Source organism: Mesorhizobium sp. M1A.F.Ca.IN.022.06.1.1, from assembly GCF_003952605.1.
Classification (GTDB): domain Bacteria; phylum Pseudomonadota; class Alphaproteobacteria; order Rhizobiales; family Rhizobiaceae; genus Mesorhizobium.
Genome location: NZ_CP034455.1, coordinates 4,675,150 through 4,897,371 on the forward strand (window position 1 = coordinate 4,675,150; position 222,222 = coordinate 4,897,371).

Below are 222,222 nucleotides of genomic sequence, written 5' to 3' on the forward strand. Positions count from 1 at the left end.
TACTTCCGCCTTAGGTCCGCACGGATGTTTCAGGTTGAAACATTCCCAGGAGGTTTAATAAAAATGAAGCAGACTGACGGCGGGCAGGCGGTAAACGGTGAAGTAAAGACAGTTATGGCCGGGTTTTGTCATACAGCAAGGAGCATTGGATCGGCTGCCGCCGAGCGAAGTGCAACTGTGCATCTGGTGGCTGCAGCGGCATATCTGGGAGAAAACGTCGGTCCTACCATGACTAAACAAATCCTGTCGGCGGTGTTGGCGTCGATTGGATAGGCAATGAACTACCGCATTGAACGGCAATACCATTTGTAGCTTGTAGGATTGCCGCTCCTCGCAGTTGAGAGAGCGACATGACGATAATTCGTAAGCATGGCCCGAGACCGGTCCGCGAGGATCGGGCCTTCGTGTATGTGATGACGGCTGAGCACGGCGGGGTCAAGATCGGGATGTCGACCGATCCCACCCGCCGCTGCAAGGCCGTAAATCGCAACAAGGCCATCAAAGCGGTGGTGGTGTTCCAGCGGCACTTCGCAGACCATCAGGACGCTGAGCGGCTCACCCACATTGCCCTGGCCAAATGGCACCTGTCTGGCGAGTGGTATAGTTGCCCGGTTGAAACCGCGGTCGCGGCAGTTGAGGCACTGCCAACATGAGCCATGCCGCCACAAATTGGGCCATAACCCAGCGCGGGCTCAAACCTGCCACGCGCATCGTCCTCTGGCATCTCTGCGACCGCCACAACCCCGACCTTGGCTGCTTCCCGTCCCAAGACAAGCTCGCCTATGACTGCGAGATGTCGCGCTCTGCGCTCAATGAGCATCTCAAGATCCTGGAGCTGACCGGCCTAATCCGCCGGGAGCAGCATATCAACCCCCGCACCAAACAGCAGGAGAACACGCGCTATCGGTTCGCGTTCGAGGCCGATTTCGTCACGGCAGAAGATGTGGTGGAGCCGAGTCCGGAATCTGGACACGGGGCCGAGTCCGGAAAAGAGGGCGAGCCGTGTCCGGAAAATGCCTATAGCCGAGTCCGGAATCCGGACACTAACCCTGTAAGGGAACCAGTAAGAGAACCTCCAGGGCGCGCTGACGCGCCGGGCGGAGGGATTTCGATATGCTGTGGTCCTCATGGCCAGAGAAGATGCGACCGGACAGCCGGGAAGCGGCTGCGAAGACGTTCGCAAGCCTTGAAGCTGACGGCAAGGCGCTGGCGGTTGCGACGGCGGGGACCTATCGAACAACCATGATCCTTCGGAAGGAAAAGCCCATGATGATCCCCTTCCTGAAAAAGCAGCTCTTCCTCGAGTTCCATGGCGCGCCACCCATCGACAAGGACGGGGATTTCGTGATCACCCCCGAGCGGCCCGAGTGGGGCGCATGGCTGGGCTCGATCCGCCGCCACTATGGTGAGCCGGGCGTGCAAAGCACGATTAAGTGTCGTCGCATCCTACGGAAAACACGTTGGCCGAGTGATCTTTCGCTTGCCAATCGTGTAACCAATTTGGCAATATCTGGAACCGTAACGGATACTGCTTCGGCGGCTCGGGCATGATGAAGATGAAGCGCCTTTTTCTCGATACGCCCGCCGAGCTGGAGAAGCGGATCGACCGCTTTATCGAGCACATGCGGCATGCCGAGGACATCTTCTTCACCAAGAACAGGCGGGGCCTGCCCACGCCGCGCCACCTGCTCTGGATACTGTTTGGCGACGCCGTCGACACGGCCCGAAACATGCCCGACTTCGAACGCCGCATGGTCTCCAAGGTCGGATCGGCTATGCCCTCGTCGCGAGAGACCGAGCATCAGGCCTATGTGCGCGAGCTGTCGCGCATGGCCGACGGGATGCCACAGTACGACAACACCGAAGTTCGCATCGTGGTTCACCAGTCGGCCGCCGATCGCATGGTCGACATCATGGACCTTCTCCGCTTCGTGCGGGCAGGGCGGCAAGGGCAAGACGCGCAGCGCTACAAGCGGACGTTCCTGGCGCATGCCGGCGGCCACGGCGTCGAGTTCTGCACCCGCGTCTGGGACCGGCACCGCGTCGAGGTCATGTCGAGGCAGGCGTTGCACGACGTCAAGAGCCGCGTCCTGGGCCAGATCCTTGTCGGCATCGAGAAGGAGTTTGGCCTCGTCCGCACCAACCGGAGCTTCCGGCGCAAGACCGTTCGGGAGATCGACCAACTTCGGAGGGAACGCAAGCGCGAGGAGAAACGTCGCCGGCGTGAGGAGCAGGAAAACAATGCCGGTTGACATCGCGATGCCGCGCAATCTGGTCGATCGGCGCAAGAACTCCGGCCATGCCGCGGTCTGCGCCGTCGGGTTCGAGGCCGACCCGGGCGTCTTCCGGCTTGCGACGGCCGAGAACATCGAAGCGCATCTCCCTCAGCTCCAGCCCGGCCGGTGGGAGAGGCTACATTTCGCGCATGTCGTCTGGACGCCGGGGCTCGCTGCGGCGCGCACCATAGTGCTTGGTGCCGAGCGGACTCTCGCCAACTGCCATCTCGGCCAGCACTGGTACCGGGCAAGTCTCGACGTGCTTCACGGCGTGATCCTGGCCGAGGCCGCATCCCTTCGGTCTCCTATCTGGTCGCAGTCCGAGATGATGCACATGCTCATAGGTCAAGCCCTTCGCGCTGCCGACCGTTTTGCGGCGGGGATCATCTGATGTTCCCGACAGCCGACCAGATTGCCCTTGCCATCGTAATGGCCTGCCGGCCGCACCGAGAGGATCCGTTTGCGGTGTGCGCCGGCGAACTCGGCGTGCGCGCGCGTCATCTCGCCATGGAAGCCTTGATCATCGCCTTCCCTGACGCCCGTCGAGTTGGGCTCGGCAAATGTCTGGCCTACGGCACGCCGCGCTCGGCGCAGGGGCAGGTGATCGGCGCCAAGAAAAGCAAGTGGTGGAGCGACGACCACGTCGACGAGGTCGTCGGCGCCATCGTCGCCGAACAATACGGCGAACAAGCGCAATGACCTCCTTCCTTTCCCGTTTCATCCGCCGTTTTCGCGGCCGCGCAATCCCGCGCGTGTCGTGTCGCGGCATCTACCTGAGGATCAACTGAAATGGACACTCTACAAACCGCCGGCACCGAGCCGCTGGATGTCGACGAAGACTTCTCGGAAGCCGTCTCCCAGGAACTGGCCCGAGATCCCTCCCAGCCGAAACCCTCGGTTCGCAACATGATCGCCACCACCGGTATGTCGCTGAAACGGCACATCGACCGGCTGCGCACCAAGGAGACCGAACTTGAAGCGACCAAGGCCGCCGCGACGGTCGAGTACGAGCGCGTCATCGCCCAGGCGAAGCTGGTGCGGGACAATTGCTACCAGGAGACCGACGCCGATCTCCACCAGATCAGGACGACACTCGAGGTGCTCGATCCGGCGCGGGCCAAGCTGTCTGAAATGGCATAAGCCATGGAGGCGGTTGTCCCCTTCGACGATTCCGGACTCGCTCATGTCATCGAGCGAGCTCGGATGCTGTTCGACGACGGCGACGTCGCATCGGCACGCATGCTGGCCGCTGGCGCCTATGACCAGGCGAAGGCGGCAGGCAGCTACGCCACCCGCTTCCATGCCGGCGAGCATCTGATCCGGAAGGCACGCCGGCTCCAGGGTGACGCGCTGCTGATCGAAACGCGCGCGAAGATCACGATTGCCACCGAATGGACTGCCGCCCAGGAAAAAGGGGAGGCCTCGAAGGGCGGCAGGCCGAAAACCGTTCCAGACGGAAACGGTTTCACGGCAGCCGAAGCCGGGCTCACCCGAAAGGAAATCCACGACGCTCGCAAGCTGGCCGATGCCGAGCGGCGGGATCCTGGCATTGTCGAGCGGGTGATCGCCGGGCGCGTCGCGGAAGGACTCGAGCCGAGCCGGGCGAATCTGCGCGTGGCGATCGGCACCGACACCGCCAGCGCGGCCGAGCGCGGCAACAATCTCTACGAGACGTGCCCGGAAGCGGTGCACACGCTGCTGGCGCTGGAGACCTTCGGCCCTCGCATCAAGGAACCGGCATGCGGTCGCGGCGCGATCTCGCGCATGCTGGAAGCGGCCGGCTACGACGTCGCGCTTTCCGACCTCGTCGACTACGGCACCGCCGATCGCCATGGCGTCTTGCAGGACGTTCGGGATTTCCTCACCAGCGAGGCAGGCGACGATTGTGACGATATCGCCACCAACCCGCCCTACGGCGGCGTGCTCAACGGCTTTCGTCGCGCATGCGCTGCGCGTGCACCGGCCGCCGAAGATGGCGCTGTTGCTCAACCTGAATTTCCTCTGCGGCTTCGACGATCCCGACCGCAACTACGCCATGGACGATTGCAAGCCGGCGCGCATCCATGTCTTCACGCGGCGCCTGCCGATGATGCATCGCGACGGCTGGGACGGCAACGAAGCCTCGAGCCGCATGAACCTGGCCTGGTTCGTCTGGGAACAGAACCTCGTCGGCGACTATGCCGGGCCGACGGTCATCAATCGCGTCGACTGGAAAGACTACCAGCCGTGAACGTCCAACCCTTCTTGATCGGCGAGGGTTGGATCGAGGTGCTCGATGGCAACGACACCGCGCGCGACATCTTCCACCGCCACTATTCCCGCTATCGCTACGCCGACGGGCGGCAGCCTGCGTTGTTCGTCGGTCCGGGCGAAATGCTCGTCTTGCTCACGGCTGACGCCGGCGCGGTTTCGGCTTGGCGACGCGAGCGGCACCGCTTCGATAATCAGCAAGGCGTCAACTGCGCGATCTTCCGTCGAGAGACCGGTGGAGTCGCAAGCGAGCTGCTTGCCGCCGCAATGGCGATCGTTTGGCAGCGCTGGCCGGGCGAGCGGCTATTCACCTTTGTCGATCCCCGCGAGGTCGAGCCCACCTGGAGCGCAGGGCGACCCACATGGGGCCACTGCTTCTATCAAGCCGGCTGGCGCTACGCCGGCATCACGAAAAAGCGGCTGCACATTCTGGAGTGCCGGCCGGAGTGGGTGAGTTGATGCCTGCCCACCGCAGCTCGGCCGAAGCCGAGATCCGAGATGCCGCTGTGGCTCGCATCCGCCAGCGCCGCCCCGATGCCAGGATCACCCGCCGATGAAGCCGATCCCGAAATTTTCGAAAGGACTGCAGCATGAATCACTTCGCCGGCTTCACTGTCCCCGTCGCGGGAGGTCATTACGCCATGCTGCGCTTTGCCGAGGACGGGCAGGCTGAGCCGGTGCTCGAGGACGGCGGCAAGCCGCGTCTGTTCCCGACCGAGCTGGAGGCGCAGAAGGCGGTCACCGACCATTTGTTGGCCTACTTCAATGGCCGGTTAAGGCGCGACGGGGAAACTCTCTCCACGGCCCGCGACGCGGCCGAGCGCATTTTTCGCAAGGGCCGGATGATTCCGGTGGAGCACCGCTGATGACAGGATTTCGCGAAGGCTGGGCTCTCAAGTCGCCGACTGCCGTCACCACACACTACTTTCGCCGGCGCGGTCTCGGGCTCGCCGTCTCGCTCTGCGGATCCCAGGACGCGCCGGCCGGATGGCTCATCGAAAATTCGGGCGCCGGGCAATGCGAGCGGTGCGCCATACTGCGGGAGAAGGAACTCGCTAGATTGGACGCTGCGCCGCCAGAGGCGGCCGAGGACGAGCGCGGCGACCATCGGGCGTGTGATGGGAAGGCCGGCGACTGACGCGCGCTGGCGGAGCCTCTACACTCGACAAGAAAATGGGGCAGCGGAGACCAATCCGCTGCCCCTCCCTACCACAACCCGCCGGCCGGAGCCGGCGGCGCGGATTCCTACACCAGCATCGAGCGCGCATGTGCCTGGCGCAGCTGCGACTCCATCGAACGGATGGAGCGCGACGCCGCCGCCAGCGTGTCGGCCCACTTGTCGGCCTTGCTGGGGTCAACCGACTTCAAGGCGATGCACTCGCCGTCCTTGAAGCCGCCGGCGATCGCGGCGATGATGCGCTCGACCGTCTTCTCCATCCGGCTCACGGCGGCGATATCGTCTTTCGAGGGCTCCGGCCTATTCTCGTCGTCGAACATGCCGCCCTGCTCGATGCGGTCGCGGACCGCCTGCGCCGCTGCCCTGATGCTCGACCAGTCTTTCAGCTTGCCGCTGGAGAACAGCCTCACGATGTTGATCTGATCGGCCGTGGGGAGGTCGACCAGGTCGTTTGCGTGGCCGAGCGGGAAGGCGCCACTGTCGACCAGCTTCTGGATCGTCTCGTCGAGATTGAGGAGCGCCGTGCGGGCCTTGATGCGCGTCGGCTGGACGCCGATATCCTTCGCCAGCTGCTCGACTGTCCAGCCGCGGTCGATCATCGCCTGAAACGCGCGCGCTTCCTCCAGCGGCTTGATGTCGGCACGGGCGAGGTTTTCCACGATCGCCTGCAGCGCCATCTCATTGTCGTCGATCTTCACGACCTCGCAGAGAATGTCGGCCGCCTCGATCAGCTGGTGAGCGCGCCAGCGGCGCTCGCCACCGACGATCTCATAGACCGCCCGGCGGCTTGGCGAGGCCGAGGGCTCGACGTTGATGTCGGACGCTTGTAGCGCTTCGTCTGAGCTGTTCGCCGATCCAGTCGTCGTGCCGCCGCCATTGATCTCCGAGGAATTTGATTTCCTCCGGCGACCACCGGCACCGATGCCCGTTGTTGAGGAAGTCGTTGACTCTAACTCCGACTTGATCTGCCGCGCTTCGTTTGACGTGGAAGTAGGGAAGGCAACAATCGATGACGTGCTTGACCTCTCTCGCCGCCGCGACGGTCCAGAACCACTGCTCCCAGGTTTTCCCGTGAAAGACTCGGTGTGATGGAGCGACGGTGCCGACGCACCATGCGTCTCGCAACCATCGGCAGATCGTTGCGCCGTCGTTTGTGACTGACTGGCTGACGACGACACGGAACCGGTTGCCTTTGACGCTGATCGTTCCCTCTCCGTCGATGAAGCCGGCCGTGTAGGCGACGACTTCGATTGGAGGTCGAGCAAAGTGTTCCATTCTGCGATGTTCTCCGATGTGATTTCTTCGATTCGACCGTCGGTCAGGAAAACCGGGCGAACCGTGATGGCCTGGATAAGGCCGCGCTCGCGGATCGATTCAGCCAGCTCGCGAATCTTCACCGGGTCGAAATGCTTGCGCGGCTGGTCGGGATTCGGGATAACAAGGTTGAGGGGGATGCGCTTCTTCATGGTCGGGCTCCGTGGTAGGGAATTTCCTAGCAACATCAATAACTTAGCATGTAACCGATATGGTTACAAGTGGTTACCAAGAAAAGTTCCGATCAGCGGGCCCCCCGCTTGCGCGCGCGACCGCCAGAAACGAAGCCGTGCAAAATGGTAATCCTGCCTCGGCGTCTGATGATCAGGGAAGCGGATGGCTGGTATCAAAGTTTCCGACAACAGCGGTCAAGGGAGCGGCAGCGGTGCATCACTCAAGGTCCGCAGGTAGGCAATGAGGTCCGCCCGCTTGTTTCCCTCCTTCAAACCCGGGAAAGACATGTCCGTACCGGGCAACGTGAGCGAGGGATTCGAGATGAAGAGATTGAGCTCCTCAAAGGTCCATTTGCCGCCAGCGTCTTTCAGAGCCGCCGAATACTGGACATCGCTTTGGGATCCTTTCTCGCGCCCGACGATGCCCCACAGATTGACCTTTTTGGGCACCTTGACGCCCGGCGAAAGATGACAGGCGACGCAGGTGCTGTCGTATATCTCTTTGCCCGATTGAGCGTTTGCTGATGCAAGGAGTGCGGAAATCGGCGCGATGGCCGGTCTTGCGGCGCCATGATCGCGCAAGTACGCCGCGACGTCCTCGTGGCCTCCGACCTTGGCCAGATGTATCGGCGGACTTCCATTCGACGTCAGGGCGTTGACGTCTGCTCCGGCGCCGACAAGGTGGATAACGCACTCAAGGCAGCCATTTTCGGCAGCAACATGCAGCGGCGTCTGCGCTTTCGCCACCCGATTTGGATCGGCCCCGTTGTCTAGCAGCAGCTTGACGATGGCAGCATGCCCACCCTTATTGGCGGCGTAGAGTGGCGTTCTTTGCCAACTGACAGGCAGGTTGACGTCTGCCCCACGCTTGATCAGCAGCGCTGCCAACTCGACATTTCCACGTTCGGAGGCGATGTAGAGCGCCGTAACACCGTCGATTTCGTTGACATCTGCGCCTTTGTCCAAGGCGGAGGTCACGGCCGCGACGTCGCCATCCTTGACCAAATCCCCAAGCTGCTCGCTTGCGCGGGCAGGGCCAGGAGAGCGCACGAAACCCACAGCGTCCACATGCGTCCCGGCTTGATCATTGCACCCCTCTAGGCTGCTCGTATCTCACCCTGCAATTTAACCGAACGCAGAGAGTTAGTACACGCTAATATATGAAGAGGGGACGACGATCGGCTGGACGGTGGTGGTGTGTCGATGTTCATGCCAGCCACCCTCAGTCTATATTGCAGCGAACGAGCGCGGTCGCGTAGTCGATGCCGGTCTCTTCGGCATAGATCGCGGCCTGATCGCCGGGACGATTGGTGGCGGCCGCCGTCGTCGACGGCTCGGCTTTGGCGATGGCTTCGGCCACCATCGCATTGCTTTTCAGGCTCGGGTCTCGGATGACGCAGAGTTTGAGCGCCGCCAGGATGTCCCGCCGCGCCCGTTCGCGCGGGATCGCGGCGCGCAAACTGGCCAGGATGTCACCGACGCCCTTCTGCAGCGGATCACTCTCGAAGCCGGAAATGAACGACTCGGCCCGAGTCAGAGCGTCGACGGTGTCGCTGGCGTCGAACGGGAGCCTTTTGACGAGCTCGTCGCGGAGCGTGGCGGCGGACTCGAGCGTGAGTGTTTCACACGCCCGCGACCCGCCCTTCGGGCCGTAGAACGAAAGCACGACTTCGCCCTTGCCTCGCGCGGCGCTGTTCAGCGATTCCATCGTGCCCTTGGCGGCGATGCTGATGTAAATCGTGTCCATCACATTTCCCCTTCGATCTTGTCGGCCAAGGGCGAAATAACCTCGTCCCAGATCGCATTGCAGATTTCGTTGTCGGCGTGGTCGGACACGACATCGTAGCCCGAATTGCCATAGATCAGCTGGAACCAGCCGAGCTTGTCGCCGGTCGGGCTCCGCAGATGAATTCCGTCCTCGTCGTTCGAGAACAGCGCCAGCATGATCGCCGCCTTGTCGTCGGACCGCCTCACCACCCAATCCTCGCTGTCGTAGACGGAAATCAGGTAGCCCCGGTCGAGGCAGGCCTTCACCAGCGTGCGGGCGATGCGGCGCTCGGCGCGGATGCGGTCAGCGGTCTCACGCGAACGGCGCGCCAACGCCTGCTCGATCGCTTCGTCGAAGCCGGTCTTCGGCTCGCCCATCTCGGCATCTTCGGCCAGCCGGGCGGACAGCGCCTGGTTGCCCGAGGCGGTGAGAGCATTGCAGATCGCCAGCATTTCAGCCGGCGTAACGTTGATGGTCATGGTCATTCTCCGTGGTAGGGGTGGATCCCGAGGAAGGCGCGGGGATCAACCCCACGCCAGTCCCCAGCGTTTGGCGCACACCGGCCCGTAGCCGACGTCGATGGAGCGGTGGTCGGTCAGCTCGGTCGCGCAGAAACAGCAGTTGCCGGTGCGCTTGCCGTGCGCCGCGCCGGCCTTCGAGGGGTTCTCGGCCAGAGCGGCGAGAGCGGCCGCCAGACCGTCAGGACCGGGCGACCGGCGCGAGCGGGTGAACTCGCCCTTGCGGTCGATGCGGCCGTACCAGTCGCGGCTCTCGAAGGATCCCGGCGACGATACGTTGATCTGGCCGACGTGAGCGGAGCGCTCACCCGACAGAGCGAGGACGACGGTCTCGCCGTTGACGTCGAAGCGAATCTTCGGATGCTTGAGCTTGTTGGCGATCGCCGTGTCGAACAGCGCAATCAGGCCATCCATCGAGCCGACCTTGGCCTTCGGCGCCGCGGGCTCGCCGGCTTGTGCGCGCTGGGTCAAGGTCGCCACCCAGGGCCACTGCCGCTCCGAGAGACTCGAGCGGCTGTCATACTGGTGCAGGAGGGATGCGGCGAACTCCGCGTCGCGGCCGTGCAGCTTCGGGGCTGACTGGCGCACAGCTTCGATTTCGAGGTTCATGTCTGGTCTCCGTGGTAGGGATTTCCCGGATCGGTGCGGCTCCGGCGGTTATGCTAGGCCTGGCCCGTCCCCGGTTCGATTTCACTCGGCCGGTCAGTTTGACGAGAAGTCACCAATCGCCGGCCCGTTGCTGAAAGGGGAGTTCCGGCGAAGGCTGCAGCGGTGAAAGGAAACGGCTTTCTGCTGCACCGATCTGAATTTCTAAGTTACTTCAATAACTTAGCTTGTAACCAAATCGGTTACAAGTGGGTGCAGGCAAAAAGAACGACATGACTTCGGTGGTGGTCAGTTCACCGGCTTGAACCGGGATTCCAGGACGGCGCCGGAAATCGAGCGCTGGTCGTCGCCGCATTGCACGAGTGCCTGGTCGACGTGTTCCGGATTGACGCCGATCACCTTCCAGACGCGGCCCTGCTGGTCGGGCGCTTCGGCGCCGAGGTAGGGCGCGACCTGGAGGGGCTGCGGCGGCTGACGCAGGCGGTATTGCGTCGGCAGCTTGGGATGGTGCCAACCGCAGCCCTCGGCCTCCAGGCCATGTTCGACCACTTCGAGCCGAAGCTTTTCTTTCAGCCAGACCGAGATGTAGGCGCGATGGCAATACTGGTTGTCGGTCGGGGCCTCATAGCAGAGCAGGGCGACGTCCCTGCCGCCCGAGAGGTCTTCCATCTTGGCCACGATCCGGCCAGGATGGAGCCTATCCAGGCCTTCGAAGTAGAGCTGCTTATACTCGCGCTCGCTGGCGGTCTTGAACCATTCGCCTGGGGCGAGTTCGGGCATTTTGCGGTAGCCCGCCGGATATCCTCGCGGCGTGCCCCTCGACACCCCGATCTTCTGGATTTCGGGCGGCAGCTTGCTGAACCAGGAGCTGGTGAAAATGCGCATCTTCGTCTCTTTCGGTGGTAGGGCTTTGGACAGGTCCAAATGTAAATCCGGTGAACTTCTCAAGCAACCAAAATGACACTGTATGTTACCATTTTGGTACGTTGCCTCACCCGTACATCTGCATTAGGTATGGGTTCTCTCCAGCGCCTTCGGGCGCTGTCCTGTGGTAGGGATGGAGAGGAGGGCCGATCAGGGGCAACCCGGTCGGCCTTTGATATTTCCGGCGTGGCTGCGGCGCCTCGAAGCGCACTTCGGGATAATTGACCCACGCCGTCACCGTCTCGAAACTGATGGCGCGCGGCAAGCTCTTGACGTCGTCGAGCAGCGTTCGTCCTGCCAGGATCCCATTGCCCGCGAACTCGGCGCCCGAGCGGAAAAACTGGAAGGTCCTTCGCCATGGTCCGGTTGAGAGCCAGAGGTCCAGGCCCGGCGCCAACTCCACGCGGTCGAGGCTGTCGCTCTCAAGAAGTTCGCAGAAGAGCTGGTGCCCCAGAGGGCGCGGCGTCTGGTAGTCGATGGCGCGCCGGAGTGTCGAATCGATCAGGATGAAGCGCATTGCAGTTCTCGTGCCTCGAGGCGTTGGTTGATGGTGGGGAGCGTCTCGCTGGCGAACAATTCGAGCCACCACTTGATCAGCTCGGCCTGGTAGCGGTCGTCGGCCGCACGATGGCGGGGCTCGCGTAGCTGTCGCTCGATCCAGTCAAGCCGGTCGCGAAGATCCGGCCGGTAGAGCAGATTGCGGAATGCATCTGCGAGCCGCATGTCCAGGGCGTAATCCCCGGTGCAGCCGAGGGGCGACCAGTCGCTGTACCAGGACGACCACATGTCCAGGGCCTGGCTGATGGTGGGGAGCCGGCGCCGCCGCTCCTCCTCGTCTTCTGGTAACGGGCGAAACACTTTTGGGCTCCGTGGTAGGGATAATGATCCTATGATGTAACCAATTTGGTTACAATATGGCCAAGCTAAAAGTAATTTCTGCGGCCGTCCTTCCATAGCTTGACCGTGACGGTGTTCACGTAGGTCCCGACCTCGGCGAAGGAGCCGTGCGGCAGATCGCGGAACTGGCCGTTCAGCTTTTGGATCAAGCCCCGGAAGGCGATGGCCTTGCGCGTCTCGCGAAACTCGGTGCCGGCCGACATGATTGCAGCGAGGCACCCGCCGTCTTCCAGGAAGTCGAGGGCGTGCACCACATGGTCGATGTCGCGCTCCATGTCGAACGGCGGGTTCATGATGATGCGATCGTATTTTCCCGTCACTGAGGGGCGGAGCGCAAGGAAGTCGGTCGCGTAGACCTTGCGATAGAGGCGCTGCGCTTCGAGCGCGGCCGACAGCGCAGGCTGCAGCTCGACGCAATCGACGATATTGTCGAAGCGATACTCGGCGCGCCATCTCTCGCGCTTCACCGGGTCGTCGTAGCCGTAGTGACCGGAGAAGTCGTTTAGGCTGGTGATGCAACGTCGCGCGAGGTTGCCGATGCCGGCGCTGGGTTCGAGGATCCGAAGGCGCGGCGCATCGCTGGCCTGCATGATCGGAATGCCCTTCAAGAGCTCGTCGGCCGCCTCGTCCGGCGTCGGGAAAAAGCCGAAGTTCTTCGCCGGCGTGGTCTTGCGGTTCCGGAACAGATCGTCCTGCTCGCGCGTCTGGCCGTCGCCGATCACCTCGCCATAGTATTCGGCGAGCATCTTGTTGACCCTTTCCACCAGGTCGTCACGCGTGAACCAGAGATGCGCATTGCCGTTCTTGTAGGCGACGATCCTGAAATACTCGCCGTGATGTTCGGACTGCTGTGGCTGGAAGCCCCTGCGCTCGGCGCGCACCACGTTCTCGATGCTGTTGTAGGACGGCTTCTTGCCGTCGAGGACGGAGAAGGTGCGTTCGATATCGCGCACGGTGTCCCACGTGCCGCCCCACGAAACATGGCCATGGTCGCGGTCGAAGGCATAAGTCAGGATCATGCGGCTGCCGACCTTGAAGCCGTCGTGAGACCGGAACCGGCGGTCCAGCTTGGAGAAGGCCGTCGCTATGCCGCGCCGGAAGATCATCTCGGACTCGCCGGCCCACTTCTCGATGGTGGCGTACACATTGTCGACCGTGACGGGAGGAATCCCCATGATCTCGTCGAGGTTGACCAGCTCCTTGCCGTCACCGCGGTCATAGCGCTCCGGCACCCACTTCAACGTGTCGCGCAACTCGTCCTTCGCCTGTTTGTCCATCAGGACTTCGAGATCCGTCATCTTGACCAGATAGTGCCAGCACGAGATGTCGATGAGGCGGATGGCGGTACGCTTCCACTGCTCGGCGTCGGGCAAATCGACGGCCTCGAGAAAGGCCTTCACCTCGCCGTTGTCGCGGTCGCTGTACCTGGAGCAAGCATGCTCGCCAGCGGCTGCTTTCCAGAGCGCCGCCGCCTTCTTCAATTCCCGATCAGCCTGCTCGATCGAGGCGAATGCGCCATGATAGGCGGCCACGGCTGCATCGCGATAGGCGACGATCTGCTCGATCGTGTTGCGAGGGATCAGCGCGTTCATGGCTTCGCCTCGACCGGCTTGGCGCTCACGGCGCCGTGCATCTTCTGGAACGTGAAGACGTCCTTGCGCTCGATGACGATCTCGCAGCGCTTGCTGCCGTCGGGCAGCGTGAACTCGTATTCAACTGGCTTGGTCATTGGTCTGGTCTCCGTGGTAGGGATTGGTGGGCGACGGGACCTCTCCCGCCGCCCTATCGAAGGGATTTTCTGCCTCTATCGGTGCATCGCGCCTCCTGCTCCCGTTGCATCAAACTCGGCCTCTTCCTCCTCGGCCGCGAACTGGTCGGCCCGCTGCTCCCTGCAGGAGGGGCAGCGGCAGCTTTCGCTGCCGTCGAAGGGGAAAGGGGTTAGGCAGTCGTCGCAGTAGGGCATGGTCGACTCGTCTCTGTGGTAGGGAAAACCGGTGTAACCACAACAGGTTAGCGTGTAACCAAATTGGTTACAATGCGGCCACGGACAAAAGATCGTGTTCGCCCAGGTGCAGTTGTTGGGAGGTTAGAGGTGTCGACAGGTGCGCCGACTGCGCTTAGCGCAATAGAAGCCACGACCAGTATGCCCTCGATCGCCATCCGCCCGAGAACTAAGGATCGATCAATCGGGCTCGGCTTTTGATGCGGCGATGGATAAGATCGACCATGCGCCCAAGCTCATCAATGAGCAGATAAAGGAACTGGCGCGGCGCAAGCGGGACGAGGGGAAGGACTAACCTCAATGAAATGCGCCGCCGAACCGTCCGTTGCATTGCTGATCTTCGCTCTGGTCGGATGCGGCGCAGTGGATGGCGTACAATCGTTCGAGATGCGTCGAGACGCCGACGGCGCGCGAGCTTCATGCGGGCTAACAACTGCCCCAGCATCTTTAAGCAATGATAAAATCGACCCTGATGTAGCCCGCTGCGTAAATGCATGTAAGCAGCTTGGGTTTGTTGTCGAGAGCGCTTTCCCTCCCGCTCTGATCAACAAACAGGTTGATGCGTCTGGTGATAGCTCGCCCGCAGATGTCCAATCTATAAAAACTAGGAGCGCCCTGCTGTCCGGGACGTGCTTGTACCGTATACATGCGTGAGCCCTAGCCCCAATCCCCCTCAAGGCTGGGGCTTTTCCATTCGGAATAGCGGCCGTGAACGCGAAAGAATCCGCGACAGGCCGGCACACTGTGACAGGGTTGCCTCCAGGCAACCAATTTCGTAGCAAGTCGAGATCGAAAGAACTGGGATCGGACAAATGGAAGATTACGACAACCAGAAGGGCGCCAAGCCCGAAGACGTGCGCCACGCTTTGAAAGGGTGGACATTTTTCCTCGTGATAACGACAGCCATCTTTGGCGCGGCCTACGCTCTGATAGAGATGTAAGATGATCTCCCCGGCAGACGGATTGCCGGAGAAGATTGGAACGGCGGTTGGTGCAGTCGTCATCATCGCCGGTGCTTAGGGGATTTATCTAGCCCTTGCGGCCTAGCATCAGGCGCGGATCTAAATATCTTGTCCCTCAAAATGCGAAGGCGAGTTGGCCGGTCTTCTCGACGCAGCTGGGGATGCCGATCGGCGCGAGGCCCGGCAGCGCATGGATGAAACCGCCCGGCTGGTAGGCGGGATCGTTGCGGCGCTCCTCACGGAGACGGCTGTCGTCTGCGTCGTGCCGCTTGTTCCCCTGCCAATGGGCGAGGCCGAATGGCGGGTTGTGGAGCTTGCACTTTGCCGCCACCTTGCCGTGATGATCGATGAGCAGGTTGTGCTCCATCGATATCGTCAGCATCTCGTCGACAGTCATTGCCTCTTCGACGAACCAGCGTTCGCGGGAGAGCCCGCCGCCGGTGAAGGATCGGTAGCCGGTCTCGCTGAAAAACGGCTGATCGAGGTCGATCACGCGACCGTCGAGGCCGACGCCGCCGAAGACGCCCGGGTAGCGCACGTCGGTGCGGCAACTGTGAATGGTCAGCATGAACCGCCCGGGCTGGCCGTGCATCGGGATTTCGCCATCGGGCGCGGCCAGTTGTTTGCCGAGCCAGGACGACGCCGAGTTCCAGCAGTTGAAGCGGGAGCGGAAACGGCCGGAACCGTCCGCGCGCTCCTCCCGGCCGCCGTATTCCTCAATCCGGTAGAGCGTCTCGACACATGCCTCGATCACTAGCTCGTAGGGAAGGCGGCCGGGCTTGTCGCAGGCCATCATCGCGGCGTGGTAGTGGTGGAGGGCTTCCCGAGCGATTCCGACCAGATATTCGTCGGACCCGTCGCGCAGCATGGCGACATTCTCGTCGATCTCCTGACCGCGTTTCTCGGCCTCGATCTGCCAAGCGTGCTTCTTGGCTGGTGCTTTCGCCTTGGCGGTCTTAGCCATTGCCGTACCTCGGAAGTTCTGCGAGCGACGAGAGGGGCGGCAACCCCATGCGCTCGCGAGATCGGTTGATGATGGGGAGAGGGTCGAAACCCTTGACGCCCGGACCTCGGTAGACCCATGGCGGGTTCTCCGGGTCGAGCCGGCCGACGTCGTAGCTGTGGAGCATCTCGGCGAAATATTCCGGCGTGCCCGGGTAGGGAGCGCTATTCCAGAGTGCCCGCAGGATTTTCCGGATGTTGTCGCCGTAGGCGAAAAGCCGGCTCCTTGCACGACGCCAGTTCGCGGCGCGGCGGCCGCGAGTATTCTGCTCCCAGATCACCGCTTGCTCGGCGCGCTGCGCCATAACGGTGTCGGCGTCTGGCTGCTCCTCTGCGATCATCTCGGAAAAGAGCGGCAGTTTCTCTCGCTCAAGGCGCTGCTTTCGGGCCAAGGCGAGCCGCTTTCGCCTCGTGTCTTCGAACGGGCCATATCGGCGTGTCCGGAAGTGGCGCATCAGAGCAACCTCCCCTCGGCCACCTGCCAGACGCCCTCGCCTAGCGGTTCGAACGGGCCGCGCTGTAGGGTCTGGCGGACCTTCGCCTTCCAGTTCGGATTGCGTTCGGACTTCGGATTCTCGGCCAAGGCGCGGTAGAGATCGTCGAGCCGCACGGCCGCGCCGGCGCGCTGCATCACCTTCAACACCTCGTCGACCCACGAGCCGACGGAGGCAAAGCCGAAGATCAGCGAGCGCAGGCGCAGCGGCACGAAAGCGCCGGGAATGCCGCTGGCCGCAAGGCGGTCAGCATCGTCGGCGCCATAGGCGCAGAACACCGACGGCGCGCCGGCGTTGGCCTTCGCTCGAGTCCCAGCCGCATTATGGAAATGAAGCCGTCCCTCCATGAAGAGGAGCGCGTCGGCCGCACGCCACACGAACTCATGGAACACCTGCGTTTCGGTGCGGGCGAAGATCAGCGCGATTCCATGGGCGTGCTCGGCCATACGGCCCATCCAGCGGCCGATCACGTTGTTCGAGTATGGCGGGTTGAGCCACACGCGACCGTGCCAGGGCCGGGCTAGACCGTTGTCGGCGATGGTGTAGTGCTGGCGCGCCATGTCCCACGGCCGATCGAGGGGAGCGCAGGGATCGAGGTCAAAACTCTCGGCGCCACCGAGCGCGGCCAGGAGGGCGGGAGGGGTCAGCCAGACGTCGGTGCCGGCCGCCGCGGACTGATGGCTACCGATGGGCATGGCGCGCCTCCTCGGTCAGCCTGCGCAGCACGTCGCCGACGCTGCTGATGGGACTCTCCAGCCGGGCCTCGTCGAGCTCGGCCAGATCGATCTTGGTTTCGTTCCCGTCTTCATCGATCATCGTGAAGACGCTTGCGGTGGAGTGCGGCTTGCGCAGGATATCCCACGCCCAGCGTGCGGCCGCTTCGGGATCGCCTTCGCCCTCGTAGTCGATCTCCCATGTGACTAGATAGCGGGCCATCAGCGCTGCTCCCGCTTGAGCATGTCGCGCGCCGCTCCGCGCGCCATGGGTCCGTCGCCGAAAGCGCCGTCTGCGATCTCTTGCAATTCAGCAGTGCGCGGGTCAGGTCCGTCGCAGGCGTCTTCCTCCTCTTCGTCCACGTCCTCGCGGGTGAGCTGGTCGAACGTCCACTCGTCGCCCTCCTCGTCGAGGAAGACGATCTTGCCGTTGCGCTTGGCGGTCTGGATATCGTTCCAGAAGATTTCGGTGCCGCCGGCGTATTCCGGCTCGCCCGTCTCCGGGTCGATGTCGCTGATGTGAGCGCGGCCGGTCAGCCGCTCCAATGTTCCGGTGATCGGGCTTCCGGTAGGGGATAAGTAGTTGGCCATGGTCTCTGGTCTCCGTGGTAGGGGATTGTTGCCAAAATGGTTGCGAAACGCGCTTGACAAAAAGCCAGGGGGGCAGGCAGAAATCGCGCAGCCTGATGTTGCTTCGCGATTCGGCCAATCCCCGAAAATCAGTTGGTGTCGAAGCCACTCGGCGAGGGCTCAATTCCGGCCTCTTTCGCCACGAAGCCCACGACGTCGAGCACGTCGTCAGAGCTTAATTTCTTCGATGGTTTCGGCGAAGCGCCGCTTGAAATAGGTCTGGTGCTCCGCACCGGCGTAGCGGGCCAAGCCGATGGCAGCGGCGAAGGTGATCGCTTCCAGGCGAGCGCCGCCGAAGCCGGACTTCTGATGAAGGCTGGCTGCGAGATCGTTGAGGGTCATTGGTCGGTAATCGGTGGTAGGGAAAGTAACCGTTCTGGTCGCAAGTAACTTCATTTGGTTACACCTTCGATGCAAGTGAAAAAGCGAGGCCCTCGGCGTTATGTTTCAAGGCGTTGTGCCGAAGGAATGCATCGCGCAAATCCTTCGCGTGTCTGAGGTCGACAAGTGGGGCCGGGTCTATAACTGCTGCTCCGGAACGTTCCGGTTCGAGCAGATCACGCTCGCCACTTTCCCCGGCGTTGAGATGCACTCCAACGACGTCAGCCTCTACTCGTCAGCCATCGCCGGTTACCTGCTGGGCAAGCCGATAGACTATGAGTTTCACGGCGCGCTCGACTTCGTGAACGAGTTCGACTTTCGGGAGCCCGATCAGCGCCTCGCCGCGCTGGCCGTCGGCTTCAATCTCGGCCGCTTCGCTGGCGGCAAGGCGAACGCCTACAAGACCAGCCATCGCGAGCACCTGGTTGCGAACTTCGGCAGCTATGTCGAGCGCACCCTGGAGAAGGTCCGCAAGCTTCCGGGCATGATCCCGATCAAGAGCTACTCGCCGCGCGACTGGATCCTGCATCTCGAGGAGGCCATCGACCGCAAGGCCGCGATCTTCTCCTACCCGCCGTTCTACAAGGGCGGCTACGAAAAGATGTTCGAGTTCCTGGCCGAGAACATCAAATGGGAAGCTCCCCGATATGAGCTGTTCGACCCCAAGGCGCTGCGCGGTCTCATCGAGCGCGTGCGGCAGGCGGGCGTCCCCTATTGCATCCTCTCGGACCAGATTTACGACGATCTGAAACCGGAGTTGGAATTCGTCTCCGGCCGGGGCCACCCGCACTACTGCTACGTGTCGACCGGCAAGTCGTCCTACCTGCAGCTCGTGCCGCGGTCGGCCCCGTTCCGCTACAAGCCGATCGACCTCGACAAGATCAAGCCGGAATCGGTCGTGACGATTGGCCGGGCCGACGCTGCCCAGATGACGTTCCTCAAGGACGTCTACCTCAAGAAGGGCATTACCCACACGCCCGGCATGGTGAACTACCTGGTGCGCGTCGACGACATGCTGGTCGGCGGCCTGATCTACAACCTCGACAAATTCGCGAAGCGGTCGATTTACCTGCTGTCCGACTTCGCCATCTCGCGCGAGGGCAGGCTGTCAAAGCTCGCCACCAGGCTCGCCTGCAACGGCGAGCTGCTGCGCGACATGGGCAAGCGCTTCATCGACCGTTTCGACAAGGTGCAAACCTCGGCGTTCTCGGACCATCCGGTCTCGATGAAATATCGCGGCATCTTCGAGCAGACCAAGCGCGAAGAGATCGACGGGCCGGAAGGCAAGTTCCGCCTGCATTACGTCGGCGCCCGCATCGACGAGACGCCGCAACAAGCGTTCGAGTGGTGGTATGGCAAGCACTTCAAGCGTTGACTGGAAGGTCCTCGATATCGAGGCGCGCCAGGTTGATCCGAACACGCTTCGCCGCCGCGAGAAGAACGCGCACTACATGGCACCGGCCATGTTCAAGCGCCTTGTCGAGAACGTCAAAATCGATGGCCGCCTCACCACCACGGTCCTGGCATGCGAGAACAAGGACGGCTCTCTCGAGATCTTGTCCGGACATCATCGCACGGCCGCGGCGATCGAGGCCGGCTTGCCGATGGTCGACGCGCTCGTGATCACCACCCCGTTGAGCGAAAAGCGCAAGGTGGCGATCCAGCTCAGCCACAACTCGATCAACGGCGAGGATGACCAGTCGCTGCTGGCCCAGCTCTACGCCTCGCTCGACATCGATGCGAAGAAGTTCTCCGGGCTCGATGACAGCGTGCTCGCCGGCGACAAGGGACCAGGTGCTACCGCGCTCGGCGGGGCGAACATCAAATACGACGAGCTGCTTTTCTCCTTCCTGCCGGAAGACCGCGTGCGTTTCGAGGTCGAGCTGGAGGCACTCGCCAAAAGGGCCAAGCGCTTCCGCATCCATGCCGCGCCGCAGTCGAAGTTCGACGAGTTCTTCGACACCATCGTGCGCACCAAGAGCCAGCTCAACATCGTCAATTCGGGCATCGCCCTCTCGGTCATGGCGCGCCTTGCCGGCGAGCGGCTGGATCAACTCGAAGCGGAAGCGGAGGACAAATCCGATGCGGCATGAACTGCCCAGCTTGCGCGGCTCGTTTCCCAAGCCCGAAGCGCCCATCGCCGGCCCGCCATTCGGCACCCCGTTTATCGTGGTGCTCGCCATCCTGTCGTTCACCTTCGCCGTGTGCCTCGCACGCGTTCTCCTTCCGTGATCCAGGTGCATTCGTGTGTGTGTAACGTAGTGCCGGTGGTTAGTGTGGCCGCAGCGTCAAGCATTATGGGTCAGTTTGCATTTCGGCGCATGTTTGCAGACCTTATGCCCAGCAACGCTTTGCGGCCCGATTTGACCAGCACAATCGCATTCGGTTCGGCTCGCGGCATGATGTCCATGGGTTGTGGGATGGGTGGCAAAAAAATGAGCCATCCCGAACATTCCGAACACTCGCACGCGCGAGTCGTCCGGTGATCAAGACCACGACCAGCGTGACGACATCGAAGCCGAAGGCCAAGGCCAAGGCTGAAACGGCCACAGCGAAGCCGAAAGCCGAGCCGAAAAAAAAGCCGGCGCGCGGCAAGAAGAAGCCGGCCAGCAAGGCATCGCCTCCTGTGGCGCCGAAGCCTGCTCCCAAGCCTGAGCCGGCACCACAGCCGAAGCCGGCGGAAGGCAACCGGGGCGGGGCATCGCCGAAACTGACCGAGCGCGACGTGCCGCGCGTGATCGCGATGCTGCGCCAGTGCGGCGGCATCAAGACGGTCGCGGCGGAGAAGCTGAACGTCGGCCGCACCACGCTCTACGCCTTCCTGAACGAGCATCCCGAAATCCAGGAGGCCGATTCCGAGATCGCCGACGAGTTGCTCGACGTTGCCGAGGGGCAGGTGGTGATCGCGCTTCGCTCTGGCGATTTGCAGACCGTGCGCTGGTACCTGGAGCTCAAAGGCAAGGACCGGGGCTATGTGCGCCGCGTCGAGCAGACCGGCAAGAATGGCGGCCCGGTCGAGACGCAAGCACGGGCGAACCCGAAAGACTACACCGACGAGGAGTTGGACGTCCTGATTGCGGCAGCGCAACGACGGAAGGCCGCCGAAGCGCAAGGGTGAATTGAATGGCGCAGAAGTCTGCCGCCGCCCGCGCGCCGCTCATTGCCCCCGACCTCGAAGACCTGCTGATCGAGCGAGACCGGCGCAAGGCCAAGGGATCGTTCGCCGAGTTCGTCAAGATGGCGTGGCTCGAACTCGAGCCGGAGACGCCGCTGGTCTGGAACTGGCACATGCAGGTGGTTTGCGACCATCTGCAAGCGCTGGTCGAGGGCAAGTTTCTCGAGCTGGGCCTGCGCAATCGCCTCGTCATCAACGTGCCGCCCGGCACATCGAAATCGCTTCTCGTCTCGGTGCTGTTGCAGGCATGGGAATGGGGACCGGCCGGCCGCCCGGGCATGCGGTATCTGTCGACGGCCTACAACGACGGCCCGGTCAATCGCGACACCCGCAAATGCCGCGATCTGATCCTGTCGCGCTGGTACCAGGACCGCTGGCCCGAGGTTTATCTCAGCCGCAGGGCCGAGACCTCGTTTGCCAACAACAGCACCGGCACCCGCGAGGGCGTGGCGTTCGGCTCGCTCACCGCGCAGCGTGGCGATCGCCTGATCATCGACGATCCGCACTCGACCGAGACGGCGGAATCGGCGACCGAGCGCACCGCCACGACCCGCAAGTTTCGCGAGGGCGCGCAAAACCGCCTGAACGACCAGAAGCGCAGCGTGATCATCGTCATCATGCAGCGCCTGCATGAGGCCGACGTCACGGGCGTCATCCTCGACGGCAAGATGGATTACGTCCATCTGTGCCTGCCGATGCAGTTCGAGCCCGACCGCTGCTGCTACACCCCGGTCAAGGTTTCCAGTTCCGTCGGCGAGCCTATCCTGGCGCGCTATGACGCGAGCAAGCAGCACTGGTACGGCGAGAACGACAATCTGCCGGACGAGCGCCGCGCCGAGATCGAGGCGATCAAGCTCCAGCTCGTCTGGCGGCAGGATCCTCGCACCGTCGACGGCGAGATACTCGACCCGGTCCGCTTCCCACCCGATGAGCTGAAACAGCTCTACAACGACATGACGTCGTATGCCGTCGCGGGCCAGTATCAGCAGCGGCCAGCGCCGCGCGCCGGCGGCATGTTCCAGCGTGCCTGGTTTGAGGGTCGCATCGTCAGGGCGGCGCCGAAGGGCACGATCTGGGTCCGCCATTGGGACTTGGCCGGCACGCGCGGCGGCACTGGCGCGCGCACCGCCGGCGTCAAGCTCGGCCGCGATCCCGAGGGCCGCTACTATGTCGGCCATGTCGTGACGCTGCGCGAGGAAGGCAAGTCGGTCCGCAAGACGATCGAGACGCAGGCCGCGCTCGACGGCAAGACGGTCCACATCAGCCTGCCGCAAGATCCTGGGCAGGCCGGCAAGGCGCAGGTGCAGGATTTCGTCGCGCAGCTCGCCGGCTACAAGGTGCATGCCGAGGGCGAGACCGGCGACAAGGTCACGCGCGCCGAGCCGTTCGCCGCGCAATGCGAGCACGGCAACGTCTACATCGTCGAAGGTGAGTGGAACACGCTCTACCTCGACGAACTCTGCCTGTTCCCAGCCTCCAAGCTGATGGACCAGGTCGACGCATCTTCCGGAGCCTTTACGAGGCTGCTTAACATCAAGGGGGCCATGGTGATCAGCGACGACGTCCTTCGGCGCGCTGCCCAGCCTGGGCCGCGATGATCAAGAAACTTTGGGGCGCATTGCGCCGTCGTTGGACACGCGGGCCAGTCGCCGACGTCCCTGCGTCGGCACCGCCGGCAGCAATTCCTCCTGGAGCGCGTCCTCCCACGCGCATCTCGGATGCGATGCTGTCGGCGATCCGCGCGCAAGCGGCCGCACCGAAACAGCCGGTGCCGGTCTTCACCTTGCCCAAGCACCCGGATGGCGTGCTCCCGTCGGGCAACACCGGGCTTGCCATGGACAGCGCCGTCGGCGCGGTTCAAAGCTGGGCCAACGGCTTCGCGCTGAGCGGCTACTTCTCGGAGGGGATCACCTTCCTCGGCTACGCCTATCTCTCGGAGCTGGCGCAGCGCCCGGAATACCGGGTGATCTCCGAGACGATCGCCACCGAGATGACGCGCAAATGGATCCGCTTCACCTCGAACGACGGCGAGGACAAGGCCGACAAGATCGCGGAGCTGGAGGCCGAGTTCAAGCGCCTGAACGTGCGCGACATCTTCTGCCGCGCCGCCGAGCAGGATGGCTTCTTCGGCCGCGGTCACATCTACATCGACACCGGCGATACCGACGATGCCGACGAGCTGCAAAAGCCGATCGGCGACGGCTGGGACAAGCTCAGCGTCACCAAGTTCTCCAAGAAGCCGATCAAGGCGCTGCGCACCGTCGAGGCGGTCTGGTGCTATCCGACCAATTACAACTCGAGCGATCCGCTCAAGGACAATTGGTATCGGCCCGACAGCTGGTATGTGCAGGCCAAGATCGTCCACACCACGCGGCTGATCACCTTGATCGGGCGCGAGGTGCCCGACCTGTTGAAGCCGACCTATTCATTCGGCGGCCTGTCGCTGTCGCAGATGTGCAAGCCCTATGTCGACAACTGGCTGGAGACGCGCCAGTCGGTGAACGACATCATCTCGATGTTCAGCGTTTTCCTGCTGGCCACCAATCTCGGCGAGACGCTGCAAGCCGATGGCGATCAGCTCTTCCGGCGCGCCGAACTTTTCAATTTGGTCAGGTCCAATCGCGGCCTGATGATGATCGACAAGGATAGCGAGGACTTCAAGAACGTCGCGGCTCCGCTCTCCGGGCTCGACGTGCTCCAGGCGCAGGCGCAGGAGCACATGGCGTCGGTGAGCCACATTCCGCTGGTCAAGCTGCTCGGCGTCCAGCCGGCCGGTTTGAACGCCTCCTCCGAGGGCGAAATCCAGGTCTTCTACGACTACGTCCACTCCTTCCAGGAGCACCTGTTTCGCCAGCCGATACATCGCCTGCTTGGCCTGGTGATGACATCGCTCTGGGGCGAGCCCGATCCCGGCATCGACTTCGAGTTCGAAAAGCTCGAAGAGACCAATGAGAAGGAAGCGGCCGAGGTCGAAAAGACCAAGGCGGAGCGCGACGTAATCCTGATCGACGCCGGCGTGATTTCGCCTGAGGAATCGCGCCAGCGCGTTGCCGGCGATCCGGACTCGGACTTCTCCTCGATCGATGTCGAGGACATGCCCGACCTGCTCGAAGAGGAGGACGACGGCCTTGTGGTCAAGGGCAGCTCCGAGGAACGAGACGAGGCGGCTTGACGAGGCCCGCGAAATCCGACTCCGGCTGGTCGAGCTGGTGGGCATGAGCACGCCGGGCGAGATCGACCCTGACAAGTTCTTCCAAACCATTCTCGTGTTGGAACGGTTTGTTTGGGACGCGGGTGTTGCCAAGCCCGAGGAGCCGGCAGATAGTGCGGCTCCCGTCACTGACAACGCCGGCACCGCTTGATCACGCTCCACCTCTGGGAACTCCTCAAAGCACAGACGCCCGACGATCGCGAGATCGCCGAGACGCTGAGGGATCGTGATGTCCAGCCTGCAAAGTCGTCGGACGGCCAAGCGCAACGAAAAGGTGCTTCGCCCCGTCCGACCCAACGTCGGGATTGAGACGGCCTACAGGGGCCGCCTGACGCGCTTGATCGACGCCATGAGCGACAGCGTGGTCTACTGGCTGAAAGCCTCCTACCGGGCCAATACGCCCCGCATAGCGCAGGATGAAACGCCGGCGGAAGCGCTGCGCCGATCGATCCGCAAGCTTGCCGCGCAGTGGACCAAGCGCTTCGACGTCGCCGCGGTGAAGCTCGGCGACTATTTCGCGCTCTCGGTCGAGAAACGGTCGAGCGCCGCCTTGCGCAAGATCCTGCGCGACGGCGGCATCTCGGTCGAATTCAAGATGACGGCGGCGATGCGCGACGTCGTGGACGCGACGATCCACGCCAATGTGGCGCTGATCAGGTCGATCCCCTCGCAGTATTTCGACCAGGTCGAAGGCGCGGTGGTGCGGTCGGTGCAGACCGGCCGCGACCTTGCCGGCCTGGTGCAGGATCTCGAGCGCTATTCCGGCATCACCCGGCGCCGGGCCGCCTTCATCGCGCTTGACCAGAACAACAAGGCGACAGCGGCCTTCAACACGGCGCGCCAGCTCGAACTCGGTATCGATGAGGCTGAGTGGCACCATAGCGGCGGCGGCAAGGAACCTCGCCCCACGCATGTCCAGGCCGGCCGCGAAAAGGTCCGTTACAAGATTTCGACGGGCTGGTACGACCCGGCCGTCAAGCGCTTCATACGGCCGGGCGAGGAGCCCGGATGCCGCTGTGTCGCCAAGCCGATCATCAAGGGCTTTTCATGACCGAGGGGCGGGCGGTCACTGCGCTTTGTTTTCCTGCGCGACAAGGGCAAGGGTGCCGTCGAAAATCGAGTTGGTCGGATGGGCGTCGCACCAGTTCCGGAGCCACAGATCGACGGCAGCATTATCGAGCTCGATGCTGGGCTTCCCGGGGGCGCGCATCATGTTAACGGCGCTGAGATAGCCGAGCACCCAATTCATGAAGTTCGCGCTCTCGTCGAAAAACTTCCTGCCATCGGCCATTCTGAGAATGGCCTTGCCTGGATGGTTATCTCCCTCTGCAGCCACAAAGGCACCGCATGTCTTGAGGCCGTAGCTGTAGATAAACGCGTTGGCATTTTCTGCACGGCACGGCGCCGTCGCTAGACCGAGAACGAGAGCTGACACAATACAGCGAAACATCGAATTTCCTTCCTAAGCGGCGTGCAGCGTCGGGATTGCATCGATCTCGGCGCGGAGAGCCTTCTCGGCCTGCTCCAGATCATAGTTGCGCTGGAGGTTGAGCCAAAGCACCGGGCCGTTGCCGACCAGCTTTCCAATGCGGAGAGCCATCGCCACCGTGACGGGCTGCTTTTCGTCCAGGATGTCGTAGAGCGTGCGACGCGAAATGCCGAGCAGCTTCGCGATCTCGGTCTTCGACACATTGAGCGACGGAATGACGTCTTCGCGCAGAAGCTCGCCGGGATGCATCGCGGGCAGGCCGCGCTTGATGGGTGTCGTGTTCATCAGTGGTAATCCTCTAATTCGACTTCGGTTGCGTCTTCGCCGTCCCATGCAACGTGATGCGGTAATTGCCTGTGACGCGGACCGAATAGCGGCCCTTGTCGCGGCCCGAGAGGCCGTGGAAGTGATAGCCGGGAAGGTCCATGTCCTGCGGCCGCGCCGCCGCTTCCAAGGCCCGCAGGATGCGAGCGACACGCTTGTCGTCCTGAACGCTGAGACCGCGTGCTTTGCCGGTTTCGAAGAAGCGTTGCAGGGCTTTGTTTCGGAACGTCTTGATCATGCTTAGAGTGTAAGGCGCTACCTTACATAAGTCAACCAAAGTGTGAGGTCAAGCCTTACATTTAAGGAGCGATTTTCGATGCCTGCGAAGTCTGAGGCCCAGCGCCGCGCCATGTACGCAGCGGCCGAGGGTCGAGGCGTGCTCGGCATCCCGAAGGCGGTCGGCGAAGAGTTCGTCGGCAAGGACAGCGCGGGGCAGGCGGCCTCGCTGATGCTGGTCGCGCCCGATGGCGATGTCCTGGTGCTCCGGCGCTCGTCGACCGATACCAGCTGGCCCGGCCATTGGTGCTGGCCCGGTGGCAAGTCGGATGAAGGCGAAGACGCCGAGACGACGGCGGCGCGCGAGACCACCGAGGAGATCGGCACGCTGCCGTCTGGCGCGCGCCAGCTCATCGATACGCGCGGCACCCCGAATGGCTGGGTGCATCACACCTTTGCTCAGGCCGTCGAGACGAAATTCGCGCCGGTGCTGACCGACGAACATTCCGGCTATGCCTGGGCTCCCCTGCGCTCGCTGCCCGAGCCGCTGCATCCGGGCCTGCGCGACATGCTGGGCGAGCGGCTTGGCATAGCGGCCGACATGTCGCCTGAGGCATGGGACTCGCTGCGCTCCAACTTCGTGAAGTGGACGAGGGGCGAAGACATCGTGATCGAGGGCGCTTGCCCGATTTGCGGCGGCACCGGCGAACTCGCTGGACCTGGGATCGTGTGCGACGAATGCCGCGGCACGGACGCGGTGGCACAGGCCAACGACGCGCTCGCCATGGATCGCAATAGCGTGCGCTCGTTCGACCAGGACGGCCATCTGCGCGTCGAGATGACGCCGATCTCAAAGGCCAACATCTGCCCCTACTATGGCCGCGAAATCCCGGACTTCGAGGCGCTGGCGCTCGATCCCGAGCGCATCTATCGCCTGTACCGCGATGCGGACGAGCTCGCGAAAGCCGCCCCGACCTTCGTCGGCAAGCCGCTCTTGCTCAAGCACATCCCGGTCAGCGCCAAGGAGCACCCGCGCGAAGCCGTGGTCGGCGCGCTCGGCGATGCCGTCGAGTTCCATGCCCCCTATCTCATGGCGCCGCTCAGCATCTGGGATGGCGCTGCAATCGCGCTGATCGAATCCGATCGGCAGAAAGAACTTTCGAGCAGCTATCGCTACCGGGCCGACATGACGCCCGGCACGCTGGCTGGAGAATCCTACGACGGCGTGATGCGGGACATTTCCGCCAATCACGTCGCCTTGGTCGAGGAAGGCCGCGCCGGGCCTGATGTTGTAGTCGGCGACAGCAAAATGGAGATCATCACGATGAAGAAAGCAGCACTGCTGTCGCGCATGGCGTCCGTCGCCCACGGCGCGATCCTTGCCCACGTCATGCCTAAGCTCGCCGCCGATCAGAAGATCGATGTCAGCGCGGCTCTCGCGGGCGTTACCGCCGAAAACTTCAAGGCCAAGCGCCCCGCTATCCTCAAGGCAGTCGGTAAGGCCGCCGAGGGCAAGCTCGCCACCGACGCCAAGCTCGACGGTCTCGAGGGGGTTCTCGTCGCGCTCGACGAGGTGGAGGTCCAGGAAGCCATGGACGAAGACGACGAGGAGGAGGACGACAAGAAGAAGAAAGCCGAGGACTCCGAAGAGGAGGAGGACGAGGACGAGAAGAAGAAAAAGGCCGAAGACGGCGACGAGGACGATGACGACAAGGTCGACAAGAAGGCCATGGACGCGGCAATCGCCGCGGCTGTGGTGCAGGCCAAGACCGAGGTCCGCGCCGAGATGCTCAAATCGGCCGCCGAAGTGCGCGCCGCCGAGGAGGCCGTTCGTCCCTACATCGGCAAGCTCGCCATGGCCCATGATAGCTCGGATGCCGTCTATCGCACCGCGCTCACCTCACTCGGCGTCAACATCGATGGTGTCCATCCCTCGGCACTGCCGGCCATTCTCAAGGCCCAGCCGCTACCTAGCGTCGGCGCACCGAAGAAGCCGGCCGTCGCCCTGGACGCTGCCGGGGTGAACTCGTTCTACGAGCTTTTCCCAGCCGCCAAGACCCACATCGTCAAGTCGCTCTAAGGCGAGCGGCTTTCCCTTCCAAGCCCGTCGAGCCGGCCAGCAAGCCGGCTCTTTTCATTTAGGAGATCGCCCATGTCTGGGTTCCAGACGCAGGTTGCCTACAATCCCGCCCCCGCTGTCGAGGGCGATTTCGCTTCCACCAATCCCGCTCTACAGTCCTTGCCGCCGCTGGCGCGCTGGTCTGCGGCGCGCTAGGTGCTGTCATCGGCCGCTTCGCCTGGCTGAGTTATGTCCAAGCCGACAGCGACAATGCGCCGGCCGTGGTCAACACCTTCGGCACCGGCCCGGTCGCAGGCTTCGTCCATCGCGAGCAGCAGGGCCTGATCGAGCAATACCTGCAGGAATCGACGATGCTGGTCCCGGCCGGCTTTCCCATCACCGTCTTCGATGGAGGCGATTTCTGGGTGAAGAACGCCGGCGCGACGCCTGCCCTGGTCGGCCAGAAGGTCTACGCCAACTATGCCGATGGCACGGCGACCGCTGCTCCGTCCGGCTCGCCGAATGGCGCGACCACTTCGGCCGGCTCCATCGCAGCCGGGACCAGCGGCTTCCTGGGCTCCATCGTCGGCAATGTGCTGACGGTCACGACGGTCAACTCGGGCACGATCTGCCCCGGCACCACGATCTCGGGCACCGACGTCGTCTCCGGCACCAAGATCATACAGCAACTCACTGGTACCCCGGGCGGTGTGGGCACGTATGCGGTCAACATCCCCGACCAGGACGTCGACCCCGGTACAGAGATTTCCGGCACCTATGGCGTGTTCACGGCGGGCGGCACGATCGTTGGCGTCTTCGGCGTCGGCGACACGCTGACCGGCGCTGGCATCACCGCCGTCACCACTATTACCCAGCAGCTCACTGGCCCAGCCGGTGGCGCTGGCACCTATGCGGTCGATGTCAACACCATAGTCAACGCGGCTGCGCTCACCGCGGCCACCAATGTTGAAACTAAGTGGACCGTGCGTTCCTTCGCGCAGCCCGGCGAGCTGATGAAGATCAGCTCTTGGCCTCAGGGCTAAACCCGCCGTCAATCTCGAAACCATGCGCCGCAAGTCGGCGATCTGTGAGGATAACCACCATGAAATTTCACGACTTCGATCAGGCCGCTGCGGCGTGGACTCAGCATCGCTCGATGTTCGAGCAGGCCGGTATCTACCTTCCCGATGCACGCGCCTACATCGTCGAGGCGTTCCGCACCAATCATCTCGCGATGGATGCACAGCCTCAGCTAGCGACAGCACCGAACGCCGGCATTCCGGCGTTCCTCACCACGCTTGTGGATCCTGAGGTCTACCGCATCCTTTTCGCCCCAACCAAAGCTGCCGAAATCTTCGGCGAAATTCGAAAGGGCACTTGGATCGACCAGACGGCGATGTTCCCCGTCGTTGAGCAGACCGGCGAAGTGTCGAGCTATGGCGACTACAACGACAACGGCAGAGCCGGCGCCAACATGAATTGGCCGCAGCGCCAGTCCTATCTGTTCCAGACGATTTCCGAGTATGGCGAGCTGGAAATCGAGCGCGCCGGCCTTGGCCGCGTCAATTGGGTTGGCGAGGTGGATGGCGCCGGCGTCACGGTGCTCGCACGATTCCTCAACACGACCTACTTCAAGGGCGTGCAGGGCTTGCAGAACTATGGCCTTCTCAACGATCCGAACCTGGCGGCTCCGATCACCCCGGCGCCGAAGGCTTACGGCGGCGTGAAATGGATCAACAACGGCCAGATCGTCGCCACCGCGAATGAGATCTATTCCGACCTCCAATCACTGTGGCTGCAGCTCGTTACCCAGACAGCCGGCCTGGTCGACCAGAACACCAAGATGACACTGGCCATGTCGCCGGAATCGCAGCTTGCCATGACCGCGACCAACTCGTTCAACGTCAATGTTGAGGACCTGCTCAAGAAAAACTTCCCGAACCTTCGCGTCGTCTCGGCGGTGCAATATAGGGCGGAGACAGCGATCAACCCGACGGGCATCTCAGCCGGCAACGTGGTTCAGTTCATTGCCGACGGCATCGATGGTCAGCAGACCGGCTATTGTGCGTTTAACGAAAAGCTCCGCGCTCATCCAATCGTGCGCGCGCTCTCCTCGTGGAAAAAGAAAATGTCCAGCGGCACCTGGGGCGCGATCATCCGGCAGCCGACGGGCATTTCCCAGATGGTGGGCGTTTAGATGGCGTAGAGATAGTATTGCGCGCCCCAATACGAGCCGCATTCATCCACTGGTTTGGGGCTGGGACGAAGTAGGCTTGCGCCTAAGGCGTTCCAGACAGGCGACCGCTGCACGGCTTCAAGGATTGCAGGAACACTACAGCGTCATACGGCAACAACATACGCGCTTGTGCCGCAAGTCTGCTCACCAGTTCTTGTTGGCGGGCAATGATTTGCTCGCCTTCACGGTCTCTGCCATCTCGACTGGTGTTCCCGTCGGCATAGCACCTATCGGCGCTTGATCTCCGCACCGTGGGCGATCAAACCTGCCTCGTCCGTGGTTCCAGCCTGAAAGCGCCGAGCAGAATTGAAGCTAACCATTCCCTCTCAGCAGCATGCGCGTTAACCGCGAGAACCTTTTTCAAGACGCGTTCAATCATGGCCATATCATCTGGTCCGATGTTTCCTTGGGATCAAAGCCGCTGCCGGCTCCGCAGCTTGTCCTGCCTGCTTGCCGGCTGCCGCGGGGTTTTGCCTGCGCTGTGCTGGCTTGAGGCTCGGCTGCTGCAGCGGCGCAAGGCCGTTTACGGACAGCGAGTGGCCAATGTCTCATCCAAAATGAATGAGGCTTGAAGCATCATGATATTTGTATTATCCATTGATACCGCAGACTCAGACAAAGGTTCTGGCCGATGATCACTGCTGCGCAGATGCGCGCCGCGAGGGCGTTGGCCGGTATCGACCAGCGAACTCTTGCCGAGCGCGCCGGAGTTTCGCTTCCGACGATACAGCGCATGGAGGCGAGCGAGGGTGTCGTGCGAGGCGTTGTCGACACGTTGATGAAGGTCATCCAGGCCCTTGACGAGGTTGGCGTGGAACTGATCGGCGAGAACCAGACCAGCGAGCGCGGCGGCAGGGGCGTACGCCTCAAGGCCACCGTGGCGCAGAACCCGCAAGGCTGAGCCGCAACCGCATCCGCCCCGGAAACCCTTGCCGGTTTCGGGCAGCGCAATGCGGGGTCGCAACAGTTATCGCGACGGCGACCGCCGACATGCAGCCGACGATCCCGCCGCCCTTTGGAGCGGAATATGGTCATGGATCAGGCTCGGCCTGCAATTCACCATCAAGCACGGCCGACATTCGCCGAGCTGTTCACACCAAAGCTGGTGACGGTGCTGCGCGAGGGCTACCACCTCAAGCAGCTGAGGGCGGATGTGATCGCCGGCCTGACAGTCGCCATCGTGGCGCTGCCGCTGTCGATGGCGATCGCGATCGCCTCGCATGTGGAGCCCGAGCGCGGACTGTTTACGGCGATCATCGGCGGTTCCATCGTCGGCGCGCTTGGCGGCAGCAGGTTCCAGATCGGCGGGCCGGCCGGCGCCTTCATCGTGGTCGTGGCCTCCGCTGTCGATCAGCACGGCGTTGACGGACTGATCCTGGCAATGCTCATGGCCGGCGCCTTCCTGCTCGCGGCCGGTTATCTGAGGCTCGGCGCCTATGTGAAATTCATTCCCTATCCGGTGACCGTTGGTTTCACCGCGGGCATTGCCGTGATCATTCTGTCCAGCCAGTTGCATGACCTGTTCGGCCTCACTCTGCCGGGGAAGGAGCCCGGCGACCTGTTGCCCAGGCTTATCGCACTTGGCAGGGCGGCCGGAACGGTAAATCCAGCGGCCATTGCCGTCGCCACGCTGACGATAGGGATCATCGTGGGCATGAAGCGCTGGCGGCCTTCATGGCCCGGCCTCCTGGTCGCGGTGGCGGCGGCCTCGCTCGCCACGACGCTTCTCGGCCTTCCCGTCGAAACGATCGGCACTCAGTTCGGCGGCATTCCGCGGATCTTGCCCGACCCGACTCTGCCGGCCTTCGACGCGCATAAGCTCGTCTCCGCAATACCCGACGCAATTTCCTTTGCCCTGCTCGGAGCAATCGAATCGCTGCTGTCGGCCGTGGTCGCGGACGGCATGACCGGCCGACGGCACCGCTCCAACTGCGAACTGGTGGCGCAGGGCATCGCCAATATCGGCTCGGCGCTGTTCGGCGGGATCTGCGTGACCGGACTGATCGCGCGCACGGCGACCAACATCCGCGCCGGCGCGCATGGACCGTTGTCGGGGATATTCCATTCCGCCTTTCTGCTGCTGTTCATGGTGGTGGCTGCCCCGCTTGCCAGCTACATCCCGCTGGCGGCGCTCGCCGGGGTGCTGGCCACCGTGGCCTGGAACATGGTGGAGAAGCCCGCCTTCTTGGCGCTGATCCGATCGTCCTGGGGCGATGCCCTGGTGCTGCTGGTAACCTTCGGACTTGTCATCTTCCGCGACCTCACCACCGGCATCGTGATCGGTTTTGCGCTGGGCGCCTTGCTGTTCATCGGTAGGATGGCACGTTCGGTCGAGGTAGAAGCGCATGTCCCGCCGGTGACGGACGACCGCGCCGATGATGAGAACGGCGGCCGCCTCGCCTACGATCTTGGCTCAGCCACGGATCCCGACACCGTCATCTATCGCATATCCGGTGCTTTCTTCTTCGGCGCGGCGGCAACGGTCGCCACGGTGCTCGACCGCATCGCGGACCAGAGCAAGAACTTCATACTCGACTGCTCGGCAGTGCCTTTTCTCGATTCGACCGCGGCAAACGTGATTGAAAGCACCGTGCACAAGGCAGGGCGGGCCGGAGGACGCTTCATCATCGCGGGCGCCTCGTCGCAGGTGAGGCGCACACTGATAAGCCATGGCGTCAAGCGGCCGCTGGTGACCTATGCCGCCTCGATCCGTGACGCGCGGGCGCAGCTGGACGAAAAAGCGGAGACGCGGCTCGGCTAGCTTCGGATTGGCGCGCGCGGCGATCAGGCAGCAGGGGACGGAAGGCTTTGGCGTATGAGTTCGGGGCTCTGACTAAACGGGACTGAGGTGGGTAGCGAGCAGTCGAGCCGTCCCGACTCTTCTATGCCCGAGGCACAAACAGCGCCCGATTATCACCCAGACCGAACTCTCCGGCAATCGGCGATTGGATTCGGCGAGGGGCACCATCATCTTCGCGGATGCTCTGAGCAAAACGGCCGCCCACGGCTGTGAGCTGCGTTCGATTCCCAGCATCCGCTCCACTGACGCCATCGGCGACGGCCACCGTTTTTCCACCAACCGGAGTAAATCAATGTCCACGACTGTCACTGTTGCCTGCAAGCTTCCGCATGGCCTCGTTCTGCGCCTTCACGAGATGGTCGAGCAGAACGAACCGACCGCCGGCGGCAGCTTTCGGAAGGTGAAACGCGCCCAGGTCATCGGCGAGCCCGTTGTCCTGAAAGGCTACCTGCGCCGCTTCGACCGCCGCAAGGAGCCCGCCCCGATGGCCCAGGACAGCGACTACGCCCTGACCTATGGCGTCGATGCTGATTTCTTCAAGAAGTGGCTCGAGCAGAACAAGGACCTCGACGCGGTCAGGAACAACCTCGTCTGGGCCCATACCGAGACTGACATGGTCGAGGGCTTCATCAAGGAGCATGAGGCGCAGAAGTCGGGACTCGAGCCGATCGATCCCCACAACCTGCCGCGTGGCATCCAGGCCTACAAGGCGGATGCCGCGGCCTGACACGCAACCCCCAGGGAGGTTCGCCGTGGGCGTTATCGTCGAGTTCAGCTTCGCGAACTTCATCGCGATCTACCCTCAGTTCGCAACGCTCAGCCAGCCGCAGGTTTTGCAGGGCGCGCTCCCGGTTGCGACGCTCTACTGCCGCAATGACGGCGGCGGCCCCGTCACCAAGACCGAGACGCAGACCACGCTCCTCAACCTCATGGTCGCCCACATCTGCCAGCTCATGTACGGCGCCAACGGTCAGGCGCCGGCCGGGATCGTGGGACGCGTCTCGAATGCTGCCGAGGGCAGCGTGTCGGTGCAGGCCGACTTCCCCGTTACGCCTAACAACGCCTGGTTCATGCAAACCGCGTTCGGCGCGGCCTATTGGCAGGCCACTGCCGCCTACCGGACCATGCGCTACATGCCCGGACCGCGACGCGCCTACAACCCCTGGCCTAATCGCTAGCGGGTTGCGTGGGTGTGTCGGTTGGGAGCTGTTCATTCATCAACGTGGATATCGCCGTGATGATCTGCGGCATGAAGAACGGTTTGGTGATCATGATGCTGTTCGGAACGCCTTCGGCGCCCCACTGGCTGGCGCTATCGCCGCTGACATAAACAACCGGGATCGTGGAATTAACCTGACGTACATGGCGAGCGACCTCCCAACCGGAGGGACCGGGGCCAAGACGTACGTCAGAAACTAGCGCTTTGAATGCGTCCGGCGCTTCGTCAAATGCCGCGATAGCGGCAGATGCGCTGCCAACGCCGACCACCTCGAAGCCCGCTTCCTCCAGCCCTGTTTCAAGATCGAGCAAGATCATTGTCTCGTCTTCAACGACCAGAACAGCGCCGTTGCTCATGTGAGGCGTCCCCGAGGTCACCGCTAACCCGCAACGAGTGCTTTAGTTCCAGCGATATAAGTGAAAGGACCATTCTCATGGACATTCTTGCTCAGTTGTTGCGCGAGTTCCGCGTCTTCCGCAAGCATGCGGAAGATCGCATCCAGACCCTTGAGCGCAGCCTGCGCCTCGCTTCCCCGGCACCGCTTGTGGATGCGCCGGAGACGCCCGCCACCTCCACGGCGGCCGCAGATGGTGCGGCAGGGGCGACCGGCGCGACGGGCGCGACTGGCGCGACCGAGACAATCGGTGCCACTGGTGCCACTGGCGCCACCGGCGCGGCCGTCGACAGCGGAGCGACCGGCGCCGCGGCCGACGTCGCCGCAACTGGTGCCACCGGAGCTACCGGCCCCGCCGATTCCGCGGTTGACGCGAAGGCCAAGGCAAAGGCGAAAACCGCCGATCAGCCCGGCGACCAGAGCGCACCCAGCGCGTAAAGCGATGGTGAAGCTCTCCGGCGGCGACAAGCTCGCCGCGAAGCTGGCCGAGATCGCGAAGAACCTCCAGAATGCCGTTTCGGTCGACGTCGGCTTCCTGGAGGGCGCGACCTATCCCGACGGCACTTCCGTCCCGCTGGTTGCGGCGCTGAATGAATTTGGCACCCGCGACACGCCACCCCGCCCGTTCTTCCGGGGCATGATCGACGACAAGAGCCCCGAATGGCCCGACGCCGTGGGCAATCTCCTGGTCGCGAACGGCTACGACGCCGAAAAGACGCTGGGCCAGACGGGCGAGGCCATCAAGGGCCAGTTGCAGGCGGCGATCACCGCCTATGACGGCCCGCCGCTGCAGCCCGCCACCATCGCCCGCAAGGGCAACGACAAGCAGCTCGTCGACACCGGCCACATGCTGGCGTCGGTCGACTATGCCGTCAAGAAATCCTGAACCCGGAGACCACTACGATGAGGGCCATCCTTTTCTCGAGCAACCTCGGCGACATTCCTGCCGACCTGGCATTCAAGAACAATTTCTCGGCCGTGACCGATCCGGCCGCCACCGACGACTCGAGCGAGGGTTATCAGGTCGGCTCGGCCTGGGTGAACACCGCGACCGACACTGCCTTTGTCTGCGTCGACGCGACCCCTGGCGCTGCCATCTGGACCGCCACGGCGCAGGTCGGCAGCACGCAGGGCGATCCGGCGGCGCACACCGTCTCCGGCACGCTCACGCCCGCCGATTTGCTCGCCCGCATCATCACCATCGACCAGGGTGGCGGCGCGGCCTCCCTGCAGCAGCTCCCGACCGGTGCCGCCCTCCAAGCGGCGCTGCCGGCCGACTTCCCGTTCAACGACTCCTTCGATGTCTCGGTGATCAACACCTCCATCGTCGATGCCGAGGATGCGACCATCACCACCAACGACGGCATGACGCTGATCGGGTCGATGGACTTCCCGGCGCACAGCAGCCCCACGATCCCGTCGAGCGGCATCTTGCGTTTCCGCAACACGGGCGCCGGCACCTTCACGGTCTACCGCGTCGGCTGATCGACCATGAACCTGCACGGGATCGTCTCGGCGGCGATCGGGACGGTGAACCCGTTCGTGACCGCCAGGCTGAAACGGTCCAGCGGCTACACCACGGCGGCCGACGGCACGCGCACCCCGAGCTTTGTCGACGTGCCCAGCGTCTCTCTGCAGGCGCAGTCGCTTACCTACAACGATCTGCAGCTGCTCGACGGGCTCAACATTCAGGGCGTGCGCCGCGCCGTCTACCTCAACGGTTCGGCCCTCGGCGTGGTGCGAGAGCTGCAAGTCGGCGGCGATCTCTTTGTCTTCCCCGCCGGCACTTTCCCGGAAGGCGACACCTGGCTCGTAGCACTCGTGCTCGAGTCGTGGCCCGACTGGTGCAAGTGCGCCGTGACCCTGCAAATGGATGGAGCCTGATATGGCGAACGGAACCTTCATGGTGCCATGCCCCGCCGGCCAGTGGACTAAGGTCGCCGACGGGGCCAACTATTCATCGGCTCTGTTGCAGGTGACAAGCATAGGCGGCGTGCTGGCAGCGATCGCCGACAGCCAGCCTGCGGAGGGTGCCTCGAACGGCGTCCTGCTCTCCCAGAGCTTCGTTCCGTTCCCGCTCGCCGCCGGCGACCAGGTCTGGTGCCAGCCGGTCGGCGCCAGCGAGGCCACGGTGCGCGGGATCGGCACCAGCGTCTGATGAGCGGCCCGGTCCCCAGCCAGTCTGGCATCCAGACGGTCCTGCGCAGCTTTCTGCTGCAAATCCTGCCCGCCGGCGTCGAGGTGATATCGGCGCAGGACAACCGCGTCCCGGAGCCGGCTGGCGATTTCGTCACCATGACGGTGAGCCGCCGCGGTCGCCTCTCGACCAACGTCGACACCTATCAGGACTGCGCCTTTGAGGCCTCCATCGCCGATGCGGTGATGACAGTCACTCAGGTCTCCTTCGGCGCGCTCCTGGTAGGGGCGAGCGTCTTCGGAACGCCGGTGACAGCAGGCACGGTGATCAGCGAGCAGACCGGCGGTATGCCGAGCGGCGTCGGAACCTATACCATCACGCCGGCGCAGACCGTGCCAGCGCAGATCCTGTCGAGCGGTGCCGAGACCATCGTGCAACCCACCGACGTCGTCATCCAGCTTGACGTGCACAGCGCGTCCGATGGCAGCGCGTCCGACATGGCGCAGACGATCGCCACCCTGATCCGCGATGAGCGGGCGACTCGGTATTTCGCGGATGCCGGCATGGATGGCGCGCCGCTCTATGCTGACGATCCCAAGCAGGTCCCGTTCTTCAACGGCGAGCAGCAATACGAGACCCGCTACGTCGTCGACGTGCACCTGCAGGCCAACCAGGCAATTGGCCTGCCACAGCAATTCGCCGACCAAGCCGTGATCGACGTCGCCAACGTCGAAACGACTTTCCCGGCCTGACCCTCAAACAGAAAGGACCTGGTCCATGACGACCATCCCGGCCTCGCAGCTTGTGAACGTCGTTCCGAACGTTCTCAACGCGGGCGGCAACGCGCTCGTGATGAACGGCCTCGTGCTGACCCAAAACACCCGCGTCCCGATTGGGCAGGTGCTGTCGATCCCGAACGACGGCGTGTCGGTCTCGAACTTCTTCGGCGCATCGGCCGAGGAGACCGAGATCGCGGCCGTCTATTTCAACGGCTTCAACAACTCGACGCAGAAGCCCGCGACCATCCTCTTCACGCAGTATCCCTCGGTCGCGGTCGCGGCCTATCTGAGGGGCGGCAAGGCCAATCAGCTTTCGCTGGCGCAGCTCCAGGCTTTGAGCGGCACGCTCTCGGTTGATATCGACAGCTATGTGCGCACCGCGAACGCGATCGACCTTTCGAGCGCGAACAGCTTCTCGGCCGCCGCGGCGCTGATCCAGACCGACCTGAATGCCAGCTTGCCGCAAGCCGCGTCCGTGACTGGCGCGATCGCCGCCACGACCGCCGCGGTGACTGCGTCCATCGCCGGCAGCGTCATGTACGTGAACGGCGTCACGTCGGGCACGCTGGTCGCCGGCGCGGCCCTTTCCGGCTCTGGCGTTTCGGCCGGAACGCAGATCACGACCCAGCTGTCGGGCACGCCGGGCGGCATTGGCGAGTATGCGGTCTCGATCGAGCAGGTGGTGCCGAGCGAGGCGATCACGGCGACCTACGGCACGCTCACGGTCAGCGCCGTCGCATCCGGCACCCTAGCAGTCGGCCAGACGCTGGCCGGGGTCGGTGTCACAGCCGGCACGCACATCACGCAGCTTGGCACCGGCGAGGGCCTGACCGGCACATACTTCGTCGACCAGACCCAGACGGTGGCGAGCGAGACCATCACGGCTGCCGCCACGCCGCTGGAGGTCTCCTACGACTCGGTCGCCGGCGGCTTCGTCATCACCTCTGGCGTTGCCGGCGCGGCCTCTTCCGCTGCCTTCGCCACCGGTTCGGTCTCGGACGGTCTCTTCCTGACGCAGGCTACCGGCGCGACCCTCTCTCAGGGCGCCGATGGAACGACGCCTGCCGCTTTCATGGCCGGGATCACCCAGATCACCCAGAATTGGGCGACCTTCATGACGATCTTTGATCCCGATGGCGGTTCGGACAACGCGCAGAAGCTGGCCTTCGCCGAATGGGTCAACAACACCAACAAGCGCTTTGCCTATATCGCATGGGACACGGACATCACGCCGACCGAGGGGAACGATGCGACGTCCAGCTTCGGCAACATCGTCAAGAGCGCCAATCTCGACGGCACCTGCGCGATCTACCAGCCTGCCGGTGGCATGACGACGCCCGAGCAGATCGCCGCCTTCATCTGCGGCGCGGCAGCCTCGATCGACTTCCAGCAGACCAACGGCCGCATCACATTCGCATTCCGGGGGCAGGATGGCCTGGTGGCTGGCGTCACCACGGCGACGGTGGCGAGCAACCTGATCGCCAACGGCTATAACTTCTACGGCGCCTACGCGACGGCAGCGCAGCAGTTCCTGGAGTTCCAGAACGGCACGGTGTCGGGCGAGTTCGAATGGCTGGACAGCTACGTCAATCAGATTTGGCTGAACAACCAGCTCCAGCTTGCCCTCATGGAGCTGCTCCAGAACATCAACTCGGTGCCGTACAACGCGGCTGGCTATGAGCTGATCAAGGCGGCATGCCTCGACCCGATCAACCAGGCGCTCAACTTCGGTGCCATCCGCGCCGGCGTGACGCTGTCGGCGCTCCAGATCGCGCAGATCAACTCGGCGGCCGGCCTCAAGGCGAGCGACACCCTCCAGCTGCAAGGCTGGTATCTCCAGGTCAAGGACGCAACTCCGCAGGTGCGCCAGGCCCGCCAGAGCCCGCCGATCAACTTCTGGTACATGGACGGCGAGTCCGTTCAGGTGATCGAGCTCACCTCGACCCTCGTCCAGTAAGCGGCAACCCCATCCCTTCAAGGAGCTAGATCATGTCGTCTCTGACGGCCGCGAACGCGGTCATTACGCTTGCGGTGGCGAACCTCTTCCCGACACCGTTCCAACTGCAGGGCTTCTCGGCCGACAACATCTACGACCTGGATAGCGTCGACCAGGTCGAGACCGCCATGGGCGTCGATGGCATCCTGTCCGGCGGCTTCGTCTACAACCCGATCAACCAGACGTTCGTGTTGCAGGCCGATTCCCCGTCGATCGCCTTCTTCGAAACGTGGGCTGCGACGCAGGTCCAGGCCAAGGACGTCTATACCGCGAACGGCTCGACGACGCTGCCGTCGCTCGGGCGCTCCTACATCTCCACCAAGGGGTTCCTGGTGAGCCTGCCGCCGATGCCGGCGGCCGCCAAGATCCTGCAGCCGCGCCGCTTCGCGATCCGCTGGCAGAGCGTTCAAAGCGTCCCGAACTGAGGTAATCCATGCGTAAAGAGATCGACGTCACGATCGCGGATGACGGCCGTGATCAGGGCAAGACGTTCCACATCCGAGAGATGCCGGCGACGCGCGCGGAAAAATGGGCGATGCGCGCGCTCCTCGCCGTGGCTCGCTCCGGCGTCGAGCTCCCCGACGACTTCGCCTCAATGGGCATGCAGGGAATTGCCATCGTCGGCATCCGCGCGATCACCAAGATCGCCTTCGAGGATGCCGAGCCGCTGCTCGACGAGATGATGGAATGCATCACCATCAAGCCCGATCCCCGTAATCCCGCCATCCAGCGCCCGCTGATCGAGGGCGACGTCGAGGAGATCTCGACGCTGATCCAACTGCGGCAGGAGGTGATCAACCTTCACGTCGGTTTTTTTACAGCCGGCGGCCAGTCGAAATCGATCTCGACACAGTCGCCGGTGTCCAGCTCCTCGAATACGGCAACGTCACCCGAGCCATCGGTCAGGTTCTCTCAAAGGGCAAAACCTCGCTCCGCGAGCTAGACGAGTGGCTGTCGATCGAGGACGTCCACGACCTTCTCGAGGTGGCGATGGTCGATGCCCACAACCTGATGCTGCTGAGGAAAAGGGACGAGAATGCCAACGGTCATTGATAGCCTGATCGTCACGCTCGGTCTCGATCCCAAGGACTTCACCGATCAGCAGAAGAAGACGTCCGAGAGCTGGCTCAAGACGGTCAACGCTTTCCGGAAGGGCGGCAAGGACGTCGAGGAAAGTTCGAAGAGGGCCGCCGAGACCGTCAACCTGATCACGCGGCGCGTGCTCGAACTCTTTGCGGTCATCACGGGCAGCCAGGCGCTCAGCGAGTTTGTGCGCAAGCTCACCAATGCAGACGCCTCGCTTGGCCGCTTCGCCTCGAGTCTCGGTGAATCGCCCCAGCGCATCGCGGCCTGGGAGCATGCGGCCGAGCGTTTCGGCGGCTCGGCCGACGCCACAGCGTCGACCTTGGAGCGCGTCAACAAGCAGCTCTACAACCTCAACAAGAACGGCGAGGCGCTGCCGCGCGAGTTCTCGCAGCTGCAAGCCTGGACCGGCATGCGGATTGACCCCAACCATGGGCTCGATCGCTACCTGTCCGATGTCGCCGCGGCTTTGCAGAGGCTTCACCAGATCGACGCCGGCGCGGCCCACAACGTCGCGCAGGCGCTGGGCATCGACCCGGCGACCGAGCAGCTCATGTACAAGATGGGCCGCAACATCGACGACTATCTGGGCAGGCTGGAAAAGAGCCTGTCGCCTACCAACGAGGCGATTCAGTCCGCGCAGAAGCTGCAAGCAAGCTGGGCCGAATTGCTCCAGCACCTAATTGCGCTCGCCAACGCCATCTACGACAAGCTCGGCCCGGTCCTGGTCGAGGCGGCGGACAAGATGACGGCCTGGATCGAGAAGAACCAGGACTGGATCCGGACTGGCATCGTCGATGCGGTCAAGAAGTTTATAGACTTCCTCGAAAAGATCGACTGGCACGCCGTCGGTACCGGCATGCAGAATTTCGCGACGGGCGCGAAAGAGGTGGTCGACGGGGTCGGCGGCATCGTCCATGCCACCGAGATCCTGTTCGGCCTGTGGCTCGGCGCAAAGTTTCTCCGGGTTCTCGCCAATATGCGCATGCTCGCCGCAGGCGGTACTCGCGCGGGCCTGGGGTTCCTCAGCACGATTTCAACGGGCGTTGGAATGCTTCTTGCCGGCGCGGCCGCGATCAAATGGGGCGGGTCGCACCTGCGCGCTGATCCTCATGCCGGAGATCACGGCACGATCGGCAACTTCCTTATGCGGCACCTGCGCAAGGCGCCGGAAACGACGGTCGATGGCAAGTCCGTCTCCAAGAGCAATCCGCTTCCCGTCACCGTCACCGATCAGAAAGGCGAAGGCGGCTTCTGGAGTAACCTGGTCAGCAGCGTCGGCAGTTTGTTCGGCGCTGGGACCACCGGCGGCTCGGCCGGCAAGGCTGGAGCGCTCGTCGGCGGCATGGCCGGGAGCGACGGTCCGAGCGGGCCGCAACGGGCGTCGAGTGGCACCCGCGGCTGGTGGACGCCCGAACGGCAAGCGCAGGCTTATCAGACGCTCACGGCCAGCGGCGTGTCGGATGCGGGCGCGCGCGGTCTCGTGTCCCGCTGGATGAATGTCGAGGCCGCCGGCGGCCCTGGCACGGCCAACAGCATCGGCGCAGTGGGAATAGGCCAGTGGCTGTCTCCCCCTCGCAAGCGCGCGCTGATGGCCTTTGCCAAGGCGCGGGGTAAGAACTGGAATGACTTCGACACGCAACTGCAGTTCGCGCTGTCGGAGATTAATGGGGCTGAGAACCGGTCTGGTCGGGCGTTGCGCAATGCCAAGACTGATGCCCAAGGAGCCACGGCCGCATCGATGTATGAACGCGCCGAAGGCTACAACGCCTGGACCGGGACGGATAACTTCACGGGCCGGACCTACCGGGGCATGAAGGCGATCAACACTGGCGCCGCATCGGCCGCGCTGTCGAACATTTACAGCACGCATACGGCCACGACGTCGAACAGCTCGGTCGAGGCCCATATCGGCAAGATCGAGGTTCACAGCCAGGCCACCGATGCCAACGGCGTTGCGGCAGACATCAACGACGCGCTCAGCCGGCGTTTGTTCACCGCGCAGGCAAATAGTGGATTGGCGTGATGGCCGGCATTCTTGAACTTCTGACGCGGGACGCCTTCGGGTTGCTGTCGAGCGCCTTCGGCCTGCAGCCATGGGGCATCTACTTCGGCGGTGTGCCGGTGATCATCGCCGACAACATCGTGGAGGTGCAGTATCGCCAGCAATGGTCGATCTCGGACTTCCCGGTCGAGCAGGGAGCGTTTCAGAGCTACGACAAGGTCCAGATACCCTATGATGCTCGGCTGCGCTTCACCGCCGGCGGATCGGCCGCAAACCGCGCCGCGATGCTTGCGTCGATCGCGGCCGTCGCCGGCGACACCAACCTCTATGACGTGGTGACGCCGGAGGCGGTCTACCTCTCCTGCAACATCACCCACTACGACTATAGCCGGCGCTCGAATGAGGGGATGGGGCTTCTGTCGGTCGATATCTGGCTGATCGAAGTGCGGCAGGCCGCCAGCGCCGCCATGTCGAACACCCAGGATCCGAGCGGCGCTTCTCAGGTCAATGGCGGCACTGTCCAGACCGCGCCGGCGAGCAGCGCGCAGCTCGCGCAATTCCAGACATCGTCTGGGCTGCCGGCCGGAGGCTTCTGATGGTCATCATCCCACTGCAGGCGGTGCCAAACCAGGCGGTCGGCGTGACGCTGGACGGTCAGGTCTCGCAGATCAGCCTTTATCAAAAGAACACCGGCCTGTTCATCGACCTCTATGTCGACAACGTGCTCGTGATAGGCGGAGTGATCTGCCAGAACCTCAATCGGATCGTCCGGTCGCTCTATCTCGGCTTCTCCGGCGATCTGATCTTCATCGACAACCAGGGCGACACCGACCCGTATTACACCGGGCTCGGCACGCGTTACAGCCTCGCCTTCGTATCGGCGAGCGAGCTTCCGGCCGGCCAGGGCTAAGATTTTGGGTCAGGTCCGCAGGGCGAGGAGGGAGTAGACTACCGCGCGGGCCTTCGCCTCACCGAGCCGAAGCGCCAGATATTGGCTCGCCCCGATCATGTTGGCGATGGCCTCTTCGACGGCATGCTTGTGTCCGCCGGTAGGAGCCTCTCGGCCCACGTATTGCATGGCAGCGGCCATTATTGCCTTGCTACGACGCCGGTCTAGCGGCAGAGCGCCCGACACATCAATCGAGGTTCCCATCGCAGGGATTGAGGTCGCTGCGGGGCGTGTGGTATTCCGCTGGGTAGCCATGGGGAGCCTCTCATCAGGTTCGCTTCGGTTAGGGTCGGTTGGAGGTTGCTGCTTCCTTCCGGCCCGCTATCCACGCTATCAAGTGTATAGGCTGGTATAGCCAAGCAAACTAACTTGTAACCGACTTGGTTACAAGAGGCTTTACTGCGAAATTTCTGGGTTTTGCTTAGTTGTCCGGGTGCTGGAGCACGTCGGCGGCGATAACCTTCAAGCCGCCGATACACTGGTCTTCGGTGCGGTGCGCCTCCTCGCAGAAGTGCATGTATCCGGACGCCACGACGTCGCAAGAATTCTCGACCAATGCAGCCGCGGCATCGTCACCAAGAACCGTGATCTGATGCAGCTTGTCCCTGAAATGGAGCGCGGCGTCGCGGTAGCATTTGCCGACGTTCGTCGCATTCAACATCAGGTTGTCCATCGTGTTGCTGGCGCCAGCCGGCACGCAGCACGCCACGATCATTCCGATCGCCAGATATCGCCTCATCGACCGATCTCCTCAAAAGCAGGGCGTAACCCAAAATGGCCTTCAGCCAGAAGCGAATTTCGGTCGAGTTCGAGCTGGCAAACGGTCAGTTTGAAGGCGGCGGCAACACCGCAGAGGTATTCGGGCTGCGCGTCGCCTGCAACATCGTCAACGCCGGGCAAGGCTCGGGGCAAGCGGAAATTTCGATCTGGGGCCTGCCGCTGGCTCTGATGAACCAGCTATCCACCGTCGGTTCACAGTATCTCCAGATGTACAAGAACGGCATTTCGTTGCTCGCTGGAGATGACGAGACCGGCCAGAACGTCGTGTGGACCGGCACTATCGTTTATGCCTATGTCGACGCGCAGGCGATGCCCGACGTGTGCTTTCGGATCAGCTCGCTCCCGGGCGTCTTCCATGCCGCAAAGCCGATCCCGCCGCTGAGCATCAAGGGCTCCGGCGATGCCTCGCAGATGATGAAATCTCTAGCGGGGCAGATGGGCCTGGCGTTCGAAGACGCCGGCGTCAAGGTGAAGTTTGCCAATCCCTACTATCCGGGCACGGCGTGGACGCAGATGCTGGCGATCGCGCGCGACGGCGGCTTCGACGTCGGCGTCGATCGCGGCACGATGGTAATCACGCCGCCCGGCAAGGCGCGAAACAGCGACACGGTGCTGATTTCGGCAGAGACCGGCATGGTCGGCTACCCGTTCTTCCAGCAGGCCTTCGTGCTGGTCCGCGCGCTCTACAACCCGGCTGTGAAGTATCAGGGCAAGGTGCAAATCCAGAGCGACCTGACGCCGGCCAGCGGCACATGGAAGGTCAACCGCCTCGAGTATCAGTTGGAGGCAATGATGCCCCACGGAAAGTGGTTCATGCTCCTCGAATGCATCGCCGTTGATGCCTCGGCGCCGGCATGAGCGGGCAGGGTTATTTCGGTCAGCAGACCACGTCGGATGACACTGCTAAGATCAACCGACTTCGCTTCCTCATCCGCCAGGAGCTGGCGCAGGCGCGCACGGGCATCCCCGTCAAGGTCGTCGCGGTGCACGGTGGCGGCGTCGGCGCGCCGCCCACGGTGGATGTGATGCCGCTGATCAATCAGACCGACGGGCAGGGCAACCAGACGCCCCACGGCGTCATCTATGGCATCGCCACGATGCGCAACCAGGGCGGCACCAACGGCATCATCAACGATCCGAAGGTCGGCGACATTGGCCACATGACGATATCGGACCGCGACATCTCGGCCCTGAAAGCCAACGGCGGAGCCCAATCAAACCCGGGCAGCTTCCGCCGCGGCAACATGTCGGACGGCATCTACCAGGGCGCGATCGCCAATCCGGCCAACCAGGACCAGGCCGTCCAGTTCACCGAGGGCGGCATCAAGCTCTTCGACAAGAACGGCCAGGTCATCGAGTTCGCGGCCGGCTCGATCACCATCACCACGGCACAGCTGCGGGTGACGGGCGACGTCATCGCCGGCGCCGGCGGCGAGAACATCAGCGTGCTCAACCATCTTCACACAAACGTCCAGCCCGGCGGCGGCACGTCAGGCCCACCGGAGCCGGGAACATGAAGACGCTCCTTCTCGACACCGACACCTGGGACCTGGTGGCCGACGCGTCGGGCAACATCGCCGTCGCCGACGAGCCCTATGCGCTGGCGCAGGACGCCGCGAGCGCAATCAGGCTGTTCGCGGGCGAGCTCTACTACGACACCACGCAGGGCATTCCCTACTTCGACCAGATCCTGGGCAAGGCACCGCCGGTCTCGCTCATGAAGGCGTACTTCAATCGCGCCGCGCTGACGGTGCCCGGCGTGGTCTCGGCGCAGACCTTCATCCAGTCCTGGACCGATCGGACTGTCACCGGCCAAGTGCAGGTGACGGACGCGGCCGGCAACACCACCGCAGCGGGCTTCTAGCACATGGTCGACACTACCAACGTTCCCCCGCCGCAGTGGACGGACACGGGGTTCCTGATCCCGTCGGCAGCGGAGGTGCTGGCCGGCGTGACCGAAGACATCAACGGCGCGTTCGGCGGCGTCCTCAATCCCGCACTGAACACGCCGCAGGGGCAGCTCGCGAGCAGCGAAACGGCGGTGATCGACGAGGTCAACTCGACCTTTCTCTATTTCACCAACCAGGTCGATCCCGCCTATGCGACCGGTCGCATGCAGGATGCCATCGCGCGCATCTACTTCATCGAGCGAAACCCGGCCCAGCCGACGGTCGTGCAGGCGCTCTGCAATGGCTTGCCGGGCGTCGCCATTCCGGCGGGCTCGCTGGCTCTTGCCGAGGATGGCAACCAGTATCTGTGCACTGAGGATGGCGTCATCGGCGTAGACGGCACTGTCACCTTGCCGTTCGAGTGCCTGGTGGTCGGCCCGATCCCATGCCCTACCGGAAGCCTCGACCAGATTTACCGAGCCATCCCCGGCTGGGATTCGATCACGAACCCGGATGACGGCGTGCTGGGAAACAACGTCGAGAGCCGGTCGGCGTTCGAGGCGCGGCGCGCTGCGTCGGTCGCGCTGAACTCGCAGGGCTCCCTGCCGTCGGTGCTCGGCGCGGTGCTCGACGTTCCAAACGTCATCGATGCGTTCGTGACCGAGAACGACAGCAACGACGTGCAGGTGATCGGCGGCGTCTCGATCTATCCGAACTCGATCTATGTCGCCGCGGTGGGTGGCGATGCGGACGATATCGCCCGCGCGATCTGGAGCCGCAAAGCGCCGGGCTGCGCTTATAACGGCAACACGACTGTCACGGTCTACGATGAGAGCCCGGGCTACGTTCCGCCGTATCCGGCCTATCGGGTGAGCTTCGAGATCCCCGATCCGCTGGCGATCCTGTTTGCGGTCAACATCGTCAACACGCACCTGGTGCCGGCGGACGCGGCGGCGCAAGTCCAGGCCGCCATCGTGGCAGCGTTTGCCGGAGAGGATGGTGGGCCGCGCGCCAAGATCGGCACCACATTGTACGCGAGCCGCTTCTACGCACCTGTGGCCGCCCTTGGCTCGTGGGCGCAGATCATTTCGATCGAAATCGGCTCGAACAACAACCCGGCTGCAAGCTTCACCGGCCAGATCGCAGGAACGACGTTGACCGTGTCGGCGGTCGCGTCCGGAGCGCTGGCGGTGGGGAAGGTGATTTCCGACACCACGGGAGAGCTGACAGTCGGCACGACCATCACCGCGCTCGGCACCGGCACCGGCGGCGTTGGCACTTACACCGTCTCCAACAACCTGACGGTCTCGCTGGAGAGCATGGTCGCGGCGGTGCCCGACCGATTCGACATCGGCGTCAACATCGACCAGGTGCCGACCATCTCGCCGAATGACATCATCGTAACGCTGAGCTGATCATGGAAGACACAGGCCCTCCCTATCCCAGGCCGCCGCCCGGGATACCGAACGGCTTTGGTCAGTTCTCCATTGGCGTCAGCCCGCTTGGCGACTATCCGCCGTTTGACGTCTGGCGCACGGTCATCAGCGAATATGCCAATGCCCCGACGCTGACGCGGCTGATCGGCAACATCTTCGAATATCTCGACCAGACCGCCAACTTCGACGCGTTCTTCGACTACATCTGGGACGTCGACACGGCGCAGGGCTATGGGCTCGACGTCTGGGGCCGCATCGTCGGCGTCAATCGCATCCTGCAGGTCACGGCCGGCGACTGGTTCGGCTTCCAGGAGGCGAGCCCGGGCACTGATCCGTTCGGCAATGGCGCGTTCTATTCCGGCGCGCCGCTGACGTCGAACTTCGCGCTGTCGGACGAGGCTTACCGGCTCCTGATCCTGGCCAAGGCGGCGGCGAACATCACCAATGGTTCGATCCCCGCGATCAACCAGATCCTGATGAGCCTATTCCCCAACAGGGGCAACGCCTACGTCACGGAAGGCGACAACCCGGGCACGTGGTTCGGCTTTGCTGAATCGCTGAACTGCGTCGGCTTCAACCAGGCATCGTTCTACGCGGGCTCGCTCATCGCGACGATGACGATGACCTACACCTTCACCTTCCAGCTCTCCTCCGTCGAACTCGCGATCGTCCAGAACTCCGGCGTCCTGCCGAAGCCGACTGGCGTCAAAGCATCGGTCGTCATCACCTAAGGATCTCGCCATGAAGATTTCAGCTCTGCCGACGAAATTCGCCGTTCCGTTCGGCGCGTCGGCAAGCCCCAGCTATATCCGCGCCATTCCGCTCGCCTCGCAAATCGGGATCGTGAATGGCGCGGCGTCCCTGACCGACGGCTTTCCGCCGCTCAACTTCCTGCCGGTTGGATCGGGCGGTGTGCCGCCTTTCGGCCAGGACATGAACGGCATTCTCAAGCAGATCACGCAGTGGTCGCAGTGGCAGAATGCGGGCGGTCTGGTCCCTTATGATGCAGCCTTCTCGACGGCGATCGGCGGCTATCCCTACGGTGCGGTCCTGGTCGGTGCGACGGCGGGCGTCGTCTGGCTCAGCACCGTCGACGACAACACGTCCGACCCCGATACGGGCGGCGCGAATTGGGTCAATATCGGCACCTCGTCCTACATCATGGTCGGTGTCGACTCCGGCTCGGCAAACGTCGTCACGGCCAACGTGCTTCCGGCGCCAAGCGCTTATGTCGACGGCCAGGTCTTCCTGATCCAGAAGTCGGCCTTCGACAACAACGGCGCGATGACGGGCAACATCGATGGGCTCGGCACCCATCCTATCGTCAACATGGACGGGACCCCTCTGACGGCCAAGCAATGGCCTGCGAGTGGCACCGGCATCCTCGGATTCAACAACGCGACGACGTCGTTTCGGCTGCTCAACCCGGCTGTCACCGTGGCCCCAAACGCGGGACTTTCCGCGACCGATCAGCAGGTTCTTTCGCTCAACATCCCGAGTTTGCCGTCACCCACCGGCGCGCTTTCCCTGGGCGACAGCCTTCCGCTACACGTGTTGTCGGACGGTGCGGACCGCGAGGTCACGCTCGCGGCGCTCGCCGCAGTGCTTCCTGGCGCGATGAAGGCCATGCGCGTCATCTCCGCCAGCGGAACCTACGTGCCGACGGCCGGTGCCAAAAGCATGCTCGCTTTCGCCACGGGCGGCGGTGGCGCAGGTGGCGGCAACGCCACGACGAACGGCTTCACTGGTGGCGGCGGTAGCGCGGGCGGAACGGGTGTATATTTCGGCCCGGTCTCCCAGCAGACCGTCACCATCGGCGCCGGTGGCGTCCCCAATCCATCATCGGGTTCCGATCTCATCGGCGGTTCCGGAGGAACAACTTCTTTCGGCGTCCTTGCCGTCGCCACTGGTGGCTCTGGCGGTTCTTCCAGCGGCACCAACTCATACGGCGCGGGCGGCCAGTCGGTGGGTGTCGGAACCGCCGGTGCCCTTTTGCTCTCGGGCAATGGCGGCTCGCCTGGTTCGGGCCACGACGGCGGTGCCGGTGGCGGCTCGTTCTGGGGCGGTGGCGGCTACGGCGGCGCGACGCCTTCGACCGGCGTCGCAGTGCCCGGCGGTCCGGGCACTCTCGGCGGGGGTGGCGGCGGCGGCGACGGTGGCGGTGCGGGTGGTGCTGGCGGCCCTGGCGTTGTCGTCGTCTTCGAATTTGATTGAGGAAGCACTGAATGATCCGCGTTGCACATCTCAGCACCGATCGCCGGTTTGTCATTTCCGTTTCGATCCAGGACGTCGATTGGGTCGCCGATCCTCTCTCGGTGGCGTCCGATACGGCAAACATCGGCGATGCGTTCGACGGCGTGACCTTCACGCCGCCGGCGCCGCCGCCTCCAGCGGCCCTCACCAGCGCTCAATGGTCGGGCCTGGCGCAAAGCAAGCTGGAAGCCACATACGATGGCAGGCGCGCCTCGCTGGCGTCCTACTACACGTTTCTCGAGCGCATTGAGCGTCAGGGTAGCCTGACGGACGATCAGAAGGCAGACCTCGCCGTTCTCGACGCGGCGCAGGTCTGGGAACAGGCCGTGCTCGATGCCGCCGCGAAGGCGGCGACGAAGGCCACCGACCCATCCTCTTTCGTGTGGCCGGCGACGCCCAAAGGATTGACCGAGCTGATCGCTCTCTCGTGAGCCGTCGGGCCGCTGCTCCTCACACACATTCGGATTTGTTCCCATGATGCCGTTCACCTATGGCTTCGTCCTGACGCCGGGCCAGTGGTCTCAGCTGTTCGCCCAAAAGCAGGATGCGCTTGGCTACACGCCGGTCAACCGCGCCGGCGACACGATGCTAGGCCCGCTCAACACGGTTCCGTCGACGTCGCTGCAGGCCGGCTTTAGCGTGCCGCCTGGCGCAACTCCCGGCCAGCCCGTCGACGGCAATATCTGGATGACGATCTTCGGGCTCTACGCCCAGGTCGGCGGAAAGACGATAGGCCCGATCGGCAACGGAACGATTGTCGGGCCTTCGATCACGGTGATGGGCGACATTCCCGTCTTCTCCAACACCGGCGGCACCGCGCTTTCAGACAGCGGCGTTTCGCTTGGATCTCAAGCGGCCAACCTGGTGCTCGCCACACCTGGTGCTGCGGCTGGTGCCCCGGCGTTCCGGCATCTGGTGGGCGCTGATCTTCCGACGCCTCAGTCCTCGGCCCTGGGCGGCGTGAAATCCGCCGCGGCGCCGTCACATCAGTTCGGTACCGGCGTCGACACGAGCGGCAATCCGACCTTCGCGCAGCCGGCGATCAGCGACATCTCCGGATTGGCCGCCAACATGTTGGCCTTTCTTGCCGGCGGCACGAGCGCGCAGCTCGCCGCGGCGATGGTCGACGAGACCGGCAGCGGTCCGCTTGTCTTCGCAACGAGCCCGACCGTTGCCCTCGGCTCGGCCTCGACCGCCGTCACGCAGACGCCCGGCGACAACTCGACCAAGGTGGCAACAACCGCCTATGTGCAGGCCGCGATCTTCGCCACCACGACACTGCCGGCTTGCAGGCTGGCCACGACCGCCGCTCTTCCGACTGCCACCTATGCGAATGGCGCTTCCGGCGTCGGCGCCACGCTTACGGCCTCTGCCAACGGTGCTTTGACGGTCGACGGCGTAGCCGCGAACCTCAATGACGTGATCCTGGTCAAGAACCAGGTCCCGACGTTCCAGAACGGCATCTACACGGTCACGGCGACGGGCAGCGCCGGCGCGCCCTTCGTCCTGACGCGTGCGACCTATTACAATCTCAGCGCTGAAATCGACCTTGGCGACCAGACCTTCGTGACGGGTGGGTCGACGCTCGGCGCTACGACCTTTGTGCAGAACGGCAAGGAAAATCCGGTCATCGGCACCGATCCGATCACGTTTGCCCAAACGGCGGGCGTCGGTGCGTACACAGCCGGCAACGGTCTTGTCCTCGCGGGCACGCAGTTCGCGATCGACACTACGATCGCCGCTGACCTGACCTCGGCGCAGACGCTCTCCAATAAGACGCTGGTGACCCCGGCGCTGACCGGCGTGCCGACCGCGCCGACCGCCACCGGCGGCACGAACTCGACGCAGATCGCAACGACCGCCTTTGTAGCGGCGGCGCTCGCCGCTGGCCAACTTCAGAAGTTCTACGAGAGCCCGCAGCAGACGATTACCGTTGGCGGCACCCTGACCCTTGCGCATGGTCTCGGAGCCAAGCCGAAGGAATACGACGTTTTTCTTGTCTGCCAGACGGCGGAGTTTGGCTACAGCATCGGCCAGGAGATCAAGGAGTCCATGGGCCTCACGACTTCAAACCTGGGCGTGACCATCGTACCCGACGCCGCCAACATGAATGTCAAGTTCGGCAGCAGCAGCCCGCCCGTCTTCTCCGCGCTCAACTTCAGCACGGGTGCGTCGGTCAGCCTGACAAACGCCAACTGGAAGATGGTCGTGAGAGCCTGGCTGTAACGAGTGCTATCCCATAAGATACCACTTAGTGAATTGAAGTACCGATACCCAGCCGAGCACGAAGCCGAAGATAAACCCGAAGTAAAACAAGGAAATCACACTTCAATCTTCGAAAGGCCGCGTGCCGTGATAGTAGGCGATGGCTATCGGGGCGGCCATCCCGAGCACAAAACCGAGACCAAGACCATACAAGAACATCGGAAATTCCACTCACCACCACTGACCAACCGTCTCATACACTAGGACGCGAATATGACAAAATACTTTGTGGACGCCGTCGGCGTTTATTTGGGCGGCTTTGATGGTGTAGAGCCGCCGGCCGGTGCTGTCGAGGTGCCAACGGCCCCTGACGACGCGCGCCAGGTCTGGGCCAGCGGCGCTTGGAGCCCCGCGCCCACGCTCGTCCCGACAAGCGTGTCAGCGCGGCAGTTCAAACTTCAACTTCTCGCCGCTGGCTTGCTCAGCCAGGTGGAGACCTGGGTGGGTTCGCAGAGCCAGGCCGTCCAGATCGCCTATGCGAATAGCGGCTCGTTCGTTCGTTCCGAGCCCATGATGCAGAGCGGTTTCACCGCGCTTGATTTCTCCGACGCGCAGATCGACGCGTTCTTCACGGCCGCCGCGCTGCTCTGACCGTGAGCCGGCCCACCCAGAGTGGGTCCGACAATCCCTGATCCTCATTCCGAAAAACTGCCCTCTCGGGCGGAAAGGAACTGTAATGCGTCTCGTCCCTGACGTGCGCCGCGTGGTGCTGTTGTCTCTGAGCTTCTGGATGCAGGTGTTCGGCCTCGCCGTGCTCATCTTGCCGGAGCTTTGGTATGGCTGGACCGGCCAGGACTATGATCCGAATGTCGCGTGGTGGCTCGCTGTCGGCCTTCTGCTTGCCGGCATCATTGGCCGCGTTTTCCAGCAGGGGATTTCCCCCTGGAAGGAATGGCTGCGCATCGCCGCCGTGGCAGCTATCGTCTTTGCGCTGGCGCTTCTGCTCGCTTGGCCGTCCAGCGCCGCGACCCTTCCAGATGGTCCGGCCACCGAGGCGCAGACGCTGGCGATCGCGGTGCCGTTCATCGCCAAGGAAGAGGGCAAGCGCAACCACGCCTATCGCGATGCCGTCGGCAAATGGACGATCTGCTCTGGCTCCACGCGCGGCGTCCACGCCAACATGATGCTGACCGATGAGCAATGCCTCGACCTTCTCAAGGTCGAGGTGGCAGAACACCGCACCGCGCTGCACCGCTATTTCACCCTCGAGACGATCAACGTCCGCCTGCCTGCAACGCGTGATGCGGCCTACACTTCGCTGGCCTACAACGTCGGCCCCGCCGGGGCAGGCAAGAGCACTGCAACGCGCCGCCTCAACGCCGGCGATGTCGCCGGCGGCTGCCAAGCCCTGACCTGGTTCGACAGGGCCGGCCGTAGAATCCTGCGCGGCCTCTTCGAACGTCGCAAGCGTGAAAAGGCGCTGTGCATGGTGGGCCAACAGTGAACCCGCTTTCCGCTATCCCATATCTCGGGCCGTTCCTCGTCTTCGCGACGTCGCGCTTTGGCCTGCCGATCATCGTCGCCGGCGGCATCATCTTCTTCTACGAAGGCGTGCCGATTGGGCCGCTCCGCGACATCCCCTACGTCGGTCCGGCCCTGGCCGGCTTGGTCGACGGCCGCGTCGATCGACAATATGCCGCCGGCCAAAAGGCGGAGGACGCGCTGTGGCAGGAGAAGATCAAGCTCGCCGCCATCGCTCAGGCGGCCGACAACAAGACGCGGCAGCAGGACATCGATGCCGCGGCACAAGCCTACATTGACAAGCAGCATAGCGACGCCGGCCGCATCGCCGAGCTGGTGCGCGCGCAGAAGGACCAAGACAATGCACCGCCCGCTTCGACCGATCCTTCTGGCTGCAAGCCTGATGGCATCTCTGCAGGGGTGTCAGAGCGCCTCGACGCCATCGGTCGATAGCCTGGTGCCGAAGCCGACAGCACACGTCGACCCAAGCGTGATGCAAGATTGCCTCGGCGTGGTCGATATCCCCCATCGCTTCGTCTCGACGGAGGAGGAGACCCGGCTGCACGCGGAAGATCGCCGCCGTCTTGGGGACTGCGTTCGCCTCAACCACGCCAAGGGCGATACCATCCAGGCGCTCGTGAAATGAGCGGAGGGTTCCCCCAGCGGCTTCGGGAACTCGACCCGGAAACGATCCTCTGGCTCGATCGCCTCGACAGCAAGCAGCGTGAGGCCCTTATCTGGGCAGGCCGGCTGGATCTTCTGCGGCGCGAACGGCTCGATAAATTCCTCGATCTGGATGAGGACCATTTCGAAGCTGGGTTCGCCGTCGTGCAACTCTGGACGCGGTTGCGCTGGCTGGGCTCTACATCGATGTGGATCATTTTGACGGTTGCGGGGTTGTTACTGGCACTGACGCAGATAGTCGACCAGCTGAAAGGACCGAAGCCGTGAGGCTGCCGCGCACCGCTTCCGAAGTTCTGACCGGTCTGATTTTCCTCTTGGCCGGGGCTCTCGGGGTGCTGCTCTACTTGCAGATAGCACAGGCGCTCACCCTGTAACTCCTGCTCATCACATCCAGTCTCCCCACCGGCTTCGGCCGGTGGGGCTTTTTTTGCGTTCTCGACGCCTCGGTCGGAACGATTCGAGCGGGAGCAGATTGACTCGCCGTGTTGCGTCACGAGTTCCACGTATAACCATGGACAGTTCCGTCTCCAGCCAAAATGCAAAGCGTGCGGCAGTCCGCAAAGCGCTCGACCGCCACAAGGTCTACATCACCGCGCAGCGCTTCTCAGGTGGCTCCTACGAAGCTCGGGTGCTGGTCGACGGCGAGGTCTATTGGGTGGACGAATTGCGGCTGAGCCAGTTGAGGGCGGGGATATCGCCGTCGGAACTTGAATTGATACCGGCTGGTGACGAGGGCTGAACGCCGCGCCTACGACTTGATGCTCTGCGCGGGCGGCTTCGCGACATCACCAATCGAGAGACGCTGCACACGATGGCCCGGGAAAGCGCCTCGGCCTCAGCGAACAACTCCGGGCCGTAATGGCCGTTCACCTCATCCTCGCTCATCAGCACGCCGGGTGGGCAATGCTCCTCGATGGTCGCCCGGATCATTTGGAGGGCGGCGCGGCAGTCCGGATCGTTCTTCCGGCTGTTGATCATTTCGAGAAATCCCGTGCCACGGGCTCGGCCAAACTGAACTCGAAGACGGCGTTCTCTTGCTCGTCGACCACCCTGAACCAGTGCTGCTGCAAAGCTCTCGGTGAGATTGGAGCGCCAGCTATGCGCTCGGCCGCCTTTATTGGCTCGTCGACATCCACCGTTTGAGCAGACAGCACCTCTTCGCCGTAAAGCTCCTCAACCTGGTAGCGAGGCATCCATGTCACCCCCGGCCGAGGGCCTTCGCTTCGCACTCTAATGTTGCGCGGTCGTTGCCGTGCTTTCGGATCAGCTCGCGCACCTGCTGCGGCGTCGGCCCGACCTTCTGGGCGAAATACTCCACCTCATAGTCTTCGTCGGCCGAAACCCGATCGCAGTCGCGGAAGTCACGCTTGCTCTTGTCGTCTGCCATATTGGGATCCTCCTGAGTGGAGAAACACCGCCGTTGCAGCCTTGTTCCAGCTCTTAGCGGCGGATCGCGGAACATCTCGAACGCGCGGCCGTTGCCCCTGATGACGCTTTCCGACGATATCCGCATGGTCCGAGGGCATGTCCGGCTGGGTAGACACCACCTCGCGCAGCAGCGCGAGCGCATAGCCCAACTGGATCGGGACGGATTGCCGACTGAGGACGCCCTCGAGTTCTTTGCGCTTCTGGAAAGCATGCAAGAGCTTCACGAACGGCATCTGTCTCGGCTGCTAGCAAAGGCTGCAGATCGAGCCTTGAACGCACCGGTCCGTGCCGCTGGCTCGGGAACATAGTCGACTCTGCGCGATTCATGCTCCATGAGCACACGCGGCATCAACTTCGTCGACCGATGGATGGCAGAGCACCTGCCGAACGCGATGACTGACGATCCAGTTGCAATAAGCGACCTGGCTGACGAATTGATGAAAGCGGCCGAGCGCGAAGGCATCTCGGCTGCCGAGATCAACGAGGAAGTCGACAGCGTCTTCGAAGTGATCTTCGAAGCGATGGAGCACCGCGAAGGAAGCTTGGCGGCGTAGGCATAACGGATACTACATACAAATTCGCTAAAATGCTTGGAACCGATCGGCCGCGCGCGGCTTGAATCGCCGTGGTTGGGTATGTGCATGCGTGACGCCAGAGAGCGGTTGAAGTTCATCAAGCCCCTGGAGCCCATCCAGGTCGAGACGCCTCCGATCAGCGACGATTGGCTGCATGAGATCAAGTACGACGGCTACCGGACCCAGGGGATCCTCGACTGGGCCGGCGCACGTGCCTTCTCCCGCAATTGCCACGACCGGTCGAAAAGGTATTGGCCGATCGTCGCTGCGGCCGAGAAGTTGCCGGCCGAGTCCTTTATCCTCGATGTTGAGATGATCGCGACCGATCCCGACGGCCGGCCGAACTTCCACCAAATGCACTCCGGCATGGTGTGGAATGCCGAACAACTCGCCTTCGTCGCTTTCGACATCCTGCATCTGGGCGGTCAGGATCTTCGTGGCACCCCAAGGACGAGAGCGCGATCTGCTCTGCACGATCCGCGACATAGCCGGGCGTCCGGTCATGAAGATCAAGGTTGAATCAGGCGCGCCGGTCATCAGCGAACAGAATGAAGGACCCCAGCACTGAGCGGTGATCAGCACTGGGGCCTTGGCCATGTCTACGCGGTACTCACACAGATGCCCGTCACCCAGGCAACGGGGGCGGGCACCTATCCACTCTCTCATGCCGCCGAACGAAGGGACACATGTTCGCCGGCTCTATGGTGTAGCCAGGCGAAGGTTTCCGAGTTGGGACCAAAGCGCCAGATCCTCCGACTTCGGTCGCATCGGGCGAACGGAACATTCCATCAACCATCCCGTTGGGTGTCGCGGCGTGTGTCCCCGGCCAAGGTTCACCGCGCCGCGTGGGGGCATTTCCCCCGGAGCCCGTTCGCCATCCGCTCAAGGCGGCGGGCTCTTGCCTTTCTGGTGGTCTCATATTTCGCGCCTACATGCTTCTGTCTCGACCAACCGTTGCCGTGACCGCTCAATGCTCTCTCTCGCCATGGCTGAGGCCTCTGCGCACCACGAAGCGTATTCCTGGCGACGTGCAAGAACCCTTTCCAGGATGGCACGCCTTTCAGGGGACATGTTGCGGCTCCGGGTCTTGTGCAGGCGGGAGCGCGGTCGCTGTCTCTCAGCCGCCGACGTCCTTTGGTTAGTTGCCGGCGATAGTGATCAACTTCAGGAACCCGGTTCAGTTCCCTAGCAATTTTTCTGCGCGGGCTGGAGAAGAGCCCAACCGGAGAGAACGCCCGCCGATTAGAGGAACTCACGGTTTCGCTTTCTTATCCATGGCGGCAATCAGCGATGCCTCGTCTGTCGTCCCGTTCTGGAAGGCCGAGATCAACAGGCTCCCAAGCCATTCCCTTTCGGCATCGTCTGCACTTGCGAGCAATAGCTTCTGGAGCACTCTTTCAAGCATCGCCATGCCGTCGGGCTCGAGAACACTCTTTGACGCATCCAGCACCCCCAGGAACCCTTGCGGCCCGGCCCGCTTAATCTAGGTGACACAGGATTATCGCGGGTCGGGCCACCCCACCCTTTTGAAGGTGGGGAGCATTGATCCTGCATCCATATCAGCGGACTCGCAACTAATGAGATTGGCGACTGAAGTCCGAATGTCCCGCGCACAAGTCTGGTTTGGTTAGCAGTCTTCGGCCCTGACGCTCCCGCTATGGAACGGAATCTGCGGCCGAGAATGAAATGCGCTGTGTGCGGAGGTAGACGCATCACGCTCACCTACTCGCCAGACACCAGTCCGAAAGACCTTCACCGCAAAAGCTAGCCGGCTAGGCAGTGACCACCCGACCGGTTGGCCGCTTTTGTCCTTAGCCTGATTGGAACAGATTCTTCCGCGGTAGGTTCGGCGCCATGGAACGAAGCGATACTAGGCGCTTGCTGAGCGAGATCCGCCGACAAGAGCGGCGCAACCTCGAACTGATCTGCGAAACCGCGCAGATCATCGCCGAAAGCGCTCGGCTGATTGAGCAATCTCGAAGCTCTTGTCACCGGTCGGACAAGATCAGCACTAGGGCGCGGCCACTCGCCGGAACAAACGTGCACCGGGCGCGGTTGGGACAGATGGTCGTCTACAACGAAACAACGAATCCCGCGCTTACTGGTGCGCGCGGTCTATGCCCCCGCTGTCAGCAAGGGCATCTATTTTTCGGGTTCCTGACGCTTGCGCCGGAATGCGAAGCCTGTGGCCTCGACTACTCGTTTGCGGATCCGGCCGATGGGCCCGCGTTCTTTTCGATGTCGATTGTTGCGTTCCCCGCCCTGGCTTTCGCTTTGTGGCTCCAACTCGGCTTCAACTCCCCTTATTGGGTTCATGTGGTGACTACGCTGCCGCTCACAGTTGGTGCGTGCGTCTTGCTGCTTCGGCCGCTCAAGGGTTGGCTCGTCTGCTCTCAGTATTTTCACAAGGCCCAAGAAGGTTCGATCGATCGCGAATTTCACGCACAACAGGCCGAGCGGCGGGGTGGAACAGAGGAGCTGTAGCGCTCTATTTCCGCTTGGCCGCCCGTTTCACGGGTTTAGCCGTGGGCTTGCGACCAAGCCCGGTCGCCTTTGCCAGCGTTGAGCGCTGAGCCGCATAGCTCGGCGCCACCATCGGATAATCACGCGCCAAACCCCATTTCTCGCGGTACTCGTCGGGCGTCAGGCCGTGCAATGCAAGATGCCGCTTCAGCGATTTGAACTTCTTCCCGTCCTCGAGGCAGATGATGTAGTCGGGGAACACCGATCGCTTCGGATTGACCGCGGGCGCCTGGGCCGGCGCCTCAGGTGTTGCCGTCTGCCCGATCGCGGCCAGGGACAAATTCACGCTCGCGATAAGATCCGGGAGCGAGGCAACCGGCACGGGGTTATTGCTCACATAGGCGGACACGATGTCGGCGGTGAGCTCGATCATTTGGCTTCGGCTGTTCTCAATCTCTTCCGGCATAAAGTATCTCCGCCAGTGGCAACAAGTTTCGCAAGTCTCTTAGCCGGTTTGCCAGCTCGCGGCGAGCTCGGATCGGATGCCAGAGATCTCGTTGAGAGCAGCCGCGTTCAGCTGATCACAGGCTTTGCAACAACGGCTATTCGCGAAGTCGACGGTGGTCTGGTGGTGGAAGGGCTGTCGGCGGATGGTATGCGAACAGTTGGTCCTGTCGACAGGATCGCCGCCGCGACCGGTCAACGTCCGGACCTGTCGATTACCCGAGAACTTCGGCTTGACCTTGATCCGTGGCTCGAAGGCGTCAAGGCACTAGGGCCGCTCATTGATCCCAACGAGCACTCCTGTGGAGATGTTCCGCCGCACGGCCACCGCGAGCTCAGCCATCCCGAGCCCGGCTTCTACACCGTCGGCATCAAGAGCTATGGCAGGGCTCCGACCTTCCTGCTGTTGACCGGCTATGAACAGGTGCGCTCGGTGGCGGCGGCAATTGCCGGGGACCTGGTGTCCGCTGACGCGGTGCATCTGGCCCTTCCGGAGACCGGGGTCTGCACAACCACGAGATCGATCACTTCGATCTCGGCCGCCGAGAAAGGCTGTTGTGGCGGCCCAGCCCCGATAGAAGCCGATGCCTGTTGCGTTGCCCACGCCGAAGCGAAAGCCGGTGGCAGGAGCGCTGCGGGTGCGGCGTCGCCGCATGAATTCGCACGCAAGCGCGATCGGCGCGCCAAAGCGCGCCGGGATCATGACGGTACTTGGCCTAACCCAGATCATGGCCTGGGGATCGTCCTACTACCTGCCGGCCGTCATCGCACCCGAGGTGGCGGCCGACACCGGTTGGCGGGCGCGGCGTCCTGGCCTTCAGCGCCGTCGCAATAGGTGTGGGTCAGATCGGCCTCGCGGCAGCACCGAACCTTGTCGGTTACATCGTGGCGTGGCTCGTTATCGGGTTCGGGATGGGTGCCGGTCTATTCGACGCGGCCTTCGCCACGCTCGGCCGCCTCTTTGGCTACGGTGCGCGCTCCGCGATCACAACACTCACGCTCTTCGGCGGCTTTGCAAGCACGATCTGCTGGCCGATCTCGGTGTTCCTGAGGGCCGAAATCGGTTGGCGAGGTGCGTGTCTCTCCTACGCTGCGTTTCAGCTGCTGATCGCGCTTCCCCTGTATCTCGCTTCATTCTGCCCCGAGACGCGCCAGACCAAGTTGCCAGATCTGCTCCGACGGAGCCGGAGGCTCCGGTTCGTGAAAGCAATTCCAATCTCGGCATCATGGTTGTTCTCGCAACCACCCTCACACTCGCAGCCGTGATCTCCTCCACATTATCGGTCCACATGCTGACGGTTTTGCAGAGAGGGGGCATGACGCTTGCTGCCGCGGTCGCCCTCGGAGCTGTCGTCGGTCCTGCGCAGGTAGGAGCTCGAGCGATCGAAATGCTGGTTGCTCGTTACCATCATCCGATCTGGACCAAATGTGCATCTGTGACTTTCGTGGCGATCGGCGTCTCGGCACTGTGGGCTGGCCTGCCATACATCCCGGTTGCGCTCGCATTCTACGGTGCCGGCATCGGGTTGGGGTCGATTGCGCGAGGAACTCTCCCGTTAGCGCTGTTCGGGCCATCAGGTTACGCGAAGCTCATGGGCCGTCTTGCCATGCAAGTCTCATAGCGCAGGCGGCGGCTCCTTCGGTCGCCGCTTTGTTGTTGGAACATTCGGGTGCCCAAGGCATGTTGGCTGCGCTAGCAAGTCTCGCTCTGGCGAACCTTTCGCTAGCGCTGCTCCTAGGCTGGCTCATCATGCGGCGACGTTCTGCTGTCCAGATTGGATAACACCGAGTGGGATCTTAAACAGGTCTTTCCGCTTCCGGCCCCAATCTGTTGCTGCAATGCGCCCCCATCGGGCCATTGGAGCTAGCTTGCCCGGCGGCCGTAGCGAGAACGATGCACAGAGACGAAGTTAAGGGAGCAGCGAAGGACTCCGCGGCTAGGGATTCAGCCACGCCTTGGCGTGGGAATTAAAGCAAGGTCGCTTCGGTCGGCGTTAGTCGTGGAAGCCGCTGCTGGGGACAGAAAAGCCACAGGCGGCGTTACTGGACGGCCACGGTCTCGCCGATGATGCATTGGCACAGTGACTCGTCGCTGCTAGAGACCGCTATTTTTCCACTCCAAGGCGAAGCCGGACCGAAGCCTCTAGGTCTTTGGCAAAACCAAGTGCGAACTGAAGAACCGTCGTTTCATTCGAAGCGACAGATCCTTGGCCCTCAATGGCGATCGGCAGTTCTATTTTGCCGCCGGTGGAGGTCACGCGAACATTAAATAGAAGCTGGCCACCGGGCCGCTCCTCAACGGTTATCAATTCGAGAGTTGCCATTGTCACTATCCCACCGGTTACCCAATCCCCCAAACCCCAACCTTGCCTCGCCGGGATTGCAGTTTGAGGCGCTAATCACCAGGGCGGCTGTTGCGGTAGACATCTTGGGCCAATGAAGGGCTGGTTCAAATCAGGCGATTGCGTTCCGCGAGTTCGCGTGCCCGCCTCAGAGTGCCGTCAGTGTCAGCAATCCTGCGCCTTGCTGCTTCGTCGGTTCTGATCGTCAGCCGAGCTGAGATAATCTTGGGTGACTTCGCGACCGCGACGATCACGAGCGGCCGTGCATCCGGTGTTTTCATGGTTCTCATGGGTCTTATCCTTTCACGTGAAATGACTGCAGGGGCAGTCGACATTCGCGATTATCCGCATGGCCGGGCCAGGAGCCCTGAACCGCATTATGGGCTTGCCAATCAGGATTCCCGGCCGGCCTCTTCCCGCCGCTTGGCGTCCTGAATATTCAGTTCACCAACAATCTTTTCCGCCCGGCGCGTCTTGATGCCGACCATCATCTTCTTCTCGAACTCGGCAGGTTGGCCGGTGAAGATATCGAAAACGGTCCAGCTGTTCGGCTCGTCCATCCTGAGCGCGTAGCGGTTTGCCATGCTCGCATCCTTCTCGTTTTCGCCTCTCGCCAGATGCCGACCAGTTCAGGCTTTAAGATAATAAAAACCGAGGCCAGCAACAGCGACAATCCAGAGCGCGACACACGCCTCAAGGCGAGTGGACCGAATGAAGAGAGCGCCACACCCATGCGTTTCGCCGCAGTCTCCATGCCATTCGCACTAGCCCGCCCCGTCGGGACAGGTAACGACCCCTTGATGCCAAGCTTGCCAAACCTGCGAGGCGGTTCACGCATGGACAAGACCCTGGCGGTGCTCAAAATGCCAGGCTCCTCGGTTGGCGCGGCTGTCGGGCGATCATCCTCCAAGGGCACTTCTTTCTTGTCGCGGAACGGGTGCGCATACCCCTCTATAAACAGATTGCCTCGCGATAGATAGGATCACCGAAATTATTTGTCGGGCCCGCTAAATTATCGGCCGGAATAATTGCGAGACTCGGAAAATATCGCGCCGGATGACGTGAATTCCGGCCGATTTTCTTGACCCTGTATTTCGCTTTGTTATTTGGCCACGAGAAATAAAACGCAGCGACCACCTTGTTAACGGCGCAATGGGGGCGCATATATAAAATTCGTTGATTTGGTCGAAGTGGCATTCAATCCTCGCCACGTGCCTCCGAATTGTCGATAGTGAATGCATTGCGTCGCTCCCGGCGCGGCATGTCGCTTCGTTCGAACATTGTTTCGCGGTTGGGCTGAATTTGAAGCGGAAGGCGCATGTGCGCGTTTCCGCAGAAAGCCGCAAGTGACCACTCGCACCACGCCGACCTTCATACGCCTCGCTGAGGAGTCTCTCGAAGGCGCTTCGCGCACGGCATGGCGCCGCGTGGCCGCGTTCACCAGCCATCTCCGCGCGGGGGTCCAAGGAAAATTGGTGCAGATTGAGCCGGCCTTACTCGAGGCGGCGCTCGACAAGGACCGGAGACAACCATGACCACCCTCATGCAACGCAACGCACGACCCATCCAGCACGGAGCCCCGGCGCGCCTTTTTGACATCGGACAGGCGGTCCGGTTGAAGGGCGGTCTCGGCGTCGGTCCAAAGACCGGCGAAATCTACCATGTCACTCGTACCCTGCCTCCGAGGGGAAACTCGCCGCAATATCGCATCCGCAGCGACGCCGAACCGCACGAGCGGGTGGTCACGGAGGACAGGCTGGAACCGGTCGCCGAGGTATCGCACGGCGGCATAAGGCTCATCGAAAGGACATTCGACATGGCCAAGGGACAGAAACGCTCGAACAGAGAGATCAGGAAGCCGAAGCAGGAAAAGCTTCCGCTGAAGCCTGAGAGCGCGTTCGGCCAAATCAAAGGCGCGAGCGGCATCCACACCCAAAGCAAGAGCAAGGGCTGACGGCAGGATGTTTGCGCGCGACGGGCTCGGATGAAGGTCGTGATGGAATTCTATCGCACGCGCGTTGCCGACGACGCGCACGCCGTCGTCGGCCGTGAGACCGTAGAGGCGGCCGACCTCGACGCGGCGATTGAGATCGCGCTGCTTCTGGCAAGGACGCTGAACATGCCGCAGTGGCCAGATGCGGTCGCAATTGCCGACGCCGACGGGACGACGATCTACTCCGGCGTCATTCCCGCGCAGGCGGGGACAGACAAAGGGCCGCCACCATGAAGGCGAGTAACCAGCGCACCGATGCCGCTCGCGAACCCTCGGCTCGTCCAGGCGAGGAAAATGCAGCCGGCGCGCAGGCATGCGCCTTTAGAGACCGCCAATATGGCCGCCGGGTCGAACCCGATCGTTCCTGGACGGTTTATCACGTCTTCACTGGCATCCCGGCATATGTGGACGGCGCCTTCATGATCGGGCTCAGCCGTTCGGAAGCGACCAAAAGCATGCTGTCCCTCAACCTTCGCAACAGCGAGCGCCGCAAGGCGAGCACCGCCGCGCGGTCATTCACCGCCGGCGCTCCCGAAACACCGGCAGGCCAGTCATGACGCTCGCCTTCCCGAACCCGAGCCGAAGCTTCGATGAAGCACGCAATGCCGTCTGCTTCATCGGCTATGACGGCATGTTTCAAGTCCGTTTCTTCATCGAGGCCGAGGCGCTGGCCAAATCCGGCGTTGCCCTGGGCGGAAACGGAAGCGCCGAGAAGGCCTGTCTTTCGGCATTTGACGCGTTGCGGCCCTCCATCCAGGACCTCGCCGGGAAAGTTTATGCCCGCAACCGCCGCGATTCCTATACTTTGACCGCCGCGGATTTCCGGTAGCAGCGTCCGGTGCGATCAAAGCGGGTAAACAATACGCCCCTGCCACGCTCGTCTTTGCATGCAATCGGGCGTAGGGTGCACGATGGCAGCCAAGATTCCGGTTCCGTGGTTGTCTATGGCCGGTCCGATCGGCTTCACTCTCATTGAGCCTGTCGCACAGGCATCCGATTTCCTGTTTGACCATTGGCCTGGAAACGACAGCCTAGCTTGGAGGGACGCGATGAAGTGCTGCGCCGGAGATGCTGCTGCCGAGGACGCGATTGTCGCATTTCTCACCGCGCTTGAGGCTGCTGGCCATTTTTGCCTAGGGAGACTACCATACCTGCATACGGAGAGTTCGAATGGCGATGAAGCCAAACTATCAATACGAGCGGAGTCAACGAGACAAGGCAAAGGCGGCCAAGAAAGAAGCTAAGCTTGCGGGTAAAGCTGCGAAGGAGAAACCTTCATCCAAAGAGCAGAAAGAAGCGCGAGAGCCCGCTGCTGACGAAAGCTGAGGCATGGCGATGACAAAGCGCGAGACGGATACCTTCGAAATCGACGTGGAGTGTCCCCGTTGCCATTATCAGGCAAAGACCCTCGTCGGCTGGATTCGTACTCACACCCAGATGGAATGCTCCAACTGCGGCGACATCATTGACATTGAGAGCAAAAACTTCAGGTCGCATGAACAGCGCTAGGGAAGCTCTATGATACCGTCCGAGCTGCGGTCGCCGCGCCTTGCCGTCCTGATCGATGCCGACAATGCGTCGGCCAAGATCGCCGATGGGCTGTTCGAGGAGATCGCCAAGATTGGCGAGGCCAGCGTGCGTCGCATCTACGGCGATTTTTCAAGCTCGCGCTCGAAAGCGTGGGCCGACGTTCTTTCGAAGCACGCAATCATACCCCAGCAGCAGTTCGCCTACACCACAGGCAAGAACGCCTCGGACATCACGCTCGTCATCGACGCGATGGACCTCCTCCATAGCGGTCGGTTTGACGGTTTCTGCCTGGTTTCCTCCGACAGTGATTTTACCCGGCTGGCCGCCCGCATCCGCGAGCAGGGCATCGACGTCTTCGGCTTCGGCGAACAGAAAACGCCCGAGAGTTTCCGACAGGCATGCAGGCGATTTGTCTATACCGAGAATCTGCTTCCGTCTGCGCCGGGCAACGAACCTGAGGCGGTATCGAGCGTGAAGCCATTGCAACCGCCCTCAGCGGCCGTGCCGATCATTCGGAAGATCATCGCGCAGATGGAAAGCGAGGATGGCTGGGTTCCGCTCGGTGCGGTCGGCACGCAGCTTGCCAATCTGGCCTCCGACTTCGATCCCCGCACCTTTGGTTTTCGCAAGCTGAGCGATCTCGTCCGCAAGACGAACGCGTTCGAAATCGACCGCCCGGAGGGCGGAACGTTGCGCATCAGAATCAAACCGCAGGCAGCGCGGAGGGGAGGGCGGAAGACGTGACCGGTACGGCGCAGCTATCCGAGTCCTTGCAGGTTGGCTATTTATCGACCGTCTGGCTTTTCCATGCTCGCCCGGTCCTGTTCGGTGCGCAGCTGGTCGAGCAGATCGATCAAGGCTTCGCCTTCGGGCGAGCCAGGCCCGCGGGCCATGAACGTCTCGATGTCAACCTCGGAGGGTTGACCGCCCGAGGCCCGGTTTGGCTCATGCCTCACGAAAATCTCATCGCGCTCGCCGACCTTAACGACCAGCCAGCGGTCGCCGTTGGAACTTGTGTAGAATGCCCGTGACGGGTTTGACATGGCGGACCTCCTTTGACCTGTCTGCAAACGGCATCACGCTGGTCGTCTGTTCATGTCGGTTGGCCAGGTAACTACCCTCGGCGTGCGGATAGATATATCCCGCGTGTCCCTCGGCAAGCCCGCTCCGTTATTGCCCCACCAGGATACCAGCCTCGCGCGCAGCCAAAGCGAACGCCCGCCGAACGCTCGATATGGGCTTTTTGTCCGCGCTGGCATCGTGGCAAGCCTGGAGCGCGGCGCGATGTGACGGTCCACGCTTGCCCGGCCACTTCCGAAGCAGAAATGACGAGCATTCGTAAACGTCAGTGATGATCGTCTCGGCGCCTTGAGCACTGGCCCGAACAGTCACCGGCTGAGTGAATTTGGGATTTTGCATCGCTGTCCTTAGGGCATCGACGCCTGGATAGCGAGGCAATTCCACGTTCCGCCCCAATTCGCGCGGGACCTCCCAGTTCGCCGTCAAGCCGTTTTCTTGACGCGAGGTGTTTCTCCTGGTCGAGGATCTGCTGAGCAGCTTATGCGTCTTATCGTGCTCGAGCTCCTGCGCCCATTCCCCAAAGAGCCGGCCGGGCAATGTCATGGGTGCTCAACCGCCTGGCAGGCCGCCAGCAAGCCGGACTTGAGAGCATGAGGCCGCCGACTTCCAAGCGAGGCCCTTCGATGAAGTGCATTTCCAAGTCTTCTTGCCGGTCGACTTGAACACCTGTTCGATTTTCCTGAGGTGACCCTTCCTTTCCTTAAGGTGGTCCTCCGCGGGGGAATTGGCATGGAGAACGAGCGGACGCAACGATTGGTTCTGTTCAACGCCTGGCGTCTATCCGCCACTCGCGGTGATCGTCCCGCCATCCAGGTCGGATGGTGGATTACGCAATCAGCTGCCGAGTGTCATTCCAGAACCGCCTCGCCAGTTGGAAGCTCGTCCGTCAGTGAAGAATTATTTCCGGCCGCGCCTTGCTTAGAAGACAGAGTGGGCCTATGTTGCAAATATCGATCTTGTCTGTCGAACTTTGTTTCTGACGCGATACGCGTCTTCGGCGATCTTCTCCTCTCAAAATCGATCTGAACTGTTTGCCGTGTGTCTTGCACGGCAGGCAATTTTCTATGGATGATTGAAAGGAAATCGCCATGAATACGGGAACCGTTAAGTTCTTCAACGCGACCAAAGGCTTCGGCTTCATCGAGCAGGGTGGCGGCCAGCCGGACGTCTTCGTCCACATCTCCGCTGTCGAGCGGGCGGGTATGCGCTCACTTGTCGAGGGCCAGAAACTCAGCTTCGATCTCGTGAAGGACAACCGCAACGGCAAACTCGCGGCCGAGAACCTGCAAGCCGCATAAATTGTTGCGCGGGCCGTTGACCACGGATGTACTGGCATTGGCCACAGAGCGCAGATGAGAGAGGTCGGGCAAGCCCGACCTTCAGACTGCTGACAAACCCCTGGCGTTTGCCGGGGGTTTTTGATTCACTGGGTCATGTTGAAGCGACCCGCCCCTGAACAGACCGCGCTTGAGATGGTGACGTTGGATCAGCTGGTTCCGGCCGATCATCTGTTGCGCAAGATCGATCGATCGATCGACTTCTCGTTCATCCACGGTCTGACGGCGCCATTGTACTGCGCCGACAATGGCCGCCCGCCGCTGGACCCGACCTTGATGTTCAAGGCGCTGTTCATCGGCTACCTGTTCGGAGTGCGCTCGGAGCGGCAATTGGTGCGCGAGATCGAGGTCAATGTCGCCTACCGCTGGTTCCTGCGGCTGAAGCTGACCGACAAGGTGTTCGACGCCTCGACGCTGTCGCAGAACCGTCGTCGGCGCTACCAGGACGAGACGATCGCGCAGGCGATCTTCGACCGCATCGTGGAGCAGGCGATCCTTGCGGGGCTGGTGGACGGGACGGTGCTGTATACCGACAGCACGCACCTGAAGGCCAACGCCAACAAGGGCAAATACGACCTTGCCATGGTCGCCAAGTCGCGTGCCGACTACTGGGGCGAGCTCGACCGCGCCATCGAGACGGAACGGGCGCTGCACGGTCAGAAGCCGCTGAAGCAGAAAGAGCGCAAGCCGCCGGTCAAGCAGACCAAGGTCTCGCGCGCCGATCCGGAGGCCGGCTACATGGTGCGCGAGGGCAAGCCGAAGGGCTTCTTCTATCTCGATCACCGCACGGTGGACGGTCGTTGCGGCATCATCACCGATACCTTCGCCACGCCGGCCAACATGCATGACTCGATCGTCTATCTTGGCCGGCTCGACCGCCAGGTGGAGCGCTTCGGCTTCGTTGTGGCGGCGGCGGGGCTGGATGCCGGCTATGCCACGCCAGGCATCGCCAAGGGGCTGGAGGACAGGAACATCCGGGGCGTCATCGGCTATCGCAACCCGACCCCGCCAAGGCCCGGCAAGATGAGGAAGAGCGCCTTCGTCCATGAACCGGATCGGGACGGCTATCGTTGTCCGCAGGGCCAGTTGCTCACCTACGCCAGCACCGATCGCGGCGGGTATCGTCATTACAGAAGCGATCCGGCCATCTGCCGCGACTGTCCGCTGCTGGCCTCCTGCACCTCAAACGCCAAGGCCGAGCGCACCATCACACGCCATGTCTGGCAGGATCAACGCGAGCGCGTCGATGCCAACCGGCTCACGGCTTGGGGCAAGGCCATCTACCGGCGTCGCAAGGAGACGGTCGAGCGATCCTTCGCCGATGCCAAGCAGCTGTTCGGCCATCGCTACGCCCGCTTCCGAGGGCGAACCCGCGTCGCCTGCCAGTGCCTGATCGCAGCCGCCGCCCAGAACATGAAAAAGATCGCAATCAGCCTCTGGCCAAAGCCCAAACCGGTCCTCGCCTGAGGCCAAATCTGCGTCGGCGGCCTCCTGACATCCGCTCCCGCCACCAATTTCCCAAGCGCAATCAATCTGCAAAACAAAACCCCGCCGAAAATCGACGGGGTTCGTCAGCAGTCTGGAGGTCGGGCAAGCCCGACCTTTTTTCTTTTCCTGGTTGGAGACCGCATCGTGCGACACCCTGAAATACCGCAAGGAATATTCAAACCCAAACCGACCGCGATCGAAACGAAGCAGGACGCCACAACCAGGGCAGCCCGCCAAATTGTCAACGGTGAAGCCGCCGCCCGAGAACAGAAGACCGAGCGGTTAAGGCTGGCGAGGCTTGCCAGTGAGGCAACAAATATATCCACGCCGACGGCGAAGAAGCGAACGAACGGGCGTAAGCACGGCTAAGCTGTATCAGCGAAACGATCCGGGCACCCTGGGACGAGCCGTTTGCCGGGGCAAAGTCTTAGAAATTTTCGCTACAAAGGCGGCGCAAAGTGCGCATCTGCCCTCTCGCTGAACGGGGTAAGAGGCCCGGCCTGATACGCCCAAGTCCCGCTGACTTCCCCGCCCAGGCCGGGTCGCCCCAGCTCCACTTGAAGGCGAGCTACGTGGCCTCGTCAGTCACCCAACCCATGGACTTTCGGGCGCCGGTCTCCAACGGCCCGGCCAGTCATCTTGGTAGCTGCGGCCTCCGGTCTGTCCTCGCTCGCGACCTTGTGAGAGGTCGCGGCTTCACCGGACATAGTTCAAACCCTACGGCTATCATTGCTTCCCGACCTTAGAGGGGATCTTCTCGCGCCTTTTTCGCGCGAACAACTGCACTGTCTGAGCGCGGCCATAAACGCCTCGGCTGCCAGGTCGCATTTGCGCTTGGACGGACCGTTGCTCTGGATCACAATTTCGGCCTGCCTGGTTGTCAGGCCGTGCTTTGCCGCAAACTCGTCTATGTCGGCTCCCGTCCAGCACGACCGCTTCAAACCTTGCATTTTATTTCCTGGTCCCGAAATCGTGAGGAGCCAACGCGGGACCGTCGATAAGGTTTCAGATCAACGTCGAGAGCCCTCAACTCGGCTGGTCGCCAGAGGCGCCTTCTCGTCGACGGCTTATGGAGCGTCACCACGCTCTCGTACTCTTTCCGTTCTGGCCGCTGAATGGCAGGCAACTTACATAGCCAGGGCTATGGCCTCGGCTGGAACCTGCCGCCACCACAGCCTTACTCGACGATTGCAACCGACTGGGCCGACGGGATGTCCTTCATCCCCAGGCTCGAGCAGTTCTGTTTGATGGTCGTGCTGCCGGACCACTGGATCTTGTCGGCAACGACCTGGGTGCAGCCGCCGCTCCCCGAGAAGTTGCCCAGGTAGTTGACCTGCTGCTTGGGGAAATAGATGGCACCGGTCAGAAGCGAGCTCGCGGTGCCGTTGAAGGTGCTTGATGTGCTGGTGCCAGTCCTGTCGCCATAGAACAGCACGCCCGAATAGGTGCCCGAGGTCGGCGCGCTCAGCGTCACCGTGGCGTTGCCGTTCATGCTGACGGTGTTGCTGCCGGACATGAACATTGTCACACCGGTTCCGGATACGACCGCGCCGGCGTTCACTTTCAGGCTACCCTGGACGACATAGGTGCCGGGCTGCAGCGTGACATTGCCCTTGAGGTCCATGCCGCTGCAGTAAGTTCCGGGCTGGAGTGTTTGCGACGACTTGCTGCCGTTGACGGTCTTGCACGGGTTGCCAGCCGCCGGTGCCGGCAGGCTGGAGAAGGGGTCCGACGCCGGCAGGGCCTGGGTGATCGGAGACTTGCAGACGGTGGTCACCGGGTTGCTGAGCGAAACGCCGCCGACCGCGATCAGGCAGTCGGCCTGAAGCGCCGCCGAACCCTGCACCTTGACGGCATCGGACTGAGCCGAATTCGACATGACCGAGCACCCAGTCAGCTTGACGCTGGTGTTGCCCGAGAAGAGCGCCGCCTGGTAGGCCGACGGATTGAGCGCCAGCACACAGGCCTTGGAGCGTCGGTGATGAGCGCTACCGCTCTGGCGCGCTCCGGCACTTTGCTCTCGGAGAAGATCGAAGTGAAGATGCGATCAAGGTTCTGGTTGAGGATGACCTCCACCGCCTTCTTGGCCGTGTTCGGCCCCGAGGTCGGCGGCGCGTGGACGGTGATAGTACCATTGCCGAGGCCGTTGTCGGTCGCCGACTGGGTAGCGGCAGCAGTGATCGTCGCCGTGTCGGATCCAGCGATCTTTTCCAGCGCGCCTGCATAGGCGGCGGCGTCCTCATCTGTGCCGGTTTCGAGCATGGGGTTCAGGAGGCTCGTGCATCGCCGCTTAAGAACAAGCGTTGAACGAATGCTTATTGGCCCAGGAGGGGTCCGAAGCCTGTGGGAACAAGCAAAAGGCCCGTCGCTTGGCAACGAGCCTTCTGACCTGCCGGGCGGGAGAGTGTTATACCGCCTAGCGGCTAGTTCACTTCCGTTTCGGCGTATGCCTTAGCGATGCGCGATCAGCTGACAGAGCTGTCGTAAGTCGCGGTCATAAGTATCCTGACTGCTGAGCACGTCCACGCAGCGTTTTTTCATCCGGACCAGTTGTGCGCCGGACATGTCGCCGACGACACTGACCATTCTCGCGTTGCTCGGATCAGGGGGATTGGTGGGATTGGACAGGCTGCTCAGACGCCTTGCGGTCCCGGCACCTGCTGTGACACCGCTTATTCCGACATCGGCTGCAGAGCCAAACACGTTCGCGTCACCGGTCGTCGCCGCGAGCCCTTGTGTTACGCCCTTTGTACCACCCAGCATTGCATCAGCTCCGGCCCTCAGGGTTTTAGGACCGTCCACCGTGGCACCCAGTCCGGTCGTGATCCCATCTGAACCTCCGACAGTTGCGGCAGCTCCGGGCCTCAAGGTATTAGGACCGCCCACCGTGGCACCCAGACCGGTCGTGATCCCATCTGAACCTCCGACAGTTGCGCCAGCTCCGGCCCTCAAGGTATTAGGACCGCCCACCGTGGCACCCAGACCGGTCGCGATCCCATCTGAGCCTCCGGCAGTTGCGGCAGCTCCGGCCCTCAAGGTATTAGGACCGCCTACCTTTGCACCAATCCTGGCCTTCAAAATCTTGGTCTTGCCTACCGTCGCGCCAGCGCCGGAGTCGATCACAGTCGGGTCGCCTACCGTGGCCCCGAGACCTGCGCTGCCACCGCTCGATCCGACCGAAGCTCCCAGCCCGGCGTTAATGCCGCCAGTTAGGATTTTAGTAGAATTCCGCTGAGGGAGCCGTCAGCAATTTGGCTCACCGGGCTTGAGCTAGCTGTGAGTTCTGACGATGCTTGCTTCAGCCATAGTGAAGACGGGGTTTTGGCAATGTCCCGGTGAATTGGACACCAACCCGGTCGTTCCTGCGCCACCGCAAAACGGACTGGTAGGCGACGCCGTCGGTCGGCACATATAAGACGAAACGTTCAGGCACACGCGCTTCGACGGCCACCTTAAGTTCAGCGCCGCCATTGTTCTGGTTTCGGATCGTGCAACTGATTTCGGAGTTCGTGATTCCGTTGATGATCGCCGCGCCTTTTAGGACGCGCTGTCGCCGTTCTCGGCGATTTTCCATTTCTCCGCACGATCACGCGTCGGACCGGCTGACGACCCAGATGAGAGCCAATTTTCCGCTCTCCCCTTGTCATTCGGAAAATCGTTCCTGTCTAATTCCATAAACTAAGTAGATTTTGAGCCGACGCTCAGATGGAGCGGGCAATCGAGGGGTGAACCCTCCGCTCAAAGGATCGATCTCATGCGAAAACTGATTTCCGCCGCCCTGGTCGCGCTCGCAGCGGCGGCCACTTCTGGAATGGCTCATGCCGACGAGAAGAAGGTCGTCATTGCCTACCAAACCGGGGCTAATCCCTATAACCTTGGCATCGCCAATGGCGACCTTGCCAGGAAGACCGGATGGAACATCGAATTCCGCCGCTTCAATTCCGGCGCCGACATCTTCGCCGCCATCGTATCCGGCGATGTCCAGATCGGCGATGTCGGATCGAGCCCGTTTTCGGCTGCCGTCAGCAAGGGCCTCGACGTGAAGGCGTTCTACATCTCGTCCGTCTCGCGCGACGGCGAGGCCCTGGTGGTGCGGCCGGAAATCAAGTCGCCGGCGGACCTGCGCGGCAAGAAGCTTGCTGCGGCGCCGGTCTCGACCGACCATTACCAGCTTCTCGCGGTGCTCAAGCAGGAAGGCATCTCCGAGAAGGAAACCCAGGTTATCGCTATTCCGCAGCCCGAGATCGTCGCGGCCTGGAAGCGCGGCGACATCGACGGCGGCTTCGTCTGGGATCCAGCGCTTTCCGAGCTGAAGAAGAACGGCAAGGTCCTGCTCACGGCCGGCCAAGTCGCTGATCGCGGCGCGCCCACCTTCAGCGCGCTGGTCGTCACCGGCGCATTCGCCAAGGCCAATCCGGAGTTCCTCGGCCAGTATGTCAGGCTGATCGACGGCTACAACCAGGCCTATCTGAGCAACCCGGCCGCCTGGGGGCCAGACTCCGAGAGCGCCAAGCTGATCGCGAAATTGCAGGGCGGCACAGCGGCCGAGAATTCGGAGCAGTTGAAGACGACGGTCGTCCCGCCGCTCGACGAACAGGTCTCAGACAAATGGCTGGGCGGCGGCGAGAAGAGCGCGGTGGCGAAAATCCTCAAGGACACCGCGGGCTTCCTGAAGGACCAGCACAAGATCACCTCGATCAAGGACAGCTACGCGGCCTTCGCCGATCCGCAATATGCGGCAGTGGCCAAGGCCTCGAACTAGCAATCCCTGAAGGAAACGCCGATCTGGCTGGCACGCCAGCCAGATCGCCTGGAGGCCACCATGCTTCGAATCCGCGATGCCAGCGTCACCTTTCCGGGTTCCGACGGCCAGCACGTACACGCGCTCGATCACGTGTCGCTCGATATCGCTCCCGCTTCCATTGTTGTCGCGGTCGGCGCTTCCGGGTGCGGCAAGTCGACATTGCTGAACGCGATCGCCGGCTTCCTGCCGCTCACCGAAGGCACGATCACGTTGGACGGACGCGAAATCGCGGCGCCGGGCGGCGATCGCGGCGTCGTGTTCCAGAAAGACACCCTGCTGCCCTGGGCTAATGTGCTGGACAACGTCGCGCTCGGCCTGAAGTACCGGAGCGTCTCGCGCGGCGAACGCCATGAGCGGTCGAGGCACCTTCTTGAACTGGTCGGGCTCGCCGATTTCGCCGAAAAGCCGCCCTACGAACTGTCGGGCGGCATGCGCCAGCGCGTCGGCATCGCCCGGGCGCTGGCCACCGATCCGAAAATCCTTTTGATGGACGAGCCATTCGGCGCCCTCGACAGCCTGACCCGCGAGACGATGCAGCAGCTTCTGGCTTCCGTCTGGGCCAAGACCGGCAAGCAGATCCTGTTCATCACCCATTCGATCGAGGAAGCCCTCACACTCGGCACGACCATCGTCGTGATGTCACCCCGGCCGGGCCGCATCATCGCGCGCTTCGATGCCGATTTCGTGCGCGATTTCGCCGAAAGCGGCGATATCGGGCCGATCCTGTCCCGCCCGCGCTTCATCGAGCTGCGGCAGGAAATCCGCTCGCTCATCCACCAGCCGGAAGGCGCCCGCAGAGGAACCTTGCAATGACGCTCGCCGCCAATTCCCGAACCCCGTTCCCTCCCGCCACGGCTCAGCTGAGGCCGTCTCCCCGGCCGCGCAGCTCAGCATCGGCAAGCACGTTCGGCATCAGCCTGGTGACGGTGGCGGGGCTGATCGCATTGTGGGCACTCGCAGCGCAACTCGGCTGGGCATCGTCGCTCTTCCTGCCATCGCCGGCCGACGTATTGACCCAGTTCAACGCCGTCGCGGCCGATGGCTATGCCAATGGCACGCTGCTCGACCACACGCTGGCAAGCCTTGGCCGCATTGCCGCGGCCCTCGGCATCGGCATTTTCGTCGGCATTCCGCTTGGCCTGCTCATGGGGCTCAATCGTTGGGTAAAGGGCATCTTCAGCGTGCCGATTGATCTCTACTGGGGTTTGCCGCCGCTGGCCTACCTGCCGCTGCTGATCATATGGCTCGGTATCGGCGAAACCTCCAAGATCGTTCTGCTCTCGCTGTCGACCTTCGCGCCGATCTGCTTCGCGGCACAGGCGGGTGTGCGGTCGGTGCCCGTCGAACGCATCAACGCCGCGCTGTCGCTCGGCGCCAGCCGGCTGCAACTCTTTACCAGCATCATCCTGCCGTCCGCTCTGCCGGAAATCCTGACCGGCCTGAAGATCGCCATCGGCGCCGGACTGTCGACGCTGGTCGCGGCCGAGCTGATCGCAGCCCAGTCCGGGCTCGGCTACATGATCATGTCGGCGGCCAATTTCCTGGCGACTGACGTCGTGTTCGTTGGCCTCATCGTCATCGCCGTGCTCGCCTTCGCCTTCACCAGCGGCATGCGCTGGCTGGAACATCGCCTCATCCCCTGGAAGGGCAAGCTCTGAGGCTTGCTCCCATAGATTCCGCAATCATTGAAGGAGACAATCCGATGTCCGGCAACAGCACCCGCCCGCTCGATATCTACTGGTACCTGCCGACCCATGGCGACGGCCCCTATCTCGGCACCGACGAGCGGCACCGGCCGGCAACCTTCGGCTATCTCAAGGAAATTGCGCAAGCCGCCGATCGGCTTGGCTTCCAGGGCGTGCTCCTGCCCACGGGTACACGGTGTGAGGACGCCTGGATCGTGGCCGCCGGGCTGATCCCGCTGACCGAACGGCTGAAGTTCCTGGTGGCGCTGCGGCCGGGCAGCGGGACGCCGGCCCTGTTCGCGCGCCATGCGGCCACGCTGGACCGCATCTCCGGCGGCCGGGTGCTGCTCAACGTCGTCACCGGGGCGGATCCTGCCGACCTTGCCGGCGACGGCAACAAGCTCGGTCATGACGAGCGCTATGCCCAGACTGATGAATTCCTCACGATCTGGCGCCGTATCCTGTCCGGAGAGCCGGCGGACTTCGAGGGCAAGTATCTATCTGCTCACGGCATCGACATATCTTTCCCGCCGGTCCAGCAACCCTATCCGCCACTTTGGTTCGGCGGGTCTTCGGAGGCGGGCATCGAGGTCGCCGCCAAACACACGGACGTCTATCTGAGTTGGGGTGAACCCGTCGAGCAGGTGAAGGAGAAGTTCGATAGAGTCAGGGCACGAGCGGCGGCTCAAGGTCGCAAAATCCGCTTCGGATTGCGCATAAACCTGATCGTGCGTGAAACGGAGGAGGAGGCCTGGGCGGCGGCGGATCGACTGATCAGCCGCGTCACCGACGACGTGATCGCTGAAGCCCAGCATCAATTCACCAAGGTTTCGGAGTCGGTCGGGCAAAAGCGCATCTCCGCTCTGCACCAGGGACGCCGCGACAAGCTGGTTATAGCTCCCAATCTATGGGCCGGATTGGGTCTCGTCCGAGGGGGTGCCGGCACCGCGCTTGTCGGGAGTGCGGAAAGCGTTGCTGCCCGCATTCGCGAATATCAAGAGATAGGGGTGGAGACGGTTATTGCCTCGGCCTATCCGCATCTGGAGGAAGCTTTCAATGTTGCCGAGCTGCTGTTTCCACGGCTCGGACTGCAGGGTGAATTGCCCCTTAAGGAGCGCGGCTGGGATCTGGAGTTTGGGCGCGGCCGGGGCGCGGGCGTCCGAGTAGCGGCGTCTTAGGCAGGTCGAGGAGAGAAGTGGTGCGCGCAGCATCGCTGGTGCCGTGCCAGGCCCGCTTACATCTGAGTTTGACCATCGGAGTTCGGCTTATGTCAAATCCATCAATCGTCGGTTTTTCGGGGAACTTCAGCCGACCCTCGAAGACCCGCGCTTTCGTCGACCTCGTCGTTCAGAACATCGCAGGCCGCCACCACCTTTCCCATCGAACCTATGATGTCGAGGATGTCGGTCCCTCGCTGGGGGCCGCCAAATCGCAGCGCGACCTCGACGCGCAAGCCCAAACCGTAGTTGCAGATGTTGTCGCCGCGGACGTGCTCGTCGTCGGCTCTCCGACATACAAGGGTAGCTATACCGGGCTGTTCAAGCATTTTTTCGACTTGCTCGATCCAACGGCCTTGAGAGGTAAGCCCGTGCTTCTCACAGCCACCGGGGGCGGCGAGCGCCATGCCCTTGTCGTTGAGCATCAACTCAGGCCGCTATTTGGCTTCTTCGAGGCCTTCGCGCTGCCCACAGCCGTGTACGCGACCGACAAAGACTTCACCGATGGTGTGCTTCGGTCCGAACTGATCCTGAAGCGAGCGGCGCAGGCGGTTGATGAAACCGCGGTTCTGCTAGCCACCAAATCCGGTCTCAGAATAGCCGCCGAATAGATCCATGCCGCGGTGCTTCAGCGGGAAGTGTAGCGTCTCGCCTTCCGGGTCGCGGCAAGCGGGCGCGGCGGCGCGGGCTTCTCCCGAGACTGCGCTCGCCCAGGGGCGCTAATCGGGCCTTGGCTCTACCAGACCGGCATCGACGTGATCAGGTAGACGCGCGTGCGTTGGCCTCGCGACTGACGCGGTCGTCATGGCGTCCGGCGGCAGGAGGATTACCATCTTCGCCCCTTCATCAGGCCAGAGAGGCTTGCCTGCCAGCAGGAACACAGTGGCGACAAGGCACATCAGGAGGATGGCGGCGCAGAGGTTGGCAATCATCTCGCCCAGTTGCACAGCGGTTTCTCCCAATGAAACACCCGCCGCTTCGCAGGTCGCGGCGGGTGGTTGATCACAACAACTGACTGACGATGAAGGGACATGTTACTCGCCAGTCCCGACTCCAATGGCATAGCTGGCAATATGTTTCGTCGATGCGACCTTTGAGTTGGAAGGTTGGACGTTGGTCTTACACGGCGGAGCTAAACCTCTAAGCCCCACGGGGCGCGCACCAGCAACTCATTGGCGCCTGGAGACCAAGTGAGCGCGTAGGCGCATCGCGCGGCTATCGCCAGAGCTATCGCCACGGCGAAAGAAGACAGGTTGTTCCTCGCCAGCACTATTTAGGATCACCAGCCCTCGAACCGCCGTGGGCTCCGCCGCCGTAGCTGTGCCGTGCAAGGCTGGAACCTTCCAACGTCGATCAGACGAGTTGCGGCCCGGTAGCCTTTGGGTGCGGCGTTTGGGTGCGGCCACCGGGCCTTGGCCGGCAGGAGACATAGATGGCCGGCGCGCGAATATATGCGCATCTGCTAATACATGGAAATTCAGCCGAAAGGTCGAACCTGCCTTGAACCACCAACATGACGGCCGGACGCTGCAAGGACGCATCGACGTGGGCATGGCTGTTACCGGTGGCTGCCTCGATTGCCATCGCCATCAGAGGCTCGATCCGCCGGCGCTGCGCGACCGCTTCGGCCCTGACGCTCCCGCAATGACGTGGGACTTGAGGCCGAAAATGAAATGCGCGGTCTGCGGCGGCAAGCGGATCACGCTGACCTATTCGCCCGGCCCCAGCCCGAAAAAACCTCAACAAATGACCTCAGACGCCTACGCCGTCGGCGAGGGCAGGTCGGCTGACGAGCGGGCAACGAGACGGAGCTGGGCAGTTTGTAGCTCAGGGCTGCGGGGAATTGAGCCAGCTTGAGTAGCCCGCCGGCTCCGGTCGGCGGGCATCTTGTCGACCCATGGAATTGAGCAATGCGGCGATGACCTCGGCCGGAGGTTGAACGCCTATGAAGCTGCGGACAAGCCCATTTGCACGGCTTTCCCAGTCTTGTCTCGGAAGACAATCCTCTACGACCGAACGCCGGAAGACTTCTCGGATGATCTCAAATTCAAAAGCGGAAATGAAATTAGCAGAGCGCCTGGTCATGGCTCTCTCCCTGTGGAGTTGAATTGACTTCAGCGCCCGTGTCCGGTCGATACTGCGGGCGACAACAGAAGCCTTATATCCGCTCCCATGCCCTCGTCGCTCACAATTGTTGCAATGCTCTTAAAGATGAGGACGAACGCGAGCGGGGCAGTCCGAGCCGGATACGGTGCGGTCGCCCGACTCGGAGCCCTTCTTGCCTATAGCGGGTTCCCGCTGACGGCAGCACGCGATCGCCTCACGCGCTCAGCCGGTCGACCAGCTGCCGGTGGTCCTCATCGCCGGAGCCGTCAGGCAGCGGGGCAGCCGCGTCGAGCCGGCGCAGCGCATCCATGATGTCGTCGAAGGAGACCGGCCGCTCGGTGCCCGGCGGCTGGCGCAGCGCCGGCATGGATTCCACGGCGCAAGCGTCGGATGCCCACGACGACAGGATCGCCCGCTTTTCCCATATATCTAGTGAGCCGTCCTCCAGCACATCCTGCGGGTGCTGAAAATGCCTGGCCGGCGACAGCAACCGGTCGAGCGAAAGGTCTGATATTTCGGGAGCAAGGGAAGGAATGATCGGCGAAAGTGTCTGTCGGTCCATTTCTGTCCTCCGTATCAAAAACTCCTTGTTTCGGGTGCCAATTTCTCAACTGTCCCGGCGGCGCCGACAGCCGTTAATTTTGTTAAGCTCAATCGCGAATTCAAGGCCCTCGCGATCGAATTACCGCATGTTTTCAGCGCACTAGCACTCTACGATCGAGAGCGCCAAAATTTGCGGCACCCTCTTGAAATTGGAAGAAGGCAAAATTAGCTCGAGATGCGCAAGATCGCGAGCCCCGCTCCGGGAGTGGGTCTCAGGAAAGATTGGGAGGCCATCATGGATGTGATGAGCGGCACCGGTCCAGTCCCGACGCCGACACATGTGCCGAGCGAGTTCCTCGCATATGAGGCGGAGTGCCGAGAAGCGCTGCAGCCGCTGCTTGCTGGACTGCTCGACGCGGCCGAAACCGCCGGCTGGAGACGCCGCACCGCCGCCTCAACACTGATGTTCCTGGCGGCGCAGCAGGTATCGGCAGCGGCTACGCCGGCCAAGGGCTGAACCGAAAGCTCGCCAAGCAGGCGAAATCATTTCAGATCCCGCGCTGCATCGACGAGCCGCCGATGCAGATGAGGGTCGTGTGATTGCGGGGCGATTGCGAGAATGCATGAAGGTGGTGGGATGCAGCCGACCTGGCTGAGGAACTCAGTCTTGCCCCGGCCGATGTGGCGCACTGGCTCAACGGTCGCGCCCCGGTGCCGCTTGCCGTTGCCGCCTGGAGGCGTTGGTCAAAGCCCACAAGGCGCTTCCGCCGGCGAGCCTGAGCCGGACCGAAGTGTCAGCGCCGACCGGTTCCGCGCCGCCCGCGGCTCGCCCCGAGGCCGTTGCCGCCGCGACAACTGGCCAACAGCATGATCGAGGAGAAAAGCAGCGCCGCGTTGCAGCGCTATCGGCGGCCTGCTTGCAGCCTGATTCTCGCAGAGCTCAAGCTTGTGCGCTGGTTTCATAGGAAGCGGGCAAAAGGCTATTCGGCTTCCCTGGACGGGAGCAAACGGTGGCCCCAAAGCGACCGAGCCGCGCAGGCTACGAACTCACCATACGCGGAAAGCCAAACCGGAAAGGCGCGTCTCCTATTGATGTCGGCGCCCCTCCGGATTGGCACCTTCTGCCAGGCCTCTTGAACACGGACACCGCCGAACTAAATCGTACTCCGCCGGAGGCCCATCTTGGGGGCCGGCGTGTCGGGCGGATGCAACAGCATCCGCCGACGTCAGTCTTGTACCCATGTTGCTCAGAGGAGGATGTGGCTATGAGAACCACTCTCGATTTCACCCCACTTTTCCGGTCGGGCATCGGCTTCGACCGAATGCTGAACGCGCTTGAGGCCGCGAGCCGCGGCGAAACCATCGACAGCTGGCCTCCATATGACATCGCCAAGCTCGGCGAGGACGATTACCGCATCACCATGGCGGTAGCTGGCTTCAGCCAGGACGATCTGACCCTAACCCAGGAGCAGAACACGCTCATGGCGTCCGGTCACAAGGCGGGCGAGGAGAATGGCCAGTATCTTCATCGAGGCATTGCCAGTCGCGCGTTCCAGCGCCGTTTCGAGCTGGCCGACCACGTGAAGGTGGTGAACGCCAGCCTGGTCAACGGTCTGCTGACGATCGATCTCAAGCGCGAAGTTCCTGAAGAGATGAAGCCGCGCCAGATCGAAATCGCGACGAGCGGCAAGGCGACGCCGAACTCCTCGCCGAAGCAGATCGAGGCTGAGAAGCCGGCCGCCTAAGGCATTCCGCGAGCGCACTCGCGCGCGGGCGCCGGGTCATGAGCCCGGCGCCGAATGGTGCATTGTCACAACGAACGAAAGGAGAAGAAAAATGAGCGTTCGAGATCTGATCCCTTGGGGCCGCGACAACGGCAATCAGGCGACCTTATTCCGCGCTGGCGACCGTGATCCGTTGCTGGCGCTGCATCGTGAGGTGAACCGGCTGTTCGATGATGTCTTCCGCGGCTTCGGTTCGACCCTACCTGCCTTCAGTGGCGCTTCCGCCTTCGGCGGCGGTTGGCCAAGCGTCGAGATTTCCGACGGCGAGACGGAGGTCAAGGTGACGGCCGAGGTGCCCGGTCTTGAGGAGAAGGACATCGAAGTCCTGCTCGACGACGGCGTACTCACGCTGAAGGGCGAGAAGCGTTCCGAAACGGAGGACAGGGACAGGCAGTTCTCCGAGCGCTTCTATGGCCGCTTCGAGCGCCGTCTCCCGCTCGGCTACGAGGTCAAGAAAGACAAGGTCGATGCCCGCTTCAGCAATGGTGTGCTGACCGTGACCTTGCCCAAGAGCGAGAAGGCGCAGTCGCAGGGAAAGCGCATCGCCATCAAGAGCTGACGCGTGGCAGGCGCCGGCGGCCGGCTGTAGGGCCCCGCCGGCAGCATCCATGCCAGACAGGGAGGATGAACGATGGAGAGACAGGTTGACAGATCCACCAGAGCACCAATCCCGCGGGGGTGGTCGTCGAACGACAACCGGCAGAAGCCCCTTTCGATGGGACGCTCGACCTTCCCGGGCGACGCCGTCGCACGGATCTACAAGCCGTCCCGCGCGGCGACGACTTCCGGCACGGCCCGCACGCGCGGCTGGCGTCTCGTTTTCGAGCGGCGCACCGCGCCCTTTGTCGAGCCGCTAATGGGCTACACCGGGAGCCGCGATACGCTGACCCAGGTCGAGTTGAACTTCCCGACGCTGGAGTCGGCCGTTCGCTACGCCGAGCGACAGGGGTTGTCCTATGTCGTTCAGAATGCGACGGAGCAGGCTGATGATGGGGCGACCAGGCCTGCCAAGCCCGGAAGGTCGACCTACGGCTTTTCCAACATGACACTCGACCGGCTCGGACTTGGCGCGCTTCAGGAGAGCTACGGGTGCGCCCTCGACGGCGCTGCAAACCGCAACGATCCATCCGGTCCGGAAAGCTGGACGTCGCCGATGGGCGTGGCCCGCGATCCGAAGCTGACGCTGGAGGCCAAGCGCTCGATCCTGATGAACTGGGCTTGGACGGAGTATCTGATCGATCTGGCGACCAATGAGGGCATGCCTGAAAACGACCGCCCCTCGCGCCTCGACGAGGTCCAGCAGGCGCTGCTCGCGCTCGAACGGGAGGTTGCGGCTGACCAAGCCAATTCAGGCATGCGCAAGGCGGCATGAGGTGTGCCTACGAGCGGGTCTGGAGCAAGTTCCGGGCCCGCTTTTTCAACCCCGCGGGCGTAGCCCCGCAGACAGGAGTGACAACACCAGGTCAGGGAGGCAAACAATGCTCGCTCTCACATCGAACCTCCGCGTCGTCGCCGTTGCGATGGGGGCCATTTTCTTCAGCCTCGCTCCCGTTGCTGCGCAAACGGCGGCACCGGCTGAAGCATCCAGCCTGCCGACGCTTGCGCCCATGCTGGAGCGCGTCACACCGGCCGTCGTCAATATCGCGGTCGTTTCCAAAGCCCCCAAGGAAGACAATCCGCTTTACAGCGACCCTAATTACCGGCGCTTCTTCGGGCCGGAGCAGCTGCCGCAGGCCAGGATGAGCGCCGGCTCTGGCGTGATCGTCGATCCGGCGAAGGGCTATGTCCTGACCAACAATCACGTCGCTGGGGACGGCAGCGAAATCTCGGTCACCCTCAAGGACGGCCGGCAATTCCCGGCGAAGCTGATCGGCAGCGACAAGGACACCGATATCGCGCTGCTTCAGATTGACGCTAAAAACCTCACGGCGATACAGACAGGCGATTCAGACGCCCTGAAGGTCGGCGACTATGTCGTGGCAATTGGCAATCCCTTCGGTCTCGGCCAGACCGTGACCTCCGGCATCGTCAGCGCGCTTGGCCGCAGTGGACTCAACATCGAGGGTTACGAGGATTTCATCCAGACCGACGCCTCGATCAATCCGGGCAATTCCGGCGGCGCCCTGGTTACTCTGGACGGCAAGCTGATCGGCATCAACACGGCTATCCTCAGTCCAGCCGGCGGCAATGTCGGCATCGGCTTCGCCGTGCCGAGTAACATGGTTGTTTCCGTGATGAAGCAGTTGATCGCCCACGGCGAGGTGCGGCGCGGAAAGGTGGGGATCGGCATCCAGGATTTGACGCCGGACCTCGCAAAGGCGCTGCAACTCGGAGACCTCCGCGGCGCGGTGATCGCCAATGTCGAACCCGGCTCGTCGGCAGAGAAGGCTGGATTGCAGGTCGGCGATGTCGTCACCGCGATCGACGGACATCCCGTGCAAGGCACGACCGACCTCAGAAACCGGATCGGCCTCACCCCTGCCGGAAGCACTGTCAAATTTGCCGTCAAACGCGCTAATGGCGAAGTCACGATCGACGTGACGATCGCTGCACAGGAAAGCGCGTCGGAGACGCTGGCAGGCACCCTCCTGCAGGGCGCCAAGATGAGTGACGCTTCGGCCGAGGAAGCCCAGCGGGCAGGCGCGGACGGGGTCGTCATCGAGAGCATCGAACCCGCTAGCCCGGCGGCGAGAGCGGGGTTGCGGACCGGCGACATGATCGTGGCGGTCAACCGCAAGCCGGTCTCTTCCGTGTCCGATTTGCGCAGTGCGATCGCTGGCCAGCGCGCAATACTGGCCTTGGAGCTGGTCCGTGACGGGGGGCGTCTTCTGCTGGTTGTGCGATAAACTCCGGAGCCCGCTCGACCTTCCCTCGAGAGCAGGCTCTTCCAATTTCTGGCCGTCGGGATGTTCGCTGCCTACATCACCGAGCATGGGGTGATGACGGACGGCGAGTCCCTTCGACCAACGCTCTCGCCATCAAGCGCGTTGGGAACCGGCAAGTAGGCGTTCGCCATCAGCGATCCCCCGCTAACGGAACGCTTGACGCCGTTCTCCTGCTCGATTCCCCTGATCGAGCGCAGCGATCATGTCGAAGGCAACCAAAAGAACGGCCCACCCCTGATGCCATGCAGGAGCGGGCCTGCGGAGGATAGGGGCTCCGCGCGGCAGCGCACGGCAAACAGCGGAGGGCATAGCGCCGCCGGGCCCCAAACTTACCCGAATGCGAGGTGTTCCTCGGCGTCGGAACATTTTCTTTGTGATCCGGTTTCTCGGGCAGGACCGCCCCCGTTTGAGGTCGCATGGCGTAGCGTGTGCTCGCCAACTTCACCTGGCCGGTAATGTCTCAGGCAGCACACATCATCGCGAAGACGCTCGGCACAGGCCGCCGGGCAGCGTTGGGAACGTCGTGCCGGCTATCCGCGCCATGATTGCTGCACCGGGCTTCCCGGGCTCTCGCTTGACGCCCAGCGGTTCGAGTCGCATTCCCAGCATGTAGTCTAGGCAGCGGCGGCGGCAAATAGCTTCTTCGTCACGCGATTGCGAATGGCGCCTTAGTTCGAGTATGCGATGGAATCCTTGTTTTTTACGGGGGCGGGCGCATGCTTACCGCCTCTTTCTCGACCGCCACGAAATGATTGGCGCCTCATCCTTTTCTACTCGCCGAGCTGCGCCCCGCATCAGACCTTGACGGCAGACCAGGGCAGGCAGCCCGCGGCGACCGGCGTTGTGCTGACGAGAACGGCTCCTTCCGCGTGAAGCGTTATGAGGCCGGCCCAAGAGACCTCGTCGACCACCCAGATTGTCCCACCTTTATCTGTCGATTTTAGGTTCGTCCGCGCCTCGAGTACGGCTCGCATCATTTGGGCCGGGCTTAGACCTTCCCGGAAGACGACGATCGTGTGGGTTGCACCCTCGAAGCGCTGGCCTGCGCCCGCAGTCAGCCCAGCTAGCATGGCAACGCTCATCAAAGCAGCCGCCGCGCCCCGTGCTGGTCCTCCCCGATTGGGCATCAGGAGAACGAGCACCAAAGGCAAGATGCCAAAAATAACCAGCCATCCGATGTCCCATGCCAGGGGCACTTCGCTCGCCATCCTGATCCGGTGAAGGCCGAGCAGCCAATGAATGATGACCGCGTCAACGATGTGCCAGATGCCGAACCCGGCCAAGGCGAGCCGTAGAATTTCGCTCGTCGTGCCGGGGCGCGCGCCAGATGCACGAGCCGCCACGAGCAACACCGTGCCCAAAATGCACAACAGATACATGAGCAGGTGAAAGAGGCCGTCCGCCAGAATTTGGAAGCGCAAGTCTGATCCTGCCGGTTCGCGAAGGCCGGACAGGAGGTGGTGCCACTGCAGGATCTGATGCAGAACGATGCCGTCGAAAAAGCCGGCCAGCGCAAAGCCAACGAGCAGCCACCCGACAACGGCCTTCCGATTGATTGCTGGCCAGTTCAAGCGCATGACTGGCGCCCTACCTCAAAGTGGCCGGACGAGGGGTGACCGGCAACCTCGGTCTGAGGTCGTCGACTGGCGCAGCCGGAATGTCTTCGGTGAGCCCGTGGACGCCATAGCTCGCCTCAATCCAGAACGCACAGATTAGGCCTCCGACCACAGCCAGGAGTACTAGCACTGCCGCAATAGTTTCGAGCATCAGACGTCGCTCCCTGTTCAGCCCGTTTGCCCGAACATCCCGGGGTTGGAGTTGTTCCCTTGGCTTGGAGATTACGGCTGATCATCAGGAACAATACCGTCAATGCGAGGTTGGGACGCGCTTGCCTGCTCAAAGGAGATCACTATGCCAGCCTCATCGGCGAAAGCCGATACTCCGGCTCCGGCGCACAAGCCGGCAGGAGTCACCCGATGGGTGTTCTCAACTAATCACAAGGACATCGGGACACTTTATCTGATTTTCGCGATCCTTGCGGGCATCATTGGCATGCTCCTGTCAGTCGCTATGCGCATCGAACTTCAGGAACCGGGTATACAGATCTTTCCTGGCTTGGCCTCGTTTGTATACGGCTTCGAGGGTGCCACGGCCATTGATGCAGGCAAGCAGCTCTACAACGTATTCACGACAGCACACGCCCTTATCATGATCTTCTTCGCGGTCATGCCCGGTCTGATCGGCGGCTTTGCCAACTGGATGATACCGCTCATGATCGGGGCTCCTGATATGGCTTTCCCGCGGATGAACAACATTTCTTTCTGGCTGCTGCCGCCTGCCTTCATTTTGCTCTTGATGTCGCTGTTCATGCCCAGCGTACCAGGAGGCTATGGTGCAGGAACGGGATGGTTCCTCTACCCAACGCTGTCGACGTCGGGCCATCCTGGGCCTGCCGTTGACCTGGTCATTCTGTCGCTGCACATTGCCGGGGCCTCATCCATCCTCGGGGCGATCAATTTCATCACCACGATCTTCAACATGCGTGCGCCCGGCATGACGCTCCACAAGATGCCTCTCTTCGCGTGGTCGGTTCTGATTACAGCATTCCTTCTTCTCCTCGCGCTCCCCGTTCTGGCAGGCGCGATCACGATGTTGCTGACTGACCGGAACTTCGGCACTGCCTTCTTCCTCCCGGACCAGGGCGGCGATTTGCTCCTCTACCAGCATCTTTTCTGGTTCTTCGGTCATCCGGAAGTCTACATCATGATCCTCCCGGCATTCGGCATTGTGAGCCAGGTAATATCCACCTTTTCGCGCAAACCGATCTTCGGCTATCTCGGCATGGTCTATGCGATCGTGGCGATCGGCGCGATAGGGTTTGTCGTCTGGGCGCACCACATGTACACCAGCGGCATTGGCCTGGACACGCAGCGCTATTTTACCTTCGCGACAATGGTGATTGCGGTGCCGACAGGTATTAAGGTCTTCTCCTGGATCGCCACGATGTGGGGCGGATCGATTCGCCTGCAAACGCCCATGCTCTGGGCGTTGGGATTCATTTTTCTGTTCACAATCGGTGGGGTAACAGGCGTTCAGCTGGCCAATGCTGCGCTCGACCGTGAATTGCACGACACTTACTTCGTCGTCGCGCATTTCCACTACATACTCTCACTGGGAGCTCTCTTTGGGATCTTCGCGGGCTGGTATTACTGGTTCCCGAAGATGACCGGGTATATGTATAACACTCTACTGGCGGGAGTGCATTTCTGGACGACTTTTGTCGGCGTCAATCTGGTCTTCTTCCCGCATCACTTTCTAGGTTTGGCGGGCATGCCGCGCCGCTACATAGACTATCCCGATGCATTTGCAGGCTGGAATATGGTCTCTTCCTATGGGGCCTACATATCTGCCGCGAGCGTACTGTTCTTCCTGGCCGGAGTGGTCGACGCCTTCTACAGACGAAGGGAGGCCGGCGATAATCCTTGGGGTCCGGGAGCCACGTCCCTGGAGTGGATGTTGCCTTCGCCACCGCCGTTCCATCAATGGGACAGGCTCCCGATCATTAAATAGCCCGGGTCGGCGATTTCGGCGCCCATGCGTGACGGTCCCTGCAGCCAATGCCCTGGCTCTCGTGGCCCTCAATCAGCATCCAACACGACGGGGTTGGTGTTGGCCCGGGAGAGTACCGGGCCCCTAGCGAGCCGTTCCTGATCCCCGGTCGGGCTCGCGGATAATTCATCGCCATGCACGAACTTGATAGCCAAACAGAACGACCAGCGCCAAGGAACATTTCTGATCCAAGGATGTTCGGGGAACCCCAACCCTGGAGAAACCTCATGTTCATGCACAATAAGCGACTGCAATACACCGTCCGTGTGTCGGAGCCGAATCCGAAACTGGCATGCATGATAATGGAGCAGTTCGGCGGAGCCGATGGCGAGTTGGCCGCCGCTATGCGCTATTTCGTCCAAGGGCTGGGCGAGGATGATGTCGGTCGAAAAGACATGTTGCTCGACATCGCAACCGAAGAACTAAGCCACCTCGAGGTGGTCGGGTCAATTGTCACAATGCTGAACAAGGGACTCAAGGCACACCTTGCCGAGGGACAGATGAAGGAAGCTGAGCTGTATTTGATGGTTGGCGCCAGCGGCACAACGGCCAAGGAGTCAATCCTGTTTGGCGGCGGACCCGCATTGTGCGACTCGGCCGGAGTGCCTTGGACCGCCGCCTATATCGATTCTCGCGGCGAACCAACGGTGGACCTGCGCTCCAACATCGCGGCCGAAGCTCGTGCCAAGATCGTGTACGAGCGACTGATCAACATCACCGATGATCCCGGCGTCAAGGATGCCCTCGGTTTTCTGATGACGCGCGAAGTCGCCCACCAGAAGTCCTTCGAGAAAGCGCTGTACGCGATAGAGAACAACTTCCCGACGGGCAAACTCCCGGGCATCGAGAAATATGCCAGCATGTACGTCAACACCTCGCAGGGCGAAGGAGACGCCACGGGACCCTGGAACTCGGGAGGCGAATGGGACCGCATCGACAATCTCGAAGAGGTGATGCCCGCCGACGGGGGCGACGGGATGGCGACTGTCAAGCTAAATGCCAAGGACAAGAAGGTCGCGGCCAATCTGGCGGAGCGGACGCTCTCGGACCCGGCTTCCGATCCGATGACCGGCGCCGATCTTGGAGCAGGACCGGGGGCGGGCCGCACCAAGAACGGTGACATGGGCGGCGCCGCCAACATCCAGGAGGCGCCGGCGCAGGCAGCGGCCGCTACTCGCAAAACCAGGTAGTCTCTGCAGGTTTGGGCGCCCTCAAGACAGTATTCGCGTGCGCAAAGCGAAACTACCTGTCGCGACCGAACACGGCGGTTCCCTGCGCCGTCGGGGCGACGACTCTGAGACAAAGTGACAAGGCAACGCGGCCTAATGACAATTCAAATACCCCTCTCCAAGATCGATCGCGCCGGACGTGAGGACCGCGGCGATGGGGCCTGGAGTATCGCGCCCGATCTTGCCTACCTTCGCCTTTCGATCGTGAATGCGGTGTTCTTTGGTATGCCCGGCCCCGCGACTCCAGTTGGGTGCTGATTGATACCGGTCTGCCAACCTCTCGAGGCGCCATTGTCGCGGTCGCGGAGGCGCGTTTCGGCAAAAACGCCTGACCGGCGGCAATCCTCCTGACGCATGGTCACTTCGACACGTGGGAACGGTCGTTGAACTGTCGCGGATGTGGGGGCTCCGGTCTATGCGCACACGCTCGAACATCCCTATCTGAACGGAACAGCGTCCTACCCCCGCCTGACCCGTGGGCGGGCGGAGGTCTGATGGCGTTGCTCTCACCGCTTTTCCCATGCGGGCCGGTCGATCTCGGGGACCGTTTGAACGCGCTCCCTGACGATGGCTCGGTTCCGGGAATGCCAGATTGGCAGTGGCTCCACACTCCAGGGCACGCGCCGGGACATATTTCCCTTTGGCGCAAGACGGACCGCTCACTGATCGTAGGTGATGCGTTCATCACAACCGGGCAGGAGTCCGCCTATGAGGTAGCGACGCAGCAGCGAGTCCGCAACCGCGAAAAATGGTAGGGTTTATCGCGAGCGATAGAAAACCTGTCCGTCGGAGCGGGCAACAATTGTTGTACAGCACTGTCCTTCGAGTATTCGCGCTGTCGGCTGAAAGGATGCGTCGCCAGGTGGTGCTCGCGCTACCGTCCTAACGGCTTGTGAGACAGCTCAATCAACTGCCGCTCATCGGTGACGCCGGCCATGTAGCTGGCAATTATCCGCAAAGCGCGGCGCTCTCGCTCCGCGGCAGTTTCCTTTGCCACCGAACCGCGCTCGAGAATCTGGCAAAGAAATTCAACATCGACAGGTGTGAACGCGCCTTTCGCCAGTCTTGCTGAAGCCATGGCCTTCTCCTCCTCCCAAGCGGGCCGCCCGACCACGCCGGGCAGGCGGTGCCTTCGACACGACGGCACCTTGGAAGCAGAGGGGCCGCCGGGCTCCGAACCTGCGATCCTAAAAGCTGTTCCTTCGTTATCAGCAAAAATCATTCCAAGAGGTCGGACTCGGCCATGGCGTTGGGCCACGTTGGGGGCCACAGAACATGCACTATTTTCTTCGGAGCCCGAACCATTGACACATGTGTAAGGGCCTATCGCAACGCAGTTTGCTGACTCTATCGTCCCTCGCGATCCGACGACCATCGACCCACACCCCCGGCCCGTTGGGCGGTCGTCTTTTCGGGCTGGGAAGCCGACACAAAGGCGTCAACGGACCAGACTCCATCGGCGGCCCAGGGTCTTGAGGCGCAATAAACTTGGGGAACAAAGAGCCATGCTCACGCACGGGAACATTGGGGCCCGATAGAGGTTGGGGCTTATGTCGATCAGCTCAGTGTTGCCAGCTTCTTGCTCTGACCTGATTATTCGCAAGCTCCAGATCATCTCTGATCTTGCCTCAGCCGATATTGCTACTTTGAGAGATATCGCGGTTCAGGAGCGCGACTACCGGGCAGGAGACGATATCGTGCGCGAGGGCGACCGACCCTCTCATTCCTTCGCTGTTCTGGACGGCCTGGTGTCATCTGCGAAGTTCACCGGCGAGGGGAAGCGGCAGATCACATCGATCTTTGTTCCGGGAGACCTCCCGGATCTCCACGGAATTCATCTTTCGGTTATGGATTGCACCTTCGCGCCACTAACGCCGGCCCGAGTGGGGTTCATGCGCCACGATGCGCTGCGTGCCATCTGCACCAAACACCCGTCCATCGCCAACGTGTTCTGGCGCTCAACGCTGATCGATGCAGCGATATATAGAGAGTGGGTCACCAATGTCGGAAGGCGGGAGGCCTATGTTCGCATGGCTCACCTCCTGTGTGAGCTCATCGTCCGTCTCCATGCAGTCGGCCAAATTCAGGACCACGTGGCGGAATTTCCGGTCAGCCAGGCCGTGCTTGGCGACGCACTGGGTCTGTCCACCGTTCACGTCAACCGAGTGCTTCAGGAACTTCGCCGCGATGGCCTGATATCCACCTCGGGCTCAAGGCTCAAAGTTGTCGACTGGAATGAACTCGTGCGTGCAGGGGACTTTTACACCACCTACCTGCACGAAAAGAACGTGACGCCGCTATGAGTCCCCGCGAGGGGATTGACCGAGGTGCTAAGCATCTCGAGAGCATGGTGATCTTTGCGACGGAGAGCTGCCTCGAGGGGCTTATGGATTCTGTAGTCTACCTGGTTTCCCGTGAGAGCGCGGGCAACTTGACCGGCCGACCTTGGGGGCTAACGATCTACGTCCCCCAGTACTATGTCCAGAGAGCCCAGGATGGCGGTAACGTCAGCCAGCATATGGCCGCGGCAAAGCAGATCCATAGCCTGAAGATGCGCGAAGCTCGGGGCTCTCAGCTTGCACCGGTAAGGTTTGTTAGTCCCGTCAGATACCAGGTAGACGCCGAACTCTCCTTTCGGAGCTTCCACAGCAGCATACACTTCTCCGGTCGGGACCCGAAATCCCTCGGTGTAGAGCTTGAAATGGTGTATCAGCGCCTCCATCGACCGCTTCATGGCCGCACGTTTCGGCGGCACGATCTTACCGTCCGCGTTGGAAACCGGACCCGGCCCTTCTTTAGCCAGCAGATCCACGCACTGGCGCATTATCCTCGCTGACTGACGCATCTCCTCCATGCGCACGAGGTATCGATCGTAGCAGTCGCCGTTCTTACCAATCGGAATATCGAAATCCATTTCGGAATAGCACTCGTAGGGCTGGGCCTTGCGCAGGTCCCAAGCAGCACCGGAGCCACGCACCATTACCCCGGAGAACCCCAAACCCCAAGCATCCGATTCCGAAATCTGCCCGATATCCACGTTGCGGAGCTTGAAGATCCGATTGTCCGTCAGCAGCCTGTCTAGGTCATCCACTGATTTCAGAAACGGATCGATCCACTTGCCGATATCCGAGATAAGCTCGTCGGGCAGATCCTGGTGTACGCCGCCTGGTCGGAAAAAAGCTGCATGCATCCGTGAGCCGCTTGCGCGCTCATAGAAGACCATCAGCTTCTCGCGCTCGATGAAGCCCCAGAGCGGCGGCGTAAGCGCCCCGACATCCATGGCTTGGGTGGTGACGTTGAGCAGATGCGAAAGGATGCGCGAAATTTCGCTATACAGGACCCGGATCAGTTGCCCACGCCTCGGCACCGTCAAACCCGTGAGCTTCTCGATCGCCAGACACCAGGCATGTTCCTGGTTCATCGGCGCCACGTAGTCGAGCCGGTCGAAATACGGCAGGGCCTGCAGGTAGGTCTTCGTCTCAATCAGCTTTTCGGTGCCACGATGAAGCAGTCCGATATGCGGATCAACCCGGTCGACTACTTCGCCGTCGAGCTCCAGCACTAGCCGCAGCACACCGTGAGCGGCCGGGTGCTGAGGGCCGAAATTGATATTGAAGCTTCGGACGGAATTCTCTGCCAAGCGGCCGTTCCTCAGCGCGGGAACGCACCCAACTGGGAGGCGAACCGGATGTTCCACCCACGCATTGCGTCACGAAGCAAATTCCGACTGCTTTGCATTGTGCACGCGTTCCTCCTGCAATTGGTTGTGTGCCGGCTATAGACGCGGGGGCGAGCGGGAACAAATAGGCTGTCACTTGGTTCCGGCTGCACGCAAACAAGGACTGCCCATGGACAGAGCGTCCCACATCAGCGAAGAAGCCGGCACGTCGCGTGCCGCTCCCGACCTTAGTCGGCTGCTGTTCGAACCAAACCTACGAGTCCATGGCCTGATAGACCAGACCGTCGTTTCGAATGTTCTCCATGACCTGAAAGCGGTTCGTGACGGCGGGAATGATCTGTACGTTGAAATTGATACGCCTGACGGCGACGCAGATGGCGCCCGACGAATTGCCCTAGAGATCAAGCTGTTCCTGAAACACTCTGGCCGCAACGGCTTCGTCCTTGGCAAGAACACGGTCTATTCTGCCGGGATCACCGTCCTCGCAGCTTTCCCGAAGAGTTCCCGGTTTTTATGTCCGCGGGCAGTCTTGCTGGTCCACGAACGTCGGCTCGAAAAGGAACTGGTCCTGAATGGGCCAATCCGCAGTTGCCTCCAGATCGTCCGGGAACAACTTGCCTTGCTGCAGACTGCTGAGCGGCTCGAAAACGAAGGCTTTGAGGATCTTGTGGAGGGTTCGAAGATATCTCTGGAGCAGCTTCGTGATCACGCCTTAAACAACTGCTACCTGATGGCCGAAAGAGCGTTGGAGTTGGGTCTTGTTGCGGACATCGCCCGATAGAATTAGGCCTCTGAACGGACTTGTCCGGCTTTGCCTTTGCCGGCCGAATAAAAACGGACGACGGCCATGACTGATAACGCAGACTTGGTAGCGCGAAGCGGCGGATGCCTTTGCGGTGCCGTGAGTGACGTTGTCACCGGCGAGCCCTTGTACGTCGGTTTGTGCCATTGCCAGGGACTGCAAGCGAACCAGCGGCACCGCGTACAGCGTGTTTGCTTCGCTTAGCTCAAGCCGATCGCGATACGGCCCGCAACTTAGACGCGGCGAATAGGTTCTCAAGCCTTCTCTAATGGAACCTACCGACGGATAGTGGGTTCGGTCTCGCGGCGCGCGTTGCCAGGCGAGGCGCCGTTTGGGGATCTGTGCTGCATTCCCCGGAGCCCGTTCGGCCTCCCAGGCGAGCGGGCTCTTGCCGTCCGGGGTTGGCAAGGAGAACCAGCAAACGGGACGGCTGAATCCTGCTATGATCCGCCTGCAATCCCGCCGCGAAACCCCGTTGGAAATGGCGCAGCGCCACGTTCGCTAGCGCACGGAACGCGTAGCGCGCCAGCGGGCGTTGATCGCCAGAATGGAAGTGCGTGGCCAACCCATAGGTGAAGCCGAACACCTGTTGCGGGAGTTTGAGGCGGCCCAACGCCAACACACCGAACACCTGAGGCGTCTCCGCGATAGCTAGCCGCCGTATGGAACCTTTCGCCCGGATCCGGATTCACGGCCAGAGGACCCTCCATGACCGAGAGCAAGAAAGAGCGCGACGAACGCATTCAGGCGGTGAAGGGATTTTCGAGTGCGGTTTCTCATGCGCGAAACCGGTATCACCGAGGCCCAGGCGCGCGAGCTCATCGACCTGATCGGCAACGACGCGAACTCTCGACTTCGAGAGGCGCGTCTTCTGGCGAGAAAGATAGACGCGCGACAACGCTAAGGCTCAAACCCATGTGCAACGACTACGAGCAGCATATCGCTTGGGCCGAATACTGCCGCATCATGGAGTCGCTCGCCTTGCAGATCTCCAGCCATCAGAGTGAACTTGACCTGCCGCAAGCTGACATCCGCATCAACGACCCGGCTCCGGTAATGCGCGCTGCCGGCGATGCAATCGAGCTAGCCTCGATGACATTCGGCTTCCCGCCCTCCGGTCCAAAGGGCGGGCCGGTGTTCAATTTTCGGTCGGAGGGGCGACAGTTCGCAAACAGCAGGCGCTGTCTTGTGCCGGTATCGGCCTTCTTCGAGTTCACCGGAACGAAGTACCCGAAGGCGAAGCACCGGTTCACGTCGACGGCGCCCCGTTCATGGCGATCGCGGGGCTCTGGCGCGAAGCGGCCGGCAACAAGCCGCCCACCTTCACCATGCTGACGACGGATCCCAGTCCCGACATTGCGCCCGTCAGGTCGTGGTCCTTGAGCCGGAGAACTGGTCCGCCTGGCTCAACCTGACGGAATCGGAGGGCGATCTAGTTGCGACCGCTTCCAGCCGGGTCTTTGTCAGTTGAGACGGTTCGAGAGTGAAGAGGCTGAACAGCCCGGCTGGTCATGCATCATGGCATGACTCCCCCAAGCACGAACATTTCCAGCATGCGGCATCGTCGGCCAGTGTCATCAATCCGACAACGTCGAGGTTGCGAGCTGGTCCTTCCCAGCTCGGGCTCACTTGAGCGAATTTGTAGACTGTCCAGTCGGCTTGGTTGTCACGCGGATCCACAGCACATTCCTGGCGCCAATCATGAACCGCCCGACCCGTGACCGCAATAGCTGCTTTCGACGGTGTTTCTGCAACCGCAACTTAGTGGGATGTGACCACGTGACCGGACATTACTTCAACCATGTAGCTCTGCAGGCAGCACTCGCTCCAACAGGACTTTCCAACTTGGCGCGGCCGGCCTTCTTCCAAACTGGCGGAATCCGGCGGCCGATGCATACTGTCGCGGAACTTGAAAACTTCGGCCGCCATCATTTTTGGCGGGCCCGCGTCATGTGCCTGCGTCCATAGGTTACGGGGGGAGTGCCTCAATTACGCTCCCCGTCCTACAGTGAACCGTCACTCTCGATACGGCACGTGGGTGCCCGGATCGTGATTGTACTGAGGCTCGCCGCCAGTGACTACCGGTTGGCAAAGCCCTCAGGGCGTTATGCTGGTGCCGGCGATGATCTCAGATCTCACTTCGGGGAGGTGCAGGACGAAGGGGCAAAACGGGTTCTAGCTCAATTAGGCACCTAACGTCTTTCGAGGAACAAATCGCATCAGCAGAGGTTCGGCTCGACCAACTACGGAGAAGAGCAATGTCTGAGTCGCGCGAATGGCTGATCCAATGGCTGAGGGATGCCCACGCCATGGAAGAACAAGCCGAAACTATGCTATCCGGCCAATTGAACCGGATCGAGAGCTACCCCGAACTCAGCGATAGAATCCGCATCCACCTGGAAGAGACAAGGGAACAGGCCAAGCGGTTGAAGACCTGCCTGGACGGCCTTGACGAGGGCTCTTCCATGCTGAAGGACGCAGGCGGCAAGCTGACCGCGACGGCGCAGTCGCTCAGCGGCGTATTTGCTGGCGACGAGGTCATGAAGGGGTCCCTGGCCAGCTACACCTTCGAGCACATGGAAATCGCATCTTACACCATCCTCATCGCCGCCGCGAATGCAGAGGGCGAAGCCGAGATCGCCCGCGTCTGTGAGCAGAATCTGCGGGAAGAGGAAGCGATGGCTGAGTGGTTGAAGAGCAACCTGTCACAAGTTACGGAAAAATTCCTAACGCGGGCAGAAGCCGATCGCGACAGTGCGAAACGCTGAGTGGACGGCGGTCAGGGACGCGAAAGCTGTTCGACCGCCAGCATCGAGCACAATCGGCATCCGACCGGGAGCTCGAGAAGGAACCTAAGCTGCTATGAGCACGCGTGGGAAAAATTTCCTCGATAAATGGATGGCGGAGCATGTGCCAAATGCGACGACCGACGATCCGCTCGCAATCATCTATCTGTCCGACGCGGCCATGGAAGCTGCAGGGCGCGAAGGCATCTCGCCCGAGGAGATTGAGGATGTCGGTAGCCTGTTGAGGGTGATCCTTACAGCCATGCAACACCGGAGGGGCGGTTTGGCCGACTGAGACCAAGAGGTGCCCGAGAACTGCGATCGGCATCAGAGATCTGCCGGCGCTCCGATCGGTTCGGCCCTGACGCTCCCGCACGGAGTAGGATCTGCAGCTGAAGATGAAATGCACGATGTGCGGCGGCAAGCCGATCACGCTGACCTATTCGCCCGACACCAGCCCGAAAGACCCTCCCCGCAAAGGACGTAGCCGGCCACCAAAAATGGAACCGCCGGACTTCTCCTGACCCTCAAATTTGAATGCGGGCTGGTCTGGCGCAGATCACGATAGGGTATGCCGCATTATCGGTTCGAAGTCGTTTGGAATGGGGAGAGCCTTGGAGACGCCTGGGTGGACCTGGCCACCATCAGCGATGCGCGGAAGGAAGCGCTAAGGGCGCTACACGACATTGCGGGCGAGGAAACGGTGGTCGCCGAGCAGGACCGCAGGCTAGTCGTGTCGGTACAGGACGAAGCTGGCTTGAGTGTCTATTCCGCAACTCTGACGCTGTCGCAGTCGCACTGATGTCTCTCAGAGCAGCAAGTGACGTTTCGCAGCGGTCAATCCAATCTAATCGACTCGTGCCCGACTTTTTCGGGGTGTATTGTCTTGCGGGTGTGGCGTCTCGGGGTAGAGGGTGAACGAATGTGTGAGAGCCTTCATAGTGCTGTCCCGCTCAGGAACGTGGGCATGCTGGCGTACGGCATAATTGAGCCTGCCGAAATCAACATTCTAGCGAAGGCAGTGAGCGACTACTGCTCAAGTCACAAGATCGAAAGCGTTGATGAGCGCGAGAACGTCGCGCTCAAGGTGATGAGCCTTTTCGGACGCGGGATAACCGATGCTGACCAGCTGTTGGAAGAACTTGAGAAGAACCTAAAGCGAGCCCGCAATGCGACGCCGGGAGAGCCTACTGGAAAAGGCAGAGCGCCACGTCCGCGAGGGCGAGGCGATAATCGCTCGCCAGCGTGAACTCATCGACAAGCTGGCGCGAGACGGTCACCCGATAGACGAGGCGCAAGAATTCTTGCGCAAGTTCATGCGGGTGCAGGCCGAGCACGTCGCCCACTGGGAGCGCTTGCTGGAAGAGACCTGGACGCGCTCTTCGAGCCCGCCGCGGGCCTACGAATGAACGTGGCAGGCTTCGGCCCGTCGCCACTCGGAGAGAGGGCTAAGGTCTTTTGGTATTTCGTGGGAACAGAACCGACATCGTGTATGTTAACCATTATCGTCGGCAACTACCAAAGGACGCCGGCGGCTGAGAGACAGCGACCTAGCGCTCCCGTCTGCATCAAGACCGGAGCGAGTCATGTCCGACCATTCCGTCAAGTATTTTTCACGCGCGCGCCTATCCGCGGATGACGTTAGGCTGATTGCTGAAGCGAGGAAGGCGATTGACCGCTCCCAGCAGAGATTGCGGGACACCAGGCCATTGACCGACCCCCACCGGCTAAGCCCGCATCTGACCCGGAACTTTGTATCCATCGCCGAGACGGGGCACGAATGGCGCGTCATTGTCGGGGAGGCCGGTATAGGCACCGCCATTCGTTCCTTCAGGCATCGCCTGCCGGCCTTCAACTTTGCCCAATGTCAGGTGATGCGGCTTGGTCTCGACAAGATCAGCTCGGTCTACGGCGTCAGCGATGCGTCTGGCGTCGCTGCTGTTCCCGAGGGGAACGGGGCCAACCCCCGCCGTTCCGGCTCATGACGCTTGCTGATGACATTGAGATGGTGCGAGGGCACGTCAGGCTCGGCAGACGGCACCTTGCCCTGCAGCGGGAACGGATAGCCAAACTACAACGCCTCGAACTGCCAGCTGCCGAGGCCATTGAATTCCTCGAACTCGTTGAAAGCATGCAGGAGCTTCACGAACTGCACTTGTCGCGCTTGCTGGAAAAGGCAGCGGGGCACGATGCAGCCTAGATATCGGGGGCCCGGCCTGCGAGGGTATCGAGGGGACCATGGGCGCACAGGCCGAGCCTTTGCCCCGTTGGCAGAGGGGCAGGTCTGGATTGTACGCCACCGTTCGGCGACTGACATCAGAACCTTAGGCGTAACTAATAAAAGCCCGCCGCAGCTAATGAGCGTAAGCGACGGGCCTTAGGTTGCCACTGAGACGGCTACATTCCCGAAGGAACCGACCGACTTCTTGTTAATCACTGACCCGTGAATTCGTTCCACAATGGGACGCCTGGAGCCCTGACGGACCTGTGCGGGGTCTTTTGATGCCGAATAACTTGGCGCGAAGCCGGTAGATCAACGGCCGCACATGGGGCCCGATGAAAATGATCGACCTCGCGCTCTCCCGGCCCGATTTCGGCAATCGGCGGGCACAGACCTGGCATCCTCGTCACGGCCGTAGCTTTCTGGCCTGGCGCCCCAGGGCTTTGCGGTTGTTGCCGTGCTGTCGGATCAGTTCCCTGACTGCTCCCGGCGAAATCCGGTGTCGCTTTGCGAAGTATTCAACCTCGTAGTCTTGATCCGCTGAGACTCGGTTGCCGTCACTGCCGCCGTATTTGGTCTTGTCGTCTTCCATTGGGGCATTCCTCCTGCCCGAAACACACCGGATCACAAACAAGATGTTCCGGCTGCGGAACACTTTGCGTTCGACCAAGTTGGGTTGCGGCGGCGCGCATCCTCCCAACCCCTATGCAAAGCCGCCGGGCGGAATCTCCGCTCTCCGCAGGCCCGCTCCTGCTCCCATCCGGGGCGGGCCGTTCTGGCCGCTCCCTTAGAGCGCTAACGCTTTCGGCTGTTCCGCATACCAACCGCAACACTCGCATTGATTCAATATGCACAAGCTGCGCCAAGCGGCCCTGCAGGATTTTCGGTGAAGAACAGGAGGTCACCGCCATAACCCGCTAGTCTCGGGTCGGCGATCGATCTGCGAAGGGGCGCACACACAGCTTTGAGGGAAGATGGACTGGCTTCGGCCGGCGGGCTTTTTTCGTGAGCAGCTGTCTAGTTTCGGTTCAGCCATTGGGTCGTCATCCGTTCAAAAACCCCGTCCCGTAAAAGCAGAAGATGAACGAGCGCAGCACCAATGTGCACTAGCGTTGCTCCGCAAAACGCCCAAAAGAGCGCACTGTGCAGAGCCAGCAGCCGGGCAGTTCCAAGCCACGGAATTTTCGGAGCGAACGGGATCGGCCAATACCCGAAAAGCTTGGGTGTCGACATGAACGGCATGGGCTGATGGCCGAGCCAGCCTGTGGCGATCAACGCGATCAGAATGGCATACAATGCGAGGTGGACAGCCACCGCGGCCGGGCGCTGAGGTTGGGGTGCCTGCGTCACCAACCTAAAAGCCATCCTGCAAAGGCATAGGGCAAAAAGTGCGAGGCCAAGGGACATGTGGGTTGGCATCCATCGCATCGCAACGGCGCCGCGCTCATTCATCGGCCCTAGGGTGATGACGATTTCCCAAACCAATAGCCCGACCGTCAACCAATGCAAAAGCCGCAGGGGCCAAGCCCAAGCAGCTGCCCGGGGATCCTCATTGTTGCTGCTTGTGCTTCGCAAGCCAGTCCTTCAGTTCGGCAATTTCCTTGGTCTGAGCGTCAATGACCTTTCGGGCCATCTTTTTCGTCCAGGCGTTCTTCCCGTGCGCCAGTTCGGCCTTGGCCATGTCGATCGCGCCTTGATGATGAGGGATCATTCCACAGACGAAAGCGATATCAATGTCCTTCGCCATCATGCCGGTCATCATATCGCTCTGCATCGCGCCCATACCGGCCATCATGTCCTTGTGAGCCGCGTCCATTTCCTCGAACTGCATCCCGCCACCTTGGTGGCTCATGTCCATAGCCGCCCCTGTTTTTTTACAAGCTTCAGGCAGCCCGTCCTCCTGCGCCATCGCGGCAATTGTAAGACTGCCGAGTGCAAGGGTGGCTAGGGCAAGACGTTTGAAAGCCATTGGCGTTCTCCTACAAGCTGATGCGCGCGCAGTTTGGACAATGGAAGGTAGGTCGTCCAAACGTATCGTCAACGCGCATATCCTGCGTCGCCAGGCTAGTTCGGCCTGGTTTCCGGGGCGACCAGCGGCCGACGCATGCTCCAGCTTGCCTCCATGACATTCGGCTTTCCCCCTGTCCGGTACAAAAGGCGGCCGGTGTTCAATCTCCGGTCTGAGGGGCGACACTTCGCAAACAGCAGGCGCTGTCTTGTGCCGGCATCGGCCTTCTTCGAGTTCACCGGAACGAAGTACCCGAAGGCAAAGCACCGATTTACTCCCAACGGCGCCCCGTTCATGACAATCGCGGGGCTTTGGCGCGAAGCGGGCGGCAACAACCCGCCGTCCTTTCGCATGCTGACGACCGGTCCTGGCCCGGACGTTGCGCCCTATCACAGCCGTTAGGCCGTAGTTATTCAGCCGGAGAACTGGTCCGCCTGGCTGAACCTGACAAAGCCGGAAGGTGAGTTGCTGCGGCCGCTTCCACCCGGGTCTCTTTAAGTTGAGACGGTTCGTCCTGAGGCACAGTGACCATTCTGTCGCTTTCCATCATCGAGACCTGGCCACTCTGTCGTGTAATCGATCATTCGCCTCCGCCGCAACCGTCCGACAGATTCCAGACATCGACGATCTGTTCGCCCGTGAAGCCGTGCTCGCGGATCAGGTACTTGGCCAGCCCCCCATACACACCCCAGCGCCAGCACTGGCAGCAGCACGGTCCTTTTTCGTTGGAGTTGGCCAATGCAAAGTCGTAACGGCGCTGTTCGTCGGCAGTGAGTTGCCGATCATAGTAGTGGATCATTTGCTGCGCGGTGACGGCCGGAATGTCGTATGGGTCCTGCGGGATCATCGCGATGACGCGGTATTTCACCAAGCCCTTTACCTGCTCGGTATAGCGTTTCATCTCCATCGGGCTGCAGCACGAGCCCTTGATCCGCGACATCGGCGGCATGGTCGCGATCGACGCCGTGAATTTGGGGGAGCAGGTGGCGTTGCCGTTCTGGCTAAGATCCTGGAAACGACTTGCCAGGCCGGCGTCGTCCTGGGCCTGTGCCGCAGCCTTGAATCCCGGCAGTCTAGGCATTGCCGTGGCGGCGATGACGCCCAAAACGATCTTTCGCCGAGTTGGGGTCGCGTTCATTTTCGTGTCCTGGCCTGTTCGAGCAGTTTCTTCAGCGTCGCTAGGTCGGTCGCTCCAGGAAATATCTGATCGCCTACGACGAAGCCTGGCGTGCCGGTGATCCCTAGCGCCTGCGCCAATTCAGTGTTGCGGTCGATCGACGCCTGGATATCGGGCTGCTGCATGTCGGTCTTCATGCGGTCGACATCGAGGCCAGCATCGGCGGCGATCTTGAGCACGGCTGCCTCCGTCACTCTCGTCCTAGAGCCGTAAAGCGCTTTGTGAAACGCGGCGTATTTGCCTTGCTTATCGGCTGCCAGCGCGGCTTTCGCCGCGAATACCGAATCCGGGCCAAGGATGGGAAACTCCTTGTAGACGATCCTGAGTTGCGGATCGCCTGCAACGGCCTGATCCATGATCGGCGCCATCATCCTGCAATAGGGGCAATTATAGTCGAAGAATTCGACAAGGGTGACATTGCCCTCAGCATTGCCGCCAACCGGGCTTCGTTTGTCGCGGAAGAGGTCGTCCGCCCGCGCCTTGACCACCTGCTTTACTTGGGCGGCCTGCGCTTGGCGCTGGCGCTGGTCCAGACTCTGCAGTGCCTGCACGAGAACCTCCGGATGGGCCAGGATATAGTCGTGTATCCGCTGATCGAGCTCGTCATGGGACATTTCGCCCGCCGCAATCGCCGGTTCCCGAGCGCCGGAATCGAGCAGGAACCATCCCGCCAGGCCAGCAATGAGCAGCATGCGGACGATGCCGCGAGGACGGCTTGCCTGTCTTGCCGTGGTGAACATGGATTTCCTCTTAATTTGTCCGTTGAATGGTCCTGTGTCACAGCAGGTTCCGCAATCTTGCCAGCCAGCCTTTCTCCGGCTCGGTGTGCGGTCGTTCAAGGTTGTTGGTGAGCGCGTTGATCATGGTGACCAGATTGACCGGGGCGAAGTTCAGGCCGTGGAAATTCGCGCGCCAATGGCCCTCCTTGTCGATCACGTGCGTGACGATGCCGTGCATCTGGTAGGCATCGTCGGTCAGCGTGAATTTGTGGCCGAAGGCTTCGGCAAGCTTGCGGGTCGCGTCGTCGGATTGATCCTGCGTCGTGGTCAGGAACAGCCAGTTGGCCGGATCGAGCCCATGCGCCGGCCCATAGGCGCGCAGCACGTCGGGCGTGTCCCGCTTCGGATCGGTGGTGACAGTCACGAAAATGACCTGGCCCTTCATCGGCGTGGCGTTCACCATCTGCTGCACCTCCGCGAGCTTCTCGGCATGGAGCGGGCAAACGTCGGGACACGAAGTGTAGACAAAGTGCAGCACCACCACCTTGCCGCGCAGGTCGGCGAGCCGCACGACGGCTCCATCGGCGGCGCGCAGCGTGAAATCGGGGGCCGGCTTGTCGATCGCCTGAAAGTACTTCTCGTCGTCCTTCAGCAGCTCATTGACCTCGTCCAACGAATGCGCCCGCGCGCCAGGGATAAAGCTGGGAGCCAGCACCGCTATGGCAACAAGCCCGCGCAGCATCGGCCCCCATCCATTCCAGGTCGACAAAACTCCGCACGCTCTGGTTCGCAAAAGCATCGGTTATTTCCCTTCTCGGTTCGCGGCGATAAGGCCGCGGATGAACTCGGTCATCTCGGGCGAGTCCCATTCGGCCGGGCCAATCAGGCGGCCGATCTCCCTGCCGCTGCCATCGATCAGCAGGGTCATCGGAAGACCGGGCGCGCCGAGCGTGAACATCGCCTTGGCCGAGCTGTCGATGTTGAGGGCAAGATGCATGACCCCGGTCTCGGCGAAGAATTTCTTCACGACATCGGGTCCCTTCCGGTCCATCGACAGCGCGACGACCTCGAAGTCTGGCCCGCCGAGCGTGGCCTCGAGGCGGTCGAGCGTCGGCATTTCCTTCCGGCACGGGGCACACCACGTCGCCCAGATATTGAGCAGCACTAGTCTGCCGGAATAATCCTCGAGCGTTTTCTGCTTGCCCGCGCCGTCGGTGAAGCTGATTGCGGGTAAGGTGGTGGGCGTTTCCGGAACGACAAAATCCGACGTCGGCCCGGCCGCCGCCGACCCCGCAACCAGCAGCAGCGCGAGCGCGATGACAAGGTTGGCAGACGTCATGGCTCCCTCACTCTGTCGCATAGACGGTCGGCGCCTTGCCGTCCTTGGTGAAGGCGTAGATAGTCCAGGTCTCGCTCTTTTCGCCGCCCATGCCGGGCGCGCCAGCCGGCATGCCAGCCAGCGTGATGCCCGCGATGGCAGGTCGCTCGGTCAGAAGCTTCTTGACGATCTCGACAGGCACCAGACCGTCGACCACATAACCGTCGACCATCATCGTATGGCAGCCTTCGAGGTCGGCGGGCACGCCGGCATCGCTGCTGATCTGAGAAAGATTGTTGACCGGCTTGATGTCTACCTTGAAGCCGTTTCGTTCGAGATAGTCGGCATAAGCCTCGCAGCAGCTGCATTGCGGGTTCTTGTACATCACCGCGTCAATCGTCGCGGCGAGGGTCGGCAGCGGCATGGCGATCGCGAGGCCGATGGCGGTGAGGGCATGAGGCAGTTTCATAGTCGGTTCTCCTTTGAAATTGCTATGCGAAGGATCAGGTCACCCGGAAGACGGTCATCAGGCCTGCCATCTGGTGGTCGGCGACATGGCAGTGCAGCATCCAGTCGCCGGGATTGTCGGCTACGAAGGCACATTCGACCGTGTCCTTCGGCGCGAGCAGCACCGTGTCCTGCCATTGCCGGTGCGACACCGGCGAGCCGTTGCGGGCAAGGATCGACAGGCTGAACCCGTGGACGTGCATCGGATGCCACCAAGCCGTCTGATTGCGAATCGTCAGGTGGCAGGTGACGCCTCGTCGCAGCGTGAACTGCGGTACCATGCCGGCGTGACCGTCGCCGGTCATCGACATGCCGTTGATCGCCCAGGCAGCCGTGCCGTTCATGCCCATGTTCATGCCAGACATGCCCATCATCCCGCCGACGCCCGCGAGCTTGCCGCCGCCCATCATGCCGCCTTGCAGAACGATCTCCTGTCGCAGGGCTTTGGCGAGATCAGGCTCCGGCAGGGGATTGCGCGGTAGCGCAGTGGGCCGCTCCAGGGGATGCACCCTGAGCGGTGGCGCCTTGTCATAGGCAAGCGTGGCCAGCGTGTAGGCAAGGCCGTCGTAGAACTCGTCGATTACGCGATACCGGCGACCCGGTTTGCCTTGCATGTGCAGCGCCATGTCGACGCGCATCGCCGGCCCCAGCACGACGCGGCCGTCGTCCGGCTCGTGCGGGTCGCACGGCTGGCCGTCGATCGCCAGGATGACCGGCCGGTGGCCTTCAAAGCGCAGCGCCATCATGCGGGCAAGCGCGGCATTGGCGAGCCGCAGCCGGATGCGCTCGCCAGCGCGCACACCGTGATCGGCCGGTGCCGAGCCATTGATGGTGACGAGGTTGCCGATCCGACCTGACATCGTGGCATCCATCGCGCTGCCGAAGCCACCGGAGATCTGGCCATCGGCGGCTAGCCGCCAGTCCTGCAGCAGCCAGATCAGATCGCGGTCGAATTCGACAAGCTCTGCCTCCTCGACAATGAGCGCGCCCGCAAGGCCTCGACCGAGCTGCACCAGGCTGTCGGCATGCGGATGATACCAGAAAGTGCCGGCATCCGGCGGCGTGAACTCATAAGTGAAATTTGATCCCGGCGCGATCGGGGGCTGGGTCATCCCGGGCACCCCGTCCATGGCGTTTGGTAAGCGGATGCCGTGCCAGTGAACGGTGGTGTCCTCGGCCAACCCGTTCTCTACAGTGATCCGCACCGGCCGGCCTTGCCGTAGGCGCAGCACCGGGCCGGGAATGGTGTCGCTGTAGGCCCAGGTCGGAGTGGATGGGCCGCCGGGACCAGTCAGTCGCGCCTGGCTTGGCGCCGCCCTCAAGGTCCGTTCGTCGATGGCGGATCCGCGGGCGGGACGTATTGGCAGCGACATGGCAGCCCCTGACGCTGCAGCGAGAAAGCCGCGACGCGACAGCAAAAGACGTGAACCGGAATTCATTTATACGCTCTACGATCTCGATCTACGACGGGCATTGCGGCATGAACCGGATTGCCGTGCGCGCCCGCATCACGATCGTGTGCAAAGCGGGCGATCAGACGCCAAGGATCAGCCGCTGTGCGGCCGATACGGCATCAGATGAGAGCAGTGGGTCGGGGAGGGGATGGGTCGGGCAGGGAACTTCGCCCGCGAAGAAGGGGAGTGGGCAGCGCCCGGAGCTGCTGCATGCCCGGCACGATCATCACGGCCGGATCCTGCGGCAGCACCGCGAGGACGGGGGCGATGCAATCCGGCGGACAATGCATCGGGCCAGTTTTGCCGCTTGTGTCCTTGCACGCCTTGCAGTCGTGGTGCATGGCGCCGTCAGCCATCTTGCCCATTCCGTCAGCGGCCGGCATCGCCATGGCGTTCTCGCTTGCCATCCTCGACGACATGACGCTTGCCTGGGCGACAGACAGGCTGAACCCGGCGGTCAGCAAGACCGCGAGCAGCATGGCCAGGAGGTGTTTTGGCGACAATCGAGCCATTGTCGGCCTAGCGTAGGGCAAAGTCCGGGTTTTGCAAGTCGCAACGTTGACCGAAAATTCATTGACAAGAGCGGCGTTCACTCGCCTCCTTAAGTGTTCTCTAATGTACGGAGGCAGCAATGCCATACACGTATCGATGCAGAGATTATCCGGGGATGGAGGCTTGTCCGGGGAGCTTCACGGCAGAGAGCGCGGAGGAAGTCATGAAGCATGTCGAGCTTCACGCGAAGTCTGCCCATGACGAAGACCCCAATCAATGGTCCCAAGAGGATCGGCGGCAGTTGCAAGCGCTGGTGATCGCCAGCTAGGCCTCAGCGCCGATGACCGTAAGGCTGTCGGCATATTCACTCGGCTGGCGCGAGATCGGCGATCGCAGATTTTCGGCGATCTCGACGGACGGTGCTCTTCGGTCCGCGATTGTAGCAGCCCGTCGCGCCTTTTCGGTCGACTCTTTTCGCCCAAATGCAACAAGGTTGAGGGGCGCCGGTTAATTCGCCGCCCATAGACTTACCAGGGTGACTGCTGCGTACCTCGCCGCCTTTCCAAGGCCGACTAAAACCACGAACAAGGCGAGCCGGACCCGTGCCGCGCCTGCCACGACGGTGAAAGCATCTCCGACCACTGGCAACCATGCGAACAAGAGCGTCCACGCGCCATAGCGGCGAAACATGCGGCTCGCCCGCTCAAACTGCCGGGGAGTGATAGGGATCCATTGCTTCGACCGGAGCGCGTCGATCCCCCGGCCCAATATCCAGTTCACAACCGAGCCCAGCGTGTTGCCGATGGTAGCAACCGTAAAGAGTAGGGCCGGATCGCCCCGACCGGTCGCCAATAGGCCAACAAGCACGACCTCAGACGAAACCGGCAGCACCGTTGCCGCTAGGAAGGCGCTGACGAACAGCGAACCGTAGACTGCCAGCCCAGTCACTATGAAGGGCCGATTATGCCCGCACGTCGACGATACCCATCATGCCGAGCTGTTCGTGCTCGAGGAGATGGCAGTGATACATGCGCTGGCCTGGTCGCTCTTGTCGCAACAAGAGCCGGACCGTCTCGCCGCGTGCAACGTTGACCGTGTCTTTCCAAGCAAGATAGGGTGATTTCGTGACCTTGCCGCCGCGCTCGTGCTCGATTACCTGGAACTGCGTGCCGTGCAAATGGAACGGGTGATCCATTTCGGCTTGGTTGACGATCTCCCAGAGTTCGGTCTGACCAGCCTTAGAGACAATGTCGATACGGCCCATGTCGAAGGCCTTGCCATTGATCAGGAACCCCATCTGCCTATCGGTGGCAGTCATGGTCATGGTTTCGGTCAACACGAGGCGCCGGCTGGCGGTGGGGTTCCCGAGCTGAGCGATCGGCCGCAGTCGCTCGGGAATCGGGGGCACGGGCCCGGCAAGATTGTCTGAAACATCGACTGTGAGCAGCGTCAGCCCGGCATCGGCTGGACGGCCTGGGCCCATCCAGCCGCGGTCGTAGTCTAAGGTGTATAGCGTAACGGGGCCTGACTTCTCGAAAGATACGACAAGTTCAAGACGCTCCGCCGGGCTGAGCAGGATCTCCCTTGCTGCCACCGGCGCCTCCAGCAGCCCGCCGTCGCTGCCGATGATGGTCATCGGCGCGCCATCGAAAGCGAGTTTCAGGTAGCGCGCATTGGTAGCATTATAAAGCCGAAAACGCCGTTTCGCGCCCATTCCCACCGAGAGCTTCGGGTTCTTCTGCCCATTGACCAGTACGTGGTCCCCGACGCGGCCGTTCATCAGGTCCGTCATAGTGTTTTCGGGCATAGAGCCGTCGGCGGCGAGCCTGAGGTCGGTGAACACGAGCACGGTGTCGCCATATTCGGCCGGCACGGGATCGGTTTTCGCCTTGACCACGAATGCGCCAGCCAAGCCGCGATAAACCTGCTCGGCTGTCTTGCCGTGCGGATGCGGATGGTACCAGTACGAACCGGCCGACCCTTCCGGCAGGTCGAAGACGTAGACGCGGTCCGCCCCCGCGGCCACAGGGTCCATCGGATTGCCGTCCTGGTCGGCCGGTACCGGCATGCCATGCCAGTGGATTGTGCTTTGCTCGCCCTCGATCCTGTTGGCGAAGGCGATCTCGACCCGATCGCCTTCATAGGCCTCGATCAGCGGCCCGGGGCTCATACCGTTATAGGCAAGGATCGGCGTGTCCAGTTCTTCGGCGAAGCGCGCGACGGCGGGTTCCGCCGTCAGCTTTGCCTTGAAAAGGCCGGGGGTGCTGGCCTCGTTGGCAAGCAGTGGCAAATTGCGCAGCGCCTCGCCCTCCGGAAGGGCGACGGCGCCTTTCGCCATGGCGCCCATGTCGTGCCCGGAATGGCCACCCATATCCATGCCCGGCATGGAGTCCATGTTGGACATGTCGTCCATCTTCGTTTGCGCCAGCGCCGTGGAACTGGCCAGAGTAGCCAAGCTTGCCACAAGAAATTCGCGTCGATGCATGTATTTGTCTCCTAGGTCAAATTGGCGCGTCTCGAGTACGCGCAGTGTTCAGAAGGTGTGGCGATGCCGGACGCCGTCGACGGCGGGCTGCCGACGCTTGCGGGGCCTGGCTGGTCCAGCGTCGTGCCCGCTGGAAAGATCTTCGATGATCGGACAATGCGGCCGATCATCCCCCTGACAGTGCTCAGCCAAATGACGCAGCGTCTTGGACATATCGCGAAGCTCGCGCATCTTCCGCTCGAGTTCCGCGACATGCTCCAGAGCGATACGCTTGACATCGGCACTGGTGCGTGATCGGTCGCCCCAAAGGGCGAGCAGATTGGCCATTTGGTTTACCGAAAAGCCGAGATCCCGGGCGCGCTGAATGAAGCGTAGGGCATGAATGTCGCTGTCCGAATAGACGCGATAGCCGGCGTCGGTTCGGGCGACGTTGGGGATCAGGTCAATTGACTCGTAGTAGCGGATCATCTTGGCCGAGACACCTGACGCGGCTGCGGCTTCACCAATGTTCATGACCGAATTTCCTTTCTTTGGATCTTGCGACGCCTGCAGCAGGACGCTTGGTAAACAGGTCTGCACCATTTCTGTCACGCCGCTAGGGCTTTCCCGGAAGCTTGTTTGGCTTGTGGTCCCTCGTGCAGCGGTGCGCGGAAGCGTCTGAGGCGCAATGCATTGGTCAAGACAAAGACACTCGAAAGTGCCATTGCGCCAGCGGCGAGCATCGGAGACAGAAGCGTCCCGTAAGCTGGATAGAGCACGCCGGCGGCAACCGGGATCAGCGCAATGTTGTAGGCAAAGGCCCAGAACAGATTCTGACGAATGTTACGGATCGTTGCCTTGGAGAGCGCGATCGCATTGGCCACGCCGCGAAGATCACCCGACATCAGGACGACGTCGGCGCTTTCTATGGCGACGTCCGTACCTGTTCCGATTGCAATGCCGACATCTGCAGCGGCGAGTGCCGGTGCGTCATTGATGCCGTCGCCAACGAAGGCAACGATGGCGCCATGCCGACCGAGCCGCTTGACGGCCTCGACTTTGCCATCGGGCAGCACCTCGGCGACAATTTCGTCGATACCAATATGCCGTCCGATCGCCTCCGCCGTGCGGCGGTTGTCGCCGGTCACCATGGCGACCCGAAGACCAAGCGCATGCAGCGCCTCGATCGCCTTTGGTGTCGACGCTTTGATCGGATCGGCAACCGCGATGATCGCGGCAAGCTTGCCGTCGATGGCGGCGTAGAGGGGGGTCTTGCCCTCGTCGGCAAGACGCGTTGATGACGCGGCAAAAGCCGAGATGTTCAGGCCGAGCTGGGTCATCAATCGGTCCGCGCCGATCACGAGCTCGCGGCTTTCGATGGTTGCACTGACGCCGAAGCCGGGGATGGCGTCGAAATCGTTGACATCGGCAAGCATGAGGCCGCGACGTTGGGCCGCTCGCACGACCGCCTCTGCGACCGGATGCTCAGAGCGAGCCTCGACGGAGCCGACAAGCCGCAGCACGTCCGCTTCATTGAATTCATCTGACACGATGAAATCCGTCAGGTCGGGTCGACCCTCGGTGAGAGTGCCGGTCTTGTCGAGCGCGATGACCGCGGCGTCACGCAGCGTCTGCAGTGCATCGCCTTTGCGGAAGAGCACACCCAATTCGGCAGCGCGTCCAGTGCCGACCATGATCGAGGTAGGCGTGGCGAGGCCCATTGCGCAGGGGCAGGCGATGATGAGCACCGCGACCGCGTTGACGAGCGCGAACGCGAGGGCAGGGTCCGGCCCGAAGAAGAGCCAGACGGCGAAGGTAAGCACGGCAGCCGCGATGACGGCTGGCACGAACCAGGCCGTGAGTTTGTCCACGAGCGCTTGAATCGGCAGCTTTGCGCCTTGGGCAGCTTCGACCATGCGAATGATCTGGGCAAGCAGCGTCGCCGCGCCGACCTTGGTGGCGCGGAAGGAAAAGCTGCCGGTCTTGTTAATCGTGCCGCCCACGACTTCTGCGCCGATGCCTTTGGCGACAGGCAGCGGTTCGCCTGTCATCATGGACTCGTCGATGAAGGATGACCCTTCGACGATCTCGCCATCGACGGCTATCTTTTCGCCCGGTCGCACCACGACCATGTCACCCACCCGAACTTCGGTGACTGGCACTTCGACTATAATGCCATCCCTGACGACGCGTGCCGTCTTGGGCTGCAGGCCCACGAGCTTCTTGATTGCGTCGCTCGTCCTGCCTTTAGCCTTGGCTTCCAGGGTACGGCCTAGCAGGATGAGCGTGACAATCACGGCCGCCGCCTCGTAGTAGACGTTAGCTGTGCCCGCCGGCAACACATTGGGCGTGAAGGTCGCGACAAGCGAGTAACCCCAGGCGGCACCAGACCCGAGGGCGACAAGCGCGTTCATGTCGGGCGCGCCCCTGAGCAACGCCGGCACGCCTTTGCGGAAAAAGCGCAAGCCGGGACCGAACAGGACGATCGTGGTGAGGACGAATTGCAGGCGCCAGTTCCAGTCGCCAACCGTCATCATTACCCAGTGATGGAACGCCGGCACGAGATGAGACCCCATTTCGAGAACGAAGACGGGCAGCGTCAGCAGGGCCGCCCAGGTCAGCGAACGGCTAAGCGCGTGCATTTCGAAGGCGCGTCCATCGCGCTCGCGGTCCTGTTCCGACAAGATCTGCTGCGCCTTGTAGCCGGCCGCAGCCACCGCGCTTTCAAGCGTTGCGGCCTCCACAGAACCTGTCGCGACGCGGACGGTTGCGCGCTCCGTTGCAAGATTGACAGTGGCGTCAGTGACGCCAGCCACAGCCTTCAGCGCCTTCTCGATGCGACTGACACAAGAGGCACAAGTCATTCCCTCGATCGCAAATTCGAGCGTGTCTGTGCGTGTCTGGTAGCCGACGGCCGATACCGCTGCGATTACCGGAGCAAGGTCGGGCTTGCCGGCAAAGGTCACCTCGGCACGTTCCGTCGCGAGATTGACTGATGACGAGACGACGCCGGGGGCTGAGGCGATCGCCTTTTCGACACGCCTCACGCAGGAAGCGCAGGTCATGCCTTCAATGCCAAGCTGGATCACGAGATCAGTATCGGATCCGGCTGGTGCATCGCGAGTGATGGCGTTCATATTCCGCAACTCCATTTTTGGCGGTTGCAGTAACAGATAAAGGTTCCAGTGATGGGAAGGTCAAGAGCTAAGATTTTGCTGGGATCGTCTAGGCTCGTTCCCACCGAGGAACCGCCCTTGACCTTACCATCATGGGAAGGTCCATATCTGTTCGCGAGATGCGAAAAAGGAGAACTGCAATGCTGAAACTGAAAGTTCCTGACATGAGCTGCGGCCACTGCGCCAGCACGATCGAAAAGGCGGTAAAGAGCGTCGATCCTGCCGCCCGCGTGACGGTCGACCTCGGGTCAACCACTGTGGCTGTCGAGACCAAAGCGGACGAAACGGCGATTCGCGATGTCATCAAGACTGCAGGCTACGACAACGAAAAAGCTGCTGCTTAAGCGAACCCGGCTGGACCCGGCACGGATCATAAACGTGCCGGCCGCGTTCATTACAGCATTTAAGCCGTGCCGCCCGATGCCATGAGGCGGAAATCGAGGGCGGACACATGCTCATCCAACCGATCGACTATTTCCTCGTTGCCTGGTTCGCATTGGCGGGAGCGTCGACGCTCTATGTCGCCTTCGACCAGTATCGCAACAATCCCGAGCCGGTGGTGATGAAATGGGGGTTCATCCTCGTAACGCTCTATATGGGCCCGCTCGGGCTGCTGCTCTATGTGCTGGCCGACAAGGAACCGCGCCCGGGCGAGCATGAGGTCTTCACAAAACCCCTTTGGAAGCAGGGGGTCGGCTCGACTATCCATTGCGTCGCCGGCGATGCCACCGGCATCATCCTTGCCGCGGTCGTCACCGCCACGCTTGGCCTGCCGATGTGGCTCGACCTGATCGTCGAATATATCGCCGGCTTTGCCTTCGGCCTGTTCATCTTCCAGTCGCTGTTCATGAAATCGATGATGGGCGGCAGCTATTGGGAGAACGTCAAGAAGAGCTTCCTGCCAGAATTCATCTCCATGAACTTCATGATGGCCGGTATGGCGCCGGTTATGAGCTTCCTGATGATGGGCCGCGACATGCGCGCCATGGAGCCGACCGAGCTGCTGTTCTGGGGGGTGATGTCGCTCGGCGTCATTGCCGGCTTCGCGCTGGCCTATCCCGCCAATGTCTGGCTGGTCGCGCGCGGCCTGAAGCATGGGCTGATGACCGAGCGCTCGGCAGACACCGGAAAGGCCAACCGAAAGCCGGCTGCCGACGTACAGCACGCGCAGATGCGGACACAGCAGGCCAACGCCAGTGGCCATGCCCATCATGAGCACGGGCACGATATGGGTCCACACAAGCGCAGCGGAGGCCACCAGATGCGGTCGGACGCGACAACGCCGCAGATCGCGGCGCTTGGCGTGGTGTCGCTGATTGCGCTCGGCGTCGGCATGCTAGCTCCGGCGAACTGGCTGAACCTGCGACTGTCGGCCCGCGACGTCGGCGGGGTGATCATGCCGCCGGGCATGATCATGGACCGGGACACGCCGGCCGACGCGATGCGCGACATGGCGGCGGCCGATCCGCGCCTGGTGAGCGCATCCTATGGCCTTTCGGCCAAGGGAGACCAAGACCTGCCGTTCCGGATGGAGAACGGCGTGAAGGTGTTCGAGCTGAGACCTTCGGTGGTCCGCTGGCAGATCCTGCCGGATGTGACGGTCGACGCCTATGCCTATAACGGCCAGGTCCCGGGCCCGCGCATCCATATCCGTCAGGGGGATCGCATCAGGGTCGACGTCACAAACGATTTGCCGGAAGAAACAACTATTCATTGGCATGGGATGATCCTGCCCAACCAGATGGACGGGCCGGCTGAGATCACGCAGGCCCCGATCGAGCCAGGCGGTAAGTTTTCATACGAGTTTACGGCCACGCAACACGGGACCTATTTCTATCATCCGCATGCCAAGCCAGACCGCACGCAAGCGCTCGGCCTCTATGGGGCTCTGATCATCGATCCTGCTAATCCAGCAGACGAGGTGGCGGCCGACCATGACTACGTCATCCAGCTCCAGGAATGGCTCAAGCGCGAGCGGCTGACATATCCGTCGATGCCGATGGACGGCGGCATGCCGAATTTTTTCACCATCAACGGCAAGGCGTATCCGTCCACCGATACGATTCATATGAAGGTCGGCGAGACCCTGAAGGTCCGCTTTATCGGCACCAACAATGGCTTCATCCATCCAATGCATATCCATGGAGGACCTTTCGAGGTCGTTGCCCGCGACGGGGAGACAATTCCCGCCTCCGCCCGTTTTCTTGCGGACACGATCAATGTCGGGCCGGGACAGCGTTACGATGTCGTCTGGAAGGCCCATCGTCCCGGCAAGTGGCTGATTCACTGCCACATCCCGCATCACACGACAAACAACAACGTCGAAGAAAACGGGGGTGGTGGGTTGATGGTCGTGATCGACGCAAGTTGACGCGTCCGTGACCGCCAGGGGAGCCGTAGGTCTGATCATTGAACCCATATTGCGTTCGTAGTCTCTCGGACGCTGGTCCTGGATGCGTCAGCCTGCCGCAAGCTAGCTAAGCTAGGCTTCATCTAGCGTCGCCCTCAATTTGCCGCATACGCGATGCAAGCGACGCGACACGTCTGAGAAGACAGATCAGGGGCCAATCTTCAGGTGCACAAGCAGTGGGAAAAAATTAAGGGGATCGCGTCGAAGTTCATCTTCGCGCTCATCACCCTTGCCCTGCTGCAGATGAGTGCGGCCGGAAGTTCCCATTCGCATGAACTGATTTCGGATTGCGCGAACGTGACGGTTGCTCACTCGCATTCGAACCACTTCGATCCTTCGCACGACGTCACGGAAAATGCCGACGAAGGTGCGGCGGATGACGTTGCGGGTGAGCAGCAGCCTGATCACGCCGAGGGTACGGAGCGCCTGGCTCACGGCGGGGTGCTTTGCTGTGCTGGCCTCTGCCTCGGGCACCCGGGCTTCGAGGGTTGCGAGGTCCGCCATCCAGGGGTTCAGGGTGCGAGCCTGATTGTTCCGGCTGCTTATCGCAGCCGTCCGGGCATACCCACGGCAGGCCCCGAGAGGCCCCCCAGAACCTGAGCAGTCTGATCTTCGCCCGGCCGACAGGCCTCGACGTTCAAAAACTGCTGGCTTCTGAACATGTCCATTTCTTCGCTTTTTCGCGGCCTTTGCCGCATTCACTCCCTTTGTGCTGCCGTAGGCCTGCTTATGCTTCTTTCGTCGCCGCTCTCGGCGCATGAAGGACACGACCACGGCAAACAGCCTGTCATCGCTGCTTCCGCCGCGAAGCCGCGTGTCAGCGTTCAGTCTCCGGCTTATGAACTGGCTGGCATACTCGAGGGTGACAAGCTCTCGATCTTCCTCGACCGTTTTGACACCAACCAGCCTGTTCCGGGTGCGAAAATCTCGGTTATGGTCGGCGGCGACGCCGAGATGGCAGCAAAAGAAGCCGACGCCGGCATTTATGTTCTGCAATCCGAGAAGTTCCTGTCTGAAAGCCCGCTGGAGCTGGTCTTTTCAGTAGCACATCCCTCCGGCGACGATCTTCTTATCGGATCGATCGAGCTGCCCCGCAAAAGCCCAGTCCAAGCGGATCAGTCGCGCACGCAGGGGCGTGGTCTGGAGAGCATAATCCCGGAGAAACTGGCCCTGGGCGATTTCGAAGTCGACCGTCTCCAATTGCTGGCCGGCGGCTTTCTTGGTTTCGGGTTCCTCGCGGGCTTGATGGCGCGAAAAGGACTCCGGGCCGCCCCCATCGCAGGGCTCGTTCTTGTCGTGCTGATGGCGACCACTGCCTTTGCATTTAGCCATGAAGGCCACGATCATAGTGAAGCCGCCCCGCTGCCTGCCGGGGATGCGCCGCAGCGCATGAGCGACGGAGGCGTATTCCTGCCGAAACCGAGCCAGCGCCTGCTGAGCATTCGAACAGTTGTTGCCAAGCCGGAGCAGGCGCAGAGCGCAGCGACGCTTGTTGGTCGCATCGTCGCCGATCCGAACCGCTCCGGCCTGGTGCAGAGCATCAATGGCGGGAGGATCATGGTCGCAGGGGGTGCGCTCCCACGCCTTGGTCAGACGGTGAGCAAAGGGGAGGTGCTCGCGCTTGTGGAACAGGCCATGTCACAAGCCGATCGCAGTTCCCTTTCCGAGCGCATCGGCGAGATCGAACAGGAGATCGCGGTCGCCGAGGCAAAGCTGACGCGGACGCGCGATCTGGCGGGAAGCTTCGTAGCGCCGAAGAGTCAGGTGACCGATGCGGAAACCGAGCTCGCGGGCCTCAGGCGGCGGCGTGAGATTCTGCTGGAGACAACCGGCGCCACCGAGGTGCTCAAGGCGCCGATCGACGGCGTGGTCGCGGCCGTCAAAGCGGTGCCAGGACAGGTCGTCGGCTCCGCGGATGTGGTCTTTCAAATCGTCGATCCATCTGGTCTCTGGGTCGAAGCATTGGTCTATGCGGACGTGGAGCCCGGCTCCTTGGGCTTGGCAAACGCGACGACCTCCGAGGGCACCGCAATCAAGCTCAGCTTTCAAGGATTCGGCAAGACGCTCCAACAGCAGGCGCGCGTAGTCCAATTCTCGATAGAAAATCCGGACGAACGCCTCGCGGTCGGGCAACCGGTCACGGTGCGGGCGTTTGTTGGCAAGCCGGTGTTGGGATTTATCCTTCCACGAAGCGCCGTCGTGAGAGGCGGCAATGGCGAAACAATAGTTTGGCTCCATGCCCATCCCGAGCGCTTCTCGCCCAAGCCTGTCCATATGGAAGCATTTGACGCGGAGCGCGTGGTGATCCGCGCTGGCCTGTCGGAGGGTGAGCGGGTGGTCGTTCAAGGCTCCGAGCTGATCAACCAGATCCGCTGAGGTTGTGATGTTCAGTTTTCTCGTTAGCAATAGCCTCAAGAACCGGCTTTTCGTGCTCGCAGCGGCTTTGCTGCTCGTCGCCTACGGCAGCTACATGCTTCCGAAGGTACCCGTCGACGTATTCCCGGACCTCAATCGCCCGACCGTGACACTGATGACCGAAGCCGAGGGACTTGCCCCTCAGGAGGTCGAGCAGCTGGTCACTTATCCGCTTGAAACGGCGATGAACGGAATGCCCGGCGTCACCCGCGTCCGATCGGTTTCGGGCGTCGGGCTGTCCATCATCTATGTCGAGTTCGACTGGGAGGCCGACATCTACCGCTCCCGGCAGCTTGTTGCGGAGAAGCTGGCTCTGGTGGGCGAGCAGCTACCGGCCGGAGTTACGCCACAAATGGGTCCGGTGAGTTCGATCATGGGCGAGATCATGCTGATCGCCATCTCGAGTGACGCCGTTTCGCCGATGGAGTTGCGCGAGATCGCGGATTTCACGATTCGTCCCCAGTTGCTCACGATAGAGGGCGTTTCGCAGGTCATCCCCATAGGCGGGCAAGTCCGCCAGTACCGGGTCACCCTAGATACCGCCGCCTTACAGGCCTTGCAGGTTACGGCATCCGAAGTCGAACAAGCGGTGACGCGCTTCGGCACCAACACCGGCGGCGGATTCGTCGATCAGCACGGCCGCGAATATCTCATCCGCAACGTAGGCCTGACGAAGCGCTTGGAAGACCTGCGCAACACGGTCGTCGCAAGGCGCGATGACCAGCCGATCTTCCTCCACCAGGTGGCCAATGTCGACTTTGCAGCGCGCGTGAAGCGAGGCGATGCAGGCTATCAGGGCCGCCCGGCGGTCATTGTATCGGTGCAGAAACAGCCCGGCGCGGACACGGTCGACCTCACCGGACGCATCGAGGCGGCACTGATCGACATCGATAAGACGCTTCCCGAAGGCGTGAAGGCAACCAATCTTCAGTTTAGGCAAGCCACCTTCATCGAAACTTCGGTGGAGAATGTCGAGAAGGTGCTTCTGGAAGCGGCGGCCGTCGTGGCGGTCGTGCTCATCCTCTTTTTGATGAACGCACGCGCGACGTTCATTTCGTTGACCGCGATTCCAATCTCGATCCTCGTGACAGTGCTGGTCTTCCACGCTTTCGGGCTGACTATCAACACGATGACGCTGGGCGGCCTCGCGATTGCGATCGGCGAACTCGTGGACGACGCAGTCGTTGACGTCGAGAATATTCTGCGCCGTTTGAAGGAGAACAGCGCCCAAGCTCTGCCAAAGCCAGTTCTGGAGGTGATTGCCGCCGCATCTCAGGAGGTGCGCTCGGGCATCGTCTACGCGACGATGATCATCATTCTCGTGTTCGTGCCCCTGTTCGCGCTGTCGGGAATAGAGGGCCGTCTGTTCGCGCCACTGGGTGTGGCTTACATCGTCTCGATCCTGGCCTCGCTCGTCGTGTCGATCACGGTCACGCCGGTGCTCTCATACTACCTGCTTTCGGGTCGGGCGAAGGGACATGGACAGGACAGTTTCGTTGTCCGGCATCTCAAGCGCGCCAACAATGCACTTCTGCACTGGGCGTTCGGCAACAGGGCGCTTGTGATCGGCTTGGTGCTTCTTGGCGTCGGTTCGGCCGCCTATGCTGTCACGCTTTTGCCGCGCTCGTTCCTGCCTCCCTTCAATGAGGGTACTCTGACCATCAGCCTTGCCTACAATCCCGGCATCGCACTAGCGGAGAGCAATCGTCTGGGACTGATCGCGGAGACCATCATCAAGGAAGTTCCCGAGGTCGTGTCGGTCGGTCGGCGCACCGGCCGCGCCGAACTCGACGAGCATGCCGAAGGCGTCCACGCGTCCGAGATCGACGTCGACCTCAAGCGCTCCGCGCGGTCGAAGGAAGAGGTGATGGCCGATATCCGGCAGCGCCTCGCCGTGCTGCCGGCCACGCTCAATGTCGGACAGCCGATTTCGCACAGGCTTGATCACATGCTTTCCGGCGTGCGGGCGGAGGTCGCACTGAAAATCTATGGCGATGACATCGACACGCTGCGTTCGACAGCCGAGATGCTGCGCGAGAAGCTGTCGGGCATCCAGGGTCTGGTCGATCTGCAGGTCGAAAAGCAAGTCCGCATTCCACAGCTCCGGGTCGATGTCGACCACGAGCGTGCGGCCCTCTACGGCCTCACGCCGGCCTCCATCACTGAGGCGCTGGAGAGCATGTCCAATGGCCGGACGGTATCGCAGATCGTGGAGGGCAATCGCCGCTTCGACGTGGTCATGCGGCTCTCTGACGTTGATCGATCGACCGCCGGCCTGGCCGATCTCCTAATCTTCACTCCGGCAGGCACTGTGCCGCTTCGCATGGTCGCTGACGTCGTCGAGACGGATGGACCAAACCAGATCCTGCGCGAGAACGGCCAGCGGCGCATCGCGGTACTCGGCAACAGCGATAGTGAGCGTGACATGGCGGCAATCGTCGCGGACATTCGCAGCATCCTCTCCGAAACGATGCTGCCGCAGGGCTACGTTGCCCGGCTCGAAGGCACCTTCCAGGCGCAGGAGGAAGCGACATTAAGGATCGGCGCGCTTTCGCTCGTTTCGCTCGTCCTTGTCTTTGTCGTTCTTTACAGCCGCTATCAGTCGCCGGCGCTCGCCCTGATCATCATGGGCAATATCCCGCTCGCGTTGATCGGCAGCGTGGTCGCGCTCAACATCGCCGGACAGCCGCTGTCGGTCGCTTCGATGATCGGCTTCATCACGCTGGCAGGCATTTCGGCCCGTAACGGCATCTTGAAGATCTCGCACTACATCAACCTGGCGCTCTACGAAGGCGAGCGGTTCGGCAAGGAACTGGTGATCCGCGGCAGCCTCGAGCGGCTGACCCCTGTGCTGATGACCGCGCTTTCTGCCGGGATGGCACTCATCCCCCTCCTGATCGGGGCCGGAGAGCCTGGCCGCGAAATCCTGCACCCCGTCGCCGTCACCATCTTTGGCGGGCTGATCTCTGCGACACTGATTGATACCTTTCTGACCCCCGTTCTGTTCCTGAGCTTCGGCAGGAAGCCACTGGAACGCATCAGGGCTGCCCGCGGCGGCACTGGCACGTTGACCCCTGCCGAAGCCTTCTGATCATCACCACTTGGAGCGACATATGAAAACATTGGTTGTAGCGGCTGCGGCGACATTGATGACTTTCAGCGCAATGGCCCATGAACTGGCGAAGGGACCTAACGGAGGGCCGGTTGCCGACAGCGGCGGGCATCATATTGAACTCGTCACGGAGCAGGGAAAGCTGGTCCTGTTCCTCACCGAGGGCGCCGACGACAAGCCGCTTTCGTCAGCCGGAGTAACGGGCGCCCGTGCTGTCGTCCAGAGCGCTGGCAAAACCGCCGTGGTGCAACTAACGCCCGAGGAGCCCAACAAGCTCGTCGGGGCACTCGCCCAGACGATAGGAGCGGACGCAAAGGTCGTCGTGTCGGCGACGCTGGCTGACGGGCACACCGTCCAGGCACGGTTCGGAGGAAAGTGAAGACGATTCACTTCGTCCGCCTATCGAATCCGGACTTCTGCGGATCGTCGGCCGGACCGAGGGCGCCGACGACAAGCCGCTTTCGTCAGCCGGAGTAACGGGCGCCCGTGCTGTCGTCCAGAGCGCTGGCAAAACCGCCGTGGTGCAACTAACGCCCGAGGAGCCCAACAAGCTCGTCGGGGCACTCGCCCAGACGATAGGAGCGGACGCAAAGGTCGTCGTGTCGGCGACGCTGGCTGACGGGCACACCGTCCAGGCACGGTTCGGAGGAAAGTGAAGACGATTCACTTCGTCCGCCTATCGAATCCGGACTTCTGCGGATCGTCGGCCGGCAGGTGTTCGGGGGGTCACGGCTAATGCATATCGCCCAGAACTGTGCAGCGCTTCTAAGGAACGACATGCCTCAAACCACGGTCTTAAAGCGCGTCACCTGAATCAGTTTCAGCGCGACGCGCTTTGACTGTCCGAGCGCGAACCCAACCCGCGAAGGATCATTCGCAACAGACGTTCGAGCTTCGGCTTCGAACGCGCCTGCTGAGCCGCCGCAATGGCGGCCAGCGCGTATCTCGCGAGTTCAGCCGCCGGCGAGGCATCTTCAATTTCACCGGCATTCATGGCCTCTGCGATCAGTTCTGCGACCATCGCCTCGACGCGAGCGTATGCATGCCTGGCATGCGGCATCGAATGGAGCAGCGCTGCAAACGCGTGACCATGGCCACGGCGAGCGTTCTCGGCATAGGCGAGCAGAACAGCTTCGAGGGCGGCAAGCGGGCCGGCCCCCTTTGCCCCGGCCTGATCCAACGCGGCAAGGTGGGTGCTGACCTCCCGAGCGTGCCAAGCAACTAGGATCTGCTCAACCTCACTGAAGTACTTATAGAGGGTGGCGCGACCTATCCCGGTTTCCTTGGCGATACGTGCCATCGTGAGGTTGTGCAGGCCCTCGGCCGCCGCCAACTCGGCCGTCTTGTTCACGATGGTAGTGGCGACGGCGTCGCGGTGGGCTTCGATCGTGTCGTTCCAGAGCTTAGGCATGGGGGTAGTCATTTCACAGGCGTCAGGCGGTGTCGAGACATGTCATCTTGACTCAGAGACATTATGTCTCGATAAATTGACAATTACGAACGGTGGACCTGACCAGATGGCGAATGGCAAGCGCACAGCAGCCGGCATGCCCGGTTGGGTGAAAGCATTCTTGTGGGTGGGTCTCGCCTTGCTCGTGATCGCCGGAATTGCGGCACTCAGCGGTCATGGTCCGTGGCAGCACATGGGCGTGGTGCACTAGCGTGACCTTCAATGCACCACTGCGCAAACTTGTGCTCCTGCTGCATGTTATTTCCAGCGTAGGGTTCCTGGGAGCAGTGGTGACCTTCCTCGCGCTCGCTATCATCGGGCTCAGCGGTGATGCTGAGGCCCAGCGCTCCGCATATATGGTCATGCCAGCGCTGACCTGGGGAGTTATCGTGCCCTTGGCCGCGACAACCCTTACAGTCGGAGTCGTTCAGTCTCTCGGCACACCCTGGGGGCTGTTTCGCTACTATTGGGTGATCGTGAAGTTGGTGCTGACGGTGATCGCGCTGATTGTCCTGCTGATACAGACCCCCAAAATTTCGCAGCTCGCATCCGCTGCGGCGGATGGCACGCTTGCGGCAGCAACGGGCGGCCGGTTCTCTATGGTTCTGCATGCTGCCGGCGGAGCGGTGGTACTCGTCATCGCGACCATACTCTCGATCTTCAAGCCGCGCGGCATGACGCGCTATGGCGTCCGGGCAGTCGAAGTCGAGTCCAGGCGGCTGGCATGAATGCATGGTGCCCTTGGCCGATGCGCACAGCGTAGGCATTAGGATCAACAACGTTGAACGCAGTCGAAAATGATCGTCCGATTTTCGGCTGCTTTGCGCTTCATCTCGGTCGTAGAGACGAGCTTTACCTTCGCCCGTAAGCGGACGTTCCTGCCCGCGCGCTCTTAGATCGGCAACTCCCCAAGAGCATAATAAGGGCACCGCGATAGGGCTGCGTAGGAACTATGATTGCCGGGCTCGCTCCGCGGGTTCTCACACTGGCAGTGCCGATAAGGACGAGCCCTCCGCCGCGCATCTTGAAACAAAGTTGGAGGCTGGCAGTCCACCACTGTACCGTCATCGACCTACAGGACGATTACGACGTCGGGCGGTTCATCAGGACTGCGGGTTATGGTCCAACCAATCCTGGGGCACCAGAGATCCTCCCTCCCACCAGTTGTGCTTAAGGTGGTCTGTGAAACGTGGGTCGTTCTCGAATTTCGCGTGGTCGGTGACGATAATCTGCATCTGGCCATCGAGTTTCTTAACAACGTCGAAAAGCCACTCGTAGATTTTACGGACCTCCATCCAGTCATTGTCTTCTGTCTCCCCGTTAGCTGAGGGGAAATAGACCTGAGATGGCTGATCGAGGATCAAAAAGTTAGGTACAGGCCGCTTGTTCGAGGCAAACCATTCGTGGAGAGCCAGATGGCCGAGCAAGTGATACCAGACCCAGTTCCGTCCGCTGCCAAAGCGCGAAAACGGAATCGTCTCGTCTGCCGTCTCGCTGACAAGCCTTGGTCCGCGGAGATCAAATGTCAGAAAACCGTTCGCGTATTCCAGATGCTGCTCGCGAGCCCAGCGGGTGATCTGCTGCCCGATACCGCCGAGGAAGGTCGCGGTCTTTGCACGTACATCGGACAGGTTAGTCTCTGATTCGAGTTCTTCGATGTCCGCGACCAAGGAAGCCTTCTCAAGTTCCAGCGTAACACGTGTCTCGTCGTCGTCGACCGATATGAGCCTGCGGAACATGTCGATCATGCCAGAAAGCCGGGCAACCTCGTGTTTCTGCTCCAATAGCGACTTGATGGAGTCTTCCTCGTCCTTCAAGCGTTGAACGTCGCGCCTAAGCGAAGCGATTTCCGACGTGAGATTGGTAACGGCGGCACGGCGCTTGGAGAGTTGTTCCCGGACATCGTTCTTGTCCGAATTCACCATCGCAAGTTCGACCATAAGCGTTTCCAGAGAGTGCTTCATATCCGTTACAGCCGGCGTGATACTCTCCAGACTGCTTTCGCAAACCGGGCATTGCTTGGAATCGTGATCATCTGCGAGAAGATGCAACGCCGTCAAACGTCGCCGCTGTTCGTTAAGTGCGCTATCGACGACGTTTTGGTCGGTTTCAAAACGCTCCAGGGCGTCAATCTCCTTTTTCAGATCTGACCTTTCACGAGTCTTGTTCAGCAGCTCAGTATTGATCTGCTTGAGCAGGTCAAGGTCCTGACCGTCCGTTAGTTGGCTATCCGCGAAGAGAGTGGTTTGTAGGGCTGAAGAAACCCTTTCGAGCGTTTGCGACGCCGAGCTCTTGGCTGGAACTTCTGACGCGCCAATCAATCCCAGTCGGGTACTTTCCGCGACGATGGCTACCAGTTCCGTGTCACGATTGGCTGCGATCGACATGTTGCGTTCAAGGGTCCGCTCGACCTCGCGCAGTCTCTTTCGCTTACTGCGGAGTTCGGCTTGCTTTTCGATGATGGCAGGGGAGATCGCCCCGAGGTAGTACGGCAACGTTTCTCTTATCGTCTGAGCGAGTTCGCTTTGACGATGAAAATAAAGGTCCGGGTTAGCGATCTCATTCTGCTTTTGGAAGCTGTAGATGAGACCCGACCGAAAGGTCAGCTTCTGTCGTTCGGCCGTGCCGTCGGCCCGAGGAAGAAGTGTTACTCCCACGCCTAGAAGCGATCCGACCTTTTCTACGAGATCATCTCGGCGAGCATTGGGCTTCAAATCGCTCAGAGGCGGGGTTTCGTGATCCGGGTTGGGCCGCACGAAGAACTCGTTGCTTGCCGTCCTACCTACAGGGACGCTACGGCGGGCCACGAACAATCTCTCCGCACCGAAATCGAGTTTCAAGGCGAACCATGACACGGAATTCGAGATCACACCTGCCGGGATTTCGAAGCGTGATGCTCCAAGACAGTAATCGACGACGCTTAGCAGCGCGGACTTTCCCCGACCGCTTGGGCCAGTGAGGATGTTCACGCGACCCAAGTCGAATGGGATTTCGTTGATCCTGCCGTCAAGGGAGTAAAGGACCACGCTCTGGATTTGCATTATGGTCTTACTCCTATCTGTTGGTAGATTTCTCTATCGTCTCCTACCTTCGCGAACCACTTTCCGACGAATGCGGCCGCCTTCTGGTCGTCATCAAAGGTTTTGTCAGACTTCAAGATCGGAGGTCCCTTGGCGGCCGCGATCAGGTGGCCGTTCTCAACCGAGACCAGTCCGAACGGAGCGACGTCAAAACGGCCTCCTTGACCTGTGGAACAAGGGACTGCGTAGACGAGAGCAGGGCGGTTCGAATTTCTGGTTTATCCCTCAACCACTTCGAAAACCGGGTAGCGGTAGTGCGGGGAAGGGCGTTGCGGATATCGGGATGCAAGGCCATGGCGACGCCGGGAAACGCAAGGGCCAGCGACATGCCCCCATTCGTGACGTTATAGCCCTTGGCCACGCTATACACGAGAACACCGACATAGCCCGGGTTAAAATAGTTGGCGAAATCTGTCTGCCGATCGTTCCAGGGAGCAAACGCCATGTCATTCGTCCGGCTTGAATTTCGAGGTCCAATTAGGGTGCCAGCCGATCACTGGTTCGTTCGCCATGAGGTGTAAGACGCCGCGCCGTAGATAGTCGAGATCGACGTCCCTGAGTTTTGCCTGACTTCCCGAGAGTGAGCCGCTTAGAGCTGTTCGGCCGAGCTTTGCCAGCTCGAATTCTGCGTCGTCCCGACCAAGGCAAGCGTCTGCGTCAGGTTCGATCGCTCCGAATTTCGCTGCCCAGTGACCGTAAAGCTGATCCTTGAACACTTGCAATTCCTTAGGCTGCAGCCACAGGGCCTCGAGCCAGCGCTTTATGTGCCCATCAGCCTTGTAGACGTCGAGCAGCGCCCCCGCGACCGTGGTCTTGTCCGGAGCATGCCCAATAGCCATCAATTGACGAACGAACAGCCTCTGCAAGAGGCGGGCCTTTTGGTCGGCGTCCGGGTCCGTGATGTCTTCGAATATAGGAAGGCTCGACACGACATACTGGGAAACCAGATCCGTGATTTTCTCTTGGAGCAGCTCTTTACTGATCGCCACTTTCTCTTTCGATCGAAGGCGCTCGATCAAAACCCAGTACCACCAGCCAACCAGCGACTGCGCCAGGCGCTCCAGATTTCCGGTCGTGGCACCGGTCAGGCGCAATCGCTTGACGATCTTCTGGCGGAGGCTCTCGATCACCGCCACCCCCGGCACTATGGTCATGTTTCCAATCAGCACGTCGCGGGTGGCTTCTGGCAATGCCAAGAAAGGCTCGACGTTCTTCTTCATGCTATCCGTCGATCCGTCCTCTATGTCCTCGGCGATCTGCATGAGAAGGTCTTTAGCGGCCTTTACGTTCCTCGTTCCTCCCGCGATCCCCTTGGGTGATAGATAATCGACCAGCATCGCAGAGGACGACGCCTGGGCAGTGGTGAGCAAAAAGAACGAGGCCTTGCTTGGATCGATAGCGCCGTCCCGGACGAGAGAGGACCAGATGCGGATCGTTTTCCACAAATCAGCGCTTTTGTCGGTGAAGGCCTTTGCCTTGGCGGGATCGCGGTGCTTCAGTTGCAAGAGCTCGAACGCATCGTCCTTCCCTTCGACGACCACGTCGTCGAAGGTTTCCACCATGAAGCACTCCGCCGGATCATCCGCATCCAAGGCTCGAAATAGCGCATACTCACATTGATAGACATATCCCACCAAAGAGTCTGCAGCAGAGAAACTCTCCATCCCGGACAATCGCTACCTGCCCCCGAGTCGGTCCGACCTTTGCGTTTAGATTGACAATCTCTGCCCCAATTGCAATTTCAAGGCCAGAGTGTCGGAATGTTTTCCATAATAAAAAGAGGTAGTCTAAATATGATCTGAATTGGGCCGAAAAAATTGCTTCGAAAGCATCCGGGCCACCCACGAAATACACTACAAGTCCCATTGCCGTGCCACAGAGGGCTAAAATAGCTGGTTTTTCGGATATCGGATGAACGTCCACTTAGGGCCGCGGAACGAACCCGAACGGCAACCATCTGGTAGCCGCGCTGTGCTACCGGACCGACGGGTTTCGGCCCCCTTCCAGGCATTTACAGGGGCCCCTAATCGCCGAACTGGGCCAAAGCTGCTGACGTCACACTAAGCGCTAATCTATGCTGAAAGCTAGGACCTCGATTCTATGCAACAGCTTTCCGCGCAGGCGAGCGGCTGTTGCCGCCGGTCTTGGAATCGCGCTTGCGCCTTGAAAGGTGCGCAATCAGAGCCGCCAAACCCATCGCGTTGAGAACCCGCGTCCTAGGAACGCCCCCCTTGCGGGCCATCTCGACACCCCAATGCATGTGATCGAGTTCGCGGATCGAATGCGCGTCCGGGTTGATGCTGAAGATGCAGCCGTAGTCGAGTGCCTTCTGGTGCCACCGCCAGTCGAGATCGAGCCGCCACGGATGCGCATTGATTTCGACAGCGACGCCATATCTCGCGCACGTTCTGAGGACCTTGTCGACGTCCAGATCATAGCCGGGGCGACGCAACAACTGGCGACCGGTCATGTGCCCGATGATTGTCGTGAAGGGGTTCGCGATTGCCTCAATGATACGGTCCGTCTGCTCTTTCTTTGGCAACTTGAAGCGGCTGTGCACGCTCGCGACAACGAAATCGAACTGCTCCAAGACGTGGTCCGGATAGTCAAGCGAGCCGTCGGCCAGGATGTCTGCCTCGACGCCCTTGAGGATCCGGAATTTTCCACCGTACCTCTTATTCAGCCGATCCGCTTCGCGGTGCTGCTCAGCAATCTCCTGCAATGTGAGGCCGCCCGCGTAGTGCGCAGACTGCGAATGGTCGGCGACACCATAGTACTCGAACCCGCGCTCACGGGTCGCTTCAGCCATTGCCTCAAGCGTCTCGGTGCCATCGGATGCGGTCGTGTGAGAATGCAGGATGCCATTGAGATCTTCATCTCGGACCAGGGTAGGGAGTTGCCGCCTCGCTGCCCGCTCAATCTCGTCCCTGCCTTCGCGCAGTTCGGGTTCGATGAACTGCAGGCCTAACGCTTCGTAGATTTCTTCCTCTGTCACTGATGCGATCAGCTTTCTCCCCCGGTAGAGCCCATCGGGTTTGAGCGCGAACCCTCTCTCGGCAGCATACATCTTCAACTGCTCAAGATGGGCTGCCGACCCGGTGGCTTCGAGGAAGCTCGCGCCAAAGTGTTTCTTGTCCGTTACGACGAGCCTGAGGGTGGACTGCTCGATTTCGGTCCGCTTCTTCCCCTGCGCGACCAGCGCGAGGTCGGCAACAAGTTCGCAACCACGTCGGAAATCACCGGCGATTTCCACGCGCGAAAACTCGGGATGCTCCTGCTTCACCGACATAACCGCAGGCTCAAGTAGAGCGGCGGCCTTGTGCAGGTGAAGCTGTGTTTCGCCGCTTCGAGCGATAGCCAGGTTCTGCAGGATTTTAGTCTGAAGCGACGCGCCGAGGCCTTTGACTGGCCGGATGCGACCTGCCCTTGCCGCCGCTTCGAGCTCAGCCAACGAGTTCACGCCGAGCGCCTGATGAAGCTTCAGTATCTTGTCGGGCCGGAGCCCGGGTATGGCAAACAGCTCCATTACACCCGCCGGCACCTCCTCGCGCAGCTTCTCAAGGCGTGGGTGCGTGCCCGATTCGTGGAGCTTGCTCACAATGTCTGCGATAGCGTCACCAATCCCTGGGATCCTGGTGAGGGCGCCCGCGGCGATGATCCGGTCAAGCGGCTGCGACAACGCAGCCAGACTGTCGGCCGCGCGCAAGTAAGCCTTGGTGCGATAGGGATTGTCCCCGCGCAGCGATAAGCGATGTGCGTATTCCCTCAGGAGGCTGGCGACTGTCCGCGGATCGGTTTTGGACATGGTCGATGCAAACGGGGCCGATCTTTGCAGGTTCCAGGCAAGGACCGCGAAACGCTCCATCCACAGTTGATGCCTTTTTCGCGGAGTGGGCGCTACAGATTAGGCAAGGACTGGTCGGCGCGACCCCACCCCGCCAATGATTTGTAGGCTGCGCGTTTCTTCAATTCAGGAGCATCGCCGACGTGGAAATGAGAGGGCGCATCAATCGTCTTCATCTCCGCCCAGGTGATCGGCGCCGCGACGGGCGCGCCCGGTCGAGACCTTGCGCTGTAGGGCATGATCGCGGTCGCCCCACGCTGGTTGCGCAGATAGTCCACGAAGATGCGACCCTTCCGGCGCGCCTTCGACAACGCAGCCGTAAAGTGGGCGGGATCGCTCTGAGCGACGGCTTGAGCGAGACGAAATGCGAAGTCTTTCACTTGCGGCCATTCGGCCTGAGGGGTGAGCGGGGCGACCACATGCACCCCTTTGCCTCCTGTAAGCATCGGGAAGGTCGTAAGCCCCAGCGATTTCAAAATATCACGAAACTGGAAAGCAGCGGCGCGGACAGCTTCGAAATCGAGACCCTCATCGGGGTCGAGGTCGAAGACCAGGCGGTCGGCCTTTTCGACATCCTCGATCCGAGCTCCCCACCCGTGCAGCTCGATCGTTCCCATCTGGACGCAGGTCATCAGACCATCGGCATCGTCGACATACAGATATGGCTCTTCGTGGCCGTCTTTTTCCGTGATACCGACGTGGTGGACTTTGTCGCCAAAGCTCCCGGCATCATGCTTCTGGAAAAAGCACTTCTTGGCCCGGCCCTGGGGACACCGAACCAGGCTGATCGGACGACTGGCGATCCAAGGAAGCATGATCTCCGCGACTGCCGCGTAGTGGTCGGCGAGCTGGCCCTTTGTGATATTGGACTCCGGATAGATCACGCGGTCACGGTTGCTGATGGCGATGGTGTGCGCCGGCGATGTGGTCAGCTTGGCCGTGCGACGTTCCGTCTCCAGCACGACCGCCTCCGGCTTCTTGTCTTCGCGTAGACCGAGGTAGCTCGGATGTCGCAGCGTTCCTTCGTTGGTCATCTCGGTGAAGGCAATCTCGGCGACCAGCTTGGGGTAAAGCCAATGTGCTCCGCGAACTTCGGCTCGCGGCGCCTCGACGGTCGCGGCCTTCTGCTCGAGCGGTGCCATGATCTTCATGAGACGGAAGAGTTCAGCTGTATCGAAGCCGGTGCCGACTTTCCCGGCATAACGCAGCTTGCCGCCGTCATGCACCCCCAGAATCAATGACCGGAAGGCGCGGACCTTGTCGGATGGCGTCCAGCCGACAATTACGAATTCCTGCCGCTTGATGCACTTGATCTTGAGCCAGCTTCCGCCGCGGGCTGCCACATAGTGCGAATCGGCGAGCTTCGAAACAACTCCCTCGAGACCGGCTGCGCAAAAGCGTTCGAGCAGCTCTTCTCCGCGACCGAGGATATGATCGGAATAGCGAAGGATCGCGTTCTTCGCGGGCAAAATTGCCTGGAGCTTCTCCTTGCGTTCAAGGAGCGGGCGCCTCGTGAGATCTTCGCCGTCGAGCTCAAGGAGATCGAAGGCATAAAAATCGATAGTGGCTGGCGCACCCTTTAATGCGTTCTGAAGTGCCTGGAAGTTTGATCTTCCGTTCGCATCGACAACGACGGCTTCGCCGTCGATCAGAGCGGAGCGGACCTTGAGCTTGCGGGCTTCCGAAAGAACCGAAGGAAAACGCTGCGACCAGTCCAGACCAGAGCGCGTGTAGGCACGCGCTTCCCCACTGCCGACACCAACGAGGATGCGGTAGCCGTCGTATTTCATTTCGTGGATCCAGCGGTCGCCGGCAGGGACGGTGTCTACGAGCGTTGCCAGCTGGACGGGCCGAAAAGTGGGAAGCGCTAATTTGGTCCGGTCACGAATAGGCGACTTCGCTTGAGGAGCGCTCCACCCAGGGATTGCCTTACGCGACGTTGGCTTGACCACTCTCACGCACCCCAAACCCGAGACGAATTGGCTTAATCGCGTCCAACGCGTGATTGCTTCTTTGGTTTCGTTCCGGGGGTTGAGCTTGTCTCCATTATTGCTGAGTCCGTGTGCCTGCCTGCAAGCCCGCAGCGGTATCGTTGCCCGAGACGGCAAGTATGCGGACCCGCCCATCACGCTTCGGAAGCAGCTCCGCGATCGCCTGCATCAGCTCGTGCAGAACACCAGAGTGGCGCCTCCGCCGATGCCTCCCGGCCATCATCGACCCGACGGTTGAACGGGTGAAACCGGGCAGCATAACAGCCTGGGTCCGCCATCTTAGGAACAGCCAAAGCTGCGGCATGGTGCCGTGCAGGGCATCAGCGAAGACGGAACCTAACGCCGCTTTCCGGCTTCTCTGGCCATGACCACGCGCGGGATCAATTTCTTAGACCGGTGGATGGCGGATCACCTGCCGAATGCGATCACGGACGATTCAATGGCCATCGTTTACCTCGTCGAAGAGGCCCTGAAAGCTGCTGAGCGAGAAGGCATTAGCCCCGACGAGATCAGCGAGGAGGTTGGCACCGTCTTCGAAGTGATTCTCGATGCGATGCAGAACCGAGAAGGCGGCTTGGCGGCCTGACGCCGCAGCACGATGCAGGCTAGACATGGAGCGCCCGGCCTGCCGAGGGGTCGAGGAGACCTTGGCGCACAGGCCGGGCTCTTACCCCGTGCCAACCGCGGCGGGGCAGAGATGCATTATGCGCCACCGTTCAGTGGTAGGCATCCGCCTTTTTAGAGGTAGCTAATAAAAAGCCCGCCGCAGCCAATGAGCGTAAGCGACGGGCTTTTTAGGTTGCCACCGAGACGGCTACATTCCTGAAGGAACCGACCGCTCCTTTGCTTAATCACGCAGGCCTGAATCCGTTCCACAACGGGACCGTTTTGTGAGATAATGGCAGATGCCTCGCCGAGGGCGGCGGTCATGTCATTGTCGCGTTGCAGTGGCGTCTACGGGCCCGCTGATCTGGACATGCTCCAGCGGGTGTTTGACCGGTTGTGCGACGAGCGACGTCTAGCCAGGAAGGATCGCGAACAGCGGGGTTATCTGGCTAGGGACGTGTTCCAAGCTTTCGTTGACGGCACAACCGATGAGACGGACCTATGGCGCTCGCTCTCTAAGCGGAGCAGAGCCTAGCGATATCCATCACCGCCGTTAAGCTAATTAGCTGCGGCGGGCTTTTCTTTAGCTACCACTAAAAACGTAGATGCCTACCGCTGGAAGGGAATCCCGCTCTGCCCCGCGGCCATCGGGGTAAGAGCCCGGCCTGTGCGCCCTAGGTCCCCTCGATACCTCGGCAGGCCGGGCATCTCTGAGGCGGCCCGTTTGCCGGGCTTATTCGCTAAGTCTTAGAAAATGTTAATGTCAGTCGCTGAAAAGGCGGCGCATAATGCGCGTCTGCCCCGGCTCGGAACGGGGTAAGAGGCCCGGCCTGATCCCCACATCCCACCCACCCCGCGACAGGCCGGGTCGCCTCAGGTTCACCTGATGGATGAGCAGAACGGCTCGCCCGGCAAACAGCCGATCAGATCACTTGAAGGCGTACCTGTTAACGACCCCGTCTGCCTCATTCGTGACCCGGATCCAGCGCTGTTCGTCACCGCGTAGGTCCGTGACCTCACTGCCCGTGGCCGTTTCCACTGCCACCCATGGAGTATTGGCGTTGATGGTACGACTAGTCACAACGCTGTCCCCATCCATCTCTTCCACCCGATAGACCTTCATGTGCGACCTCTGCTCCATTTATTTCCCAATCTGAACAGAGAAGCGGCGACCGGACAAGGATGCTGAAAACACGATGCCCGTCACCCTGGGCAACGGGATGGCGGGCATCGATCTAGCGGTTGCCGACGAGGAAGGTGGCGCATTTCCCCGCCGGTTCCATCCAATGCTATCGAGAGGATTTAGTTTCAGCGTAGGGACCAAAGCGTCAGACCATCCGACTTCGGTCGCATCGGAACATTCCGCCAGTCGGCAGGTTTGGTTTCGCGGCGCGATGATTTGTTATTCCCTCCGAGCCGGACTCTCGACAAGGTCGTTCACAGATACGCCTTGCATCGCGCGCCACAAATCGGGGGTAGGCCAATCCTCGAAACCGCATGCATTCGCCACGGGGACAGGGCAAGGACGCGCGCGAAGGCCTTCGCAGGTAGCGAGTGAAGGGCGGGGGTGCGAAAAACCTCTGTACGGGGCTCTATTCCAATTCGCATCCAAACTGGCAACGATCCGGCAACAAAAACGGTGTAGCTCACGGCCGACCGGTGTAGACTGGAGCACGTGCCGAGCCCGTTTGGAACCACATTGGCAACATCGGGCCAAAACGGCGCACGGTGTGAAAGGGGGCCGCTACGCCTTGCAATTCAAGGCGTCTGCGGTTATTCAGACGCCCGTTGCTGCGGTAGCTCAGTGGTAGAGCACTCCCTTGGTAAGGGAGAGGTCGAGAGTTCAATCCTCTCTCGCAGCACCAGCCCGCTTTCGGGGCACCTCCTCTCCCTTGGTCGAGCTCTCATTCCTGCCGATGGTTCGAGGAAGCCAGTTGTCACAGGTGGGTCTACCGCCGTCCTTCCCAGGCCCTATGACAGGCGCAGACGTGCGGAATACATCTTGACCTTCTCAAATGTCAGCTCGTTGAAGGAGGAGACCGGTATTGCCCCTATGCCTGCCGATCATGCGCCACCTGAAATCGCCTGACCTATTCGGCGCGATCGACCGTGTGCCGGCGCTTGGCACGCCGGTTGGCGGGAGCACGTTCGAGGTCTTCAATCCATCGACGGGCGAATTGCTGGCGGAACTTCCCGACATGGGGATTGCGGAGACGCGCGCCGCGATCGACAAGGCCTATGCCGCACAGGCCGAATGGGCGGGGCTGACCGCCCGGGAGCGCAGCGAATTGCTGTGGCAGTGGCATCAACTGATCGTCACCCACACCGACGATCTCGCGGCGATCCTCACCGCGGAGATGGGCAAGCCGCTCGCCGAAGCCAGATCGGAAGTCTCGCATGCGGCGGCGTATCTGCAATGGTATGCCGAGGAGGCCAATCGCATCTATGGCGAGACGATCTCGGCACCGTCGACGGACCGCCGCATGCTGGTGATCAAGCAGCCGATCGGCGTCGTCGGCACGATCACACCATGGAACTTTCCCGCATCGATGGTGGCGCGCAAGATCTCACCGGCGCTGGCGGCGGGCTGCGCCATTGTGCTTAAGCCTGCCGAACAGACGCCGCTTGTCGCAGGCGCCATGTTCGCGCTCGCCGCCGAGGCCGGCTTTCCCGATGGTGTCGTGAATCTCATCTATGCCTCGGAGGGTGCCGCGGTGGGGCGCGAGCTCTGCCACAATCCCAAAGTGCGCAAGATCAGTTTTACCGGCTCGACCGAGGTCGGACGCCTGCTCATGCGCCAGTGCTCGGACCAGATCAAGAAGGTCAGTCTCGAGCTGGGCGGCAATGCGCCTTTCATCGTCTTCGACGACGCCGACATCGATGCCGCCGTGGACGGGGCGGTCCAGGCGAAGTTCCGCAATGCCGGCCAGACTTGCGTTTCGGCGAACCGACTTTACGTCCAGTCGGACGTTCACGATGAGTTCGTCGACAAATTCGTCCGGCGGGTCGGCGAGCTTCAGGTCGGTGACGGTTTCGATCCCGGCGTCGCCATCGGCCCGCTGATCGACAGGCGGGCGCTCGCCAAGATCGAATCCCACATCGCCGATGCCGTGGCAAAGGGTGGCGCGATCCGGTGCGGCGGAGGCCGGATTGCCAGGGACGGCACGTTTTTCCAGCCGACGGTCCTTACCGACGTCTCCAGCGCGATGACGGTGGCGCAGGAGGAGACATTCGGGCCGTTGGCCCCCGTCATCCGTTTCGAGGATGCCGATCAGGTCGTGCGTGAGGCCAACGACACGATCTATGGCCTCGCCGCCTATTTCTATGCGTCCAACCTGAAGCGCGTCTGGCGTGTGGCGGAGGCTCTGGAATACGGCATGGTCGGCATCAACACCGGGCGCATGTCCTCGGAAGCGGCACCCTTCGGTGGCGTCAAGCAGTCCGGCATCGGACGGGAGGGGTCCCGCCACGGCCTCGAGGACTACCTTGAGATGAAATATCTCTGCATGGGCGGCATCTGAGACGCAGGGATTTGAACCGCAGCTCCCGCCAGGTTGTCGGCGGGGTTGGCCGCTGGTCGCGCCGCTCAGTTGTTGAAATGGGACAGGTGAAAGCCGGTCTCGTCCTGCAACTCGGACAATCCTTCCTCGGCCGAGCGGAACATGTCTTCGAAAGCCAATTCATGTTCGAAGACGACGCCGCCGACGCGGATGGCGAGCACGTCCTTGTCGCCTTTCGGCGCGAAATAGATCTGCCCGACCGCTTCCCGGACGCGCTTGCCGACCTCTTTGGCGTCCTCCTCGGTCGCGCCCGCGAGGAAAACACCGAACATCGCCGTTCCGATGCGGCCGATCAGATCCTCCTTGCGCACCGAGGACCTGATGGCGGTGGCGATCAGCCGCAAGGCTTCGTCGCCCCATTCGAGGCCGAAGCGCAAATTGATCGCCGAAAGATGCTCCGGATGGATGACGAGAAAAGCGCCGGAGCGCGGCCCGGCCGGTCTGGCGGCTCGCCTGTCGACCATCGACGTGAACACGGCCCCGTTGAGGCAGCCGGTCAGATGGTCGTAGGTGCCGGATCTGGTGAGCTCCTGCCGGTAGCGGCGGATCTCGACCTCTCTCCAGCCAAGCAAGGCAAAAAGCGGCAGACCGATTATGATGGGCAGAAGGGCGGCCGTGATGACGCTGCGGCCGAACGGCGTCAACGCATCGCTGAGCAGCAGCAGATAGTTGAGGCCGAGCGACAGGCCGACGCAGCCCGCGGTGCCCAGCAGGGTCAGCCAGACGACATGCTTCCAGGCCTCTGCCGGCGCGGTCTCGGTTTTCATACTCACTGGCCAATCTCCTGTTGGACGCATTGGCATAAAGGCGGTGTGTTACGATTTCCGTTTCAGCGTGGCCTACAATTTGAAGGAAATCAGTGTCTTTCTCCCTGGATGGCGCCGGCGGCTGCGGCCCGCTTCTCGCTTCGATGTGATTCGTCGCTGAAACGGGTCAGCGTTTGGTAGGATCGCCGAGCTGCTTTAGCCATTCCGTTTTTACGCAATGGCGCAGGCAAGGCCGTTGCGCGCCTTTCCGGGTATGCCCTATTGCGGCGGGCCGAAGACGCCCATCTTGGCAGCCCTGGCGACGGATTCGGCTTTGCCGTAGATGCCCGAGGGGGACGCCATCGCCCAGCCATTGGCAACCAGCCAGGCGCCGACATCCTGTTTGCCGAGCATGCACGGCGCGGCGATGGCAAAACGGTCGGCATCGGGCGGCAGGACGCATTTGAGCGCCCGGCCGCGCAGCCAGGCATTGAAGGCGGCGCGGGCGCGCTGCCCGCAGGGCCAGATGACGTCGCCGAACGCGCAGGTTTTGGCGGGATCGACCTCGATGGTCCCGCTGACGATCACCCTGCGCCCCATGGACTCGAAGATCGCCGACGAGGTGGCGACCGGGCGATAGAGCAGCGTCTCACGCCAGTCCTGCGGCATCGGCGTCTTCGGCGGCACGGCGAGGCCGAGCTCGCCGAGCGGAGGGCGGGGCTCGATGCGCTCGATCCCCGCCACGTCGAGCGGCGGCGGCGCGATGAGGTGCTCGGCTATCCTGCGCGCCGGCTGGCCTGGCCGCGTGTCGTGGACGGCGATGCGCGAGGCAGGTCGGGCTTCGCTCGCGACCTGGGCGGGCGGGGAGGGGAGGTCGAGCGGCAACCAGTGTCTCGACGCGGCAACCAGCAGCGCGCCGGCGACCAGCCCGAGGCTGCCGAGCGTCGTGGCAAGCCGGCCGGTCGATTTCGCCTCGCCCAAAGCGCGCCTCGTCGTTTCACCGGATCATACATTAGGCGCCGATGACATCGCTTGAAAAGCAAGGCTTTGCGTTAAGTCTCGCGCAACCAATGCGGCCTACAATCGAGCATCGGATGTCGAGGGGGATGACATGACGCGCAAGCCGACACTGCTCTTTGCCTTCCCGGCTTTCATGCTGTTCCTGCTGGCGGCGGAACGGACGGCGACGTTTCTGCTCGGAACCTATTCGGCCAGCCCGACCATGTGGCGCATCTGGCTCGAGCTGCGCCCCTTCTCGACGATGTTCTGGCAGCAGGTGGACTTCTATCTCGGCGGCTCGATGGCCATCGATGCCGCCGTCATCGTCGTTGCGTCAGGCGTCTGCTGGATGGCTTGCCATGCCAAGAGATCCGCCGGCTTCTTCCTCGCCAACCATGCCGCGCTGATGTTCGCCGGTCTGATGATAGCAGCCGGCAGCCATTCGGAAACGGCGAGCACGATCGCCACCTTCACGGCGCCGCGCGGCTTTCAATTCTCGCTGGCGATCGACTTCAGCTTGAAAAACTGCATGGTGCTGTGCCTTGGCCTTGCGGCCTGCGCCTATTGCCATGTCGCCTTCCTGCGCGAGGCGAGGCTGCGCGCCGAAGCCCGCGCCGTCCGCATCCTGGCGCTGCAGCGTGATCTGTAGACCCCGCTGATCGGAATGCCTTCCGCTATCGCCCGATGCCGCGTCAGTTGATCTTCTTGTAGTAGACTTTGCCGTCGGCCTGCTGGATGCGCTGATAGGACGGATTGGGTCCGGGCGGCGCGGCCTTGCCCTTGAATGCCGGCGCGCCGACGGAGGGGTTTTCACCTGCCGAGGCCTCGGCCACGGTCGTGTTGGCGAAACTGGGCTCTGGCGCCCGCGGGGTTTCGGCATCGGCGGCGACGGGCTGGCGCTGCTCAAGCCGGGCAAGATTGCCGTTTATCTGGCCGAAACTCGCCTGCAGCTGCCGGTCCAGCGTCTCGAACCGGCTCTGAAAGCCGTTGTTGACGGTATCGATGCGCGCGCCGATCCTCTGCTCGAACTGGCCGAGCTGGTCCAGCCGCGCCTCCAATGCCCGAAGGTCGTTGACGCCGCGATAGAGATAGAAGGCGGCGGTGACGTTGATGGCGGTGACGAGGACCGCGCCGGCCGCGACCACGCCGATGGTTCTCGCCCGGCTCGGCCTGCCCGGCGCCTTTTCCCGTTCGCTGAGTTCGATTGCCGGAATATCCGCCTCGCTGATCATCGTCATTCAACCACCACCTTTGCGCCCACCGCGACGCGCTTGAAGAGATCTATCACATCCGTGTTCGTCAGCCGAAAACATCCGGACGTGCCGTCGAAGCCGACACCTTTGGGATCGTTGGTGCCATGGATGCGATAGAGCGTGTCGCGCCCGTCGCGCGACAGATAGAGCGCCCTGGCGCCGAGCGGATTGTAGGGACCGGCGGGCACCATCGCCGGCAGCTCCGGCTGGCGGACGCGCATTTCTTTGGGCGGGCGCCATTCCGGCCATTCGGTCTTGGCTGCGACCTTGACGGTGCCGGTCCAGCCGAAGCCGTCGCGGCCGACGCTGATCTGGTAGCGCAGCGCCTGGCTCTTGTTCGTGACCAGATAGAGCGCCTTCTCGTTTTTGCGGATGATGATCGTTCCCGGCTGCTCGCCGGTCTGCAAGGCGACCGTCTTGCGCAGGCTGGGGCCCATGGCGGAAAGCGGCGGCAGTCCCGATCCGGCTTCCGCGAGATCGCAAGGCACCGCCAGCGCGATGCCGATCAGGCAGGCGCCGGCCAGGCGTGTCGCTATCCGCCGCATTTGCGTTCTCGCAATTCCTGATGGAAAACCGCTGCCCGGATCTCCTGGAGTTGCTCTAGCGCTGGGCATTGTCCAGCCGCTCCTTGAACATGCGCTTCAGGTCCTTGTTGAAGCGGGCCCGCCCGTCCACCTCCGAGGGCAGTATGGCGCGGTTCAGCGCGTCGGCCAGCAGCGCGTTGTCGAGCACCAGCGACTTGATGTGCGGCGCCTTGAAGATCTTCTCCAGCTCGCTGCGCGAGAAGTGGTTGCCGAACCATTTGCGCTTGTGCTTGTTGGCGACGAGCGTGATCGAGACGCCGTTGCCGCGCAATTCGCGGATCTTCTTGTAGAGCCGCTTGCCCTGCCTGAGCGAGGCGACGTTGAGCTCGAAGACGATGAAGATCTCGTCGCTGGTGCGCAGCACCGACTCGTGCCACGGCGTCTCGATGTTCGGCAGGTCGATGACGATGTCGTCGAAGCGGTAGGCGACGAGGTCGAGCAGCCGGAAGACGAAATCGGCGCCGCGCGGCTCGAACGGCAATTGCGGCCGCTCGAAGGAATAGAGCGTGAGGCCCGATGGCCGCGACAGCTTGATGACGTCCATCAGCTCGACATCGAGCCGCTCGGGCTGGCCGATGATGCCGGCGAGGTCGAACTGGTTGAACTGGTTGAGATAGGCGCCGCAATTGGCGCTCTGGAAGTCGAGGTCGACCAGGCAGGTCGACGCCGCCCGCTCGGCCGATTTCGACGCGAGGTGCTCGGCCGCCGAGATGGCCAGCGTCGTCGCTCCGGCGCCGCCGCTGGCGGCAATGAAGGTGACGATGCGGCTTTTGGTGCCCTGGTTGCCGGTGTCGTGGAAGGTGACGGCGTTGAGCAGCTCCTTGGCGTCGAGCGGCTTGTGCAGCCAGTCCGACGCATTCATGCGCACCAGCACCCGCGTCTGCTCGGACGTCAGCTCGCCCGAGACCGCTATCAGCGGCACCGAAGCCCAGGTCGAACGCGCCTCGACAAGGGCATTGTTGCCGAGCAGCTCGCCGTCGCCGAGATCGAGGATAATGATGCCGGGACGTGCATCGACCGGCGGCCCCTTGAGGAACTCGACCGCCTCCGAAACCTTGACGTCGTAGATCGCCAGCGCGTCGAGCCGCGTGGTTACATCGTGCCTGAAATTCGCATCGGACGAAAACAGCGCGACCTGCTTGCGTTTCGTCGGCAGCACTCTGGTGTCGATGGCGTTCATGGCGATGTACTCTTTAAATCTTCACCCGTTACTGTACTGAGCATGGAAGGCATGGTCATATCGCCGAACCCGAGCAGACCGCCCAGGAAAAAGAACTGGAAGTTGATGTTCTGCAGGCTGACGGTGATGGTCGGAACCGGGCCACCTTGCCGTGTCTGATAGCCTAGGCCAGTAGCTGCATAGGTCACGACGATGTTGTCGCGATTCAATCTAGGAAAGAACTGACACATACCGGGGCGTTGCCCTGGCTGCACGACAGGACAAGTATTGTCGTTGGTCTCGGCGGTGTCACCGCGAAAAATTCGACTGAAAGCGGCGGAATTGAATATCGCCGTATTGCCGTTGCACGAGCCCGTACTGCCAGAATATTTGCATTGGAATGAGTACGTTCCGGCGGTGATTGGCGCCCCCGGATTTGTAGCTGGATCGGCCGCCGCAAGTGTCATTGCGTTTACGGCGGGATCCGAGATCGACGCCAAACGTGCGCCTACCTGTACTGCCTTGGTCGCCGCGTTCCATTGATAGAAGGCATAGCCAAAATCGACGAAGCCGAGGGTGAGGGTAAGCAGCAAAGTTATGGCGATGGCCATTTCGACCATCGCCGCTCCCTCCTCCGATCTTGCGAACCGCTTGAGCATCATCAGAATCGGATCAACCGCTCCTGATGACTGGCCGTCAGCGTGATTGGGCCGATATTGAGCAGCGACAGCCAGCCGACGCCACTATAATTGATGGTGCCCGAGGCCGTGACGATGCAAACCTGGGACGTCGTCGATAGGTAAAGGACGGTGCCAGTGCCGGGATCCACAGTGTTTTTGCAGTCGGCCGGATCGGCGATTGTCACCGTGACATCCGATGTCGTCCAGCCTTTGATGCGCGCCGGCGGGGTCCCGGCCACATTGCCGAAGACGATGATGTTGGTGGCGACATTGGCGCAGTTGATCGCGGCGAGCCCGGCATCGGTATAAAGCTGGCTATTGCAGCGCGCGGCGAACCGCGCGCCATCGCTGAGCCCGGCTTCCATTAGAAGCTTCTGATGGATTAGATTGCCGAACTCGAACACGCCTGCCGACAGGATGAACATCAGTGGCGCGACGATCGCCATCTCGACCAGCACGGTGCCGCGCTCATCTCGGCGGAAACGACGGACCATGCGGGACAATGCCTGCGCCATGGCTGTCACCGATAGAGCTGCGCTTCGTCGCGCAGGAATTTATCAAGTGTCCCTTGGCCCTCACGACCGGTGACGTCTACAAGCTCGACCCTGATGGTTTGGTCCGAACCGCTTTCGACCGTCTCCGTGATAAAAAAGCTGGCGAAGGCCTCGACTGGTAGCGGCGGTGAGGAGTTGCCACCGCCCATCAAGCCGGCCGCTGCCAGGGCCTGACAATTCAGGATGGCGCCATAGAGGATGCGGCGGTCTGGATTGGAGACCGAGTTATTCGAACAGGCCGGTGTCCCGCGCTCACCGCCGTTCGATGGGTGGTTAACGATGCCCTGCGCGATTTCGTAGCGGTAGACGCTGTAGCGGGTCGGCTGGTTGGTGTTGCTCGCCGGGTTCACGCCATCGGCGCCGACGGGTTTCGAGACGCTGACAGGGTTGGTCGTCGTTGCAAAATTGGTGCTCCAGTACTGGTCAAAGTTCCAGTTGCCATCACCCACGCGGCCGTTCGCTATCGAGCAGCCGGTCGAAAAGCAGTTGTCGCGCGGGAAGGCATCATACTTGGTAGGGTCTGGCGGGCTGGCGAGATCAGCGTTGCAAGCATTCCCATTGCCCTTCGACGGCATCTGATAGCCTTTGCGCACGTTTTCGCCCGGCGCGTAGTCGGCATTGTTCTTATTGCCGTTCATCGACCCGTTGTAGACGTCGAAACGCACGTTCAAAGCGTCTCGGACCGTGGCGATGAAGCCCGGTCGCAGGAGGACGCCGCGCGAATTGTAACAGGCTGCCGACTTGGTCTTGGCGATCATGTCCCTGATCGCATTGGCGCCGCCGGTACCGTCCGGTGGTTGCAGGAACCCATAATTTCCAGGCGAGTTCTGCGCCGTATTGCCTCCCTGCTGGCGCAGCTCGATGAGACGGCGCCGCTTTGTTGGGTCAGCCGCCACGGAATAGATGGTGTCGCCCGAGCCCTCGTACGGGTTACAAATATAGACCGGCGTGAAATCGCAGACGCCACGGGTGAAGCCGGCAACCGAAACCGATCCCACGTTGAAGGAGTTGTCGCTGGTGTTGCCGCTGATGAACGAGATCGGGAACATCGACCAGAACCCGACCGGTGTGGCGGTGACCTCAATGTAGCGGGCCTCGAGCGCCCCGGCCACTTCGTCTGTGATGATGTTTGCGGACGTGATAGGAAGAATGTCTGAGGCTGGCAGCGACCGCAGGTAGCGTCTGGTCACACCGGCAGCCTGAAGAACCTGGTCGACGCCGGTTGGACCGGAGAATCTGTAGTGGTTGGTCACCAGATTTGCGAGCGCCCTATCGGCCCTGGTGATTGAATCGGCGCGGCCGTCGAGCTCGGCCGCGGCGGCGAGCGCCATGGCATCAGAGCCCTTCTGCAGATCATTGTGCAGGTTGTTCGCGCGGCTCATGTCTATAGCAAGGACCGAAAGACCAACAATAGCCGGCAGCATGATGGCGACAAGAATGAGCGCTATGCCCCCTTGGTCGTGCCAGAACGCGCGAATAACCCGCAGCATGGCCTTACCCTTTACCCCTATGTAGCAGGCTCCTCGAACGCCCGCTTCACCGCCTCATTTCACTCATTGCTCGCGCTCGACGTTCCAACCGTCATGTTCGTTGCCGGTGCCGCCGCAGCCGTCGGCGGAAGCTTATATTTCTGAACGACCGCGACGGACCGCGCCCCGTCGCCTTCGATCTTCGTGTTGTTGGAAGCTGGATTGTACGGATCAACCGTCTGCAGCAGCTGGTTGGCTTTCTGCGAATCGCCCGACGCTAACGTCATCGTGTCGTAGTTGTTCAGATAGTCCGCGGCGCAGCCTCCAAGCAGGCTGGAACCGAGCAGGACGAACAGGAGCTTATTTCTTGACATAGACCAGCTTGTCCTTCGATTTCACATCCAGCATGTGGCCATAGGGACCAGTGACGCCGTCGCCCAGCTCATACTTCCTGATCATGTCCTTGCTGACTTCGAGCTGGCCGAGCAGGAAAAGTTCCGGGTCGTTGGCCGGCCTTGTCTTGTCGAATGGCGTCGCCAGTTGTTCGCCGGGCTTGACCGGCCGCACCAGATGCGGCGTGACGATGACGACCAGCTCCGTCTCTTCCTTCTGCGTGCTCGAATTCTTGAACAGCGCCCCGATGATCGGCACCTGGCCGAGCCATGGCACCTGGTCTTGAAGCCTTGTGTTCTTGCTGGAGAGCAGCCCACCAACCGCGAAGCTCTGACCGTCGCGCAGATTGACCACGGTTGCCAGCTTGCGGTTGGTGAAGATCGGATCGCCGGCGGGAGTGAAGCCGGTCAGGTCGCTCACTTCCGGCGCCAGCTTCATATGGATCTTGCCGTCGTCGAGCACGACCGGGGTGAAGTTCAGATTGACGCCGAACTGCTTGAACTGGATCTCGATCTCACCCTGGCTGTTGACACTGCGGATCGGCACTTCGCCGCCGGCGTTGAAACTCGCGGTTTCGCCGGAGACCGTGGTGAGATTCGGTTCGGCCAGCAGTCGCACCAATCCCTTCGACTCGAGTGCTTCGATATACATGTCGACTTTGATGTTGCTGTCGATGACGCGCGTCAGCAGTGCTCCGAACGGAGTGGAGTTGGAAAGGAGGCCACTGAGCAGCGTCCCTGACCCAAGCACTGCACCGTCTTCATCGACCGCGGCAATGCCAGTGCCAACCTTTGACGTTCCGCTCCTGTTCGTGCTCTTGAATGACACGCCTAGGTCACGGCCGGCATTTCGCTTGGCCTCCAGGATGCGTACCGAAAGATTGACCTGCTCGCTGTCATCGATGGTGACGGCGTTGATGATCGAGTCCGGCCCATATTGCTGCGTGACCTCGACGATTTGCGCCAGGGTCGCGGCGTCCTTGACATGGCCGCTCAGCCGAACTTTGCCGTTGATGGAGCCGATTTCGATGCGCGCCTTCGGCGCCACCTGGCGGATGGCGGCCGCCATGTCGCTGACATCCTGGCCGACCTCGATCTGGATGGCGCCCAGCGAGCGCTTGTCCTCGGAAAACAGATTGACGGTGGTGGTGCCGAGGCTCTTGCCGATGATGTAGAGCGTCTTGTCTGTCATCGGCTGCGCATCGGCGATCTTTTCGTCGCCAACGACGATGTCGCCCAGTGTGGCGTTCACCTGGATCGTCGCCGATTGCGAGACGGGGATGAACACGCGGTGTAGCGACGGGCTCGACACGTCGATAAAGCGGTCGGCTGCATGAACCGCGAAACTCAACGGCAATGCACAGGACAATACCAAAGCAGCCGCCGTAAGTGGTCCCCAGAACGCACGCATCTACGCTACCCCCTCGCTGGCTGATTCGGACCCCTCACCCTAATATGCCAGCGTTACTTTTGTCGCGGCACATCGTATGTTTCGAGTTTTACACCTCGAAAGACACCGATTGTAGCGCGGGCCGGCGGTTCCGGCTGCACATATTTGACGACTTCCTTGACAACTTGTTGCACCTGTGGTTCGGGCGCAACAGCAGGCGTCGGCTTGACTTTGCTCAATTCGTCAATCTGGCTTCCGACCCGCTCCACCGCTTGGGCCAATCCATCGATCTTGTCGTTGGCGCGCTTACGCTCTTCGGCGGCGGCGGCTTCCGCGGCCTTCTGCCTGTCGAGTTCCGCCTGCCGTTTGGCAACGTCCTCCGGAGTATCGCCGACCAGGTCGGCGAGCGTTACTCGCTCTGTCGTTTCTCCCCGGCTGCCTGCTGCCTGCCTCAGGGCCAACGACAACTGACCCGCTCCGGCGGCTAAAGTCAGCTTCTGCGCGTCCTTGGTGTCGACTTCGACCGTCACTGCCTTGGCCACGGTCGGGCTGTCCTTGCTTTCGTCGGCGACCTGGTCGATTGCCAGCACCTTGACGCTCTGCAGGAGCACGTCGACAAAACTCTTTTCCCCGCCGCCTCCGTCGCGGACCGTGCGCGTCAATAGCACATCGACCCGGTCGCCCGGGAACACGAAGCCGGCGACGCCCAGCACGTCGTTGACGCGAATGGACACGGCCTTCATGCCCTCTCCCAGCACCGCCGACAGGGTGGCCCGCTGGCCTGGTCCGGTGATCTTGGCTGAGAGGATCGGTTCGTTGGCACTGATGGATTGTAGCGCCTGCCTGGCTCCATTGCCGGCCAAGGCATCCTTGATAGTCTTGAAAGACCCAGACGGGACTGCACCGGCGGGCCAAGGAATTTCGCGCAATTTGTCGGCGCTCAATGCATCGCCGAATTTCAGCGGCATCGCCGCGACTACGATGGTGCTCGCTTGCACGCCATTGGATTGCGCCATGGCGTTGCGCTGGTTGGCCAGCCAGATATTGGCGAGCACGACAGCCAAAACACCGAACACGCCGGCGAGAACAATCATTATAACTGTATTGGCGCGCATGAGCCCAACCCCAAGGCCTTATTTTGTTCGACCGCATCGCCCGACGCGGCCCGTCCTAGTTGTCAGGCCCGGATTGCCTTCACCGGGCCTGACAACCTCGCGTTGCTTAGCTGCCGACGCCAGCGCCGCAGGTGCCAATGCCGCTGGCATTCAAGGTGGTGCACAGGCCGGTAAAGCGGCCGTTCACCCACAAGCCAATGCCGACGATGATGAGAATCGCAGCGCCAGCAATGATGCCGACCAGAATAGAATATTCGACCATGGCAGCGCCGTTTTCGTCGTCGCGGAACTGCCGGGCCATCGTCATGAGCTTCTTCATGCCAATTTCTCCCTTTGGAGGTTTGAACCCGACGAGACAGAGCCAAGGAATGAACCCCATACCAAAGCATCCCCCGTCACGTTCAATCCTTGTCCCACAAAAAAGGCGAGTCAAACGGATTAACAGTCCCTTAACCTTTCAATACTGGATTTTTCACTCCTTCAGTTTTTACAAATGCTTGATTCGCTTCGATTTTCAACCCGTCTTAACCATTCATTCACAATTCGGCCACAACCGTGCCGTCCCGCGTACAACATTAGATATATAACATATCCCTTTATATTAAGGAGGTTAGAGGGCGCATTGCCACGGATATCGGCAAAGGTCCTAGGACCTTGGTCGGTAGGGAGAGGCAGTGCAAAATAAAACGGTTTCTCATAGCTCGATTTCTTAACTATGTAACAAGTAATACATCTAGTGTGGCCTTCAGGCCGCTTGTGCCCGTCGTGGTTAATGCTTAGTTTCAACGTCGGGGAAATCAGCAGGGTTCGGTGACATGTTGGGGCGCTTCATCAAAGGATCGAATGAGCAGCGGGCCCCGCAGCCGGCACCAGTCGTCCCTGCATTGAATGGACCGGTGAACGTTCTCGCGACAGAAGCCGATCAGAATGACGATTTCCTGACGCTCAAGGTCGAGCTGCATAGCCATCTCATTGACCGGTTCAACCTCGCAGTTCTCGAAACTGCGTCAAAGGACGAGATCCTCAATGAAATCCGGCCGATCGTGCGTGAATTCGTACGCGGCCGCAACGTGCCGTTGAATGCGCGAGAACTGGATCAACTAACCAGCGACACGGCGGACGAGATGCTGGGGCTGGGTCCGATCGAGCCCTTGCTCAAAGATGATTCGATCGCCGATATCCTCATCAACACCCACGCGCGAGTATTCGTCGAGCGCCGCGGCGTGCTCGAGGAGACCTCGATTCGCTTCCGCGACGAGGCGCATCTGCTGCGCGTCATCAACAAGATCGTTTCGAACATTGGCAGGCGAGTCGATGAATCCGCGCCGATGGTCGATGCTCGCCTGGACGACGGCTCGCGCGTCAACATCGCGGTCCGCCCGATCTCGGTCGACGGTCCGCTGGTGTCCATCCGCAAATTCTCCAAGCATCCCTATTCGCTGGAACGCTTGATGGCATTTAATTCGATCCGCCAACCAATGATCGACCTTCTGCGGATCGCCGTGCAGGCGCGCAAATCGCTCCTCGTTTCAGGCGGCACAGGCAGTGGCAAGACGACGCTGCTCAACGCGCTTTCGAGCTACATACCGGCCAAGGAACGCCTAGTTACGATCGAGGATGCGGCGGAACTGCAACTGCAACAGCCGCATGTCGGTCGGTTGGAAACCCGCCCCCCCAATGTCGAGGGCAGGGGGGAGGTTCGCCAGCGTGAGTTGTTGAAGAACGCGTTGCGCATGCGGCCGGATCGCATCATCGTCGGCGAGGTGCGCGGCGAGGAGGCCTTCGACATGCTGCAGGCCATGAACACCGGCCATGAAGGCTCGATGACGACAATCCACGCCAACACGCCGCGCGATGCCATATCGCGCCTGGAGCAGATGGTCGGCATGGCCGGTATGCCGATGACGCATGAATCCATCCGCGCTCAGATCGCCTCCGCCATCAATATCATCGTGCAGACGCAGCGCCTTTCCGATGGTGGCCGGCGCGTCGTTTCCATCTCAGAGATTACCGGGATGGAAGGCAATGTCGTCCAGCTCCAGGAGATCTATCAGTTCGTCCGTCGGGATGTAGCCCCGGACGGCACCATTGTTGGCGAGTTCCGCGCAACCGGTGTTCGCCCACGATTCGCTCAGGAGGCGATAACGCTAGGACACCATTTCGCAAAAGACGCTTTCAATCCGCAGGTTCCGCTTTGATGCCGACGGGTCAGACTCTACTTTACTTCGTCTACGTTTTGGCTGCTGCGTCAGTTATCCTCGCGGCCGAGTCGTTTTATTTGTCCTACGCTGCGCGCCGTGTCCGAGCCGGTACGATTAATCGACGTCTCGCGCGGCTCACTGAGGAAGCCCCAGCGGAACAAGCGCTGCAGGGCTTGCTGCGAGAGCGCGGATTGACGGCGTCCGGTGACTACATTTTCGGCATGATCGCCTTGAACCGATTGTATACGCAGTCGGGTGTCACTGGAAATCCCTTAGTATTCGCTTCGCTGTTTCTATTGGCAGGACTGGCGTTGGCACTGATGTTGCCAATGATGTTCGGGTTTTCGTCGGTGGCTGGGCTGTTGGTCTTTTTGATTGTGGGGATCGCGCTTCCGTTGCTGGTGCTACGGCGCGCGCGCAACAAGCGCATCCAGAAATTTGCTGCACAGCTTCCCGACGCACTCGACATGATCGTGCGTTCGCTGCGAGCCGGGCATCCCACAACTGTAGCCATGGGGCTTGTCGCTCGCGAAATGCCGGACCCGCTCGGCACCGAATTCGGTATCGTTTCGGACGAGATCACATTTGGGCTTAGTCTTGAAAATGCGGTTCGAAAACTGTCGCAACGCGTCGGTTTTGAGGGCCTGCACCTGCTGTCGGTGTCCTTATCGATTCAGGCCAAGACTGGCGGCAATCTTACCGAAATCCTCGCAAATCTCTCAACCGTGTTGCGGGAGCGCCAGAAGCTACGCTTGAAGATCAGGGCATTGTCTGCTGAAGGCCGGGTCTCGGCCTGGATCATTTCCTTGTTTCCACTAGTGATGTTCGGCCTCCTCATGATTATCGCTCCCAGCTACTACGGTGACATTTGGAACAATCCTCTCCTAATGCCTGCTTTCGTGATCTTTGGGGTCTGGGCCCTGCTGGGTGACTTCATTATGTACCGCATGGTCAACTTCGATTTTTGACGGGAGCATAAACCTGTTTTCGAGTATCCAGAATCTAGGCTTCCTGATATCCATCGCAGTGTTCCTGGCAGCGGCGGCCCTTTTCCTGTTCGTCGCGCTGATCTTCCTCCCTGCACTTCAAACCCGGAAGCTGGTCTCGCAGAGCTTACTGTCAGAAGGGATCGCCAGCCGCCGATCGCTTGCCGGGCAGGACCAACTCGCCAAGATTGCAGCTCAGCGTCCAGTCGATGCATATTTCCGTTCGGTCGAGAAGGAGCGTGGTGAACCGAATGCCCTGGAGGCAAAGCTCTTTCGCGCAGGATTCTATCAGTCTAGCGCACCGGCTGTTTATACGCTGTCGCGCATCGCGGCCGTGGGCATTGGCTTTCTTGGTTGTTACGCTGTCGTCCACCGCAAATTCCAGGAATTTTTGTATTCGCAGTGGCAGCTCTGTTTGGTCTTGCCTGCTTAGTCATTCCCAGCATCGCGCTCGATCGTTTCGAAAATGGACAGAAGGAAACTTATCGTCGTGGGTTTCCCGATTTTATGGACATGATGATCACCTGCGCCGATGCCGGCATGAGCTTGGAGGCGGCTGTCGAGCGTGTGACAACTGAGTTGGCCGGCACGCATAGATGGCTTGGCATCCAGTTGTCGATCATGAACCTGCAACTGCGAGCCGGCAAGCCTCTTCGGGAGGCCCTACGCGACCTCGCCGATCGACTGGGGCTTGAGGAGGCGCGCGCTCTGGCCGTGCTGTTCCGGCAGTCGGAAGAACTGGGCACGAGCCTCACGGAAGCTCTACGCGTCTACAGCGACGAGATGCGCAGCAAGAGAATTCTGCGCGCCGAAGAGCGGGGCAACGCGTTGCCGGTGAAGATGATGATACCGCTCGGCGTCTGCGTGTTTCCTGTGGTTTTGATGATTGTCCTGTTGCCGATCATCATTCGAATGAAGGGCATTTTCTTCTAAGCCGTCGTATGCTTAGGTTCTGAACTGAGTCGGGGGACCCCTGGGGGACAGAATGACAGGGAAAATACGCCTCGCGGCCGCTGCTGGTGTGTTGACTATGTTGCTGGCCGGTTGCCAGACCGATCCCAGCGACGGTGTCGTGCGCACCAACGAACCCGCGAAAGGCGATTACACCGCCTTCGGCGACGCCTTTGATGGGCTGAAGACGGTCAGCGATGTCGACTACTATGCCTCGGACCAGGCGGTCACCGAGGCCAAGACCCAGTTTCGCTCCGAGAACTACGGCAATGCCGGCGCCTTGTTCTACAAGGCGACGCGGCTGGCGCCCAACGATGGCGTCGCCTGGTTGGGCCTCGCCGCTTCCTGCGACCGCATTCGTCGTTTCGATCTTTCCGACATGGCTTATAGGCGGGCCTACAAGCTGCTCGGTGCGACCCCTGAATACTACAACAACGTCGGCTATTCCTATCTCCTGCGCGGCAAGCTGCAGGACGCGCGGGCGAATTTCCTCAAGGCCTATGAACTCGCCCCCAACGATCCAACCGTGGCCAACAATCTGAAGCTTCTGTCGTCCAGCGTGCGGAACATCGAGCGGTCATGAGCCTTTTGCTTGCCGCGTCGCTGCTGCTCAAGGCTTTAGCCATTCCACTGCTTGCTAGGGTCGCCTGGGTCGATTTCTCGACCCAGAAGATCTCCAACCGCGACGTTCTACTGTTGCTTTGCCTGGGCCTCGGTTCGCTCCAACTTTTGTCGGTTCAGGCGGGGTCATGGTGGGACATGGGCTTGAGCGCCATTGCCGGCTTGGTCCTGTTCATCGCGCTCTTTCCGTTCTGGGTTCTGCGCAAGGTCGGTGCCGGCGATGTGAAGCTGATGGCGGTCACACCGTTTCTGATTGGAGGAAGCGGTCTCGTCGTCTTTTCGGTGTTTCTGCTGGGTTTCGCAGTCGCTACAGCGGTCCTGGTAAAAAATCCTTTTCTTTTGCCGGCCGGGATGTTCCGCCATTATGTGCAGCACCTGGATCGCAAAGGCGTCGTGCCTTTCGGCGTGCCAATCTCGGCAGCTGCGATCTGCACGATCGCGTTTCAGATCTATGCCAATGTGGCACTGGCCAGTAGCTCCGGGGTTCTAGGGCAGCTTAACTAGCCAGCGCTTTCAAAACCCCGCGGTCTGTTTCTCCACCAGCTTCAGTCTACCTTTCTCCACCTTGAAAAATGGCATCGATCTTTGGCTCGAGCCGTCGGCGCGGAAGCGGAACAGGCCGGTCGAGCCGCGGAAGCCGCTGGCGTTCTCCAGCACCTGTTTGGAGAAACCGTTCGGGCCGACCGAGCTTGCTATGCCGGCCGACAGCGCCACCATGTCGTAGGCGTAGGCGACGTTGACGTCGGGCTGATAGTTGTAGGTCGCCTTGAAACGGTCGGCGATCGGTCCGGTCTCGCTCTGGTCGAGCGTTGCGATATAGGCGCCCTCATAGAGCGGATCGATCGGGCGCTCGAGCCAGCGTTCGGTGCCGATCAGGCTCACCGCCTTGCCCGGAATACCCTTCGCCTTAAGGGCCGACAGCACGGCGACAGGGCTGCCGTCGCCGCTGGCGACGACGACGGCGTCGGGGGCCTCGACCAGCGAGCCCATGTCCGACACCACCTTGGCGGCGTCCGACGCCGAATAGGGAAGCGTCACGGCAAGCGTTGCGCCATAGATGCTGAGCGCGTTGGCGACCCGCGCCTCGACGGCGCCGGCGTTCGCGCCCGCCGGCACCAGGAGCACGAATTTCTTGGCGCCCTTGCTGGCGACCGCTGCCGCGCCCGCCGCCGCGCTGTCGGCTTCGCTGAGCCGCACCGCATAGACGCCCGGGCCGCCGGCGAAATTGTCGGCCAGCGCCAGCACCGGCGGCCGCTGCGTGCCGGAGAGCTTGGCAAGGTGCTGCGCCGCCGCAAGCTCGGCCGGCCCGATGACGATTTTCACGCCGCCCGAAGTGATCGCCTTCACCGCCAGGTCCTTGGCATAGCGGCTGTCGCCGCGCGTGTCCTCGATGGTCAGCGTCACCAGCTTGTCGCCGAGATCGGCCATTGCCAGCCGCGCGGCATCATACATCTTCCTGCCGTTCTCGCCCGCGCTGCCGGGGGCGGAGAGCGGCAAAAGCATGGCGATCTTGGTCGAGCCCGTGCCGAGCGTCAGATTGCCCTTGGGAGCGGTCGCTGCGGAACTGGCGGTCAGCTGCGCGGGCGCGGCGGTGTTGGCACCGGCCTGGCTTGCCGGAGCGGCGATCGCCGCGGGATCCAGCACCTCCGATGCGCCGTTCTTCGACTGGCAGCCGGAGATCGCCGCGACCACGGCAAAGGCGAGCGCCGGGGCCATTCCAGGAAAAGTGCGCAGCGGTTTCCCGTCCGCAATTGCGCAAAAACGCATAGCCGGAGCAGTTCGGCGTTTCCCGGAAACGATGAACCGCTCCAACGCTCGCGAAAACCCGCGTCGGAAAAGCCGCGCTACGCCGGCATGCGTGGCGACCTGCGCCGGTCGCACGCAAGCGTCGGCCTCGGCCCAGGCTCTCTTGGCCATCATCGCAGCTGGTCGGCGCGCCCGTCAGCTCAGTGCATGTACTCGACCATGCGGTCGTGGAAGCATTCGCACTTGTTGAGGTAGTCCTCGTCCTTGTAGTTGGTCTTGAGATAGCCATAGGCCTTGCCGCAGGCGACCTTGGCTTCCGAGGCCCAGACGAAGGCGGGGCGCGACGAGTTGATCCATTCCGGGCTGTTGGCGACGGCGACCGATTCGTCCATCAGCTTCACCACATGGTCCTTGAGCTCGACCATGTTGTCGGTCAGCACCAGGTCCGAGGTGCCGACGGTGCGGCAATAATTCACCGCCGGCTCGCCGATGATATCTGCGGCAAAGCCGGTCGATCCGGCGAGCAGCACCGCCACGGCCGAAGCCAGCAGTCTTACGGAATGTTTCATGTAAGCCCCTCTCCAAATTGCGAATTCACGGTTCGCTAACGCTTAGCATAGCAGCACGGCCGCGCATAAGCACTAAATCGTGGCCGTGTGCTGTTGATGGTTCGAGTCGTCGTAAAGAATGTTGATCGTTCCGGCGGCAGGCGCGTTCTGAAGAACGGCGACATCGACGAAGTTGGCGGGATTGCCCGAGCCGCTGGCGTCCACGCTCACCGTATTGGTTTCGCTGTTATAGTGGACGTAGTTGTTGATATTGCCGGCAGGCGCGGTGTCGAACAGGGCGCTGAGGTCGATCTTGTCGCCCTCCGAGCCGTGGTAGTCGGTGATCAGATCCTTGATGTCCAGGCTGTCCAGCTTGAACGTATCGGCGCCCGAAGTGCCGGCCATGGTCGACGCAGCTCCGGAAGCGGCGCTGTCGAAATTGCCGAAGCCGATATCGGCGACCGCGCCCGTCTCGCCGTTGGCGGTCGTGAAAGTTGCTTCGCCATAGGTCAGGACCGAGCCGTCGGCCGAAACCGAATGCTGGTTGTTGCTTTCCAGTCCGATCTCGACGATGCCCAAAGCGGCAAGGCTCTTGAACTCACCTGGGTCCGACACGCCATTGCCATTGGCATCCTGCCAGACACCAAATTGCGCGAAGTCGTGGTCGGCGGCGGTCAGCTTGCCGTCATGGTTCGTGTCGTAGACCTGCTCGAGCGCGGCAAGGTCGGTCGCAGCACCCGGGGCGTGTTGGGTGAAGGCGATTTCCGAACCGTTGTTCACCTTGCCGTCGCCATTGAGGTCGATCGCCAGGATACCGTCATGCGAATCTACCCAGGCGGTCTTCGAGGCGACACCATCGCCGTTGTAGTCGAACGAAACGGTGGAGTGCGTGAGATCGGTGGTCTGGATTCCGTCGTGGTTGAGGTCGAGCACCACCGGGGTGGCGACGGCGAAAGGCGTCAAGCCGTCTTTGACGTGAACAGTGAAATTCGCCGTTCCAGTCTGGTCGCCGTCACCGTCCGTAAGCTGCAGCGTCACCGGAATGGTGTGGTCGACCGTGGTCGATGTCACACCGACGTCCGTGAGGTTGAGCTTGGTCTTGCCCGAAGACTCGTATGCGTCGACCCAGGCGATCTGCAGGCCTGCAGGCGAATTGATCGTCAGCGACGTCGCACCGGTCGTTGGAATGAAGGAAGCGGTGCTTCCGTCGGTGTAGTGGGCGACGAACTCGACCTTGTTGCTGGCGCTCACTGCGTCGAACGAAAATTTGGCATAGCTGACATTCGCCATGGTGATGGCCGGGGGCGTATAGCCGCCGGCTCCGTCGTAGTCGTTCGGCGCACCGAAATCGAAGCGCATGAACTCGCCCGCGTCGAAGTTATTGTTGCCAAGTCCCCAACCGGCGGTCGAGCCGTTGACGTTGGACGTCTGCGCGAGCGACGGATCGCCGCCTGCCAGCCAGGCAGCCTCGTGAGCTCCAGTGAAGATGCCGCCGGCATCCGTGGGCGCCCAGCCGGTCACCATGACGATGTTCTGACCGCCGGCCGTCACGACGATGGAGTTGCTGGGGCCGGCGCCGAATGAACCGCTCGAGGCAATGGAGACATTGCTTGTCATGCCGTCAAGTTTGGCCAGCAGATCGAAGGTGTATTGCCCCGAGGTGCCGGCCGCGGTGTTCACCGTGACCGTGAAGACCGCCGTGTCGCCGGCGTCATGGCTTCCGTTGTTGTTGTTGTCGGCGTAGGCCGTCAGCACGTTGCCGACCTGCTCTGTGACAAGATTGTGCCCATTGGAGGTCAACCCGGTTGTATTGACCGTGATCGTCATGGCCGCGCCGGCGCCGTCAGCACCGGGAACGAAATTGATGGCCCCGACGGCGGGCGTCTGCGCGGGGTCGTTGCTGGCCTGCTGGCCCTGCACGCTGTTCAGCGTCGGCACGTCGTCGATGATGTTGGCCGAGAGCGTGCCGGTGGCGTTCTGGCCGTCCTGGTCGGTGAGCGAGACGGTCATGTTCTCGAACAGGCTGTTGGTGCCCTGGCCGGCGGCATGCGTCTCGTTGTCGTTGAGCGTGTAGGTGTAGCTGACGACGCCGGTTGCGGCATTGTAGCCGGTGACGTTGAGCGTGTTGCCGAGCGCCGTGGTGAAGGAGCCGGCGCTGAAGACGCCGTTGGTGATGAAGGCGTGGCCGTCGATGCTGAGCGTGGCGATGCCGTCGGGCGAGGCAATGGTGAAGGTGCCGCCCTGGGTGGTGCTCTCCTTGGAGGTGTCGGAGCCGGCCGATTCACCGGCGCCGCGGCTGGCGAGCAGGTCGTCCTCGTTGACCGTCACGTCGCCGCCATTGGCTGCCGGCGTCAGGTCGGTGATGGTCGGCGGCGTGTTGCCGATCGAGATGGTCAGCGTGGTGTGCGAGGTGTCGCCGTCGCCGTCCTTGATGGTGTAGGTGAAGACGTCGTCATGGCCGCCGGCGGTGCCGGCGTCGCGGACATAGGTGTAGGAGCCGTCGGCATTGAGCGTTAGCTTGCCGTAGGTGCCCTGGATGACGGAGCCGACGGTGGCGGCGCTGTCGAGATCGGCATTGGTGTTGCCGGCCGCGACGCCGACCACGGTTGCGCCGTCGGCGCCCTTGGTGTCGGCGCCGGCCGCATTGCCGTCGCTGCCCGCGCCGGTCATGACGTTGCCGCCGATCGAGGCGAACGAGCCCGCAGGCACGGCATCGGTGTCGGCGACCGCGGTCGGCACGTCGTCGACGATGTTGACGGAGAGCGTGCCGGTGGCGTTCTGGCCGTCCTGGTCGGTGAGCGAGACGGTCATGTTCTCGAACAGGCTGTTGGTTCCCTGGCCGGCGGCATGCGTCTCGTTGTCGTTGAGCGTGTAGGTGTAGCTGACGACGCCGGTTGCGGCATTGTAGCCGGTGACGTTGAGCGTGTTGCCGAGCGCCGTGGTGAAGGAGCCGGCGCTGAAGACGCCGTTGGTGATGAAGGCGTGGCCGTCGATGCTGAGCGTGGCGATGCCGTCGGGCGAGGCAATGGTGAAGGTGCCGCCCTGGGTGGTGCTCTCCTTGGAGGTGTCGGAGCCGGCCGATTCACCGGCGCCGCGGCTGGCGAGCAGGTCGTCCTCGTTGACCGTCACGTCGCCGCCATTGGCTGCCGGCGTCAGGTCGGTGATGGTCGGCGGCGTGTTGCCGATCGAGATGGTCAGCGTGGTGTGCGAGGTGTCGCCGTCGCCGTCCTTGATGGTGTAGGTGAAGACGTCGTCATGGCCGCCGGCGGTGCCGGCGTCGCGGACATAGGTGTAGGAGCCGTCGGCATTGAGCGTCAGCTTGCCGTAGGTGCCCTGGATGACGGAGCCGACGGTGGCGGCGCTGTCGAGATCGGCATTGGTGTTGCCGGCCGCGACGCCGACCACGGTTGCGCCGTCGGCGCCCTTGGTGTCGGCGCCGGCCGCATTGCCGTCGCTGCCCGCGCCGGTCATGACGTTGCCGCCGATCGAGGCGAACGAGCCCGCAGGCACGGCATCGGTGTCGGCGACCGCGGTCGGCACGTCGTCGACGATGTTGACGGAGAGCGTGCCGGTGGCGTTCTGGCCGTCCTGGTCGGTGAGCGAGACGGTCATGTTCTCGAACAGGCTGTTGGTTCCCTGGCCGGCGGCATGCGTCTCGTTGTCGTTGAGCGTGTAGGTGTAGCTGACGACGCCGGTTGCGGCATTGTAGCCGGTGACGTTGAGCGTGTTGCCGAGCGCCGTGGTGAAGGAGCCGGCGCTGAAGACGCCGTTGGTGATGAAGGCGTGGCCGTCGATGCTGAGCGTGGCGATGCCGTCGGGCGAGGCAATGGTGAAGGTGCCGCCCTGGGTGGTGCTCTCCTTGGAGGTGTCGGAGCCGGCCGATTCACCGGCGCCGCGGCTGGCGAGCAGGTCGTCCTCGTTGACCGTCACGTCGCCGCCATTGGCTGCCGGCGTCAGGTCGGTGATGGTCGGCGGCGTGTTGCCGATCGAGATGGTCAGCGTGGTGTGCGAGGTGTCGCCGTCGCCGTCCTTGATGGTGTAGGTGAAGACGTCGTCATGGCCGCCGGCGGTGCCGGCGTCGCGGACATAGGTGTAGGAGCCGTCGGCATTGAGCGTCAGCTTGCCGTAGGTGCCCTGGATGACGGAGCCGACGGTGGCGGCGCTGTCGAGATCGGCATTGGTGTTGCCGGCCGCGACGCCGACCACGGTTGCGCCGTCGGCGCCCTTGGTGTCGGCGCCGGCCGCATTGCCGTCGCTGCCCGCGCCGGTCATGACGTTGCCGCCGATCGAGGCGAACGAGCCCGCAGGCACGGCATCGGTGTCGGCGACCGCGGTCGGCACGTCGTCGACGATGTTGACGGAGAGCGTGCCGGTGGCGTTCTGGCCGTCCTGGTCGGTGAGCGAGACGGTCATGTTCTCGAACAGGCTGTTGGTTCCCTGGCCGGCGGCATGCGTCTCGTTGTCGTTGAGCGTGTAGGTGTAGCTGACGACGCCGGTTGCGGCATTGTAGCCGGTGACGTTGAGCGTGTTGCCGAGCGCCGTGGTGAAGGAGCCGGCGCTGAAGACGCCGTTGGTGATGAAGGCGTGGCCGTCGATGCTGAGCGTGGCGATGCCGTCGGGCGAGGCAATGGTGAAGGTGCCGCCCTGGGTGGTGCTCTCCTTGGAGGTGTCGGAGCCGGCCGATTCACCGGCGCCGCGGCTGGCGAGCAGGTCGTCCTCGTTGACCGTCACGTCGCCGCCATTGGCTGCCGGCGTCAGGTCGGTGATGGTCGGCGGCGTGTTGCCGATCGAGATGGTCAGCGTGGTGTGCGAGGTGTCGCCGTCGCCGTCCTTGATGGTGTAGGTGAAGACGTCGTCATGGCCGCCGGCGGTGCCGGCGTCGCGGACATAGGTGTAGGAGCCGTCGGCATTGAGCGTCAGCTTGCCGTAGGTGCCCTGGATGACGGAGCCGACGGTGGCGGCGTTGTCGAGATCGGCATTGGTGTTGCCGGCCGCGACGCCGACCACGGTTGCGCCGTCGGCGCCCTTGGTGTCGGCGCCGGCCGCATTGCCGTCGCTGCCCGCGCCGGTCATGACGTTGCCGCCGATCGAGGCGAACGAGCCCGCAGGCACGGCATCGGTGTCGGCGACCGCGGTCGGCACGTCGTCGACGATGTTGACGGAGAGCGTGCCGGTGGCGTTCTGGCCGTCCTGGTCGGTGAGCGAGACGGTCATGTTCTCGAACAGGCTGTTGGTTCCCTGGCCGGCGGCATGCGTCTCGTTGTCGTTGAGCGTGTAGGTGTAGCTGACGACGCCGGTTGCGGCATTGTAGCCGGTGACGTTGAGCGTGTTGCCGAGCGCCGTGGTGAAGGAGCCGGCGCTGAAGACGCCGTTGGTGATGAAGGCGTGGCCGTCGATGCTGAGCGTGGCGATGCCGTCGGGCGAGGCAATGGTGAAGGTGCCGCCCTGGGTGGTGCTCTCCTTGGAGGTGTCGGAGCCGGCCGATTCACCGGCGCCGCGGCTGGCGAGCAGGTCGTCCTCGTTGACCGTCACGTCGCCGCCATTGGCTGCCGGCGTCAGGTCGGTGATGGTCGGCGGCGTGTTGCCGATCGAGATGGTCAGCGTGGTGTGCGAGGTGTCGCCGTCGCCGTCCTTGATGGTGTAGGTGAAGACGTCGTCATGGCCGCCGGCGGTGCCGGCGTCGCGGACATAGGTGTAGGAGCCGTCGGCATTGAGCGTCAGCTTGCCGTAGGTGCCCTGGATGACGGAGCCGACGGTGGCGGCGCTGTCGAGATCGGCATTGGTGTTGCCGGCCGCGACGCCGACCACGGTTGCGCCGTCGGCGCCCTTGGTGTCGGCGCCGGCCGCATTGCCGTCGCTGCCCGCGCCGGTCATGACGTTGCCGCCGATCGAGGCGAACGAGCCCGCAGGCACGGCATCGGTGTCGGCGACCGCGGTCGGCACGTCGTCGACGATGTTGACGGAGAGCGTGCCGGTGGCGTTCTGGCCGTCCTGGTCGGTGAGCGAGACGGTCATGTTCTCGAACAGGCTGTTGGTTCCCTGGCCGGCGGCATGCGTCTCGTTGTCGTTGAGCGTGTAGGTGTAGCTGACGACGCCGGTTGCGGCATTGTAGCCGGTGACGTTGAGCGTGTTGCCGAGCGCCGTGGTGAAGGAGCCGGCGCTGAAGACGCCGTTGGTGATGAAGGCGTGGCCGTCGATGCTGAGCGTGGCGATGCCGTCGGGCGAGGCAATGGTGAAGGTGCCGCCCTGGGTGGTGCTCTCCTTGGAGGTGTCGGAGCCGGCCGATTCACCGGCGCCGCGGCTGGCGAGCAGGTCGTCCTCTTTGACCGTCACGTCGCCGCCATTGGCTGCCGGCGTCAGGTCGGTGATGGTCGGCGGCGTGTTGCCGATCGAGATGGTCAGCGTGGTGTGCGAGGTGTCGCCGTCGCCGTCCTTGATGGTGTAGGTGAAGACGTCGTCATGGCCGCCGGCGGTGCCGGCGTCGCGGACATAGGTGTAGGAGCCGTCGGCATTGAGCGTTAGCTTGCCGTAGGTGCCCTGGATGACGGAGCCGACGGTGGCGGCGTTGTCGAGATCGGCATTGGTGTTGCCGGCCGCGACGCCGACCACGGTTGCGCCGTCGGCGCCCTTGGTGTCGGCGCCGGCCGCATTGCCGTCGCTGCCCGCGCCGGTCATGACGTTGCCGCCGATCGAGGCGAACGAGCCCGCAGGCACGGCATCGGTGTCGGCGACCGCGGTCGGCACGTCGTCGACGATGTTGACGGAGAGCGTGCCGGTGGCGTTCTGGCCGTCCTGGTCGGTGAGCGAGACGGTCATGTTCTCGAACAGGCTGTTGGTTCCCTGGCCGGCGGCATGCGTCTCGTTGTCGTTGAGCGTGTAGGTGTAGCTGACGACGCCGGTTGCGGCATTGTAGCCGGTGACGTTGAGCGTGTTGCCGAGCGCCGTGGTGAAGGAGCCGGCGCTGAAGACGCCGTTGGTGATGAAGGCGTGGCCGTCGATGCTGAGCGTGGCGATGCCGTCGGGCGAGGCAATGGTGAAGGTGCCGCCCTGGGTGGTGCTCTCCTTGGAGGTGTCGGAGCCGGCCGATTCACCGGCGCCGCGGCTGGCGAGCAGGTCGTCCTCGTTGACCGTCACGTCGCCGCCATTGGCTGCCGGCGTCAGGTCGGTCACGGTAGGCGTCGAGTTGCCGATCGAGATGGTCAGTGTCGTCGAAGACTGGTTTCCGTCGCCATCCGTCAGCGTGTAGTGGAATACGTCGTCCACCCCGCCCTTCGTCTCCGCGGCGCGGGTGTAAGTGTAGCTGCCGTCCGAGTGCAGCACCAGCGTGCCATACTCGCCGACGATCGACACTCCGGCGCCCGTTACCGTCTGCGCCGATCCCGCGCCGTCCTTGCCATAGGCCGACGTAACGCTCGCGCCGTCGGCGCCCTGGATATCGGCGCCTGTCGCGTTGCCGTCGCTGCCCGCGCCGGTGATGACGTTGCCATCGATCGACGCGTGTGAGCCCGAAGGCACGGCATCCGTATCCGCAACAGCAGTCGGCGCATCGTCGATGATGTTGATCACGAGGGTGCCGGGAGGTGCGGCATCGCCGTCGGAGTCGGTCACGCCGACCGCGAAGCTCACACTCGTGCCGTCGCCCGAAGTGTTGGTGTTCAGCGTGTAGCTGTAATTGATCGTGCCGGTGCCGGTAGCCGCGTCGAAAGAATAGCTTGCGGTCAGCGAGCCTGTGGCGTCGGTGAAGGTCTGCGCCGCGGAGGTCAGCACATGGCCGCCGAGCGTGACTTGCGCCACGCCGTCCGGCGAGGTGAAGCCAATGGTGCCGGAAGTGGTCTCGGAGGTGTTGGAGTTGTTGCCGGAATCGCCGTCGGCGATCTCGCCGGAACCGGCCGGCAATCCGCCGTGTGGCGGCAGGCCGGCTTCGTTGACGCTCGCTTCGCCAATGGTCCCGATCGACGGCGTGGAGTCCGGCTTAAGCAGGGACGGGAACAGTTCGCGGTTCTCCGGCTGTCCGAACGCCAATGCCGTTGGCGGCAAAAGTGCCGACAGGCCGAAGCCGTCGCCGATCCCGCCAGGCGGCACCGAGAAGTCTCCGCCGGCGCTGCTTGGCGAGCCATTTCCGCCGGCCGAGATCGAGCCGTCGGCGCCGAAGGCGACATCGACATGGCTGGCTTCGAGCGCGGCGATCAGGGCAACGCGCGGCACCTCGACATCGCCGATGATGAAGGTCGGTACGTTGAGCGCGCCGTCCTTGATGACGATCTCGGCGCCGTCCGGCTGCACCAGCACCAGATTGTGCCCGTCGACCTTGATGTCGTCGATCGAGACATTGGCCGGAAGCTTCACGACATTGCCTGCCTCGGCGTGATATTCATGCGCAACGTACGAGGCTGCCGTGTTCGGTGTTGGCGCGTTTCCGGCAGGGGCGTTGGCGGCAGGAGCGTTGCCGTCCGCCGCCGGCTTGGCTGTGCTTTGTGCGTTCTGGGCGTTGCCGTCGCCCTTTGCCGGCGCGCCGCTTCCCACATCGACCGGCACAGGTTCGCCGGCCGCTGGTGCCGTCTGGCCGCCGGAGGCCTGGGCGACTTGGACGCCCGAAATGACACCCGAAATCGGCTGTTCGCTGACAGTCGCGTGCTCGTCCGAGAAATTTGAAACGGCGTCGAATTCGATACTGGTCGTCATAGCTCAAGCCCCCTTCGGCATTTCCCGGCAAGAGACATGCGGGGCTCGAACTTTGCAACGTACCTTCAATCTTTTTGATATACTTGAATATGCATGGATTTGCATTTTTTACACTTGGTAAATCGCAACGATATATCCAATTATATATCTTCAGGGGCGCCGCCGAACCGGCTGGGGAGCGCGGCGGCAGTTCGACAAATTCAAGTATAAATTTGAATAAAATTTGAGACAAAGCAGAATAGATTGATTCGCGGAAATTTACCCACCTTCCTTTCCGATAATTTGAGACAAGATCGGTAGCGTCCACAGTCAAAGGTGGGCGTCATGAAAATACAAAAAACTGCCTCGTCGGCGTCGAGGGTCAAGGTTCTGCTGCTGGCAATCGGCCTGGCCGGTCTGCCGAATGCGTCGTCGGCCAGCGCAGTCTCCGTCGCAAGTCCCGCCTCTCAAACGCTGCCTGCGCCGGCCGATCTCGGCGGCGTTTCGCTGGCCAGATTGCAGCCATGGCAGCCTGTTGCCGCGTACCGGGTCGGCGGTGCCGCCAGTGCCTATGCGCCTCTCGAAGTCCGCCCGGCGGCAAGTTCTGCGAGTGGAGAGGCTACCCCCGGCGTCGATCCGATCCGGATCGACCCGATCCAGGTTGACCCGATTCAGACTGGGGCGATCATTCCGGGCGTGTTCGGGTCGGTCGCCTTGTCCATGCGCAACTTCCCGGTCGCCGCGCGCTGGGCGCCTGTCTACAAGGCGATTATCGACTGCACGGCCGGAAGTGCCTGCGATCGTGAGAACGCTGCGTTTGGGGAGATCGTCGGCATTGCAGCCAACAAGGCTTTTCGCGACAAGCTGGACTTCGTCAACAGCAGCATCAACCGGCTGATCGCCTATCGCAAGGACAGCGTCGTCTACGGCAAGCTCGACTACTGGGCGAAGCCGTCGGAGATCCTCGAGCATCGCGCCGGCGATTGCGAGGATTTCGCGATCCTGAAGATGGCGGCGCTGTTGCGCGCCGGGATCCCGGCGCAGAGCATGTCGCTCGTCGTGCTGCAGGATCGCCGCCGGAAATTCTTCCACGCGGTGCTGTCGGTGAGCACCGGAAGCGGCACCTTCATCCTGGACAGCCTCAGCAACGTTGTGGCGATGGACCGCGATCTTCGCGATTATGTCCCGCTCTATTCATTCAGCACCGACCGAGCCTGGATCCACGGCACGAAAGCCGGCGCACAGATCGCCGACATCGCCGGTGGTTTCGCGACAGTGGCGCCCGGCGAAGGCGCTTCGCCCGATGTGACGGTCACGTCGGCAGCCTCCGGTTTCGGAGCGAAGTAGGCGGCTTGCCTCTTCAACCGTTGAAGACGAACGCCATCAACAGCTCCGGCTCTGTGACCGGCGCGCGCACCGCGCTGAGCTGGCCCCTGTAGCGGCGCTCGCCGGCGCCGATGACGAAGCCGGTGGTGACGGGTGTCTCGCCATTGGCGTCGAGCCGGGCAAAAACGTCGACGACGTTGAGGTCCAGCGCCAGCTTGAGGTCCTGCCTGCCGTCGTCGCCCGGCGCGTTCGGCAGCTGGCGCCTGACCAATTGCTGGAATGGGGCATTGAAGGTCAGGATCTTCTTCGACGAAGACAGCGCGAAGGCGGGCGAGGGGCAGGCGACCAGGATCGCGTTGATGGTCCGGATCGAGGCGAGCTTGCGCAGTTCCATGCTTTCCTCGGCGAGGCCGCGCATGCATGCGACCCGGATCGCCGATGTGAGATTGCCCTGGTCGGGATGATTTTCGGCGATCTCCTCGACCAGCATGCCGATCGTGCATTTGCGGCTTTCGGCCATCTGCTTCAGCGACACCCAGAAGGCTCGCTCCAGCCGGATGCCGCGGCGCACGCCGCCACGCGCCACGACGCGGAACTCCGGGCCGAAATCCTCGGCTGCGAGCGGCGGCAGCAGCCGGTCGCGCGGAGTGTCGGGGCGTGCGGCGCTATCGTTCACTCATCGCCTCCTGGCGCGCCTTGTTGATGGGCTTCAAAAGATAGTTGAGGATCGTCTTGCGCCCGGTCTTGATATCGACCGAGCAGATCATGCCGGGGATAATCGAATAAGTCTTGCCGTTCCTTTGCAGCGTGGATTTCTCGGTCGCGACGCGCACTTGATAGTAGGGCTCGCCCGTCTTCTGGTCGACCAGGCTGTCGGCGGTGATGTTGGAGACCTTGCCTTCGATGCCGCCGAAGATCGAGAAGTCGTAGGCCGTGACCTTGATCAGCGCGTCCTGGTCCGGCTGGATGAAGGCGACGTCGCGCGGCGAGACCCGCGCCTCGACCAGCAGCGTCTCCGAGGTCGGCACGATGCCGGCCACGACCGCGCCCGGCTGGACGAAAGCGCCGAGCGTATTGACATCGAGCGTGTTGACGATGCCGTCGACAGGCGAGCGGATATCGGTCCGCGCCACCTTGTCGGTGGCGCCGCGAATGGTTTCGTCCACCACAGAGAGGTCCGCCAGCGCCTGCGTCAAGTCGCTCAATGCTTCCTGCTGCAATTGCAGGCCGAGCTCGTCGACTTGAAGCTGCGCCTCGGTGATGGCCGCCTTGCTCTTCTTGATGGTCTCTCCGGCAAGCTTGAGCTGCCCGCGGAGATCGGTCTGCTCCCGCTCGACGCGAATCTGTTCGGTCCTGGCCATTAGGCCTTTCTTGACCATCGATTCGACGAGCGCCGTTTCCTGGTCGCTGACGGCGAGGCTCTTGGACAGGCGGTCTGAATTGGCGGTTGCCTCGTCCAGTTCCTTCTCGCGCTGATCGAGACGCGACTTCAGCACGGACAGCTTGACTTGGAAGTTGTCCCGGCGCGCAACGAGCAGCTTCTGCTCGTTGTCGCAGATCTCCGGGGCAGTCTTCTGGATGTCGGACGGACAGGGGAACGCGCCCTCGAGATTGCCGCTCTGCTCGAATTTGAGCCTGGCAATGCGCGCCTGCAACGCCCGCGCCTTGGCCTGCTCCTCACCGAGGCTCGAGGTGTTGCCTGTGTTGTCGAGGCGGATGATCAGATCGTTCTTCCTGACGGTCTGGCCAATCTTGACAGCGATTTCCTGGACGACGCCGGCTTCGCTCGCCTGGATGATCTGCGTCTTGGAAGCGGGAATGACCTTGCCGTCGCCGCGCGCGATCTCATCGACCTCGGCAAAGGATGCCCAGGCGGTGAAGGCCACGAACAGTGCCCCTATGATGTATACGGACGCCGAAGCGAAAAGCGGCGGCCGGTCGTCTTTTGCTAACATTCCCCAACGTCCCGGTCAGGCATTCGCCTTTTGCAATGCCTGGATGACTTGTTCCTTTGCTCCGTCCGCGACCACGCGCCCCTGCTCGATGACGATGAGGCGGTCGACCAGCTCCAGCATGCTGTAGCGATGGGTCGACACGATCAGCGTCGTGTTGCGGTCGAACGCCACCTTGAGCTGCCTGATCAACTGCCGTTCCGAGGCCAGGTCCATCGAACCCGACGGCTCGTCCAGGAACACGATTTTCGGTTTGGTCAGCAACAGCCGCGCGATCGCCACGGCCTGCCTCTGGCCGCCCGACAGATTGGTGCCACGCTCGCCGACATTCATGTCGTAGCCGCGCGGATGGCGAGAGACGAAATCGTCGACGCCCGCGGCCTTCGCCGCATCGATGATTTCCTCGTCGGTCGCGTCCGGCGCGGCCATCAGGAGGTTTTCCTTGATCGTGCCCGAAAACAGGTCGCCGGCCTGCGCGACGATACCGACCGCGGCACGAACTTCAGAGGGGTGGTATTGGCGGATGTCGATGCCGTCGAGCAGCAGTTCTCCGGACGTCGGCAGGAACAGCCGGCCGATTAGGCGGCCCATCGTGGTTTTGCCGGAGCCGATGCGGCCGATGATGCCGATGCGCTCGCCGGGCCGGATTGCGATGTTGAGCCCGATCAGAACCTCGTTTTCGGTGCCTGGATAGGCGAAGCCGACATTCTTGAACAGCATCGCGCCGCTGCGGATCGGCCGGTTGACGAAGCCAACCGTGTCGGGCCGGTCCTCCGGCTGCGACATGATCGTATTGACGATCCTGAGCGACAGCACGGCTTGCCGGAAGCGGGAGAGTGTGATGGCGATCTGGCCGAGCGGCGCGACCGCGCGGCCCGCCAGCATGACCGTGCCGATAATCGCGCCCGTCGAGACCTGGCCTTCCGAGAAGGCATAGGCGCCGGCAACCACCAGGGCGACGGTGACGAATTGCTGGATGGCGCCGGTGATGTTGCCGGCAGCGGCGGAAAGCTCCTTGATCTTCTCCGAGGTGTTGGCAGCGTTCTTCGAGTGCTCGCCCCATTTGCGCAGCAGATAGGCCTCGGCGCGCAGCGACTTGATCGTCTCCAGCGTGGAAATGGATTCGACCAGGAGCGCCTGCCGCTGGGCAGATTCGTTCATCGAGGCGGCGACCCGCCTGCCGATGCGACTCTGTGTCACCAGACCGACAATGACGGCGATGACGAAGGCGAGCGCCGGTATGATCGCCAGCCAGCCGCCAATAGCGTAGATGACCAGCAGGAAGACGAAGACGAAAACCGTGTCGATGAAGACGCTTATGGTATTCGAGGTGAAGAACTCGCGCACGAACTCATATTGTGTGACGCGATTCGCGTATTCGCCGGTCGATCCCGGCCGCGCCGAAAGCGACGAGTTGAGCACTTTCTCGAACAGCAGATAGGAAATCCTGAGATCCGCCTTGCGCCCGGCATAGTCGATAAGCGAGGCACGGGCCGTCTTCAGCAACAGGTCGAACAGGATGGCCGCGCCGATCCCGAGCGCCAGCACCCAGAGCGTCGAGATCGCCTTGTTCGGCAGGATGCGGTCGTAGACGTTCATGGTGAAGATCGGCGAGGCGATCGCCAAGAGGTTGATGAAGACCGCCGACAGCACGACCTTCGAGTAAGTGCGCCAGAACGCCCCCATCGTTCCGGTCAGCCAATGGCGTCTTTCGATCCTCGGCGCCGTGCCGACCGTCATCTCCTCGGCGGTGTTGGCATAGGTGATCGAGAATGAGGCGCCACCGCTGATGTAGCTTTCGGCAAGCTCCGATTTGCCGATCGTGGTGCGGCCGTTTTCCTGCGGCGCCGTTAGAAATTGCCCAGTTTCCGTTTCGGCGAGCAACGCAACCGGCAGTTGGCTGGCGCGGAAGACGATGGCCGGAAGATCGACCCGGCCGCGCACGAAATCGCGATGGTTGAACGCCTGGACCTCGAGACCGATCCGTTCGGCCAGATGCCTGATGTTGTCCGGCTCGATCAGCGTGTCCGAAATCGGCACCCCGGCAAACAGCACGGTCTCGGCGCTCGGCCGGCCAAGATAGGCTGCAATCGCCGAGAAGCAGGCTTTGAAAGCCTCCTTGGGCGAGACGATATTAGGTTGCTGGTTCACGATCCGCCCCGAAGGACCAGAGATCGATGCTTACATCGGCTGCTTCTTCCTGACCGGCGCGAGGATGTCGAACGGCAGATCGTTCTTCTGCTCCGATGGTGTGCGCGCATAGGTTTCGGTATCGGCTGTCGCCGGCGTGCCGAATTCGCTACGCGCGTAGGCGGCTGCCTGCTTGGCCGGCTGGATGTTCAGCGTCTTCAGCAACTCCCCGGTCGCGGCCAGCAGCCGGTATTGGGCAAACAGCGACGCGTAGGACGAGGTATCGGCAAGCGTCGCGGTGTTGAAGCGCGTGTTCTGCGCATCCAGCACGTCGAGCAGCGAGCGCTGTCCGACCTTGAACTGCTCGCGGTACGAGGCAACCAGCCTTTCGTTGGTTGCTGCCTGCAGCCGCAGCGTCTGCGCAAGTTCCGCCTGGCGGAAGCGGCGGTCCCAAGATGTGCGGACGGCTTCCTCGATCTCGCGCAGCACCTGATGCAGCGCAAGGCGCTGCTCGCTGGTGCGGCGGATCTGCTCCTGCTCGTTGGCTTTGTCGATGCCGCCGCGATAGAGATTCCAGCGCAGCACCACCCGAGCCTGCAGGTCGCTGGTGTCGCCGTCGTCGCCGTCGATGTCATAGCCGCCCCGTGCGACACCCTCGGCGGTGATGGTGGGGCCGTATTTCGCCCGCGCGGCGTCGACCAGCGACGCGGCAGCATCGATGTCGCTGTTGGCCATGTGGACGCGCGGATTGTTCTGTCTGGCAAGCCCGATCGCGTCATCGAGCGAGCGCGGCAGCGCGCCGGCCACATCGGCCGGCCGCGACGGGTTGGTCAGCGGCTTGCCGACATTCTTGAAGAAGCGGATCTTGGCCGCTTCCAGTTCCTCGGTCGCCTCCTGCATCCGCGCCTTGGCGGCGTAAAGCCGCTCCTCGGCCTGCTGCCGGTCGGCATCGTTGAGCGCGCCGCCCGCGATGCCTTGCTTGATGTCGCCGAGTATAGACTGATGGAAGCCGAGGTTCTTCTTCGCTTCGGCGACGATCGACGCCTGCAGCATGTATTCGAGATAGTCCTGGACGACGGCAAGCCCGATGAATTCGGACCGTTCCAGCACCCTGAAGGAAGCTCCGTCGACGCGCGAGGCCTGGCGGTTCAATTCGGCCCGTCTTGCGCCACTGTCATAGAGCGTCTGTGAGACGGTGAGGTCCGCTTCGTTTGGATAAAGCGCGTCATGATCCTCGTCGAGCGCTCGCCGGGAGTCGTTATCCAGACGGCGGACGCCGGTCGACGCTTCGAGATCGACGCTGGGAAGATAGAGCCCTTTCGCCTGGCGCAGCTCGAATTCGATGGCTTCGCGGTTTTCGATCGCCTGCCCAATCTCCGGATTGGATTCGACCGCGACTGCTACAGCTTCCTTGAGCGTGAGTGCGCTGGCGCTTCCGCAAGCCAGCATCGACACCGTCATGGCAAGCGCAAGGCGCCAGCCGACGGTCACTTTACCCGTCCTGGTCATTTCTACCCCGTGACTATCCCCGCGCCGTTTTGTTTTTGTCAGCGCTTATTTCGCCCAAGCCTGCCACCGGAGCTTGCAACGAGTATCTAGCAGATTTTTCGCGGATGGGAGGACTTATTGATTTAGAGCGCTCCAAAAGCACGGATTCCAGCCATTAGTCCCGGCGGATGTAGCAAAAATGGCACAGAAGACGATCGCCGCCGGGGGCGCCATTCAGTTGAAAGTGACCGCGAACACCATTTTCTCTAAATAAACAGTAAGTCCGCACAAAGGAATCGACCGAGGCGTCGCTCACCGTGCCAACTTTGGCGGTCAGATCGGCACTTGGCACGAACCGCGGCATCCGCCCTTCCTCCGGACATGGCCAAGGCTTTCAAACACCTGAAGGTTGCGGATCGTTGCGGGAAATCTGCGCCGGTCCTGCAAGACGTGCGCACGAAATTGCCATGGGTGGCTGGTTTTGTTGGCAAACGGGGATCGTTCCCTGTATTGCGGGCTGAAGCAAAGCATGGACGTTCTTGTATGACAAATGTCGCCCTGACCGGGCTTGCCCGCGATCTCGCCCGGCGCGCCACCGACGGCCGCCCCGTGCGCATCGGCGTCATCGGTTCCGGCGAGATGGGCACCGATCTGGTGACCCAGGGCATGCTGATGCCGGGCATTTCGATTGCGGCCATTTCCACGCGCCGCCCGCACACGGCTCGCGACGCGATCCGCATCGCCTATGGCGACGATGCAATGGCTGCAGAAGCCGAGACCGCCTCCAAGGTAAGCCAGGCGATAGAAAGCGGCAGGATCGCCATCACCTCGAACGAGATGCTGGTCACCAATCCGCTGATCGACGTCGTCATCGATGCCACTGGCAAACCCGGCGTCGCCGCCGATTTCGACCTGATGGCGATGCAGCATGGCAAGCATCTGGTGATGATGAATGTCGAGGCCGACGTGACCATCGGCTGCTACCTCAAGCAGCAGGCGGATCGGCTCGGCGTTGTTTATTCGGTCGGCGCCGGCGACGAGCCGTCGAGCTGCATGGAGCTGATCGAGTTCGCCTCGGCGCTCGGTTACACCATCGTCTCGGCCGGCAAGGGCAAGAACAACCCGCTCAACCACGACGCCGTTCCCGACGATTATCGGGATGAAGCGCTGCGCCGGAACATGAACCCGCGCATGCTGGTCGAGTTCGTGGACGGCTCCAAGACCATGGTCGAGATGTGCGCCATCGCCAACGCCACCGGCCTGGTGCCCGATGTTCCGGGCATGCATGGCCCGAAAGCCGACCGTGATCAGCTGGCCAAGGTGCTCATCCCGCGCGAGGACGGCGGCATCCTGGCGAAGAAGGGTATCGTCGACTACACGATCGGCAAGGGCGTGGCGCCTGGCGTCTTCGTCGTCGTTGAGGCGACGCATCCGCGCGTCGTCGAGCGCATGGACGATCTCCATGTCGGCCACGGCCCTTATTACAGCTTCTTCAGGCCGTACCACCTGACCTCGCTGGAGGTGCCGCTGACCGCAGCCCGCATCATGCTCTACGGCAAACCCGACATGGTGCCGCTGCCTAAACCGGTGGCCGAGGTCTGCGCGGTCGCCAAGCGCGACCTCGCCGCAGGCGAGATCTTCGACGCCATCGGCGAGACCTGCTACCGCTCCTGGACCATGACGGTCGCCGAGGCGCGCGCCAGCCGTGCCGTGCCGGTCGGACTGCTCGAAGGCGGCAAGGTCCTGAAGCCGGTCAGGAAGGGCGAACTCCTGACCGCCGACAACGCCACGCCCGACCAGACGACCAAGGTATTTGCCCTGCGCCAACTGCAGGACGAGATGCTGTATGGCGTGAGGACTACTTCCCCAGCTCTATCGATCTGAGCCGCGCCGCTTCCACCGCGTCGGTCAAAAGCTTCGTCAGCCGGTCTTCGCCCATCAGCACTGCAAGCGCTGCGGCGGTAGTGCCGTTCGGGCTGGTGACCTGCTGGCGCAGCACGCCCGGCTCCTCATCGCTTTCGGCGGCAAGCGAGGCTGCACCATAGACGGTCTGCAGGGCGAGCAGCTTGGCTGTCTCGGCCGGCAGGCCGGCCTTCTCGGCGGCGACCGTCAGCGCCTCGATGAAATGGAAAATATAGGCCGGGCCGGAACCGGAGACCGCGGTCACGGCGTCCATCAGGCTCTCGTCGTCGATCGTCGTCACGACACCGCTCGCCGACAGCAGCTCGGCGGCGAAGCGCCTGACGTTGTCGGGAACGAGCGGGTTGGAAAACACCACCATCATGCCCTTGCCGATCGCCGCCGGCGTGTTCGGCATGCAGCGCACGATCGGCGCGAGCCCGCCCAGGATCTCCTCGAAGGTCGCGACCGGCGTGCCCGCGGCGATGCTGACGAAGGTGGTCCCGCCGTCGGCGAAGCGCTTGTAGCTTGCCGTCACATCGCGGATGACCTGCGGTTTCACGGCGATGACGACGAGATCGGGCATGGCATCGGCGGGAATTGCGGATGCGTCGGCCGCGGCGCCGCAACCAAGATGTTCGGCTCGCCTGCGCAACTCGGCATTGGGCTCGACCACGAACACCGCCGACGGCTCGAGCTTGCCGGATTTCAGCCAGCCCGAGAGCATCGCATAACCCATATTGCCGCAACCGGCGAGAACGAGCCTGATGGTCATCGAAACCTCCGCAAAGAGGGCTCTCCTTAGCCGCTTGCGAGGTTGCGGAAAAGTCCAGACTCCAAGGTCGGAGCATGGCTTGGAGACGCCATCCGCTCAAAGCCGCACCTATTCCTATAGTTCGGACCATCCGCAGCGTCCGGAACCACCCGACGACACATACGCTCCGTCGGCGCCTTCCCGTTCGCAATCGGCGACAGCCGAGGCGCGCCAGTCGCCAGGCGATCAGCAGAACCAGATCGGCGAGATCAGGGCCAGCCTGCGCGAATTTCGCGAGGCGGTGCGCGTTCTGACCGAAAGCCGCTCGCGCTGCCGCTATTTCTAAAACACCCCGTCTTCGCTAAAAGCGGCCTTCGATAAAAGCAGCCGGTTTCGGGTTTACGGCATCCGACGACGTTTTGACGGGATTGGCCTGTCGAATTTTCGTGAAAATGCCCCGCGGCATTTGACCGCTTGCGCGCCGCGTTCGCGTGCCGACTGCTGGATTGAGGATCAGGGCTGCGTGCGAGGCGTGGCCGCGCAACAGTGTTGAAGGTGAATGATGGCCGAAGTGATCGACGGGAAGAGTGTCGCCGCAGACGTGGTATCGAAGGTCAAGGCGCTGACCGCCGAGCTTTCGGCCAAGGGCGCGACCAGGCCCGGTCTGGCGGTGGTGATCGTGGGCGAGGATCCGGCAAGCCAGGTCTACGTCGCCTCGAAGTCGCGCACGGCCAAGGAGTGCGGCTTCCATTCGCTCCAGCACACGCTGCCGGCTGAGACGACCGAAGAGCAGCTGTTGAAGACCATCGGCGATCTCAACGCCGACCCGTCGATCCACGGCATCCTTGTGCAACTGCCGCTGCCCGGCCATATCGATGCCGGCAACGTCATCCAGACGATCGCGCCGGAAAAGGATGTCGACGGCTTCCACTTCATCAATGTCGGCAAGCTCGGTACCGGCGAGCTCGAGACGGCGTTCGTGCCCTGCACGCCCGCCGGCTCGATGCTGTTGATCCAGCGCGTGCGCGGCAAGGACCTTTCCGGCCTCAATGCAGTCGTCGTCGGCCGCTCCAACATCGTCGGAAAGCCGATGGCCAATCTGCTGCTCGCCGCCAACTGCACCGTCACCATTGCCCATAGCCGTACCAAGGACCTGCCGGCGCTGGCGCGCACCGCCGATATCCTGGTCGCCGCCGTCGGCCGTCCAGAAATGATCAAGGGTGATTGCGTGAAGCCCGGCGCCACCGTTATCGATGTCGGCATCAACCGCATTCCGGCGCCGGAGAAGGGCGAAGGCAAGTCGCGGCTGGTCGGCGACGTCGTCTATGCCGAAGCGGCCGCGGTCGCCGGCGCCATCACGCCGGTCCCCGGCGGCGTCGGACCGATGACCATTGCCATGCTGATGGCCAACACTGTAGCTTCCGCCTACCTCGCGGCCGGATTGAAGCGGCCGTCCTTCTGATCGGAAAGCAGCATCCTTGCCGAATCTTACTGCTCTTGTTGAACGGCCGGTCATGGGCGATCCCGTTCAGGGCGGTCGGCAGTTCGGCTTCCTGCTGGTCGACAAGTTTTCGATGTTCTCGCTGGCGGCGGCGATCGATTGCTTCCGCTCGGCCAACCGTCTGCTCGGCCGTGATTACTACGGCTGGACGACGATATCGGCAGATGGCGACGCGGTCATGGCTTCCAACGGCCTTCCGCTCAAGATCGACTATTCAGTCGCCGACATGCCGCCGGTCGATATCCTGTTCGTCTCGGTCGGGCTCACCACCGAGTTCCCCGGCAAGAGCAAGGTGCTGGCGGCGCTGCGCAGCTGGGGCCGCCGCGGCAACGCGCTCGGCGCGCTCTCGGTCGGCTCCTATCTGCTCGCCGAGGCCGGCCAGCTCGACGGCTACCGCTGCACTATCCACTGGGAAAACCGCGCCGGCTTCATGGAGCGTTTTCCGGACATCAACTGCACCGGCAACGTTTTCGAGATCGATCGCAAGCGCTACACCTGCGCCGGCGGCACCACCTCGATCGATCTGATGCTGGAGATCGTGCGCGGCGATTTCGGCTCCAACCTCGCCAATGGCGTCGCCAACCAGTTCCAGCACGAGCGCATCCGCTCGGCCGGTGACCGCCAGCGCGTCGGACCTGAGCGCGACCTCACCGGCAAGTCGGAGAAGCTGAGACGTATCGTTGAGCTGATGGCCGACCATCTCGATGAGCCTTTGTCGGCGGTGCAGCTTGCCAAGTCGGCGGGCCTGTCGGTGCGCCAGGTCGAGCGCCTGTTCCTGCGCCATCTCAACGTGACGCCGGGCCGCTACTACATGCGGCTCAGGCTCGAGCGGGCGCGCGAATTGCTGCGCCAGACCAATATGCCGATCCTCGACGTCGCGATCGCCACCGGCTTCACCTCCCACTCCTATTTCGCGCAAAGCTACCGGCTGCAGTTCGGCCGTCCGCCGTCGGAAGAGCGCCGAACCACCTATTGAGCGACTTGCCGGCCATCGGACTTGTCTGCAAAGCCCGGCTCAAATAGCTTTCCCGGCGCGGACGGGGGTTCACTCAGGAGATTTTCATGGCGGGACTGGCACGGAGCGTTGCTGCGGCGATCCTCCTTTTGTCGATGACCACCTTTGGCTTTGCCGCCAACAGGGTCATCATCATTCTCGATGCATCCGGCTCCATGTGGGCCCAGATAGACGGCAAGCCGAAGCTCGAGATCGCGCGCGAATCGCTGCGCACGGTGCTGCAGTCGGTGCCGGGCGACGACGAGATCGGCTTCATGGCCTACGGGCATCGCCAGAAAGGCAGCTGCGCGGACATCGAGCTGATCGTGCCGCCGCAGGCGGGTTCGGCGAGCGCGATCTCGGCGGCCGCCGACAGCATGAAATTCCTCGGCAAGACGCCGCTGACGGCGGCCGTCAAGCAGGCCGCCGAAGCGCTGAAATACACCGAGGACAAGGCCACGGTCGTTCTCATCACCGACGGTCTTGAGACCTGCGGTGGCGATCCGTGCGCGCTCGGCAAGGAGCTGAAGGAGACCGGCGTCGACTTCACCGCCGACGTAGTCGGCTTCGGCCTGACCGCCGACGAAGGCAGGCAGATCGCCTGCCTCGCCGAGAACACCGGCGGAAAATACATCCAGGCCTCCGACGAGAAGGCATTGCAGCAAGCGCTGGTCGAGACCGTCGCGGCGCTGGCGCCCGCGCCAGAGCCTGCTCCGGCCCCGGCGCCGGCGCCTGCACCCGAACCCGCCAAGCCTGAATTCAACTTCACGCCGAGCGTCGTCATGGCTGAAGGCGGCGATGCCGTCACCGACGGCAATGCCTGGGAGATCTACAAGGCCAAGTCCGACGGCTCGCGCGGCGATCAGGTCATGACCGAGTATGGCGAGCTCAAGATCAATCTCGAGCCGGGCGATTACATTGTCGTCGGTCGCGCCGACGAGGCAAGGAGCGAGCAGAAGATCAAGATCGAAGCCGGCCAGACCTACAGCCCGTTGTTCACGCTGAACGCCGGAACCTTGGTTATCCACCCGCATGCGAGCCAGGGCTCGGAGATCAGCGGCGAGGCGCGTGTCGACTTCGCCTATCCGGGCGGCAGCACGACCCACTATGGCGACACCAAGGCCACCGTGCCCGCCGGCGAGCAAAAGGTGACGGTGCAGATCGGCGCCGGCACGGTGACCGAAACCATCCAGCTTGCCGCCGGACAGACGGTCGAGAAGGATATCGTGGTCGGCGTCGGCCATGCCGTGCTTAACGCCTACTACACCGCCGGCGGCGACAAGGCCGACAATTCCGGCATCGGCTTCGAGATCGTCAAGGCGAAGAAGAAGATCGACGGTTCGCGTGAAAGCGTGGAGCACTCCTACGGTCCGGACAGCAAGTTCTGGCTGCCGCCGGACGACTATGTCGCGCTAACCACGCTCGATCTCGCCGTTGTCGAACAGCCCTTCAGCATCAAGGCCGGCGACAACCAGGATGTGAAGGTGGCTCTCGGCGCCGGCGTGCTGGCAATGTCGGCGCCCGGCGCCTATTCGATCGAGGTGTTCTCGTCAAAGAAGGATGCTGAGGGCAAGCGCAAGTCGCTCGGCCTGACCTATGGCGACAGCTGGCAACAGACTATCCCCGCCGGCGACTATGTCGTCGTGCGGCACATGTCCGATCAGGGCCAGGACAAGGAAATGCCGGTGACGATCAAGGCCGGTGAGCGGAGCGAGATCACCGTTCAGTAGGCATCGCCGTCCGCAAACGAACGAAAAAGGGTAACCGCTGTTTTGCCCCCACGTTGCCCGCTGACGCCTGATCTGTGATCAAGGTTCCATGGATGAGCGAGAAGCAGTTTCTCTATGGACACGACATTGGAGGTTCTCACGACACGGCGGGGCCGACGTGAGGCGCATCGCCAATGGCCGGATGAGGTCAAGGCACAGATCGTTTCGGAGGGCTTGCGTCCGGGCGTGACGGTGAACGAAGTAGCGGAGCGCCACGGGCTGGAGGCCAACCATCTGTCGTCCTGGCGAACGCTGGCCCGGCAGGGCAACCTAGTTTTGCCTGCGCCAGAGGAGATCTGCAAACTCAATGCTGTTGACCCGCAGGCCTACTTGACCACCACGCTTACCGCCATCGTCAACGGCCACGAGCGGAGGCGGATCGATGAGCTGCTGCCTTGGAACGATCCGCTTGAGTAACGCGTGCACAAAAATCGGGCCGGGCCGAAGCGGACAACCCTGGTTAGAGCGTCATAGCTTGACCAGTTGCTTGCCGAAGTTCTCTCCCTTCAACATCCGAACGAAAGCGTGGGGCACGGTCTCGATCCCTTCCGCAACATCTTCCCGTGTCTGAAGCAGTCCCTGTTTGTACCATGACAGCAGATCGGCAATCGCGGTCTCGTATTCTCCTTCGTGGTCGTCGAGCAAGAACCCTTCTATGCGCGCACGGGTGATTAGTGTCCTTCTGAGATGCCTGACACCGATATCAGGCTGGTCAAACCGGTTGGCCAAGGCAATAGTCCCGACAACCACCACCCTGCCAAAGATGTTGAGGTTTAACATGGCTGCATCGTGAATCGGCCCGGCGGTGTTGTCGATAAAGACATCGACGCCGCTAGGGCATGCGGTCGCGACATCTGCCACGAGATCAGCGGAGCGTCGATGATTGACGCCAGTCCGATATCCAAGCTCCCTGCACCATTCCAGCTTCTCGTCCGAGCCCGCAACAGCGACTGGGTCGAACCCTTTGATCCGCGCGATCTGTCCCGCAATCTGCCCCACAGCTCCTGAAGCGGCAGAGATCAACACCGTTTCCCCCACCTTCGGAGTTGCGGTTTTGAGGGCAAAGTAGGCGGTGAGACCGGGCATGCCGAGATAGCTCAGTACGGCCTGAATCGGAGCGTCGGTTGTCGTCACGGGCTTGGCTGACGCGGCCGGGATCACGCTGAACGGCTGCCAACCAAAATGATCGCTCATCACGAGGTCGCCTGGCTTGAAGTCTGGAGACTCAGACGTAATTACCTCGCCAATTCCGCCGCCACACATCAGGTCGCCAATTCTAAAACCAGCAGCATAATTCTTCGCGGGGCTGATCCGACCGCGCATATAGGGATCGACGGAGAGCCACAGAGTTTTCACCAGCAGCTCACCATCCGCGGCATCGGGAATTGAACGCTCCTCCAGGCTCCAGTTCTCGACGGAGGGCATTGCGGAAGGGTAGCTGCGAAGTATCCAGCTAGGATTTTTGGACATGTCCATCTCCTCAATTTGAGCGTTCGCCCCATTGATGCATGATTTCGGCTTCCGTGTTAAAGAGCGCACGGTGAGAGACATTATTTTGAATTTCGGAAGAATGGCGGATGGATATGATCGAGGCCATGAAGGTGGCCGTGGCAGTCGCCAGGCATAACAGCTTCTCTTCTGCGAGCCGGGATTTGCGCCTTTCCGCTGCCTCGGTAAGCCGCATTGTGGCGGACTTGGAGACCGATCTCGGCGTACGTCTCTTTAACCGCACCACCAGGCAGATCAATCTGACGGATGCCGGGATGGAGTTCGTGCAAAAGAGCACCGGCCTCCTGGAGGAGCTTGATCAGATGCGGAGCGCAGTACGCGAACGCCACGAAACTCCTCGCGGCCAACTCCACGTCTCCTGCGTAACGGCCTTTGGTAATGAGTGCCTGGCACCAGTGGTTCCTGAGTTCGTGCGCCGGTTCCCGCAGCTCGATGTCTCAATCGACCTTGGCAATCGTTTGGTTGATCTCATTGGCGAGCACTTCGATGTCGCCATCCGGGTAGGACCGTTGAACGATTCATCCCTGATTGCGCAGAGGATTTTCACGCAGAGGATCGTGTTCGTCGCGACACCCCAGTTTTGCCAGCAATATGGGACACCCAGGACCTTGGACGAGATCAGAGCGTGCCCATCCGTTACTCAGGTCAGCGGGGAATGGGGGCGCGTTCATAAGTTTTCGCATCAAGGAAAGGTCATTGACTTCGAAGTGCCGCAGCAATTGACAATGAACTCAGCGCGAGCGGTGAGAAACGCCTGCCTAGCGGGAGGGGGGTACTCCCTCTTGGGCGATTTCATGGTCGCCCAGGATATAGCGGAGAACCGCCTCGTGCGGCTGCTGCCGGATCATGAACCCATGGAGCAACCGATCTTCGCCTTCTACGCTCAGCGACGTCACACCCCACGTAAAGTCAGGGTGTTTATTGACTATTTGGCGGAGGTCTTCAGTGGCAAGAATACCTCGTGAGACCTCTTGTCTAGGTGCCGATGGCACACCGCTTACGACAAAGGGCGGCTCCGAGCGGCGGCACCGAGCCGCTCTTTTTTTAGCAGATTGAGGTTAGGCATTTGCGAAGGCGGCGGCGCCGTGGTCGGCGCGGCCAACCAGTTGGCGAAAGCCGGCGAACAGCTCGCGGCCGAAGCCGAACTCGTTGCCGATCAGGTCGGCATCCGCCGTGCGGCGCAGCGCGAACTCCGTTCCCGGCACCAGCACCTCCAGCGTGCCTGCGTCGGCGTCGAGGCGAATGATGTCGCCGTCATGGATCCTGGCGATCGGCCCGTCCTCGACCGCTTCCGGCGTCACATGGATCGCCGCCGGCACCTTGCCGGAAGCACCCGACATGCGCCCGTCGGTCACCAGCGCGACGCGCTGGCCGCGATCCTGCAGCACGCCGAGCACGGTGGTCAGCTTGTGCAGTTCCGGCATGCCGTTGGCCTTCGGCCCCTGGAAGCGGATCACGGCGACGAAGTCGCCGGTCAGCGTGCCCGACTTGAAAGCTTCGTTCAGCCCCTGCTGGCTGTCGAACACCTTGGCCGGCGCCTCGATGACGCGCCGTTCGGGCTTGACCGCAGAGGTCTTGATCACGGCATGGCCGAGGTTGCCGGCAAGCACCTTCAGTCCGCCGGTCGGCTGGAACGCCTTCTTGAACGGCGCCAGCACCTTCTCGTCGCCGCTCTCGAGCGGCGCCGCTTCACGCACGACGCTGCCGTCGGCGCCGAGCTTTGCCTCGACAGCATAGGGCCGCAGGCCTTCGCCCCAGACCGTCTGCACGTCCTCGTGCAGCAAGCCTTCGTCGAGCAACTCGCGGATCAGGAAGCCGAGCCCGCCGGCGGCGTGGAAATGGTTCACGTCGGCGAGTCCGTTCGGGTAGACGCGGGCGAGCAGCGGCACGGCCTCCGACAGGTCGGAGATGTCCTGCCAGGTAAGCGAAATTCCGGCTGCCGCGGCCATGGCGATGAGGTGGATGGTGTGGTTGGTCGAGCCGCCGGTCGCGTGCAGGCCGACCACGCCGTTGACGATCGAGCGCTCGTCGATCATGCGCCCGACCGGCGTATAGGCATTGCCGAGCGCGGTGATCGCCAGCGCGCGCTTCGCCGCCTCCCTGGTCAGCGCGTCGCGCAGCGGCGTACCCGGGTTGACGAAGGAGGCGCCGGGCGTGTGCAGGCCCATGATCTCCATCAGCATCTGGTTGGAATTGGCGGTGCCGTAGAAGGTGCAGGTGCCCGGCCCGTGATAGGATTTGGACTCCGCCTCGAGCAGCTCGGCGCGGCCCGCCTTGCCCTCGGCATAGAGCTGCCGGACCTTGGCCTTCTCGTCGTTCGGCAGGCCCGACGTCATCGGTCCGGCCGGAATGAAGACGGCCGGCAGGTGCCCGAAGGTGAGCGCCGCGATCACCAGCCCGGGCACGATCTTGTCGCAGACGCCGAGGAAGACGGCGGCGTCGAACATGTTGTGCGAAAGGCCGATCGCCGCTGCCATGGCGATCACGTCGCGCGAGAACAGCGACAGCTCCATGCCTGGCTGGCCTTGCGTCACGCCGTCGCACATCGCCGGCACGCCGCCGGCGACCTGGGCGATGCCGCCTGCTTCGCGTGCCGCGTCCTTGATCAGCGCCGGAAAGGTCTCGAACGGCTGATGCGCCGACAGCATGTCGTTGTAGGAGGTGATGATGCCGAGGTTGGGCACGCAATCGCCGCCGAGTGCCACCTTCTCCGATGGGCTGCAGACGGCAAAGCCGTGGGCGAGGTTGCCGCAGGAGAGCACCGCGCGGTTGGCGGCGCGCCCCGACGCCTCCGCGATGCGTCCGAGATAGGCTTCGCGGCCGGCCTTCGAGCGTTGGCGGATGCGTTCGGTGATGGCTTCGACGTCGCGTCTGGCTGTCATGGCTGGTCCTTTCTGGCCCCGGAAAACGTCCTCCCACAGCCTCCGGGGCTGTTCCTTTGGTGAAATTAGGGTGCCCAGAACACCTCTACCGGTATCGGCGCCGCTTCGAGCACGTTGCGGATGGGCTTTTTCATGCCCGCTCCCATCGCGCCGTCGAAGGCAATACGCTTGTCCTCTCCCTCGATGTGGAGCGCGATGAAACCGGCGGCAACGATCCGCGCCATCGACAGCGTCAGCCGCGGCTCGCCGGCGCTTTGCGCATGCACGGGCAGCACGATCCGCGGTGAGGACGGGTCGATGAGCTCGGCGAGATTGCCGGCATCGGGAAAGAAGGAGGCCGTGTGGCCGTCGGCACCCATGCCAAGCACCACCACATCCAGAGGCCAGGGCAATGATTGCAGGGGCTCGCTGTCCGACGCCGCTGCGTCCTCGATGGTCGCCGCCTCATGGTAGAGCGGCACGAAGCGCGCTGCCGCTGCCTTGTTCTGGAGCAGGTTGGCCGCCACCAGCCCGGCATTCGAGCGCGGCGAGGAGGGCGGCACGAAACGTTCGTCGACCAGCGTCACGGTGACCTTGTCCCAGGCGATCGGGATTAAAGAGAGCGCGGCGAAGAATTTTGCCGGCGTCGTGCCGCCGGATACGGCGAGCAGCGCCGTGCCGCGGTCGGTGATCGCCTTGGTCAGGCGGGCGGCGACGTGGCCGGCAAGGGCCGCCGCCAGCTGCTGGCGGTCGGCAAAGCCGTTCCAGGCGTAAACGGCCCCGCTCAATTGCTCTCGTGCCATGTCCGTCCGTCACGTTCGATGAGCGCGATGGAGGCCGACGGACCCCAGGTGCCGGCCGTATAGCCCTGCGCTTCCTGCCTGGCGCTTTCCCAGGCGTTCTGGATCGGATCGATCCACTTCCAGGCCGCCTCGACCTCGTCGCGACGCATGAACAGCGTCTGGTTGCCGCGCACCACATCCATGATCAGCCGCTCGTAGGCGTCCGGCGCGCGGCTGTGGAAGGATTGCGCGAAGCTCATGTCGAGCGAGATCTGGCGCAGCCGCATGCCGCCCGGCCCCGGATCCTTGATCATGATGTACTGCTTGACGCCTTCGTCCGGCTGCAGCCTGATCACCAGCTGGTTGGCGAAGATCGGCCCGGCGCTGTCGCCGAAGATGGAATAGGGGATCGGTTTGAATTCGATGACGATTTCCGAAACGCGGGTCGCCAGCCGCTTGCCGGTCCTGAGATAGAAAGGCACGCCGGCCCAGCGCCAGTTGCCGATCTCGGCTTTGAGGGCGACGAAGGTCTCGGTGTTGCTGTCCTTGCCGAGCTCCTCGACATAGCCCTTGACCGGCCCGCCGGCGGAGGCGCCGGCGCGATACTGGCCGCGCACCGTGTGCTTCGGCGCCTCGTTGCCGTTGATGCGCTTCAGCGCCCGCAGCACCTTCAGCTTCTCGTCGCGCACGGCGTCCGCGTCCATCGAGGACGGTGTTTCCATGGCAACCAGGCAAAGCAGCTGCAGGATGTGGTTCTGCACCATATCGCGCAGCGCGCCGGCTTTGTCGTAGTAGGTGACGCGGTCCTCGAGACCCACGGTCTCGGCCACGGTGATCTGCACATGATCGATATGGGCGGAGTTCCACAGCGGCTCATAAAGCGCGTTGGCAAAGCGCAGCGCCATCAGGTTCTGCACCGTTTCCTTGCCGAGATAGTGATCGATGCGGAAGATCTGGCTTTCGTGGAAATCGTCACCCACAGCGTCGTTGAGCGCCCGTGCCGAGGCGAGGTCACGGCCGATCGGCTTCTCCAGCACGATGCGCGAGTTCGGGGTGATCAGCTTGTGTTCCTTGAGCTGATGCGAGATGTCGCCGAACAGCGCCGGCGCCACCGCGAGGTAGAAAGCGCGGATGCGGTCGCTGTCGCCGATGGCCTTCTTGAGCTTGTCGAAGCCGACGCCGGAGGTGGCGTCCGCCGAGACATAGGAAAGCCGAGCAAGAAATGTGTCCAGTTCCTTCGGCTCGATGTCGGCCGGATTCACATGGTCCGATATCGCTTTCTTGGCGAAGGTCTGGAACTCGGCATCGCTCATCTTCGCGCGCGACGTGCCGATGATGCGCGTCGGCTCCGAAAATTGGTGGTCGCGCTGGCGGTGGTAGAGCGAGGGCAGAAGCTTGCGCTCCGACAGGTCGCCGGTACCGCCGAAGATGATGAAGTCGAAAGGTTCGACAGGGATGATCTGGCTGGTCATGGTCAGTCCGGTTTGATGCCGCTAGCCGGTAGCGGCGCTGATATATTCTAATCGATTTAAATCGTCCAGTGTCATGGTGTCACATCCGGGACCAATCGCTGGACAATCGATTGGGCCCAAATGCGGCCTTGACACTGGCGCCGCCGGGAGGCTTGTCGGCAAGCAACAGCTTTCCGGAAGCGTTCGCGCCTGCAACATAGAACCTGAATGTGACGAAAGCTAAGGGAGAATGGCGACCGCCAGCCCTTCAATGATGGGAAAAACCATGCGTCTGCAAAACAAGGTTGCCATCATCACCGGCGCGGCGTCGGGCTTCGGCGAGGGCATGGCGAAGCGCTTCGCCGAGGAAGGCGCGCGCGTCGTGGTTGCCGACCTCAACGCCAAGGGCGCAGCGCGCGTGGCGAAGGAAATCGGCGACAACGCGATCTGGACCCAGACCGACGTCTCGCAACGCTCCGAATTCGACGAGATGGTTTATGCCGCCAAAAGCGCCTTCGGCCGCGTCGACATCATGGTCAACAATGCCGGCTACACCCATCGCAACGGCGACATGCTCGGCGTCGACGAGCAAACCTTCGACCTGATCACCGCTGTCAACATGAAGGCGATCTATCATGCCGCGCTTGCCGTGGTGCCGATCATGGACCGGCAGGGCGGCGGCGTCATACTGACCACGGCTTCGACAGCCGGCATCAGGCCGCGGCCGGGCCTCACCTGGTACAACGCCTCCAAGGGATGGGCGATCACCGCCACCAAGTCGATGGCGGTCGAACTCGCCCCGAAGAACATCCGCGTCAATTGCCTCTGCCCGGTCGCCGGCGAGACCGGCATGCTGGAGAAGTTCATGGGCGCCGACACGCCGGAGATCCGCGAAAAATTCCGCGTCTCTATCCCGCTCGGCCGGCTGTCGACGCCGCTCGACATCGCCAACGCGGCGCTCTGGCTGGCTTCGGACGAGGCGGCCTTCATCACCGGCGTGGCGCTGGAGGTCGACGGCGGGCGCTGCATCTGAACCGACGTCGCGGCGGCGTCAGGCCGCCAAGAGCGTCCAGATCAGGCGCCGGTCTTGACGAAGCTCTTGTAGATCCAGCCGCGTTTGCCGTTATAGACGATCTCGCACCATTTTTTGCAGCTCATCACCTGCACGGCTGACTTGGCAGGCACAGTGACGATCGCGGCGGCGCCGTTCTTCGGGCCGGAACGCATGGTAACAGCCCTCAGGACGCGCCCATTGGTGCCAGTGCCGGCGTTTTCGGGCTTCGGCTCGTCCTGGGCCGCATCGTCGGGTGCCGCCGGCTGGGCCTCGGCAACCTGGGGCTTCGCGTCCGGGATGGCGGCGGTCTGGGCCGCATCCATTTTGTCGTCAGGCTTTTTTGCGTCTGCCGATTGGGCAGCAGCCGGCGCAGGCGATGCGACCTCAGCCAGGGCGGCCGAAGCATCGTTTCCGGACGCGGATTCGGCGAAGGCGGCAACGGCTGGTTTGTCGTTCTGCGTCGCCGGCTTCTCCGCTGCCTGGGCGGATGAGGCCGGCGGGGCATCCGCCGCGGGCGCAAGCTCACCAACCGTGCCGTTCCAGCGGGGATTGTTGGAAGCCAGTGCCGGGATGGCGGCTTCTCGGGATACAGTCATGGGCGAAACCGCATCGGCCTTGCGCGCGGCTTGCGGCGCGGCGGCGACACTGACAGCGCTCGATACCGTCGGAGCGATTTTCTTCGTCTTGACCGGGATCGCGGGGACGGTCTGCTCCGTTTTCGCGATCGCCTGCCGCTCATTGGCCGGCAAGGCCAGCCAAAGCGCCACCGCCGCCACGCCAAGCAGCGCCGCGGTGCCGACGGCCGCGATCACCAGATGCGCGTTCGACTGCAGGCCCTGCCAGAACGAGGGCCGCATGTCATAGCCGAACCGCACAGCAAAGTGCCGTCGTTCCGGCGCACCGAAACTGAAGGGCTCGTTCACCTAAACCACCTCCAACAACCGGGCCGACGTTCTTTCGATCTTGCCGCAAACCGTTCGCGGCTGATCGGCATCGGTCCCGAAATTTCCAGCGGGCAGGCCCGCGCAAATCCCCGTCTTATCGCCCCGAACCGGCATCTTTTACCGCCGATTATGGCATCAGTGCGCCTTTTTGCGAAATTCTGCGCGTTTGTTAAGGATTCCGCAACGTGCCGTTAGGGAAGCGGACTTGTCGAATTAACTGCTTCTGCACATGTTCCGGCTTCAGATCCTGCGGCGCACTGCGAACCAGTGGAGCGCCAGAAACAGCAGCGGTGCGCGTAAACGACGGCCGCCCGGGAAGGCCGGAATCTTCAGATTCTCGATCAGCTTCAGACGGTCGCGATTGCCTGCGACCGTCTCGGCGTAGAGCTTGCCGAAGAAGTTGGACAGCATGATGCCGTGGCCGGAATACCCGCCCATCGAGGCATGCGGAAACGCAGGTGAATGGTGAATGGTGAATAGCGAATGCTTTGCTAGAGCGCTCTGGCTGCGTTCACTCATCCAATATGAAACTACTCACCATTCACTATTCACTCATTCACTCGAAGTGGCCGCTCACACATTCAGCAACAGATACTCCCGCTCCCAAGGGCTGATCACTTCCATGAATGTCTCGAACTCGGCTCGCTTGATGGCCGCATACGTGGCTGCGAAGGATTTGCCGACGATGGCGCCAAGCTCCTCGTCGGCTTCGAAGAGGTCCACGGCCTCGAGCAAGCTGCGCGGCAGGTCGATCTCGTCCTCGTTGGCGGTCGTCAGCACCGGCGGCTCGGCCTGGACCTTGTTGTTCATGCCGATCAACCCGCAGGCAAGCGAGGCGGCAAGCGCCAGATAGGGATTGGCGTCCGAGGACGGAATCCGATTTTCGACGCGCCGCGCCGCTGGATCGGAACGCGGCACGCGGAAAGCCGTCGTGCGGTTGTCGTAGCCCCACTTGTTGTTGACCGGCGCCGACGCAGCCTGCGTGAGCCGCCGATAGGAATTGACGTAAGGCGCAAGCATCACCAGCGCGTTCGGCACGTGTTTCTGCATGCCGCCGATGAAATGGAAGAACGCATCCGTCTCGGCGCCGTCCTCGGCCGAGAAGATGTTTTTTCCGGTCTTCTTGTCGACCACCGACTGGTGGATATGCATGGCCGAGCCAGGTTGCCCCTGGATCGGCTTGGCCATGAAGGTAGCGTAGATTTCGTGCTTCAGCGCCGCCTCGCGGATCGTGCGCTTGAACATGAAGACCTGGTCGGCAAGCTCGATCGGATTGCCGTGACGCAGGTTGATCTCAAGCTGACCGGCGCCCTCCTCGTGGATCAGCGTATCGATCTCCAGGCCTTGCCGCTCCGAGAAATGGTAGATGTCGTCTATCAGTTCGTCGAACTCGTTGACGCCCGCGATCGAATAGCCGGCGCCGCCGCCGATCGGCCGCCCTGAGCGCCCGACGGGCGGCGTCAGCGGGTAGTCCGGATCAGGGTTCTTGCGCACCAGATAGAATTCGATCTCGGGCGCCACCACCGGCTTCAGCCCACGGTCGTCATAGGCGGCCAGCACGCGCTTCAGAACGTTGCGCGGCGTGAATTCGACGGAGCGGCCATCCTGGTGGACGAGGTCGCAGATCACCGCGGCGGTCGGATCTTCCTCCCAAGGCACGACGGTCAGTGTCGAGAGATCGGGCAAGAGCTTCAGGTCGCCATCGTCCTCCGGATAGTGGAAGCCATTGCCGTCTTCCGGATAGCCGCCGGATATCGTCGTCATGAAGACGGCTGAAGGCAACGCCAGCGATGTGTTGGAGGTGAATTTCTTCGACGGCATCATCTTGCCGCGGGCGACGCCGGCCTGGTCCGGCGTGATGCACTCGATGTCCTCGATGCCGCGCCACTCCAGCCAGGCGCTGGCTTCCTTCCAGTTCTTCACACCGCGTTCGTTTTTCAAGAAGGCAGGCGTGCGGGCGCGTCCCCCCGGCTCGACGGACGGACTTCCTTTTTTTCAGGCGGCATCATTCACCAGATTGTGTTGCGGATTTCAAAGTATAGCCGGGCGCCGTGGCGGAAGGAAAGGGGAGGCGCCCGCGTCGCCACAGGCAAGCCGAGTCGCAGCCCAAAGGAACCGGCGTGCCTGTCTTCTTGCTGGCGGCGCAGCGCCACAGGGTCTAGATGAGCCTGTAAGCAAAGGGTTGCACATGTCCGCTCCACGTTTGACCACCATCGGCTTCGATGCCGACGACACGCTGTGGCAGAACGAGCAGTTCTTCCGCCTGACCGAGAAGCGTTTTGCCGCCTTGCTGGCCGAGCACGGCGATCATGAGCACATCGCGGCACGGCTGCTCGAAGCGGAAAGGCGCAACCTCGCCCTCTATGGCTTCGGCATTAAGGGCTTTACGCTGTCGATGATCGAGACGGCCGTCGCGATCACAAACGGCGAGGTGCCCGGTTCGGTCATCGGCGAAATCCTGGCTGCCGGCCGCGAGATGCTCAGCCATCCGATCGAGCCGCTGCCGCATGCCCGCGAGACGGTCGAAAAGCTGGCGGGCTCCTACCATCTGGTGCTGATCACCAAGGGCGACCTCTTCGATCAAGAGCGCAAGCTCGCGCAGTCGGGAATGGGTGATCTCTTCGATGCCGTCGAGATCGTCAGCGACAAGAGCGCAGCCACCTATGCCCGCATCTTCAGCCGCAATGGCGACGGTCCGCAGAACAGCATGATGGTTGGTAACTCGCTCAAGTCCGACGTTGTTCCCGCCATCGAGGCCGGTGGCTGGGGCATCCATGTGCCGCACGAATTGACCTGGGCGATCGAACACGCCGAGGCGCCTGTCGCGGCGCCGCGTTTTCGCGAGATCGCAGATCTCGGCGAGTTGCCGGCACTGGTCGAGGCAATAGCGAAGCCCGGCTGAGCGTCGCCTCTGCCTAGCCGCGGCCGACCAGGCGATCGATTACTGGTTGCAGCCTTTCGGGCGTGATCGGCTTGGCGACCACGGCGTCGACCACGCTCGACAGGCCGAGGCTGTCCGGCGTGCCATTCCTGGTTGAAAGCAGGATCACGGCGGGCCGCGTCTTGCCGGAAGCGCGCCGCAGCGCGTCGATGCCGGACAGCAACCTGTCGCAATCCCTGTCGTCGGGTCCGCCGTCGAGTATGATTGCGCCGGGAACCAGGCCGGCCAAAGCTTTTTCGGCCGCCTCCGGTGGCTCCGAAATCGGCTTCAGCCCGGACTTTTCCACGATTTTCGAAACGACGACCCGGTTGATCGACGATTTGCCGACCACCAGCACCTTGGAGAAATCCGCCGGCAGCCGGGCCGCCGCGCCACGGTCCGCCGGTTTCATTGGTTTTTCAGAGTCGTCACGATTGGCGGGACACATGTCTGGCGGAGGCTCTGGTTCAATGCAGGGTTGAAACCTTAAGCGCGCAATTGGCGCGAGATCGCCAGCGGTGTCAAGCAAAAATAGTGGAAAATGATAATATAGCAAGAATTGCTAAAAACCGGCGCAAGTTCTCTCCGGCGCCACGGCCACAATTCGAAAAAACGAACGTCTCCCGGAACGTATAGCGCACGGGAGACACTCGCGAGTGATTGTTGACGTTACGTCAGCCTTGGCTCTGATGGGTGACGATCACTGGGATCAAAAGATCACCCCAGTTGCCGTCTCCGCCATGGTGCCTGGCCGAGCGCACCAGCTCGACGGACACACCTGCTTCGACCGCCTTCATCACAGACTGGTTGAGCCTGTGCAGGTCGTTGGCAAGCATGCGGATCGTCGCCTGCTGATCGACGCTCATCGCGCTTGATTGTTCTTCGGCCCGTTCCTTGACCCGGCTTATCGATGCCATTGCTGTTCTCCTCGACGTAAGTGCCCTTCGGGCGTTTCCTCTGCTGTTGTCATTACTCGGCCGCCGGCCTGAACTGGGCGTGCTCGGTCGACTCATGCATGGCGGTGGTCGAAGACTGGCCGCCGGAGATCGCCATCGAAACGGCATCGAAATAGCCGGTGCCGACTTCGCGCTGATGCTTGGTCGCGGTATAGCCATGGACCTCCGCCGCGAATTCCGCCTCCTGCAGTTCCGAATAGGCCGCCATCTGGCGCTCCTTGTAGCCGCGGGCCAGTTCGAACATGCCGAAGTTCAGCTGGTGGAACCCGGCCAGTGTGATGAACTGGAATTTGTAGCCCATGGCGCCGAGTTCCTTCTGGAACTTCGCGATGGTCGCGTCGTCCAGGTTCTTCTTCCAATTGAACGACGGCGAGCAATTATAGGCGAGCAGCTTGGCCGGGTGGTGCTTGTGCACCCCTTCAGCGAACTTCCTTGCCTGCTGAAGATCCGGCTTCGAGGTTTCGCACCAGATCAGGTCCGCATGCGGCGCGTAGGCGACGGCGCGCGCGATGCAGGGCTCGATGCCGTTCCTGACGTGATAGAAGCCCTCGACCGTGCGGCCGGCGTCATAGTCGACGAAAGGCCGGTCGCGCTCGTCGATGTCGGAGGTGAGCAGCTTGGCGGCTTCCGCGTCGGTGCGCGCCACCACCAGCGTCGGCGTGCCCATCACGTCCGCTGCAAGCCGGGCCGCATTGAGGTTGCGGATATGCGCTGCGGTCGGGATCAGCACCTTGCCGCCGAGATGGCCGCACTTCTTCTCCGACGCCAACTGGTCCTCATAGTGGACGCCAGCGGCACCGGCCTCGATGAAAGCCTTCATGATCTCGAACGCGTTGAGCGGCCCGCCAAAGCCGGCTTCGGCGTCGGCGACGATGGGCGCGAACCAGGTCTCGACCGAAAGACCCTTGCCTTCGGATGTCTCGATCTGGTCGGCGCGCTGCAGCGTGCGGTTGATGCGCTTGACCAGCTCCGGCGCCGCATTCGCCGGATAAAGCGACTGGTCCGGATACATGGCCGACGCGGTGTTGGCGTCGGCCGCGACCTGCCAGCCCGACAAATAGATCGCCTTCAAGCCCGCCCTGACCTGCTGCATGGCCTGGTTGCCCGACATGGCGCCGAGCGCATTGACGAAATCTTCCTCGTGGATGAGCTTCCACAGCCTGCTCGCGCCCATCTCGGCAAGCGTGTGGCGAATCTGGACCGAGCCGCGCAGCCGCTTCACGTCCTCCGGCGAGTAGGGCCGTTCGATGCCGTCGAAACGGCCTTCCGGTGCGGACGGGACGAGGTTGTAAAAATCAGTCATCGATTGCTCCAGGTCAGTCTTGCTTGTTTAGATGGCCCGTTTGACGGACGTATCTGTGCGCCGTTCACGTGTTACATTGTTTACATTGCGCCGAAAAAGTCGCCAGAAAAACCGGAGCTTGCCCGCTAAAATACGGGAAAACTGGTGTTGCGTTTGACAGGTCGGGGCTGTAAATCTGTCATGATTGTAAAATCTGGATGAGCCCGCGGCGGCGCGCCGTTATGTAAAACTCTTGTCAAGGTAACCGATTGGCCGAGCAGAAGATCTTCGCCGGGCCGCGCATCCGCCGGCTTCGCAACGCCAAGGGCCTGACCCAGACGGCGATGGCCGAAGGCCTGGGCATCTCGCCATCCTACCTCAATCTCATCGAGCGCAACCAGCGGCCGCTGACGGTGCAGCTGATCCTCAAGCTGGCGTCGGCCTACAAGATCGACCCGCACGAATTGCAGGGCGAGACCAAAGGATCGATCGCGGCGCTGAAGGAAGTGTTCGGCGATCCGCTGCTGGCCGGCGAACTGCCGGGCGACCAGGAACTGATCGACCTCGCCGAGATCGCGCCGAACGCTTCCGCCGCGATGGTGAAATTGTTTCGCGCCTATCGCGAGCAGGCCGATCGGCTGTCGGATCTCAATGAACTCCTGGCGCGGGAGGGCAGGGCGACCGCATTGTCCGGCACGCGCCTGCCTGTCGACGAAGTGCACGAGACTTTCGAGCGCAGGCCGAACCATTTCGCCGCGCTGGAGGAGGAAGCCGAGGCCTTCATTTCGCTGCTCGATCCAGGCGACGACCTGTTCGGCACGCTGAAGGCGTGGCTAAGGCGCGAGCACGGCATCGTGGTCAAGGTGCTGCCGGTGGCCACCATGCCGAACTGGCGCAGGCGCTACGATCGCCATTCGCAACGCCTGTTCCTGTCAGAGCGGCTCTCCCCCTTCGATCAGCTGCGCGAGGTCGCCATGGAGGCGAGCCTGATGCGCATGACGGTGGCTGTGGCGGGCGAGATCCAGACGTTGAAGCTCGGCACGGACGAAGCGCGCCGCTTAGCCCGTTTCGAGCTCGGCCGCTATGCGGCGCACGCGCTGATGATGCCCTATCACGCCTTTCATGCAGCGGCCGTCCGCGCCCGCTACGACATCGACGTCTTGCGTTCGCGCTTCGGCGTCTCCTTCGAGCAGGCGGCAAACCGCCTGACCATGCTGCAGCGGCCGAGCGCCTCAGGCGTACCGTTCTTCATGCTGGAGGTCGACAGTGCCGGCAACCGCTTCCGCAAGGCGGGCAGCCTGGGCTATCCGCAAAGCCGTTTCGGCGGCGCCTGTCCGAAGCTTCCTGTCCATGCGGCCTTTTCGCAGCCGGGCCGGATCCTGGTCGAGGCGGTGGAAATGCCGGACGGGGCCGAGTTCCTCTGCATCGCCCGCACGCTCGAAGGGCCGCAAGGCGCCTTTTCCGAGCGGCCGCGGCGCACGGCGCTTCTGCTGGGCTGCGACATCGGCTTTCGCGACGAGATCGTCTACAGCGCGGCGCTGCCCGGACCGTCCGCCGCCAAGGCCGCGCAGAGCACGGCATATGCAACGCCGGTCGGCCCGGCCTGCAGGCTCTGCGAGCGCGTCGGCTGCCTGGCGCGCGCCGAGCCGCCGGTGACCCGGCCGCTTGGCCTCGACGAGATGGTGACGGGTCTCAGCGCCTTCGATTTCCAGGGGTAGCACCCCCCGCCAGCCGCAGCGGTTCAGCGACCCGCAAGCCGGCTTTGTCCTACATTTCAGCGGATGCTGGATCACGCCTGGCTCCAGCATTTGCGCTACGCGAATGGGATATGGTGTGGTCGTCCGTGGTGGATCGTGCCGCCGGCAATTAGCTGACAGTCTCGCCTATGACCGATACCGCCTCGTCTCGCGTTGCCTTGGCTGCCGTCTCGCCGCGCGAGGAGCGGATCGGCATGCTGCTGGTCTTCCTGTCGGCGCTGATGTGGAGCTTTGGCGGCACCATCGCTCGCTTCATCCATGTCGGCGACAGCTGGACGGTGGTGTTCTGGCGCTCGATCTGGGCGGTGGGCTTCCTCGTCGCCTTCATGCTCTGGCGCGGCGGCTGGCGCGGCACCTGGAGATTGTTCCGCGACATGGGCCTGCCTGGGCTGGGCGTCGCTCTCTGCTTCGCCACCGCCTCCACGAGCTTCATCGTCGCGCTCGCCTACACGACGGTCGCCAACATCTTGTTGATGCAGGCCGGTGTCCCGCTTCTGGCGGCCATGCTCGCCTGGGTGCTGTTTCGCGAACGCGTGACCCCAGGAACCTGGGTCGCCATTGCCGCCGTCATCACCGGCGTGGCCATCATGGTCTCGGAATCGCTTGACGGCGCCGTCTCGCCGATCGGCGATGGCCTGGCGCTGCTGATCGCGGTGATGTTGTCGTTCGCGACCGTGATCACCCGGCGCTTTGCCCATGTGCGCATGGTGCCGGCCACTTGCCTCGGCGCATTGCTCGCCGGTGCTTTTGCTGCCTCGCAAGCCACGGAATTCACCGTCTCCGGGCGCGACATGGGCTTTCTCTTCGCCTTCGGCGTCATCAATCTCGGCGTCGGTCTTGCTTTTTTCGCCATGGGCGCCCGCCTGGTGCCCGCGGCCGTCGCGGCGCTGCTCGGCACTTTCGAGCCGATCCTCGGTCCGATCTGGGTGTGGCTCGTCCATTCCGAGGTGCCGTCGGGGCGCACCATCATCGGCGGCGCGGTCGTCATCGCCGCGCTGCTTGTTCATATTGCGTTTGAGTTCAAGCGGCAGACCCGGCCCGAGCGGCCGGGCATCACCGGGCTGCCGTCTCCCAATTGATGCTCGCGTGTCTTCCCCATTGACAACTCCGCTGCGGGGCGGGCAGGCTGCAATTACGGCAACAACAAGACAGGCGTATCTTGCCAAGTGACTCCGCCGGCCTCATCGAGGCCGGACCGCATCGTTACATCTCTGCTTACGCCGCGGCCAACGCCGCTGAGGCCGTCCGAACAGCTTCCTGGAAAGGAGGCAAGGGCGGCGCCCGTCACTCAACGATCCGGCGCACTGCCAGGCGCGCGCGCTTGTGGCTCTCCGGAAATCTCCATAGTCTGAAACAAACGCCGTCCCGCGCCCATGTCGCGACGAGCCGGCACGGGAACACTCACCAAAGGAGAATATCATGATCCGCAAAGCGCTTTTGCTTTCGGCGACTTCGGCCTTTCTGACGCTCTTCGCCGCGAGCGGCCATGCCGACGACCGCGTCGTCAACGTCTATAACTGGTCGGACTATATCGACAGCTCGATCATCGAGGACTTCACCAAGAAGACCGGCATCAAGGTCGTCTACGACACTTTCGATTCCAACGAGATCCTGGAGACGAAGCTGCTGGCCGGGGGCAGCGGCTATGATGTCGTGGTGCCCAGCGCCAATTTCCTGGCGCGCCAGATCCAGGCCGGCGTCTTCCAGAAGCTCGACAAGTCCAAGCTGCCGAACATCTCCAACATGTGGGATGTCATTTCGGAGCGCACCGCAAAGTATGATCCGAACAATGAGTACTCGGTCAACTATATGTGGGGCACGGTCGGCCTCGGCTACAACGTCAAGAAGGTGCAGGCGGCACTCGGCACCGACAAGATCGACAGCTGGGACGTGTTCTTCAATCCGGAGAGCCTCGCCAAGCTCAAGGATTGCGGCGTCTATGTGCTGGATTCCCCCTCCGACATCATTCCGGCCACGTTGAAACATCTCGGCCTCGATCCAAACAGCACCTCGCCCGACGATATCGCCAAGGCCGAGGAGGCCCTGCTCAAGGTCCGCCCGTATATTCGCAAGTTCCATTCCTCGGAATACATCAACGCGCTGGCAAACGGCGACATCTGCCTGGCGATCGGCTGGTCGGGCGATGTGTTCCAGGCGCGAAACCGCGCCGAGGAGGCCAAGCAGGGCGTCGAGATCGGCTATTCGGTGCCCAAGGAAGGCGCCCAGATGTGGTTCGATCAGATGGCGATCCCCGCCGACGCGCCGCATGTCGCGGAAGCGCATGAGTTCATCAACTACATGATGACCCCGGAAGTCATCGCCAAATCCTCGAATTATGTGCTCTACGCCAACGGCAACAAGGCCTCGCAGCAGTTCGTCGACAAGGCCCTGCTGGAGGACACCTCGGTCTATCCGGACGAGGAGACGACCAAGAAGCTTTACACCGTGCAGCCCTACGATCCCAAGACACAGCGCATCATCACGCGCACCTGGACCAAGATCGTCACCGGCCAATAAGCATCGAGACGCGACCCCGGCAGAAACTGCCGGGGTCGCTTTCTTTAGAAGCAATTCCAGCAACAGTGTGGGACGGTTTTCCGCCCCCGGAATTGCGTCAAAAACAAAAAGCTGGAGCGGTTCGGCGTTTTCTCGAAACCATGAACCGTTCCAGCGGAACGAAACAGACCCGGAGTGGGACATGAAATCGCTTGGCAGCATCCGCAGGGATTTCGCGCCATGGAATGATCCGAGCGCCAAGCCGTATATCCAGTTCGACAAGGTGACCAAGAAGTTTGGCGACTTCACCGCTGTCAACAATCTGTCGCTGACCATCTTCGAACGTGAGTTCTTCGCCCTGCTCGGCGCCTCGGGCTGCGGCAAGTCGACCCTGCTCAGGATGCTCGCCGGCTTCGAGGAGCCGACCGCGGGGCGCATTCTGCTCGACGGCCAGGACCTGCGCGGCATTCCGCCCTATAAGCGGCCGGTGAACATGATGTTCCAGTCTTATGCGCTGTTTCCGCATATGACGGTGGAAAGGAACATCGCCTTCGGCCTCAAGCAGGAAGGCATGCCCGCTCCCGATATCGAAAAGCGCGTCGCCGAGATGCTGAGGCTGGTCAAGCTCGAGCAGTTCGCCAAGCGCAAGCCGCACCAGCTTTCCGGCGGTCAGCGCCAGCGCGTGGCGCTTGCCCGCTCGGTCGCCAAGCGGCCGAAGGTGCTTTTGCTGGACGAGCCGCTCGGCGCGCTCGACAAGAAGCTGCGTGAGGAGACGCAGTTCGAACTGATGGACCTGCAGCAGGAACTTGGGCTTACCTTCGTCGTCGTCACCCACGACCAGGAGGAAGCCATGACCATGGCCGACCGCATCGCCATCATGGACAGGGGCGAGGTGATGCAGGTGGCGACGCCGGCGGAAATCTACGAGGCCCCGACGTCGCGCTTCGTGGCGCATTTCGTCGGCAATGTGAACATGTTCGAGGGCAAGGTTGCCGAGCGGGCAGCGAATACGACGCGCATCACCGGCGCGACCGGTGCGCAGATCGTTGTCGAGAATGCCACCGACACCACCAAGGGCGCCGACATCGTCTTCGCGATCCGGCCCGAGAAGATCAAGGTATCGTCGAGGAAGCCGGCCGATGCCGTCAATGCGCTGGAAGGCGAAGTCTATGACGTTGCGTATCTTGGCGACATGACCGTCTACCACATCAAGCTCGACGACGGACAGATGGTGCGGGCAAGCGCGTTGAACGCTGCCCGCGTCAGCGACGACCCTCTGACCTGGAACGATCGCGCCTGGGTCTCCTTCCGGCCGGACGCCGGCGTCGTGCTGACAAGGTAACAGGGCGGCCATGACCAACATCGCCGCCGCCCCTTCCTCGGCCGAAACCGCCGCTCAGTTGCCGACCAAGCTGGCGAAGGGCTTCGTTGACCGTCTCGTTATCATCGTTCCCTATCTCTGGCTGCTGTTCTTCTTCCTTGTCCCGTTCATCATCGTCTTCAAGATCTCGCTGTCGCAGACGGCGATCTCGATGCCGCCTTACACTCCTGTGCTCGATTTCGGCGACGGCATTTCCGGATTCTTCGCCGGCTTTCGCGAGCTCAACTTCGACAACTACACCTGGCTGACCCAGGACGCGCTTTACTTCAACGCCTATGTGACCAGCCTGATCATCGCGGGCATCTCGACGGTGTTGACGCTGGTCGTCGGCTATCCGATCGCCTATGGCATGGCGCGCGCGCCGGCGACGATCCGGCCGACCTTGCTAATGCTGGTGATCCGTTCTGGACCTCGTTCCTGATCCGCGTCTATGCCTGGATCGGCATCCTGAAACCCGAAGGGCTGCTCAACCAGGTGCTGCTCGCCACTGGCCTGATCAGCCAGCCGCTGGTCATCCTCAACACCTACACCGCGATCTTCATCGGCATCGTCTATTCCTATCTGCCCTTCATGGTGCTGCCGCTCTACTCGTCGCTGGAGAAGATGGACTATTCGCTGATCGAGGCGGCGCAGGATCTCGGCTGCCCGCCGATCGGTGCCTTTTGGAAGATCACCTTCCCGCTGTCGCTGCCGGGCGTGATTGCCGGCTGCCTGCTGGTCTTCATCCCGGCGGTCGGCGAGTTCGTCATACCGGACCTTCTCGGCGGCTCGCAGACGCTGATGATCGGCAAGACGCTGTGGAACGAATTCTTCGCCAACCGCGATTGGCCGGTCTCCTCGGCGGTGGCGGTCATCCTGCTCCTGGTGCTGACCGTCCCCATCATGTTCTTCCAGCAAGCTCAAGCGAAAGCCCAGGAGCAAGGCAAATGAACGCCACCTGGAGCCGCTTCAACATCACTTCGATCGTGCTCGGTTTTGCCTTTCTCTATCTGCCGATCGTGCTTCTCATCGTCTTTTCCTTCAACGAATCCAAGCTCGTCACCGTTTGGGGCGGCTTTTCGACGAAATGGTACGTGTCGCTGTTCCACAACCAGGGCCTGATGGACGCCACCTGGGTGACAGCCCGCGTCGGCGTCATCTCGGCGACCGTTGCCACCGTGCTCGGCACGCTGGCGGCGATCACCTTGACCCGCTACACACGCTTCAAGGGACGAGTGCTGTTTTCCGGCATGGTCTTTGCGCCGCTGGTCATGCCGGAAGTCATCACCGGCCTGTCGCTGCTCTTGCTCTTCGTGGCCGTCGGACTTGACCGAGGCTTCTTCACCGTCACGCTCGCCCACATCACCTTCACCATGTGCTTCGTGGCCGTCGTCGTGCAGTCGCGCCTGGTCTCCTTCGACCGCTCGCTGGAGGAAGCCGCGATGGACCTCGGCGCGCCGCCGGTGAAGACCTTCTTTCAGATCACCTTGCCCGTCATCTTGCCGGCGATCATCTCCGGCTGGATGCTGGCCTTCACGCTCTCGCTCGACGATCTGGTCATCGCCTCCTTCACCTCGGGCCCCGGCGCCACGACGCTGCCGATGAAGATCTACAGCCAGGTGCGCCTCGGCGTGACGCCTGAGATCAATGCCGCCTGCACCATCCTGATCGCCGTCGTCGCGATCGGCGTCATCATTGCCTCGATCGCCAACAAGCGCCGCGAGGTCCAGCGCCAGCGCGATGAGCAGGCGGCGCAACGCGGATAGGGAACAAAGACGGGCGCGACCTGCGCCTTGTTCTATTGGCCTGAAACGCCGCGGCTGATCGGCGAGATGAACGGAGTGCTCCAGTTGCCGCCGACGAAGAACAACGACTGCTTTGGGGGCTGCGGCGCCTGCACCGCTGTCTGACCGGCGGTAGGCGGTTGCTGAGCCGGCTGTTGCTGCGCAGGTTGTCCGTTCGGGATGATGCCGCCCGAGAGCGCCAGCCCGCGCCCGGTATAGGAGGCGATGCCCGAAAGCCAGATCTTGTACTTCTGTGCATTGACCTCGGCCTTGTCCAGCCGCGCCACACCTTTCGAGATGCTCGCCTTGATCTCGGCACCGTCTATGGGCAGCGAGCCGTCGGCGACGTCGTCGAGGGCGAAGAATCCGCCCTGTTCGTTGCGCTTGAGAAAGGCAGGCAGGTTGAGGCCGTTGAGCGAGCCCGGCCCGAACGTCGCCGAGAAAGACCCGTCGGCGTTCTCGAAGATCGAGTCCCAGGCCTTGCCCGGCCCCTTCAGAATTACCGAGACGGTTCCGGTTCCGGCCGGCACCAGCCGCGTCATCCCCGCCGCGGTGGCGAAGGCGCCGGTGTCGACGTCCGATGCCAAAAGCCGCAACTCGACCTGAGTGCCGTCCGGCTTGCGGTCGAAGCGCAGGCTGCTCTGGATGTTGCCGTTGAAGGCCGACGCGTCGGAGATGTCAAAGACGGCAAGCCCGTTCTTGACCTGCGCGGTCGCGGCGACATCGGCAAGCTGGATCGGGCCGGCGGTGGCGTGCGCCGCCGACAGCCTGAGATCGAGGTTGATCTTGTCGGCGAAGCCGGTGTCGAACTCGCCGGGGCCTGCCTGGCCGGCCGGAGCGATCGGCGTGAAAGCGGAAAGGACCGATCGAAGATCGAGCGTATCGAACGCAAGCGTGCCGGAAACAACGGGAAGGGGCTCGCTGAACGAAAAGTCCAGCGCTCCCATGCCGGGGTTGTTGTCCAGCGCCACCGTCGTGTTCTCGAACTTCGCGCGCCCCGCCGAGGCCGCCACCTTGCTCGCGACCGAGACGGAGCCGATCGCAGCACCAGGCGCCATGCCGGCCTGCGACCATTCAAGCAGGCGTCGCAGCGAAGGGGCGGTGAATTTCGCTTGGCCGTCCAGATAGCCGTTCTCCGACATCGAGGCGACGCCGTCGAAAGAAAGTGTGGCGGGCGCCGCCTTGAAGGCGAGCGTGACGGGGGCGACCCCTCCGGCAAACAGCACCAGCGGCTTCGCCGAGGAAAAATCGATCTGGACGCTTTCGCCGCGCCATATGCCGGTCGCCGTGAGCGCGGCGTCGCTGTTCATCGCCGCCCAGTTCACCTGGCCGCTGAGGCTGCTCAGGATCTCGGTATCCTTGCCGCCAACCGAGGTCACGACGCGGCCGTCGCGGAACTCGACGATGCCGAACGGATCGGAAGGGAGTCTGCCGAGGTCGGGCTTCTGCGGGTTCGCGGTGACCACGCCGCGCGCAGTGTCGATCGAGCGGGTGATGCGGCCGCCGGTCGGCAGCGGCGGCAGATAGAGGCCGCTCGCTTTGCGCTCCACCCTGATCGTCGGCCGCACCAGCCTTGCCGTCGAGAATTGGACGTCGCCCTGCACGGCGGCCATGGCCGAGAGATCGACTTCGACGCGCTCGGCTTCGATCACCGGCGGCGCGTCGGTCTCCGTCCATTGCGACAGCGTCACATCGCTGAGGATTGCCCGGAACTTAGGCCACACCTCGATGCGCGGCGAACCGTCGATCGTCACGCGAAAACCGCTCCAGGCGCTCAATTCCCAAGCGATGCGGTCGCGTACGATGCGCGTCGAGGCAATCAGCGGCAAGGCGGCGACGGCGAGCGCGATGACCAGCACCGCAACGCCGATTACCCATACCCCGCGCCGGATCAAAGATGATCTCATCTCGCCCCGTGAGTTTCCATTGCCGACAAATCGCCCGACGGGTGTAGCCGAGCGCCGACGCTTTTCAAGTCTTTATGGCCCTCCGATGGCGTTTGCGCCGTGTCCTTGCCGGCCATTTCAACAAAATCTTGCTCTGCTGCGCTGCGGTATGCATAAGCGATAAACCCGTCCGGTCCGCCAACGCCACGCCGGTTTTGGGACAACGACGCAGGCGACATCAGGCTTAATTGCCGCAATCGCGACGCGCTTTGGGAGGAACGATATGGCTGCCGACACCCCCTTGTGGACGCCGACGCAGGACCGGATCGCCTCCGCGCCCATGACCGCCTTCATGAAAGCTGCGGTTGCGAAGTCTGGCCAGGCTTTCTCCAGCTATGCCGAGCTCCACCGCTGGTCGATCGACGACCGCGAGGCGTTCTGGGACCTCGTCTGGGACTTTTGCGGACTTGTCGGCGACAAGGGCGAGCGGGCTCTGGTCGATGGCGAGAAGATGCCTGGTGCCGCCTTCTTTCCCGATGCGAAACTCAATTTCGCCGAGAACCTTCTGAAAAAAAACGGCGGCAGCCTCGCTATCGTTTTCCGCGGCGAGGACAAGGTCGAGCGCCGGCTGTCCTGGAACGAGCTCCATGCGCTCACTTCGCGCCTGCAGCAGCTCTTCCTGTCGATCGGCGTCAGAGAGGGCGATCGCATCGCCGCCATGATGCCGAACATGCCGGAGACGGTCGCTGCCATGCTGGCTGCCGCCTCGATCGGCGCGGTCTGGTCTTCCTGCTCACCTGATTTCGGCGAACAGGGCGTGCTCGACCGTTTCGGCCAGATCGAGCCGGTCGTCTTCATCGCGCCTGACGGCTATTGGTACAACGGCAAAGCCATCGAAGTCGCCGACAAGATCCGCTCGGTGTCCGAGAAACTCGCGACCGTGCGCAAGGTGCTGATCGTCGACTATCTCGGCACGTCGGCCGACCTCGCCGCCACCATCGACAAGGCCGAGGCGCTGGAAGGAGCGCTCTCGCCCTTTGCCGCCAGGCCGCTCGCCTTCGAGCGGCTGCCTTTTTCGCACCCGCTCTACATTCTGTTCTCCTCCGGCACGACCGGAATCCCGAAATGCATCGTGCACTCGGCCGGCGGCACGCTGATCCAGCACGTCAAGGAGCAGCGGCTGCATGCCGGCCTACTGGATGGCGACCGCTTTTTCTACTTCACCACCTGCGGCTGGATGATGTGGAACTGGCTGGTCTCGGGCCTCGCCTCGGGGGCGACGTTGCTGCTCTATGACGGTTCGCCCTTCTACCCCGACGGCAATGCGCTGTTCGATTTCGCCGATGCCGAGAAGATGACCTATTTCGGCACTTCGGCGAAATTCATCGATTCCGTACGCAAGGCAGGGCTGAAGCCGATCGACAGCCACGACCTTGCAAGCGTGCGGACCATCTCATCCACCGGCTCGCCGCTGTCGCCGGAGGATTTCCGCTTCGTCTATGACGGCATCAAGAAGGACGTGCATCTCGCCTCGATATCCGGCGGCACCGACATCGTTTCCTGCTTCGTGCTGGGTGTCCCGACCGAGCCGGTCTGGACCGGCGAGATCCAGGGGCCGGGCCTCGGCCTGGCGGTGGACGTGTGGGACGACGACGGCAAGCCGGTCCGGCAGGAGAAGGGCGAACTCGTCTGCACCAAGGCATTCCCGTCGATGCCGATCGGCTTCTGGAACGATTCGGATGGCAAGAAGTACCACGCGGCCTATTTCGAGCGCTTCGACAACATCTGGTGCCATGGCGACTTCGCCGAATGGACGGCGCATGGCGGCATGATCATCCATGGCCGCTCCGACGCCACGCTCAATCCAGGCGGGGTGAGGATAGGCACGGCCGAGATCTACAACCAGGTCGAACAGATGCCGGAAATCCTGGAGGCGCTCTGCATCGGCCAGGATTTCGACAACGACGTGCGCGTCGTGCTGTTCGTGCGGCTGGCCGCCGGCGTGAGCCTCGATGAGGATTTGCAAAAGCGCATCCGCGCCAGAATCCGCTCGGGCGCCAGCCCCCGCCATGTGCCGGCGAAGATCGTTGCCGTCACCGACATCCCGCGCACCAAGTCGGGCAAGATCACCGAGCTTGCCGTGCGCGACGTGGTGCATGGTCGCGCCATCAAGAACAAGGAAGCGCTCGCCAATCCCGAGGCGCTGGAGCTGTTCAAGAACCTGCCGCAGCTTGCTGATTAGGCCTCCCCGGCATGGTTAAGAAATAGTGTCGGTCCAATTTACCTAGATTTCACGAGTGGTACACATTCGTAAATTTTTTTGGCTCCCGGTAAGGACTTGTTAAGGGACGGCGCCGATAGTCGCGTGTAACTTGAGGGAGAAATCCCGTTCCTCGTCCCCTGAGGTTCAGCTCAAGCCCCGTTGTGACAGCATCTCATTTCCAAGGCGTCCTCCAGGACGCCTTTTTCTTTGGCCGAAAGCTTGTCTTGCGGATCTTATTCGGCCAGCACGCGCGTCGATGGGAAGACGACTTCGACCAGCGTGCCTTCGCCAGGTGTCGAGGTGATAGTGAAGCGGGCACGGTTGGCCTCCACCATCGCCTTGGTCAGAGGCAGCCCAAGGCCGGTGCCGTCGCCGCGGCCGCGTTTGAGCGCATTGATCTGCTTGAACGGCTTCAGTGCCTGCTCGATCTCGGCCGGCGTCATGCCGATGCCGGTATCGCGCACGCGCATGACAACGTCGCCGGAGGTCTCGTAGGCGGTGGACACGATCACCTGGCCGCCGGCCTGGGTATAGCGGATGGCGTTCGACAGTATGTTTAACGCAATCTGGCGCACACTCCTCAAATCCGCCACCACTTCCGGCAGCCGCGAGGCGAAGCTCGAGCGGATGATGACGCGCTCGCGGTTGGCCTGCGGCTGCATCATCGCCACCGTTTCGGCCAGCGTGTCGTTGAGCGACACCGCCTCATAGGCCATCTCCTGCTGGCCGGCCTCGATTTTGGAGATGTCGAGCAGGTCGTTGACGAGGTCGAGCACATGGTTGCCTGAACGGTTGATGTCGCGCAGATAGTCGCGGTAGCGGTCGTTGGCCACCGGTCCGAACTTCTCGTCCACCATCAGTTCGGAAAAGCCGATGATGGCGTTGAGCGGCGTGCGGATCTCATGGCTGATGCGGGCGAGGAAATCCGTCTTCTGCGAGGAGGCGCGCTCGGCCACGGCGCGCGCCTGGGTGAGGTCTTCCTCGGCCCGCTTCCACTGCGTGATATCGCGCACGACGGCGCAGAAGCCGCTGTCGTTGGGCAGCCTGCCGATGGTCATGAACAGCGGGATGAAGCGCCCTTGCGCCTCGCGGCCGATCACCTCGCGCCCGTCGTTCAGCAAGCTCGCCACGCCAGGTTCGGAAAGGCCGACGAGATAGTCGCGCGCTGCGCGCTGGCTCTCGATGGCGAACAGCGAGGCAAAGGGCTTGCCGGCGATCTCGTCGCTGTCGAAGCCGAACAGGGCTTCAGCCGGGCGGCTGATCGAGCGGATGTTGCCGTCGCGGCCGATCAGCACCACGCCGTCGGTGGCGGTGTCGATGATGGTGCGCATTTCGGCGATGCGCGACTTCAGTTCGGACACGTCCGGCTGCTGGTTCGGCTCGTCATTGGCCGCGCTGAGATGGGCGGAGGGCGCCTCGTCCTCGCCCGAGCGGCGCACCACCAGCATCAGCGCCTTACCGCCGCGCCACGGCACCGAGCGCAGGAGCGCATCGATCGGGAATTCCTGGCTCTGGCGGGTTGTGAGCTTCAGCGAACGGTCGCTTTCGTCGGTCTCGCCATCATCGGCGTAATGGTCGGCGAACAGCGCGCCGAGCCCGCCGGCATCGGCAAGGTCTTCCAGCGCGTCGTAGCCGGTGAGCTCGAGGAACGCCTCATTGGCATAATGCAGCACGTCGCCGGAATGGATGAGCAGCGGCACAGGCAGCCTGGCGAGGATGGACGTATCGGGAGCCCTGCCGTCTTCCCCGGTGGAGAAAGCCGAGGGCACGAAGCCCTCGAGCTTGAGCGGCGGCACCGTGAGGCGCGGCCTTTTCGGTGGCGGCGCTTTCGCTTCGCGAGGCTGTTCAGCCGCGGGCAGGGCGCCATCCCGGTCGGAACCGACCCAGTCCTCGCTGTCTTCCGCGTCGCGAATATCGTCGGCGGTCATGCCGTCGTCGTCGCTAGCGCCTGCCTCAGGGGCAGGGGCTTCGGCTCCTGGCCGCTCGGCCGTCGGTTCGGCTGCCCTGTCCGCCGCTGCGGTTTGGCGCCTGTCGGGACCCGCTTCCTCCGCTTCATCGGCGGCTTTCTCGCGCCCGGCATAGTTGAGCAGCGACCCGGAGGCGGCGGGCGTTTCGTCTTTCCCAGCGGCTGCCTCGGGAACATCGAGGCCATCGAGCCGAGCCAGATCCTTCTGATCTTCCGCCTCGGTCTCCGCTTCGGCCGTACCAATGGCCTCGTTGCCTTCCGGTATGGCCGGCTCAGGCGAGGTCGCGTCAGTCGCGTTCAGATCGGAGTGGTCGGTCTTCCTCTCACCGGCCAACGGTTGTTCGGCCGTGGGAGCAGCCTTGTCGGCGGTTGCAGCCGCATCTGATTGCTTTTGAGCACCCGCGGTTGCGCCGCTTGGCGGCTCGGCCGGTCCCGAACTTTCCTTCCGCAGCCGCTCGCCGATCTCGCGAAAGGCGCTGCGCTCGAGGATCGACAGCCCTTTCTCACTCGCCGGCCTGTCATTTCCCGGCTGCTTGTCGTTGGCCGGCTGCCTGTGCTCGGCCAGCCGGATCACCTTGTCGGCATAGCGGCGCTCCGGCTTGGGCACGATGGTCAGCGCCGGCACTTCGCCCAGGAACGGGTCGGCAGGTTTCGCCGGCTCGGCCGCGGGTTGCCCGGCGGCAGGTTCGGGTTCTGTCGGAGCGGCGCCATTGGGCACCAGCGCCATGCCGAGCGCTTCCGGGTCGACAACGGCGTCGGCGCTGCGCGCGACGCCGAAGCCGCGGAAGCCTTCGAAGGCGCGGCTGCGGCCATAGACCGGCAGCGCCGCAAGATCGACGGGGATCTTCAGGTCCGTGCCCGCCACCGGCCACAGCACCGAACGTCCCGACCAGGTATCGCGCCGCTCGAGCAGAGTGGCGATCTCGCCCGATGCGTCGAGGCCGAAAGTCGTCGCGACATCCCTGAAGCGGCGACCGATCACATCGGCGGCGGGTTTGCCGACGATATCGGCAAATTCCGGCGACAGCGCGCTGAACTTACCTTCGGCGTCGGTCCGCCAGACGAAACGCAGCGGCGGCGCCGAACGGTCGATTTTGCGCGCCGCGCTCGGCTCGGCCGCCGCCGTTCCGGCGGTGTGCTGCCGGCTTCCGGCCGCGATCTCCGCCGGTCCGATCTGTGGCGGCCTCTCCGGCCCCTTCACGTCGTCGCCGCCGGCATTGAAATACCAATGGTCATGCTGCGCCGGGCCGGCACCGCCTACCAGCGCAGCATCCGGCGCGCGGTCGGCCGTGGCCGCGGTCCCTTGCGTTGGCCGGGCGTCATCCGTGGCCGCTGCCGGGACCGCGTCTGCCTTTTCGCCCTTTGCCGCGGCCGGAGACTGGGTATTGTTCTCTCGGCTCGGCTCGGCGCTGACTGTGGTGTTTTTGTCTTCGGAGACGGCGGGCGCGCTTTCCGGCGCTGCCGACTTACCGGCGTCGGGCTGGTCGTTCCGCTCGCCGTCGAGCTGGTCTTCGTCGATCACCACCAGGAGATGGCGCGCGTCGGTCAAGCGCGCAAAGCCGGCCGGGTAGGAGGTGCTTGCGCCGGGAACAAGCCGCTTGACGATGCGGTCTCCAACGCTTGCCACGTCCGCGACCAGGGCAGCGAGCGTCTCCGGCCTGATGCCGAGCGCGGCAAATCCCTCCGAAGCCGCCTCGACATGGCCTTGGGCGTCGACGAAGGCGATGAAATGTCCGGCCTCGGTGAAGCCGCCAATGGCGCGGCTGGCTATTTCGGCGGCGCCGCGCGAGCCGGTCTGCGCCGCGGGCATCGCCAGCATGATCGCCTTTTCGCCGTCCGGCATCGTTACCGCGCTGGCGAGCAAGCCGACGGCGCGGCTGACCATGCCGGTCGCCAGCCGCACGGTGACGGCGCGGTCGCTGCCGATATCCGGAAAGCCGCTGGTCGCCATGATCTGCCGCCTGGCAATTAGCGGCAGCCGCGCGGAAGCGCCGATGATTGCTTCGATTTCCGGATAGCCGAATACCGCGGCACCTGGCCCGTTGGCCCAGATCACCTGCTCGAGATCGGCCGACAGTATGGCAAGCGCGTCGCCGGCGGCGAAGCGCTGGCGCACCGCGTCGAGCACGGCGACGTCGAGGAAGGAGTAGTTTTCAGGCGGCATGCGCTGGCAGACCTTCCAGGCGGGCTTTTTGAGTTAACGCTTTGTTAATAAAAGCGTACGGGACCAAGGTCCACAAGCCATGCCGTGTATCGGCCGAAATCTCTGGGCTCTTGGTTAATGGCGGGGCGATTTTTTATGGTGCAGTGCAACAAAGATATTGCAATGCACAAAACTTGCCTTTATATTGCCATCATACATGAACGAGACGGCTTTCCGTCAAAGCCGCTGCCCTTGAAAGGTTGGAAAATGTCCAAGACTGCCAAGACCGAGACCATCGAGAACGTTGAATTCCCAAGCTTTGACGCTTCCAAGGCCACCGACCAGATCCGCGCCTTCGCCGAGAAGGGCGTCGAGCAGTCGAAAGAGGCCTATACCAAACTGAAGAACGGCGCCGAGGAGACCCAGAAGGTTCTGGAGTCGACCTACGAGACCGCCAAGACCGTTTCCGGCGATGTCTCGCTGAAGACCATCGCCATCCTTCGCGCCAATGCCGAGGCCAGCTTCTCGCACCTTGAAGCCCTGGTCGGCGCCAAGACGCTGTCGGAAGTCGTCGAACTGCAGACTGCCTTCCTGCGCAAGCGCGCCGAGATGGCCGTCGAGCAGGCCAAGGACTTTCAGGCCGTCGCCTCCAAGGCTGTCGAGGACGTCTCGAAGCCGGTGAAGACCGCTTTCGAGAAGGCGTTCAAGGACATCAAGGCGGCCTGATTTCAGGCGCAACTCAACGATGCATCAAAACGTCGCATTTCGTCAGACAAATAGATGTGCGATGAATTGATGAGATGAATACCCGGAGTGTGAAACCTCCTCCCTTTGCTCTCCGGGGTGACCAGCCAGCTCCTCCTCCCGCTGGCTCGTAACAGGAAAAGGCCGGCACCTCCTCCCGCCGGCCTTTTCTTTTGCCCAATCAGGACTGCGCGGGTTCGTTCATCGGATCTTTGCCTCATCAAAGGCCTTGAATTAGACTCCGATAATCCGTATTGGACGCATCGCCGACGACGGAGCGGACACGGGGAATGATTTTCTCCTCGGATTGCGCTCAGGCGGATGTGCCGTTGTAGCTCAGTTGGTTAGAGCACCAGATTGTGGATCTGGGGGTCGCTGGTTCGAGCCCAGCCAACGGTACCATCGATTCCTGGCGGTCACGTCGCTTTTCCGGCCGCCGCGTCCCAATCCTCTATTGGGTGACGAAGCATCGCCGGGCGACGAAGGGCAGCTCAGGCTGAGCAGCCCGCGCACCTCGCAGAAGGCCAGGCGCCTCTCATAGCCGGTCTGATGGCCGACGGCCTCGTTCTGCGCCATCGTGAAAAGACCTGCACGACACTGACTGCAAGCAGTGTCAGGGCCGTATTCCGAAGCGCCTGTTCGGCAGCCGTCCCGCCGCCCGCAACCATCACGCCCTGCGCTTGGTCTATGGCGCGCCGCAGCAAATGTGGAATCAGAAGCTGCAGCGTCGCGGCAACGAACGGCGAGACGATGGTGATCGCCACCTGCCAAGTATGGCGCAGCGTCATGCCCAGATGCGCAGCAGGGGTGCCGAGACCTTTCCCCGAAGGCTGTCCGCCACCTGCCTGACGCGGCGGAAAGAAGCAGGCACGACGATCAGAGTCGACATTGTATGGGGATATCACTATATAGCGGCGGCTTTCGGTTTCTCGCACCTTGGCTGCGCCTGCGACATCGCCGTAAATGCCTGGTGTTGTGACGGAAATCGGTCTGAAAAACCGGAAGAAAGCAAGTAAAAACAACAGAGCGGATCTTTGACGGTCCTGGCCTAAGCATCATCCTCAACAATCTGAACGTGTCCCTCGAACCTTTCCAGTCCTTCGGCTCCGCGGACCCTGGGCAAGACATCTTGTCCCATGGGCAAGGCATCTTGTCCCATTGGCAAGACGTCTTGCCGGCAGGGGCCGACTCGGCTCGAATGGGCCTGCGTCCCGTGGCGGGACGCGAGCGTTCATGACTACCAACCGGCATTGCCGCTAGGGAAAAGCAGTATGAGTGAACATGCGATCGAGTTCTTGCGCGGATGGATTGGCGAAAAGGTCCAATGCCAGCATTCGCCGGTGAAGATCGACGAGCAGGCCGAAACTCTCGCCAAGGAGTGCTGCGCCAAGGCCGCCGAGGAAGGCATCCTTCTGGAAGACATCCAGGAAGAGGTCGGCGACATCCAGGAACTGATCGCTTCGCGCCTTGAGGAAGTCGCCGAGGAGAGCGAGCAACAGACGACGTCGGACAAGCCGTCCGAATAAGATACCGTGCGCGCGGTTTGTCTGACCTCAGCCGGGCGTCCGGCTTAGCCGAAATTGTCCTTCAGCCACGCCTTTGGCAGCGCCGGCACGAAATTGCCGTCGCGCCCGGTCATGTCCTCATTGGCGACGAGCGCGTTGAGGATCGCCTCCTCCACCCCTTGCACCACAGCATCGAAGAACGGGTCGATATCGACATCGGGAATGAACTCCGCGCGGGCGACGCGGCCTGAAGCCGCCAGCGCGGCCTCGCGATTGGCGGTCGAAAAGGCAAGAAAGATATCGCCCGAGCTGTGGTAGCCGTAGCCGCCGGCCAGGGCGATGCCGAGCGGCACGCGCCTGGCGAGGCGCTTCATCTGGTGCGGCAGGAATGGCGCATCCGTAGCGACGACGGCGATGATCGAGCCCTTTTCGGCGCGCGGCGTGCCTTCGCGGATCGCCGGCTCGGTGAGTTCCGGCCCGACGTGCCGGCCGCGAATGGTGAAGTTGCGCCGCTTGCCGAAATTCGCCTGCACGAACACGCCGAGCGTGTAATTTCTGTCTTGCCATTCGACGATGCGCGAGGCGGTGCCTGACCCGGCCTTGAAGCCGAACGAGATCATGCCGGTGCCGCCGCCGACGCTTCCTTCCTCGATCGCGCCGTCCGTCGCGCCGTCGAGCGCCGAGGCGACATGCTCGAAGCTCACATGGTGGCCGTTGATGTCGTTGAGGAAGCCGTCATAGGTCTCCGCCGCCACCGGCAGGCCCCAGGCGCTGTCGAGCGCCGCCGGCAGCACCCGGCTCATCCAACGCAGCGTTCCGTCGCGGATAAGGCCGCAGGAATGGGTGTTGGTGATGGTAACCGGCAGGTTGAAGGCGCCGGTCTCCTCGATGATATGCGTGCCGGTCAGCTCGCCATTGCCGTTCTGGCTGAACACGCCGGCAAACACCGGCGTCGCCAGTTCGCCGACAGGTCTCGGCAGGATCGCAGTCACGCCGGTGCGCACCGGTCCTATCCCGACTTGCAGCGGGCCCCCGCCGGCAATCAGCGTCGTATAGCCGACCGCGACGCCCGGCACGTCGGTGATGGCGTTGAAGCGGCCGGGCGTGCCGTCCAGTGCGATGTTGAACGAGCGCAGGCGCGGCTTGCCCGACGGCGTGCGCAGATGCGGGTCGCTCCTGCTCATTTCAGAACAACGAGCCCTGGTTGCCCGGCTCCTTGGCCTTGCCCGAGGGCTTGGCGGCCAACTTCGGCCGCGCGCCGCCGCTGGTGGCGATGGCCTCTGCATTGCCGTCGGCGAACTCCAGCTGCAGCGCCGCACCCGGCGCCAGCTCCGCGACGCGCTTGACGACGGTCCCATCGGCGTCCTTGACCAGCGCGAAGCCGCGCGCCAGCACGGCCTTGTGCGACAGCGTGGTGAGCAGCCGGTCGGCCTGGGTAAGAGCGGCACGCAGGCGGTCAAGCCGCCGCGCCATCGCCTGCTCCTGGCGGCGGGTCAGTCCGGCCAGCGTGTCGGCCTGCAGCTTCTGGCGCCTGACGACCGGCGCCGGCGACAGCCTTGCCGAGTTGCGCTGAAAGCGCGCCCGGCTTTGCCGCACGATTGCGAAGAACGCGGCCCGCGCGCGGGCGATGTCGCGGCCTGTCAGCCTGCGCGTCTCATTGAGGCGACGCGACAAGGTGGCCGGCGTCAGCCGCTGCCGCTCCAGCCTTGCGCGCTTGCGTTCGATGCTCACCGTCAGCCCGCGGCCGAGCCGGCTCGTCGCCTCGTCGAAGCGCCTGCGCGGCAACGCCAGCAGCTGGTCGGGCGAGGGGAGCGCCCGCGCCGCGGCGCGCACCGCCTGGCGCTTGCGATCCAGGTGCCGCGAGGTGCAGGCACTAAGCCGCGCGCCGAGATTTGCCAGTGTCGCTTCGAGCTCCGCCTTGACCGGCACTGCCATCTCGGCGGCGCCCGTCGGCGTCGGCGCCCGCATGTCGGCGACGAAGTCGACCAACGTCCAATCGGTCTCGTGTCCGACGGCCGAGATGATCGGGATGCGCGAGGCGGCGACGGCGCGCGCCAGCCCTTCGTCGTTGAAACCCCAAAGGTCCTCGAGGCTGCCGCCGCCGCGCGCCACGATCAGGAGATCGGGCTGGCGGATTGCGCCGTCCCAGGTCAGTGCGTTGAAGCCGTTGACGGCTGCGGTCACTTCCTTTGCGGTCGTGTCGCCCTGGACCCGGACCGGCCACACCAGCACAGTGAGCGGAAAACGGTCCTTGATGCGATGGATGATGTCGCGGATCACCGAGCCCGTGGGCGAGGTGATGACGCCGATGACGCGCGGCATGAATGGCAGCCGCCGCTTGCGGCCGGCATCGAACAGGCCTTCGGCCTGCAGCCGCCGCTTGCGGTCTTCCAGCAGCGCCATCAGCGCGCCGGCGCCGGCCGGCTCCAGATTGTCGATGACGATCTGGTAGTTGGATTTTCCGGGATAGGTCGTCAGCCTGCCGCTGGCGATCACTTCCATCCCTTCCTCGGGGCGGAATTTCAGCCGCGCCATCGTGGTCTTCCAGACCACGGCCTCGATCCGCGCACGGTCGTCCTTCAGCGCGAAATAGGCGTGTCCGGAGGAATGCGGGCCGCGGTAGCCGGAAATCTCGCCGCGCACCCGCACATTGCCGAAAGCATCCTCGACCGTGCGCTTCAACGCGCCGGAAATCTCGCTCACCGTATATTCGGTGGCATTGCTGCGTGATTCGGTTGCTGCTTCGCTCATGCTCTGATTGGGGAACGCTTATCGGGCGGCGTCAAGGCAGAGCTGAAATCTCGCTAATATTATAACGCGATCTTAAGCCCGATTTGCTTTGACTGGCGGTAGCAAGAGCCAGCCGGAAACACATGAGCGCAACCGCCAACACCAGACCTTTGACGCATCAGGTGACGCTGACCGTGCTGACGTTGGCCGTCTTCGCGCTGGCCATGGTCGTCGGCTTCGGCATCTACGCGGCGGCTCAGGCTGACAACGCCTCGCTCGAACGGCAGAAGATATTCATCGACGAGGGTTTGAAGGACCAGATTGCGTCTGTTCAGCGTGAGCAGGAAAGCGTTGCGGTCTGGGACGACGCGGTCGCCAATGTCAGGGCCGGCAATTGGACCTGGATCGAGGAGAACCTCAGCGTCTGGATGTATACCTATTACGGTCACAACCGGGTCTACATTCTCGATGCCGCCAATCGTCCGGTCCATGCCATGCAGGAAGGTAAGGTGGTCGATGCGTCCGCCTATGGCGATGACGAGCCTGCCTTGCAGCCATCCATCGAGAAGCTGCGCCGCATGCTGGCTGAGCCACAGAAGGCGGACGCTTCCGGCCAGCCGGCCAAGATGGTCGCGGAGGACCTTGTGTCGCTCCAGGGAAAACCGGCGATCCTGAGCGTCATGGCGCTGGTGCCGAGTACGGACCGGGTCACGCAGGCGCCCGGCACCGAATATCTGCATGTTTCGGTGGAGTTCATCAACGACGCGGTCATCGGCAAGATCGCCAAAAAATACCTGCTCGACGGCGCGCGTCTCGTGCCGCTGTCGCAATCGGTCGGTGCCGCGGCGGTGCCGCTGGTCGATTCCCGCGGTATCATCCTCGGCTATGTCGGCTGGGACCAGGAACGGCCGGGTCTCACGCTGGTGCGCAAGATGGCCCCGGCGCTGGCCTTGGCGCTGCTTGTCGCGGCCGGCGTTCTGGCGTTTCTGCTGCGCAGGCTCCGCCGCGCCTCGTCCGCGCTGCAGACAAGCCAGGACGAGGCGCAATATCTCGCATTCCACGACACGCTCACCGGCCTACCCAACCGGGCTTTGTTCGAGGACCGCTTGCGTCGGGCCCTGCTCAGGGCCAGCCAGGATATGGCGGTTCACGAGATGGGAAGGGTGGCGCTGCTTTATCTCGATCTCGACCGCTTCAAGCACATCAATGACACGCTCGGCCATCCGGCGGGCGATGAGCTTGTGCGTCAGACAGCGGCCAGGCTCCAGCACACCGTTCGCGAGGTGGACACCGTGGCGCGGCTGGGCGGCGACGAGTTCGCGCTGATCCTCGTCGACATCCGCGATATCCGTGCCGCCGAGGATATCGCCGAGCGGCTGCTGCAGAAGTTGCAGGAACCGTTCAAGCTCATGGAAGATCAGGTCTTCGTCAGCGCCTCGATCGGCATCGCGCTATCGGACGGCGGCGAAACGGATGCCGACGATCTGCTGCGCAAGGCCGACATCGCGCTTTACGAAGCCAAGAAGAACGGCCGGGGCCGGCACCAGGTCTTCGCCGGCGACATGGACGACCTGCTCTTGCGCAAGCGCACAGTCGAGACCGAGCTTCGCAAGGCTCTCGACGGCGGCTCCGGCATCAGGCTCGCCTACCAGCCGGTGTTCGCGGCGAACGGCAAGACGATCCTCGGCGCGGAGGCGCTGATCCGCTGGGGGCATGACGTGCATGGCGCATTGCCGGCGGCGCAATTCATCGCCATCGCCGAAGAGCGCGGCATGATCGGCCAACTCGGCGCGTGGGTGCTGCAGGAGGCCTGCCGCTTCGCCGTGCGAACCGACCTGCCGTGGCTCGCCGTTAACGTATCGCCGCTGCAGTTGCGCGACGCCGGCTTTCCCGAACAGGTCGCGTCGATCCTTGCCGACACCGGGCTGGCGCCGCAGCGGCTGCAGTTCGAGATCACCGAAAGCGTGCTTCTGGACAACAGCGATGCTTCGAGGGCGGCTCTGACCACCTTGCGGCAGTTGGGCGTCGGCATCGTTCTGGACGATTTCGGGACCGGCTATTCATCGCTCAGCTACTTGCGTCGCCACGCCATCGATAAGCTCAAGATAGACCGCTCCTTCGTGCGGCTTCTCGATGGCGACGGCAACTCGGCCGCGATCGTCAAGGCCCTGATCGATCTTGCCATGGCGCTCGGGGTCGACGTCACCGCCGAGGGCGTGGAGACCGAGGCGCAGAAGATGCTGCTGGTCGCAATGGGCTGCCGGCAACTCCAGGGCTATTTCTTGTCGCCGCCGCTTGAGCCGGTCCAACTGCTCGGCCTTTCTGGCCTAGCTTCGCCGGACGAGATTCAGCCCGCGGCCGCTCGCGCCTGAACCCCTACCATCCAGGCAGGATCTGGTTTGCCTTGGTCCGCTTCATCTTGGCGAAGGCGAGTGCCGCGAAGTCGACGCTTCCCGTCTCTTCGCTGACCGGCACGGAAATATTGTCCAGGCTTTCCGCGATATGGCGGGCCAGAGCATCGACGATCTCCGGCTGCGAGGTCTGGCCGCGCATGATGCCGATGCGGCAATCCGGCAGCGCGTCGAACCCGTCGGCCTCGCCGAGCACGCGCATGCCGGGCCTGAGCGCGCATTCCGGCAGCACCGAGATGGCGAGGCCGGAAAGCACGGCGGCGGTGATCACGGTCGCCGAGAAGCTGGAGAAGAGCACGCGGTATTCGCGGTTCTGCCGGTCGAGCACGTCGACCGCCGCGCGCCGCCAGATGCAGTTCGGCCGGCCGAACGCCATCGGCAGGATTTCCTGCTCATGCGTGGCGTGGTTGGCCGAGGTGACCCATAGAAGCGGCTCGCGCCGCACCACCTCCGACTGGCCGCGCGTGTCGTTGTGCGTCACCAGCGCGAGGTCGAGATTGCCGCGCTTGATGTGCTCGACCAGGCCCGGCGTCGGCTCGCAGATGACGGTGAGTTCCACACGCGGGTTGGAGCGCGAGAAGCGCGCCATGATCTCGGGCAGGAAGCGGTCCGCATAGTCATCCGGCGTGCCGATCCGTATCGTGCCTTCGAGCCGCTGGTCGTCGAAGGCCGCCAAAGTCTCGCGGTTGAGGTAGATCAGCCGCCTTGCATAGGAAAGCAGCCTGTCGCCTTCCTCGGTCAGCTTGTTGGTGCGACCATCCTTTTCGAACAGCGGCTTGCCGATCCGCTCCTCAAGACGGCGCATCTGCATCGACACCGCAGACTGTGTCCGGTGCACCTCCTCGGCAGCCCGCGTGAAGCTGCCGGTGTCGGCAATCGAGATGAAGGTCTGCAACTGATCGAGATCGAGCGGCGCTTTCATCGGTCCAATCCATCATTCGTGTTGATGCTAAAGATTAGAAACATTCGTTGGATTAATCAATCGCGGCGTGGCAAATTGCCATTGTCCACATGAAGGCACAGCATGTCGCCCAAAAGTGGCCCCCGTGTTGGGGGGCAACGACATGCGTCACGTTAACTGTATCGAGACCGCAACGGCGCTCCTCCCAGGCGCCGATTGCATGGTTTCGTCTGCACGAATCCGAAGGAGAGACTGACATGACCACGATCGAATTCGCCTCCGAGACCCCGCGCATCACCACGCGTCCGGCCGTTGCGACCCGCGTGCTCAATGCGGTCGCCGATGCCTTCCGCGCCTGGAAAAACCGCCGCGCCTTTTATCGCCTTGGCGAGATGTCGGATGCCGAGCTTGCGGATATCGGCCTGACCCGCGCCGACCTCCACGTCGCCGTCAGCGTGCCTTTCGGCCGCGATCCGACGGTGAAGCTGCGCGCAATCGCAGAAGAGCGCGCCGATATGATCGAGGATCTTGCCCGAAAGGTCGCCTGAGCGGCTTCGCCGGCTGCGTTTGTCCTCGCGCTGAACCTTTCGAGGGCTCGGCGCGACCAAGTTTCATGCAGGCTCCCACACTCCCTGCCGGTTCCCCGCCGGCCTGCCTGCGCATTGCCCGGTTCCCCTCGAGGACCGGGCATTTTTCTTTTGAGTTGAGCGCCCTACCGTCGGTCCATCCCGCGCTTGAACTGGTCGAAGATCGTCTCCATGCCCTTCTGATATTCCTCGCGCTGCTGCGCGCCGCTCTCGAACATCCTGCCGAAGATGTCGTCGAATGGATTTCTCGGCCGGCCGCTCGGATTGGTTTGCGACTGCGGCTGGGATTGCTGCGGCGCCTGCTGTCCGTCTGGCGTGCCGAAACCGCCGCCTTGCCGCAGCATTTCCTCGAACATCTTGCCCAGCGGATTGTCGCCGTAAGGGTTCGGCGCCTGCTGCGGTTGGCTTTGCGGCTGTTGGGCGCCGCCGCCGAACATGTCTTGCAGCACCTTGCCGAGCGGATTGTCGCCATAGGGATTTGGCGCCGGCTGCGGGGCCTGTGCGCCGCCTCCCGCCTGCCGCATCATCTCCTTGATGATCTCGCCGAAAGGATTGCCGCCGCCACCGAAGCCGCCGGCGGCCTGCATCTGGCTGTTGGTCTGCTTGAACAATCCGCCCATCATCATCGACGCCATCGCCGGCAGCATCTGCTGCAGCACCTGCTGGCTAAGGCCGGTCGCCTGCGCGGCCTGGGCCGCGACAGCGCGTGACAGGTCCTTCGAGCCGAACAGATGGCCGAGAATGCCGTTGCCTTCATCGATGCCTTGCGGCGTGAAGGCCCGGGTCGCGTCCTCGAAATACTTGGCGTGCTGGCCGCTCGCCATCGCCGTCATGAAAGCGCCCATTCCATAGGGATCGGCGGTGTTGCGCTGAAGCCCCTGTGAGAAGGCCGGCAGCAGCGCCTGCACCGCGGCCTGCGCCTGCTGCATCGAAAGGCCAAACTGCTGGGCCAGCGCCTGCATGCCGGCGCCGTTCTGGGCTTGCAAAAAAATATCGAACAGGGAAGGCATGAGATCTCCTCCGCAATATCCTCACAGGGGAGCCTAGTGCGTTTCCATCACCGAATGAAGCAGCTTTTGCCGAGCCACGGCTCAGGTGGCTGGCGAACGGTCAGTAGGCATATTCCATGAACACCGGCTCGATCGAGCCGCCCCAGCGCGTGTGATATGCCGAAAGCATCTCCTCGGCGCTGGTGGTGCCGCGCGCCACGACCTCGTCGAGCGTGTTGAGGAACGACGTCTCGTCATAGCCGTCGCGGTTCTTCTTGGCGCGGTTCTTCAGGCCCGTGCGGGCGATGGCCAGCACGTCGCGGGCAATCTCGCGCAAGGTGGCGTTGCGGAACGGCGCCGAAATGCCGTGCTCCGGCACGGCGTTGCGCATCGCCAGCGCTTCTTCGTAAGTCCAGCTCGAGGTCAGCGTCTCTGCGGCGTCCAGCGCCTGTTCGTCATAGAGCAGGCCGACCCAGAAAGCCGGCAGCGCGCAGATGCGCCGCCACGGTCCGCCGTCGGCGCCGCGCATCTCGAGGAAGCGCTTCAGCCGCACATCGGGGAAGAGGGTGGAGAGGTGGTTCGCCCAGTCGCCCATCGTCGGCAGGCCGTCGGGCACTTGCGAACGCGCGGCGCCTGCCATGAACTGGCGGAAGGTGTAGCGCGTCATGTCGTGATACTGCCCGTCGCGGATGACGAAATACATCGGCACGTCGAGCGCCCATTCGACATAGTCGGCAAAGCCGAAATCCGGCGCGAAGCAGAGTTCGAGCATGCCGGAGCGCTGGTTGTCGGTGTCGCGCCAAATGTCGCCGCGCCAGCTCTGCAGCCCGTTCGGCCGGCTCTCTGTGAAGGGCGAATTGGCGAACAGCGCCGTCGACAGCGGCTGCAGCTTCAGCGACACCTGCATCTTGCGGCGCATGTCGAATTCGCTTTCGAAGTCGAGATTCACCTGGATCGTGCATGTGCGATACATCATGTCGAGGCCCTTAGAGCCGACCTTCGGCATGTAGCGGGTCATGATCTCGTAGCGCGACTTCGGCATTTTCGGCGTTTCGGCAAGCGACCATTTTGGGCTGCCGCCGAGGCCGAGGAAGCGGATGCCGAGCGGCTCGGCGATCTCGCGCACCTGCGCCAGATGCGCGTTGCCTTCGCGGCAGGTCTGGTGGATCGTCTCCAGCGGCGCGCCGGAGAGCTCGAACTGCCCGCCCGGCTCCAGCGAGATCGCGCCCTGGCCGGTCGGCTCGACCAGGCCGATGATGCGGCCGGCATCCATGATCGGATCCCAGCCGAGCTTTTCCTGCATGCCTTCCAGGATGGCGCGGATGCCGCGCTCGCCGCCATAGGGCACCGGCGCGTTGCCATCGACATAGAAGGGAAACTTCTCGTGCTCGGTGCCGATCCGCCATTTGTCGCGCGGCTTGTTGCCCGCCGCCAGATAGCCGACGAGTTCGTCGATGCCTTCGATGGGCTGGATATCGGTTGTGTCGCGCGCCATAAGAAAGCCCTCCGCAGCCGTCAGCTAGCCGCCGGGCGCTAGATGGACGAAATGCCAGTAGCCGATCAAGCGAAAAATCCTGAGCCACGCCTCAACTGGATTTGATCACCAGTCGCCGATCGTCGCCTGCATCACCGCGAGCGCCGCGACCGCCGCGGTGTCGGCGCGCAGGATGCGCGGCCCGAGCGGAATGGCGCTGACGAAGGGCAGCGCCCGCATCATCCTGCGCTCGTCATCGGAAAAGCCGCCCTCCGGCCCCACCAGCAGCGCGAGTTTTTTCTCGCTTACCTTCTGCAAGGCTGGCAGTGGGTTGTTGGTCGAGGCATCCTCGTCGCAGAAGATCAGCCGCCGTTCCTTGTCCCAGCCGCCGAGCAGCCGCTCCAGCTTCTCTGCTTCGCGCACCTCAGGCACCGCCAGGATGCCGCATTGCTCGGCCGCTTCGACGACATTGGCGCGCAGCCGATCAATGCCAGGCTTGGCCACTTGTGTGTGCTGAGTGATGACCGGTTGCAGGATGCCGGCGCCCATTTCGACCGCTTTCTGCACCAGATAGTCGAGGCGGCCCTGCTTCAGCGGGGCGAAGCAATAGACGAGATCGGGCAGCGGCGGCTGCGGCCGCTGCAGGGTAAGCACCTTGAGCCGCACGGCTTTCTTGGTCTTGGCGGCGATCGAAGCCGACCACTCGCCGTCGCGGCCGTTGAAGAGCAGGACCTCCGCGCCTTCGCCGAGCCGCATCACATGCGCGAGATAGTGGCTCTGCTGCTGTCCAGCATCGAATTCGAAGCCCGGTCCGAGATCGTCCGGCACGAACAGCCGCTGCATTTTGTAGTTGGCGCGCATGGCCGAGCAATGGGCGAGGCGCGGGTTGTCGTCAAGTATCGGCGGACGGATGCCAGACCGGCGCGTAACCATGTCTCAGCACCGAAACACTTGTGGCAGGCGTGAGCAGTCGCATCGATCGCCCGGCGAGGCGATTGAACAAGACGGGCTCGGCATAGCCTGCGAAGGACCATTCGAGCGCCTTGCCGGCGCGGAGCGCGTAGGCGGTCTCACCCTCGGCCACGACTGCTCCATCCGGCAAACCGGCGAGTTCGTCCGATGAGACGGTCGGCGGACGCCCGCCGGAGGCCAGCCGCTCCTTGTGCAGCCGCTTGTCGACCATCGGCGCGCGCGGTTCGGCAATGCCGAAGACCTTTCCGAAGCGCCGCACGAAATCTCTCGCTTGGTCGCGCCGGCAGTAGAAGCAGGGCCGGTGACCGGCCGCGAGCGCCGTCACCTCGTCGAGAAAGAACAGCTCGGTCCAGCCGGCCTTTCCTCCAGGCCGATTGCGGCCCATCGGCTCGCGTCGCACGCCGCGGAATTGGCAGACGCAGATGATCCAGGCCGGCAGCGCCCAACGCTTCCTCAGAAGCGTTTTAGTCTCGGGGTCATGGATGATACCGCGATTGCCGGTGAAGAGGCCGCGCTCGGGCACGGCATGGATGACGCCGAACGGATCGACCCGGTTCTGCAGTGGCATAGCTTCTCTCCGGCGCGCGGCTTGGCTGAAACCGAGGCGGCATGATATCGCTCCCACCGTGATTTTCATGTCAGCAGGGATTCGCGGATGCGGGTGCTGGTGGTCCAGAACTACGACAATACCGGCCTCGGCCAAGTCGGCGCCGCTCTCGCGGAGGCTGGCGCCGAGCTTGACTTGCGCCGCCCCTACCAAGGCGATCCGCTGCCCCGGGACGCGAACGGTCACGATGCCATGGTGGTTCTGGGCGGGGGGCAGAATGCGCTGGCCGACGACGACTATCCCTATTTTCCCGCCTTGCTCGAATTGACGCGCGATTTCGCCGGCAAGGACCGATCGGTGCTTGGCATCTGCCTCGGCGGCCAGCTCGTCGCCCGCGCCTTTGGCGCCGACAACCACATCGGCGGTGCGGTTGAATTCGGCTGGTGCGGGGTGTCGCTGACGGGCGAAGCCAAGCACGACCCTGTTCTCGGCGCCTTGCCGGAAAAGTTCCCGATTTTCCAATGGCACGACGATACGTTCGACCTACCCGAGAAGGCCGTGCGGCTTGCGGGCAATGATGTCGCGGCGAACCAGGCTTTTCGTATTGGCCGCGCCGTCTATGGCTTCCAGTTCCATTTCGAGGCGGATCGCCCGCTGGTGCGCGACTGGAGCACCTCCTTCGCGGCGCTGATCGCCGAGCGCCATCCCGACTGGACCGGCAGGCTCGACTACGAGATGGCTAGCAACGGACCGCACGCCGACGCCGCAGGGCTCGCGATCGCGCGTGCCTGGGTGGCGACGATCTGACCGTCGCACCGCCGCGGAGCGTGACATAATTGGCACGCGGCGGCAGTTCCGCCTGGGGAAAACGCACTTCATTCTTGGTTTGTGTCCGGCCGCCCGCCTAAGAGGGCGCCCTCTGTATCGTCCGTGCAACCGCGATGAACCTGTTGTGTGATCCAAGCGACACACCGGCGATACAGAATCTGCTTAGAAGCGCGAAATCGTCGAAACATTGAGACGCATTTTATCGTTTCAACGCATTGGTAACCGCCTCGTGCACAGATGCAGAAAGCTCAACCAGAGATGACGTCCGTGAAAGCAGCGCTTTTGTCCTTTGTAATGCTGTCTGCCATCGTCGTGTGCGGCCTCGGCATTTATTCTGCCGACGCTGCAAACAATCACCAGGCCGTCGACGGCTACGGCGTCACCGCCGCGCTTCGCTAGAGCCTGATCCTCCCCGACAAACGGAAAGCTGATCCCACATTTGGGGTCATGGCCAGAACGCCATTCCCTCGACCGTCAGAATGCGCTTTTCAGCGCCGTCGACGGCAAGTGCGCTGAGCGTTCCCGCCTGCCAGGCGAGCGTGTCGAGATTGACGCGGTTGGCCATCACCTCGACGTCCGGCACCGGCGTATGCCCGTGCACGATCACTTTGGGATACAGCCCCGGGTAATTGTGGAAGACGTCGCGAATCCAGATCAGGTCCTGCTCGTTCTGGCTTTCGAGCGGCACCCCCGGCCGGATGCCGGCATGGCAGAAGAAGAAGTCGCCGAAGCACGCTGAAAAAGACAGCGAGCGCAGGAAGTCGACATGGGCTTGCGGCACTGCTTCGACCAAGGCCGCGTGTCCGTGCGCCAGCGCCTCGTCCGACCTGCCGAACCAGCTGCTGCCGGTCGAGAGCTTCACCCCGTATGACGCCGCCGTCTGGACGCCGCCATAGCGCATGAACAGACCCTCCGGATCGGGTTTGGCAAGGAAATCGAGCATGCCGATGTCATGGTTGCCGGCAAGCATGATGTTGCGGGGATCACGGCTCCGCGCCTCGATTAGGAATTCGATGACGTTCCTCGAGTCCGGTCCGCGGTCGACATAATCGCCGAGATGGATGATGCGCCAATCGGACTTTGGTCCGTACTCCAGATCGCTTGCTATCCGGCTGTGCATGGCGGCGAGCAGGTCATGACGGCCATGCACGTCGCCGATGGCATAGATGCGTATGCCTTTCGGTCCGCGCGCGTCGAGATAGTGGATGCCGGCTTCAGTCAAGGCGACGTCTTCCCGTGTCTGTCATCACGGGAAACTAGGGCGGATCGGTGAATAAGCCCCTAGCGCCGCAGCTGGTCCTTGCCCATGTCGGTTACCAGACGCTTACCGCACAGCGCCAGCGTGATGTCCATCTCCTTGCGGATGATCTCCAGCGCCTTGGTGACGCCCGCCTTGCCCATCGCGCCGAGTCCGTAAAGGAACGGCCGGCCGATATAGGTGCCCCTGGCGCCGAGGCAGAGCGCCTTGAGCACGTCCTGACCCGAGCGAATGCCGCCATCCATATGCACCTCGATCCGATCGCCGACAGCGTCGGCGATCTCTTCCAGCACTGAGATCGAGGAGGCGGCGCCGTCGAGCTGCCGCCCGCCATGATTGGACACGATGATCGCGTCGGCTCCCGTCTCGGCCGCCATCAACGCATCCTCCTTGTCGAGGATGCCCTTCAGGATCAGCTTGCCGCCCCAGCGCTCCTTGATCCAGGCGACATCCTTCCAGGACAGCTGCGGGTCGAACTGCTCCGTCGTCCAGGACGACAGCGAAGAAACGTCGCCGACACCCTTGGCGTGGCCGACGATGTTGCGGAAGGTGCGGCGCGGCGTGCCCGCTATCCCCAGGCACCAGCGCGGCTTGAGGGCGAGATCGATAATGTTGGCGAGCGTCATCTTGGGCGGTGCCGACAGCCCGTTGCGCACGTCCTTGTGACGCTGACCGAGGATCTGCAGGTCAAGCGTCAGCACCAGCGCCGAGCATTTCGCCGCCTTAGCGCGGTCGATGAGATTGACGACGAAATCCTTGTCGCGCAGCACGTAGAGTTGGAACCAGAACGGCTTCTTGGTCACCGAGGCGACGTCCTCGATCGAACAGATGCTCATGGTCGAGAGCGTGAACGGCACGCCGAATTCCTCAGCCGCCTGCGCCGCGAGCATCTCGCCGTCGGCATGCTGCATGCCGGTCAGCCCGGTCGGTGCCAACGCCACCGGCATCGCCACCTTCTCACCGATCATGGTCGATTCCAGCGAGCGGTTGCTCATGTCGACCAGCACGCGCTGGCGGAATTTTATCTTGCCGAAGTCCTCCTCGTTGGCGCGGTAGGTGCTCTCCGTCCAGGCGCCGGAATCGGCATAGTCGAAGAACATCTTCGGCACCTTGCGGCGCGCCATGTCCTTGAGGTCGGCGATGGTGAGGATGTCGCTCATGGTAGTCCCCGGGTGATCAGTGCTTAGGAGCGTTTGCGTGTCGGTTCGATGTCGCCGGCTTCCGAGCGCTGCCTGAGCCTCAGCCGTGACACGCGCTGCCAGTCGCCGCTGCGCTCGGCCTCAGCCATGGAGCGCTCGACATAGGTAATGTGGTCCATCGCCGCCTTGCGGGCGGCGGCAGGATCCGCCGCCTTGATCGCGGCGTGGATTGCCCGGTGCTGCTCAAGCAACGCCTCGCGCGCGCCGGGCACGGTGAAGACCAGCAACCGGTTCTGGAACACGCCCTCGGAGAGCAGCCGGTAGCAGGAGCGCAGCGTGTGCAGGAGGATGATGTTGTGCGCGCATTCGCAGACCGCGTGGTGGAATTCGACGTCGATTTCCGCCTCGTCGTCGAAGTCGCCGGTACGGTGCGCCTCGTCCATGCGCGCCATGATGCGGTCGAGCAGCGCCAGATCCTCGGGCGTCGCTCGCCGCGCCGCGTATTCGGCCGCGATTGCCTCGACCTCGCGCCGGTATTCCAAATAGTCGGTCACCGCCTTGCGGTGCATCGAGATCAGATCGGTCACCGGCTTGGTGAAAAGCTGGCCGATGACGTCGGCGACATGCGTGCCGCCGCCCGGTCTGGTGGTCAGCAGCCCGCGTCCTTCCAGCGCCTTCAGCGCGTCGCGCAGGATCGGCCGCGACACGTCGAACTGACGCGCCAGCTCGCGCTCGCCCGGCAGCCGGTCGCCGGTGCGCAGCACGCCCTCGAGGATCAGGCTCTCGATCTGCTGCACCACCTCGTCGGCGGTGCGCGAATGCTCGATCCTGGAGAAGATATCGCTCAATGGAAGCGCGCCTGGAAACGGAATGGATGTCGCGCAGATCTAAGCATCCGTCGCCAACTGGTCAAATTATTTATCCAATTCGCCGAATCAGGTCGACTCCCCGGCGGCTCTGTGAATCGGCTGCAGCTGAAATTTGCTGTTTACGGCCCCTGCCGATTGCCGCAAGACAACGCGATTGCACGAAGGGTCGAAACCAGGGGGACCAGCCGTGTCGGACGCCAATCTCGAATTCCAGCCGCGTGCCCAGGGCAGCGTCATGGGCTTTCCGGCCCATGAGGGTCGCCCCGGCGCGCTAGGCGAGGTCCATGCTCGTCCGCACCCGCTGGTCGAGAAGCCGCGCGTGCTCATCCAACTCTCCTTCATGACCGAAGGCGGCTCGGCCGTCGACCTTGCCGTGCTGTCGGACCTGTCGCGGCGCTTGGGCATCGCAGCGCCCGAACGCCATGCCCGCCACCATGCCATGAAATGGGGCAAGGGCACCTTGCGCTGGGAACGGCATACGGAGTTCTCGACCTATCTCTGGGAAGGGCCGCTGGCCGAAAGCAGCCGGGGCCAGGAGGATTCGCCCTTCGGCAACGGCTTCTCGCCGCCGGGAACGGTGATTTCCGGCATCCGGCTCGAAATCCGCAAATGGACGCAGGCGAGCGAGAAGCTGATCGCCGGCTTCGATCCGACCAGCCTCTGCTATTCGCTGGTCGAGCGCGGTGCGGCGGCCATCGTCACGGACTTTCGCCAGGATGGCGACGGGCTGACCCGCATGCTGGTGCTCGACCGCGGCCTGACGCCGGCGAGCACCGGCGCCTTGTCGCAACGGCTCATCGACATTGAGACCTACCGGACGCTTGCCATGCTTGGCCTGCCGCTGGCGCTGACGCTGTCTGGCCGCGCCCGCCGCATCGAGGACCGGCTGGCGCAGACGACGCTTGAAATGAAGGCGGCCGAGACCCGCGACAGCCAGACCTTGCTCGCCGACCTCACCGAACTTGCAGCCGAATTGGAGGCCGATGCGGCATCCAGCCTCTACCGTTTCGGCGCCAGCCGCGCCTATGACGGCATCGTCAGCGAGCGGTTGGAGGCGCTGGATGAGGAGTCGGTACAGGGCTACGACACCTGGGCAGGCTTCCTGCAACGGCGCAGGGCGCCGGCGATGCGAACCTGCCGCTCGGTGGAGGAGCGCCAGGCGAACCTCTCGCGAAAACTTACCCGC

General features: G+C 62.5%; 227 protein-coding genes, 2 tRNA genes and 10 pseudogenes (1 of these 239 only partly in view). 134 read left to right on the forward strand and 105 right to left on the reverse strand.

The genetic code is table 11. The annotated features are described in order from the left end of the window. Nucleotides 1-63: 63 nt before the first annotated feature. From EJ078_RS22235 to EJ078_RS22290, 10 genes are all read left to right on the forward strand, one after another. Nucleotides 64-273, forward strand: a complete 210-nt coding sequence (locus tag EJ078_RS22235) for a hypothetical protein (RefSeq protein WP_127334943.1) — start codon at nt 64-66, stop codon at nt 271-273. A gap of 77 nt (nt 274-350) precedes the next feature. Beyond that, on the forward strand, nt 351-653 hold the full coding sequence (locus EJ078_RS22240) for a GIY-YIG nuclease family protein (protein ID WP_095825851.1): 303 nt from the start codon (nt 351-353) through the stop codon (nt 651-653). A 460-nt stretch (nt 654-1,113) separates the two neighbouring features. Beyond that, entirely contained in the window at nt 1,114-1,551 is a 438-nt protein-coding gene (locus EJ078_RS22250; RefSeq protein WP_245458890.1) for a hypothetical protein, read from the forward strand. Further along, on the forward strand, nt 1,548-2,252 hold the full coding sequence (locus EJ078_RS22255; RefSeq protein WP_127403418.1) for a hypothetical protein: 705 nt from the start codon (nt 1,548-1,550) through the stop codon (nt 2,250-2,252). Before EJ078_RS22250 ends, EJ078_RS22255 begins: the two co-directional genes overlap by 4 nt. Beyond that, nucleotides 2,242-2,667, forward strand: coding sequence for a hypothetical protein (locus EJ078_RS22260; RefSeq protein WP_127403417.1), 426 nt, complete (start codon nt 2,242-2,244; stop codon nt 2,665-2,667). The genes EJ078_RS22255 and EJ078_RS22260 overlap by 11 nt, the downstream gene beginning before the upstream one ends. After that, nucleotides 2,667-2,975, forward strand: a complete 309-nt coding sequence (locus tag EJ078_RS22265) for a hypothetical protein (RefSeq protein WP_127334939.1) — start codon at nt 2,667-2,669, stop codon at nt 2,973-2,975. The genes EJ078_RS22260 and EJ078_RS22265 overlap by 1 nt, the downstream gene beginning before the upstream one ends. Before the next feature lie 90 nt (nt 2,976-3,065). Beyond that, entirely contained in the window at nt 3,066-3,416 is a 351-nt protein-coding gene (locus EJ078_RS22270) for a hypothetical protein (protein ID WP_095783013.1), read from the forward strand. A gap of 63 nt (nt 3,417-3,479) precedes the next feature. Next, entirely contained in the window at nt 3,480-4,985 is a 1,506-nt protein-coding gene (locus tag EJ078_RS30490; protein ID WP_245458893.1) for a hypothetical protein, read from the forward strand. 131 nt (nt 4,986-5,116) lie between these two features. Beyond that, nucleotides 5,117-5,392 carry a hypothetical protein gene (locus EJ078_RS22285; RefSeq protein ID WP_127334936.1) on the forward strand — a complete coding sequence of 92 codons (276 nt, stop codon included), beginning with the start codon at nt 5,117-5,119 and terminating at the stop codon, nt 5,390-5,392. Next, entirely contained in the window at nt 5,392-5,664 is a 273-nt protein-coding gene (locus EJ078_RS22290) for a hypothetical protein (protein ID WP_127334935.1), read from the forward strand. The genes EJ078_RS22285 and EJ078_RS22290 overlap by 1 nt, the downstream gene beginning before the upstream one ends. A 107-nt stretch (nt 5,665-5,771) precedes the next feature. Here EJ078_RS22290 and EJ078_RS30495 read toward each other — a convergent pair whose 3' ends face one another. From EJ078_RS30495 to EJ078_RS22340, 11 genes are all read right to left on the reverse strand, one after another. Then, entirely contained in the window at nt 5,772-6,584 is an 813-nt protein-coding gene (locus EJ078_RS30495) for a ParB/RepB/Spo0J family partition protein (RefSeq protein ID WP_245459250.1), read from the reverse strand. Further along, nucleotides 6,472-6,978 (reverse strand): hypothetical protein, encoded by a 507-nt coding sequence (locus EJ078_RS30500; RefSeq protein WP_245459262.1) that lies wholly within the window; start codon nt 6,976-6,978, stop codon nt 6,472-6,474. Before EJ078_RS30500 ends, EJ078_RS30495 begins: the two co-directional genes overlap by 113 nt. 407 nt (nt 6,979-7,385) lie before the next feature. Further along, nucleotides 7,386-8,249 (reverse strand): ankyrin repeat domain-containing protein, encoded by an 864-nt coding sequence (locus EJ078_RS22300; protein ID WP_208720821.1) that lies wholly within the window; start codon nt 8,247-8,249, stop codon nt 7,386-7,388. 163 nt (nt 8,250-8,412) lie between these two features. Then, a complete protein-coding gene (locus tag EJ078_RS22305) occupies nt 8,413-8,937 on the reverse strand; it encodes a hypothetical protein (protein WP_127847672.1) in 525 nt (174 codons plus the stop codon). Continuing rightward, nucleotides 8,937-9,437 carry a hypothetical protein gene (locus tag EJ078_RS22310; RefSeq protein ID WP_127847673.1) on the reverse strand — a complete coding sequence of 167 codons (501 nt, stop codon included), beginning with the start codon at nt 9,435-9,437 and terminating at the stop codon, nt 8,937-8,939. Before EJ078_RS22310 ends, EJ078_RS22305 begins: the two co-directional genes overlap by 1 nt. 45 nt (nt 9,438-9,482) lie before the next feature. After that, on the reverse strand, nt 9,483-10,085 hold the full coding sequence (locus EJ078_RS22315) for a DUF6011 domain-containing protein (protein WP_208720823.1): 603 nt from the start codon (nt 10,083-10,085) through the stop codon (nt 9,483-9,485). Nucleotides 10,086-10,370: 285 nt separating this feature from the next. Next, on the reverse strand, nt 10,371-10,967 hold the full coding sequence (locus tag EJ078_RS22320; RefSeq protein WP_127847675.1) for a hypothetical protein: 597 nt from the start codon (nt 10,965-10,967) through the stop codon (nt 10,371-10,373). A 106-nt stretch (nt 10,968-11,073) separates the two neighbouring features. After that, nucleotides 11,074-11,523, reverse strand: coding sequence for a hypothetical protein (locus EJ078_RS22325; RefSeq protein ID WP_095825864.1), 450 nt, complete (start codon nt 11,521-11,523; stop codon nt 11,074-11,076). Then, nucleotides 11,508-11,864 carry a hypothetical protein gene (locus EJ078_RS22330; RefSeq protein WP_095825865.1) on the reverse strand — a complete coding sequence of 119 codons (357 nt, stop codon included), beginning with the start codon at nt 11,862-11,864 and terminating at the stop codon, nt 11,508-11,510. Before EJ078_RS22330 ends, EJ078_RS22325 begins: the two co-directional genes overlap by 16 nt. Nucleotides 11,865-11,929: 65 nt before the next feature. After that, on the reverse strand, nt 11,930-13,495 hold the full coding sequence (locus EJ078_RS22335) for a DUF4942 domain-containing protein (protein WP_127847676.1): 1,566 nt from the start codon (nt 13,493-13,495) through the stop codon (nt 11,930-11,932). Continuing rightward, nucleotides 13,492-13,632: a hypothetical protein gene (locus EJ078_RS22340; protein ID WP_179293665.1), complete on the reverse strand. Its 141-nt coding sequence runs from the start codon at nt 13,630-13,632 to the stop codon at nt 13,492-13,494. The genes EJ078_RS22335 and EJ078_RS22340 overlap by 4 nt, the downstream gene beginning before the upstream one ends. A gap of 1,085 nt (nt 13,633-14,717) precedes the next feature. Between EJ078_RS22340 and EJ078_RS30750 the strand changes: the two genes are divergently transcribed. Next, complete coding sequence (locus EJ078_RS30750) at nt 14,718-14,846, forward strand: hypothetical protein (protein WP_280950713.1); 129 nt, start codon at nt 14,718-14,720, stop codon at nt 14,844-14,846. Nucleotides 14,847-14,982: 136 nt separating this feature from the next. Here EJ078_RS30750 and EJ078_RS22345 read toward each other — a convergent pair whose 3' ends face one another. The 6 genes from EJ078_RS22345 to EJ078_RS22370 form a co-directional block, all read right to left on the reverse strand. Then, complete coding sequence (locus EJ078_RS22345) at nt 14,983-15,831, reverse strand: hypothetical protein (protein WP_208720824.1); 849 nt, start codon at nt 15,829-15,831, stop codon at nt 14,983-14,985. Next, entirely contained in the window at nt 15,824-16,324 is a 501-nt protein-coding gene (locus EJ078_RS22350) for a hypothetical protein (RefSeq protein WP_127847678.1), read from the reverse strand. The genes EJ078_RS22345 and EJ078_RS22350 overlap by 8 nt, the downstream gene beginning before the upstream one ends. Next, nucleotides 16,324-17,058, reverse strand: coding sequence for a DNA N-6-adenine-methyltransferase (locus EJ078_RS22355; RefSeq protein ID WP_127847679.1), 735 nt, complete (start codon nt 17,056-17,058; stop codon nt 16,324-16,326). Before EJ078_RS22355 ends, EJ078_RS22350 begins: the two co-directional genes overlap by 1 nt. Continuing rightward, nucleotides 17,045-17,299 carry a hypothetical protein gene (locus tag EJ078_RS22360; RefSeq protein WP_095825871.1) on the reverse strand — a complete coding sequence of 85 codons (255 nt, stop codon included), beginning with the start codon at nt 17,297-17,299 and terminating at the stop codon, nt 17,045-17,047. Before EJ078_RS22360 ends, EJ078_RS22355 begins: the two co-directional genes overlap by 14 nt. Beyond that, nucleotides 17,299-17,667: a hypothetical protein gene (locus EJ078_RS22365; protein WP_127335453.1), complete on the reverse strand. Its 369-nt coding sequence runs from the start codon at nt 17,665-17,667 to the stop codon at nt 17,299-17,301. The genes EJ078_RS22360 and EJ078_RS22365 overlap by 1 nt, the downstream gene beginning before the upstream one ends. Nucleotides 17,668-17,874: 207 nt before the next feature. Continuing rightward, complete coding sequence (locus tag EJ078_RS22370; RefSeq protein WP_189413806.1) at nt 17,875-18,048, reverse strand: hypothetical protein; 174 nt, start codon at nt 18,046-18,048, stop codon at nt 17,875-17,877. A gap of 148 nt (nt 18,049-18,196) precedes the next feature. Here EJ078_RS22370 and EJ078_RS22375 point away from each other — a divergent pair, with 148 nt between their 5' ends. The 8 genes from EJ078_RS22375 to EJ078_RS22410 all read left to right on the forward strand — a co-directional run bounded on the left by EJ078_RS22375 (nt 18,197) and on the right by EJ078_RS22410 (nt 25,524). Then, nucleotides 18,197-19,462: a hypothetical protein gene (locus EJ078_RS22375; protein ID WP_127847680.1), complete on the forward strand. Its 1,266-nt coding sequence runs from the start codon at nt 18,197-18,199 to the stop codon at nt 19,460-19,462. Further along, nucleotides 19,440-20,180, forward strand: a complete 741-nt coding sequence (locus EJ078_RS22380) for a ParB/RepB/Spo0J family partition protein (protein ID WP_095825875.1) — start codon at nt 19,440-19,442, stop codon at nt 20,178-20,180. Before EJ078_RS22375 ends, EJ078_RS22380 begins: the two co-directional genes overlap by 23 nt. After that, on the forward strand, nt 20,170-20,319 hold the full coding sequence (locus tag EJ078_RS22385) for a hypothetical protein (RefSeq protein WP_164750377.1): 150 nt from the start codon (nt 20,170-20,172) through the stop codon (nt 20,317-20,319). Before EJ078_RS22380 ends, EJ078_RS22385 begins: the two co-directional genes overlap by 11 nt. A 250-nt stretch (nt 20,320-20,569) precedes the next feature. Next, complete coding sequence (locus EJ078_RS22390; RefSeq protein ID WP_095825876.1) at nt 20,570-21,205, forward strand: helix-turn-helix domain-containing protein; 636 nt, start codon at nt 20,570-20,572, stop codon at nt 21,203-21,205. Nucleotides 21,206-21,210: 5 nt separating this feature from the next. Continuing rightward, the gene (terL, locus tag EJ078_RS30505; protein WP_245458895.1) at nt 21,211-22,860 is read left to right on the forward strand and encodes a phage terminase large subunit; all 1,650 of its coding nucleotides are present in this window, start codon (nt 21,211-21,213) and stop codon (nt 22,858-22,860) included. Between the two features lie 125 nt (nt 22,861-22,985). Then, nucleotides 22,986-24,434 (forward strand): DUF1073 domain-containing protein, encoded by a 1,449-nt coding sequence (locus EJ078_RS22400; RefSeq protein WP_208720827.1) that lies wholly within the window; start codon nt 22,986-22,988, stop codon nt 24,432-24,434. 43 nt (nt 24,435-24,477) lie between these two features. Continuing rightward, a complete protein-coding gene (locus EJ078_RS22405) occupies nt 24,478-24,624 on the forward strand; it encodes a hypothetical protein (protein WP_164747237.1) in 147 nt (48 codons plus the stop codon). Nucleotides 24,625-24,822: 198 nt separating this feature from the next. Then, nucleotides 24,823-25,524 (forward strand): phage minor head protein, encoded by a 702-nt coding sequence (locus tag EJ078_RS22410; protein WP_095825936.1) that lies wholly within the window; start codon nt 24,823-24,825, stop codon nt 25,522-25,524. Nucleotides 25,525-25,539: 15 nt separating this feature from the next. Here EJ078_RS22410 and EJ078_RS22415 read toward each other — a convergent pair whose 3' ends face one another. The 3 genes from EJ078_RS22415 to EJ078_RS22425 are packed head-to-tail and all read right to left on the reverse strand — an operon-like array spanning nt 25,540 to nt 26,524. Beyond that, nucleotides 25,540-25,923: a hypothetical protein gene (locus EJ078_RS22415; protein ID WP_127403402.1), complete on the reverse strand. Its 384-nt coding sequence runs from the start codon at nt 25,921-25,923 to the stop codon at nt 25,540-25,542. A gap of 12 nt (nt 25,924-25,935) precedes the next feature. Continuing rightward, nucleotides 25,936-26,247, reverse strand: coding sequence for a HigA family addiction module antitoxin (locus tag EJ078_RS22420; RefSeq protein WP_095825879.1), 312 nt, complete (start codon nt 26,245-26,247; stop codon nt 25,936-25,938). Between the two features lie 13 nt (nt 26,248-26,260). Continuing rightward, on the reverse strand, nt 26,261-26,524 hold the full coding sequence (locus EJ078_RS22425) for a type II toxin-antitoxin system RelE/ParE family toxin (RefSeq protein ID WP_245458897.1): 264 nt from the start codon (nt 26,522-26,524) through the stop codon (nt 26,261-26,263). A gap of 78 nt (nt 26,525-26,602) precedes the next feature. Here EJ078_RS22425 and EJ078_RS22430 point away from each other — a divergent pair, with 78 nt between their 5' ends. The 8 genes from EJ078_RS22430 (at nt 26,603) to EJ078_RS22460 (ending at nt 34,775) form a co-directional block, all read left to right on the forward strand. Beyond that, complete coding sequence (locus EJ078_RS22430; RefSeq protein WP_095825881.1) at nt 26,603-28,582, forward strand: DUF2213 domain-containing protein; 1,980 nt, start codon at nt 26,603-26,605, stop codon at nt 28,580-28,582. Nucleotides 28,583-28,654: 72 nt separating this feature from the next. Next, nucleotides 28,655-28,777 carry a hypothetical protein gene (locus tag EJ078_RS30755; RefSeq protein WP_281060658.1) on the forward strand — a complete coding sequence of 41 codons (123 nt, stop codon included), beginning with the start codon at nt 28,655-28,657 and terminating at the stop codon, nt 28,775-28,777. Nucleotides 28,778-28,842: 65 nt separating this feature from the next. After that, a complete protein-coding gene (locus EJ078_RS22435; protein ID WP_208720829.1) occupies nt 28,843-29,604 on the forward strand; it encodes a hypothetical protein in 762 nt (253 codons plus the stop codon). 59 nt (nt 29,605-29,663) lie between these two features. Continuing rightward, on the forward strand, nt 29,664-30,758 hold the full coding sequence (locus EJ078_RS22440; RefSeq protein WP_206516945.1) for a hypothetical protein: 1,095 nt from the start codon (nt 29,664-29,666) through the stop codon (nt 30,756-30,758). Between the two features lie 670 nt (nt 30,759-31,428). After that, nucleotides 31,429-31,698, forward strand: coding sequence for a helix-turn-helix transcriptional regulator (locus EJ078_RS22445; protein ID WP_095825883.1), 270 nt, complete (start codon nt 31,429-31,431; stop codon nt 31,696-31,698). 132 nt (nt 31,699-31,830) lie between these two features. Beyond that, nucleotides 31,831-33,558, forward strand: a complete 1,728-nt coding sequence (locus tag EJ078_RS22450) for a SulP family inorganic anion transporter (RefSeq protein WP_095825938.1) — start codon at nt 31,831-31,833, stop codon at nt 33,556-33,558. Between the two features lie 331 nt (nt 33,559-33,889). Next, nucleotides 33,890-34,324, forward strand: a complete 435-nt coding sequence (locus EJ078_RS22455; protein WP_127323414.1) for a hypothetical protein — start codon at nt 33,890-33,892, stop codon at nt 34,322-34,324. 25 nt (nt 34,325-34,349) lie between these two features. Continuing rightward, nucleotides 34,350-34,775, forward strand: coding sequence for a DUF4054 domain-containing protein (locus tag EJ078_RS22460; protein ID WP_206516946.1), 426 nt, complete (start codon nt 34,350-34,352; stop codon nt 34,773-34,775). Here EJ078_RS22460 and EJ078_RS22465 read toward each other — a convergent pair. Further along, nucleotides 34,765-35,172: a response regulator gene (locus EJ078_RS22465; RefSeq protein ID WP_095825886.1), complete on the reverse strand. Its 408-nt coding sequence runs from the start codon at nt 35,170-35,172 to the stop codon at nt 34,765-34,767. The genes EJ078_RS22460 and EJ078_RS22465 overlap by 11 nt on opposite strands. A gap of 77 nt (nt 35,173-35,249) precedes the next feature. On the opposite strand from EJ078_RS22465, the gene EJ078_RS22470 reads away from it, so the two are divergent. The 12 genes from EJ078_RS22470 to EJ078_RS22525 all read left to right on the forward strand — a co-directional run bounded on the left by EJ078_RS22470 (nt 35,250) and on the right by EJ078_RS22525 (nt 44,120). Next, nucleotides 35,250-35,648 carry a hypothetical protein gene (locus EJ078_RS22470; protein WP_095825887.1) on the forward strand — a complete coding sequence of 133 codons (399 nt, stop codon included), beginning with the start codon at nt 35,250-35,252 and terminating at the stop codon, nt 35,646-35,648. Nucleotides 35,649-35,652: 4 nt separating this feature from the next. After that, nucleotides 35,653-36,096 (forward strand): hypothetical protein, encoded by a 444-nt coding sequence (locus EJ078_RS22475; protein ID WP_095825888.1) that lies wholly within the window; start codon nt 35,653-35,655, stop codon nt 36,094-36,096. A gap of 17 nt (nt 36,097-36,113) precedes the next feature. After that, nucleotides 36,114-36,695: a hypothetical protein gene (locus EJ078_RS22480; RefSeq protein WP_095825889.1), complete on the forward strand. Its 582-nt coding sequence runs from the start codon at nt 36,114-36,116 to the stop codon at nt 36,693-36,695. 6 nt (nt 36,696-36,701) lie between these two features. Then, nucleotides 36,702-37,094 (forward strand): hypothetical protein, encoded by a 393-nt coding sequence (locus EJ078_RS22485; protein ID WP_095825890.1) that lies wholly within the window; start codon nt 36,702-36,704, stop codon nt 37,092-37,094. A 1-nt stretch (nt 37,095) separates the two neighbouring features. Then, on the forward strand, nt 37,096-37,368 hold the full coding sequence (locus EJ078_RS22490; RefSeq protein ID WP_095813917.1) for a hypothetical protein: 273 nt from the start codon (nt 37,096-37,098) through the stop codon (nt 37,366-37,368). Beyond that, a complete protein-coding gene (locus EJ078_RS22495) occupies nt 37,368-38,099 on the forward strand; it encodes a hypothetical protein (protein ID WP_127214291.1) in 732 nt (243 codons plus the stop codon). The genes EJ078_RS22490 and EJ078_RS22495 overlap by 1 nt, the downstream gene beginning before the upstream one ends. Nucleotides 38,100-38,124: 25 nt before the next feature. Next, complete coding sequence (locus tag EJ078_RS22500) at nt 38,125-40,083, forward strand: DUF3383 family protein (RefSeq protein ID WP_127214293.1); 1,959 nt, start codon at nt 38,125-38,127, stop codon at nt 40,081-40,083. A 32-nt stretch (nt 40,084-40,115) separates the two neighbouring features. Beyond that, on the forward strand, nt 40,116-40,547 hold the full coding sequence (locus EJ078_RS22505) for a hypothetical protein (protein WP_127214295.1): 432 nt from the start codon (nt 40,116-40,118) through the stop codon (nt 40,545-40,547). 8 nt (nt 40,548-40,555) lie between these two features. Continuing rightward, entirely contained in the window at nt 40,556-41,065 is a 510-nt protein-coding gene (locus tag EJ078_RS22510; protein WP_206517783.1) for a hypothetical protein, read from the forward strand. Nucleotides 41,066-41,341: 276 nt separating this feature from the next. Continuing rightward, nucleotides 41,342-43,231 carry a phage tail tip lysozyme gene (locus tag EJ078_RS22515; protein ID WP_127403817.1) on the forward strand — a complete coding sequence of 630 codons (1,890 nt, stop codon included), beginning with the start codon at nt 41,342-41,344 and terminating at the stop codon, nt 43,229-43,231. Next, entirely contained in the window at nt 43,231-43,806 is a 576-nt protein-coding gene (locus tag EJ078_RS22520; protein ID WP_127214299.1) for a phage baseplate protein, read from the forward strand. The genes EJ078_RS22515 and EJ078_RS22520 overlap by 1 nt, the downstream gene beginning before the upstream one ends. Next, the gene (locus EJ078_RS22525; RefSeq protein WP_127214301.1) at nt 43,806-44,120 is read left to right on the forward strand and encodes a hypothetical protein; all 315 of its coding nucleotides are present in this window, start codon (nt 43,806-43,808) and stop codon (nt 44,118-44,120) included. Before EJ078_RS22520 ends, EJ078_RS22525 begins: the two co-directional genes overlap by 1 nt. A gap of 460 nt (nt 44,121-44,580) precedes the next feature. On the opposite strand, the gene EJ078_RS22530 is transcribed toward EJ078_RS22525, so the two are convergent. After that, entirely contained in the window at nt 44,581-44,898 is a 318-nt protein-coding gene (locus tag EJ078_RS22530; RefSeq protein WP_127214302.1) for a hypothetical protein, read from the reverse strand. A 35-nt stretch (nt 44,899-44,933) separates the two neighbouring features. Between EJ078_RS22530 and EJ078_RS22535 the strand changes: the two genes are divergently transcribed. The 14 genes from EJ078_RS22535 (at nt 44,934) to EJ078_RS22600 (ending at nt 55,666) form a co-directional block, all read left to right on the forward strand. Further along, nucleotides 44,934-45,797 carry a hypothetical protein gene (locus EJ078_RS22535; RefSeq protein ID WP_127403818.1) on the forward strand — a complete coding sequence of 288 codons (864 nt, stop codon included), beginning with the start codon at nt 44,934-44,936 and terminating at the stop codon, nt 45,795-45,797. Then, nucleotides 45,794-46,456 (forward strand): hypothetical protein, encoded by a 663-nt coding sequence (locus tag EJ078_RS22540; RefSeq protein WP_127403819.1) that lies wholly within the window; start codon nt 45,794-45,796, stop codon nt 46,454-46,456. Before EJ078_RS22535 ends, EJ078_RS22540 begins: the two co-directional genes overlap by 4 nt. Beyond that, nucleotides 46,453-46,803 carry a hypothetical protein gene (locus EJ078_RS22545; RefSeq protein ID WP_127214308.1) on the forward strand — a complete coding sequence of 117 codons (351 nt, stop codon included), beginning with the start codon at nt 46,453-46,455 and terminating at the stop codon, nt 46,801-46,803. Before EJ078_RS22540 ends, EJ078_RS22545 begins: the two co-directional genes overlap by 4 nt. Nucleotides 46,804-46,806: 3 nt before the next feature. Then, a complete protein-coding gene (locus tag EJ078_RS22550) occupies nt 46,807-48,243 on the forward strand; it encodes a baseplate J/gp47 family protein (RefSeq protein WP_127214310.1) in 1,437 nt (478 codons plus the stop codon). Between the two features lie 2 nt (nt 48,244-48,245). Further along, entirely contained in the window at nt 48,246-48,995 is a 750-nt protein-coding gene (locus EJ078_RS22555; RefSeq protein ID WP_127214312.1) for a DUF2612 domain-containing protein, read from the forward strand. A gap of 10 nt (nt 48,996-49,005) precedes the next feature. Beyond that, entirely contained in the window at nt 49,006-50,478 is a 1,473-nt protein-coding gene (locus EJ078_RS22560) for a hypothetical protein (RefSeq protein WP_208720831.1), read from the forward strand. Nucleotides 50,479-50,489: 11 nt separating this feature from the next. After that, nucleotides 50,490-50,948, forward strand: coding sequence for a hypothetical protein (locus tag EJ078_RS22565; RefSeq protein ID WP_127215454.1), 459 nt, complete (start codon nt 50,490-50,492; stop codon nt 50,946-50,948). A gap of 43 nt (nt 50,949-50,991) precedes the next feature. Then, complete coding sequence (locus tag EJ078_RS22570) at nt 50,992-52,743, forward strand: hypothetical protein (RefSeq protein ID WP_127215455.1); 1,752 nt, start codon at nt 50,992-50,994, stop codon at nt 52,741-52,743. 252 nt (nt 52,744-52,995) lie between these two features. Next, nucleotides 52,996-53,373: a hypothetical protein gene (locus EJ078_RS22575; RefSeq protein ID WP_245457055.1), complete on the forward strand. Its 378-nt coding sequence runs from the start codon at nt 52,996-52,998 to the stop codon at nt 53,371-53,373. Nucleotides 53,374-53,458: 85 nt separating this feature from the next. After that, nucleotides 53,459-54,226 carry a lysozyme gene (locus EJ078_RS22580; RefSeq protein ID WP_127215456.1) on the forward strand — a complete coding sequence of 256 codons (768 nt, stop codon included), beginning with the start codon at nt 53,459-53,461 and terminating at the stop codon, nt 54,224-54,226. Then, a complete protein-coding gene (locus EJ078_RS22585; protein ID WP_127215457.1) occupies nt 54,223-54,696 on the forward strand; it encodes a hypothetical protein in 474 nt (157 codons plus the stop codon). The genes EJ078_RS22580 and EJ078_RS22585 overlap by 4 nt, the downstream gene beginning before the upstream one ends. Before the next feature lie 4 nt (nt 54,697-54,700). Further along, complete coding sequence (locus tag EJ078_RS22590) at nt 54,701-54,889, forward strand: hypothetical protein (protein WP_127215458.1); 189 nt, start codon at nt 54,701-54,703, stop codon at nt 54,887-54,889. Then, nucleotides 54,886-55,194: a hypothetical protein gene (locus EJ078_RS22595; protein ID WP_127215459.1), complete on the forward strand. Its 309-nt coding sequence runs from the start codon at nt 54,886-54,888 to the stop codon at nt 55,192-55,194. The genes EJ078_RS22590 and EJ078_RS22595 overlap by 4 nt, the downstream gene beginning before the upstream one ends. Nucleotides 55,195-55,438: 244 nt before the next feature. After that, nucleotides 55,439-55,666: a hypothetical protein gene (locus EJ078_RS22600; protein ID WP_127215460.1), complete on the forward strand. Its 228-nt coding sequence runs from the start codon at nt 55,439-55,441 to the stop codon at nt 55,664-55,666. 235 nt (nt 55,667-55,901) lie between these two features. On the opposite strand, the gene EJ078_RS22605 is transcribed toward EJ078_RS22600, so the two are convergent. The 3 genes from EJ078_RS22605 to EJ078_RS22615 are packed head-to-tail and all read right to left on the reverse strand — an operon-like array spanning nt 55,902 to nt 56,588. Further along, on the reverse strand, nt 55,902-56,120 hold the full coding sequence (locus EJ078_RS22605; RefSeq protein WP_127215461.1) for a hypothetical protein: 219 nt from the start codon (nt 56,118-56,120) through the stop codon (nt 55,902-55,904). Between the two features lie 5 nt (nt 56,121-56,125). Next, the gene (locus EJ078_RS22610) at nt 56,126-56,314 is read right to left on the reverse strand and encodes a DUF3606 domain-containing protein (protein ID WP_127215462.1); all 189 of its coding nucleotides are present in this window, start codon (nt 56,312-56,314) and stop codon (nt 56,126-56,128) included. Beyond that, entirely contained in the window at nt 56,289-56,588 is a 300-nt protein-coding gene (locus EJ078_RS22615) for a hypothetical protein (RefSeq protein ID WP_127215463.1), read from the reverse strand. The genes EJ078_RS22610 and EJ078_RS22615 overlap by 26 nt, the downstream gene beginning before the upstream one ends. Before the next feature lie 99 nt (nt 56,589-56,687). On the opposite strand from EJ078_RS22615, the gene EJ078_RS22620 reads away from it, so the two are divergent. Beyond that, nucleotides 56,688-56,909 carry a DUF768 domain-containing protein gene (locus EJ078_RS22620; protein WP_127215464.1) on the forward strand — a complete coding sequence of 74 codons (222 nt, stop codon included), beginning with the start codon at nt 56,688-56,690 and terminating at the stop codon, nt 56,907-56,909. 108 nt (nt 56,910-57,017) lie between these two features. After that, on the forward strand, nt 57,018-57,449 hold the full coding sequence (locus EJ078_RS22625) for a hypothetical protein (RefSeq protein WP_245458901.1): 432 nt from the start codon (nt 57,018-57,020) through the stop codon (nt 57,447-57,449). Nucleotides 57,450-58,182: 733 nt separating this feature from the next. Here the strand turns inward: EJ078_RS22625 and EJ078_RS22630 are convergent. Further along, a complete protein-coding gene (locus EJ078_RS22630) occupies nt 58,183-58,341 on the reverse strand; it encodes a hypothetical protein (RefSeq protein ID WP_164750457.1) in 159 nt (52 codons plus the stop codon). Between the two features lie 653 nt (nt 58,342-58,994). On the opposite strand from EJ078_RS22630, the gene EJ078_RS22635 reads away from it, so the two are divergent. Next, on the forward strand, nt 58,995-59,414 hold the full coding sequence (locus tag EJ078_RS22635; RefSeq protein WP_127215473.1) for a DUF983 domain-containing protein: 420 nt from the start codon (nt 58,995-58,997) through the stop codon (nt 59,412-59,414). A gap of 4 nt (nt 59,415-59,418) precedes the next feature. Here EJ078_RS22635 and EJ078_RS22640 read toward each other — a convergent pair whose 3' ends face one another. Beyond that, nucleotides 59,419-59,859, reverse strand: coding sequence for a MucR family transcriptional regulator (locus EJ078_RS22640; protein WP_127215465.1), 441 nt, complete (start codon nt 59,857-59,859; stop codon nt 59,419-59,421). Nucleotides 59,860-59,907: 48 nt separating this feature from the next. On the opposite strand from EJ078_RS22640, the pseudogene EJ078_RS22645 reads away from it, so the two are divergent. After that, nucleotides 59,908-60,554: pseudogene (locus EJ078_RS22645) on the forward strand (flavoprotein); the annotation flags it as partial. A gap of 180 nt (nt 60,555-60,734) precedes the next feature. After that, nucleotides 60,735-61,163 carry a hypothetical protein gene (locus tag EJ078_RS30885; RefSeq protein ID WP_311202818.1) on the forward strand — a complete coding sequence of 143 codons (429 nt, stop codon included), beginning with the start codon at nt 60,735-60,737 and terminating at the stop codon, nt 61,161-61,163. A gap of 839 nt (nt 61,164-62,002) precedes the next feature. Here the strand turns inward: EJ078_RS30885 and EJ078_RS22655 are convergent. The 3 genes from EJ078_RS22655 to EJ078_RS22665 form a co-directional block, all read right to left on the reverse strand. Beyond that, nucleotides 62,003-62,221: a hypothetical protein gene (locus EJ078_RS22655; protein WP_095825913.1), complete on the reverse strand. Its 219-nt coding sequence runs from the start codon at nt 62,219-62,221 to the stop codon at nt 62,003-62,005. A gap of 125 nt (nt 62,222-62,346) precedes the next feature. Further along, entirely contained in the window at nt 62,347-62,529 is a 183-nt protein-coding gene (locus tag EJ078_RS22660; RefSeq protein ID WP_095825914.1) for a hypothetical protein, read from the reverse strand. 102 nt (nt 62,530-62,631) lie between these two features. After that, nucleotides 62,632-62,823, reverse strand: coding sequence for a hypothetical protein (locus EJ078_RS22665; protein ID WP_067003253.1), 192 nt, complete (start codon nt 62,821-62,823; stop codon nt 62,632-62,634). A gap of 947 nt (nt 62,824-63,770) precedes the next feature. Between EJ078_RS22665 and EJ078_RS22670 the strand changes: the two genes are divergently transcribed. From EJ078_RS22670 to EJ078_RS22700, 7 genes are all read left to right on the forward strand, one after another. After that, nucleotides 63,771-64,193: a hypothetical protein gene (locus EJ078_RS22670; RefSeq protein WP_245322471.1), complete on the forward strand. Its 423-nt coding sequence runs from the start codon at nt 63,771-63,773 to the stop codon at nt 64,191-64,193. Nucleotides 64,194-64,223: 30 nt separating this feature from the next. Continuing rightward, nucleotides 64,224-64,466, forward strand: coding sequence for a hypothetical protein (locus EJ078_RS22675; RefSeq protein ID WP_095825915.1), 243 nt, complete (start codon nt 64,224-64,226; stop codon nt 64,464-64,466). Further along, nucleotides 64,463-64,789 (forward strand): hypothetical protein, encoded by a 327-nt coding sequence (locus EJ078_RS22680; RefSeq protein WP_127403935.1) that lies wholly within the window; start codon nt 64,463-64,465, stop codon nt 64,787-64,789. Before EJ078_RS22675 ends, EJ078_RS22680 begins: the two co-directional genes overlap by 4 nt. Beyond that, on the forward strand, nt 64,786-65,061 hold the full coding sequence (locus EJ078_RS22685; RefSeq protein WP_095825916.1) for a DUF1488 domain-containing protein: 276 nt from the start codon (nt 64,786-64,788) through the stop codon (nt 65,059-65,061). Before EJ078_RS22680 ends, EJ078_RS22685 begins: the two co-directional genes overlap by 4 nt. Nucleotides 65,062-65,176: 115 nt before the next feature. Further along, complete coding sequence (locus EJ078_RS22690; RefSeq protein ID WP_245322470.1) at nt 65,177-65,476, forward strand: DUF982 domain-containing protein; 300 nt, start codon at nt 65,177-65,179, stop codon at nt 65,474-65,476. Further along, nucleotides 65,403-65,558: a hypothetical protein gene (locus EJ078_RS22695; RefSeq protein ID WP_164747239.1), complete on the forward strand. Its 156-nt coding sequence runs from the start codon at nt 65,403-65,405 to the stop codon at nt 65,556-65,558. The genes EJ078_RS22690 and EJ078_RS22695 overlap by 74 nt, the downstream gene beginning before the upstream one ends. Nucleotides 65,559-65,753: 195 nt before the next feature. Next, entirely contained in the window at nt 65,754-66,506 is a 753-nt protein-coding gene (locus tag EJ078_RS22700; protein ID WP_066999207.1) for an NYN domain-containing protein, read from the forward strand. A gap of 41 nt (nt 66,507-66,547) precedes the next feature. Here the strand turns inward: EJ078_RS22700 and EJ078_RS22705 are convergent, their stop codons facing one another. Next, nucleotides 66,548-66,805, reverse strand: coding sequence for a hypothetical protein (locus tag EJ078_RS22705; RefSeq protein WP_066995590.1), 258 nt, complete (start codon nt 66,803-66,805; stop codon nt 66,548-66,550). A 127-nt stretch (nt 66,806-66,932) separates the two neighbouring features. Beyond that, nucleotides 66,933-67,385 (reverse strand): DUF982 domain-containing protein, encoded by a 453-nt coding sequence (locus EJ078_RS30510; RefSeq protein WP_245322461.1) that lies wholly within the window; start codon nt 67,383-67,385, stop codon nt 66,933-66,935. 545 nt (nt 67,386-67,930) lie between these two features. Between EJ078_RS30510 and EJ078_RS22715 the strand changes: the two genes are divergently transcribed. Together EJ078_RS22715 and EJ078_RS22720 are read left to right on the forward strand one after the other, a co-directional pair. Further along, the gene (locus tag EJ078_RS22715) at nt 67,931-68,140 is read left to right on the forward strand and encodes a cold-shock protein (protein ID WP_095825918.1); all 210 of its coding nucleotides are present in this window, start codon (nt 67,931-67,933) and stop codon (nt 68,138-68,140) included. Nucleotides 68,141-68,275: 135 nt separating this feature from the next. Next, nucleotides 68,276-69,646 carry an IS1182 family transposase gene (locus tag EJ078_RS22720; protein WP_127217539.1) on the forward strand — a complete coding sequence of 457 codons (1,371 nt, stop codon included), beginning with the start codon at nt 68,276-68,278 and terminating at the stop codon, nt 69,644-69,646. A gap of 1,198 nt (nt 69,647-70,844) precedes the next feature. Here the strand turns inward: EJ078_RS22720 and EJ078_RS22725 are convergent. Continuing rightward, nucleotides 70,845-71,627, reverse strand: coding sequence for a hypothetical protein (locus EJ078_RS22725; protein WP_245458903.1), 783 nt, complete (start codon nt 71,625-71,627; stop codon nt 70,845-70,847). A gap of 21 nt (nt 71,628-71,648) precedes the next feature. Here EJ078_RS22725 and EJ078_RS30515 point away from each other — a divergent pair, with 21 nt between their 5' ends. After that, the gene (locus EJ078_RS30515; RefSeq protein ID WP_245458904.1) at nt 71,649-71,894 is read left to right on the forward strand and encodes a hypothetical protein; all 246 of its coding nucleotides are present in this window, start codon (nt 71,649-71,651) and stop codon (nt 71,892-71,894) included. 224 nt (nt 71,895-72,118) lie between these two features. On the opposite strand, the gene EJ078_RS22730 is transcribed toward EJ078_RS30515, so the two are convergent. Together EJ078_RS22730 and EJ078_RS22735 are read right to left on the reverse strand one after the other, a co-directional pair. Further along, entirely contained in the window at nt 72,119-72,430 is a 312-nt protein-coding gene (locus EJ078_RS22730) for a hypothetical protein (RefSeq protein WP_127248617.1), read from the reverse strand. Between the two features lie 535 nt (nt 72,431-72,965). After that, nucleotides 72,966-73,241, reverse strand: a complete 276-nt coding sequence (locus EJ078_RS22735) for a PilZ domain-containing protein (RefSeq protein ID WP_127248618.1) — start codon at nt 73,239-73,241, stop codon at nt 72,966-72,968. Nucleotides 73,242-73,421: 180 nt separating this feature from the next. Here EJ078_RS22735 and EJ078_RS22740 point away from each other — a divergent pair, with 180 nt between their 5' ends. From EJ078_RS22740 to msuE, 5 genes are all read left to right on the forward strand, one after another. Further along, on the forward strand, nt 73,422-74,429 hold the full coding sequence (locus EJ078_RS22740) for an ABC transporter substrate-binding protein (RefSeq protein WP_127213887.1): 1,008 nt from the start codon (nt 73,422-73,424) through the stop codon (nt 74,427-74,429). 60 nt (nt 74,430-74,489) lie between these two features. After that, nucleotides 74,490-75,284 carry an ABC transporter ATP-binding protein gene (locus EJ078_RS22745; RefSeq protein ID WP_095825922.1) on the forward strand — a complete coding sequence of 265 codons (795 nt, stop codon included), beginning with the start codon at nt 74,490-74,492 and terminating at the stop codon, nt 75,282-75,284. Beyond that, nucleotides 75,281-76,129: an ABC transporter permease subunit gene (locus EJ078_RS22750; protein WP_095825923.1), complete on the forward strand. Its 849-nt coding sequence runs from the start codon at nt 75,281-75,283 to the stop codon at nt 76,127-76,129. The genes EJ078_RS22745 and EJ078_RS22750 overlap by 4 nt, the downstream gene beginning before the upstream one ends. Before the next feature lie 44 nt (nt 76,130-76,173). After that, nucleotides 76,174-77,334 (forward strand): FMNH2-dependent alkanesulfonate monooxygenase, encoded by a 1,161-nt coding sequence (ssuD, locus tag EJ078_RS22755; protein ID WP_095825924.1) that lies wholly within the window; start codon nt 76,174-76,176, stop codon nt 77,332-77,334. 89 nt (nt 77,335-77,423) lie between these two features. Next, nucleotides 77,424-77,984 carry an FMN reductase gene (gene msuE, locus EJ078_RS22760; RefSeq protein ID WP_095801593.1) on the forward strand — a complete coding sequence of 187 codons (561 nt, stop codon included), beginning with the start codon at nt 77,424-77,426 and terminating at the stop codon, nt 77,982-77,984. Between the two features lie 108 nt (nt 77,985-78,092). Here msuE and EJ078_RS22765 read toward each other — a convergent pair whose 3' ends face one another. From EJ078_RS22765 to EJ078_RS22775, 3 genes are all read right to left on the reverse strand, one after another. Further along, the gene (locus EJ078_RS22765) at nt 78,093-78,320 is read right to left on the reverse strand and encodes a polymerase (RefSeq protein ID WP_095801592.1); all 228 of its coding nucleotides are present in this window, start codon (nt 78,318-78,320) and stop codon (nt 78,093-78,095) included. Between the two features lie 880 nt (nt 78,321-79,200). Then, nucleotides 79,201-79,458 carry a hypothetical protein gene (locus tag EJ078_RS22770; RefSeq protein ID WP_127213886.1) on the reverse strand — a complete coding sequence of 86 codons (258 nt, stop codon included), beginning with the start codon at nt 79,456-79,458 and terminating at the stop codon, nt 79,201-79,203. 235 nt (nt 79,459-79,693) lie between these two features. Continuing rightward, nucleotides 79,694-80,041: a hypothetical protein gene (locus EJ078_RS22775; RefSeq protein WP_095801591.1), complete on the reverse strand. Its 348-nt coding sequence runs from the start codon at nt 80,039-80,041 to the stop codon at nt 79,694-79,696. A gap of 276 nt (nt 80,042-80,317) precedes the next feature. Here EJ078_RS22775 and EJ078_RS22780 point away from each other — a divergent pair, with 276 nt between their 5' ends. The 5 genes from EJ078_RS22780 to EJ078_RS22800 all read left to right on the forward strand — a co-directional run bounded on the left by EJ078_RS22780 (nt 80,318) and on the right by EJ078_RS22800 (nt 84,652). After that, nucleotides 80,318-80,539, forward strand: a complete 222-nt coding sequence (locus tag EJ078_RS22780) for a hypothetical protein (protein WP_095801819.1) — start codon at nt 80,318-80,320, stop codon at nt 80,537-80,539. A 748-nt stretch (nt 80,540-81,287) separates the two neighbouring features. After that, nucleotides 81,288-81,767: an Hsp20 family protein gene (locus tag EJ078_RS22785; RefSeq protein ID WP_127213885.1), complete on the forward strand. Its 480-nt coding sequence runs from the start codon at nt 81,288-81,290 to the stop codon at nt 81,765-81,767. Between the two features lie 91 nt (nt 81,768-81,858). Next, a complete protein-coding gene (locus EJ078_RS22790) occupies nt 81,859-82,365 on the forward strand; it encodes an Hsp20/alpha crystallin family protein (protein ID WP_127213884.1) in 507 nt (168 codons plus the stop codon). Between the two features lie 72 nt (nt 82,366-82,437). Next, a complete protein-coding gene (locus EJ078_RS22795) occupies nt 82,438-83,178 on the forward strand; it encodes an ETC complex I subunit (RefSeq protein ID WP_127213883.1) in 741 nt (246 codons plus the stop codon). Nucleotides 83,179-83,284: 106 nt separating this feature from the next. Then, a complete protein-coding gene (locus tag EJ078_RS22800; RefSeq protein WP_127239601.1) occupies nt 83,285-84,652 on the forward strand; it encodes a DegQ family serine endoprotease in 1,368 nt (455 codons plus the stop codon). An 833-nt stretch (nt 84,653-85,485) separates the two neighbouring features. On the opposite strand, the gene EJ078_RS22805 is transcribed toward EJ078_RS22800, so the two are convergent. Next, nucleotides 85,486-86,268, reverse strand: a complete 783-nt coding sequence (locus EJ078_RS22805; protein WP_127403525.1) for a DUF2243 domain-containing protein — start codon at nt 86,266-86,268, stop codon at nt 85,486-85,488. Between the two features lie 334 nt (nt 86,269-86,602). Here EJ078_RS22805 and ctaD point away from each other — a divergent pair, with 334 nt between their 5' ends. The 3 genes and pseudogenes from ctaD to EJ078_RS22820 all read left to right on the forward strand — a co-directional run. Next, nucleotides 86,603-88,261 carry a cytochrome c oxidase subunit I gene (gene ctaD, locus EJ078_RS22810; protein ID WP_127213881.1) on the forward strand — a complete coding sequence of 553 codons (1,659 nt, stop codon included), beginning with the start codon at nt 86,603-86,605 and terminating at the stop codon, nt 88,259-88,261. A 272-nt stretch (nt 88,262-88,533) separates the two neighbouring features. Then, entirely contained in the window at nt 88,534-89,490 is a 957-nt protein-coding gene (locus tag EJ078_RS22815; RefSeq protein ID WP_346016900.1) for a manganese catalase family protein, read from the forward strand. Nucleotides 89,491-89,625: 135 nt separating this feature from the next. After that, nucleotides 89,626-90,254: pseudogene (locus EJ078_RS22820) on the forward strand (MBL fold metallo-hydrolase); the annotation flags it as partial. A 149-nt stretch (nt 90,255-90,403) separates the two neighbouring features. On the opposite strand, the gene EJ078_RS22825 reads toward EJ078_RS22820, so the two are convergent. After that, entirely contained in the window at nt 90,404-90,607 is a 204-nt protein-coding gene (locus EJ078_RS22825; RefSeq protein ID WP_245322467.1) for a hypothetical protein, read from the reverse strand. 472 nt (nt 90,608-91,079) lie between these two features. Here EJ078_RS22825 and EJ078_RS22830 point away from each other — a divergent pair, with 472 nt between their 5' ends. Continuing rightward, a complete protein-coding gene (locus EJ078_RS22830; protein WP_164746644.1) occupies nt 91,080-91,832 on the forward strand; it encodes a Crp/Fnr family transcriptional regulator in 753 nt (250 codons plus the stop codon). A gap of 149 nt (nt 91,833-91,981) precedes the next feature. Here EJ078_RS22830 and EJ078_RS22835 read toward each other — a convergent pair whose 3' ends face one another. Further along, nucleotides 91,982-93,169 carry an NADH-quinone oxidoreductase subunit D gene (locus tag EJ078_RS22835; RefSeq protein WP_127213880.1) on the reverse strand — a complete coding sequence of 396 codons (1,188 nt, stop codon included), beginning with the start codon at nt 93,167-93,169 and terminating at the stop codon, nt 91,982-91,984. A 208-nt stretch (nt 93,170-93,377) separates the two neighbouring features. Between EJ078_RS22835 and EJ078_RS22840 the strand changes: the two genes are divergently transcribed. The 5 genes and pseudogenes from EJ078_RS22840 (at nt 93,378) to EJ078_RS22860 (ending at nt 97,598) form a co-directional block, all read left to right on the forward strand. Then, nucleotides 93,378-93,989: an ATP-dependent Clp protease proteolytic subunit gene (locus tag EJ078_RS22840; RefSeq protein ID WP_127334679.1), complete on the forward strand. Its 612-nt coding sequence runs from the start codon at nt 93,378-93,380 to the stop codon at nt 93,987-93,989. A 936-nt stretch (nt 93,990-94,925) separates the two neighbouring features. Further along, nucleotides 94,926-95,497: pseudogene (locus EJ078_RS22845) on the forward strand (SOS response-associated peptidase family protein). A gap of 771 nt (nt 95,498-96,268) precedes the next feature. Then, nucleotides 96,269-96,778 (forward strand): DUF892 family protein, encoded by a 510-nt coding sequence (locus tag EJ078_RS22850; RefSeq protein ID WP_095802953.1) that lies wholly within the window; start codon nt 96,269-96,271, stop codon nt 96,776-96,778. A gap of 130 nt (nt 96,779-96,908) precedes the next feature. Next, entirely contained in the window at nt 96,909-97,091 is a 183-nt protein-coding gene (locus EJ078_RS22855; RefSeq protein ID WP_245456843.1) for a hypothetical protein, read from the forward strand. Nucleotides 97,092-97,424: 333 nt separating this feature from the next. Further along, entirely contained in the window at nt 97,425-97,598 is a 174-nt protein-coding gene (locus EJ078_RS22860; RefSeq protein WP_164746643.1) for a hypothetical protein, read from the forward strand. 385 nt (nt 97,599-97,983) lie between these two features. On the opposite strand, the gene EJ078_RS22865 is transcribed toward EJ078_RS22860, so the two are convergent. After that, complete coding sequence (locus EJ078_RS22865; RefSeq protein ID WP_164747403.1) at nt 97,984-98,142, reverse strand: hypothetical protein; 159 nt, start codon at nt 98,140-98,142, stop codon at nt 97,984-97,986. 240 nt (nt 98,143-98,382) lie between these two features. Here EJ078_RS22865 and EJ078_RS22870 point away from each other — a divergent pair, with 240 nt between their 5' ends. Both EJ078_RS22870 and EJ078_RS22875 read left to right on the forward strand, forming a co-directional pair. After that, a complete protein-coding gene (locus tag EJ078_RS22870) occupies nt 98,383-98,781 on the forward strand; it encodes a hypothetical protein (protein WP_127213876.1) in 399 nt (132 codons plus the stop codon). Beyond that, nucleotides 98,778-98,996, forward strand: coding sequence for a hypothetical protein (locus tag EJ078_RS22875; protein ID WP_127213875.1), 219 nt, complete (start codon nt 98,778-98,780; stop codon nt 98,994-98,996). The genes EJ078_RS22870 and EJ078_RS22875 overlap by 4 nt, the downstream gene beginning before the upstream one ends. Before the next feature lie 427 nt (nt 98,997-99,423). Here the strand turns inward: EJ078_RS22875 and EJ078_RS22880 are convergent, their stop codons facing one another. The 3 genes from EJ078_RS22880 to EJ078_RS22890 form a co-directional block, all read right to left on the reverse strand. Continuing rightward, complete coding sequence (locus tag EJ078_RS22880; protein WP_127213874.1) at nt 99,424-99,609, reverse strand: DUF3606 domain-containing protein; 186 nt, start codon at nt 99,607-99,609, stop codon at nt 99,424-99,426. Nucleotides 99,610-100,034: 425 nt separating this feature from the next. Further along, entirely contained in the window at nt 100,035-100,592 is a 558-nt protein-coding gene (locus tag EJ078_RS22885) for a cytochrome b/b6 domain-containing protein (RefSeq protein WP_127213873.1), read from the reverse strand. Continuing rightward, the gene (locus tag EJ078_RS22890; RefSeq protein WP_127213872.1) at nt 100,567-100,986 is read right to left on the reverse strand and encodes a DUF305 domain-containing protein; all 420 of its coding nucleotides are present in this window, start codon (nt 100,984-100,986) and stop codon (nt 100,567-100,569) included. Before EJ078_RS22890 ends, EJ078_RS22885 begins: the two co-directional genes overlap by 26 nt. Before the next feature lie 105 nt (nt 100,987-101,091). On the opposite strand from EJ078_RS22890, the pseudogene EJ078_RS22895 reads away from it, so the two are divergent. Then, nucleotides 101,092-101,523: pseudogene (locus EJ078_RS22895) on the forward strand (SOS response-associated peptidase family protein). Between the two features lie 82 nt (nt 101,524-101,605). Here the strand turns inward: EJ078_RS22895 and EJ078_RS22900 are convergent. Genes EJ078_RS22900 through EJ078_RS22925 form a run of 6 tightly spaced genes read right to left on the reverse strand, consistent with a single transcriptional unit; the run spans nt 101,606 to nt 106,119 of the window. After that, nucleotides 101,606-102,163: a hypothetical protein gene (locus tag EJ078_RS22900; RefSeq protein ID WP_127213871.1), complete on the reverse strand. Its 558-nt coding sequence runs from the start codon at nt 102,161-102,163 to the stop codon at nt 101,606-101,608. Further along, the gene (locus EJ078_RS22905; RefSeq protein ID WP_127213870.1) at nt 102,160-102,942 is read right to left on the reverse strand and encodes a DsbA family protein; all 783 of its coding nucleotides are present in this window, start codon (nt 102,940-102,942) and stop codon (nt 102,160-102,162) included. Before EJ078_RS22905 ends, EJ078_RS22900 begins: the two co-directional genes overlap by 4 nt. Before the next feature lie 37 nt (nt 102,943-102,979). Continuing rightward, complete coding sequence (locus EJ078_RS22910; RefSeq protein ID WP_245456841.1) at nt 102,980-103,663, reverse strand: SCO family protein; 684 nt, start codon at nt 103,661-103,663, stop codon at nt 102,980-102,982. Between the two features lie 60 nt (nt 103,664-103,723). Beyond that, the gene (locus EJ078_RS22915; protein WP_127324783.1) at nt 103,724-104,260 is read right to left on the reverse strand and encodes a TlpA disulfide reductase family protein; all 537 of its coding nucleotides are present in this window, start codon (nt 104,258-104,260) and stop codon (nt 103,724-103,726) included. A gap of 7 nt (nt 104,261-104,267) precedes the next feature. After that, the gene (locus EJ078_RS22920; RefSeq protein WP_127324782.1) at nt 104,268-104,708 is read right to left on the reverse strand and encodes a DUF411 domain-containing protein; all 441 of its coding nucleotides are present in this window, start codon (nt 104,706-104,708) and stop codon (nt 104,268-104,270) included. A 34-nt stretch (nt 104,709-104,742) separates the two neighbouring features. Further along, on the reverse strand, nt 104,743-106,119 hold the full coding sequence (locus tag EJ078_RS22925) for a multicopper oxidase family protein (protein ID WP_127324781.1): 1,377 nt from the start codon (nt 106,117-106,119) through the stop codon (nt 104,743-104,745). A gap of 291 nt (nt 106,120-106,410) precedes the next feature. Here EJ078_RS22925 and EJ078_RS22930 point away from each other — a divergent pair, with 291 nt between their 5' ends. Together EJ078_RS22930 and EJ078_RS30760 are read left to right on the forward strand one after the other, a co-directional pair. Then, nucleotides 106,411-106,728, forward strand: a complete 318-nt coding sequence (locus tag EJ078_RS22930) for a hypothetical protein (RefSeq protein ID WP_164748121.1) — start codon at nt 106,411-106,413, stop codon at nt 106,726-106,728. A 103-nt stretch (nt 106,729-106,831) separates the two neighbouring features. Then, complete coding sequence (locus EJ078_RS30760; protein WP_095832655.1) at nt 106,832-107,020, forward strand: DUF1059 domain-containing protein; 189 nt, start codon at nt 106,832-106,834, stop codon at nt 107,018-107,020. 179 nt (nt 107,021-107,199) lie between these two features. Here the strand turns inward: EJ078_RS30760 and EJ078_RS22940 are convergent, their stop codons facing one another. The 4 genes from EJ078_RS22940 to EJ078_RS22955 all read right to left on the reverse strand — a co-directional run bounded on the left by EJ078_RS22940 (nt 107,200) and on the right by EJ078_RS22955 (nt 112,293). After that, nucleotides 107,200-107,640 (reverse strand): YqaA family protein, encoded by a 441-nt coding sequence (locus EJ078_RS22940; RefSeq protein WP_127213866.1) that lies wholly within the window; start codon nt 107,638-107,640, stop codon nt 107,200-107,202. Between the two features lie 13 nt (nt 107,641-107,653). Then, nucleotides 107,654-109,039: a multicopper oxidase family protein gene (locus EJ078_RS22945; protein WP_245458907.1), complete on the reverse strand. Its 1,386-nt coding sequence runs from the start codon at nt 109,037-109,039 to the stop codon at nt 107,654-107,656. Nucleotides 109,040-109,225: 186 nt separating this feature from the next. After that, the gene (gene cueR / locus EJ078_RS22950; RefSeq protein ID WP_127213896.1) at nt 109,226-109,690 is read right to left on the reverse strand and encodes a Cu(I)-responsive transcriptional regulator; all 465 of its coding nucleotides are present in this window, start codon (nt 109,688-109,690) and stop codon (nt 109,226-109,228) included. A gap of 74 nt (nt 109,691-109,764) precedes the next feature. Beyond that, entirely contained in the window at nt 109,765-112,293 is a 2,529-nt protein-coding gene (locus EJ078_RS22955) for a heavy metal translocating P-type ATPase (RefSeq protein ID WP_127403933.1), read from the reverse strand. 179 nt (nt 112,294-112,472) lie between these two features. On the opposite strand from EJ078_RS22955, the gene EJ078_RS22960 reads away from it, so the two are divergent. Both EJ078_RS22960 and EJ078_RS22965 read left to right on the forward strand, forming a co-directional pair. Then, a complete protein-coding gene (locus EJ078_RS22960) occupies nt 112,473-112,676 on the forward strand; it encodes a heavy-metal-associated domain-containing protein (RefSeq protein WP_127403932.1) in 204 nt (67 codons plus the stop codon). A gap of 107 nt (nt 112,677-112,783) precedes the next feature. After that, a complete protein-coding gene (locus tag EJ078_RS22965) occupies nt 112,784-114,703 on the forward strand; it encodes a DUF4396 domain-containing protein (RefSeq protein ID WP_127403931.1) in 1,920 nt (639 codons plus the stop codon). Between the two features lie 186 nt (nt 114,704-114,889). Here the strand turns inward: EJ078_RS22965 and EJ078_RS22970 are convergent, their stop codons facing one another. Continuing rightward, nucleotides 114,890-115,246, reverse strand: coding sequence for a hypothetical protein (locus tag EJ078_RS22970; protein WP_127215548.1), 357 nt, complete (start codon nt 115,244-115,246; stop codon nt 114,890-114,892). A 156-nt stretch (nt 115,247-115,402) separates the two neighbouring features. On the opposite strand from EJ078_RS22970, the gene EJ078_RS22975 reads away from it, so the two are divergent. From EJ078_RS22975 to EJ078_RS22985, 3 genes are read left to right on the forward strand one after another with little or no spacing between them, the layout of a single operon-like run. Further along, entirely contained in the window at nt 115,403-117,118 is a 1,716-nt protein-coding gene (locus EJ078_RS22975) for an efflux RND transporter periplasmic adaptor subunit (protein ID WP_127215547.1), read from the forward strand. A gap of 7 nt (nt 117,119-117,125) precedes the next feature. After that, nucleotides 117,126-120,248: an efflux RND transporter permease subunit gene (locus EJ078_RS22980; RefSeq protein WP_127215546.1), complete on the forward strand. Its 3,123-nt coding sequence runs from the start codon at nt 117,126-117,128 to the stop codon at nt 120,246-120,248. A 22-nt stretch (nt 120,249-120,270) separates the two neighbouring features. Next, nucleotides 120,271-120,648 (forward strand): hypothetical protein, encoded by a 378-nt coding sequence (locus EJ078_RS22985; protein ID WP_127215545.1) that lies wholly within the window; start codon nt 120,271-120,273, stop codon nt 120,646-120,648. 441 nt (nt 120,649-121,089) lie between these two features. Here the strand turns inward: EJ078_RS22985 and EJ078_RS22990 are convergent, their stop codons facing one another. Then, complete coding sequence (locus EJ078_RS22990) at nt 121,090-121,680, reverse strand: TetR/AcrR family transcriptional regulator (RefSeq protein WP_164750471.1); 591 nt, start codon at nt 121,678-121,680, stop codon at nt 121,090-121,092. A gap of 251 nt (nt 121,681-121,931) precedes the next feature. Between EJ078_RS22990 and EJ078_RS22995 the strand changes: the two genes are divergently transcribed. After that, complete coding sequence (locus EJ078_RS22995; RefSeq protein ID WP_245458908.1) at nt 121,932-122,447, forward strand: hypothetical protein; 516 nt, start codon at nt 121,932-121,934, stop codon at nt 122,445-122,447. A gap of 375 nt (nt 122,448-122,822) precedes the next feature. On the opposite strand, the gene EJ078_RS23000 is transcribed toward EJ078_RS22995, so the two are convergent. The 5 genes and pseudogenes from EJ078_RS23000 to ligD form a co-directional block, all read right to left on the reverse strand. Then, nucleotides 122,823-124,760, reverse strand: coding sequence for a DUF3732 domain-containing protein (locus EJ078_RS23000; RefSeq protein ID WP_127403929.1), 1,938 nt, complete (start codon nt 124,758-124,760; stop codon nt 122,823-122,825). After that, a pseudogene (locus tag EJ078_RS23005) lies at nt 124,760-125,244 on the reverse strand (three component ABC system middle component). The gene EJ078_RS23000 and the pseudogene EJ078_RS23005 overlap by 1 nt, the downstream one beginning before the upstream one ends. Before the next feature lies 1 nt (nt 125,245). Continuing rightward, complete coding sequence (locus EJ078_RS23010) at nt 125,246-126,361, reverse strand: ABC-three component system protein (protein ID WP_127403927.1); 1,116 nt, start codon at nt 126,359-126,361, stop codon at nt 125,246-125,248. A gap of 536 nt (nt 126,362-126,897) precedes the next feature. Then, the gene (locus tag EJ078_RS23015) at nt 126,898-128,604 is read right to left on the reverse strand and encodes a DNA polymerase/3'-5' exonuclease PolX (RefSeq protein ID WP_208721660.1); all 1,707 of its coding nucleotides are present in this window, start codon (nt 128,602-128,604) and stop codon (nt 126,898-126,900) included. A 92-nt stretch (nt 128,605-128,696) separates the two neighbouring features. Continuing rightward, nucleotides 128,697-130,769 (reverse strand): DNA ligase D, encoded by a 2,073-nt coding sequence (ligD, locus tag EJ078_RS23020; protein WP_259980082.1) that lies wholly within the window; start codon nt 130,767-130,769, stop codon nt 128,697-128,699. 229 nt (nt 130,770-130,998) lie between these two features. Here ligD and EJ078_RS23025 point away from each other — a divergent pair, with 229 nt between their 5' ends. The 3 genes from EJ078_RS23025 (at nt 130,999) to EJ078_RS23035 (ending at nt 134,761) form a co-directional block, all read left to right on the forward strand. After that, nucleotides 130,999-131,220: a DUF768 domain-containing protein gene (locus EJ078_RS23025; RefSeq protein ID WP_066998571.1), complete on the forward strand. Its 222-nt coding sequence runs from the start codon at nt 130,999-131,001 to the stop codon at nt 131,218-131,220. A gap of 1,810 nt (nt 131,221-133,030) precedes the next feature. Next, nucleotides 133,031-133,105 (forward strand) — tRNA-Thr (locus EJ078_RS23030). Nucleotides 133,106-133,285: 180 nt separating this feature from the next. Then, a complete protein-coding gene (locus tag EJ078_RS23035) occupies nt 133,286-134,761 on the forward strand; it encodes an NAD-dependent succinate-semialdehyde dehydrogenase (RefSeq protein WP_164750470.1) in 1,476 nt (491 codons plus the stop codon). Between the two features lie 65 nt (nt 134,762-134,826). Here the strand turns inward: EJ078_RS23035 and EJ078_RS23040 are convergent, their stop codons facing one another. Both EJ078_RS23040 and EJ078_RS23045 read right to left on the reverse strand, forming a co-directional pair. Then, nucleotides 134,827-135,567, reverse strand: a complete 741-nt coding sequence (locus tag EJ078_RS23040; protein ID WP_095832583.1) for a GGDEF domain-containing protein — start codon at nt 135,565-135,567, stop codon at nt 134,827-134,829. A 258-nt stretch (nt 135,568-135,825) separates the two neighbouring features. After that, entirely contained in the window at nt 135,826-136,527 is a 702-nt protein-coding gene (locus EJ078_RS23045) for a thermonuclease family protein (protein ID WP_127847318.1), read from the reverse strand. A 130-nt stretch (nt 136,528-136,657) separates the two neighbouring features. Between EJ078_RS23045 and EJ078_RS23050 the strand changes: the two genes are divergently transcribed. After that, nucleotides 136,658-137,194: a hypothetical protein gene (locus EJ078_RS23050; RefSeq protein WP_127215757.1), complete on the forward strand. Its 537-nt coding sequence runs from the start codon at nt 136,658-136,660 to the stop codon at nt 137,192-137,194. 43 nt (nt 137,195-137,237) lie between these two features. Here the strand turns inward: EJ078_RS23050 and EJ078_RS23055 are convergent, their stop codons facing one another. The 10 genes from EJ078_RS23055 to EJ078_RS23100 form a co-directional block, all read right to left on the reverse strand. After that, a complete protein-coding gene (locus EJ078_RS23055; protein ID WP_127215758.1) occupies nt 137,238-137,783 on the reverse strand; it encodes a hypothetical protein in 546 nt (181 codons plus the stop codon). Beyond that, nucleotides 137,780-138,343, reverse strand: coding sequence for a L,D-transpeptidase (locus EJ078_RS23060; protein ID WP_208720835.1), 564 nt, complete (start codon nt 138,341-138,343; stop codon nt 137,780-137,782). Before EJ078_RS23060 ends, EJ078_RS23055 begins: the two co-directional genes overlap by 4 nt. A gap of 55 nt (nt 138,344-138,398) precedes the next feature. Then, nucleotides 138,399-139,562 carry an AAA family ATPase gene (locus EJ078_RS23065; RefSeq protein WP_095826445.1) on the reverse strand — a complete coding sequence of 388 codons (1,164 nt, stop codon included), beginning with the start codon at nt 139,560-139,562 and terminating at the stop codon, nt 138,399-138,401. Continuing rightward, entirely contained in the window at nt 139,559-140,161 is a 603-nt protein-coding gene (locus EJ078_RS23070) for a TadE/TadG family type IV pilus assembly protein (RefSeq protein ID WP_245322565.1), read from the reverse strand. Before EJ078_RS23070 ends, EJ078_RS23065 begins: the two co-directional genes overlap by 4 nt. A 41-nt stretch (nt 140,162-140,202) precedes the next feature. After that, the gene (locus EJ078_RS23075) at nt 140,203-140,736 is read right to left on the reverse strand and encodes a TadE/TadG family type IV pilus assembly protein (protein ID WP_095826444.1); all 534 of its coding nucleotides are present in this window, start codon (nt 140,734-140,736) and stop codon (nt 140,203-140,205) included. Between the two features lie 5 nt (nt 140,737-140,741). Continuing rightward, on the reverse strand, nt 140,742-142,265 hold the full coding sequence (locus EJ078_RS23080) for a pilus assembly protein TadG-related protein (RefSeq protein ID WP_095826443.1): 1,524 nt from the start codon (nt 142,263-142,265) through the stop codon (nt 140,742-140,744). 59 nt (nt 142,266-142,324) lie between these two features. Continuing rightward, nucleotides 142,325-142,618 carry a hypothetical protein gene (locus EJ078_RS23085; protein WP_095826442.1) on the reverse strand — a complete coding sequence of 98 codons (294 nt, stop codon included), beginning with the start codon at nt 142,616-142,618 and terminating at the stop codon, nt 142,325-142,327. Next, on the reverse strand, nt 142,605-143,987 hold the full coding sequence (locus tag EJ078_RS23090; RefSeq protein ID WP_245457073.1) for a type II and III secretion system protein family protein: 1,383 nt from the start codon (nt 143,985-143,987) through the stop codon (nt 142,605-142,607). The genes EJ078_RS23085 and EJ078_RS23090 overlap by 14 nt, the downstream gene beginning before the upstream one ends. Nucleotides 143,988-144,100: 113 nt before the next feature. Continuing rightward, nucleotides 144,101-145,141, reverse strand: a complete 1,041-nt coding sequence (gene cpaB, locus EJ078_RS23095) for a Flp pilus assembly protein CpaB (RefSeq protein WP_127215760.1) — start codon at nt 145,139-145,141, stop codon at nt 144,101-144,103. A gap of 106 nt (nt 145,142-145,247) precedes the next feature. Next, on the reverse strand, nt 145,248-145,460 hold the full coding sequence (locus tag EJ078_RS23100) for a Flp family type IVb pilin (protein ID WP_095826439.1): 213 nt from the start codon (nt 145,458-145,460) through the stop codon (nt 145,248-145,250). 496 nt (nt 145,461-145,956) lie between these two features. Between EJ078_RS23100 and EJ078_RS23105 the strand changes: the two genes are divergently transcribed. The 6 genes from EJ078_RS23105 to EJ078_RS23125 are packed head-to-tail and all read left to right on the forward strand — an operon-like array spanning nt 145,957 to nt 150,404. Beyond that, entirely contained in the window at nt 145,957-147,339 is a 1,383-nt protein-coding gene (locus EJ078_RS23105) for a CpaF family protein (RefSeq protein ID WP_095826438.1), read from the forward strand. Then, a complete protein-coding gene (locus EJ078_RS23110; RefSeq protein ID WP_095826437.1) occupies nt 147,339-148,310 on the forward strand; it encodes a type II secretion system F family protein in 972 nt (323 codons plus the stop codon). The genes EJ078_RS23105 and EJ078_RS23110 overlap by 1 nt, the downstream gene beginning before the upstream one ends. Before the next feature lie 58 nt (nt 148,311-148,368). Next, nucleotides 148,369-148,761, forward strand: coding sequence for a hypothetical protein (locus tag EJ078_RS30525; protein ID WP_245458912.1), 393 nt, complete (start codon nt 148,369-148,371; stop codon nt 148,759-148,761). Then, nucleotides 148,731-149,261 carry a type II secretion system F family protein gene (locus EJ078_RS30530; RefSeq protein WP_245458915.1) on the forward strand — a complete coding sequence of 177 codons (531 nt, stop codon included), beginning with the start codon at nt 148,731-148,733 and terminating at the stop codon, nt 149,259-149,261. Before EJ078_RS30525 ends, EJ078_RS30530 begins: the two co-directional genes overlap by 31 nt. Before the next feature lie 52 nt (nt 149,262-149,313). Continuing rightward, on the forward strand, nt 149,314-149,862 hold the full coding sequence (locus EJ078_RS23120; protein WP_095814209.1) for a tetratricopeptide repeat protein: 549 nt from the start codon (nt 149,314-149,316) through the stop codon (nt 149,860-149,862). Next, the gene (locus EJ078_RS23125) at nt 149,859-150,404 is read left to right on the forward strand and encodes a prepilin peptidase (RefSeq protein WP_095826436.1); all 546 of its coding nucleotides are present in this window, start codon (nt 149,859-149,861) and stop codon (nt 150,402-150,404) included. The genes EJ078_RS23120 and EJ078_RS23125 overlap by 4 nt, the downstream gene beginning before the upstream one ends. Nucleotides 150,405-150,413: 9 nt before the next feature. Here the strand turns inward: EJ078_RS23125 and EJ078_RS23130 are convergent, their stop codons facing one another. The 3 genes from EJ078_RS23130 to EJ078_RS23140 form a co-directional block, all read right to left on the reverse strand. Further along, the gene (locus tag EJ078_RS23130) at nt 150,414-151,616 is read right to left on the reverse strand and encodes an ABC transporter substrate-binding protein (protein ID WP_127403728.1); all 1,203 of its coding nucleotides are present in this window, start codon (nt 151,614-151,616) and stop codon (nt 150,414-150,416) included. A 230-nt stretch (nt 151,617-151,846) separates the two neighbouring features. Next, nucleotides 151,847-152,215 (reverse strand): hypothetical protein, encoded by a 369-nt coding sequence (locus tag EJ078_RS23135; protein ID WP_066989339.1) that lies wholly within the window; start codon nt 152,213-152,215, stop codon nt 151,847-151,849. A gap of 72 nt (nt 152,216-152,287) precedes the next feature. Continuing rightward, entirely contained in the window at nt 152,288-160,876 is an 8,589-nt protein-coding gene (locus EJ078_RS23140) for an Ig-like domain-containing protein (RefSeq protein ID WP_208720842.1), read from the reverse strand. A 324-nt stretch (nt 160,877-161,200) separates the two neighbouring features. Between EJ078_RS23140 and EJ078_RS23145 the strand changes: the two genes are divergently transcribed. After that, nucleotides 161,201-162,202, forward strand: a complete 1,002-nt coding sequence (locus tag EJ078_RS23145) for a transglutaminase-like cysteine peptidase (protein WP_127403730.1) — start codon at nt 161,201-161,203, stop codon at nt 162,200-162,202. Nucleotides 162,203-162,215: 13 nt separating this feature from the next. On the opposite strand, the gene EJ078_RS23150 is transcribed toward EJ078_RS23145, so the two are convergent. The 4 genes from EJ078_RS23150 to EJ078_RS23165 are packed head-to-tail and all read right to left on the reverse strand — an operon-like array spanning nt 162,216 to nt 167,772. Then, entirely contained in the window at nt 162,216-162,857 is a 642-nt protein-coding gene (locus EJ078_RS23150) for a ribbon-helix-helix domain-containing protein (RefSeq protein WP_095781935.1), read from the reverse strand. Further along, a complete protein-coding gene (locus EJ078_RS23155) occupies nt 162,847-164,136 on the reverse strand; it encodes an HlyD family type I secretion periplasmic adaptor subunit (protein ID WP_127214493.1) in 1,290 nt (429 codons plus the stop codon). Before EJ078_RS23155 ends, EJ078_RS23150 begins: the two co-directional genes overlap by 11 nt. A 15-nt stretch (nt 164,137-164,151) precedes the next feature. Next, nucleotides 164,152-166,284 (reverse strand): type I secretion system permease/ATPase, encoded by a 2,133-nt coding sequence (locus EJ078_RS23160; protein WP_127214495.1) that lies wholly within the window; start codon nt 166,282-166,284, stop codon nt 164,152-164,154. Nucleotides 166,285-166,314: 30 nt separating this feature from the next. After that, nucleotides 166,315-167,772 carry a TolC family protein gene (locus EJ078_RS23165; protein WP_127214497.1) on the reverse strand — a complete coding sequence of 486 codons (1,458 nt, stop codon included), beginning with the start codon at nt 167,770-167,772 and terminating at the stop codon, nt 166,315-166,317. Nucleotides 167,773-168,294: 522 nt separating this feature from the next. On the opposite strand from EJ078_RS23165, the gene EJ078_RS23170 reads away from it, so the two are divergent. Next, nucleotides 168,295-169,635 (forward strand): NAD(P)H-dependent oxidoreductase, encoded by a 1,341-nt coding sequence (locus EJ078_RS23170; protein WP_127214499.1) that lies wholly within the window; start codon nt 168,295-168,297, stop codon nt 169,633-169,635. Here the strand turns inward: EJ078_RS23170 and proC are convergent. Then, nucleotides 169,610-170,425 (reverse strand): pyrroline-5-carboxylate reductase, encoded by an 816-nt coding sequence (gene proC, locus EJ078_RS23175; RefSeq protein ID WP_127214501.1) that lies wholly within the window; start codon nt 170,423-170,425, stop codon nt 169,610-169,612. The genes EJ078_RS23170 and proC overlap by 26 nt on opposite strands. Nucleotides 170,426-170,504: 79 nt before the next feature. Between proC and EJ078_RS23180 the strand changes: the two genes are divergently transcribed. The 6 genes and pseudogenes from EJ078_RS23180 to EJ078_RS23205 form a co-directional block, all read left to right on the forward strand. Continuing rightward, on the forward strand, nt 170,505-170,750 hold the full coding sequence (locus EJ078_RS23180) for a hypothetical protein (protein WP_127214503.1): 246 nt from the start codon (nt 170,505-170,507) through the stop codon (nt 170,748-170,750). Nucleotides 170,751-170,966: 216 nt separating this feature from the next. Continuing rightward, entirely contained in the window at nt 170,967-171,866 is a 900-nt protein-coding gene (gene folD, locus EJ078_RS23185) for a bifunctional methylenetetrahydrofolate dehydrogenase/methenyltetrahydrofolate cyclohydrolase FolD (RefSeq protein ID WP_127214505.1), read from the forward strand. A gap of 52 nt (nt 171,867-171,918) precedes the next feature. After that, nucleotides 171,919-172,881 (forward strand): GlxA family transcriptional regulator, encoded by a 963-nt coding sequence (locus EJ078_RS23190; RefSeq protein WP_082953990.1) that lies wholly within the window; start codon nt 171,919-171,921, stop codon nt 172,879-172,881. Nucleotides 172,882-172,967: 86 nt separating this feature from the next. Next, the gene (locus tag EJ078_RS23195; RefSeq protein WP_208720844.1) at nt 172,968-174,629 is read left to right on the forward strand and encodes a VWA domain-containing protein; all 1,662 of its coding nucleotides are present in this window, start codon (nt 172,968-172,970) and stop codon (nt 174,627-174,629) included. 114 nt (nt 174,630-174,743) lie between these two features. Then, a pseudogene (locus tag EJ078_RS23200) lies at nt 174,744-174,959 on the forward strand (transposase); the annotation flags it as partial. Next, nucleotides 174,960-175,085, forward strand: a pseudogene (locus EJ078_RS23205) (transposase domain-containing protein); the annotation flags it as partial. A 51-nt stretch (nt 175,086-175,136) separates the two neighbouring features. Here the strand turns inward: EJ078_RS23205 and EJ078_RS23210 are convergent. Continuing rightward, the gene (locus EJ078_RS23210) at nt 175,137-176,138 is read right to left on the reverse strand and encodes an NADP-dependent oxidoreductase (protein ID WP_127214507.1); all 1,002 of its coding nucleotides are present in this window, start codon (nt 176,136-176,138) and stop codon (nt 175,137-175,139) included. 107 nt (nt 176,139-176,245) lie between these two features. Here EJ078_RS23210 and EJ078_RS23215 point away from each other — a divergent pair, with 107 nt between their 5' ends. Further along, nucleotides 176,246-177,142 carry a LysR family transcriptional regulator gene (locus EJ078_RS23215; protein ID WP_127214509.1) on the forward strand — a complete coding sequence of 299 codons (897 nt, stop codon included), beginning with the start codon at nt 176,246-176,248 and terminating at the stop codon, nt 177,140-177,142. 93 nt (nt 177,143-177,235) lie between these two features. Here the strand turns inward: EJ078_RS23215 and edd are convergent, their stop codons facing one another. The 3 genes from edd to zwf form a co-directional block, all read right to left on the reverse strand. After that, on the reverse strand, nt 177,236-179,059 hold the full coding sequence (edd, locus tag EJ078_RS23220; RefSeq protein ID WP_127214511.1) for a phosphogluconate dehydratase: 1,824 nt from the start codon (nt 179,057-179,059) through the stop codon (nt 177,236-177,238). 65 nt (nt 179,060-179,124) lie between these two features. Further along, on the reverse strand, nt 179,125-179,841 hold the full coding sequence (gene pgl, locus EJ078_RS23225; RefSeq protein ID WP_127214513.1) for a 6-phosphogluconolactonase: 717 nt from the start codon (nt 179,839-179,841) through the stop codon (nt 179,125-179,127). Next, the gene (zwf, locus tag EJ078_RS23230; RefSeq protein ID WP_095801102.1) at nt 179,823-181,292 is read right to left on the reverse strand and encodes a glucose-6-phosphate dehydrogenase; all 1,470 of its coding nucleotides are present in this window, start codon (nt 181,290-181,292) and stop codon (nt 179,823-179,825) included. Before zwf ends, pgl begins: the two co-directional genes overlap by 19 nt. A 265-nt stretch (nt 181,293-181,557) precedes the next feature. Here zwf and EJ078_RS23235 point away from each other — a divergent pair, with 265 nt between their 5' ends. After that, nucleotides 181,558-182,304, forward strand: a complete 747-nt coding sequence (locus EJ078_RS23235) for an SDR family oxidoreductase (RefSeq protein ID WP_127214515.1) — start codon at nt 181,558-181,560, stop codon at nt 182,302-182,304. 41 nt (nt 182,305-182,345) lie between these two features. Here EJ078_RS23235 and EJ078_RS23240 read toward each other — a convergent pair whose 3' ends face one another. From EJ078_RS23240 to EJ078_RS23250, 3 genes and pseudogenes are all read right to left on the reverse strand, one after another. Then, a complete protein-coding gene (locus EJ078_RS23240) occupies nt 182,346-183,248 on the reverse strand; it encodes an SH3 domain-containing protein (protein ID WP_127214517.1) in 903 nt (300 codons plus the stop codon). Nucleotides 183,249-183,509: 261 nt separating this feature from the next. Further along, a pseudogene (locus EJ078_RS23245) lies at nt 183,510-183,710 on the reverse strand (FAD-dependent oxidoreductase); the annotation flags it as partial. A gap of 132 nt (nt 183,711-183,842) precedes the next feature. Further along, nucleotides 183,843-185,210 (reverse strand): glutamine synthetase family protein, encoded by a 1,368-nt coding sequence (locus EJ078_RS23250; protein WP_245458916.1) that lies wholly within the window; start codon nt 185,208-185,210, stop codon nt 183,843-183,845. A gap of 247 nt (nt 185,211-185,457) precedes the next feature. Here EJ078_RS23250 and EJ078_RS23255 point away from each other — a divergent pair, with 247 nt between their 5' ends. Further along, nucleotides 185,458-186,171: an HAD family hydrolase gene (locus tag EJ078_RS23255; RefSeq protein ID WP_127214519.1), complete on the forward strand. Its 714-nt coding sequence runs from the start codon at nt 185,458-185,460 to the stop codon at nt 186,169-186,171. A 13-nt stretch (nt 186,172-186,184) separates the two neighbouring features. Here EJ078_RS23255 and EJ078_RS23260 read toward each other — a convergent pair whose 3' ends face one another. From EJ078_RS23260 to aceA, 3 genes are all read right to left on the reverse strand, one after another. Continuing rightward, the gene (locus tag EJ078_RS23260) at nt 186,185-186,601 is read right to left on the reverse strand and encodes a response regulator (protein WP_066989304.1); all 417 of its coding nucleotides are present in this window, start codon (nt 186,599-186,601) and stop codon (nt 186,185-186,187) included. Between the two features lie 262 nt (nt 186,602-186,863). Beyond that, on the reverse strand, nt 186,864-187,106 hold the full coding sequence (locus EJ078_RS23265) for a hypothetical protein (RefSeq protein WP_067327258.1): 243 nt from the start codon (nt 187,104-187,106) through the stop codon (nt 186,864-186,866). 52 nt (nt 187,107-187,158) lie between these two features. Beyond that, a complete protein-coding gene (gene aceA / locus EJ078_RS23270) occupies nt 187,159-188,448 on the reverse strand; it encodes an isocitrate lyase (RefSeq protein ID WP_127215113.1) in 1,290 nt (429 codons plus the stop codon). Nucleotides 188,449-188,696: 248 nt separating this feature from the next. Here aceA and EJ078_RS23275 point away from each other — a divergent pair, with 248 nt between their 5' ends. The 6 genes and pseudogenes from EJ078_RS23275 (at nt 188,697) to EJ078_RS23300 (ending at nt 195,806) form a co-directional block, all read left to right on the forward strand. After that, the gene (locus EJ078_RS23275; RefSeq protein WP_095801100.1) at nt 188,697-190,145 is read left to right on the forward strand and encodes an XRE family transcriptional regulator; all 1,449 of its coding nucleotides are present in this window, start codon (nt 188,697-188,699) and stop codon (nt 190,143-190,145) included. A gap of 167 nt (nt 190,146-190,312) precedes the next feature. After that, nucleotides 190,313-191,263 carry a DMT family transporter gene (locus EJ078_RS23280; RefSeq protein WP_127215114.1) on the forward strand — a complete coding sequence of 317 codons (951 nt, stop codon included), beginning with the start codon at nt 190,313-190,315 and terminating at the stop codon, nt 191,261-191,263. A 340-nt stretch (nt 191,264-191,603) separates the two neighbouring features. After that, the gene (locus EJ078_RS23285; RefSeq protein ID WP_067327271.1) at nt 191,604-192,701 is read left to right on the forward strand and encodes a polyamine ABC transporter substrate-binding protein; all 1,098 of its coding nucleotides are present in this window, start codon (nt 191,604-191,606) and stop codon (nt 192,699-192,701) included. Nucleotides 192,702-192,882: 181 nt separating this feature from the next. Next, nucleotides 192,883-194,022, forward strand: a complete 1,140-nt coding sequence (locus EJ078_RS23290; protein ID WP_095825799.1) for an ABC transporter ATP-binding protein — start codon at nt 192,883-192,885, stop codon at nt 194,020-194,022. A gap of 10 nt (nt 194,023-194,032) precedes the next feature. Next, nucleotides 194,033-194,991, forward strand: a pseudogene (locus EJ078_RS23295) (ABC transporter permease subunit). Continuing rightward, nucleotides 194,988-195,806, forward strand: coding sequence for an ABC transporter permease subunit (locus EJ078_RS23300; RefSeq protein WP_067327282.1), 819 nt, complete (start codon nt 194,988-194,990; stop codon nt 195,804-195,806). The pseudogene EJ078_RS23295 and the gene EJ078_RS23300 overlap by 4 nt, the downstream one beginning before the upstream one ends. A gap of 32 nt (nt 195,807-195,838) precedes the next feature. Here the strand turns inward: EJ078_RS23300 and EJ078_RS23305 are convergent, their stop codons facing one another. After that, the gene (locus EJ078_RS23305; protein WP_127215115.1) at nt 195,839-197,731 is read right to left on the reverse strand and encodes an AsmA family protein; all 1,893 of its coding nucleotides are present in this window, start codon (nt 197,729-197,731) and stop codon (nt 195,839-195,841) included. Nucleotides 197,732-197,993: 262 nt separating this feature from the next. Between EJ078_RS23305 and EJ078_RS23310 the strand changes: the two genes are divergently transcribed. After that, complete coding sequence (locus EJ078_RS23310) at nt 197,994-199,952, forward strand: acetoacetate--CoA ligase (RefSeq protein WP_127215116.1); 1,959 nt, start codon at nt 197,994-197,996, stop codon at nt 199,950-199,952. A 254-nt stretch (nt 199,953-200,206) separates the two neighbouring features. Here EJ078_RS23310 and EJ078_RS23315 read toward each other — a convergent pair whose 3' ends face one another. Further along, nucleotides 200,207-204,103 carry a PAS domain S-box protein gene (locus tag EJ078_RS23315; RefSeq protein WP_208720845.1) on the reverse strand — a complete coding sequence of 1,299 codons (3,897 nt, stop codon included), beginning with the start codon at nt 204,101-204,103 and terminating at the stop codon, nt 200,207-200,209. A gap of 246 nt (nt 204,104-204,349) precedes the next feature. Between EJ078_RS23315 and EJ078_RS23320 the strand changes: the two genes are divergently transcribed. Further along, nucleotides 204,350-204,808, forward strand: a complete 459-nt coding sequence (locus EJ078_RS23320; RefSeq protein WP_066989279.1) for a phasin — start codon at nt 204,350-204,352, stop codon at nt 204,806-204,808. Nucleotides 204,809-205,151: 343 nt separating this feature from the next. Continuing rightward, nucleotides 205,152-205,228: transfer RNA gene (locus EJ078_RS23325), tRNA-His, on the forward strand. 111 nt (nt 205,229-205,339) lie between these two features. On the opposite strand, the pseudogene EJ078_RS23330 reads toward EJ078_RS23325, so the two are convergent. After that, nucleotides 205,340-205,614 (reverse strand): annotated as a pseudogene (locus EJ078_RS23330) (ABC transporter ATP-binding protein); the annotation flags it as partial. Between the two features lie 483 nt (nt 205,615-206,097). Between EJ078_RS23330 and EJ078_RS23335 the strand changes: the two are divergent. Next, a complete protein-coding gene (locus EJ078_RS23335) occupies nt 206,098-206,352 on the forward strand; it encodes a DUF768 domain-containing protein (RefSeq protein WP_067327302.1) in 255 nt (84 codons plus the stop codon). A 44-nt stretch (nt 206,353-206,396) separates the two neighbouring features. Here EJ078_RS23335 and EJ078_RS23340 read toward each other — a convergent pair whose 3' ends face one another. Together EJ078_RS23340 and xseA are read right to left on the reverse strand one after the other, a co-directional pair. Beyond that, nucleotides 206,397-207,515, reverse strand: a complete 1,119-nt coding sequence (locus EJ078_RS23340; RefSeq protein ID WP_127215118.1) for a P1 family peptidase — start codon at nt 207,513-207,515, stop codon at nt 206,397-206,399. A 1-nt stretch (nt 207,516) separates the two neighbouring features. After that, nucleotides 207,517-209,082 (reverse strand): exodeoxyribonuclease VII large subunit, encoded by a 1,566-nt coding sequence (gene xseA, locus EJ078_RS23345; RefSeq protein WP_127403495.1) that lies wholly within the window; start codon nt 209,080-209,082, stop codon nt 207,517-207,519. A gap of 122 nt (nt 209,083-209,204) precedes the next feature. On the opposite strand from xseA, the gene EJ078_RS23350 reads away from it, so the two are divergent. Beyond that, nucleotides 209,205-211,433, forward strand: coding sequence for an EAL domain-containing protein (locus EJ078_RS23350; RefSeq protein ID WP_127216902.1), 2,229 nt, complete (start codon nt 209,205-209,207; stop codon nt 211,431-211,433). A 4-nt stretch (nt 211,434-211,437) separates the two neighbouring features. Here the strand turns inward: EJ078_RS23350 and EJ078_RS23355 are convergent, their stop codons facing one another. After that, the gene (locus EJ078_RS23355; protein ID WP_127216903.1) at nt 211,438-212,394 is read right to left on the reverse strand and encodes a LysR substrate-binding domain-containing protein; all 957 of its coding nucleotides are present in this window, start codon (nt 212,392-212,394) and stop codon (nt 211,438-211,440) included. Nucleotides 212,395-212,630: 236 nt separating this feature from the next. Between EJ078_RS23355 and EJ078_RS23360 the strand changes: the two genes are divergently transcribed. Continuing rightward, the gene (locus tag EJ078_RS23360) at nt 212,631-212,921 is read left to right on the forward strand and encodes a DUF1127 domain-containing protein (protein ID WP_067327317.1); all 291 of its coding nucleotides are present in this window, start codon (nt 212,631-212,633) and stop codon (nt 212,919-212,921) included. Nucleotides 212,922-213,085: 164 nt separating this feature from the next. On the opposite strand, the gene EJ078_RS23365 is transcribed toward EJ078_RS23360, so the two are convergent. The 4 genes from EJ078_RS23365 to EJ078_RS23380 all read right to left on the reverse strand — a co-directional run bounded on the left by EJ078_RS23365 (nt 213,086) and on the right by EJ078_RS23380 (nt 216,963). Next, on the reverse strand, nt 213,086-213,970 hold the full coding sequence (locus tag EJ078_RS23365; RefSeq protein WP_127216904.1) for a DUF937 domain-containing protein: 885 nt from the start codon (nt 213,968-213,970) through the stop codon (nt 213,086-213,088). Between the two features lie 100 nt (nt 213,971-214,070). Continuing rightward, nucleotides 214,071-215,444, reverse strand: a complete 1,374-nt coding sequence (locus EJ078_RS23370) for a glutamate--cysteine ligase (protein ID WP_127323850.1) — start codon at nt 215,442-215,444, stop codon at nt 214,071-214,073. Between the two features lie 105 nt (nt 215,445-215,549). Further along, complete coding sequence (locus EJ078_RS23375; RefSeq protein WP_127217556.1) at nt 215,550-216,284, reverse strand: 16S rRNA (uracil(1498)-N(3))-methyltransferase; 735 nt, start codon at nt 216,282-216,284, stop codon at nt 215,550-215,552. A 31-nt stretch (nt 216,285-216,315) separates the two neighbouring features. Continuing rightward, complete coding sequence (locus EJ078_RS23380; protein WP_127323851.1) at nt 216,316-216,963, reverse strand: hypothetical protein; 648 nt, start codon at nt 216,961-216,963, stop codon at nt 216,316-216,318. 87 nt (nt 216,964-217,050) lie between these two features. On the opposite strand from EJ078_RS23380, the gene EJ078_RS23385 reads away from it, so the two are divergent. After that, nucleotides 217,051-217,749 carry a type 1 glutamine amidotransferase gene (locus EJ078_RS23385; protein WP_127403496.1) on the forward strand — a complete coding sequence of 233 codons (699 nt, stop codon included), beginning with the start codon at nt 217,051-217,053 and terminating at the stop codon, nt 217,747-217,749. Between the two features lie 288 nt (nt 217,750-218,037). Then, on the forward strand, nt 218,038-218,169 hold the full coding sequence (locus EJ078_RS30765) for a hypothetical protein (RefSeq protein ID WP_275955501.1): 132 nt from the start codon (nt 218,038-218,040) through the stop codon (nt 218,167-218,169). Nucleotides 218,170-218,215: 46 nt separating this feature from the next. Here EJ078_RS30765 and EJ078_RS23390 read toward each other — a convergent pair whose 3' ends face one another. From EJ078_RS23390 to EJ078_RS23400, 3 genes are read right to left on the reverse strand one after another with little or no spacing between them, the layout of a single operon-like run. Next, nucleotides 218,216-218,992 carry a metallophosphoesterase family protein gene (locus tag EJ078_RS23390; protein ID WP_067327338.1) on the reverse strand — a complete coding sequence of 259 codons (777 nt, stop codon included), beginning with the start codon at nt 218,990-218,992 and terminating at the stop codon, nt 218,216-218,218. Between the two features lie 59 nt (nt 218,993-219,051). Further along, nucleotides 219,052-220,188 (reverse strand): alpha-hydroxy acid oxidase, encoded by a 1,137-nt coding sequence (locus tag EJ078_RS23395; protein WP_067327342.1) that lies wholly within the window; start codon nt 220,186-220,188, stop codon nt 219,052-219,054. 23 nt (nt 220,189-220,211) lie between these two features. Then, on the reverse strand, nt 220,212-221,015 hold the full coding sequence (locus EJ078_RS23400) for an FCD domain-containing protein (protein ID WP_067327345.1): 804 nt from the start codon (nt 221,013-221,015) through the stop codon (nt 220,212-220,214). A 208-nt stretch (nt 221,016-221,223) separates the two neighbouring features. Between EJ078_RS23400 and EJ078_RS23405 the strand changes: the two genes are divergently transcribed. After that, nucleotides 221,224-222,222: the 5' portion of a DUF3422 family protein gene (locus EJ078_RS23405; RefSeq protein ID WP_127215720.1), read on the forward strand. It continues 318 nt past the right edge of the window; only the first 999 of its 1,317 coding nucleotides appear in the window; its start codon is at nt 221,224-221,226; the stop codon falls past the right edge of the window.

What these genes read in the sequence shown, in the direction of transcription:
- EJ078_RS22485 (WP_095825890.1), top strand. Translation starts at nt 36,702, where the DNA reads ATGAACCTGCACGGGATCGTCTCGGCGGCGATCGGGACGGTGAACCCG.
- EJ078_RS22960 (WP_127403932.1), top strand. Translation starts at nt 112,473, where the DNA reads ATGCTGAAACTGAAAGTTCCTGACATGAGCTGCGGCCACTGCGCCAGC.
- EJ078_RS23255 (WP_127214519.1), top strand. Translation starts at nt 185,458, where the DNA reads ATGTCCGCTCCACGTTTGACCACCATCGGCTTCGATGCCGACGACACG.
- EJ078_RS22305 (WP_127847672.1), bottom strand. Translation starts at nt 8,937, where the DNA reads ATGGACACGATTTACATCAGCATCGCCGCCAAGGGCACGATGGAATCG.
- EJ078_RS22265 (WP_127334939.1), top strand. Translation starts at nt 2,667, where the DNA reads ATGTTCCCGACAGCCGACCAGATTGCCCTTGCCATCGTAATGGCCTGC.
- EJ078_RS23215 (WP_127214509.1), top strand. Translation starts at nt 176,246, where the DNA reads ATGGATATGATCGAGGCCATGAAGGTGGCCGTGGCAGTCGCCAGGCAT.
- EJ078_RS22615 (WP_127215463.1), bottom strand. Translation starts at nt 56,588, where the DNA reads ATGCCGTTCGTGAAGCTCTTGCATGCTTTCCAGAAGCGCAAAGAACTC.
- EJ078_RS22500 (WP_127214293.1), top strand. Translation starts at nt 38,125, where the DNA reads ATGACGACCATCCCGGCCTCGCAGCTTGTGAACGTCGTTCCGAACGTT.
- EJ078_RS22325 (WP_095825864.1), bottom strand. Translation starts at nt 11,523, where the DNA reads ATGCGCTTCATCCTGATCGATTCGACACTCCGGCGCGCCATCGACTAC.
- ssuD (WP_095825924.1), top strand. Translation starts at nt 76,174, where the DNA reads ATGTCCGGCAACAGCACCCGCCCGCTCGATATCTACTGGTACCTGCCG.
- edd (WP_127214511.1), bottom strand. Translation starts at nt 179,059, where the DNA reads ATGACAGCCAGACGCGACGTCGAAGCCATCACCGAACGCATCCGCCAA.
- EJ078_RS22740 (WP_127213887.1), top strand. Translation starts at nt 73,422, where the DNA reads ATGCGAAAACTGATTTCCGCCGCCCTGGTCGCGCTCGCAGCGGCGGCC.
- cpaB (WP_127215760.1), bottom strand. Translation starts at nt 145,141, where the DNA reads ATGCGCGCCAATACAGTTATAATGATTGTTCTCGCCGGCGTGTTCGGT.
- EJ078_RS22905 (WP_127213870.1), bottom strand. Translation starts at nt 102,942, where the DNA reads ATGTTCACCACGGCAAGACAGGCAAGCCGTCCTCGCGGCATCGTCCGC.
- EJ078_RS22720 (WP_127217539.1), top strand. Translation starts at nt 68,276, where the DNA reads ATGTTGAAGCGACCCGCCCCTGAACAGACCGCGCTTGAGATGGTGACG.
- EJ078_RS23155 (WP_127214493.1), bottom strand. Translation starts at nt 164,136, where the DNA reads ATGTTAGCAAAAGACGACCGGCCGCCGCTTTTCGCTTCGGCGTCCGTA.
- EJ078_RS23135 (WP_066989339.1), bottom strand. Translation starts at nt 152,215, where the DNA reads ATGAAACATTCCGTAAGACTGCTGGCTTCGGCCGTGGCGGTGCTGCTC.
- EJ078_RS23055 (WP_127215758.1), bottom strand. Translation starts at nt 137,783, where the DNA reads ATGACGATGATCAGCGAGGCGGATATTCCGGCAATCGAACTCAGCGAA.
- EJ078_RS23050 (WP_127215757.1), top strand. Translation starts at nt 136,658, where the DNA reads ATGACGCGCAAGCCGACACTGCTCTTTGCCTTCCCGGCTTTCATGCTG.
- EJ078_RS23190 (WP_082953990.1), top strand. Translation starts at nt 171,919, where the DNA reads ATGGGCGATCCCGTTCAGGGCGGTCGGCAGTTCGGCTTCCTGCTGGTC.
- EJ078_RS23165 (WP_127214497.1), bottom strand. Translation starts at nt 167,772, where the DNA reads ATGACCAGGACGGGTAAAGTGACCGTCGGCTGGCGCCTTGCGCTTGCC.
- EJ078_RS30515 (WP_245458904.1), top strand. Translation starts at nt 71,649, where the DNA reads ATGAGCGCTACCGCTCTGGCGCGCTCCGGCACTTTGCTCTCGGAGAAG.
- EJ078_RS30510 (WP_245322461.1), bottom strand. Translation starts at nt 67,385, where the DNA reads ATGACATTGCCCGGCCGGCTCTTTGGGGAATGGGCGCAGGAGCTCGAG.
- EJ078_RS23235 (WP_127214515.1), top strand. Translation starts at nt 181,558, where the DNA reads ATGCGTCTGCAAAACAAGGTTGCCATCATCACCGGCGCGGCGTCGGGC.
- EJ078_RS22450 (WP_095825938.1), top strand. Translation starts at nt 31,831, where the DNA reads ATGGATCAGGCTCGGCCTGCAATTCACCATCAAGCACGGCCGACATTC.
- EJ078_RS22850 (WP_095802953.1), top strand. Translation starts at nt 96,269, where the DNA reads ATGTCTGAGTCGCGCGAATGGCTGATCCAATGGCTGAGGGATGCCCAC.
- EJ078_RS22735 (WP_127248618.1), bottom strand. Translation starts at nt 73,241, where the DNA reads ATGGAAAATCGCCGAGAACGGCGACAGCGCGTCCTAAAAGGCGCGGCG.
- EJ078_RS22775 (WP_095801591.1), bottom strand. Translation starts at nt 80,041, where the DNA reads ATGGACCGACAGACACTTTCGCCGATCATTCCTTCCCTTGCTCCCGAA.
- EJ078_RS23315 (WP_208720845.1), bottom strand. Translation starts at nt 204,103, where the DNA reads ATGCCGCCTGAAAACTACTCCTTCCTCGACGTCGCCGTGCTCGACGCG.
- ctaD (WP_127213881.1), top strand. Translation starts at nt 86,603, where the DNA reads ATGCCAGCCTCATCGGCGAAAGCCGATACTCCGGCTCCGGCGCACAAG.
- EJ078_RS22545 (WP_127214308.1), top strand. Translation starts at nt 46,453, where the DNA reads ATGAAGACGCTCCTTCTCGACACCGACACCTGGGACCTGGTGGCCGAC.
- EJ078_RS22405 (WP_164747237.1), top strand. Translation starts at nt 24,478, where the DNA reads ATGAGCACGCCGGGCGAGATCGACCCTGACAAGTTCTTCCAAACCATT.
- EJ078_RS23320 (WP_066989279.1), top strand. Translation starts at nt 204,350, where the DNA reads ATGTCCAAGACTGCCAAGACCGAGACCATCGAGAACGTTGAATTCCCA.
- EJ078_RS22310 (WP_127847673.1), bottom strand. Translation starts at nt 9,437, where the DNA reads ATGACCATCAACGTTACGCCGGCTGAAATGCTGGCGATCTGCAATGCT.
- EJ078_RS22495 (WP_127214291.1), top strand. Translation starts at nt 37,368, where the DNA reads ATGAGCGGCCCGGTCCCCAGCCAGTCTGGCATCCAGACGGTCCTGCGC.
- cueR (WP_127213896.1), bottom strand. Translation starts at nt 109,690, where the DNA reads ATGAACATTGGTGAAGCCGCAGCCGCGTCAGGTGTCTCGGCCAAGATG.
- EJ078_RS22475 (WP_095825888.1), top strand. Translation starts at nt 35,653, where the DNA reads ATGGTGAAGCTCTCCGGCGGCGACAAGCTCGCCGCGAAGCTGGCCGAG.
- EJ078_RS22855 (WP_245456843.1), top strand. Translation starts at nt 96,909, where the DNA reads ATGGCGGAGCATGTGCCAAATGCGACGACCGACGATCCGCTCGCAATC.
- EJ078_RS23375 (WP_127217556.1), bottom strand. Translation starts at nt 216,284, where the DNA reads ATGCGCGCCAACTACAAAATGCAGCGGCTGTTCGTGCCGGACGATCTC.
- EJ078_RS23075 (WP_095826444.1), bottom strand. Translation starts at nt 140,736, where the DNA reads ATGGCGCAGGCATTGTCCCGCATGGTCCGTCGTTTCCGCCGAGATGAG.
- EJ078_RS22410 (WP_095825936.1), top strand. Translation starts at nt 24,823, where the DNA reads ATGAGCGACAGCGTGGTCTACTGGCTGAAAGCCTCCTACCGGGCCAAT.
- EJ078_RS22970 (WP_127215548.1), bottom strand. Translation starts at nt 115,246, where the DNA reads ATGGCGGACCTCGCAACCCTCGAAGCCCGGGTGCCCGAGGCAGAGGCC.
- EJ078_RS23210 (WP_127214507.1), bottom strand. Translation starts at nt 176,138, where the DNA reads ATGTCCAAAAATCCTAGCTGGATACTTCGCAGCTACCCTTCCGCAATG.
- EJ078_RS22470 (WP_095825887.1), top strand. Translation starts at nt 35,250, where the DNA reads ATGGACATTCTTGCTCAGTTGTTGCGCGAGTTCCGCGTCTTCCGCAAG.
- EJ078_RS22540 (WP_127403819.1), top strand. Translation starts at nt 45,794, where the DNA reads ATGAGCGGGCAGGGTTATTTCGGTCAGCAGACCACGTCGGATGACACT.
- EJ078_RS22800 (WP_127239601.1), top strand. Translation starts at nt 83,285, where the DNA reads ATGCTCGCTCTCACATCGAACCTCCGCGTCGTCGCCGTTGCGATGGGG.
- EJ078_RS22260 (WP_127403417.1), top strand. Translation starts at nt 2,242, where the DNA reads ATGCCGGTTGACATCGCGATGCCGCGCAATCTGGTCGATCGGCGCAAG.
- EJ078_RS23060 (WP_208720835.1), bottom strand. Translation starts at nt 138,343, where the DNA reads ATGCGGCGGATAGCGACACGCCTGGCCGGCGCCTGCCTGATCGGCATC.
- folD (WP_127214505.1), top strand. Translation starts at nt 170,967, where the DNA reads ATGGCCGAAGTGATCGACGGGAAGAGTGTCGCCGCAGACGTGGTATCG.
- EJ078_RS22420 (WP_095825879.1), bottom strand. Translation starts at nt 26,247, where the DNA reads ATGAACACGACACCCATCAAGCGCGGCCTGCCCGCGATGCATCCCGGC.
- ligD (WP_259980082.1), bottom strand. Translation starts at nt 130,769, where the DNA reads ATGGGCGGGTCCGCATACTTGCCGTCTCGGGCAACGATACCGCTGCGG.
- EJ078_RS23145 (WP_127403730.1), top strand. Translation starts at nt 161,201, where the DNA reads ATGAAAATACAAAAAACTGCCTCGTCGGCGTCGAGGGTCAAGGTTCTG.
- EJ078_RS22535 (WP_127403818.1), top strand. Translation starts at nt 44,934, where the DNA reads ATGGCCTTCAGCCAGAAGCGAATTTCGGTCGAGTTCGAGCTGGCAAAC.
- EJ078_RS30500 (WP_245459262.1), bottom strand. Translation starts at nt 6,978, where the DNA reads ATGGAACACTTTGCTCGACCTCCAATCGAAGTCGTCGCCTACACGGCC.
- EJ078_RS22685 (WP_095825916.1), top strand. Translation starts at nt 64,786, where the DNA reads ATGACGCTCGCCTTCCCGAACCCGAGCCGAAGCTTCGATGAAGCACGC.
- EJ078_RS22890 (WP_127213872.1), bottom strand. Translation starts at nt 100,986, where the DNA reads ATGGCTTTCAAACGTCTTGCCCTAGCCACCCTTGCACTCGGCAGTCTT.
- EJ078_RS23360 (WP_067327317.1), top strand. Translation starts at nt 212,631, where the DNA reads ATGACCACGATCGAATTCGCCTCCGAGACCCCGCGCATCACCACGCGT.
- EJ078_RS22705 (WP_066995590.1), bottom strand. Translation starts at nt 66,805, where the DNA reads ATGTCAAACCCGTCACGGGCATTCTACACAAGTTCCAACGGCGACCGC.
- EJ078_RS22900 (WP_127213871.1), bottom strand. Translation starts at nt 102,163, where the DNA reads ATGAACGCGACCCCAACTCGGCGAAAGATCGTTTTGGGCGTCATCGCC.
- EJ078_RS23290 (WP_095825799.1), top strand. Translation starts at nt 192,883, where the DNA reads ATGAAATCGCTTGGCAGCATCCGCAGGGATTTCGCGCCATGGAATGAT.
- EJ078_RS22315 (WP_208720823.1), bottom strand. Translation starts at nt 10,085, where the DNA reads ATGAACCTCGAAATCGAAGCTGTGCGCCAGTCAGCCCCGAAGCTGCAC.
- aceA (WP_127215113.1), bottom strand. Translation starts at nt 188,448, where the DNA reads ATGACTGATTTTTACAACCTCGTCCCGTCCGCACCGGAAGGCCGTTTC.
- EJ078_RS23365 (WP_127216904.1), bottom strand. Translation starts at nt 213,970, where the DNA reads ATGCCTTCCCTGTTCGATATTTTTTTGCAAGCCCAGAACGGCGCCGGC.
- EJ078_RS22520 (WP_127214299.1), top strand. Translation starts at nt 43,231, where the DNA reads ATGGCCGGCATTCTTGAACTTCTGACGCGGGACGCCTTCGGGTTGCTG.
- EJ078_RS30755 (WP_281060658.1), top strand. Translation starts at nt 28,655, where the DNA reads ATGTCTGGGTTCCAGACGCAGGTTGCCTACAATCCCGCCCCCGCTGTC.
- EJ078_RS23310 (WP_127215116.1), top strand. Translation starts at nt 197,994, where the DNA reads ATGGCTGCCGACACCCCCTTGTGGACGCCGACGCAGGACCGGATCGCC.
- proC (WP_127214501.1), bottom strand. Translation starts at nt 170,425, where the DNA reads ATGACCATCAGGCTCGTTCTCGCCGGTTGCGGCAATATGGGTTATGCG.
- EJ078_RS23070 (WP_245322565.1), bottom strand. Translation starts at nt 140,161, where the DNA reads ATGGTCGAAATGGCCATCGCCATAACTTTGCTGCTTACCCTCACCCTC.
- EJ078_RS22730 (WP_127248617.1), bottom strand. Translation starts at nt 72,430, where the DNA reads ATGCTGGGTGGTACAAAGGGCGTAACACAAGGGCTCGCGGCGACGACC.
- EJ078_RS22605 (WP_127215461.1), bottom strand. Translation starts at nt 56,120, where the DNA reads ATGCCTCGCTACCAGGTTGAGGAGCTTTACGGCGAAGAGGTGCTGTCT.
- EJ078_RS22465 (WP_095825886.1), bottom strand. Translation starts at nt 35,172, where the DNA reads ATGAGCAACGGCGCTGTTCTGGTCGTTGAAGACGAGACAATGATCTTG.
- EJ078_RS22815 (WP_346016900.1), top strand. Translation starts at nt 88,534, where the DNA reads ATGCACAATAAGCGACTGCAATACACCGTCCGTGTGTCGGAGCCGAAT.
- EJ078_RS23265 (WP_067327258.1), bottom strand. Translation starts at nt 187,106, where the DNA reads ATGGCATCGATAAGCCGGGTCAAGGAACGGGCCGAAGAACAATCAAGC.
- EJ078_RS22670 (WP_245322471.1), top strand. Translation starts at nt 63,771, where the DNA reads ATGACCACCCTCATGCAACGCAACGCACGACCCATCCAGCACGGAGCC.
- EJ078_RS22610 (WP_127215462.1), bottom strand. Translation starts at nt 56,314, where the DNA reads ATGGCAGACGACAAGAGCAAGCGTGACTTCCGCGACTGCGATCGGGTT.
- EJ078_RS23085 (WP_095826442.1), bottom strand. Translation starts at nt 142,618, where the DNA reads ATGTCAAGAAATAAGCTCCTGTTCGTCCTGCTCGGTTCCAGCCTGCTT.
- EJ078_RS22490 (WP_095813917.1), top strand. Translation starts at nt 37,096, where the DNA reads ATGGCGAACGGAACCTTCATGGTGCCATGCCCCGCCGGCCAGTGGACT.
- EJ078_RS22360 (WP_095825871.1), bottom strand. Translation starts at nt 17,299, where the DNA reads ATGGCCCGCTATCTAGTCACATGGGAGATCGACTACGAGGGCGAAGGC.
- EJ078_RS30490 (WP_245458893.1), top strand. Translation starts at nt 3,480, where the DNA reads ATGCTGTTCGACGACGGCGACGTCGCATCGGCACGCATGCTGGCCGCT.
- EJ078_RS22430 (WP_095825881.1), top strand. Translation starts at nt 26,603, where the DNA reads ATGCCTGCGAAGTCTGAGGCCCAGCGCCGCGCCATGTACGCAGCGGCC.
- EJ078_RS22980 (WP_127215546.1), top strand. Translation starts at nt 117,126, where the DNA reads ATGTTCAGTTTTCTCGTTAGCAATAGCCTCAAGAACCGGCTTTTCGTG.
- EJ078_RS22715 (WP_095825918.1), top strand. Translation starts at nt 67,931, where the DNA reads ATGAATACGGGAACCGTTAAGTTCTTCAACGCGACCAAAGGCTTCGGC.
- EJ078_RS22555 (WP_127214312.1), top strand. Translation starts at nt 48,246, where the DNA reads ATGGAAGACACAGGCCCTCCCTATCCCAGGCCGCCGCCCGGGATACCG.
- EJ078_RS22870 (WP_127213876.1), top strand. Translation starts at nt 98,383, where the DNA reads ATGTCCGACCATTCCGTCAAGTATTTTTCACGCGCGCGCCTATCCGCG.
- EJ078_RS22365 (WP_127335453.1), bottom strand. Translation starts at nt 17,667, where the DNA reads ATGGCCAACTACTTATCCCCTACCGGAAGCCCGATCACCGGAACATTG.
- EJ078_RS22910 (WP_245456841.1), bottom strand. Translation starts at nt 103,663, where the DNA reads ATGCTGCGCGGGCTTGTTGCCATAGCGGTGCTGGCTCCCAGCTTTATC.
- EJ078_RS22825 (WP_245322467.1), bottom strand. Translation starts at nt 90,607, where the DNA reads ATGGCTTCAGCAAGACTGGCGAAAGGCGCGTTCACACCTGTCGATGTT.
- EJ078_RS22530 (WP_127214302.1), bottom strand. Translation starts at nt 44,898, where the DNA reads ATGAGGCGATATCTGGCGATCGGAATGATCGTGGCGTGCTGCGTGCCG.
- EJ078_RS22665 (WP_067003253.1), bottom strand. Translation starts at nt 62,823, where the DNA reads ATGGCAAACCGCTACGCGCTCAGGATGGACGAGCCGAACAGCTGGACC.
- EJ078_RS22560 (WP_208720831.1), top strand. Translation starts at nt 49,006, where the DNA reads ATGAAGATTTCAGCTCTGCCGACGAAATTCGCCGTTCCGTTCGGCGCG.
- EJ078_RS22335 (WP_127847676.1), bottom strand. Translation starts at nt 13,495, where the DNA reads ATGAACGCGCTGATCCCTCGCAACACGATCGAGCAGATCGTCGCCTAT.
- EJ078_RS22350 (WP_127847678.1), bottom strand. Translation starts at nt 16,324, where the DNA reads ATGCGCCACTTCCGGACACGCCGATATGGCCCGTTCGAAGACACGAGG.
- EJ078_RS30760 (WP_095832655.1), top strand. Translation starts at nt 106,832, where the DNA reads ATGCCATACACGTATCGATGCAGAGATTATCCGGGGATGGAGGCTTGT.
- EJ078_RS22565 (WP_127215454.1), top strand. Translation starts at nt 50,490, where the DNA reads ATGATCCGCGTTGCACATCTCAGCACCGATCGCCGGTTTGTCATTTCC.
- EJ078_RS22345 (WP_208720824.1), bottom strand. Translation starts at nt 15,831, where the DNA reads ATGGCTAAGACCGCCAAGGCGAAAGCACCAGCCAAGAAGCACGCTTGG.
- EJ078_RS22355 (WP_127847679.1), bottom strand. Translation starts at nt 17,058, where the DNA reads ATGCCCATCGGTAGCCATCAGTCCGCGGCGGCCGGCACCGACGTCTGG.
- EJ078_RS22690 (WP_245322470.1), top strand. Translation starts at nt 65,177, where the DNA reads ATGGCCGGTCCGATCGGCTTCACTCTCATTGAGCCTGTCGCACAGGCA.
- EJ078_RS22830 (WP_164746644.1), top strand. Translation starts at nt 91,080, where the DNA reads ATGTCGATCAGCTCAGTGTTGCCAGCTTCTTGCTCTGACCTGATTATT.
- EJ078_RS22255 (WP_127403418.1), top strand. Translation starts at nt 1,548, where the DNA reads ATGATGAAGATGAAGCGCCTTTTTCTCGATACGCCCGCCGAGCTGGAG.
- EJ078_RS23105 (WP_095826438.1), top strand. Translation starts at nt 145,957, where the DNA reads ATGTTGGGGCGCTTCATCAAAGGATCGAATGAGCAGCGGGCCCCGCAG.
- EJ078_RS23335 (WP_067327302.1), top strand. Translation starts at nt 206,098, where the DNA reads ATGAGTGAACATGCGATCGAGTTCTTGCGCGGATGGATTGGCGAAAAG.
- EJ078_RS23300 (WP_067327282.1), top strand. Translation starts at nt 194,988, where the DNA reads ATGAACGCCACCTGGAGCCGCTTCAACATCACTTCGATCGTGCTCGGT.
- EJ078_RS22575 (WP_245457055.1), top strand. Translation starts at nt 52,996, where the DNA reads ATGACAAAATACTTTGTGGACGCCGTCGGCGTTTATTTGGGCGGCTTT.
- EJ078_RS23370 (WP_127323850.1), bottom strand. Translation starts at nt 215,444, where the DNA reads ATGGCGCGCGACACAACCGATATCCAGCCCATCGAAGGCATCGACGAA.
- EJ078_RS23080 (WP_095826443.1), bottom strand. Translation starts at nt 142,265, where the DNA reads ATGCTGCGGGTTATTCGCGCGTTCTGGCACGACCAAGGGGGCATAGCG.
- EJ078_RS22510 (WP_206517783.1), top strand. Translation starts at nt 40,556, where the DNA reads ATGCGTAAAGAGATCGACGTCACGATCGCGGATGACGGCCGTGATCAG.
- EJ078_RS23010 (WP_127403927.1), bottom strand. Translation starts at nt 126,361, where the DNA reads ATGGTGGAAACCTTCGACGACGTGGTCGTCGAAGGGAAGGACGATGCG.
- EJ078_RS22930 (WP_164748121.1), top strand. Translation starts at nt 106,411, where the DNA reads ATGCCCGGCACGATCATCACGGCCGGATCCTGCGGCAGCACCGCGAGG.
- EJ078_RS23395 (WP_067327342.1), bottom strand. Translation starts at nt 220,188, where the DNA reads ATGAGCGACATCCTCACCATCGCCGACCTCAAGGACATGGCGCGCCGC.
- EJ078_RS22385 (WP_164750377.1), top strand. Translation starts at nt 20,170, where the DNA reads ATGCGGCATGAACTGCCCAGCTTGCGCGGCTCGTTTCCCAAGCCCGAA.
- EJ078_RS22785 (WP_127213885.1), top strand. Translation starts at nt 81,288, where the DNA reads ATGAGAACCACTCTCGATTTCACCCCACTTTTCCGGTCGGGCATCGGC.
- EJ078_RS23305 (WP_127215115.1), bottom strand. Translation starts at nt 197,731, where the DNA reads ATGAGATCATCTTTGATCCGGCGCGGGGTATGGGTAATCGGCGTTGCG.
- EJ078_RS22675 (WP_095825915.1), top strand. Translation starts at nt 64,224, where the DNA reads ATGAAGGTCGTGATGGAATTCTATCGCACGCGCGTTGCCGACGACGCG.
- EJ078_RS22990 (WP_164750471.1), bottom strand. Translation starts at nt 121,680, where the DNA reads ATGCCTAAGCTCTGGAACGACACGATCGAAGCCCACCGCGACGCCGTC.
- EJ078_RS22505 (WP_127214295.1), top strand. Translation starts at nt 40,116, where the DNA reads ATGTCGTCTCTGACGGCCGCGAACGCGGTCATTACGCTTGCGGTGGCG.
- pgl (WP_127214513.1), bottom strand. Translation starts at nt 179,841, where the DNA reads ATGGCACGAGAGCAATTGAGCGGGGCCGTTTACGCCTGGAACGGCTTT.
- EJ078_RS22285 (WP_127334936.1), top strand. Translation starts at nt 5,117, where the DNA reads ATGAATCACTTCGCCGGCTTCACTGTCCCCGTCGCGGGAGGTCATTAC.
- EJ078_RS23340 (WP_127215118.1), bottom strand. Translation starts at nt 207,515, where the DNA reads ATGAGCAGGAGCGACCCGCATCTGCGCACGCCGTCGGGCAAGCCGCGC.
- EJ078_RS22915 (WP_127324783.1), bottom strand. Translation starts at nt 104,260, where the DNA reads ATGACGTCTGCCAACCTTGTCATCGCGCTCGCGCTGCTGCTGGTTGCG.
- EJ078_RS22415 (WP_127403402.1), bottom strand. Translation starts at nt 25,923, where the DNA reads ATGTTTCGCTGTATTGTGTCAGCTCTCGTTCTCGGTCTAGCGACGGCG.
- EJ078_RS22745 (WP_095825922.1), top strand. Translation starts at nt 74,490, where the DNA reads ATGCTTCGAATCCGCGATGCCAGCGTCACCTTTCCGGGTTCCGACGGC.
- EJ078_RS23130 (WP_127403728.1), bottom strand. Translation starts at nt 151,616, where the DNA reads ATGGCCCCGGCGCTCGCCTTTGCCGTGGTCGCGGCGATCTCCGGCTGC.
- EJ078_RS22680 (WP_127403935.1), top strand. Translation starts at nt 64,463, where the DNA reads ATGAAGGCGAGTAACCAGCGCACCGATGCCGCTCGCGAACCCTCGGCT.
- EJ078_RS22965 (WP_127403931.1), top strand. Translation starts at nt 112,784, where the DNA reads ATGCTCATCCAACCGATCGACTATTTCCTCGTTGCCTGGTTCGCATTG.
- EJ078_RS23125 (WP_095826436.1), top strand. Translation starts at nt 149,859, where the DNA reads ATGAGCCTTTTGCTTGCCGCGTCGCTGCTGCTCAAGGCTTTAGCCATT.
- EJ078_RS22795 (WP_127213883.1), top strand. Translation starts at nt 82,438, where the DNA reads ATGGAGAGACAGGTTGACAGATCCACCAGAGCACCAATCCCGCGGGGG.
- EJ078_RS23260 (WP_066989304.1), bottom strand. Translation starts at nt 186,601, where the DNA reads ATGAAACCGGCGGACCGTGGCGCGGCGGCCCGGCTGCCGGCGGATTTC.
- EJ078_RS22840 (WP_127334679.1), top strand. Translation starts at nt 93,378, where the DNA reads ATGGACAGAGCGTCCCACATCAGCGAAGAAGCCGGCACGTCGCGTGCC.
- EJ078_RS22975 (WP_127215547.1), top strand. Translation starts at nt 115,403, where the DNA reads ATGTCCATTTCTTCGCTTTTTCGCGGCCTTTGCCGCATTCACTCCCTT.
- EJ078_RS22250 (WP_245458890.1), top strand. Translation starts at nt 1,114, where the DNA reads ATGCTGTGGTCCTCATGGCCAGAGAAGATGCGACCGGACAGCCGGGAA.
- xseA (WP_127403495.1), bottom strand. Translation starts at nt 209,082, where the DNA reads ATGAGCGAAGCAGCAACCGAATCACGCAGCAATGCCACCGAATATACG.
- EJ078_RS22640 (WP_127215465.1), bottom strand. Translation starts at nt 59,859, where the DNA reads ATGCCGGAAGAGATTGAGAACAGCCGAAGCCAAATGATCGAGCTCACC.
- EJ078_RS22695 (WP_164747239.1), top strand. Translation starts at nt 65,403, where the DNA reads ATGGCGATGAAGCCAAACTATCAATACGAGCGGAGTCAACGAGACAAG.
- EJ078_RS22240 (WP_095825851.1), top strand. Translation starts at nt 351, where the DNA reads ATGACGATAATTCGTAAGCATGGCCCGAGACCGGTCCGCGAGGATCGG.
- EJ078_RS22455 (WP_127323414.1), top strand. Translation starts at nt 33,890, where the DNA reads ATGTCCACGACTGTCACTGTTGCCTGCAAGCTTCCGCATGGCCTCGTT.
- EJ078_RS22320 (WP_127847675.1), bottom strand. Translation starts at nt 10,967, where the DNA reads ATGCGCATTTTCACCAGCTCCTGGTTCAGCAAGCTGCCGCCCGAAATC.
- EJ078_RS22290 (WP_127334935.1), top strand. Translation starts at nt 5,392, where the DNA reads ATGACAGGATTTCGCGAAGGCTGGGCTCTCAAGTCGCCGACTGCCGTC.
- EJ078_RS22370 (WP_189413806.1), bottom strand. Translation starts at nt 18,048, where the DNA reads ATGACCCTCAACGATCTCGCAGCCAGCCTTCATCAGAAGTCCGGCTTC.
- zwf (WP_095801102.1), bottom strand. Translation starts at nt 181,292, where the DNA reads ATGACCAGCCAGATCATCCCTGTCGAACCTTTCGACTTCATCATCTTC.
- EJ078_RS23380 (WP_127323851.1), bottom strand. Translation starts at nt 216,963, where the DNA reads ATGCCACTGCAGAACCGGGTCGATCCGTTCGGCGTCATCCATGCCGTG.
- EJ078_RS23015 (WP_208721660.1), bottom strand. Translation starts at nt 128,604, where the DNA reads ATGTCCAAAACCGATCCGCGGACAGTCGCCAGCCTCCTGAGGGAATAC.
- EJ078_RS23065 (WP_095826445.1), bottom strand. Translation starts at nt 139,562, where the DNA reads ATGAACGCCATCGACACCAGAGTGCTGCCGACGAAACGCAAGCAGGTC.
- EJ078_RS22270 (WP_095783013.1), top strand. Translation starts at nt 3,066, where the DNA reads ATGGACACTCTACAAACCGCCGGCACCGAGCCGCTGGATGTCGACGAA.
- EJ078_RS22340 (WP_179293665.1), bottom strand. Translation starts at nt 13,632, where the DNA reads ATGACCAAGCCAGTTGAATACGAGTTCACGCTGCCCGACGGCAGCAAG.
- EJ078_RS22750 (WP_095825923.1), top strand. Translation starts at nt 75,281, where the DNA reads ATGACGCTCGCCGCCAATTCCCGAACCCCGTTCCCTCCCGCCACGGCT.
- EJ078_RS22445 (WP_095825883.1), top strand. Translation starts at nt 31,429, where the DNA reads ATGATCACTGCTGCGCAGATGCGCGCCGCGAGGGCGTTGGCCGGTATC.
- EJ078_RS22875 (WP_127213875.1), top strand. Translation starts at nt 98,778, where the DNA reads ATGACGCTTGCTGATGACATTGAGATGGTGCGAGGGCACGTCAGGCTC.
- EJ078_RS22380 (WP_095825875.1), top strand. Translation starts at nt 19,440, where the DNA reads ATGGCAAGCACTTCAAGCGTTGACTGGAAGGTCCTCGATATCGAGGCG.
- EJ078_RS23195 (WP_208720844.1), top strand. Translation starts at nt 172,968, where the DNA reads ATGGCGGGACTGGCACGGAGCGTTGCTGCGGCGATCCTCCTTTTGTCG.
- EJ078_RS22635 (WP_127215473.1), top strand. Translation starts at nt 58,995, where the DNA reads ATGGTCGTCTACAACGAAACAACGAATCCCGCGCTTACTGGTGCGCGC.
- terL (WP_245458895.1), top strand. Translation starts at nt 21,211, where the DNA reads ATGGCGCAGAAGTCTGCCGCCGCCCGCGCGCCGCTCATTGCCCCCGAC.
- EJ078_RS23170 (WP_127214499.1), top strand. Translation starts at nt 168,295, where the DNA reads ATGACAAATGTCGCCCTGACCGGGCTTGCCCGCGATCTCGCCCGGCGC.
- EJ078_RS22955 (WP_127403933.1), bottom strand. Translation starts at nt 112,293, where the DNA reads ATGAACGCCATCACTCGCGATGCACCAGCCGGATCCGATACTGATCTC.
- msuE (WP_095801593.1), top strand. Translation starts at nt 77,424, where the DNA reads ATGTCAAATCCATCAATCGTCGGTTTTTCGGGGAACTTCAGCCGACCC.
- EJ078_RS22660 (WP_095825914.1), bottom strand. Translation starts at nt 62,529, where the DNA reads ATGAGAACCATGAAAACACCGGATGCACGGCCGCTCGTGATCGTCGCG.
- EJ078_RS22580 (WP_127215456.1), top strand. Translation starts at nt 53,459, where the DNA reads ATGCGTCTCGTCCCTGACGTGCGCCGCGTGGTGCTGTTGTCTCTGAGC.
- EJ078_RS22425 (WP_245458897.1), bottom strand. Translation starts at nt 26,524, where the DNA reads ATGATCAAGACGTTCCGAAACAAAGCCCTGCAACGCTTCTTCGAAACC.
- EJ078_RS22945 (WP_245458907.1), bottom strand. Translation starts at nt 109,039, where the DNA reads ATGGGCGCCATGGCGAAAGGCGCCGTCGCCCTTCCGGAGGGCGAGGCG.
- EJ078_RS22770 (WP_127213886.1), bottom strand. Translation starts at nt 79,458, where the DNA reads ATGACCAGGCGCTCTGCTAATTTCATTTCCGCTTTTGAATTTGAGATC.
- EJ078_RS22600 (WP_127215460.1), top strand. Translation starts at nt 55,439, where the DNA reads ATGGACAGTTCCGTCTCCAGCCAAAATGCAAAGCGTGCGGCAGTCCGC.
- EJ078_RS23110 (WP_095826437.1), top strand. Translation starts at nt 147,339, where the DNA reads ATGCCGACGGGTCAGACTCTACTTTACTTCGTCTACGTTTTGGCTGCT.
- EJ078_RS22400 (WP_208720827.1), top strand. Translation starts at nt 22,986, where the DNA reads ATGCTGTCGGCGATCCGCGCGCAAGCGGCCGCACCGAAACAGCCGGTG.
- EJ078_RS22630 (WP_164750457.1), bottom strand. Translation starts at nt 58,341, where the DNA reads ATGGCGATGCTTGAAAGAGTGCTCCAGAAGCTATTGCTCGCAAGTGCA.
- EJ078_RS23025 (WP_066998571.1), top strand. Translation starts at nt 130,999, where the DNA reads ATGACCACGCGCGGGATCAATTTCTTAGACCGGTGGATGGCGGATCAC.
- EJ078_RS22780 (WP_095801819.1), top strand. Translation starts at nt 80,318, where the DNA reads ATGGATGTGATGAGCGGCACCGGTCCAGTCCCGACGCCGACACATGTG.
- EJ078_RS22805 (WP_127403525.1), bottom strand. Translation starts at nt 86,268, where the DNA reads ATGCGCTTGAACTGGCCAGCAATCAATCGGAAGGCCGTTGTCGGGTGG.
- EJ078_RS23280 (WP_127215114.1), top strand. Translation starts at nt 190,313, where the DNA reads ATGACCGATACCGCCTCGTCTCGCGTTGCCTTGGCTGCCGTCTCGCCG.
- EJ078_RS22620 (WP_127215464.1), top strand. Translation starts at nt 56,688, where the DNA reads ATGAGCACACGCGGCATCAACTTCGTCGACCGATGGATGGCAGAGCAC.
- EJ078_RS22790 (WP_127213884.1), top strand. Translation starts at nt 81,859, where the DNA reads ATGAGCGTTCGAGATCTGATCCCTTGGGGCCGCGACAACGGCAATCAG.
- EJ078_RS23350 (WP_127216902.1), top strand. Translation starts at nt 209,205, where the DNA reads ATGAGCGCAACCGCCAACACCAGACCTTTGACGCATCAGGTGACGCTG.
- EJ078_RS30750 (WP_280950713.1), top strand. Translation starts at nt 14,718, where the DNA reads ATGGAAGATTACGACAACCAGAAGGGCGCCAAGCCCGAAGACGTGCGC.
- EJ078_RS22440 (WP_206516945.1), top strand. Translation starts at nt 29,664, where the DNA reads ATGAAATTTCACGACTTCGATCAGGCCGCTGCGGCGTGGACTCAGCAT.
- EJ078_RS23100 (WP_095826439.1), bottom strand. Translation starts at nt 145,460, where the DNA reads ATGAAGAAGCTCATGACGATGGCCCGGCAGTTCCGCGACGACGAAAAC.
- EJ078_RS22525 (WP_127214301.1), top strand. Translation starts at nt 43,806, where the DNA reads ATGGTCATCATCCCACTGCAGGCGGTGCCAAACCAGGCGGTCGGCGTG.
- EJ078_RS23120 (WP_095814209.1), top strand. Translation starts at nt 149,314, where the DNA reads ATGACAGGGAAAATACGCCTCGCGGCCGCTGCTGGTGTGTTGACTATG.
- EJ078_RS23140 (WP_208720842.1), bottom strand. Translation starts at nt 160,876, where the DNA reads ATGACGACCAGTATCGAATTCGACGCCGTTTCAAATTTCTCGGACGAG.
- EJ078_RS23355 (WP_127216903.1), bottom strand. Translation starts at nt 212,394, where the DNA reads ATGAAAGCGCCGCTCGATCTCGATCAGTTGCAGACCTTCATCTCGATT.
- EJ078_RS23040 (WP_095832583.1), bottom strand. Translation starts at nt 135,567, where the DNA reads ATGAAAACCGAGACCGCGCCGGCAGAGGCCTGGAAGCATGTCGTCTGG.
- EJ078_RS22480 (WP_095825889.1), top strand. Translation starts at nt 36,114, where the DNA reads ATGAGGGCCATCCTTTTCTCGAGCAACCTCGGCGACATTCCTGCCGAC.
- EJ078_RS22595 (WP_127215459.1), top strand. Translation starts at nt 54,886, where the DNA reads ATGAGCGGAGGGTTCCCCCAGCGGCTTCGGGAACTCGACCCGGAAACG.
- EJ078_RS22570 (WP_127215455.1), top strand. Translation starts at nt 50,992, where the DNA reads ATGATGCCGTTCACCTATGGCTTCGTCCTGACGCCGGGCCAGTGGTCT.
- EJ078_RS22925 (WP_127324781.1), bottom strand. Translation starts at nt 106,119, where the DNA reads ATGTCGCTGCCAATACGTCCCGCCCGCGGATCCGCCATCGACGAACGG.
- EJ078_RS22235 (WP_127334943.1), top strand. Translation starts at nt 64, where the DNA reads ATGAAGCAGACTGACGGCGGGCAGGCGGTAAACGGTGAAGTAAAGACA.
- EJ078_RS23285 (WP_067327271.1), top strand. Translation starts at nt 191,604, where the DNA reads ATGATCCGCAAAGCGCTTTTGCTTTCGGCGACTTCGGCCTTTCTGACG.
- EJ078_RS22655 (WP_095825913.1), bottom strand. Translation starts at nt 62,221, where the DNA reads ATGGCAACTCTCGAATTGATAACCGTTGAGGAGCGGCCCGGTGGCCAG.
- EJ078_RS23000 (WP_127403929.1), bottom strand. Translation starts at nt 124,760, where the DNA reads ATGCAAATCCAGAGCGTGGTCCTTTACTCCCTTGACGGCAGGATCAAC.
- EJ078_RS22880 (WP_127213874.1), bottom strand. Translation starts at nt 99,609, where the DNA reads ATGGAAGACGACAAGACCAAATACGGCGGCAGTGACGGCAACCGAGTC.
- EJ078_RS22920 (WP_127324782.1), bottom strand. Translation starts at nt 104,708, where the DNA reads ATGAAACTGCCTCATGCCCTCACCGCCATCGGCCTCGCGATCGCCATG.
- EJ078_RS23385 (WP_127403496.1), top strand. Translation starts at nt 217,051, where the DNA reads ATGCGGGTGCTGGTGGTCCAGAACTACGACAATACCGGCCTCGGCCAA.
- EJ078_RS22550 (WP_127214310.1), top strand. Translation starts at nt 46,807, where the DNA reads ATGGTCGACACTACCAACGTTCCCCCGCCGCAGTGGACGGACACGGGG.
- EJ078_RS22985 (WP_127215545.1), top strand. Translation starts at nt 120,271, where the DNA reads ATGAAAACATTGGTTGTAGCGGCTGCGGCGACATTGATGACTTTCAGC.